The sequence below is a fragment of the Gryllotalpicola reticulitermitis genome, assembly GCF_042651345.1.
GTDB lineage: Bacteria > Actinomycetota > Actinomycetes > Actinomycetales > Microbacteriaceae > Gryllotalpicola > Gryllotalpicola reticulitermitis.
The window spans coordinates 110959-336916 of record NZ_JBHSCN010000006.1; the positions used below are offsets into that span (position 1 = coordinate 110959).

Below are 225958 nucleotides of genomic sequence, written 5' to 3' on the forward strand. Positions count from 1 at the left end.
TGAGTTCTCGTCGAGGTAGCGCAACAGGTGCAGCGGCTTGTGCCGCAATGCCGTCAGGTCGTCCCGAGCGTCGGTGAGTGCGGTCATGTCGTGCGCAACCCCACGGCCACGGCGCCCTATTTCTGCGGCACGACGATCGTCGGCCCCTCGAGGTTGAGCACGACGGTGTGACTCACCGAGCCGAGGAAGAAGCGCTGGATGCCGCGCGACGATCGGGTGCCGACGACGAGCAGCGACCCGTTCGCCGCCTGGTCGAGGAGCCCCCATGGCGCGAGGCCGTGTACGAGGCGCTTGGTGATCACGAGCTCAGGCCACTCTGCCGCGAACTGCTCGACCGACTCGTCGAGGACGTCCTGGTGCACCTTCTGCAACGACTCGAGGAAGTTGTCGTCAGGCGGCAGGTAGGCGTCCTGCCAGGGCGTCGGCTCCTGCCACACGTGCACGATGACCAGCTCTTCACCGCCACGCGCGAGCGCGATCCGCGCGGCGACACGGGCGGCAGCGAGAGACGCGGGCGTGCCGTCGACACCGACGACCACGCCGTCGCCTCGCGGGGAACCGCCGTGGGGGATCAGGGCCACCGGGCCCTTCGCGCGCGCCGACAGGCGTGCGCCGAACGAGAACGCGTAGCGGACGGACAGGCCGCGTCGCCGGTCGGTGCCGACGACGACGAGCTTGTCGGGGCTCGTCAGCGAGGCGAGTACCTGGGGCGGGTCGCCCTCGACGATCTGCGGCGTGACCGTGATGGTCGGATGCTTGCGCCGGATGTCCGCCGCGACCTGCTCCGCCTTCGCCTGCACCTCGGCGCGCTTGGCGTCGTCGTACGTCTTCTTCGCATCGAAGACCGTCAGCAGCGTCAGGGGAGCCGCGAGACGATCGATGCGCTCGAGCACCCATTCCAGCGCGGCATCTGCCGAGTCGGCGGGCTTCCAGCCGAGGACGACTTCGTTGACTTCGTAGACGTGGGTTTCGGATGCATCCGCCATTCCGCCACTCAACCGCCGTGCGTGTCCCGTCGTCAAGGAGATGAAATACTTGAGCTATGGCAATCGTCGCAGTGCTCTGGTCCGTCGTCGGTCTCATCGCCCTGGTCGGCGCCGTGCTCGGCATCGCTGCGGCGATCGCGCTCGGCGGTTCGGCCTACCGCAAGTAAGTCAAGAACCGGTAGCGCAGGCCCGCCGGGCTCGTGTGCCAGCCCTCCGGCGGGTCAGCGGATGCCTGGCGCCAGTCCTGCCCGATCAACGGTGCGAACGCGTCGCCCGGAACATCGAGGTCGACCTCGGTGACCTCGAGTCGGCTCGCGTAGGCGATCGTCTGCGCGTAGAGCTCGCCGCCCCCCATGCACCACGCCTGCTTCGCCGGGTCGGCTGCGCCGAGCGCTGCCGCGACCGAGTGCACGACGAGGGCGCCCGGCGCGAGGAATCCGCTGCTACGCGTCACGATGATGTTGTCGCGGCCCGGCATCGGCCTCACCCGCTCGGGCAGGGATTCCCACGTCTTGCGCCCCATGATGACGGTGCCGCCAGTCGTGAACTCCTTGAAGCGACGCTGCTCGCCGGGAATCTGCCATGGGATGTCGCCGTTGCCGCCGATCACGCCCGTCGTGGTCTGTGCCCAGATGAGCGCCAGCGGCGCAGGCACTAGACGGCGACCGCGGCGCGGATCGACGGGTGGTGCTGGTAGCCCACGATCTCGAAGTCCTCGTAGCGATAGTCGAAAATCGAATCGGGCTTCCGGGTGAGCGACAGAGCCGGATAGGGGTACGGGTCGCGGGTGAGCTGCAGCTCGACCTGCTCGACGTGGTTGTCGTAGATGTGGCAATCGCCGCCCGTCCAGACGAAGTCGCCGAGTTCCAGGCCGGTCTGCTGAGCCACCATGTACGTCAGCAGCGCGTAGCTCGCAATGTTGAACGGCACCCCGAGGAACAGGTCCGCGCTGCGCTGATACAGCTGACAGCTGAGCTTCCCGTCCGCGACATAGAACTGGAAGAGAGCGTGGCACGGCATCAGCGCCATCTGGTCGAGCTCGGCAACGTTCCACGCACTCACGATGATCCGCCGGGAGTCGGGGTTCGACGTGAGCGTCTCGATGACCTTCTGGATCTGATCGATGTGCTGACCGTCCGGCGTCGGCCACGAGCGCCACTGGACGCCGTAGACCGGCCCGAGCTCGCCGGCATCGTCCGCCCACTCGTCCCAGATCGTGACGCCGTTGTCGCGCAACCACTGCACGTTGCCTTCGCCGCGCAGGAACCAGAGCAGCTCATAGGCGATCGACTTGAAGTGCACGCGCTTCGTCGTGATGAGGGGGAACCCCTTCGACAGATCGAAGCGCAACTGGCGGCCGAACACGCTGCGCGTGCCGGTTCCCGTGCGGTCGCTCTTGTGCGCACCCGTCGCCATGACGTCGCGCAGCAGGTCTTCGTAGGGCGTCTCGATCAGCTCTGCCACGCCACCCAGAGTACGGCGATCAGGTCAGCGCGGAGCCTCGCGCGTGGCCGCCGGTGGCGGGTGCGTGCTGTCGCGAGGTCGATACGCTGGTCACATGGACAAAAGCGACAACGACAACGGCGTGTCGCGATCCGGTGACGCCGGCACAGGCGACGACGACTCCGACCCCGACGTGACCGCCATCAGCCGCAAGCTGGACGATACGGGCGACACTCTCGGTGCGATCCAGGCGCTCGAGCAGCTCATCATCGAGCGCACCGGCGCGATTCCGATCATCACAGCGGTCCCGGTCCCGGAGCCGGGGCCGACACCGACGCGCGCACCTGAGCCCGAGCCCGCGACCACGACCGTCGTCGAGGCCGAGTCCGTCGCGCCGGCTGAGGTCGCGGAGCCGGCGCAGGTCGCGGAACCCGCGAACGTCGAGGTCGACGCTGCCGACATCGACTGGTCCCTCCCGGAGCCGACTGCGTTCGACGACGAACCCGGATTCAGCGCGTGGGTCGACCCCGAACAGATCGCGGCGGCTTACGACAGCGAACCCAAGCCGAGCTATTCGGATGTCTCGACGCAGGTCTTTGCGGTGTTCTCAGCTGATCGGAGCGAGCCCGAGCCACCGCCCGAACCGACATCGACATCGACATCGACATCGACGCCAGAATCCGAGGCGCCGACGGTGACGCCGGCACCGGAACCCGAGTCGACAGCCGGACTCGCCGCAGAGGCAGCGGCCGCGCCCGAGGCCGTACGCGAGCCATCGACGTCGGCGCAGGAGTCGGTGACCATCTCCATGCAACTCGGCTCGCTCGACGTGACCCCGCAACTCGAACCCGAGGACTCGGACGACGACGTGGTCGACGATCTCGCCGGCGCTGCTCTCGCCGGGCTCACACCGATGGCATCCGCCCCCGAGGCCCTGTCCTCGCCCCCCAGACGCCGCCGCTTCTGGTTCTTCGGGCGCCGGTAGGCTGACCTGCATGCCCTACGCCCTGTCCGAGGTGCTCGCCGTCGCCGAGCGACTGTGGCCCTCGACCGGTGCGGAATCCTGGGACGCGCCCGGACTGGTCACAGGCGCGCTGCAACAGCCCGTCGCCGCGATCCAGCTGAGCGTCGACGCCGTCGCCGCGTCGGTCGATGAGGCGATCGCATCCGGCGCAGACCTCATGATCGCGCATCACCCGCTTCTGCTGCGCGGCGTGACCTCCGTCGCGGAGACGCACTACAAGGGCGCGCTTCTCGCAAAGCTGATCCGTTCAGACACCGCGCTGCTCGCCGCTCATACGAATGCCGACGTGGTGGCCGCGGGCACGAGCGCCGTGCTCGCCGACCGCCTCGGGCTCGTCGACCAGCGCCCGATCGACCCGTCTGCCACCCCCGGCACCGGCATCGGCCGCGTCGGGCAGCTCGCCGAACCGACGACGCTCGGCCGCCTCGCTCGTGCCGTCGCCGAGCTGCTGCCCGCGACGGCGGCCGGCGTGCGCGTCGCAGGCGGGTACGACCACCCGATCCGCACTGTCGCCGTGTGCGGCGGCGCAGGAGACTCGCTGCTGGGTGAGCCGGCCGTGCTCGAAGCCGACGCCTATATCACCGCCGATCTGCGGCATCACCCCGCCTCCGAAGCGCGCGAGCAGCACCTCATCGGTGCAGGCCCGGCTCTGATCGACGTCTCCCACTGGGCGAGCGAGTGGCTGTGGCTCGACGTGGCCGCGGCGCAGCTGCGCGCGCTGCTGCCCGAAGCATCCGTCACCGTCAGTGACGTGCGCACAGACCCGTGGGACTTCGCGATCGTCCAGTGAGGGCGCCTCGACCAGATCACACGTGAACCGAGAAGAGCCGAATGAAAGCAACCCCAGCTGTACAGAAGGAGCTTCTGCGCCTGCAGGAGCACGACAACCACTTGACGCGTATCGCGCACTCGACGAAGAACCTGGCGCAGGACAAGCAGCTCGCGGAGCTGCGCCCGCAGGCTGAGCAGTTGCGCGCGCGCCTCGTCGAGGCGACCGGCCGCGCGGAGGACGCTCGCGCCGAGCAGACACGGTTCGAAGCCGACCTCGCGATCGTCGCGCAGCGACTGCAGCGTGACAACGAGCGTCTGCGGGCGTCAGCCTCCGGAAAGGATATCGCCGCGCTCGAGGGCGAGATCGAATCCCTGCGCCGGCGCCAGCGCACGCTGGAAGACGCCGAGCTCGAGGTCATGGAACGTCTCGAGCAGGCCGAGGGCGAGATCGCCCGAATCCGGGCCGAGCAGGAGCAGCTGCAGGCATCCGTCGATTCGCTGACCACGGCGCGCACAGACGAAGTCGCGCGTCTCGAGCGTCAGCGCGACGACGCGCGGGCCGACCGCATGGTCGTGGCGCAGGGGATTCCCGAGGACCTGCTCGCGGTCTACGAACGTCAGCGCACGCGGTACGGCATCGGCGCTGCCGCAGTCCGCGGGGGAGTGAATCTCGGCAGCAACCTCACGCTCGCCCCGAACGACCTCGTCGCCGTGCGCAACTCGGCACCAGACGATGTCATCATCGACGGCGAGTCGGGCGCGATCCTGGTGCGCGACGAGAACTCCTAGAGTCACCTCGTAGACTCGTCACTCAGGAATGGGTCGGCGAGACGGTCGCGTCAGCTCCGGCCTCGAGTCGAAGCTGCCGAGGAACGTCCGGGCTCCATAGAGCAGGGCGGTGGGTAACACCCACCCGGGGCAACCCGCGAGACAGTGCCACAGAGAACAGACCGCCGCGCAGACCGTGCCGAGAGGCGCGGGCGCGCGGTAAGGGTGAAACGGTGGGGTAAGAGCCCACCAGCGATCGGGGTGACCCGGTCGGCTCGGCAAACCTCGCCCGGAGCAAGGTCAGACAGGGGACCACGAGGCTGCTCGTCTCGTCCCCGGGTAGACCGCTAGAGCGGCGCGGCAACGCGTCGCCGAGAGAGATGGCCGTCCAGGGCTCCGCTTGATCGCGGGCCTCGACAGAACCCGGCGTATCAGCCGGCCCATTCCCCCTTGGTTCAGCTGCGCTGCTGGGCGGCGAGTGCGGCGGAGCCGAGAATCCCGGCGTTATTGAGGAACTTGGCCGGGATCATCTCGGTCTCGATCTTCACGAAGTGGCTCCACTCGTCGAACTGCTTGCTGACGCCGCCGCCGACGATGAAGAGGTCGGGCGAGAACAGCTTCTCGAGCGTCGAGTAGTACTTGGTGAGGCGCTTGCCCCAGTGCTCCCAGGTGAGGTCCTCGCGCTCCTTGGCGGAGTATGCCGCCCTTTTCTCGGCGTCATGGCCGTCGATCTCGAGGTGCCCGAGCTCGGTGTTCGGCACCAGGCGCCCGTCGACGATGAGTGCGCTGCCGATGCCCGTGCCGAGGGTCGTCAGCATGATGGCGCCGGACCGCCCCTTCGCTGCGCCGTACTCGGCTTCTGCGTAGCCGGCAGCGTCAGCATCGTTGACGAACAGAATCGGGTGGCCGATCGTCTGCTCGAAGAACTTCTCGGCGTCGAATCCGATCCACTTCTTCGACACGTTCGCGGCCGACATCGTCTTGCCGTGACGTACGACCGCGGGGAAGTCGATGCCGACGGGAAGGGACTGGTCCGCCTCGAGCTGCTCGAGCACCTTCTTGGTGGTCTCGGCGATGTCGTCAGGCTTTCCGCCTTCCGGAGTCGGGAGCTTCACCCGAGGGGTGATCATCTCGCCGGTGCTGAGGTCGACGACCCCGCCCTTGATGCCCGTTCCGCCGATGTCGATGCCGACTGCCGTCTTCGCCTGCGTCATAGGCAAAAGGCTACTAGGGCAGAGTGAGAACCTCGGCGCCGCGCTCCGTGACGACGAGGGTGTGCTCGAACTGCGCCGTGATCGACTTGTCGCGGGTTGTCACCGTCCAGTCGTCCGCCCACATGTCCCATTCGATGCCTCCGAGAGTCAGCATGGGCTCGATCGTGAAGACCATGCCGGGCACCATGACATCGTCGTAGTGGGGCGCCGAGTCGTAGTGAGGGATGATCAGACCCGAGTGGAACGGCCGCCCGACCCCGTGCCCGGTGAAGTCGCGGACCACGCCATATCCGAACCGCTTCGCGTACGCCTCGATGGCGCGGCCGACGACATTCACCTCGCGCCCTGGCGCCACGGCCTTGATACCGCGATTCATCGCCTCACGCGTGCGCTCGACGAGCTGGGCGACCTCGGGCTGTGCCGTGCCGGCGATGAAGGTCTGATTGCTGTCGCCGTGGAAGCCGTTCTTGAACGCGGTGATGTCGATGTTCACGATGTCGCCGTCCTCGAGCACCGTGTCGTCGGGGATCCCGTGGCAGATCACCTCGTTCACCGACGAACAGAGCGACTTCGGGTAGCCGCGGTAACCGAGCGTCGACGGGTACGCGCCCTGCGCGATGAGGAACTCGTGACCGATACGGTCGAGCTCCTCGGTGGTGACGCCGGGCTTGACGTGCTGGCCGACGAGTTCGATCGCCTGCGCGGCGATGCGGCCCGACTCGCGGATCAGCTCGACATCGCCCGGCGAGTAGACATCGCCCTCGGTGTGCTTCCGCGGTGCGGGCTTGCCGACATAGGCGGGCCGGGGGATGTCCGAGGGCACGGCACGACGCGATGAGATGCGTCCGGGGATCAGGTGACCGGCGGAATCCTTGGGCATAGAGTCAAGCTTATGAGCGACGTGAGCGTGCCTGATATCGAGCACAAGTGGTGGTTCAACACCAAGACCGGCGCCGTCGAGCAGGGCTTCGTCTCACCGGCGCTGGAGCGCCTCGGGCCGTTCAACACGCGCGAGGAGGCCCAGAACGCTTGGGAGAAGATCCGCGAGAACAGCGACAAGTGGGCTGCCGAAGAGGCCGAAGAGGACTGACGCCTCAGTAGCTGTTCTCGGGGCCCGGGTACTCGCCGGCCTCGACATCCGCCTTCCACGCACCTGCCGCGTCGCGCAGGGTCTGACCGATCTGCGCGTACTGCCGGACGAACTTGGGGATCCGCCCCTGGGTGAGTCCTGCCCAGTCCGTCCAGACGAGCAGCTGCCCGTCGCAATGCGGGCCGGCCCCGACACTGATCGTCGGAATCGTGAGCGACTCGGTGACCTTCTTCGCCGCCTCCGCGGGCACCATCTCGAGCACTACCGCGAACGCGCCCGCTTCTTCGACCGCCCGCGCGTCGGCGAGCAGCTGGTCCTCGCCGGCGCCGCGACCCTGGATGACGTGGCCGCCGAGCCGGTGCTCGCTCTGCGGCGTGAACCCGATGTGCGCCATCACGGGTACCCCCGCGTCGACGATATGGCGGATCTGATCGGCCGAGCGGATGCCTCCCTCGAGCTTCACGGCGTGCGCTCCGGTCTCCTTCATCATGCGGATCGCCGAGTGCACGGCATCCGCAACGCCCGTCTCGTACGAGCCGAACGGAAGGTCCGCGATCACGAACGCCCGCGACGCGGCGCGAGCGACGGCCCGCACCAGCGGAATCATCTCGTCCACGGTGACCGGCAACGTCGTGTCGTAGCCGAGCACGTTGTTGGCTGCCGAGTCGCCGACGAGCAGGAAGTCGATTCCGGCCTCGTCGAAGATCTTCGCCGTGAGCTGGTCGTAGCTCGTCAGGCCCGTGATCTTGGTGCCGTTCTGCTTGGCGCTGAGGAAGTGGCGGGTCCGTACGCGCTTGAGCAGCTGCGGCTCTGTCATGGCGTCAGTCTAGGCAGTGGCCTCCGATAGGCTGAGCCGGAACGGAAGGGGCCTATGTCCATGGACAAGCAGCGGGACTTCGTCCTGCGCACCATCGAAGAGCGCGGTGTGAAGTTCGTGCGTCTCTGGTTCACCGATGTCATCGGCACGCTCAAGTCCGTGGCGCTCGCCCCGGCCGAGGTCGAGGGGGCGTTCTCAGAGGGCCTCGGTTTCGACGGCTCGGCGATCGAGGGCCTCACCCGGGCCTACGAGTCCGACCTGCTCGCACACCCCGACCCCACGACGTTCCAGATCCTGCCGTGGCGGGGCGAGATCGACCCGACGGCGCGCATGTTCTGCGACATCACCACGCCTGACGGGGAACCGGCCGTCGCCGACCCGCGCAACGTGCTGAAGCGCACCCTCGAGACCGCCGCCGAGGCCGGGTTCACCTTCTACACGCACCCCGAGATCGAGTTCTATCTGCTCAAGTCGGCGCGCTTCGACAACGACGGCCCCGAGCCGGTCGACGCGGCCGGCTACTTCGACAACGTACCCGGCGGCACCGCGCACGATTTCCGCCGCCGTGCCGTGCGCATGCTCGAGGACCTCGGCATCTCGGTCGAGTTCAGCCATCACGAGGCGGGCCCTGGTCAGAACGAGATCGACCTGCGCTACGCCGACGCGCTCACCATGGCCGACAACATCATGACCTTCCGCACCGTCGTGAAAGAGGTCGCGATCGAGCAGGGCGTGTACGCCACGTTCATGCCGAAGCCGCTGTCCGGCCACCCGGGAAGCGGAATGCACACCCACATGTCGCTCTTCGAGGGCGACACCAACGCGTTCTTCGAAGCCGGCGCGCAGTACCAGTTGTCGAAGACGGCGAAGAAGTTCATCGCGGGCCTTCTGCGCCATGCGCCTGAGATCTCCGCAGTCACCAACCAGTTCGTGAACTCGTACAAGCGCCTCTGGTCGGGCGACGAGGCGCCGAGCTACGTCAGTTGGGGTCACAACAACCGATCCGCGCTCGTACGAGTGCCGCTCTACAAGCCCAACAAGGGGCAGAGTGCGCGCGTCGAATACCGGGCGATCGACTCGGCAGCGAACCCGTACCTCGCCTACGCCCTGATCCTTGCGGCGGGCCTCAAGGGAATCCAGGAGGACTACGAGCTCCCGCCCGAGGCGACCGAAGACGTGTGGTCCCTGACCGACGGCGAGCGGAAGGCACTCGGCTACGAGGCGCTGCCGTCCAACCTCGATGCGGCGATCCGGCTCGTCGAGGGGTCGGAGCTCGTCGCGACGACCCTGGGCGAGCAGGTGTTCGAGAACGTCCTGCGCAACAAGCGGCAGGAGTGGGTGGCGTATCGCGCGCAGGTCACCCCGTGGGAGCTGCGCAGCAACCTCGAGCTGCTGTAGGCGGCCGTTCTCCAGCAAGAAAGGGAGTCGGTCCGATGCGCGTGCGCGAGCCGCTGTCTCTGACTGTCTTCGCTCGCGCCGGGTTCGTCGATCTTTCCGCGTCGCGAGAGCGCCTCAGGGAGTACAGCGAGCTGGTCGGCACCCGACCCGAGCGCGCCATCGAGCTGTTCACGCTCGTCGCCGACCCCGACGCGGCGCTCGCGAGACTGCTGTCGCTCGTGCGACGCTCGCCCGACCACGCCGCTGACTTTCTCGCCGACACGGCACGCGCGGCCCGGGTCGCGCGCGTCGTCGGGGCGAGCGAGGGGCTATCCGAGTTCCTGCACCAGCACCTCGACGAGCTGAGCGCCCTTGAGCGCCCGGTCACCTCGCTACCGAGTGCGGAGGAGCTGCGGTCCGATCTGCTGGAATCGGTCGGTGCCGAGCGCCGGGCAGCAGTGCCCATCGCCGCGCTCGTCGACGAGGAAGGCTGGACCGCCTTCCGGCGTCGCTACCGTCACTGGCTGCTGCGGCTCGCCAGCTATGACCTCGAGCAGGACGACCCGGTCGCGGGGCTCGACGGTGTCGCGGCGTGCCTCTCGGATCTGGCGGGCGCCGCGGTCGAGGCATCCCTCGCAGTGGCGCGCGCGACCGCGAGCGGGAAGGGGCCGGGCAAATTCGACCCGGACCAGGTCGCGCAGACCGCCCTCGCGGTGATCGGCATGGGCAAGGCGGGCGCGCGCGAGCTCAACTACGTGAGCGACGTCGACGTGATCTTCGTCTGCAGCGGATCGGTCGACATCGCGACCCGACTCGCCGTGCTGACCATGCGCGGCACAGATGCTCCGGCCGTCGAGCCCGGACTCTGGCAGCTCGACGCGAACCTGCGCCCCGAGGGGAAGGACGGCGTGCTCGTGCGCACGCTCGAGTCGCACCTCGCGTACTACGACCGCTGGGCGAAGACCTGGGAGTTCCAGGCGCTGCTCAAGGCGCGACCGCTTGCGGGCGATCTCGAGCTCGGGCAGCGCTACGCCGACGCACTCGCACCGCAGGTGTGGAAGAGCGCGGAGCGCGATGGATTCGTCGAGTCGGTGCAGCGCATGCGTGAGCGGGTTGTCGGGCACATCGTCCCTGAAGACGTCGAGTGGGAGCTCAAGCTCGGCCCCGGCGGCCTGCGCGACATCGAGTTCACCGTGCAGCTGTTGCAGCTGGTGCACGGTCATGTCGACCCGGCGGTGCGCGAGGCTGCCACGCTGCCCGCGCTCGCGTCGCTCGTCGCCGGCGGGTATGTGGCCCGTGACGCCGGCGCGGAATTCGCCGCGGACTACCGGACCCTGCGTCTGATGGAGCATCGGGTGCAGCTCACTCGACTGCGCCGCACGCACCTCATGCCGCGCGGCGAAGCGGCGCAGCGAGCACTCGCTCGCGGCACTGGGCTCGCGACGAGCGCCGCGATGCTGGTCGAGCGCTGGGCGGCGATCAAGCGGCGAGTGCGGGGGCTGCACGAGCGGATGTTCTACCGCCCGCTCCTGTCCGCCGTCGCCGCGCTCCCCGCCGAGGACGCGCTGATGGGCGATCGGGCGCTGTCGCCGGAGCAGGCGCAGGCGCGACTCGCGGCGATCGGATTCCGCGACCCGCGGGGTGCGCTCGCGCATATCGGCGCGCTCACGGAAGGCGTCTCACGCGCTGCGACGATCCAGCGCACGCTCTTGCCCGTCATGCTGCAGTGGTTCGCCGACGGCGCCGACCCGGACTACGGGCTGCTCACCTTCCGGCGCCTGTCGGACGAGCTCGGAAACACCCACTGGTTCCTGCGCATGCTGCGCGATTCCTCCGGGGCCGCGCAGCGCCTGACCCGCCTGCTCGCCGGATCCCGCTTCATCGGAGGCCTGCTCGACCTTCTGCCGGAGGCCGTTGCGTGGCTGGACTCCGACGACGAGCTTCGACGGCGACCGCGTGCCGTCCTCGATGACGAGTGCGCCGCCGTGCTCGCCCGCCACGACGGCCTCGACGCCGTCGCGCAGGCCATGCAGACCGCGCGGCGCCGCGAGGTTCTGCGTCTTGCGATCGGCGGCATGCTCGACGTCCTGACGATCGACGAGGTCGCGCAAGGGCTGAGCGACATCACCGAGGTCGTTCTCACCTGCCTCCTTGAAGGCATCCGCCGCGAGAATCGGGCGACGGAGCCGGCCGGTTTCGAGTTCGCGATCATCGCGATGGGCCGCTTCGGAGGGCGCGAGCTCGGCTTCGGCTCCGACGCCGACGTGCTGTACGTCTTCCGGGCGCTGGGGGAGCCGACAGCAGCGAGCACGGCGGTGCGCATCGCGGGCGACCTCAAGCGCCTCTCAGAGGACCCGCGACTGCCGTTCGACCTCGACCTCGACCTGCGGCCCGAGGGCCGCAATGGCCCCGTGGCGCGCTCCCTGGACGCGTACGCCGCCTACTACCAGCGCTGGTCGCTGACCTGGGAGGCGCAGGCCCTCCTGCGGGGGCGCGGCATCGCGGGGGATCCATCGCTCATCGCCGATTTCGAGCAGCTCGCCGACCGCACCCGTTACCCCGCATCCGTTGGCCCGAACGAACTGCGCGAGGTACGTCGCATCAAGGCCCGCGTCGAGTCCGAACGGCTGCCGCAGGGGGCCGATCCCGCCAGGCACCTGAAGCTCGGGCGCGGTTCCCTCTCCGACGTCGAATGGTTCGTGCAGCTCATCCAGCTGCAGCACGCAGCCGCGCTTCCTGCGCTGCGCACCACCTCGACGCTGCGGGCTCTGCAGGCCGCTACCGCAGCGGGACTGGTGGATGAGACGGATGCCGAGCGCCTGCGCGCCGCATGGGTGTTCGCCTCGCGCGCCCGCAGTGCCATGACCCTCTGGACCGCGAAGACGTCTGACGTGCTGCCGTCGGATCGAGGCCAACTCGATGGCGTCGCCCGCCTGATGGGCTACCGCCCGCACTCCGCGAGCCGCCTCGAGGAGGACTATCTCGCGGTCACGCGGCGTGCCCGCGCCGTCTTCGAACGCGGCTTCTACGGCTCCTCCTCCTAGACGACGAAGGCCCCCGCCGAAGCGGGGGCCTTGTGTCTGATCACTTACACGCCGTAGTACAGCTCGTACTCGAACGGGTGCGGGCGCTGAGCGAGGGGCTTCAGCTCCTTCTCGCGCTTGTAGTCGATCCAGGTCTCGATGAGCTCCTCGGTGAACACGCCACCCTTGGTGAGGAACTCGTGGTCGGCCTCGAGCGCGTTGAGCACCGCGTCGAGCGAGCCGGGGACCTGGGGGATCTGCTTGGCCTCCTCGGGGGGAAGCTCGTAAAGGTCCTTGTCGACGGGCTCGTGCGGCTCGATGCGGTTCTGAATGCCGTCGAGACCGGCCATCAGCTGCGCCGCGAAGGCGAGGTACGGGTTCCCCGACGCGTCCGGAGCGCGGAACTCGATGCGCTTGGCCTTGGGGTTCGTTCCCGTGATCGGGATGCGGATCGCCGCCGAGCGGTTGCCGGCCGAGTAGACGAGGTTGACGGGCGCTTCGAAGCCCGGGACCAGACGGTGGAACGAGTTCACCGTCGGGTTCGTGAAGGCGAGCAGCGCGGGCGCGTGGCGGAGGATGCCGCCGATGTACCAGCGGGCCAGGTCGGACAGGCCGCCGTACCCCGCCTCGTCGTAGAACAGCGGCTGGCCACCGTTCCAGAGCGACTGGTGGGTGTGCATGCCCGAGCCGTTGTCGCCGAACAGCGGCTTCGGCATGAACGTGGCGGACTTGCCCCACTCCTCGGCCGTGTTCTTGACGATGTACTTGAACTTCAGGATGTCGTCGGCCGCATGCACCATCGTGTCGAAGCGATAGTTGATCTCGGCCTGGCCGCCCGTGCCCACCTCGTGGTGCGCGCGCTCGAGGATCAGGCCGGCGTCGATCAGCTTCAGCGAGATGTCGTCGCGCAGGTCGGCCTGCTTGTCGACGGGGGAGACGGGGAAATAGCCGCCCTTGTACGGCGTCTTGTTGCCGAGGTTGCCGCCCTCTTCGGTGCGACCCGAGTTCCAAGCGCCCTCTTCAGCGTCGACGTGGTAGAACGAGCCGTTCTGCTTCACCTCGTAGCGAACGTCGTCGAAGATGTAGAACTCGGCCTCGGGGGCGAAGAACGCCGTGTCCGCAATGCCGGTCGAGGCGAGGTACTTCTCGGCCTTCTTGGCGACCTGGCGCGGGTCCTTGGCGTAGATCTCGCCATTGCGCGGGTTGTAGATGTCGAACACCATGATGAGCGTCTTCTCAGCACGGAACGGGTCGAGGTACGCCGTCGTCACGTCGGGGATGAGCTGCATGTCCGACTCGTGGATGTTGGCGAACCCACGGATCGACGATCCATCGAAAAGCTGGCCAACGGTGAAGAAGTCTTCATCGACGGTTGATGCGGGGATGTTGAAGTGCTGCTGCACGCCGGGGAGGTCGGTGAAGCGGATATCAAGGAACTTGACGTCTTCGTCCTTGATGAACTTCAGCACCTCGGAAGAATCCTTGAACATTCAAGCTCCACGGGGTTGGCGGACGGGCGCGAACGCGACCCGTTTGCAGGGTATGGGCAGGCCATTTCTCTGCAGTGACGCGATTGTTTCCGGCATGTTACACGGCCCGCGTGAAGCAGCCGCTTCCTAGGATGAGCAGGTGAGCGCACGTACGGATGTCGTTGCCCCGAGCATCTTCCCAGGGGAGCGACTCGGCCTGCCCGAGTCCGGGCACAGGTCCGTCGGGCGCTTCGGGCGCCGGATCGTGGCGCTCTTCATCGACTGGGCGATCGCATCGGCGATCTCCTGGCTCATCACTCGCCACTACGGCGGCTGGACCGTGTACCCGATCTTCGCGGCTCTGCAGATCCTTGCGATCTGGGCGCTCGGCGGCTCGATCGGCCACCGAATCGTCGGCCTGCGGCTGTCGGCGCTGCCCGGATCGAAGCCGGCCCTCTGGCGGCCCGTGGTACGAAGCATCCTGCTTGCGGTCGTCGTGCCCGCGCTCGTCTGGGACTCGGATCAGCGCGGCTTCCACGACAAGGTCGCGGGAACCGTGCTGGTCCGCAGCTAGTCCGCTAGCGCGGCTGGCGCGGCGCGCGCACGCGGGTCGGGTCGACGCCCTTCGGAATGGGCAGCGCCGTCTGCAGCGACGAGAGCCTGTTGTCGACCGCACCGATCTCGGTCTTGGTGAGCGTCGGCTTGATCTTCGCCAGCGTGCCGGCGACCCTGTGCAGCGGTACAGAGTCGGCGTCAGGGCCGACGCTGATCGTCGTGACGGCGACGTTGGGAACCGTGCGATTGATCTTGCGACGCTCTTCGTCGACCATTCGTGCAGTACGCGACTTCGGGCCCTCGCTGATGAGCACGACACCGCCGCGGCCGACCGCTCGGTACACAGCGTCGCGAGTCTTGCTGTTCACTGCGACCGGCATCTCGCTGCCGCGCCAGCCGCGTCGCAGCGACGAGCGCAGTACGGCTCCGACGGCACCCGCCTGGCCCTCGATCTGCGAGTACGCCGCGCGCTCGGCACGACGCCCCAGTACGACGATTGCGAGCAGCACACCGCCGAGGACGCCGGCGACGATCCACATGACCCGCGTGAAGATGTTCCCCGACAGGAACAGGCCCAGCACGACACCCACGACGACCGGCAGCAAGAAGCCGCCGATCATCAGCGGAAGAGCCTGACTGTCGTACTTGCGGGTCATCTTGAAGACGTCCCACATCTGACGCATGCGACCCGGTTCTGCGGGCTTCTGCGCGTCCGCAGAGCTGTTTCGTGCCATGGCTAAAGGGTACCCGACGCGACCTGTCCGCCCGGCTATGCGGAGCGCTCGACGAGGGCGTCGCGCGCCTGCGCCCAGAGGCGCCCTGCACGGTACGACGAGCGCACGAGCGGTCCCGACATGACGCCGAGGAATCCGATCTCGCGTGCCGCCTCCTCGAAGTCGAGGAACTCCTCAGGCCGCACCCAGCGAGCTACCGGCAGGTGCCGCGGGCTCGGTCGCAGGTACTGCGTGATCGTGATCAGGTCCGTGCCCGCGAGGTGAAGGTCCTCGAGTGCCTGCAGCACCTCTTCCGGCTCCTCACCCATGCCGAGGATCAGGTTCGACTTGGTGATGAGGCCGGCTTCCTTCGCCTGCGTGAGCACACCGAGCGAGCGCTCGTAGCGGAACGCCGGGCGAATGCGCTTGAAGATGCGCGGCACCGTCTCGACGTTGTGCGCGAAGACCTCGGGTCGGGCGCTGAAGACCTCTCCGAGGTGACGCGGGTTGCCCGAGAAATCGGGCACGAGGATCTCGACGCCGACACCGGGAGCCTGCCGGTGGATCTCGCGGATCGTCTCGGCGTACAGCCACGCTCCTTCGTCCGCGAGGTCGTCGCGCGCGACGCCCGTGACCGTCGCGTAGCGCAGCTGCATCTGGGCGACCGACTCCGCGACCCGCCGCGGCTCGTCCATGTCGTAATCGGCGGGCTTCCCGGTGTCGATCTGGCAGAAGTCGCAACGCCGGGTGCACGCCGAGCCGCCGATCAGGAACGTCGCCTCGCGGTCCTCCCAGCACTCGAAGATGTTGGGGCACCCGGCCTCCTGGCAGACCGTGTGGAGCTGCTCGGTCTTGACCAGGTCTTGCAGCTGGCGGTACTCAGGGCCCATCTTCGCCCGGGTCTTGATCCAGTCCGGCTTTTTCTCGATCGGGGTCTGCGCGTTGCGGATCTCCAGGCGCAACAGCTTCCGGCCCGTCGTGTCCTGTGCGGGTCCACCGCCGTTCGTGATGCTCGTGATCGTCACGCGGCCACCACCTGCTGGGCGAAGCGGTGCTCGAAACAGCGCTGCACGACCGGAACGGCCGCCTCGGGGTCGACGATCGCGGTGTCGCCGCGACGGGCGAGCTCGCGCGAGAGGGTCGTCACACCGGCATCACGGATGCCGCAGGCCACGATGCGGTCGTACGGCTCGAGGCCGTTCGAACAGTTCAACGCGAAGCCGTGCATGGTGACCCCTTCCGCGACCCTGAGCCCGATTGCGGCGATCTTGGCGTCGGGAGCGGGTTCGCCGGCATCCGTCGTCTGCGACACCCACACGCCGCTGCGGCCATCGACTCGATGCCCTTCCACGCCGAATTCGGCGACGACGTCGATCAGGACCTGTTCGAGCTGCCGCACGAACGCGACCACGTCGACGGGCTGCGGCAGTCGCATGATCGGGTAGCCGACCAGCTGGCCCGGCCCGTGCCAGGTGATCTTCCCGCCGCGGTCGACGTCGATGACGGGGGTGCCGTCGTCGGGCCGCTCGGAGGCCTCGGTGCGCTTTCCCGCGGTGTAGACCGAGGGGTGCTCGAGGAGGAGGACAGTGTCAGGCGCCGAGCCGCGAACCACGGCAGCGTGGGTTTCACGCTGGAGTTCAAGGGCTTCGAGATACGGCACGGAATTGGCGCTTAGTCCCGTGACGCGGTACTCGATCATGTCGGAGGGTTTCCCTACGTCGGTGGTCTGGAGTTGTATCGCCAGCCTACGCTCCGGCGACGCACGTCAACGGCGGTGCAGCACGAGGAAGTAGAAGAGCGCGAAGACCGCGACGATGGCGACGTTGACGATGAGGCGCACGACGAAGTGATGACGCAGGAACACGACATCGAGGCCGACGATCAGCGCGATCATGACGATGAGTCCGATGATGGCCACAGCAGTGCGTCCCACGCAGCGTTTCTAGCACCTCGCCGGTGCGTCTCGACGTGCACACGCGTCGGGTCGGACCAGTTGTCCACACCTCGCGCTCCCAGCCGAGCGAATCGAGGCCGCGGCTTGCGAGCATCAGGACATGACGGATGCCGCGGCCACTGCGCACGCCGACGACGCGGGGCGTTTCGGCCGTCAGGTCGCCGCCCTGCTTGCCGCGGACTCGGCGCATCTGCCGACGGTGCTCGATGTCACCGCGCTCGGCGGCCGACGCGAACTGGTGCTCGAAGCGGTGGACGGCCCGACGCTCGCCGACGTCGTGATACGGCGACGCCTCACACCGAGCGAGTCCGTGACAGTGGTCGTCAGCGCGGCGCGCGCTGTCGCGGCGCTCCACGCGGCCGGCTATTGCGGCGCCGACCTCGCCGATGACGAGCTGCGCTTCGACCTCACCGGCCGCCCCGTGCTGTTCGGCGTCACCGCGTTGCGCGAAATCATTCAGGCCGGGGCAGGCGGTTCCGCCGACGACTGGCGCGCCATGGGGGCCCTCGCCGAACGACTTGGTCTGCTGATGTCGGCGCGCACCGGCGGCGGTCCGCTCGGCGCACGACAGCTCGGGCTCCGCCTCGCTCTCGCCGCGCTCGGTGCGAACGAGTCAGCCGCGCACCTGGCTCAGCTGGAAGAGGCGCTCTTCGACGTGGCCGAACCGGCGCCAGTTCAGCTGACTGTGCCAGGGCAGTTGAGTGCGCCAGTGCCGCTGAGTGCCGTGTCGGAGCGAACGAGCCGCTCGGTCTCCGATGCCCGAGCAGCACGCAGCGAGATGCGCTCTGGCGCGGCGCACCGCCGCCCCAGCGCTTCGGCACTGGTCGAGGCATTCGACGCCGGACCCGCCGCGCTACTCGCGGCACCGCGCGAGCAGCTGCGACAGTGGCTGGCGACGGCCCGGTCGCGCCTGCGCGGCCGCGCACGCGTGGTCCTCGCCGGAGGCGCGGCAGCGGTGACGCTCATCATGGCCGCAGTCGTTCTCCTGCCCGACGGCACGCCCAGCGGCGCCGCGTCGTCGGCGTCGCCGACCGCGTCCACAGCGCCGACCGCGCGCGACGAGCCCGACCTGGGCGCTGGACCGAGCCCGCCCCATTCGGCTCCCGTGGCGACGGCGTCAGGCTCGGGCTCCGTTGTGCTGGGCGGCACAGACCCCGTCGCCGCGACCACCGAGTTGCTCCTCCGTAGAGACGCCTGCCTTGCAGCGGCGCCGGACGAGCGCACGGCATGTCTCGCGCGGATCGCCGACGGCGGGGCATCCGATCTCGATCGACCGGCGCGGCCGCTCGGCGCGTTGACGCCGTCACTCATCGAGCGCGCAGGCGACTCCGCGCTAATCGCGCTGACCCCGCAACACGCGGAGACAGCACCGGCCTCGGCCCTCGTGATGAGGACCGAGGCCGGATGGCGGCTGAGACAGCTCTACGAGAACTGAGCCCTTAGATGCCGAGGTCCTGCTCGAACGCGCCCTGCTCGAGGCGTGCCTTCACGGCCCCGAGATAACGGGCGGCATCCGCGCCGGCGATCGTGCGGTGGTCGTACGACAGGGCGAGGTAGACCGTCGAGCGGATCGCGATGACGTCTTGACCATCGACCGTGATGACGGTGGGCTCCTTCTGCACGGTGCCGGTACCGAGAATGGCCGACTGCGGGAGGAACACCACCGGGGTGTCGAACAGCGCTCCGCGCGACCCGGTGTTGGTCAGCGTGAAGGTGCCGCCCGCGAGCTCGTCGGGCTTCAGCTTGTTGTCGCGGGTGCGGCTCGCGAGGTCAGCGATCTGCGCGGCGAGCTCGGCGATGTTGAGCGCACTGGCATCGGTGATGACCGGCGTCAGCAGGCCGCGCTCGGTGTCGACCGCGATCGCGAGGTTCTCGGTGCCCGGGTAGGTGATCGTCGACCCGTCGAAGGTCGAGTTGATGATCGGGTACGCCTGCAGGGCTTCGAGAGCTGCCTTGGCGAAGAACGGCAGGAACGACAGCTTGTTGCCGGTCTTCTCGAGGAACGTGCCCTTGGTGCGATCGCGGAGCTGCGCGATCTTGGTCACATCGACCTTGACGATCGTGGTGAGCTGCGCAGTCTGCTGCATCGACTCGACAGCGCGCTGCGACATCACCTTCGTGAGGCGAGACGCCGCGGCGGTCGTGCCGCGCAGCGGCGAAACCTCGAGCTTGATCGGCGCGGTGGCTGCCGTTGCGGGGGCGGCAGCGGCCGAGCCGCCGGCCGCGGCGTTCAGCACGTCCTCCTTGCGGATCCGACCGCCGACGCCCGTTCCTGTGATCGAGTTCAGGTCGACGCCCTGCTCGCTCGCGATCTTGCGCACGATCGGGGTCACGTAGCCGCTGGCGGCGTGGGCGCCCCCAGCAGCCGGAGTGCTGGCCGCGGCAGGCGCAGGCGCAGCGGGCTGAGGAGCAGGAGCAGCCGCTGCGGGCTGAGGAGCGGATGCGGCGGGCTGAGGAGCAGGAGCAGGCGCTGCTGGCTGAGGCGCGGGCTCCGGCGCAGCGGCGGGCTGCGGGGCCGGCTCGGCAGCCGGCTGCGGCGCGGGCTCAGCAGCGGGTGCAGGCTCGGCGGCGGGCGCCGGCTCGGGCGCGGCGACCGGCTCGGGCGTCGCTGCCGGAGCGGGTTCGGCCTCGGCCGGAGCGGCCGCGGCGCTGCCGTCGCCGATGGTGACCAGTGCCGTACCGACCTCGACGGTCTCGTCTTCCTGGACCAGGATCGCCTCGATGACGCCGGCGACCGGCGAGGGGATCTCGGTGTCGACCTTGTCGGTCGAGACTTCCAGCAGGGGCTCGTCAACTTCGACGCGGTCGCCGACGTTCTTGAGCCAGCGGGTGACCGTGCCCTCTGTGACACTCTCGCCGAGTGCCGGGAGGCTGACGGATTCGCTCATGAGACTGTCTCCTTTAGACCTTCAGTTGAGAAATAGCTTATTGCGTGCTGCTCTGCTCACAGCGCGTGCAACGGCTTACCGGCGAGCCGCAGGAGCGCTTCACCGATGGCTTCGTTCTGGGTGGGGTGGGCGTGGATGAACGGGGCGATGTCTTCCGGCTCGGCTTCCCAGCCCACGATGAGCTGAGCCTCGCCGATGAGCTCACCGATGCGCGCGCCGAGCAGGTGGACCCCGACGACCGGTCCGCCGGCGACGCGCACGACCTTGACCATGCCGTTCGTGCCGAGGATCTCGCTCCTGCCATTGCCCGCGAGGCCGTATTCGTAGGTGCTGACGGCGTCCTCCCCGTACCGCGCTGCGGCTTTCGCCTCGGTCAGCCCGACGGACGCGACTTCGGGGTCGCTATAGGTGACGCGGGGAATCGACGCCTCGTCGACGACGCGCGGTGCGAGCCCGGCGATCCGCTCGGCGACGAAGACGCCCTGCTGGAAGCCGCGGTGGGCCAGCTGGACACCGGGCACGATGTCGCCGACGGCATAGACGCCCGGAACGGATGTCTGGAGCCCGGCATCCGTCACCACGAAACCGCGATCGAGCTCGACGCCGGCCTCTTCGAGCCCGAGCCCTTCCGTCGCCGGCGCTCGCCCGACCGCGACGAGAAGCAGCTCGGCCTCGACGACGTCGCCGTTCTCGAGTGTCACGGTGACGCCCTCGTCGCCCTGCGTGACGTCGCGAAATGGCACGCCGAGCCGGAAGTCGATCTCGCGACGGCGGAATGCTCGCTCGAGACCTCGGCTGATCGCCTCGTCCTCCGCGGGCAGAAGGTGGGGGAGTGCCTCGATGATGGTGACCTCAGCGCCGAAGGATCGCCAGATACTCGCGAACTCGACGCCGATGACGCCGCCGCCGAGCACGACCGCGCGCTTCGGGACCCAGTCGAGCCGCAGCGCCTCATCGCTCGTGATCACGCGGCCGCCAAGGTCGAGCCCGGAGAGCGAGCGCGCGTACGACCCCGTCGCGACCACGATGTTCTCGGCGGTGTACTCGTCATCGCCGACGCTCACAGTACGCGCGGAGGTCAGGTGCCCCTCACCCGGCACGACAGTGATGCCGCGGGCGCGAATCAGGGTCTCGAGCCCTTTGAACTTCTTCGCGACGAGTCCGTCGCGGTAGCGGGCGAGCCGCTCGGGTTCGACTTCCTCGAACGCTGCGAGCACGCCGAACTTCTCGGCCCCGCGCGCATAGTCCGCGACCTCGCCGGCGTGAAGCAGCGCCTTGGTCGGAATGCAGCCGCGATGCAGACACGTGCCGCCGACCTTGTCCTTCTCGATCAGCGCGACCCGGGAGCCGAGCTCCGCAGCACGCAGTGCCGCAGCGTAACCCCCTCTGCCACCGCCGAGAACGACGAGATCGAAGCGATGCTGGGGCACAACCATCGACCTTATACCCGGGGCTGCGGCCGCTTCTGTGACGCTTGCGCAACGCGTTCGGAGTGCCGGATCAGCAGGCGTACCGCGACGCCGGTAGCGCCCTTCTGAGTGAATCCGAACGGTGCGCCCTTGTTCTCCTCGGAACCTGCGATGTCGAGGTGGGCCCAGGGGATTCGCGGCGCATCGTCTCCATCACCGCGCGTGCCGACGAACTCCCGCAGGAACACCCCGGCGAGCAGCATGCCGCCGGCCGGTACGCCCGGGTTCGCGTTCGCGATGTCCGCGATCGGCGAGTTGATCGTCGCACGCAGTTCCTCGGGGAGCGGCATGGGCCAGAACAGCTCCCCGGTCTCCGCTGCCGCCGCACGTAGCTCGCCGATCAGCTCCTCGTCGCCCATCAGCGCCGAGTAACGCGTGCCGAGTGCCGTCACCTTGGCTCCCGTGAGCGTCGCGATGTCGATGATCTGGTCGGGCTGCTCCTCGGAGGCGGCGACGAGGCCGTCTGCCATCACAAGGCGCCCTTCAGCATCGGTGTTGAGCACCTCGACCGTCTTGCCACCGCGAATGCGCAGAACGTCGCCGGGGCGGATCGCCGACCCGGACGGCATGTTCTCAGCGAGGCACAGCCACGCCGTGAGGCGCACCGGGAGCTCGAGCTCGGCGACCGCGCGCAGCACGCCGAGGGCGACCGCGGCGCCGGTCATGTCGCCCTTCATGCCGATCATGCCGGTCGGCGGCTTGAGCGAGAGACCGCCCGAGTCGAAGGTGATGCCCTTGCCGACGAGCGCGAGGTGCGCTGCCGTTCCGGCGGGTGAGTAGCTCAGCTTCACGAGGCGTGGCCCGCGAGTCGAACCCTGACCGACGCCGAGGATGCCGCCGAACCCTTCTTGGGCCAGCTCGTGCTCCTCCCACACCTGCACGTCGACGGGCAGGTGGCCGACCGCCTCCCGAGCGGCGTGCGTGAAGGTCTCGGGGTAGAGGTCGATCGGGGGCTGATGGAACAGGTCCTTCACGAGGGCGACCGCGGCCGCCTCGACGGTGGCCCGCGCCGCCACCGCGGCCGAAGCATCCGTCTCATCTGCCACGACCGCCACGCGCTCGACCGGCTGCTTCTGCGCCGGCGCAGAGCGGTACGCGTCATACGAGTAGGACCCCAGTGCGGCACCGGTCAGTACGGCGGGCAGCAGTTCGTCGTCGCTCGGGAAGGCGAGGGTGACGGATGCCGCGCCCGCCAGTTGTCGGACCGCGGAGCCCGCCGCTGCCCGCAACGAGTCCGGGGTCGCCTGCTTCCCGACTCCGATCACCGCGTAGGGCCGGCCGTCGACCACGAGCCGCGCAAGCTCATCGGGCGCGCCGCCGAAGCCGATGAGCGGCAGCTGACGGGCGATCGCTTCGGCGAGTCCCGGATCGCGTTCCGCGGCGAGCACGGTGGGGGAGGGCCGGGTCGACAGCGCTGCGAACACCGTGACGTCGGTGTCCGCGGCGGCCGCATGAGGAATCACGGAAAGCGCGGGGGTGGTCATGATCAGAACCCTACCGACGGCCTCCGAGGCTGTTCGCTGTGGGCATCAGCAGACCGCCCCGAGCGCGTGCGCACGCGCGCCTACAGTTGACACATGCGCAACCCCCGGGAACTGTACGAGCTCACCGCAGAGGCGATGGACGTGCCTGCCGGACTGCCCCTGATCGCCGGCCTCACCGGCTTCGCAGACGCCGGCGGCGCCATCTCACTGCTCGGCGCGTACACGCTCGAGAACCTTCCCGGTCACGAGCTGCTCGCCCGCTTCGACAACGACATCCTTCTCGACTACCGGGCGCGCCGCCCGACCTTCACGTTCGAGCACGACCACGTCGAGGACTACAACCCGCCGAAACTCGCCCTGTACCTCGTGCATGACGAGGTCGGGCGCCCGTTCCTGTTCCTCGGCGGGTATGAGCCCGATTTCGCCTGGGAAGCATTCGCTGCGGCGGTGGTCGGCCTCGTCGAGACGTTCGAGGTCTCGAGCGTCAACTGGGTGCACGCGATCCCGATGCCGGTTCCGCACACCCGCCCGCTGCAGCTCACGGTGAGCGGCAACAACGCGGAGCTCATCGAGCAGCTCTCGGCATGGCGGCCGCGCTCGCAGGCGCCGGCCACGGCGATGCATCTGATCGAGAGCCGGCTGATGGAGAAGGGTCACGCCACCAACGGCTTCGTGGTGCTCGTGCCTCACTACCTCGGCGACACGGAGTATCCCGCCGCGCTCATTACGGCGTTGCAGGGCATCTCGGCGGCGACCGGTCTCGTCTTCCCGACCGACGACCTGCGTGCCGACGACCGCGACTTCATCGCGAATATCAACGAGCAGGTGCTCGGCAATGCCGAGCTGCAGCGACTGGTCGGCGCGCTCGAAGAACGCCACGACACCTACATGCAGGACAACCCCGTGCGGCGCGGGCTCGGTGAGGCGGGCAACCTGCCGACCGCCGATGAGATCGCCGCGGAGCTTGAGCAGTTCCTCGCGCACCAGCGCCGCCACGGCCGGGACGACTCGAGCGACTGAGCCGCGCTGAATCGGGCTGCAGAGCCGCGCCGACCGGAATACGCGACACCCCGCCGGACGTTGGACCTGATGACGCACTCGCCTGTGTCATACTGTAACTTCTAGGACCATTCAATCCCGCGGGGCGCTAGCTGAATGACAGCGGCGCCGCTCCGACCCGGGCTTGACATGGGCCTTTGTAATGTCCGCACTACGGACGAAAGGTGACCACCATGGCAGCCAAGACCGCCACTACTGAGGCCCCTGAGGTCGTCGAGGAGACGGCGAAGCCCGCGCGCAAGCCCGCTGCGAGCCCGAAGCGCGCCGGTGCGAAGACTCCGACCACTGCGAAGAAGACCGCCGCAGCAAAGACCGCGGCGACCACGAAGCGCACGGCGACCAAGAAGGCCTCTTCATCGGCTTCGTCCGACGAGCCCGGCGACGACGAGGCCGAGGAAGAGCTCGACGAGACCGAGCTCACCGAGGAGCCGGCCGCTGAGGCTGACACCCCGGCCACCGGCGACGAGGCCGAGGAGACCGAAGACGAGGCGAAGCCCGCCGCGCCGGTGATGACGGAGCCGCTCCCCACGGGGGCGATCGTGCTGCGTGCCGCCGACGAGGACGACGACGTGCCCGTCTATTCGACGACGATCACCGGCGCGACGGCCGACCCGGTGAAGGACTACCTCAAGCAGATCGGTAAGGTCGCACTGCTCAACGCCGAGCAAGAGGTCGAGCTCGCAATGCGCATCGAGGCGGGCCTCTTCGCCGAAGAGAAGCTCTCTCACATGGACGACAAGGAGAAGCGCACTCAGCTCGGCCGCGAGCTCTCCTGGGTCGCCCGCGACGGCCAGCGCGCCAAGAGCCACCTCCTCGGCGCGAACCTGCGCCTCGTGGTGTCGCTCGCCAAGCGCTACACCGGCCGCGGCATGCAGTTCCTCGACCTGATCCAGGAAGGCAACCTGGGCCTCATCCGCGCGGTCGAGAAGTTCGACTACACCAAGGGCTTCAAGTTCTCGACCTATGCGACCTGGTGGATCCGTCAGGCGATCACCCGCGCAATGGCCGACCAGGCGCGCACGATCCGCATTCCGGTGCACATGGTCGAGGTCATCAACAAGCTCGCCCGCGTGCAGCGTCAGATGCTGCAGGACCTGGGCCGCGAGCCCACGCCGGAAGAGCTGAGCCGCGAGCTCGACATGACCCCCGAGAAGGTCGTCGAGGTGCAGAAGTACGGCCGTGAGCCGATCTCGCTGCACACGCCGCTCGGCGAGGACGGCGACAGCGAGTTCGGTGACCTCATCGAGGACACCGAGGCGGTTGTTCCGGCTGATGCCGTGGGCTTCACGATGCTGCAGAAGCAGCTCGAGAGCCTGCTCGACTCGCTCTCCGAGCGCGAGGCGGGAGTCATTCGCATGCGCTTCGGTCTTGGCGACGGCCAGCCCAAGACCCTTGACCAGATCGGCGACACCTTCGGCGTGACGCGTGAGCGTATCCGCCAGATCGAGTCGAAGACGATGGCGAAGCTGCGCCATCCCTCGCGCTCGCAGTCGCTGCGCGACTACCTGGAGTAAACCGAGTGGACCTGACGGCGAACGAAGGCAAGAACCTCACCATCACGGTCGACGGCAGCGAGTACCAGCGCATTCCGATCAGGACTCCGCTCGTGCTCGCCGGCGAGAAGCTCGTGCCCTTCGTGGTCGAGCACGCATCGCCGCACGTCGCGGACGGCGACACCCTGTTCATCACCGAGAAGATCGTGGCGATCACACAGGGTCGTTCGTATCCGCTCGAAGAGATCAGGGTGCGACGGCTCGCGACCGTGCTCGCGAAATACGTGCAGAAGACGCCGCATGGAATCGGTCTCGGCATGCCCGAGACGATGGAGATGGCGCTTCGCGAGTGCGGCACGCCGCGAATCCTGCTGGCAGCGGGGGTCGCCGCGGTCTCGAAGGCCGTCGGCCGCAAGGGCGACTTCTATCGCATCGCCGGCCCCAAGGCGCGCGGCATCGACGGGCCGACTTCCGGCACGATCCCGCCGTACAACCACCAGGTCGTGCTCGCTCCGGCGCGCCCGCGCGACGTCGCCCGTGAAGTCAAGGCGGCGCTCGGCTGGAAGGTCGAGGTCGCGATCGTCGACATCAACGACCTGGGCGGGAACATCCTCGGCTCTACCCTGACGCGGCAGGCCGACCATCGGCTCGCGCGCATCTTGGCCGACAACCCTCTTGGGCAGGGCCACCAGAGCACGCCCATGGGTGTGATCCGGCCGGTGAAGTGAATGACGGCGCCCAGCATCAACCGCAGCCGCTTCACCTTCTTCCTCACCCGCGCCAGGGGCCTCGATCTGGCCTCCGTCGCGCGCCGCGCCCGGCTCGCCGCGGATCAGCACCATCGCTCCGCCGCCGCCGTCTTCGCGGACATGATGTGGTCGGCGGCATTTCGGGACACCGCGTTCAACGACTACTTCGAGCTCGACTTCGCGATGCTGAGTCGCGCCGAGCGGCGCACCTTCATGACCTCGCCGCTGTCGAACCACATCGCGATGCGTCACGACGCGCCGGCGTACCGTGACCTGTTTCTCGACAAGATCGCGTTCAATCACACATTCGGTGCGTACCTCGGGCGCGAATGGCTCGACATCAGGGAGAGCGGGCCGGCGGCCCTCGAGGCGTTCGGCACGAAGCATCCGATCTTCATCGGAAAGGTCCCGACGGGGCAGGCCGGCAACGGCGTCGAGCGCTACCAGACGAGCACCGTGTCCGACTGGGCGGCCCTGCACGGCGAGCTGAATGCCCAGGGCCAGTTCCTGGTCGAGCAGAACATCGAGCAGCATCCGGTGCTCGCCGCCGCCTGTGCGGGAACGGTCAACACCACGCGCGTGAACACCTTTTTCGACGGTGAGCGCGTCCACATTCTTTCGTGGGCGCAGAAGTTCGGGCGCGGCGCGGTCAGCGACCAGCCGGTCTCCGGCGGCTTCTACACGATGCTTGATGAGCACGGCCGCTCGTACGGCGCGGGGCACACGGGGAAGAACACGAACAGCTTTCCGACGCATCCGGAGTCCGGGGTGTCGATCGTCGACTTCCAGCTGCCGCTTGTCGACGAGCTCAAGGCGCTCATCGATGTAGTCGCCCGCACGGTGCCGCAGATTCCGTACGTCGGTTGGGACTTCGTGGTCGGCCCCGACGGCCCGCTGGTCCTCGAAGGCAACTGGCTGCCGGGCATCTACGAGCACAAGCCGTCTGTCACCGGCATCCGTACCGGAACGCGTGCGCGATTCGAGCGAGCGATCGTCGCATGAGCGTGCCGTTCCGCGAGGCTGAGATCGATCTCGACGCCCTCAAGGCGAACGTCGAGCGATTTCGCGAGCTGACCGAGGGCGCCCCGCTGTTCGTCGATGTCGGGGCGGATGCCTGGGGGCACGGCCTCGCCGTCGTAGTGCCGGCACTCGCCGAATGGGGCGCGCAGGCGTTCGTCGTCACGCGCGCCGACGAGGCGCGCACTGTGCGCGCCCTGGCCGCGGAACCGCTGATCGTGACGACGCAGCACGTGCCGGGCGACGACTTCTCGTGGGCTGAAGAACTCGGCGTGGCACCGACGGTGCGATCGCGCGAGGAGTTCCATCGCGCACTGGCGGCCGGGGTCCAGGGCGTCATGCTCGCCGAGGACACGGGTGAGGGATTCCCGGGCTTCGCTCCCGACGAGCTCGAAGCCATCGTCGCGGAGGCCGAGACTCGCGGGGTGCCGGCGATCGTCGACTCGGCGTTCCCCGTGATCGGGGCGGAGCTGTTCGGCGTGAGCGAGCTCGGCGTCGACCAGGCCGACAACTTCGCTCCGGTGCTGCGGTTCTCTGCGCCGATCGCGCTCACGAAGCGCGTCGGCGGCGGCGAAGGGGTCAGCTACGGGTACACGTACCGCACCGCCGCTGAGACCACCTTGGCGCTCATCACGCTCGGCTACGGCGACGGGCTGTCGCGGGCAGCGGGCAACCGCACCGAGGCATCCGTCGACGGCACGAAGCATCCGCTCGCCGGCCGCGTCGCGATGGACGCGACCATGCTCGACCTCGGTGATGTCTCCGCTCCCGCCCTCGGCACGCCCGCAGTGATCGTCGGCGACGCGGGGCGCGGCGAGCCGACGGCGCAGCAGCATGCCGAGGCGCTCGGCACGCACAGCGCCGAGATCACCACACGGATCTCGAAGCGCGTGCGACGCAGCGCAAGCGGAGGCGCCCAGTGACCAGTCCGCTCGTCGAGGCCGTTGTCGACTTGGGCGCCCTCGCCCGCAATCTCGGACATCTGCGGCGCACGGTCGCACCAGCCGAGCTGATGCTCGTGGTGAAGGCCGACGCATACGGCCACGGTCGTGTCCGCACCGCCCAGCAGGCGGTGGCGAGCGGAATCCGCACGATCGGCGCGCTCGATGTCGAGTCGGCGCTTGATCTGCGCGCCAACGGAATCGGCCCCGAGATCGCGGTGCTCGCCTGGCTGTACCCGCCCGGGCAGGGCTTCGCCGACGCGATTCGCGCGCGTGTCGACCTGTCGGCCTCCAGCGTGGCCGAGATCGCAGCGATCGCCGACGCCGCGCGCCGAGTTGCCTCCGAGCCCGGGTTCGCGCCTCCGCGACTGCACCTGAAGCTCGACACGGGGCTGCACCGCAACGGCGCGACGGCCGCCGACTGGCCGGCCGTCGTCACCGCCGCCGTCCGCGCCGAGCGCGAAGGGCTCGTGCGCACGCACGCGGTGTGGACGCACATCGCCGAGGCGTCCGACGATGAGGACACCCTGTCTCTCGAACGCTTCCACGCCGGCGTTGCGGTGGCCCGTGACCTCGGCGCGACGGTCGCTCTGCGGCACCTCGCCGCGAGCGCCGCGGGCATGGTGCGGCCCGACGTACGCCTCGACATGGTGCGCATGGGCGGTCACAGCTGGGGCATCCCCTCGATCGACGGCGTGACGCCCGCCGAACTGGGCCTGACGCCCGTGATGACGCTGCGCGCGCAGGTGCTCGGCACGCGACCGGGCCCCGACGGAACCACGCTCGGCTTCGTGAGCGCCGGCTACGGCGACGGCGTCCCACGCAATGTCGCAGGGGCGTGCGCCGTCGCTGTGCGGGGGGCGCAGCATCCGATTCTGCAGGTCGAGCGCGACCACCTGGTGATCGGCGCGACAGGGGAGCTGGCGATCGGCGACGTGGTCACCCTTTTCGGCCCCGGTGCCGATGGCGAGCAGACGGCACGCCGGTGGGGCGACCTCTCCGGCACGCTCGGCGACGAGATCGTCACCCGGATCGCTGCACGCGTGCCTCGCCGCTACGTCGACGCGTAGCGGACGACGCACCTGCCGGTGGCCGCATCGGGCGCCCCGACGACGCTAGGCGTCGATCTGGTCGCGCGACAGGGTCTCGGAGTTGTCGACGATGAACTCGCGCCGCGGGGCGACGTCGTTGCCCATGAGCATCTCGAAGACCTTGGCGGCAGCCTCTGCGTCTGATACCCGCACGCGACGAAGCATGCGATGCGCTCGGTCCATGGTCGTCGTCGCGAGCTGATCGGCGTCCATCTCACCGAGCCCCTTATAGCGCTGGATCGGGTCCTTCCAGCTCACATTGCGCTTCTTGAGGTCCGCGAGCACCGCGTGCAGCTCGGCCTCGGAGTAGGTGTAGATCGTCTCGGAAGCGCGGGAGCCGCGGCCGTTCGTCTGGACTCGGTGCAACGGCGGCACGGCCGCGAACACGCGCCCCTCTTCAACCATCGGCCGCATGTAGCGGAAGAACAGCGTCAAGAGCAGGGTGCGAATGTGAGCGCCGTCGACATCGGCATCCGACATGATGATGACCTTGCCGTAGCGGGCCGCTTCGAGGTCGAAGGTGCGGCCGGACCCGGCACCGATCACCTGAATGATCGCGGCGCATTCGGCGTTGGACAGCATGTCCGACACAGACGCGCGCTGCACGTTGAGGATCTTCCCCCGGATCGGCAACAGCGCCTGATACTCGCTGTCACGGCCGCGGCGCGCGGTGCCGAGGGCAGAGTCGCCCTCGACGATGAACAGCTCGGTCTGCGCGACGTTGGTCGACCGGCAATCGACCAGCTTGGCCGGCAGCGTCGAGCTCTCCAGCGCGTTCTTGCGCCGCTGCGTCTCTTTATGAGCGCGGGCCGAGATCCGCGACTTCATCTCGGACACGAGCTTCTCGAGCACAGCGGATGCCTGGGCCTTGTCGTCTCTCTTCGTCGACGAGAACCGCTCGCCGAGCCCCTTCGCGAGAACGTTGGCGACGATGTTCCGCACGGCCGGCGTACCCAGCACCTCTTTGGTCTGCCCCTCGAACTGAGGCTCGGGCAGCCGCACCGTGAGCACGGCGGTGAGGCCGGCGAGCAGGTCGTCCTTCTCGAGCTTCTCGTTCGCGGCGATCTTGAGCCGGCGCGCGTTCTGTTCGAACTGCGCGCGGAAGAACTTCATCAGCCCTTGCTCGAAGCCCGTCTGGTGGCTGCCGCCCTTCGGCGTCGCGATGATATTGACGAAGCTCTTCATCACTGTCTCGTAGCCCGTGCCCCAGCGCACCGCGATGTCGACCTCGCAGTTGCGCTTGACATCGGTCGGCACCATGTTGCCGCTCTCATTGAGAACTGGCACGGTCTCCGTGAAGTGGCCCTCGCCGGTGATTCGCCACGTGTCCGTGACTCCCGAATCGGGCGCGAGATACTCGGCGAACTGCGAGATTCCGCCGTCGAACCGGAACTCGGCCGTCTCGCCGGTGCCGCCTGCCGACTCAGCACGCCGATCGTCGATCGTGATGGCCAGCCCAGGGACGAGGAACGCGGTCTGGCGAGCGCGGGCGATGAGGCCGTCGGGCTGGAATGTCGCGTCACGCCCGAAGATCTGCCGATCGGCCCAATAGCGGATGCGTGTACCGGTCTTCGCCTTTGCGACCTTGCCCACGACGCGGAGCTCACTGCCCGCGACGAACGGAGTGAACGATGCGTCCGGCGTCGGCTCGCCGCCCCGGTCGTCGAAGATGCCCGGCTCGCCACGGTGGAAGCTCATCGCCCAGGTCTTGCCGTCGCGGTCGACCTCGACGTCGAGCCGCTCGGACAGCGCGTTGACCACGGATGCGCCGACGCCGTGCAGGCCGCCCGATGCTGCGTAGGAGCCGCCGCCGAACTTGCCCCCGGCATGCAGCTTGGTGAAGACGACCTCCACACCGCTCAGTCCGGTCTTCGGCTCGATGTCGACGGGAATGCCGCGCGCGTGATCGCCCACCTCGACGCTGTCGTCAGGGTGGAGGATCACTTCGATGCGGTCGCCGTGGCCGGAGAGCGCCTCGTCGACCGAGTTGTCGATGATCTCCCACAGGCAGTGCATCAGGCCGCGCTCGTCAGTCGAGCCGATGTACATGCCCGGGCGCTTGCGCACCGCTTCGAGTCCCTCGAGCACCGACAGGTGCCGGGCAGAATAATCCGACGTTGCCACGCGTTACACCCTATGAACCGGAAGACTCTAGAGCCTGATGACACCCTGTGGTGCGGCGTACGCCGGGAGCGAAATGCCCGGCCGCAAAGCACCGATTGTCGGGCCGGCGTGTTTCACTGGTTCGAGTTCGACGATAAGCGGTTCGATACGTAGGAGGTACTCGTAATGTCGTTCAACACCACCCCGACCGACGACCTCCGCGCTGAGCCGCAGCTGACGGCGGCCGACCGCTGTGATGCATGTGGCGCGCAGGCGTACGTGCGCGTCACAGTCAACGGCACCGAGCTGCTGTTCTGCGCGCACCACGCCAAGAAGCATCAGGAGAAGCTGGAGGCAGTCGCCGAGAGCTGGCACGATGAGTCCGCTCGACTCCTCGAGGAGTCCCGCGCGTAAGTCGCGCAGCACTGATCACGACAGTGAGACGTAAGGGCCAGGCAGTTGCCTGGCCCTTTCTCTGTGTCAGAACAGCGTGTCGTCCCCGTCGCCGGAGAGTGGCGCGGAGGTCACGGCAGGCAGAGCCAGGCGTTCCGCACCGACCGCCGTACCGACTGCGGAGACGACGCTGTCGAGCGGCGTGCCGCTTGCGTCCCTCTTCGACAGCGTGTCCGGCAGCTGACGGGCAGAGCCGTCCGACCCGACGGCGCGCGGCGGCTTCGGGCCGGCCCACGCGAGTGCCAGAACGCCGTCGCCCTTCAAGAACGCGTGCGCGCGCACGCCGCCCGTCGCCCGCCCCTTAGCGGGGAACTCGCTGAACGCCGAGATCTTGCCACGGCCGGGGTCGGCCCCCGGCAGCGTCCCGGCAGGTACTGAGACGGTCACGACGACGTTCTCGTCAGCAGGGTCCAGCACGAAGAATCCGATCGCTCGCGCCCCTTGGCCGAGGTTGATGCCTGCCATGCCGCCGGCCGCCGCGCCCTGCGGGCGCACAGCCGACGCCGCGAAGTGCAGCAGCTGAGCATCGGATGCCGCGAACACCAGCTCGCGATCCGCCGCGGCATGGGCCACGCCCATGACCTCGTCCCCTTGCTTGAGCGCGATCAGTTCGAAGTCCGGCCGGTTCGGCCACCCGCCGGGCGCGACGCGCTTCACGACGCCCTGTGCGGTGCCGAGCGCGATCGGCTCGGCATCTGCTGCAAGCGACACGATGCCGAGCACGCGCTCGCCCTTGCCGAGACCGCCGACATACTCGGCGATCCGCGCCCCCGCGGCGAGGTGGATCGAGTTGACCGGCACGACCGGCAGATCGACGGGGGAGAAGCGGATGAGTCGTCCACGGTTCGTCACCGCGCCGATCTCAGCGCGACTCGTCGTCGCGAGTGCCGAGATCACCGCGTCATGCTTCGAACGGCGGGGCGCGACCGCCGGTGCCGGTGCGCCCTCCGCAAGATCGACGCGCACGGCCCGCCCCGTGGTCGACAGGTAGACGATCGCGGGAGCATCAGCGATCTCGAGCGCGGGCCCCGCGAATGTCGCCGACTTCTTGGCGCCGACCGAGGCGATCGACGCCTTCGCCTCGGTGAGCAGCGTGCGGCGCGGCGTGCCGAAGCGCTCGGCGACGTCGTCGAGCTCCTCGGCGACGACGGCCCGAATCCGTGCGGGCGAAGCGAGGATCGCCTCAAGCTCGGCGATCTCGCGCTGCAGCTCTGCCTGCTCCGTCTCGAGCTCGATGCGGCTGAACTTCGTGAGCCGACGCAGCCGGAGTTCGAGGATGTACTCGGCCTGCACCTGCGACAGGTCGAACACCTGCTGCAGCCGCCCCGACGCCTCGGCCGAGTCGTCCGAGGTGCGGATCAGCTGGATCACCTCGTCGATGTCGAGGATCGCGACGAGCAGTCCCTCGACGAGGTGCAGGCGCTCCTGCCGGCGAGCCAGCCGGAACCGGGAGCGCCTCGTGACGACATCGATGCGGTGATCGAGGTAGACCCGCAGCAGGTCGTGCAGCCCCAGCGTCTGCGGGCCGCCCTCGACGAGCGCGACGTTGTTGATCGCGAACCCGTCCTCGAGGGGAGTGAACTTGTAGATCTGCTCGAGCACGGCGTCGGGATTGAACCCCGTCTTGATGCCGACGACGAGACGGAGGCCGTGCTGCCGGTCCGAGAGGTCGGTGACGTCGGCGATTCCCTGCAGCTTCTTCGAATTCACCCCGTCCTTGATCTTCTCGATCACCTTCTCGGGGCCGATGAGATAGGGCAGCTCCGTGATCACGAGCCCGGACTTGCGCGCGGTGAGCTGCTCGACGCGCACCTTGGCCCGGGTGCGGAAGGTGCCGCGCCCGGTCTCGTAGGCCTCGCGGATGCCTGCGAGCCCCACGATCGTTCCCCCGCCCGGCAGATCGGGGCCGGGCACGTATGCCATCAGCTCGTCCAGCGACGCGTCAGGGTTCTCGAGCAGGTGCTTCGCGGCGCCGACGACCTCGATCAGGTTGTGCGGCGCCATGTTCGTCGCCATGCCGACCGCGATGCCGCTCGCGCCGTTCACCAGCAGATTGGGGATCGCCGCCGGCAGCACGGCGGGCTCCTGCTGCGACGAGTCGTAGTTGGGCTGGAAATCAACGGTGTCCTCGTCGATGTCTGCGACCATCTCGAGCGCAACCGCGGCCAGACGAGCCTCCGTGTAGCGCGCGGCGGCCGGTCCGTCGTCGAGCGAGCCGAAGTTGCCGTGGCCGTCGACGAGAGGCACTCGCAGAGTGAAGTCCTGCGCCATTCGCACGAGCGCGTCGTAAATCGCACCGTCGCCATGGGGGTGCAGCTTGCCCATCACCTCGCCGGTGACACGCGCCGATTTCACGTGACCACGATCGGGCCGGAGGCCCATCTCGCTCATCATGTACAGGATGCGCCGCTGCACCGGCTTGAGACCATCGCGCGCATCGGGGAGCGCGCGAGCGTAGATGACCGAATACGCGTACTCGAGGTACGACCCCTGCATCTCGGCCGCGACGTCGACGTCTTCGATCCGCTCGGCGATCTCGTCGGGGGGAGTGCGGTCTGCTGGGGTCATCGGAACCTTTACTACTCTGGGCGCATGGCGATGCTACCGACTGCCTATTCGCGTTCCATGAGCCTCGCCGCCGTGCTCTCCAGTTGCTTCGCCGCACTCGACCGCGGCGAGCCGCAGTTGCCGCTCGAGCCGGTCGACGGCGCGGTCGTCGTGCTCGCCGACGGGCTCGGAGCGCTGCCGCTCAAGGCGCGAGCCGGTCACGCACGCACGATCGCGCCGCGGCTCAACAAGACGACGACGATCGAGAGCGGATTCCCGACGACGACAGCCGCCGCCCTCGCGACCCTCTGCACAGGCGCGTACCCGGGGCAGCACGGCATCACCGCGTACGAAGCCGTGGATCCGTCGACGGATCGCGTGTTCAACCACCTCAGCGGCTGGAAGACCGACCCCGATCCGGCCGTGTGGCAGCGGCTGCCGACCCTGTTCGAACGCTACGCGGGCTCGGGCATCCGCTCATATCTCGTCGGCCAGGCCCGTTATGCCGACACGCGCCTCACGCAGGCAGTGCATCGCGGGGCCGAATACGTCTCGGCCAAGTCGATCTCCGACCGGATGTCTGCGGCCGTCTCACTCGCCAGGCAGGGCCGAGCGCTCGTCTTCGTGTACGTTCCCGAGCTCGACATGGCGGCGCACGCCACCGGCTGGCAGTCGCCGGAGTGGACGAACGCGCTCGAGGAGCTCGACGCGGGCATGGCCGAGCTCGAGCGCGGCCTCGGACGGACCCGGGGCGCTCTGCTGACGGCCGATCACGGAATGGTTGACGTGCAGCCGTCCGGGCGGCTCTTCTTCGACCAGGAGGCCGAGCTGATCGCCGGAGTGCGCCATGTGGCGGGCGACTATCGCTGCGTGCAACTGCACCTCGAGCCGGGCGCGAGCGACGGCGACATCCAGGGCCTTGCGCGCGCGTGGCAGGCCGCAGAGGGAGAGCGCGCGTGGATCGCCACACGCGACCAGGCCGTCGCTGCGGGATGGTTCGGCCCGAACGGCGTCGACGACGATGTGCTGCCGCGCCTCGGGCACGTATTCGTCGCCGCCCGGGCGCAGGTCGCGTACTACGACGGGCGCACTGCGGCCGAGCGCGCCGTGGCCATGGTCGGCCAGCACGGGTCGTTCAGCGCCGACGAGCTCAACGTCCCGCTCATCGGCTTCGGCGCGTTCGCGGCCTGACCGTGCTGCTCGCCCGCTAGGCCGACGTGTCATCGTCGCCGCGCGCGCCGAAGACGATCTCGTCCCAACTCGGCATCGACGCACGCCCGCTGCGGCGGGACGAGCCGCGGGTGCCGAGGGGCCCGGTGTCGCGCGCGCTGAATCTCGCAGCGGGCGTCGAAACGGACGGGGCGCCCTGCTCAGGCGCCGATGCGCCCGGTTGCTCGACGGGCTCGTCATCGACGCCGAGGTCGAGTTCGAGCGGCTGTGAGTCGTGGATCGTCGTTGCGGCATCGCGTTCGCCGCGGCGCCGACGGAGCGCCTCAAGGAGGTCGGCGGTGTTGTGCACGTCTTTGGGCTCGCCGTCGTCCGCGCGCTTGATCGCGCCGAACGGCTTCGGAGCGGACTGCTGGGCCGTCGCAGCTGCCGGTGCCGGCGCCGCAGAAGCTGTCGTCGGCTCCTGACGTCGGGGCTCGGCGAAGTCGAACTGACCGGAGTCGAAGCGCGTCTCGTCGTGAACGAGCGGGGTGACGGCACGCAAGCGCGGAATCAGCCCGGTTGGCGGCAGCTCGCCCTGCTGCGAGAGCGTGCTGGCCTCGGCGTTCGCGGGGACCAGATGTGCTTTGCGCGGTTCGTAGTTCCAGCGGGCATCATGGTCGATGTCGTCTGCCGTGAATGCAAGCTTCACGATCCAGCCGCCGTCTTCTTCACGCCAGCTCGCCCAGCGCTCGCCCGTCGCGTTGAGCGAGGCCAGGCGGTCACGGATCGCGCCGCCGAAGGTGGCGTTGTCACCGAGCACGTCGACATCGGCCGGCACGTGAACAGCGACGGCAAGCGCCTGCGCGACCACGTGCTCGCGCTCGGCGATGATCGGGCCCTCGAAGCGCTGCACGTACTCGAGCGACGCCCCGGTCAGCTCGGCGACGTCTTCTGCGGAGAGGCCGCCGCGAATGTGCGCCTGGATCTCGCGCGGCGAGATGCGCACACCGGAGGCGGATTCATCGGCCTTGAGACGGCGCAGCTTCGTCAGCGCGACCTCGTCGATCGCAATGCGATAGCGATCGCCGTGGTCGCTCGCCGCGAGCAGCGCGCCTTCTTCTACTCCGATGACCTTCAGTTCCTGCATGATGATCTTCGCCTTCCGACCCGTTACGGGAACGTCGCCAGAATGCCATGCGGAACGCGCGAGACAAGGGAATAACGCGGGCGTGCCGCGAGTTTCCCCGAGCGCACCGCGGCACCATCCGAATCGGTTTGATAATCCGAAATCGGTGATGCATACTATCGCCGCCGATCATGCTGATCGGCGGGCAATTTCAGAAGTGGATGGGCATGGCAACCGATTACGACGCGCCAAGGAAGAATGACGACGAATCCGAATCAATCGAGGCGCTGAAGGAGCGGGTCCCGGACAAGTCCGCCGCCGTCATCGACGAAGACCCCGACAACCCGGGCAGCTTCGAGCTGCAGGGTGCCGATCTCTCGGACCTCGACCTCGATGTCGTCGTCCTGCCGCCGCAGGCTGATGAATTCACCTGCGTGAGCTGCTTCCTCGTGAAGCACCGCTCCCAGTTGGATCACGAGACGAAGCTCGGTCCGATCTGCATGGAGTGCGCCGCTTAGACCGAGCGACTGCGGATCCAACGGCACTCAAAGACGAATCAGCCCCCGGTATCGACCGGGGGCTTTCGCTATTCGGTGATGGCTGATCGGCGCCGATCGCCGTTCAGCGCCGCCGCGAGCTCGCGGGGGCGACGGGTCGAGATGATCCAGTAGGGCACCGGGTCTGCGGCATCGAGGATCGGCACCTTGACGATCGGCAGCGATCCGCGCAGGAGCAGCCATGCTCGCGCGTCCAGGCGCTGGCCCCGCTCGAGCGTCGCCTCGGTCCCGGTGAACGACTGCACGGTGCCGATGAACTCGAGCTCGACATTCGCGCGCCCGGCGCGGAATTCGGCTTCCGTCACCTCAAGCACGGGCGAGAACCCCACCAGCAGCGCGACGATCACGACGTAGAGCACGATCGCGAGCACGATGCCCACCGTCAGGTTGATGGGCCAGAAGATGGCGAGGGTCGCTGGCATGATCAGTGCACACGCGACGAACAACCAAGGCGCGGCGTACAGCCGCTCGCGGAACAGGCTCATAGGTCAATCCCACCACGAGAATCCCTGACAGCTTTCTGCACTAGCCTCTTGCCGTGACCGAAAACGTCGACGTGCCGATCATCGCCGCCGCCGCACCCGTTTACGCACACGCCGGCGACGCCGGGGCTGATCTGACGTCCACCGATGCCGCACGCCTCGGCCCAGGTGAGCGAGTGACGGTGGGCACGGGCGTAGCCGTTGCCCTGCCCGAAGGTTACGCCGGCTTCGTCGTCCCGCGCAGCGGCCTCGCCGCGCGCCACGGCATCACGGTCGTGAACTCACCGGGAACCGTCGACGCGGGCTATCGAGGCGAGATCAGGGTCACGCTGCTGAACACCGACACCACCGAGCCGTACGAGATCGCCGTGGGCGACCGCATCGCACAGCTCGTCCTCGTTCCGGTGGCCCGGGCGGTTTTCGTCCCGGTCGACCGGCTGCCCGAAAGCGTGCGCGGTACGGGCGGCTTCGGCTCGACGGGCTACGCGGCCCGGTCGGCCGCCAACGAGACCACATTCGAAGGAGAGCGCGCGTGAGCGACATCGAGCCCGTCGACTTGGAGAAGTCGGCTCCGGAGGATCGCGAGACGGAGGGTCCCCTCGACGACAGCGAGGCGAATCCCGTCCGCCCTTATATCGACCTCGGGGGCGTGAAGGTTCTTCCGCGCGAGGGCCTGCACCTGCGCCTCGAGATCGAGGAGGAGTCGCAGCGCGTCGTCGCGGTGGCTCTCGACTACGCGGGCTCGACCGTGCAGGTACAGCCGTTCGCCGCCCCGCGCTCGAGCGGCCTGTGGCACGAGATCCGCGCGCAGATCGCCGATCAGGTCGCAGCCCAGGGCGGCCGCTCGAGTGAGCGCGACGGGGTGTTCGGTCCCGAGCTCGTTGCAGAGATGCCCGTCGTGGGTGCGGCGCCAGGGGAGACCCGCATTGCGCGGTTCGTCGGGGTCGACGGTCCGCGCTGGTTCCTGCGCGGCGTGATCTCGGGTGAGGCGGCCGTCAATCCGGAGGCCGCGAGCGCGGTGGAGGATCTGTTCCGCAGCATCGTCGTGGTGCGCGGCTCGGTGCCGATGCCGCCGCGAGACCTCATTCCTCTGACGATGCCGCCGACGCCCGCGGCACCCGGCGCCTGATGAGCGATCGCGAACGCAACCACGAGACGGATGCGTCGCGCCCGAGCCTGAGCGACGCGCTCGGCGCCGCAGCGGCGAAGAACACCGGCCTGAGTGCAGCTGCGGCCGGCCAGGCCCCTAACGGAGCGGCCCTCCTTACCGCGATGGGCGGAGTGCGCGGCGTCTGCGAATCGGTGCTGCCCGGCCTCGCCTTCATCGTCCTCTTCACTGCGCTGCTGGTTCCGCTTCCGAACGCGGCCGTTCCGATCGCGCTCGGTGCGTCTGTTCTCATCGCTCTCGTGTTCACGATCTGGCGCCTCGTCGCACGCGAGAACGCAACCCAGGCGGTCGCGGGCCTGATCGGTGTGGGCGCCAGCGCGATCCTCGCGATCGCGACCAATCGCCCAGCGAACAATTTCCTGCTCGGGCTCGGCATCGACGCGCTGTACGGGGTGGCATTCCTCATCTCCGTCTTCGTGCGCTGGCCCATCATCGGCATCGCCGTGGGCTACCTCTACGGCGAGGGCGTCAAGTGGCGCGCGAGCAAGCCGCACTACCGCGTCGCGGTCGTCACGACCCTGATCTGGGTCGCGCTCTTCGCGGCGCGGCTCGTCGTCCAGGTGCCGATGTTCCTCGCCGACAACACGGCGGCCCTCGCCATCGCACACCTCGTGATGGGTGTTCCGCTCTATGTGCCCGTTCTGCTCGTAACCTGGCTGTTGGTGCGCGGTGTGTACCCTCGCGGCGGCGCCACAGCATCCGATCCGTCAACGTCTGCGAAATAGCAGACGCTGGTAGAGTTATCTCGACGTCAAGATAAATTCACTAGTTCGCCAAGGAGGCCGACCCCGTGTCAGCAGTCAACAGCTTCGGCGCGAAATCGACGCTCGCGGTCGGGGGCACCGACTACGAGATCTTTCGCGTAGACAGCGTTCCCGGTTACGAGAAGCTGCCGTTCAGCCTCAAGATCCTGCTCGAGAACCTGCTGCGCACCGAAGACGGTGCGAACGTGACGGGCGATCAGATCACGGCCCTGGGCGACTGGGTGCCGAGCGCAGAGCCCGACACCGAGATCCAGTTCACCCCGGCGCGCGTCGTCATGCAGGACTTCACCGGCGTGCCCTGCATCGTCGACCTCGCCACCATGCGTGAGGCCGTTGCCGCTCTCGGCGGTGACCCGAAGAAGATCAACCCGCTCGCGCCGGCCGAGATGGTCATCGACCACTCCGTCATCGCCGACCTGTTCGGGCGCGCGGACGCGTTCGAGCGCAACGTCGAGATCGAGTACGAGCGCAACGGCGAGCGGTACCAGTTCCTGCGATGGGGCCAGACGGCGTTCGACGACTTCAAGGTCGTCCCGCCGGGCACCGGCATCGTGCACCAGGTGAACATCGAGTACCTGGCGCGCGTCACGTTCACCCGCGAGGTCGACGGCGTCCTCCAGGCATACCCCGACACGCTCGTCGGCACCGACTCGCACACGACGATGGTCAACGGACTCGGCGTGCTGGGCTGGGGCGTCGGCGGCATCGAGGCCGAGGCCGCCATGCTCGGCCAGCCCGTCTCGATGCTGATCCCGAAGGTCGTCGGCTTCAAGCTGACCGGCCAGATCCCGACCGGTGTCACGGCGACCGACGTTGTCCTCACGATCACCGACATGCTCCGCAAGCACGGCGTCGTCGGCAAGTTCGTCGAGTTCTACGGCGAGGGCGTCGGCGCGGTGCCGCTCGCCAACCGCGCCACGATCGGCAACATGAGCCCGGAGTTCGGGTCGACGGCGGCGATCTTCCCGATCGACGACGTCACGCTCGACTACCTGCGCCTCACCGGCCGCCCGGCCGAGCAGATCGCGCTCGTCGAGCAGTACTCGAAAGAGCAGCACCTCTGGCACGACCCGTCGCACGAGGCGGACTACTCGGAGTACCTCGAGCTCGACCTGTCGACCGTCGTGCCGTCGATCGCCGGCCCGAAGCGCCCGCAGGACCGCATCGTGCTGAGCGACGCGAAGCAGCAGTTCGAGAAGGACCTGCCGAACTACGCCGACGAATCGGATCAGAGCGAGCTCGACGACGCGATCGCGGAGACCTTCCCGGCCTCCGACCCGGTCGCCGCCGGTGCCACCACCCACAATGGCGTCTCGCACCACCACGTCAGCCACGCGCCCGTGAAGATCTCGAAGCCCTCGCAGGTCGAGCTCGCCGACGGCACGAGCTACACGCTCGACCACGGCGCGGTGACGATCGCGGCGATCACGTCGTGCACCAACACCTCGAACCCGTCGGTGATGCTCGCGGCGGGCCTGCTCGCCCGTAACGCGGTCAAGAAGGGTCTCAAGGCCAAGCCGTGGGTCAAGACCACGTTGGCCCCGGGTTCGCGCGTCGTCACCGAGTACTACGAGAAGGCCGGGCTCACCCAGGACCTCGAGGACCTCGGCTTCTTCACCGTCGGCTACGGCTGCACGACGTGCATCGGCAACTCGGGTCCGCTCATCGAGGAGGTGTCCGCCGCTGTCAACGACAACGACCTCGCCGTGACCGCGGTGCTTTCGGGCAACCGCAACTTCGAGGGCCGCATCAACCCCGACGTCAAGATGAACTACCTCGCGTCGCCGCCCCTCGTGGTCGCGTACGCGCTGGCCGGCTCGATGAACTTCGACTTCGAGAACGACGCGCTGGGTACGGATGCCGACGGCAACGGTGTCTTCCTGAAGGACATCTGGCCCGCCGCCGACGAGGTACAGAAGACGATCGACGAGTCGATCAACAACGAGATGTTCACGCGCCAGTACGCCTCGGTGTTCGAGGGCGACGACCGCTGGAAGAACCTGCCCACCCCGAGCGGTGACGTCTTCGAGTGGGACGGCGCGTCGACCTACGTGCGCAAGCCTCCGTACTTCGAGGGCATGACGCTCGAGACCACCCCGGTGGCCGACATCGCAGGTGCCCGCGTGCTCGCCAAGCTCGGCGACTCGGTGACGACCGACCACATCAGCCCGGCGGGCTCGATCAAGGCGGACTCGCCGGCCGGCCGTTACCTGGGTGAGCACGGTGTCGAGTTCAAGGACTTCAACTCCTACGGCTCGCGCCGCGGCAACCACGAGGTCATGATCCGCGGAACCTTCGCCAACATTCGTCTGAGGAACCAGCTGCTCGACGGCGTCGAGGGCGGCTACACCCGCGACTTCACGCAGGCGGACGGCCCGCAGTCGTTCATCTACGACGCATCGATCAATTACCAGGACAAGGGGATCCCGCTCGTCATCTTCGGCGGCAAGGAGTACGGCTCGGGCTCGAGCCGCGACTGGGCCGCGAAGGGCACGAACCTGCTGGGCGTCAAGGCCGTCATCACCGAGAGCTTCGAGCGTATTCACCGCTCGAACCTCATCGGCATGGGTGTCGTGCCGCTGCAGTTCCCCGCGGGTGAGTCGGCCGAATCGCTCGGCCTCGACGGCACCGAGGTCGTTTCGATCTCCGGCCTCACCCAGCTGAACGACGGGGCGACGCCGAAGACGGTGCACGTCACGGCTGAGCCGAGCGAGCACTCGCCCGAGGGCAAGCAGACCGTAGAGTTCGACGCGGTCGTGCGCATCGACACGCCCGGTGAAGCCGACTACTACCGCAACGGCGGGATCCTGCAGTACGTGCTGCGGAGCCTGGTATAGCACGGCGCGCTACGCCCGGGCATCCGTCTGACTCTCGGATGCCCGGGCGTAGCCTTGCAACCATGTCTTTGCTCGACCGGATCCGCAGCCCGCGTGACCTGGACTCCCTCACAGAAGTGCAGCTCGTGCAGCTCGCGGCGGAGATTCGCGACTTCCTGATCGCGAACGTCTCGAAGACCGGGGGCCACCTCGGCCCCAACCTCGGCGTCGTCGAGCTGACCATCGCGATCCACCGGGTGTTCGACAGCCCGAAGGATCCGATCGTCTTCGACACCGGGCATCAGGCCTACGTGCACAAGCTGCTGACCGGTCGACAGGACTTCAGCCGGCTGCGGCAGCGCGGCGGCCTCGCGGGGTACCCCCAGCGTCAGGAATCCGTTCACGACATCGTCGAGTCGTCCCACGCGTCCAGCTCGCTGTCCTGGGCCGACGGCATCAGCCGCGCGTTCACCGTCACGGGCCAGACCGGGCGGCATGTCGTCGCCGTGGTCGGCGACGGAGCGCTCACCGGCGGCATGACATGGGAGGCGCTCAACAACATCACCGACGACAACGACCGCAACCTCGTCATCGTCGTCAACGACAACGGCCGCTCGTACGCGCCGACGATCGGCGGCATGGCGCGCTTCTTGAACGGCGTGCGCACGCAGAAGACGTACCGCGACCTCTACCTGAAATCGCGTAAGGCGGCTGATCGGTTCGGCTCGCCGAGTTCGGCTCTCTACCGGGGCATGCGCGGTGCGCTGCACGGATTCCTGTCCCGGGTGACCGGCAACGAGCAGCTCTACTCGAACCTTGACATCAAGTACATCGGTCCCATCAACGGCCACGACGTGGTCGCGATGGAGGAGGCTCTGCGGCAGGCGAAGAACTACGGAGCACCCGTGATCGTGCATGCAATCACCCAGAAGGGGCGCGGCTATCAGCCCGCTCTCGATGATGAGGCCGATCAGTTCCACGCCGTCGGTCAGATCGACCCTTCGACGGGCGTGCCCGTGGCCCCCACCGACACGACCCCGTCGTGGCCGTCGGTGTTCGCCGATGAGCTTCTCGCCCTCGCGGAGCACAATCCGCGTCTCGTGGCGATCACGGCCGCCATGGAGCGCTCTGTCGGTCTGCACAAGCTCGCTGAGCGGTATCCGTCCCGCGTGCACGACGTGGGAATCGCGGAGCAGCACGCGGTGACCTCGGCGGCCGGGCTCGCCTATGGCGGCCTGCACCCCGTCGTCGCGCTGTATGCGACCTTCGTGAATCGCGCGTTCGATCAGGCGTTGATGGACGTCGCGTTGCATCACGCCGGGGTCACCTTCGTGCTGCCGAGCTCCGGGGTCACGGGCCCCGACGGCCCGAGCCACCACGGCATGTGGGACCTGGCGCTGCTGCAGCTGATTCCCGGCATCCGTCTCGCTGCGCCGCGCGACGCCGCGCGGTTGCGCGAAGAGCTCGCCGAGGCGGTCGTCGTCGAGGACGGCCCGACGGTCGTGCGCTTCCCCAAGGGGAGCGTGGGGGAGGACCTGCCTGCCCTCCGCCGGCTCGACGATGGCGTCGACGTGCTGCGCGAGTCGGCTCAGAAAGACGTCCTCTTCGTCGGCGTCGGCGCGTTCGCGCGTCTCGCGCTCGGCGCCGCCGAGTTGCTGGAGGCGCAGGGCATCGGTGCGACGGTCGTCGACCCCCGCTGGGTCGTGCCGATCCCGCGCAGCATCGTCGACCTGTCGGCCGAGTATCGCATCGTGATCAGCCTCGAGGACGGCATCCGTGTCGGCGGCATCGGCACCCGGCTGCGCCAGGATCTGCGTGCAGAGGGGATCGACACGGCTGTCGACGAACTCGGCCTGCCTGACGACTTCATCGGCCACGCGTCGCGCGATCAGATCCTCGAGGACGCCGGACTCACCGCTCAACGCATCGCACGCGACGTGGTCGAGCAGGTGCTCGGCAGCAAGGTGCCCCGCGCACGAGCTGCGGAGGACACCGATACCGGTGCCCTCCGCAGTTGAACGAACTCTCTAGCCGGTTCTAGCCGACGAGCTGCTCCGCAGCCTTGCTCTTGGTCTGCGCGCCGACGATCACCGGCGTGTGGAAGGTGCCGCCGAAGACGCGCTCGCTCGCCCCGACCCGGTCGAGATAGGGCGTTACGCCGCCCATCTGGAACGGGTAGCCGGCGCCGAGGATGAGAGCGAGGTCGATGTCCTCGGGCGCGGAGACCACGCCCTCCTCCAGCATGCGATGCACCTCGTCGGCGAAGCCGTCCTGCACGGCCTGCAGCACCTGCTCCCTGCTGTGCGGCTGGCCGCCCGGGTTGAGGTTCGCCTTGACGAGGCGCTCGGCGTCCTTGCTGATGCCTTTCACCTTGCCCTTGGCGTCCTTCTCGAGCAGCGGGCCGTTGTCGGCGACGCGGTGCAGATTCTCGGAACGGTAGAACCGGTCGGGCCACGCGGCGTGGTGCGTGTCGAGCACGTGCGCACCGACCTTGAGGCCGACGAGATCGAGCAGCACCGACGGCGGCATCGGCAGGCCGAGCGGGGCGAGTGCCTCGTCGACCACCGAGAACGGCGTGCCGTCGTCGACGGCGCGCATCGACTCGCCAAGGACCTTCGCCAGCACGCGGTTGACGACGAACCCGGTCGAGTCGGTCGTGATGATCGCGTTCTTCTTCAGGTTCTTCGCGACCTGCATGGCTGTGGCCAGCGTCGCCTCGTCCGTCTTGGGCGCATTGACGACTTCGACCAGCGGCATGACCGCGACCGGGTTGAAGAAGTGGAATCCGACAAGACGCTCGGGGTGCTCGAGCTTTGCGCCGATCTGGTCGACGGAGAGCGACGAAGTGTTCGTGGCGAACACCGTCTCGGGCGACACGATCTTCTCGAACTCGGCGAACACGTCCTGCTTGACCGACAGCTCTTCGAACACCGCCTCGATCACCCAGTCGCAGTCGGCGTATTGCGAGCGATCGGTGGTGCCGGTGATCAGCGCCTTGAGCCGGTTGTGCTGGTCATTGCTGAGACGCCCCTTGTCGGCGAGCTTCTGCAGCTCGTCGTGGATGTACGCGAGACCTTTGTCGACGCGTGCCTGGTCGAGGTCCGTGATGACGACCGGCACCTCGAGGCGTCGCAGGAACAGCAGCGCGAACTGGCTCGCCATGAGACCGGCGCCGATCACGCCGACCTTGGTCACCTTCTTGGCGAATGACTTGTCCGGCGCACCGACCGGCTTCTTGGCCCGGTGCTGCACGAGGTTGAACGCATAGATGGATGCGGCGAACTGGTCGCCCGACAACAGCTCGGCGAGCCACTCGTCTTCACGCGCGAACCCCGCCGCGACATCGCCGTCCTTCGCCTTCGCGAGAGCGTCGAGCGCGGCGTACGGAGACTTCGGGACCGTGCCGATGCGGCTCTCGAGCGTCTCCCGCGCGATCTTGATGGCGACCGGCCACTTCACCGTGCGCTCGATGCGGCCGGGCTCGTTCTTCCGGTCGACCTTGATCGACCCGCTCAGCACGCCGTCTGCCCACTTGAGCGAGTCCTCGAGGAAGTTGACGTGCCCGAAGATCGCGTCGAAGATGCCGAGGTCATAGGCCTGCTGCGGCTTCAGGGTCTGGTTCATCTTGAGCGGGTTCTCGATGACCACCTTGAGGGCGTTCTCGATGCCGATGAGATTCGGCAGCAGGGTCGCTCCGCCCCAGCCGGGCAGGATGCCGAGAAAGACCTCCGGCAGCGCGATCGCGGCGGCCGACGAGTCGACCGTGCGGTACGTCGAGTTGAGCCCGATCTCGACTCCGCCGCCGAGCGCGAGCCCGTTGACGAAGGCGAACGACGGCACGCCCAGCGTGCCGAGGCGTCCGAGCGTCGAGTGACCGAGCTGGGCGAGCAGCTTCGCGGCGTCCTTGCTCGGGATGTCGTCGACGTGCGACAGGTCGGCGCCCGCCGCGAGGATGAACTGCTTTCCCGTGATGCCGACCGCGTCGATCTCCCCGGCCGCGGCCCGCTGCTTCAGCGCGTCGAGCACACCGGCGAGCTCGAGATGCGTGGCGGGCCCGAGCGTCGCCGGGCGCGTGTGGTCACGGCCGTTGTCGAGCGTGATGAGGGCGAGGGTCTTGCCGCTCGGAAGTCGGATGTCTTTCACGTAGGAATGCGTCACGACCTCGTCGTCGCTCACCTGCAGGAGGGGAGTGAAGTCGATGCCGACGTACTGGGCCGTAGGGTCCTGGCTCATCTGGAATGTCGTCCTTTCGTACGATCGCAGTTCGGGGGCCTAGCGGCCGTTCCAGTTCGGGTTCTCCCAGATGACCGAGCCGCCCTGACCCAGGCCGACGCACATCGCGGTCAGGCCGTAGCGCACCTCGGGGTGCTCGGCGAACTGGCGCGCGAGCTGCATCATGAGGCGAGGACCAGAGGCCGCGAGGGGGTGCCCGATCGCGATCGCACCGCCCCAGAGGTTGACGCGGGGGTCGTCGTCGTCGATGCCGAAGTGGTCGAGGAACGAGAGCACCTGAACGCTGAACGCCTCGTTCAGCTCGAAGAGGCCGATGTCATCGATCGACAGGCCCGCCTTGCGCAGCGCCTTCTCGGTGCTCGGTACGGGGCCGAGACCCATGACCTCGGGCTCGACGCCGGCGAACCCGAAGTTCACGAGTCGCATCTTCGGGGTGAGACCGTACTGCTTGACTGCGTCGCCGCTCGCAAGCAGCGAAATGGTCGCACCGTCGGTCAGCGGCGACGAGTTGCCCGCCGTCACGCGGCCGTGCGGGCGGAAGGGAGTCTTCAGGGTCGCGAGAGCCTCCATGGTGGTCTGCGGTCGACGGCCTTCGTCTTCCGTGGCGAGCCCCCAGCCGTCATTGCTGCTGATCGCGACCGAGATCAGGTCGGGCTGGATCTTGCCGCCCTGGTATGCGGCCTCGACCTTCTGCTGGCTGCGCATGCCGTAGAAGTCCGACCGCTCCTTCGTGAGGGCGGGGAAACGGTCGTGCAGGTTCTCCGCCGTGTTTCCCATGAAGAGCGCGTCCTGCGCGACGATCTTCTCGGTCAGGAAGCGCGGGTTCGGGTCGGCGTCGAGACCCATCGGGTGGCGCCCCATGTGCTCGACCCCGCCGGCGAGGGCGACGTCGTACGCGCCGAAGCCGATCGCGGACGCCATCGTGGTCACGCTCGTCATGCCCCCCGCGCACATGCGGTCAATGGCGAACCCCGGCACCGTCTTCGGCAGGCCCGCGAGGATCGCGGCTGTGCGACCGAGCGTCAGTCCCTGATCGCCGGACTGCGTAGTGGCGGCGATCGCCACATCGTCGACCGCCTCCTTCGGAAGCCCAGGATTGCGCTCGAGCAAGCCGACCGTCGCCTTCACGACCAGGTCGTCCGCACGAGTTCCCCAGTACATCCCCTTTTCACCGGCACGCCCGAACGGTGTCCGGGTTCCATCGACGAAATACACCTCGGCTGTCATGGCCACACTGCCTTTCCCATGATCGTGGATTCGACAACGATCCTAGGAATTTTCGCGCACCGAGCGCCGAATCGGCTGTCGGATCCTACGAAGGGCTTTCGGCCCTTGTGGAGTCCGTCTGTTCCGCCTCCACAAACGCGGTGGCAATGAGCCCAGCGGTCTCCTGCACCTGCCACGGCCGGGCTCCGCCCGCCTCGAGTGCGGCTGCGACGGATCCCTCGTCGGCCACAGCCGGCGGCTCCCAGGCCACCCTGCGCAGCAGCTCGGGCGTCAGAAGATTCTCGACCGGAATCTGGCGCTCCTCCGCGTGCGCGGTGATGCTCTCGCGAGCGGCCCGATAGCGCACATCCGCCGCGGGATTGCGATCGGCCCATGCACGCACCGGCGGGATGCTGTCGCCCGCGGGCCGCTGCACCGGAAGGTCGGTCGTCGACCGCCCGAGCTCGATCGCGTTCCACCAGCGGTCGAGCTCGCTGCGGCTCGCGCGCCCGGTGAATTCCTTGAGGCCCACGAGATCGCGCTTCGACGCCGGCAGCACCCGCGCGACTGCGGTGAGCGCGGCATCCGGCACGAGCCGCCCGGGTGCGGTGTCTCTGTCACGTGCAAGCGCATCGCGGGCCAGCCACAGCTCGCGCGCGACCGCCAGGTTTCGTGACCCCCGCACCGAATGGATGCCGGAGAGCTTGCGCCACGGCTCCGCACGCGGCGGCTTCGCCTCTTTCACGAGCTCGCCATGGAACTCCTGCCGGGCAATCTCCGTCTTGTCGCTCTCGTCGAGCAGCCGCTCGACCTCATCGCGCAGATCGACGAGCAGCTCGACGTCGAGCGCCGCGTAGACGAGCCACGATTGCGGCAACGGGCGCGTCGACCAGTCGGCCGCGGAGTGCTCCTTGGCGAGATGGATGCCGAGCAGGCTCTCCGTGAGCGGCCCGAGCCCCACGCGGGGCAGGCCCAAGAGCCGCGCCGCGAGCTCGGTGTCGAAGATCCGCGCGGGGTCGAGGCCGACCTCGCGCAGGCACGCAAGGTCCTGGCTGGCGGCGTGCAGCACCCATTCCTCGCCCGAGATCGCCTCGTTCAACGCCGTGAACAGTGGGCCGACCTCGTCGCTCAGGGCGATCGGATCGAACAGGAAGACGCCTGCACCCCGGCGGAACACCTGGATCAGATACGCGCGCTGGGAATACCGGAATCCGCTCGCCCGCTCGGCATCGACCGCGACCGGTCCGCTCCCGGCAGCAAGGGCCGCCACCGCGGCCTCGTACTGGGCGGCGGTGGCGGTGACTTCGTATTCGGCGGTGATGTCGTTCTCAGGCACGTCTTGTTCTGGCAGGTTGCTTTCAGGCACGCTTCGTCTTGGGCCTCCGTAGTGAGAGTACGCTCACACCCTCTGCCGTCGGGGGAATACCCGCCAGCATGCACACGAGGTCGCCCCAGGCCTCGACGTGCGCGCCGAGATCAACGTCGCTCGGCGTCCACGAAGCGCGCAGCTCGATCTGTGCGCCGTCGCCCTGTCTCGCGAGTTCCCCGAAGCCGGTCGAGATGATCTTGGTCGCGGTTCCCGACGCACTGCGATAGCCGGCACCGCGCGAATCGAGCGCGTCGATCAGCCACGACCACGTCACATCGGCGAGGAAGGGGTCGAGCCCGATGTCCGTCTCGAGCGGCGCCTGGGCGAAACAGACCACGCGAAACCGGCCGCCCCACTCCTCGGGCTCGCTGGGATCGTGCAGAAGAATGAAGCGCCCGGTGCCGAGGTCGGAGTCCGCGCCGTGCCGCGACGGGGACACGTCAGCCGCGAGGGCATACGCCTCGGGCGCGAGCTGTCCGGGCGCGCTGATCGGCGACAGGACGAGCTCGGGGCGGATGACGGCTCCCTTGATGGAATCCAACGCGGCGGTGAACTCGAGCGAGGCCGCATGCCCGGACGGTGTGGACGACACAGCATGAACATTAGAGTTCGAGGTGAGGGTCCGCGCACAGGCACGCCGGGCGAGGGGGGTCGGAATGACGGGTTGGCGAAGTCGAGTCGGCGTTCCTCTCGCCTTCGCAGCCCTCGGAGCTGCCAGTTTCGGCGTCGCCGCCGCGGCGGCGTCCGTGTTCATCGCTCGCAAGGTGCTGACGCCTCCGCGCCGGCGGGACGAGAACGTCATCGTGAGAGCCGTCTCGCCCGACGCATCCGTCATCACGCTCTCGCCCACGCCTGACAGCCTGCTGCGCGGCGACTACAGCTTCTGGTTCGACCAGGACGCCGGTCACGCGCGGCTCGGCGCGATCCTGTCGCGCAGCGGCGTCTCCGTCACCCGTCGCGTCGAGCGGGTCACGTTCGGCGACCTGACTCGAGCCAAGCGCGGCCGCATCAGCGGCTGGTGGTACGTCCGGCCGGAAGAGCTCGGCCTCCCGCTCAAATCCATCGGCATCGAGACCGATGGGGGAGTAGCACCCGCCTGGCGCTTCAACGGCCCCAAAGGCGATGACGGCACGCGCAGCGGCAAGTGGGCCATCCACGTCCACGGGCGCGGCACCCAGCGCCAGGAGTGCCTGCGCGCCGTGCCGGTCTTCCGCGAGCACGGCTGGACCTCACTCGTCATCTCGTACCGCAACGACGGCGACGGCCCCCGCAGCGACGACGGCCGCTACGGCTTGGGCTCGACCGAGTGGCGCGACGTCGAGGCCGCGATCGAGTACGCGGTCGACCACGGTGCGACGGACATCGTGCTGATGGGCTGGTCGATGGGCGGTGCGATCGTGCTTCAGGCGGTCACGCGATCGATGCATGCCGAGCTCATCCGCGGCGTCGTGCTCGAGTCGCCCGTGATCGACTGGGTCGACACCCTGCGCTACCAGGCCGAGGAACTGCACGTGCCCGATCCGATCGCCGAGAGCGCCCTCAAGCTCCTCGACGCGCCATGGGGCGGCCGGCTGACCGGGCAGGCCGCGCCGATCGGGCTGCCCGAGCTGGACTTCGTGCATCGAGCGGATGTCTTGACGAAGCCGATCCTGCTGATGCACAGCGACGATGACGGCTATGTCCCGGCCTACGCCTCCCGCGCACTCGCGGCCCGCCGCCCCGACATCGTGCACTTCGTGCGGTTCACGCGCGCACGGCACACCAAGCTCTGGAACTTCGACCCGAAGAAGTGGACGAAGGCCATCAGCAGGTGGCTGAACGAACTCGAGGTCGGCGACGGGACCCCGACGCCGCCCGACGCCTGAGCCGCCCCGGCCTTCAGGCGGCCTGGCGCTTGAGCGTCACCTGGTGCTTCGCGCGGCCGAGCAGCGCCGCCATGCCGCGCAGCCGCAGCGGCGACACGGCCTGGGTCAGCCCGAGCGTCTGCGGGTAGTCGTCGGGCACCGCGAGGACCTCGTCGGCGGTCAAGCCGGCGAGGCCCTGCACAAGGATCGAGGCGAAGCCGCGGGTCGTCGGAGACTCTCGCGGCGCCGTGACGAACAGGTGCACCACATCGTCCTGATCGACCTCGACGAACAGGAACACCGGGCTCTGGCACTCGGCGACGCGTTCGAACAGATCCGGATGCTCCTGATAGCGCTCGGGCAGCTCAGGGAGTTCGTTCGAGAACTCGAGCAGCAGCTGCAGTCGTTCACTCTGGCCGACCGCCAGGAAGTCGGAGCGAATCTCTTCGAGGGCCTCTGGAAGCGCGGAATCCGTCACAACGCGATTATCGCGCGGCTTGCGCCACCGTCAGGCGACGGATACGAGGCCGGGCTCGCTGCCCTGCGCAATCGGGACACGCACGGCCGAACCCCACTCAGTCCACGAGCCGTCGTAGTTCTTCACGTTCTCAAAGCCGAGCAGGTGCGTCAGCACGAACCAGGTATGACTCGACCGCTCGCCGATGCGGCAGTAGGCGATCACATCGTCGCCCGGCTTGAGGCCCGCACCCTCGAAGTAGACCTGCTCGAGCTCGCTGCGCGACTTGAACGTGGCGTCGGGCGCGGCGGCCTTCGCCCACGGCACCGACGCCGCCGACGGGATGTGGCCAGCTCGCAGGGCGCCCTCCGTCGGATAGCCGGGGATCTCGGTGCGCTCGCCCGAATACTCCTCGGGGCTGCGCACGTCGATGAGCGGGCCGTGACCGAGGTGGGCGATCACGTCCTCCTTGAAGGCGCGGATCACAGAGTCGTCGCGGGTGACGATCGGGTAGTCCGCCGGGGTCACGGTCGAGGCATCCGTCGTCAGCTCGCGGCCCTCCGCGATCCACTTGTCGCGGCCGCCGTCAAGAAGGCGCACATCCTCGTGGCCGAACAGCGTGAACACCCAGAGGGCATACGCCGCCCACCAGTTGTTCTTGTCGCCGTAGATCACGACGGTCGTGTCGCGGGCAATGCCTTTTGAGCCGAGGACCTCGGCGAAACGCGCGCTCGAGATGTAGTCGCGCACCACGGGGTCGTTGAGGTCGGTGTGCCAGTCGATCTTCACCGCGCCCGGAATGTGGCCCGTCTCGTAGAGCAGCACGTCTTCATCGGATTCGACGACAGCGAGTCCCGGTTCACCGAGATGCTCCGCGAGCCATTCGGTCGAGACCAGGCGCTCGGGGTGAGCGTAGGCGGCGAACTTCTCCGACGGATCCGTGGCGACGGGCATGGCGCACTCCTTGATTTAAGCTGTAGACGGCTTCCCCGCAACGCTATGCGCGTGTGCGCATCTGCGCACCGGGCGCGGGTAAGACTTCGACATCTTTCCTGCACCGGTGGTTCATATGACGAGCGACGCCCTCGGCACAAGCCTGACCAGCCTCACCCAGCTCAACCCGGAGATCACGGGCGAGCAGATCGTGGCGAGCCTCGTGCCGCCCGCGCAGTTCGACGCCGCGCACTTCGACAACTACCGGCCGGACACCGACTACCCGTCTCAGCAGGAGGCCGTCGAGTTCCTGCGCGGCTTCGCCTCCGCAGCGGCCGCGCCGGCGAAGGGCGGTCGATTCCTGCGCCTCGGACGCAAGAAGAAGACCGCTGAGGACAGCCAGAAGAACGGCGTCTACCTCGACGGCGGGTTCGGCGTCGGCAAGACCCACCTGCTCGCGGCTCTCTGGCACGCCGCAGCCGGCCGCAAATACTTCGGCACCTTCATCGAGTACACGGCACTCGTCGGGGCTCTCGGCTACGCGAAGACGGTCGAATTGCTGAAGGGCAGCGCACTCATCTGCATCGACGAGTTCGAGCTCGACGATCCCGGCGACACGATGATGATGACGCGGCTCATCGGCGACCTCGTAGCCGGCGGCACGCGCTTCGCTGCGACCAGCAACACGCCGCCGAATGCGCTCGGCGAGGGGCGCTTCGCCGCGAGCGACTTCCTGCGCGAGATCCACGCCATGGCGAACAACTTCGTGACGCTGCGCATCGACGGGCTCGACTATCGCCGCCGTGCGACAAGCGACCAAGCGGTCGTGGCGGATGCTTCGACTATCGAGACAGCGGTCGAAAAGGTCCGCGCCGCCGGGGGAGTGGCCACGCGGGACGACTTCGCCGAGTTCGTCGACCACCTCGCGAGCGTGCACCCGTCGCGTTATATCAAGATGGTCGCCGGCGTCGACCTCATCGCCTTCGACGACGTCGTGGTGCTGCACGACCAGATGGAGGCGCTGCGGCTCGTCGCGTTCATCGACCGCGCCTACGACGCCGAACTGCCGATCGTCGCGAGCGGCGTGCCGCTCTCGGAGATCTTCGACGAACCCATGCTGAACGGCGGTTTCCGGAAGAAGTATCTGCGCTCGGTGTCGCGCATGATCGCCCTCACTTCGGCACCCAAGGCCTAGGCGATTCACACCTGTTCGGGGGCAGCCGGAAACACGATGTTTACGTTCTGAAGCTCGTCGTAACGTCCGTGTAATGAAGCACCGTACGTCGCGAAACGTGCGGTGATCAGACTGACGACGTCCCCGCTACCCGAACAGAGAGGTACCAGACGTCATGTTGGTTCTCGCTAATGCCACCACGGACAACACGAGCAATATCAATGCTCTGTGGCTGATCGTCGGTGCCGCCCTCGTTCTGCTCATGACCCCCGGCGTCGCCTTCTTCTATGGCGGCATGGTGCGCGCGAAGTCCGTCATCAACATGATGATGATGAGCTTCGGAGCGATCGCCGTCGTATCCGTGCTGTGGGTCCTCTACGGCTACTCCATGTCGTTCGGCATCGCCGGTGCCAACGGCAAGATCACCGACTGGGTGATCCCGCACTTCCTCCTCAACCCGTTCGCGAACATCGGCCTGCACCTGTTCCTGCCGATCCACTCCGACGGCTCGATGTCGGGGATGAACACCGCTGACACCTACTCGCTCGCCTTCGTCGCCTTCCAGGCGACCTTCGCGATCATCACGGTCGCGCTGATCTCGGGGGCGATCGCAGACCGTGCGAAGTTCGGCGCGTGGATGATCTTCTCGGCAGTCTGGGTCACGGTCGTCTACTTCCCTGTCGCCAGCTGGGTGTTCAACTTCACGGTGGGCCCGAACGGACAGCTCGCAGACGGCGGCTGGTCGGTCTTCGGCCTCAAGGTGAACGACTTCGCCGGTGGCACCGCGGTGCACATCAACGCCGGCGCGGCGGGCCTCGCTCTCGCACTGGTGCTGGGCAAGCGCGTCGGCTTCAAGAAGGGCATGGCCAAGCCGCACAACGTGCCGCTCACGCTCCTCGGTGCCTCGCTGCTGTGGTTCGGCTGGTTCGGGTTCAACGCCGGTTCGGCCGCCGCGGTCAACACCACGTCGGCGCTCGCGTGGATCAACACGCTCGCCGCTCCTGCCGCCGCGTGCATCGGCTGGCTCATCACCGAGAAGATCAAGGATGGCAAGCCGACCTCGATCGGCGCCGCCTCGGGTGCGGTCGCGGGCCTCGTCGCCATCACCCCGGCCTGTAACATCCTGACGCCGGGCTGGGGCATCGTCCTCGGCCTGATCACCGGCGCGATCTGCTGCCTCGCGATCGAGCTCAAGTGGCGCCTCGGCTTCGACGACTCGCTCGACGTCGTCGGCGTCCACCTGGTCGGCGGCCTCGTCGGCACGCTCTACATCGGCATCTTCGGCATGGGCATCGGCCTCGTCGACACGGGCTCGCTCCGTCAGCTCGGCGCTCAGGCGATCGGTGGCTTCGGCGTCGCGATCTACTCGTTCGTGATCGCTTACGCGATCGGCTGGATCATCGAGAAGACGATCGGCTTCCGCATCACGAGCGAAGACGAGAGCGCCGGCATCGACGTCACGGCGCACGGCGAAGAGAGCTACGAGCTCGACCCAGTCGCTCTCTGAGCCTCACCGCAATTCAGCTGCTCCCCGGAGTCGGTCGTTCCTGCACTGCAGGACCCGGCGCCGGGGAGTACGTCGTTAACTCAGCAGCTCGAGTGCGCGACGGCGGCGGCGTGAACCGCACACAGTCGGCTGCGCCGCTCGCTCCCGCCACCCCGGAAACATCCCGTTAATAATCACCCAGGAGACTGTCACAACCCCGGCCCCGAACGAGATGGGTAACCCCATGACGGTTTTAGCAAACGCCACGGCGGACGCCACGAGCAACCTCGGCTCACTCTGGCTACTCGTCGCTGCTGCGATGGTGCTCCTGATGACCCCCGGCCTCGCTTTCTTCTACGGGGGCATGGTGCAGGCGAAGTCGGTCATCAACATGATGATGATGAGCTTCGGCGCGATCGCCCTCGTGAGCGTGCTGTGGATCGTGTACGGCTACTCGATGTCGTTCGGCGTTGCGGCGGCAGACGGTCGTGTCATCGACTGGGTGATCCCGCACGTGCTGCTGAACCCGTTCGCCAACGTCGGCCTGCACGACTACCTGCCCATCCACGCCGACGGCTCGCTCTCGGCGCTCAACACCGGGGACACCTTCTCGCTCTCCTTCGCGGCGTTCGAGGCCACGTTCGCGATCATCACCGTCGCGCTGATCTCCGGCGCGATCGCCGACCGCGCGAAGTTCGGCGCGTGGATGATCTTCGCCGGCGTGTGGGTCACCGTGGTCTACTTTCCCGTCGCCAGCTGGGTCTTCTCGCACGGCGGCTGGCTGCAGGACCTTGGGCTGCACGACTTCGCCGGTGGCACCGTCGTCGAGGTGAACTCGGGCGCCGCGGCGCTGGCTCTCGCGCTGGTACTCGGGCGCCGGATCGGCTTCACGAAGGGCATGGCGAAACCGCACAACGTCCCCCTCACCCTGATCGGCGCCGCGCTGCTGTGGTTCGGCTGGTTCGGGTTCAACTCGGGGTCAGCCCTCGCGGTCGACACCACGGCAGCCCTCGCCTGGATCAACACCCTCGCAGCGCCGGCCGCCGCCACCATCGGCTGGATGATCACGGAGAAGCTCAAGGACGGCAAGCCGACCTCGATCGGTGCCGCATCCGGCGCTGTGTCGGGCCTCGTCGCCATCACCCCGTCGGCGAACATCCTGACGCCGATGTGGGCACTCGTGCTCGGCCTCATCACGGGCATGGTGTGCTGCCTCGCGATCGAACTGAAGTGGCGCCTCGGCTTCGACGACACGCTCGACGTCGTGGGCATCCACCTGATCGGCGGTCTCATCGGCACGCTGTTCATCGGGTTCTTCGGCGCCGGCATCGGGTTGCTCGACACGGGTTCGTTCGGGCAGCTCGGCGCGCAGGCGATCGGATGCCTCGCCGTCGGCGCCTACTCGTTCGTCGTCGCGTACGCGATCGGGTGGGGCCTGCAGAAGACCATCGGGTTCCGCATCACGAGTGAGGACGAGAGCGCCGGCGTCGACAGCACCCTGCACGGCGAGGAGAGCTACGCCATTTAGGCCCGGCGCTAAAATTGCGCGGTGACCTTCGCGCGCGTCTTCGCTCTGATCTGGTGCGCCCTCGCCATCAGCTGGGGCCTGTTCCTCATCATTCGGCGTAATTGGCTCTCCGAACTCGCGCAGGAGCTGAAGCGCACGAACGGGATGCGCCTCGCGCTGGGGTCCCAATCGCCCATCTGGATGCTCAGCGGGGGCATCGCATTCCTCGCCGTCGGCCTGGGCTGCCTCGGCTTCCTCGCCTGGTCGATCGCCCGCTGAGGCGCCGGCCAAGAGACACGCCAGCCCGCCTCAGCGGCGCGCGGTCCCGAGCGCTCCCGCGCAGAGGAACGCGGCGAGCATGAGCGCGGCCAGAAGCCAGAAGGCGTTCAGCAGCCCGGCGCTGTTGGCGAGGAATCCGATGATCGGCGGCCCGGCCAGGCTCGAGAAATAGCCGATCGACGCGACCACGCTGACCCGCGCCGCCGGGTTCGGGCCTTGCGCCGCTGCCGACATGCCGAGCGGGAAGCCCATCGAGACGCCGACTGCCCAGAGCAGCACGCCGATGAGGACGATCCACGGCGATCCGCCAAGGATGAACAGCACGAGACCGACGACTCCGAGCGCCGTGGTGATGCGGATCGTCGTGACGCGGCCGACCCGGTCCACCAGCGGGCCGCCGAAGATACGTGTGGTGGCCTCGCCGATCGCGAATGCCGTGAAGAACAGGGCGGCGACAGCCGCGGTCTGACCATGATCCTGCTTGACGCTCAGCGTCAGCCAGTTGTTCGCGGAGCCTTCGCCGAGCTCGACACCGAGCATGACGACACCGATGAGCAGGAGGCGCCAGTCGGACCAGCCACGCAGCCACTGGCGGAACGCGTCGGCCCGGCTGTGATCGGGCGTGGCCGGAGCGGGTTCCTCGCGTGAACCGAGCGGGATGCTGGGCGCGAACGCGAGGCCGACGACGGCGATGAGCACGGCCTCGCCGGCGAACTGCTCGGCGGGGGAGATGCCCAGCGCGGCGCAGGCGGCGCCGATGCCGGAGCCGATCGCGGCGCCGATCGACCACGCAGCGTGCATGAGCGGCATGAGCGTGCGGCCGGCCCGGCGCTCGACCGCCGATCCCTCGACGTTGATGAACACGTCGAGGACTCCTGTCGCCATACCGATGATGATGAATCCGATCACCATTACCGGCAACGAGCGCAGCGCGACGCCGAGTGCCATCAACGCCATGGCCGCAGCGATCGTCACGAGTGCGCTGAGCACGCCGCGCCGGCCGCCCAGCCAGTGCAGCAGCGGGGTCGACAGGAACAGGCCGACGATCGAGCCGATCGTGATGAAGGCGAGCAGGATGCCGATCGTCGCCGCGCCGATGTGCAGTTCGGAGCTGATCGTCGGCAGGCGCGGGCCCCACGCCGAGACCGTGACGCCGCCCATCGCGAAGCCCGCGATGATGGCGTTTCGCCAGCGTGCGAGGTGGCGCGGATCGACGGCGGTGTCGGTCATGTCTTCCTGGGAGAGTCGGCCCGGCTCGGCCGGGGGAGCGGCGAGAGTCGCTCTCGGCCGACTCCGTGAGTCAGGCTAGCCGGTTGCCATTGCGCTGCACGCGCTGTCGGTCGTCGGCGCGCCGATGTGGGGGATTCGTCACGCCCGAGCGCTACCTTCGACGGCATGGCGAACAAGCCGCGCGGCGTGCCACCCGATGCTGTCACGGCATACAGCGGTCGGGCCACCGACTACGACGTCGGCGTGCGCGGCCGGCTGCATCGCGGGATCGCCAACCGGGTCGTGACGACGGCTGTCCGCGTCGCACCGGCCCCTCGGCGCGTCCTCGACGTGGGCTCAGGCACCGGATTCCTCCTGCGCCGGCTCGCTCAGCGGCTGCCCCAGACCGCCGAGCTCGTCGGCGTCGAACCTGCGCCGGGCATGATCCGGGTGGCGGAGGCCGCCGCGGCAGAGACACGCATTCGGTTCCTGAGCGGCGTCGCCGAGCAGCTTCCGTTTCCTGACGCCTATTTCGATCTCGTCACCACGGTCACCTCGTTCGATCATTGGCCCGACCAGCTCCAGGGCCTGCGCGAGTGCGCGCGCGTGCTCCGGCCCGGCGGGCAGTTCGTGCTCTGCGACCGGATCTCGTCGGTCTTCGCGCTCACCGCCCCCGGGCGCCGACAGCGGAAAGCCCGAACCCCTCGGCGCGTCGAGTATCTGCTCGGCCAAGCGGGGCTGACAGGCCCGACGTGGCAGCCGTCCTACGCGCTGATCATCGGCACGGTGTCCGCAACGAAGCTCTAGCGGCGCGGTCGCAGTCACGGGCGCGACGGTTTGCACTTAGGTTGCATACAGCAACATAGGCGTATCGTTGAAGAATCATGTCGAACCAGTCCGCTGAGATCACCGCTGTCGAGCCGCAGGAGGAGCGTCCTGCCCGCGTCGCCCCTGCGCATTCATCTCTCCTTCCGCACCCGAGCATGTGGAAGCACCTCGGCCTGCACATCCTGGTTCCGGTGCTGCTCGGCATCGGCATGACGCTCGCGTACCTCGGTGCGTTCCACCAGCCGAGCCCGCATCACCTGCCGGTCGCCATCGTCGGTGACAGCGCGCAGAGCGAGGTCTTCGCGCAGACCCTCAACAACCAGGGCGACGGCGCCCTCGACGTGCGCAACGTCGCAGACGCACACCAGGCGGAGCAGCTTGTTCGTGACCGCACGATCAGTGCGGCCTACGAGGTCACTCCCACGCAGGCGAACCTCTACGTCGCGACCGCTGCGTCCGCGACGACGACGGAGACGGTCGAGAAGATCTTCCAGCCGATCGCCTTCCAGCAGCACCTGCCGTACAACGTCGTGGACGTCGTACCCGTGGGCAAGCACGACGCGACGGGTCAGGGCATCTTCTTCCTGCTCGTCGGCCTCTCGGTCGGCGGCTACGCCGTCGCCGCCGCCGTCGCCGCAGTGACGGGCAAGCACGGCTTGCTGGCCCGCATCTTCGTTCCCGTCATCGCATCCGCCGTGGTCTCGGCGATCGTCGTCGGAATCGCCAGCTACGTCTACCACGTGTTCGACCACAACGTGCTGCAGGTCTGGCTGCTCTCGTGGCTGTACGACCTGCTCGTGATGTGGATCGGCGTCGCACTCATGCCGATCCTCAAGAACTGGACCGTGCTCGCCATGACAGTGCTGTTCGTGCAGCTCAACTTCACCTCTTCCGGCGGCATCTTCCAGAAGACGATGGAGCCCGGCTTCTTCGCCTCCCTCAACGACTTCTGGGCCGGAGCCGGTTGGCTGAACTCGGCCACCGCACTCATCTACTTCCCCGGCCAGGGCTTCGGCCGTGACGTCGCGGTGCTCGCCATCTGGGCGGCAGTCGCCGTCATCGCCGTGCTGGTCTCTCACCTCGTGGTGCGACGTCACGCGCGCGTCGAGGCGGCACTCACGACCTCGCCGCAGCTCGCCGCCGCGCACTGATCACGTCGCATCAACGCACTTTCGCGTAAGCGCCTCCGCTCTATTCGACTTCTCGTCAACGTTTCCGCGCTGCGCGGGAACGTGCAGGGTATGAGCGAGACCCCGACGAAGGATGCGACGTGGCGGTGAACATGGACGAGCTGCTCGAGGCGGCCGCGCCACTGCGCGTCCTGCCGCCCGGAACCGATCGACTGCTGGTGCGATTGGCAGCCGACGCGCGACGCCCGGCGCGGCGCCGAAAGTGGCTGTCGCGATTCGGGATCGGGGCAGGGGTCGTGCTGCTTCTCCTCGGCGGCGGTGCCGCATATGCCGCGTTCGTCGAGCCGATCGACTTCCAACCCGACAACGGCCAGCCCTGGTCAAGCATCCGTCAATGGCAGGCGTCTGCAAACGGCGTCACCATGGCCTGTTCGCTCGGCTTTTCAGCGGATGCGGATGCGCTGCCGCCCGCGGAACGACCATCACTGAGCGAGGCGCGCCGGTTCGTTTCCACGCTGAACCTCGACACGGTCGCCGCCTCCGCCTCGTTCCAGCAGCGGCTGACGGCCGACGAGGGAACCCAGCACCTCGATCCCCGGCCTAGCGGCATCACGCCAGGGGTGTGGAGGGACGACCAGGCCGAGACCGCGGCCGGTGATGCCATGCAGTCGACGGTCCTTGCGCTCATCTCCAGTGATCTGAAGGCCAAGCACCTGCCGGCTGTCCCTGATGCCGCGAACGAGGAGCTGGGCGGGCAATGCCAGCCCGTCAGCCGATGAGCGAGACGCGCCTGGAAACAGCATTCGGCGCGAATGCGGCCGACCTGCTGCGCTACCTCGCTCGTCGTGTGCCCGAGGCGGAGGACGCCGCCGACCTGCTCAGCGAGACCATGGAGACCGCATGGCGCAAGATCGGATCGCTGCCGGCCGAGCCGGAGCGAGCGCGAATGTGGCTGTTCGCTATTGCCCGCAACAAGCTGCTTCATCATGGACGGGCGCGCAGACGCCGCTCAAACGCCGTGGACGCACTCCGCGCCGCACTCGCCACGCACCCGCCCGGCGACGAACACACCACTGACGTGGCGATCGACGTACGCCGAGCGGTCGAACGGCTGACACCCGAACTCGCCGAGATCATCCGGCTCATCCATTGGGACGGCTTCACCGCGGCCGACGCCGCCGAACTCCTGCGCATCCCTGCGGCCACCGCCCGATCACGGCACGCCCGAGCACGCGAGCTCCTCGCAGGCGAGCTGGCCGACCTGACCACAGCCGCGAACGCTGACTCACCCGCGTGACCTCAGAGGGCTCACTCGGCTGATTGCGCGGTGGACCCGGTGCGGCCCCATTGGATCATCGCTGCGCGAAGATGATCGGGGGTCAGCATGAGCTTGGGCTCGAGCTCCTCCCAGCCCGGCTCCTTGACGCGCCGACTGTAATCGACGTGCAGCGCGTCGATGGGAATCGACTCGTCGTTGCCGCCACCGTCGGTGCCCATGAGGCTGAGGTGATAGATCCACGTCGAGCCGTCGGCCTCGGTCGAGCGGAACGTCGCCTCGAAGACCTGCCGCTCGGCCGGCAGGCCCTCCTGCATCTCCGGGTAGCGCTCGTTGAGCGTCGACATCCATTCCTCGAACTCGCCCTCCTTGCCGTCTCTCACCCGAGCCCGGCTGAGCTCGAGGCGAAGACCGTCGGGCACCGACGACGGCATCGGGAATCCCTCCCAATCGCGCGGTCTCGGGCGGAACGGAATGGGCGGGAAGCTCTGGTCAGTCACGAATGCATTCTTCCCGCCGCTTCTTCTGCCCGACGAACGACCCGGCGCGTACGCGGACGCGGACGCTAAGCCCAGCGGACTGAGAGCCAGCTGACGGCTGCGTCTGCTTCCGCTTTCTGAAACGCGCGGATCGTGGGCATGTCTGCGGACGCCGGACGCCGGGCCAGGTCGTACCAGGCTCCCGCAAGACCGGCGAGCACGGCGTCGGCGTCAGCGCCAGACATCCCGTCGAAGATCGCGTGGTTCAAGTACCGATCGACGTCTACCGGCTCTGCGCGCATCACGACGTCAAGGAGGTAGGTGAGCGCGTCGATCCAACGCGCACCGATCGAGGCCCACGGCCAGTCAATGATCCAGGCTGCGCCGGTGCGATCGATCAGGACATTGTCGGCTCGGCAGTCCTGGTGCACCAGATATTCTCCATCCACCGCTTCACGCGCCCTCGCCGACGCGTCGACCATTCGATCCCGCAATCCGAGGGCGGCCGGCGGCAGCGCCCCGTCGGCGCCGTCTGCGATGAGCCGATCCCAGCCGTCGAATGCGCCGGCGAGTTCATCGGTCAGCCGCGGAAGTGTGCTGAGCCGACCGCCGGCGACAGGCAGCTCGGCCAATGCGTCCAACACCGCGACGATGTCGGCGCCGCCTCTCCTGCCGGGATGCTCGCCCGCCACCTCGGCCAGGAGCAGAGCCACCCACTCGTCATCGTCGAAGACACCCAGCAGCTCGGGAGCACGGACCTGAGTCGGCAGCCGCCGCATCACGGCCGCCTCGGCGCGATGCAGCTCGAACGTGCTGGCGTTGCGGGTCCGCGACACCGCTTTCACGAAAGCCCGGCGCCCGTTCTGCGCGCGCACCAGATCCGCGGACCCAGACGAGAACCCGCTCAGTTGCGGCATGACCGTGACGACGGGAGCACCGAGCTGCTGCCCCACCCATTGCGTCACGGCCGATGGTAGAGAGGACCATTGCACACGCACAGCCATGCTCGACCATATCCGGTGCGCAGACCGAGCTGCGTATCGCCCCGGGTAGCACAAGCTGTGCCACCGAGTTCAGGTCGAATCGCCGCAGAGTGAGTGAAGCAGCCCTTCACCAGCACGCTGCGGGAAGTAGAAGGATGACCATGGGAGGCGGTGTGGGGAAGTCGGCCCGAATGCGTGATCTGGGTCCGCTCGGCGGAGCGTTGCGCGCCTGGCGGGAGCGTCTGACTCCAGCTGACGTCGGAATGATCACCGGGCCCGACCGCCGGACACCAGGGCTGCGTCGTGAGGAACTCGCCGCTCTCGCCGACGTCTCCGTCGACTACGTGGTTCGTTTGGAGCAGGGGCGCGCGAGACCATCTCGCGCAGTCCTCGGAGCCCTGACCCGCGCGCTGCTGCTGTCCAAGGACGAGCGCGATCACCTCTTCCGTCTCGCCGGCCAGGAGCCACCGGCCGCGGACATGATCTCCGACTACATTCCCGCCGGAGTGCAGCGACTGATGGTGAGGCTCGGCGACATCGCGATCGCCGTGTTCTCCGCCGACTGGACGCTCGTCTCCTGGTCGCCGTTGTGGGGCGCGCTCATGGGCTTTCCCTCCGCACGCACGCAGGAGCTGCCGAACCTGATCCGGATGACGTTCCGGGGCGATGGCGTTGCGCACGGGTTCGGCGACTACCCGATCCGTACCGTCGGCGACCCGGCTCAGGACCGGGCGGATCTAGTCGCCGACCTCCGCGCCGCGACCGGGCGGTACCCGCACGACCCACGGCTCGCCTCCCTGATCGACGAGCTGCTCCTCAACGAGGAGTTCGCCGCGATCTGGAAACTCGGCGCGGTCGCACGGCATGAATCCGTGCGGAAGCACGTCTCGCATCCGCTCGGTGAAATCGTCCTCGACTGCGACGCGATCACCGTTCCGGGTGCTGACCTCCACATCCTCGTATACACGGCGGCCGAGGGCACGGCCGACGCTCAGCTGCTCGAGTTCCTCCGCGTCACGCGGGACTCATCGATCGCCGATCGCAACCGCGGCTGACCCTCCTCCATCTCTGAGTACGCAGCGGCCCGGCACATGCCGAATGGCGGATGCCGCGCGCCACCGACCCGTCGACCCGTCGAAAGGGCACCCCCACATGTCAACGCACACTCCGCAGCCGCTCCGCGAGGCCGGCCATGGCATCCTTCCGCGGCCTGTGAGCTTCGCCGCCGTCGAACTCGTCTTTCTCGGCGTCTTCTTCGCCACGAGCGCGTTCTCGCCCTTCCTCTCCTTCTACGAGACGGAATGGCATTTCGGGATCTGGCTCGTCACCTTCGCGTTCGGGATCTACGCCCTGGCTCTGCTCGTAGCTCTTCTCACCGTCGGGGCGCTCTCCGACTACCTCGGGCGCCGGCCGGTGCTCGTGATCTCGCTGCTCCTCTGCGCGTTGTCCATGGTCATGGTGATGCTCGCGCCGAGCATCGGGTGGGTGATCGCCGGGCGCATCATCCAGGGCTTCGCCACCGGAGCCGCGACCGGCGCCATCTCGGCCGGAATCGTCGAGCTCGCCCCGCGCCGTCACCACTCGGTCGGGGTGTTGCTCGCCTCGATCACCCCGCCCGCCGGACAGGCGGTCGGCGGGCTGATCACCGGGTCAGTGCTGTCGCTCAGCAGGAATCCGTCGCTCATCATCTTCGGCACCCTCGCCGCGGTCTTTGTCGTCGGCGCGGCGCTCGTCGGTCTCGGCGGAGAAACGGTGAGCCGCCGGCCAGGCGCGGCCCGATCCCTGATCCCGCGCGTCTCTGTTCCCGCGGCTTCGCGCGTCGCGTTCACCGCCTCAGTACCGGTCCTCATCAGCACGTGGATGACCGGAGCGTTCTACCTCGGCCTGCTGCCCACGGCCGCGGGCCCCGTGTTCCACACCGGCGGTGGCTTCATCACCGGACTCACCCTCACCCTTCTCAACGGCGTCGGCGTGCTCACCACGCTCGCGACGCAGCGGCTCGCTCCCGCCACGCGGGCGATCTTCGGAGAGGCTGTGCTCGTCGTGGGGATCGTGGCGCTGGCCGCGTCGCTCAGCCTCGGCTCAGTGGCATTGCTCATCACAGCGACCTGCGTGGCCGGGGTCGGATACGGGTGGGCATTCTCCGGCGTCCTGGGCACCGTGCTTGCGACCGGGAGCACGCGCGACCGTGCCGCACTCTTCTCCGCCATCTATGTGGTCAGCTACCTCGCGCTCGGTGTTCCGGCGATCATTGCCGGCATCGCCGCAGACAGCCTCGGCGTGCTTGCCACAGCGATCGGATACAGCCTCATCGTCGCCATCGCGGCGGCCGGTGGCCTGCTCACGCAGCTTCGGCTGAACGGCGCATCACGCCGATAGTGCCGGGGCTTCGCCTGATGCCCTCATCTGGCTCGCACGCGCTCGAGGATCTCGGGGGTCGGTCGGTCGATGACGTCCTCCCAGTCGTCGTGCTTCGTGAGGTACGTCGTGATGTAGGGGCAGAAGTTGACGATCCGCTCGCCTCGCTCGCGAACATCATCGAGGGCTGAGCGCACCAGCTGAGCCGCCAGGCCACGCCCGCCATAGGCCGGATCGACCTCGGTGTGCAGGAACACTCGGTGGCCGTCGTGGTCGAAATACTCGGTGAAGCCGACGACTTCCTCGTCGAGCCGGATCTCGTATCGACCCTTGTCCGGCGCATCCCGAACGCTGATCGCCGACCCGTCCTGGCTCATGCGCGCCCCTCTGTCCTTGGTCCTCGCGTGGTCTCGGTCTCTCAGGCTAGGCGCGGTGCCTCTGGATCGCCAGCGGGCGCGGCTTCGCCGCGCAGGTCTATGTCGGCTCGATGAGCTGGCGATTGAGGTAGCCGCGCACGAGGGCGACCATGTCGGTTCTGCCGCCCGACAGCAGCCACTGGATCTGCAGCCCGTCCATCAGCGCGATCAGCTCCGCCGCCGCAGCGTCGGGTGTCAGGCGGCTGTCGAGGAGCCCGGCCTCGCGGCCCCGCGTGTAGGTACGGCGCAGGGTCGAGAGTCGGCTTTCGTACCGGCCGGCGAAGAATTCGTGCCCGGGGTTGTTCACGCTGACTGACTCGCCGGCGAGCACCGTGAACAACTCGACGATCCCGGGATGCGTGGAGTTGAAGCGCACGAGGCCGACGACCGCGTCCAGCGCGTCGTGCGGATCGGTGATCGCATCGAGGTCGATGCGCTCCTCATCCTCGTCGTCCCGACGGCTCAGCAATTCGCGCAGGAGAGCCTCCTTGTCGGGGAACGCCGTGATCAGCTTCGAATAGCTCACCCCGGCGAGCACGGCGATGCGCACCATCGCCGCGGCGTTGTACCCGACCTCACAGAACACGTCTCGCGCAGCAGCGAGAATCACTTCGCGCATCGCCTCCGCCATGGCACCAGATGGTAGTTCCAGGAAGGCGGTGCGGCACCGCGAGCATCGAGTTATTGTTCGCTCCATGAGCGGACCGCTCACGGAAGGACAAAGACAGCGCGGCCGGGAATTCACCCAGGTCGATGGCCCTGGCGCGGTACCCCTGCGAGCGGGTGACTGATGCCGAGCACGCCGGAGGACTGGACCGTCCAGGTTCTGATCTTCGTGCTCGTCGCCTACCCGATCGTGGGCGGCCTCGCCTTCATCGTCTCGAGCTTCTACTACAAGCTGTTCCTGGAGAAGCACGACCTTCCGCGGTACCTCGAGTACGAGCCGCCGTTCGTCACTATCTTCGTTCCGGCCCACAACGAAGAGGCATCCATCGCGGGCACGGTTCGCTACTTGTTCACGCAGCTGAACTACCCCGTCGACAAATACGAGGTCATGGTCCTCAATGACGGGTCGACCGACCGTACGCCGGAGATCCTGGCCGAGCTGGAAGACGAGTTCCCGGCTCTACGCGTCGTGACGGTGGTCGCGAATCGCGGGAAGGCTGCCGCATTCAACTTGGGACTCGGCTTCGCCCGCGGAGACTTCATCCTGTCGAACGACGCCGACACGAAACCCAACCCCGACGCGCTCTGGCAGTACATGAGCTACTTCGAGCGGCCCGGCGGCCACAATCTCGGCGCGGTCACCGGCAACATGCTCGCAGCGAACCGCACCACGATGACGGCGCTGGCGCAGCAGAACGAGCTCAACTCCATCATCGGGATCATCAAGCGCGGCCAGATGGCGGTCGGTGCGCTCTTCGCGTTTTCCGGCGCGAACACCATGTATCGCCGGCAGGCAGTGCTGGATGTCGGGGGCTGGCACCCGGAGCAGCCGACCGAGGACATCGCCAACGCGTGGGACATGCAGACGATGGGATGGCGTGCCATCTTCGCCGCGCACATCCGTTTCTTCCTGGACGTGCCGGAGAAGCTCGGGCCACTGATCAAGCAGCGCCGCCGCTGGTCGGCCGGCGGAATCATGGTGCTGCTGACGAAAGGGCCGCGGCTGATGCGGCACCCGGCTCGCAATTACGCCATGATCCCGGTCGTCGTCGACTACAGCCTCAGCATCGTGTGGAGTTTCTTCTACTGGGTGAGCATGACGATCTTCCTGCTTCTCCAGCTGTACTTCCTCGCCACGTTGAACTGGGAGCGCTTCTTCCACAACTGGTACATGGTCGGCATCTTCGTCGCGATCGAGATGATCGTCGGCGCCATCCAGATCAGCACCGCGTCGTATTACAACGACGGGGGGAGGACCCTGAAATACCTGCTGTTCGCACCGTGGTACATGCTCGTCTACTGGATGGTGAACACCTTCACCGTGGTGTGGGAGTTCATCCCCACGGTGAGGAAGGTCGTCGCGCTGCGGGAAGGCGGCGTGTGGAAGTCGCCCGAGCGATCAGCCAGCCTCACCGGCGGCCAGCCACGACCGGGAATCGGGAAGCAATGAGCCAGCGCGAGCCCGCCGGCGCCGCGCCGGACTACCTCACCCACACCGTGGACGAGAAGGACCTCACCGTCGACTGGTTCTTCGGGCACCACACCTTCCGCGAGAAGCTCCCGCAACTTCTCGCGGCGATCGTCGGGTGGATCTTCTCGATCCTTCCGATCTGGATCACCGTCTCGGCGATCAGGCACCGGTACGACGCCGGCGGGTGGTGGAGCTACCACGAGGGCTTCGTCATGTTCGAGGTCACGCTGGACACGCTCGCGATCCTCGTCGTGATCTTCATCGTCGGCTATCTCGTGCTCCTCCTCATCGACCTCCGCCAGGACGGGTGGCGGCGCGACCACATCAGCTATGACTCCGAGCGTCTCGACCTGCGTCTGGCGATCGCCGAAGACCTGTATGCGGAGAAGTTCGGCCCCGAGGGGGAGCGGCTCGCGATGCGCGACATCCGCATCGAGCCGTACCTGGATCTCGAGACCTACGAGCTGCGCAACCGGTATCGCGACTACGACGTGGGGGTGGAGTGATGGCGCTGTCACCGGAAGACCAGCGCGTAATCGGCGACATGAAACAGCGCGAGTTCGCGCAGAAGAAACGCCTCCGCGCAGCCAGCTCGATGTATCACGAGCGGCGCCGCTACCGGGGGCTGCTGGTCACTGTTGTGACCATCATGATCGCGGTCATCGTGGCCATCGTCTATGGACTGGCCCGGCACGTTCTCCCTAGCCCCTGGCCGCAACTGTGGGCCCGGACCTGGCCGGCTCTCGTCATCGGCGCCATCATCGGATGGCTCGCCGCATCGCTCTGGGTGCGGTCCGCCGGCGGCCGGCGCGCTCTAGCGGCAAATGACCGCCGGCTGAACGAGAAATACTCCGGCGACCTGCACGCGGGGCGCCGATGGCAGCAGTTCTTCTACAACGGCGAGGAGATCTCGACGCTCATCCCCAGAATCCTCTACGCACTGGAACGCGACGTCGCCCCTGAGAGCCTGGATGCCGTCATCGCCTCTGTGCGCGCCACTCGCTACGAGAACCCGCGCTTCCGCGCCCGCGGGCGGGAGATCTTCAACTCACTGACCGCCGCTACCGACCTGCTGCTGCTCTCCACCTCCGACGAGCGGGGGCAGCCATCCAGCCGGTTCATGCGGTTCGTCACCACCGACCGCCCCGGCGTCTGGTACGTCACCTCCGCACCCGACGCGCCGAAGATTCACGAGTTCGACCGCGGCTGCGCAGCGCTCCTCACGGTACCGACCGACAGCGGCGCCACAATCAGCAGCAATCGCGTCCGGCTGCGACGCTCAGACAAAGCCTTCCCAGACGTTGCCGACCTCTACCGCGCCCAGGTCCCGCGCTACCTCGACGGGATGACCCCCGCCGACCAAGCCTGCGAGGTGGTCTACGAGCTGACAATCGAATCCGCCTGCGTCAGCAGCTGGGAGTACAACGAAGTCGTCCAGTTCGAGAACAACCAGCTGCTGTCCGCCCGAGCAGCTACGCCGGGCGCACTGCTCGGCTGACGGTACGGGCGGCGACATACAGCACGAACGCGGTGACGACCGCGAGCACCAGCCACGACCAGAACTGCCAACCGGCGACGCGCGTGAGATCCAGCCAGTGCAGCGCGTAGTTCGCCGTTGACGCAAGAGGGAAGGTGAAGATCCACCAGGACTGGCCGAACCGCAGCTTGCCGTATTCGGTGATCAGAAAGCCCTGCACGAGGAGCATGATGACCAGCACGCCGGTCAGCATCTGCTGGGTCGTATCGACAGCTGTGGGATGCGCGAGCAGCCAGGCCAGGTTCGTGGTGGCGGTCGCGGCGAGGAATCCGGCGGTGCCGGGTTTGAGGGCGACCGGCACATCGGCCCCGCTCACCATTCGAACGATCATCGCCGCGGTGATCGCGATCCAGAAGAAGATCCCTGCACCGACCGACGCGATCGCCGCGTCGTGCATGCCGAGGGTCGAGAAGCCGATGCTCGCGACGTTGGGGCCCGCAACCACGGGAATGAAGTACCCGCCGTGCAAAGACGCCAGCTCCACGCCGCCGTTGAGCCAGTGGGCAATGAGCCGTGCCATGACGACCGCCAGCGCAGCGATCGCGGCGCCGCAGATCCACCCGAACACCGTGAAGTCGTACTTCGTGTAGTGCGCGGCCAGCAGCACTGCGATGAGCGGGATGACGGCGACGAACGGTCCACCTACCGGATGGGTGACGTCTGCGCGGAACGTGCCGCGCCTGCGCAGGCCGCCGGAGAAGTACAGGGCGCCGAGGATGAGCCACAGAGCACTGCTCGCGGCGTACAGAACCTCGGCCGGCCACACAGGTGCACCGAGCGCGACCGTCGCCGTCCATGCGCCGGCCAGCCCGGCAAGCCCCAGCGGCATGCCGAACAGAGCGAGGGGAATCGTTCTGCCGGCGACCTTGGCGCTCGATGACGGGCTGAGGGTGCGCACTCGGTCGGCCCCGCTTCCCGTAGAGATCAAGTGAGTTCGATATCGGAACCTAGCACACGAGTTCGATGAGCGAACTCGGTGAGTGAATGGCTTATTGTTCAACAGGGTTCGCTGACCGAACTGACTTAGTGAGCGCAGAGAGTTCGAGGGGCATGACGCAGCACATCAACGATGACGTGGCCATGACAGGCGGCGGCGCTCCGGTGCCACCAGCGAGCGACGCGCCCGCGTCCTCATCGGCACTCGACAACCCCGTCTGGTACTCACTTCGGTCGGCGCATCGATCACTCGCGCGCGGCGATGAGCGCGCCCTCCGCTACCCCGCTGACGTGTCTCCGTTCATGGCGGTCGCTGACGACCACAGGGGCGAGGACTGGGAACGGCTGGCTGAACTCGTTGGCACCGACCCCGTGGTGCTGGTGAACCCGCCTGCCGACGTTCCCGCCTCGTGGGTGCGGGTACGCCGACTGGACGGCCTTCAAATGATCAGCCCCGAGAATCCATCGGACGCGACGCCTGGCGCGAGTGCAACCGCAATCACGGTGCTCGGCGAATCCGATCGGGCCGAGATGCTCGAGTTGGCGACGATCACGAAGCCGGGCCCGTTCGCCCTACGCACAGGCCTGCTTGGAAGATATGTCGGCATTCGCGAAGAGGGCCGACTCATCGCCATGGCGGGGGAGCGGCTGCAGCCCGACGGCTGGGCCGAGATCAGTGCAGTGTGCACGCTCCCCGAGTTTCGCGGGCGAGGGCTCGCGCGTCTCGTGATGGACGAGATCAGCGCCGGCATCCGTGCCCGCGGCGACCGCCCGTTCCTCCATGTCGTCGCAACGAACATCGGTGCGATCCGCCTCTACGAGCGAATGGGGTTCTCTGTTCGACGGCCCGTCCAGATCGACGCCTACGAGACGCGCTAACCCAACGGCTCAAGGAGCAGCCGGGGCTCATCGATGGCCCGCGAGATCGCATCCCCCGACACCCTGCTCGGATCGAAGCCTGCCCCGCGCTCCACGCGCATGGCCCGCAGCGGCACGGCACTGCCGCACACGGTGCAGTGGGCTTCCTCATCAACGAGGCCGCCGTCCGCCTCGTGACGGAATATGCGCTTAGGGCCTGCTGGCGAGTAATACTTGTCGCCCCAGCCCATCAACATGCGCATCACGGGCCAGAGCTCCTGACCCTTGGCCGTCAGCCGATAGTCGACCGCGCCGCGCTGATCTCGTTCGCGGACGAGAATGCCCTCATCAACGAGAGCTTTGAGTCGAGCCGTAAGCACCGCGCGAGGGATGCCGAGCTGAGTCGCGAAGTCGCCGAAGCGCCGAACTCCATAGAACGCGTCGCGAATGATGAGCAGCGTCCACCTCTCGCCCACGATCTCGAGCGCCCGGGCAAGCGAGCAGTTCTGCTCCGGGTAGGTACTCGGCAACGTCATGCCGCCCACGATACCCACATGGTTCGCTCAGCGAACTACGCGGGTACGGCAGCAGCTCGGTCGCCGATAGGGTGCCGAGCTGCGCCCATGCCGGCTACACCGCGTGGCGGCCGCGCAGGACGCGCAGCGCAACGCTCGCGAGAGCCGCGACGATGCCGGCGATGACCAGAGACTGACCGACGTAGATCAGCACGCTGATCTCTGGTTGAACGAAGCCGGAGACCAACGGGGCCGTTGACGAACCCGGCGTCACGTCGCCGTTGTTCGGGAGCAGCGCCCACGACCCCTGTGCGACGAGCGCCCCGCCGATAATCAGCGCAAGCCCAATGACCGCGAGCCACCAGCGGCTGAGCCAGCCGCTCGGCTGCGGAGAGTTCGAGTCGCTCATGAGGGTCAAGCTACTCGGAATGGACCGCGTTGCCCATCAGGGACGGGGGATGCCTCGTGACTGAGTCGTCTTGATCCCGTCGACCACGATGTCCAGCAGGTGGGGGATGCGCGTGTCGCTCCGCGTGTCGAGCTGCCAGAGGAACCCGACGAGCGGCAGGAGTTCCTCGGCATCGAGGTCGGGGCGCAGCGTGCCTCGCTCGGCACCGGCGTCGAGCATTGCGCGAATGGCCGCGATGATCCTGTCGTACTGCTCGTCGTGGAGTTCGGCCCGCGTCGCGGCGTCCAGCACGTCGGCCAGCGCATGCTTCTTGCGACCGAAGACGGCGAGTCGGTCGAGCCAGAGTCGAAGCGCAGTCTCGGGTGCGTGCTGACGGAGCAGCTCTGTCGGCCCAGCGATGAGCGCGTCGAAATCGGTCCGGTAGACCTCGATGAGAAGCGCTTCGCGCGTCGGGTAGTGGCGATAGATGGTTCCTTGGCCGACGCCGGCAGCCCGGGCTATCGCCTGCATGCTGGTCTCGCCGTCGCCGGCCAGCGCCTCTCGGGCCACAGCGAGGATGCGCGCTCTATTGCGTGCTGCGTCGGAGCGCGTCCGCGGGGCGGTCTCAACGCCATTTTGTGAAACGGACATATGTCCAGTAGCCTCCGTTCCGAATGCGGACGAGTGTCCGCTTCATGATAGCCGCGACGAGAGGAAGACGATGACGGGGATTTCAGGGAAGGTCGTCGCGATCGCCGGTGCGAGCAGCGGCATCGGCGAGGCGACCGCTGTGCACCTGGCCGAGCGTGGGGCGAAACTCGTTCTCGGCGCCCGGCGCAGTGATCTGCTCGACGTCCTCGTCGAGCAGATCACGCGGGGCGGCGGCGAGGCGGTCGCCGTCACCACAGACGTGCGGCGCCGCGCGGACCTCGAAGAGCTTGTGGCGACCGCTCAGCGGCGCTTCGGCAGGCTTGACGTGTTGTTCTCGAATGCCGGGAGCATGGCGGTGTCGGCATTCGATGAACTGCGCACTGACGACTGGGAGCTCATGGTCGACGTGAACATCAAAGGCGTGCTCAACGGCATCGCGGCCGCCCTGCCCGTCTTCCGCGCCCAAGGCTTCGGGCAGTTCGTGCACACCGCATCGACCGCCGCGTACAAGGTCGTGCCGCAGCAGAGCGTCTACGCGGCCACGAAGACCGCGGTGAAGGTGCTCACCGAGGGTCTGCGTCAGGAGGCCGGTCCAAACCTGCGCGTGACGCTCGTCTCGCCCGGGTTCACGAATACGGAGGGCGTCGGGAAGGGCGGGAGCGCCGAGACGGCTGCCGCACTCATCGCGCAGCGGGATCAGATCGCCATGCCGCCCGACGCGATCGCACGTGCCGTCGCGTTCGCCATCGAACAGCCGGACGGGGTGGATGTCGGCGAGATCGTCGTCCGGCCGACCGCGCAGAGCTGAGCGCGCCGCCGGGCCCCAGTCCCCAAACAGCGGAACGCGCCGGCGGCCGACCCCGGTCTACAGGCCGAAGATCTGCGCTTTGACGCCCTCGGGGTCAGCCAGTCCAACGACCACACGCCCGTACTTCTCGCCGGCAAGTTCGATCTGCAAGCCGCGCGTGGCGTCCCGGTGGACGAATGCGAGAAGAATCCCATCGCCCTCGCCATTGCGGAACGTGCCTGCCGCAATGACCCCCGGGAGGTAGCTGCCCGCGATCTTCGCGTCGTCCCACATGCCCTTTACTGCGCCGAACGCGTCGTCGAGCACTTCGACCGAGGTCACGCTGGCGAGCGGAAAGCGGATGTCGCCGTGGAGCCCCTCGAACTTCTCGGCCGTGGACAGTGACACAACGACGTTCGCGCCGTCGCGGGAGAGCTTCGCCATGCGGCTCACGCTACCGGCCCTGAGCCGAGCCGCGCGTGGAGACCGTCTGAGCGGGGCGGTATCGTCGTGCGGTGATCATCGCGCTCGACAGCCCCAAAGCGCCGGACGTGCTCGCGCTCCTCGAGGAGCATCTCCGCGAAATGCACGCCACCTCCCCGGCCGAGAGCGTGCACGCGCTCAGCCCTGACGCACTGGTCCATCCGTCGATCAGCTTCTGGTCCGCCCGTGACGACGACGGTGCTCTGCTCGGGGTCGGCGCATTGAAGCAGCACGACGCGATCATGGCTGAGCTCAAATCGATGCGGACGAGCCAGACGGCCCGCGGCCGCGGCGTCGCGAGTGCGGTACTCGCCACGGTCATTGCCGAATGCCGGGACCGCGGGATCAAAGAGCTCAACCTGGAAACGGGAACCGAGGACTACTTCGCGGCCGCGCGAGCGCTGTACGTCAAGCACGGCTTCGTCGCCCGCGGTCCGTTCGCCGACTACGCGCTCGACCCGAACAGCGCCTTCTTCACCATCGCGCTTTGAGACGCGACCGAGCCCGCCTCGCGCGCCGTCTCCGAGAACCGAGGGGACACTCGCGCGTCGCGACGGCACTGATCTCGGAGACACACGGGCGCTGCTGCCGGCTCAAGAACGACGGCTGTGCCACGGATGCGGGGGAGCCAACTCCGCACGGCGCCGATAGCTTCGAGTCGTGGCGATATCACAGGGGGAGATCTTGGCTAGCTTCTGGTCCGGCATGCTTGCGACGTTTCGCGTGCTTGGGGTCGCCATCGCTCACCAGCCAGTGGTTATGGGCGCGCTGATCCTCGTGGTGGTCATCGGCTTGGTATCGCAGGCCGTCCCGCGTCGACGACGACGTCGTTCCCGGTAACGGACCAGTCCGAAGCAGGCTGGGTTAGCGCGCGAGCGCTTCGAGCACTTCAACGAATCGTTCGCGCTCCGCCCTCGGAATGTGACCCGCGAGCACACGTCTGACAGCGTCGGCGTGCACGGGGCGTGCCGCGGCGATGACGTCGTGCCCGGCATCCGTGATCGACACGTGGACGAGCGGTCCGCCGCCCTCTCGGGTGACGAGGCCACGTGTCTCCATGCGGGTGAGCTGATGGGAGAGGCGGCTGCGGTGCCAGCCCATGGACTCCGCGAGCTCGCTCTGCCGCAGGGTGCCGCTGCCGAGGTCCTCGAGGCGGGTGAGGATGGCGAAGTCCGGGTCGGATAGGCCGGTTGCTGCGGTGATCTGCTCTCCGATGCGTGCACGCACCGTGTCGCTTGCTTTCTTCCAGGCATGCCAGAGGCGTAGTTCGTCGGGCGTCAGCTTGGGCATGCCCCCAGACTACGCAGCCGACGTTGACATGACAACATGGAGGGCGCATCATGTTGTCATGACAACAATGAATCAGAGGGTCGCCCTCGTCACCGGCGCGACCCGCGGCATCGGGCGTGCCATCGCACGCGGACTCGCCGCCGAAGGTTTTACCGTTCTCCTCGGCGCGCGCAGCGTCGAATCGGGCCGGAAGGCCGCGGAGGGGCTCGGGGGAGATGTCCGTCCGGTGCTCCTCGACGTGACCGACCAGCGCCAGGTCGACGCTGCCGCCGCGCTCGTCGAAGCCGAGTACGGGTGGCTCGATGTCCTCGTCAACAACGCCGGCGTGAATGTCCAGGGGAGGCGCGAGCTCGACCATCTCCCGAAACCGAGCGAGGAGGATGTCGACGACATCAGATTCGTCTACGAAACCAACGTCTTCGGCGTTGTACGCATGATCTCGTCGTTCCTCTCCCTTCTTCACAAATCCAAGGCGCCGCGGATCGTGAACGTGACCTCGATGCGCGGGTCCATCGGCGAAGAAGGCGCATGGGTGGGCCAGCCGTCTCTGTCCTACTCCTCGTCAAAGACAGCACTCAACGCCATCACCGTCCATTACGCGCGAGAGTTCGCCGACACCACGCTCAAGATCAACGGCGCCGCCCCCGGGCATGTCGCCACCGATTTCAACGGATTCCGCGGAACCCGCACACCCGACGAAGGCGCAGCTGTCGCGATCCGTCTCGCCACCCTGGATGCCACCGGACCAACGGGCGCCGTATTCGAGGACGAGCACCAGCTCGCATGGTGAGACTCAGCGTTGCGTCCGCCGCGATTCTGGCGCGATCTCGGACTCTGTGTCAGCAAACGCGGCGTTGATCAATGCGAGGGCTGACGCGCGAGCCGCGGCGATGATGTCGGCGTCGTCGACTGTCATGTCGTCGGCAGCCTCAACGGCGGTGCGGATGCTGAGGAACGCCATCCTCGCCAAGATCCGCCGTTGGGGCGACATGCCGACGGGGAGAAGAACCTGAGCCATGGCGCCGAGGGCTTCGCCGACATCAGCGCCCGCATCGGCGGCGAAAGTGCGCACGAGCACCGGGTTGGCGTTCATGAACCTGATACCGCGCAGCTTCTCAATGGAGAACGAGTCGATCCAGGTCGTGACCGCCTCCCGAACCAGCTCAGGTGAGGCCGGCTGCGCCCGGACCCAGTCGCCGAGCTCACGAGCTTCGTCGCTGCGCCCGGTGAGCAGGCTGCGGACGATTTCCTCTTTCCCGGCGAAGTGGTAATAGAGGGACGGCTTCTTGATGCCGACTTCGTCGGCGATCCGCTGCATCGAGGTCGCCTCGTATCCGTACTTGCTGAACAACTCGAGCGCGACGCGCTGTACCTCGGCCCGGGTATCAGTGCCGGTGCGCTGTGACTTCGCGTCCGCCTTGCGACCCATGTCGGAAGCCTATTCCGCAATCTACCTACCGGACGGTAGGCTGAGGGCTACCGAACGGGAGGACGAGCCAAATGACGCTGCTCTGGCTCGACGTCGTTCAGATCGTGCTCGTCGGGCTCCTCGCGGGCGAAGAGTTCATCGTGCGCTACGGCGTCCAACCCGCCCTGGACGCGCTGCCCGACTCAGCGCACGTGGCGGCGCGCATCGCGCTCGTCAAACGCCTCAAGGTGGTGGTGCCGAGCCTGATGCTTCCGGCCGTCGCAGCCAGTGTCGCGGTCGTCGTCACGGAGGGCACTCTCGGGCTCTGGTGGCGCATCAGTGGACTCGCCGCGCTCGCTGTCTTCCTGTGCTTCTCGTTCCTCGGCACGGTTCCGATCAATATCGGCGTCAACGACTGGGACCCGACGGACCCTCCCGCGGACTGGCGGCACGTCGCGCACCGCTGGGAGACGATCGACACGTACCGCTCGTCGGCGGCGATCCTCGCCTTCGTGCTCTTCGCCGTCGCCGTGTCGCTTCGCGCGCGCTAACTGCCGTCGCATAACGCCGAGCCGGACTCGTTCGACATGTGCGTAGGACTTACCACGGAGCCGGCAATCGTTGACAACCATCGACCTGCCGGCGCGCCCCGCGCAGCCGTGCTCGATGGCGGCTACAGCGGCCGGGGTTCGGCCTGCAGTCCGGTGAATACCGTGGCGATCAAGCGGCGCCCCTGCGCGACTCCGTCGTCGTTATCCGGTCACGGGCCGCAAACGTGAGGGGTGTGCCGCGATGGAGCCGGGGATTAGGCCAGGCTCCGGTCGGCAGTTGGTCGCCAACATGCGATGCGGTACCCAGGCCACCTACGGGCTGCGACACATCAACAATCAACACGGGCAGGCCTGGCAGAACATCGTCACCAAATACCAGCTTGGCGGAACCTGGGCCGACTTGGCGATCTGGGCGGCGGAGGAGTCAACAACGGCACCCTCAGGTACTGCCCCAATCGCCTCGAACAACACCTACCAGTACCAAGCCCCAGTTCAGATCAAGAACTCCGACGGCAAGGTTGTCCGCACGTATACCGTGTGGACTCCGGTTTCAGCCGACAACGACAACGTGATCACGTGCTATCCCACAGATGGCCGCTAGAGAATGTCGACTGTGGGAACAGCGCGTGAGGTCGAGATCTACCGGCGCGTCCTCTCCCGTCTAGCGCAGCAGGACTACGCGAGGGGCGCAGACCTCCAAACCGGCATCCTGACCGTCGCGCCGCGATCGAGGCACCTTGATGACGGATCACAGATGCCCGCGCGGCTCGACATCCAGATCGACCGGTTCGAGTTCGGCCGGGCGTATCCGACCCTCGTGCATGGCGGCCGTCAACTGTGGACTACCGGGACTGACGAGGACCACGTTTTCAACCTGCTCGACGTGCATCTCCGCGAGTCGATCGACAGCATGAATGCGCCCGGAAATCGCGGTTTCCGCTACGAAGACGGCAAGTTCGTGCCCTGGAGTCAGTAGGACCCCTGCCGACGGACGGACGCGCCCGTGTACGTCCCGCCGTCGGCACGGCTACGGCTTGAGCGGTGCCAGCCCGATGCCCTGGCAGATGTCGCGCTCATCGCCGGGGACGACTGCGGCGCTGCCGTCTTTCATCACGCACACGGTGAGCTGCGAGGGGACCGTGCCGAATCGGTTATTCGACGACGTCGGGTTATAGCCGGGCTCGAACACGCCCTGTCGCCACATGTCCTGGCACAGCCCGATCGCGTCGTCAGCGCGTGAGACGCCGGAGGTCGAGGCAAGCGATGCCGATGCGTCAGGGTACTTCCCTCCGAGGCCGCGGTGGGCCGACGACAGACAGTGCACGACGGACGTGTTCGTCACCCCTTGGGCGTGAACGACCAGGCCGGCTCCGATCCCGACGCTCGCGGCGACGAGCACGCCGATCGACCCGAACACGAGAGTCCGCCGCCGCTTGCGCTGCCGGCGTACCGTCGGGTCGGCGTCGACGGTGTCCATCAGCATGGTGCGGATGGCCTCGTCACGTGGAGGCGAGACAAGCTCATCGTCCTGGCTCATCGGTCACCTCCCGGAAATAAGTCGCAGTTGTCCTGGTGCCGCGCGAGTCCTTCAGGAGCCGCTGTAGTTTCTCCCGAGCCCGGTGAAGGCGCGACTTCACTGTGCCTACCGGAAGGTCAAGCACGGCCGCGGCCAGTACCAGAGACAGCTCGTCGACGAGGCACAGCTGCACGATGATTCGCTCCTTCGGCCTCAAATGCGAGAGCGCGTCGATGAGCGCCCTGACTTCTGCCAGGCCGTCGATCGTGTCCGCCACAGTGGCTGCGACATCTGGGGCCGGCACTGAGGCCGGAAGCTTGGCGAGGGCGATGCGGTGGCGTCTCTTCGCCCGCTCGGTGTTCATGGCCGTGAACCCGGCCGTCGCATACAGCCACGGGAGCAACGAACCGTCGACGATGCGCACCTCGGTCCGCTTCCGCCACGCCTCGAGGAACACGATCGCAAGCACGTCCTCCGCGTCCGTGACATCGCCGGTCAGCGCGTAGGCCTTGCGGAACACCTGGCGGCGATGCCGCTCGTAGACGACCGCGAACGAGGAGGCAGTGCCGCTGAGCACCTCAAGCCACAGCGCAGCATCGCTCTCTCCAGAACGGTCCCCCGACATGCCGCCAGCGTAGGGCGAATGCCGATCGCCATTCGACAACCCCCCGCGAATGGGGGTCGTGCGCGCGCTGCGGCGAGCGCAGTCACTTCGACTGATCGACCGGGCCGCGGGTCAGCGCCTGCTCGACAAGGTAGCTCACGTCTATCTGTGTTGTCCGCGGTAGTTCGATGTCCACGGCGGATGCGGCGTTGATGTCGATCATGGGTGCTCCAAGGCTCTTGCGTTCGGACGTGTCACTAGAGCTATGTCCGTAGCCCGAGAAAGGTTCCGCCGCACTGGGGCGCACTAGCGACGGCCCGCGTCGTCGAACGGTGCCCGCCCTCGATCGGAGGACGGGCACCGTTCGCTCGTGTCGTCGCCACGGACATCTCGTTCACTCGATCCGCCACGCCACCGTCGCATGCCCAGCACCGCCCCTCTTCGCTCCGACGCGAAGCTGCGCGCCAGCCAGCTGCGGCAACCGGTGTAGGCCGCGCACCGTGCGGCGCAGGCGTCCTGGGACGCCGAGGCACGGCGTGGCTGGGGACTCCGCGGCGCCGAAGATCACGACGATGCCACTGTCGTCGAGCCGGCGACGGTGCACGTATTCCGCCCAGCGGTGCACCCACGTCTCTGCCGCACCCTGCACGCTGGTGAGTAGGATGATCGCGATCCTCAGCCCGTCGGGCCGGACGACCACGAGGTCAGCGTCGAGAGATTCGAGCCCGAAAATGGGGGCGTTCCCGTCGAGCTCGGAGAGGCGCCCAGGGGACCTCAGGAGGACCGCTGAGACCTCGCAAAACTCTGCGGACGCGCAGGCCGAGCTCGGTCGCGAGGAGCGCCTTGCTCCCTGTCCCACGGCCGACGTGATCGTTGTCGCCGAACGGCCGCCTATGGCTCCAAGGTGCCGAACTCGTCCGGCACGGCTTCAGATTGATGTGGCCTATGCCCACTCCGGCTTGGACTGAAGCCCAGTGAACACGGTCGAGATCAAGCGGCGCCCCTGCGCGACGCCCTCGCCGGTGTTCGGCACGCGCCACAGGAAGCTCATCAGCATGATGACGTCAGCGGCATCGTGCCCCGGGGCGATGCTTCCTTCGGCCACGCAAGCGTCGAGCAACGTCGCGACCGCGGCGCTTGCCGGGCCCCAGGAGTCGTCGACGACCTGCTGAGCGGCGGCGGAATGCAGTGCGTCACCCAGGCCGTGCTTGATGCGGATATAGCCGGCGAGCATCTCGAACCACTCGACGAACGCCGCCTTCGCTGACGTGTTGCGCGCGAGCGCGTCCTCAGCGGCGCCGCTGAGCCGATCGATGTCGTGCTGGTAGGCGGCGAGGATCAGGTCATCGCGGGTGGGGAAGTGGCGGTAGAGGGTTCCGATGCCGACGCGCGCCTTCTTGGCGACGTCGCTCAGGGGAACGAGTGGATTCTCCGCGAAGAGCTCGTGCGCCGCGTCGATGATCGCCGTGCGGTTCTTCGCGGCCGCCTGGCGCTGCGTGCCGTAGCCCGTTGCTGTCTCGCTGCTCATGACTCGACCTCGCCTCATGTTGACATGCGGATGATCCTCCGCTAACTTGATTCACACTTGCGGAGCATCCTCCGCGACTCACTACGTTACCAGGACCTGACCTAAGGACGTCTTCATCATGCATTACATCAAACTCGGCACGACCGGCTTGGATGTCTCTCCCATCGCCATAGGCGCGATGACCTACGGGCAGCCCGACCGCGGCCATCCCGTGTGGTCGAAGCCCGAGGAAGAGTCCCGGCCGCTGATCAAGCACGCGCTCGAGGCGGGCATCAACTTCTTCGACACCGCCAACCTGTACTCGCTCGGCTCCAGTGAGGAGATCCTCGGCCGCGCGCTCAGCGACTTCGCCGACCGCGACGAGGTCGTCATCGCGACGAAGCTGCGTCACCCGATGCGTCTCGGCCCGAACGGGCGCGGCCTGTCACGCAAAGCCATCATGCAGGAGGTCGATCACTCGCTCGAGCGCCTCGGCACGGACTACATCGATCTGTACCAGATCCACCGCAACGACCACGAGACGCCGTGGGAGGAGACACTCGAGGCGCTTCATGATCTCGTCAAGGCGGGCAAGGTGCGCTACCTCGGCGCCTCATCGATGCATGCGTGGGAGTTCGCGAAGGCGCTGCACCTGCAGAAGATGAACGGTTGGGCCCGGTTCGCCACGATGCAGAACCACTACAACCTGCTCGCCCGCGAGGAGGAGCGCGAGATGATCCCACTCGCGCTGGACAACGGGGTGGGCACCATCATCTGGTCACCTCTGGCACGCGGTCGCCTCGCCCGCGCGTGGGATAACGCCAAAGCCACGACTCGCTCCGAGAGCGACGGCGCCTACGCCGATCTGCTCTACAGCCCGGCTGAGGAAGACTCGAACCGCGCCATCATCGACGCGGTCGGCCGCGTCGCCGAGGCGCACGGCGTCAGCCGAGCGCAGATCGCATTGGCGTGGCTCCGCCGTCAGCCGGTCGTGACCGCCCCGCTCGTCGGTGCCGGCTCGATCGCGCAGATCGACGACGCGGTCGCGTCGCTCAACGTGGAGCTGTCGGATGAAGACATCCGTTCGCTGGAATCGCCGTACACGCCGCGCTACGACTGGCAGGGCGTCTCCGACGAGGCCGAGCTCGAAGCCATCCGCAAGCGCGTGCCCGGCATGGCGCTGTAGTCAGAGCACCGACCGGCGCGCAAGCCGAAGATCGGATAGAGGGGGATCGGGTTGGGATGCAACGACGCGTCGCTCGCTGTCCCACTGGAGACGGCTCTACGCGCAGGACTGCCTTTCGCTCTCAGTCGTGGCGCCCCAGAACGCTGACGAATCGCACAACGTCCGGCGACACGACCCCGCCGCGCCTCTGGACGCCCCGAGCAAGATACGCGGCGCCGAGCAGAAGGAGACATAGAGGCATCAGGAGCTCTGCGTGCGCCCGAGCGAGGCCGAGAACAATACTCACGTTGCCGACAAACAGCGAAGCCGTGAGCGCGACATCCGCAGCGGCGACGGCCCAGAGGAGCCCTCGTTCGAGGCGCGATCCGCGGCGACTGCGCGTCTGCGCGACCGCGACGATGACGATCGCGACAGCGAACACAGCGGTCGGCAACAGGAACAGGGCAATCGTCACCAGGGACTCGCGCGCTGTGGTGGCGAGCGCGTGCCGCCCGGCCGTGGTCATGACCTGAAATACCAGATTTCGCGCGCCGAACACGATCGCGCGGCGGAGCCGACGGTCAAGAGTGAGCACCGGTGAACGAGACAGCTGGCCGGGAAAGAGACCTCTGCCCGGCAGGGTGACTGCATGCCCCGGCACGGTCCTCCGGCTAGGCGGCCTGAAGCAGCCGCTCGGCCCGCATCACCGCGCGTTGAATCTGTGCGGGCGGTCGCTCGTTGATGATGCCAAACGCGATCACTTGCAGCGCGAACGTGTCGCGATACGCCGCTGCCCGGGTCGCAGTTTGCGCGTCGGTGAGTTCAGACACCAGCGACCAGTCATGCCATGACGCGAGGGCAGCGACATCCTCCGCCGGGTCGCCAGGCGCGGCGAGATCCCAGTCAAGGATGCCCGTCACTCGCCCGCCGGTCCACAGAACGTTGCTCCCAGCGAGGTCGCCGTGGACAACAGCACTGCGATCCGGTCGAAGCGCTGCGAGAGCACCGACGCGCCGTCGCGCTTCCGGGCGAGCCCGCGCGTCGAGCAGCGGCACTACACGCTCGAGAAGAATCCCTTCCCAAGCGTCGCCGCCCATGAACGCGTGCGGCCGTGTCAAGAACTCGGCGAGTGGCTGGGGATCAAGCTCGTGCACTGCGGAGAGCAGGCGCCGCAACTCATCCGGGTTCCCCGATCCGGAAGAGTGGGGTGTGCCAGACAGGCGATCCGTCGGGATCGCAATGTGCCCCTCGAGTTCGACCGCTTCGCCTCGCGAGCGGGCGACCGCGAACGGCATATCGGGAAGCGCATCGACAAGCGCTTGCGTGCGGAGCAACTGCGCGACCCCGGCCGGTTGGCGAGAGATGCGAACAGCCGTGTCGCCAGCGAGCACCACGAGAGAGTTAGAACCGTGCTCGACCCAGGTCCACTCATCGCCCGCTGAATTGCCGCCGGCGTTCCTCACCGCTTGACGTGCAAGCTCGTCCAGCAACAACCACGGCGGCCTCGGGAATCGAATCTCGGCAGCGGCCCCGGCGGTCACACGGCGAGAGTAGCCCGCGCCCCCGTATGGGACTTCTGGAGCTCCATCGCGAACGATCGCCTCGATGCTTACCGCGGTTCGTTTAGCCGTCGCGGGGGAGTGGTGCCGTGCCTACGCGGCGTGGCGCTCGCCGTTATAGTCGCGGGCTTCGACGATGCGCCCGTTTCTCACCCGGGTGACCCAGATGCAGGGTGTGATCAGCGTCTGACCGTCGACGATGGTCTCGTAGTGAAACTCGGTGACGACGAGCTCGGGGTCGGTCGTCTCGCGGACGACAACATCCGCGGCGCGATGGGAATCCGGACGCGCACGGCGCGTGCCGATCGCCGAGGCGTGACGGCGAAAATCGTCATGAGTCCTCACTGGCGGGAGATCCGGACGCATCGGGTGCAGGACATAGGTCGGGTCTGCGTAAAGCTCAGTCATATCGTCGAGCGCACTCGCATCGCCCATGACCGCCCGGCTCACGCAGTCGAGCACCGCGTGTACGACCTCGGCGGGGGTTCTTGTCTCGTCGACTGCAGGCACCATCTACACTCCTTCTAACTGGCAAACGGAGTATCGACTCCGTGTTTCGAAGATTACCGGAGTGCGTACTCCGGTTCAAGGGAGTGCGATGCGCGCGGACGCTGAGGCAAACCGACGCCGGGTGCTGGATGCCGCTGAGGAGGTGTTCGTCGAGCAGGGGACCGACGCCTCGACGGAGGAGGTGGCGCGTCGTGCCGGCGTGGGTGTCGGCACGGTCTTTCGGCATTTTCCGACGAAGCGCGACCTGGTCGAGAGCGCACTGCTCTCCCGCTTTGACGAGCTCACTGCGCAGGCTCAGGCCGCCGAGTCCGAGCCAGACGCCACCACGGCGCTGTTCAACCTCATCGCCACGCTCGTAGAGCACGTCCCGGGAAAGCTGGCACTGGGGCACTACCTCTTCGGAGCTGAACGGTGGAGCGGACCCGCAAAGCAGGCGTCGATCGAGCTGGGAGCGGTCATCGAGCGGGCACTGCGCCGCGCGCAAGAGTCGGGCGGCGTCCGAGACGACATCGACGTCGACGAACTCGTCTTCCTCATCCGCGGACTGGCAGAGCCACGGATGCCTGGACCCACGCCCGACGCAGCGCGGCAGCGCGCCCGCCAGGTGGTCTTCGACGGACTACGCCGACCCCACCGGCCACCCATCGCGCCGTAGTCCTCGTCATCAGGCTTCGTCACCCCTTGTCCGACCACCCCTCGAAAACCAACCGATCCGATCTCGCGAGATCCTGCGCCGCCGCACAGCCACCAACACGCTTTCACGGCTCCCACAGCGCAATCGCACCGGATGATGCAGCGAGGATTGCGCCGGCATCCACCGCGGTGGACCCTTCCTGGATTCCCAGATCACGCCATTGAAAGTGAAAAGTAAGTAGTCCATCAGGCGGGAGCGGCCACAGCCACAGCCGATACCCCATCGAGTAGGCCCTGTCAGAACCACCGCCCCCGCGATGGTTCATCGACAGGACGGGCCCCTGAGGTGTTCTCACGCTCGACGGCTCCATCCGCCACCCGCGGTCTGCGGATGCCCGCCGTCGATGCGCCGTAGCGAGAAGACGGCGCCCGGCGTGCGCGCGAGAACTGAACCGACGGCGACTGGCACCGGAACCTCACCGATAGGAGGCTGACGCCACGGGGGTACCGCGGGCGGAGCCTCCTCTGGCGGCTCGGCATCGGGCAGAGAGTCGAAGAACTGCATGCCGCCAGTTCACCCCGATTGCCTCGCCGCGTCCACGCACCAGCTGCGTCCGTCAGCGCCGATCATGTAGCCGGCGTTCACGCCCTCGATTCGACCGATACCTTTGCTGCCCGGTTCGCGGCAGCAGTGCCCCAGAGGAGCCCCACGACGACCACGGCGAGGCCGACCAGCGCGATCAGGATCTGCGCAAGCTCGCCGAATGCGGGAATCGCGGCGACGAGAGCGATGACCACGGCGATCGGTGCAACCCGCGCGACCGCGGGGATCGCCGCTTTGTGGCCGGCCTCCCATGCCTCCTCGTCATGCAGGACCCAGCCGACGCGCAAGCCGATCGCCAGATTCAGCTTGATTCGGCCGTTCGCGCACGCCCGCACGCCGAGAACCACACCGAGCGCCATGATGACAACGATCAGCGGCAGGACCACGGTTGCGATCACAGGCTCAGCGTACGCGTCTCCCCGGCGTGGCCTTCTGGGCCCCTCGCACCCGCATCGGCGGTGCAGCCGCGGATGAAGGTACGTGGAGTGACTGCGGCGGCCACTCAGTTGCGCATCAGAACCCGGTGGCTGACGTGTAGCTCTTGGTCGAGTGGTCGTTGACCGCGCTCATCCGCCAGGCGACTGCCGATGACGGGTCGACGAGGCTGATCATTTGCACATCGATCTTGCCGTCTGCGAAACGGATGACGACGAGTGCGTCCGCACTCACCCCGGTCTGCTCGATCTTGACGTGGGCGAGCCCGGATCGCGCGTCTTTGGAGAACCGGAATGCGCCGGCGCCCGGCTCCTCAGTGGCATTCGGCGCGCCATAGTTCGAGCGCGTGACCGTTCGCATTTGCGGGGCGCTGGCGTCGGCGAGGGCTTTCAGGTAGCAGCGGACCGGTCCGCTCTGCCCGGCGATCGCGCCCGTGATCCGTGCCGGATCTCTGACTGAGCATGTCGTCGGTCGCTCCTCACGCGAGAATGAACGACAGCACTGCGTCGCACATGCGCCCGACCACGAGGACAGAGACCCGCTCATGTTGAAGAAGATCGTGCTCACCGACGCCTTCACTCGCTTCACCGATACGTGGAGTCCGAAGATCGCCGGTGACATCAACGACATGCAGGTCAAGGTTGCGAAGTTCGAGGGGGCGTTCACCTGGCACCACCACGACGGCGAAGACGAACTGTTCCTGGTCGTTGACGGCGCGCTGCGCATCGAGCTTGAGGACGGCGTCGTTGATCTGGTACCTGGCGAGCTCGTGATCATCCCGCGCGGCGTCGAGCACCGGCCTGTCGCGCAGCCGACGGCGAACGTGGTGCTGTTCGAGTCGGCAGCCACCGTCAATACCGGCAACGCGACGGACGACGCGCGCACAACCACGGACCTTGACCGACTGGAAAGCCTGTGACTCTTCCTGTCTCGTCGGCAGGTAGTCAGTGGCGTACCACGCGTCCCGGGTGCGGGATTCGCCGGCGATCGGCCCGTGATCTCGTTGACGGCGGCGCGCCGCCGAGGAGAATGCGTTCGTGGGGTTTCAGCGCCGAACCATCCTTGCCGCTGTTGACGGGTCGCCGTCCTCCTATCGCGCAGGGGCCTTGGCCGTCCATATGGCGCGTGTGGAGAGCGCTTCCTTGATCGGCGTGTTCGTGCATGCGCCGTCGACGCTTCTCGTGGGCACGGTCCCCGGGGCTGACGTCGCAGCCTACAAGGCGAACGCCGACCTGGCGGACGAACTCAGAACCCTCGCCAGTGTGCGCGCACAGTTCACCGATGTGCGCGTGCAGTTCATGGAGCGCCGCGGAGACCCCTGCACGGAGATCCTCTCCGTAGCGGCACAACAGGCGGCCGACCTCATCGTGGTCGGTGCGTCCGCGAGCCCCCTGCACCGCGTCGCGGGTTCTCTAGCAGCCCGACTCATCCGCAACGGAAGATGGCCCGTGACCGTCGTACCGTAAGGATTCATAGTTGGTCAAGGAGACCCCGTCGTTTCAGCCCCGCGCGGATGACGCGGCCGAGGCTGGCGCCGGCGACCACGAATAGCACCGCCATGCGCGGGCCGACGACCAGCAGGGCGAACCGTCAGGTTCTCCGGCGCGCAGCACGAGGCGCGCGAGCCGACGCCCGGCCGATGGAAGCTCCCGGTAGGCCACGTTGACGAGTCTCGCGTATCGGGCATAGCCAGCACCAGATCGAATCCAGGCAGATCGTGGGTGGAGAAGATCTCCACCCGAAGATACGCCGGAGGCCCGAGGCGGCAGCGGCGCGGGATTTCTACCTTGGGACACGTCCAGTTGAACGCACAGAGCTTAGGAGGTGGGATCGATGAGCGGTCCTATCGAGGTCATCCTCATCATCGTGGTGATCGGCTACCTGCTGATCCGTCGTCTCATTGGGGAAGCGGCAGAGGGCCGGCGGATGTTACTGCTGCCCGCGATCCTCACCGCGATCGGGCTGATGGACTTGGCGAAGGTCGCCCAGTCTCCCGTCTCAATCGGGTTCCTCATCGCGACGACGGCGGTAAGCGTGGTTCTCGGCTTGCTGCGTGGTGCGACGATCCGGGTCTTCGAGCAGGACGGACTGGTCTTCATGCGGTACCGCGTCATCACCGTGGTCTTGCTCGCCCTCAACTTCGCGATCAAGTTCGGTGCGAGCTTCGCGCTGGGTCTCGTGGACCCGTCCGCGGAGCACGCCGCGAGCAACGGTCTCCTCCTCACGCTGGGCTCTGGTCTGCTCGTAGAGGGGCTCGTCGTGCTGTCCAAGGCGGTGCGGACGAACAGTCGCATCCTGTGGAAGCAAGGAAAGGACGGGGAACCTCACAAGACGTCTTCGTTCCTCGACGGGCTGCAGCAGCGGGCGCACAGCGGCGCCTGGTCAGAGGCGGCACGCGATCGTGGGTTCGGTTCGCGGCCCGATGATGACCGCCGTTAGAGGAGAATCCGGGGCCATGAAGAGGTCTGTGGGCACGGAGACGAAGCGGGATGCTGTCGGCGAGTGGTGGACGCCCAGGTTCGGTGACGATCTGATCCGCCCGTTCGTCCTGGTCGGGGTGAGCGCGATCGCGATCACACAGCTCGTGCTGGACCCGCCGCGATCGTTCGCTCCACTGGTGTGGTCTCTGACAGTCGCCGTTGTGGTCATCGCCCTCAGCACATTGCTTCCCTGGACATCATTTCCGGAGTCGGCGCGCGTCACCTTGGTCACCGCGTTCGCAGTTCTTGCCGGCGCGCTCTTTCCGTTCCCACCGGCCGGGGCATCTGTTGTGCTCGTCTTCATCGCATCCAGCACGGCCGGCGAGAAGCTCGCCACGCGACAGGCCGCGCTCACGGTCGCCGCGACCGGTGCGGCTGTTGCCACGGTCGCTACGTGGTTGCTGTCCGTGACGGGCGTGCTCGGGTACCAGTCTCAGTGGTGGCTTTCGCTGGCCGTGGTGCTTCCGGTCTACATCGGCATCTCACGCCGGGACCGCGGCATGGCGCTACGCGCAGCCGAGTACGCGGTGGCCCAGCGCGAGCGCGCGTCCGCGTCGGAGGCGCGTGAAGCTGCGCTTGAAGAACGGGGCCGCATCGCCCGAGAGATTCACGATGTGCTCGGGCACTCGCTCTCGGGTATCGCGATGCAGCTCGACATGGCGGATGCTTTGCACGACAGTGACCGCGACGTCGAGGCGAACGAGGCCGTCAAGCGCGCCCGCGGGCTCGCGGTCTCGGGAATCGCCGAGACGCGGCGCGCGATCCAAGCGGTTCGCGAGGACACCCTGCCTCTGCCGCGCACACTGCAGAACCTCGCAGACGGCGCCGGCGCAGACCTCCGCGTGACTGGTGACCCGCTGCCCGTGGGTGTCGAGGTCGCCCAGACCGTTATCCGGGCCGCGCAGGAGGCGATCACGAACGCCCTCAAGTACGCGCCCGGGGGCCGCATCGACATCAGCCTCGACTACACGAACGACGCGCTCATCCGCCTGACCGTGACCGACAGCGGCGCGCCGCCCGACGCTCTCCACCGCGAGCCGCAGAGCGGGGGAATGGGCCTCGTCGGAATGCGCGAACGAGCAGCGCTCCTCGGCGGAACCGCGAACGCAGGCCCGAGCAGCCACGACGGCGCGGGCTGGATCGTGACCGTGGAGCTCCCACGATGAGCGCCATCCGCCTTCTGATCGTCGATGACCAGGCCGCGATCCGCGACGCGCTCGCGGTGATGCTCGACCTCGACCCCGACGTCAACGTTGTGGGAACCGCCGGTGACGGGCGCGCCGCGCTCGCATCCGTCGGCGCGCTCTCGCCAGACGTCGTGCTCATGGACCTGAACATGCCGGTGATGGGTGGCGTAGAGGCCACCAGCCGACTTCACAGCAGCCGTCCCACGCTTCCGGTGGTCGTGCTCACCACCTTCGAGGACGACGAATCGATCCTCGGCGCGCTACGCGCCGGCGCCCGCGGCTACCTCACGAAGGATGCGGACCGCGCGGTCATCACCCAGGCCGTGCGCAGCGCACACGCGGGTCACGTCGTGCTCGACCCCGACGTTCAGCTGCGGCTCGTAGAGCTCGCCACGCGCAGCCCCGCGCTCGAGCCGGCCCCCGCCGTGGCGCTCACCGCGCGAGAGCGGCAGATCCTCGACCTCATCGGCCAGGGGCTGCGCAACACGCAGATCGCCGAGCGCCTCACGATCAGCGAAGCGACCGTGAAGACGCACATCAACAACGTTTTCACCAAAGCCGACCTGCACTCCCGGGCCGACGCGGTGCGCCTCGCCCTGACGATGGCCGGAGCCCGCGGAACGGAGGAACGGCGATGACCCGTGCCTCGCTCATCCTGCCGACGGAACGTCGCGCGAGCAGCGGCCCGAGAAGTCTCATCATCCTGGCTGCGTCGCTACTCGTGGGCAGCTGGGCCGTCATGGTCGTCGACATGCTCTTCCATCCGCCTCTCGATGTCGGCGGACAGGTGGCCGTCCACATCCTTGCGGGCATCGCCGCGACGGGCCTGATCGTCGCCGCGATGATCCTCGCCTGCGTGACGCTCGCGTGGGGCGTCGCCCAGCGCCGACGGGCACAAAGCTCGGGACTCTCAGCCGCGACCGTGACCCCGATCGTCGTACTCGCCGCCGGCTCGTTCTCCTTCGTCGCCGAACGCGTCATCACGATCCTCGGCTACATCAACCTGCACTGAGCGGGCGTGTTCCAACGGGTCAGCGGACCGACCGCGCCTAAACCACCTCGCTGGCACGGTTCACGCCGTCGCGGCGCGCTGGTTCTGATTCTGCGCGGCATTGCCCGCAGACGGCGCGAGCGAGCGCCAGAGGATGGCGGACGCGAAGGTCCGCCACGGCGCCCACGCTTCGCCGCGCTCGCGGGTTTCGGGAATCGTCGGAACCTCGTCGAGACGGTACGCGGCTGCGATGGCGTTTCGGATGCCGACGTCGCCGGCGGGCAGGATGTCGGCGCGGTGGAGCTGGTGGATGAGGAACATCTCGGCCGACCACTGCCCGATGCCCTTGACGGCAACGAGCGCCTCGACGGCGTCGGCGTCGGAGAGATCTGCCATCTGCTCGATCGGCAGCCGCCCGTCGGAGACGTGCTCGGCGAGGTTCACGAGGTAACCGGCCTTCGCCCGGGACGTGCCCAGCCCTTTGATGCGCTCGGCGCCGAGTTCGAGGATTCCTGTCGCGTTGGGCGTGCCGTCGAGTGCGGCGACGAGCCGGTCGTAGAGGACGAACGCGACCTTCGTCGAGATCTGCTGGCCGAGGATGTGCAGGGCCATCGCTGCGAAGTTGGAACCTGTGGTGCGGCCGCCGTCGTGGAACTCGAACGGGTCGGGCATCCCGTACTCGACGACCAGCCGCGCGAGAACGGGATCAACATCGCCGAGCGCGGCATAGTCGCTCTCGCGCTCCCCGACGGCGGCCATTCGCGTCACCAGAGCGGGAAGTCGAGGCCGCGCTCGGACTCGGGGCGGGGGCCGAAAATACGGCGATCGGATGCTGCGATCTGCACGTCGTTGATCGAGGCCTCGCGCCGGCACATCAGGCCATTCTCGTCGAACTCCCATAACTCGTTGCCGTAGCTGCGCCAGTTCTGCCCCTCGGCGTCGTGCCACTCGTACTGGAAGCGCACGGCGATGCGGTTCTCACGGAAGCCCCACAGGCCCTTGCGCAGGGCATAGTCCTGTTCGCGCTCCCACTTGCCGGTGAGGAACTCGACGATCGCCGCGCGACCCGTGACGTGCACGTCGCGATTGCGCCACTCGGAGTCGGGCGTATAAGCGAGCGAGACCTTCTCGGGGTCGCGGGTGTTCCACGCGTCTTCGGCGGCCTGGACCTTTTTGAGGGCGCCCTCGGTGTCGAAGGGCGGGAATGGGGGACGGGTGTCGGTCATGGTCGATGGTCCTTTCGGTCAGTGACTACAGGGTTGCGCGGGTAGGGCTGGTGGGTGATCTCGTGGGCGCCGAGGCGTCGCCCGGAGACGACGCGCTGGGTCTCGAAGACGACCCGGCGGCCGGTGCCCGCGTCGTCGCCTGGGTCGCCGACGTGATCCCATTCCACATGCGCAGTCCCCGAGAGTTGAAGGGTGCGGCCGGCGTCGAAGTCGATGAATGCGAGGGATGCCTCGGGGTCGACGGCGAGATTGCCGAGGCTGTTGAAGAGGTTGTTTCCGGGGTAGTCCGGCCACCACAGCAGTGTCCGCGTCTCCACCCGCACGAATCCGGCTGCGCCGCCGCGGTGCGAGGCATCCGCCCCACGCTCGGGATTCACTGTTCCGAGAAACAGGGTGTCTGCGGTGCCGATCAGCTGCGCGTCGGAATCCGACAGCGCGACGTCGGGGAAGATCTCGGCAGCCGTTGGCGCGCCTGCTGCCGGTTCGAGCAGGCGCTGCTGGATGTACTGGGGGCAGTTCCCGTAGGCCTGGTCGACTTCGACGACAAGCCGGTCCTCGCTCGCCGCGACGAGTGCGCCGTTGATGCGCACACGCCGACGAGCAGCGAACTCGACTGTCGTCATGCCGAGTTTCTGCCCGGCGCGGATTTCTGCGAGCGGGTCGCCTGCGGGAATCCGCGTGCACCACAAGCCGCGTCGGTGAGACGACCTTGAGGAACCCGCGCGGCCCGACGAGCGGAGACGTCCACAGCCGCCCCGCCGCGTCGCGGGCGGTGATCACGCGGAAGGTGCGGTCGGCAAGGAATCCGGAGATGCCGCCGGAGAGCTCGACGGGCTCCAGCATCCGGGAGAGGCGTGCTGCCTCGCCTTGGACGCCGGCCCGCTGCTGGACGGCCAGCTCGCCGGCGTGGAAGCCCGCGTCGGCGAACTGGCTCGTCTTAGTCATGTCGTTCTCCTGCGGCGGCGCGTCAGAGGGTGACGACGGGCCAGTCGTTCTCGACGCTGGCGAGGACGTTGAAGTAGTTGGTGAGGATGTTCAGTGCGAGGTTGGCGACGACGTCGCCGATCTCGGCGTCGGTGACGCCGGCCGCGCGGGCGGCCGCGATCGTCTCGTCGCTCACATCGCCAGCGTTCGAGGCGATCTCGTTCGAGAGCTGCAGGAGCGCCTGGACGTGCGAATCCTCGGACTCGGCGCCGCGCGCCTTGCTGAGCTCGTCGGGAGAGACCTTGGCGATGTTCTCGCCGATGTAGGTGTGCGCCGAGAGGCAGTACTCGCAGCCGTTGAGCTGAGCGGTGGTGATCGCGAGCCGCTCACGCACCGCGGCAGGCAGCACGCCGGTCGCGACGGCGCCGTTCAGCGCCAGGTAGCTCTTCAGCAGCGCGGGGCTGTTCGCCATGACCTTCGTCATGGTCGGCACGAGGCCCAGGGACTTCTTGACGTCGCCGAGCAGCTCGGCGGCCTTCCCGGTCGCGTTCTCCGGCTCGATGGGGGCGATGGTCGTCATGTGTGACTCCTCAAGTTATCACGGGTGATGCGGTCTGCATCCGTGAGAAAGGGTGTAGCACGACTCTTCTAACGGATGCAAGTCAATTCATCCGTGATAAGGTGATTGTCATGAACAGCACAGCCGACGCCCGCGCCTGGGTCCTTCCCGAGGAGCCGACGCCGATCCGGCTGATGTCGACGATCTGGTGGGACACCGACGGCATCCACGACGACTTCGCCACAGCATCCGACGTCGACGACTGGCTCGACGCCGTCTCCATCGACCGCGCCGGTACCCACGCGACACCGTCCGAGCTCGCCGCCGCCATCCGACTGCGCGACGCCGCACGACGTGCCGCCGCTCATCTCACCGATGACGACCGACCCGCCGCGGCCTCCGCGATAGCAGATCTCGATGAAGCGATCGACACCATCAACACCGCCGCAACCCACGCGGCAAGCCCGCGGATCGAGAACCACGACGGCCGGCTGCACCTCACCGCTGAGACGTCGACGTCACCCGTGGTCGCCGCATTGGCGACCGTCGCGGAACAAATCATTGAGCTCGTCGGCGGCGATGATGCGGCGACGTTGCGCGCCTGCCATGCTCCCGGCTGCGTGCTCTACTTCGTCAAGACGCACCCTCGCCGTGAATGGTGCTCGGTCGCCTGCGGCAACCGTGCGCGTGCGGCACGGCACTACGACAAGGTACGGGTGCGCAAGACGGACTGAGCGGCCAGCGGTGAACACGGTCGCGCGATGAGTCGACGTCGTCGAACGGTGGACCCCCGCCCGCGGCTCCTTGCTCACCGTTGCGTGCATCAGCGCCATCTCGCGTACACCGCGCAGTGCACCTGGGGATATCGCAGGCCGTGCCCGTCCTTGACACGCGGGCCAACCCTCTCCTGGAGGCCTCACCAGGCTCCGCGGACAAGGCCGACGACGAAATGCCGTAGTCACGTCTACCCGGCCGTTCTGGCGAAGTGAGATGAGCCAGCACTTGTGAGCATCACGGAAAAGGCGCGGAAAATTCCTGGTCATCGGCTCCGCGACCCGAACTAATCCAGGCAAAGAAAAACCCCGACTAACCAGGAAGTTTCCCTGTGGTGGGCGATGCCGGACTCGAACCGACGACCTCTTCCGTGTGAAGGAAGCGCGCTACCCGTTTGTACCAAGCGGCCACCCGCCGAATCGTTGATTTTTCGCGCTCTATTTCCTGTGTTTGTAGCAGGCCAATCGGTCGAAATAAGCCCAAATGAGCCAGGTTTACGGCAGCGTGTGGACATTTTGTGGACACAAGGCGTCAAGGCGGTTACGGGAAGCACCGCGCCGTCGAGTCTCAAACTGCGCCGCGCATAGTCATCCGTGACGAAAATGGCGCTGGACGGTGAACTGCGCGACGAGCCACAGTTCGATGCGCGTGGCGGGATGTTCCGCTTCGAGTTGCGCGACCTGGACGCGGAGCGCGTCTTCTACGGCCCGTCAGAGTCATACCTTCTCGCGACCCAGATCCCCGGCTACCCTGTGACCGAGTTCCCGCTTGTTGCCGATCTCGCGATTCAGTTCGCCGATCGGCGCGCGTTCGCAATCGACCTCACGACGGCTCTGCAAGCGCGCCAGATTACTCGGTTCGAGGAGCAGAGCGTTGCCGGAGCCGTCTACCGGATGCCGGCGCGTGCCTCCCGGGTCCTCCACGGCGACAAGCGCCGGCCCGTCGGCATCCACGTCTGCCGCCACCCGATTCCGCTCGTCGTGCTTGAAAGCTCTGCGCTCTTCTCGACACGCCCCGCACTCCGCGCCGGCAACGTCATCATCATCCGCGACCTCGACGAGCGGTCCCTCCTCGAAGACATCGCCGCCGCCCACGGCCTCGCCCTCGTCGAACGGGACAACGCCAAATGACGCGCCACACCCGCGCCGTGAGCCTGGCGGTCATCGTCGTGCTGACGATCGTGGTCACGCGCATCGAGGGTCTTTCGACGCTGGTCTCCGTGGGCGTGGCCGTGGGCGCCGTCGGGGTATTCCTGCTGCTCGCGCCGCTCAGCGTGAGAGCTCGACCAGATCGGCCGGCCGCTCGGAAGTCACCTGAATGCCGAACGACGCTGACAGCTAACTGCCTCGGGTGTCGGCTCAGGCCAACGGTGTTGTGATCTGCTCGATCCACAGGATGACAACGCCCTTTCGAGTTCCGCTCCAGTAAGCGTTGAGGCTCACTCGCACAGTCCCGCGGTCCCACACGGACTTTGGTGCGCCGTACTCATCGATATCGCGAATCGGATCTCCAAACGTCGTCTCGAGCGCGCTCGCGGCTCCGTCGTAGACGACTCTGAGCCCGTCCTGATCCGGGGGCTCGATCTGCGCCAGCCAGGCCGAGACAAGCACCGGTGCCCCTTCGCGCTGGGTCCAATCACCTTCTACCCCGTCGAACGGGAGGACGAGCGTGGACTGCCCGTATTCATTGGCCCCGTCGCTGAGGGCTTTGACGCCGTGACGAGCTGCGAAGGTGGGGAAGTCTTCGGCTCTTGCCGGCCATCGGTCAGCGGCAAGCCCAAACACCCATTTGGCGAACTCGTCGTAGTCGACCGATGCAGTCATCGGTGCAGCGTAGTGGAGACGCCGGAATGTGTCAGCAGGTCGCCGCTTCCTTGACGTTCCCGGTGGCGAGCCCGGTCGTGCTCGACGGAGCAATCACGATTCGGGGCCGCGGCGAGCGGTGCACGAGCCGCGGCGCAGGTTGTCATCCTTGACCCTGGTCGTAGAGCCGCCAGCCGTGTGCGGTCTTTGTCCAGCACCAGCCCCACTGGAATGTGGCGGCGATGCCGGGGCCTTGGAAGCCCGGTGCCCGGACCGTGGACTGGACGCATTCTTCATTCGCGCCGCCCTCCGCTCTCGGGACGAACTGCGCGTTGCCGGTCACTCGGTAAGACACGAGAGGCGGAAGCCCGACGGCGTATGCCAGGAGATCGTTGCACCACGGGTCGGTATGCGCGAGCGTGAGGGCCAGAGTTGCCGGGCAGTTCCCCCACCGCGCGTCGCGCAGATAGGTGATCGTCATCTGCCGCGGTGTGGCGTGCTCGGACGCCTGCACGGCGAGGGCGGCGTCACTCGCCCAGGAGGCCACGCCTCCGCCGAGGACGCACACGACGACTGTCGCAGCGATAACCAGGCGACGACGCGTTTTCCACACCGCGCAAGTCTTTCAGCACGGGCGTCGGGGTGCTGTCCCACGCCCCGGGGCGGTGGACTCATCGCGTACTCAGTAGCCGTCGGCGGACGTGTAACTCTTGGTGGTGTGGTCGTCGACGCTGCCCATCCGCCAGGCGACTGCCGATGACGGGTCGACGAGGCTGATCCGCTGAACGTCGAGCTTGCCGTCCGCGAAGCGGATGACGACGAGCGCGTCCGCGCCAACCCCGGTCTGCTCGATCTTGACGTGGGCGACCCCGGACCGCGCGTCTTTGGAAAATCGGAATGCGGAGGGATCTGGCTGCTCGGTCACGTCCGGCTCACCGAAGTTCGAGCGCGTGACCGTCAGCATTTGCGGTGTGCTGTCGTCCGCGAGGGCTTTCAAATAGCAGCGCACCGGCCCGCTCTGCCCCGTGATCGCGCCCGTGATCTTCGCCGGATAGGAGCAGGACAGGCCCTCGGTCCACGGTTCGATGCTCGCCCACGCATAGATGCCGCCGACACCGAGAAGCACCGCGCCGAACACGGACAGCATGACGATGAGTGGCGCGAATCGCCGCCGGGAACGAGGCGCGTCGCGCATGTGGGTCATGATCGCATACACCGCCCACGAGGCCGCCGCGACGCCAGGATTCGCGGACTGCGTCTTGGTACTGTTCCGCGGTGGCCGTCTCGTCAGTCAGTCGCCCGGACGTCGGCGCTCATGGCCCCCGGCGACTGTGGGCGACGGCCCTCCGCTGGCTTCTGGTCACTGTGCTTGCCGTGCAGCTTGGCTGCGGCGCTGTCGCCCTCGGATACGGGTTCGCCGGCCTCTACCCACCGTCGGACGCTTGCAGTCCCCAGTTCGTGCAGGGTATCGAGCCCTACTGGGTGGGCGACTTGGCTGCGGTCGGCATCTACCTCGGGGCCCTCGTGGCCTTCGGCACGGTTGTCGGTCTCGTCGTCCGCCGTGTCAGTGTGGGGCGTCTGTCACGGCTCAGCTGGACCGCAGGGATTATCAGCCTTTGCATTTTCGCTGGGCGTCGTGCCTGATTACGACGCGCGTCTGGTGGACCTGTACGACGAGGACAACCCCGACGGCCCCGAGCATGACTTCTACCGCGGCCTTGCGAGCGAGCGCGGGGCAACGGCGATCCTCGACCTCGGATGCGGGACGGGGATTCTCACCGTCACGTTCGCGCAGGGCGGTCGGACTGTCGTCGGGGTCGACCCGTCGAAGACGATGCTCGACTACGCCGAGCGGCGCTCCGGCACCGGCGCCGTGCGGTGGCTACATGGCGACAGCCGAGACATCCCAACCGCGGACTTCGATTTCGCGGTGATGACCGGCAACGTGGCGCAGCACATCCTTGACCTGGACTGGGCCCGGACTCTGCGTGACATCCGGTCCCACCTCAGAACAGGCGGCACGTTGGCGTTCGAGAGCCGGAATCCCGCCCGACGCGCATGGGAAACATGGCAGTCTGACGCGCCGACGGTTCGAGACACCGTGCACGGGCCGCCACGCGAATGGGCCGAGGTTAAAGAGATCGGAGACGACCTCATAGAGGCCACCTTCCACAACGAGTTCGCTCGCACAGGCGACTGCGTCGTGGAGACGGTGCGCTTTGCGTTCCGTGACGCGCGGACGCTGACGGCGCAACTGGCGTGCGCCGGGTTCGACGTGGAAGCGATTTATGGCGACTGGGATCGAACGCCCTTCTATGAGGAGCACGAGCTGCTGATCGTCGTGGCGAGAGCTCGGTAGCCGCCGAGTACGGCGTAGTCGCTTCGACCGCCGCCTGCGGTTCCGGCCTCCGCTCACCGTGGCGCAGCGTTGGTGCACCGCTATCCGCGGCGGCAGCGTGACGCGCGACTGCGGAACGATGGGCGCGCCGAGTGCGTTGCGCGGCGGCCGGCGAAGCCGGCCCGGGCGTGGCGCCTCGCGCCGAGGACGCTGCGGGAGCGGCAGAGGGGTTACGGGAGCTCGCACGGGCGAATGCGCCCACGTCTTCCGTAGCGGCCGCCGAACGGGGGATGATTCCCACATTTGTCGAGAGAGGTGGGAATGCGCGCGTCACGCCCGATCCCCGGCAACCCGTGGCCTCACGACATGGTGTTGGTCATCGATACTCCGCACACGCTGCTCGACCTCTTGTGGATTCGCGAAGCGTGGGGTCTGCGTCCGAAGGGTGCTGACCTGCCGCCTGCGGTGGGGACGCAACCGGAGCCTGTAGACGCGGCTGCGCGGGCCGCGGCACCGATCGCGGAGTGGGAGGCAGGTTGGACTGACGTATGGGAGGCGTGCCTCCGTCATGCAGGCGTGCCTCAGGATGATCGCCTCGTCAGCCAGCTCCGGAGCACAGAGCTCAGCAGCGAAGAACGCCGCGACCTACTCGAGCAGCTGCGCGGCCCGGAGTGGCACGACCGCTTCGGTGCCGACGCGTATACCGACAGACACCGCACATGGGTGAACGCCCCGAGGTCGAGCAACAGCATGTGCGACGCCACGGCATCGAGCGGACGCTGCTCGATGCCGTGATCCCCGCATGGGAGGCCGGGTTGCTGAAAATCGTCGAGATCCCGTGCCGCGGCACCTTCAACCGTCGGGTCGGCGAGCACGGTCTGCTCGTGACTGTCGAGACGAGGGCCGACGACGAGCGGTATCGCGAGGCGCTCAGTCTGTTTCGCTGAGCGGTGACGCGCCATGCAGCAGCGCAGGCTACCGCAGATGACGACTGCGCGTCCGCACGTGACGGCTACGAGCTCGTAGTGGCGTGCACGCTGGCGAATGGGAACGGCTGGATCACAAGCCCGTGATGGACCCAATACGTGACCGGCATCGCGAAGAAATAGATGCCGCTGGCGGCGACCGCGACGACGGCCACCGCCGCGATCACGAGCATCGCATGGTTGAGAGTTTTCACTGCGCGTCGCTCGTCAGTGCCGCCTCGAAGGGCTCTGCCGATCGCGACAAACAGGACGACGCCAAAGATGATGTAGAGCGCGGGGCTCGCGTGCATCGAGGCGTCGACCAGGGTGGTGCTCGTGCCGACCTCAGCGCCCTTGCCGTCGGTCAAGAGGATTGAGCACGAGAGTGACGCGGCGACGGCGACCACCATCAGTCGGCGCGCGACCCGCAGAACGCGGCCGCCGGGCAGCGCGTTCGAGCTTTCAGGCGTGATCGTGGATTCGGCAGTCTGCGTCATGACGCCCTCTTCTCTAGCGCTCACTGTCGCACAAGGAAGAGCGCGCTGTGAAGACCTCTGGCCGTTCAGCTCACGGAGGACCGCTGCCTATATTCCTTGCCTCGAAAGCGGGTAGCGGGCGTTGAGGCGCGGGTCGATCACGAACCGCAGCAGAGCATCGCGCGCGACCCGGCCGCCCAGCCAGTACATAGGGATGATGAAGATGCCGATTCCTGGGAGTACGCCGGCTCCGATGAGCGCGATCGACGCGAGCACGACGATGACCCCAAGAACGAGATAGCTCTTTCGGACAGTATCGGCGATCAGGTCACGCCGCTGTTGCTGGTCACGAGTGCGCCTTTCGAAGCCGCCAACAGCAGCCGCGTAGTCCGAGTCGTTCACTGTTACGAAGAGCTCGGTGACCTGGACGCCGAGCACCTCGGCGACCCGCGCCAACGTGTCCAGGCTGGCGTCGCTGCCGGACTCGAGCCGCTGAATAGTGCGGACCGCGATCCCGCTCGCCTCAGCGAGGCGTTCCTGGGTCCAGCCCTTCGCCTTTCGCAGCTCGCCGATCCGCGTTTGATTCATGCTCACACCGTAGAGCGGTGCGGCTCAGACAACCACGACAGGAACCCGCCACGAGCACGACACCAAGCCGCTCACGGCAACCTCGGCGCCCGGGCCATAGGCTCGACGCGTGTTTCTGGCGATGATGTGCGGCATGTCGTTCTCAGCAAAGAGCACGTTCGCCGCGCTTCTCGCCCCGAAGCTCGACGCGGCCGTCATCAGCCTCGATGCAATCAACGAAGAGCGCGGGTTCCACGGCGGGCAAGGAATCCCGGTCGAAGAGTGGGGAAGAACGAGCGCCATTGCGCACGAGCGGGCCCGCCGCGCATTGTCTGGGGGGTGCAGCGTGTTGATCGACGACACGGGGTCGCCCCGCTTCCTGCGCGACGCGTGGCGCGAGACCGCAGAAACACACGGGGGGGCGTTCGCCCTCGTATGGGTCTGCATCTCCGCGGAGCTGCAACACCAACGGCTGCTCGCAAGCCGGAAGACACGCGACCGCCACGATGTCACCGACGAGGTCATGGCACAGCACGTCGCCGGCTTCGAAGAGCCACTCGACGAGAACCCTATCGTCGTCGAGGCGGTCGACGCGGCGAGCGATGCCCGTGCCGACGAAGTCGCATCCCTCATCCGCGCAGACGAGACGCTCTCGGAATCGGCCCTATTCGACGAGGATCAAGCGCGCATTGCTCTCGCAATGGACCCCCGTCGTGCGCAGCGCCGGCGACCTCGACTTCTGGACGTCGGACCAGCCCTCGTCGCAGGCCGCCGATACAGCGCTTATGCCGTTGCGTCAGGCAACTCAGGGTGACCTCGACGCGGACAAGGAAGAGGCCGCGTGAAGGGCCGAAACGCGGCGTCGCGGGGCGGAAATGACCGGCGACTAGCGGAGGCCGCGGAAATCCAGCGTAAAAGTCGGTACGTGCCACACGACGGAAACCTCACGGATATGAGAAAACCCCCGGCTGGCCGGGGGTTTTGCTTCTGTGGGCGATGCCGGACTCGAACCGACGACCTCTTCCGTGTGAAGGAAGCGCGCTACCAACTGCGCCAATCGCCCGCGTGTGGTGCCTTCCGATGTTAGCCGACCGGCGAGCGTTTCTACGAATCGCGGCCGTCCCGCGTCGATTTGAACTGGGCGTGACGCGTGGGTTATGGTTGACAAGTCGCCGGGGCGGCCCGCAAGAAAGCCCCACGACAATGCGGATGTAGCGCAGTTGGTAGCGCATCACCTTGCCAAGGTGAGGGTCGCGAGTTCGAGTCTCGTCATCCGCTCGAGTGTGAAGCAGTCGATTCGGCTGATCATGCGGGCCTGGTGGCGTGGCCGAGAGGCGAGGCAGCGGCCTGCAAAGCCGTATACACGGGTTCGAATCCCGTCGCCACCTCACACTCTGTTGGATACATATCTCGGTTGGATTTACGTCCCGTCGGGTGTGTACCCTGAATCCCGACTTCGACTCTGGCTCGCTAGAGTGAAGACAGGGCGCGATTGGCGCAGCGGTAGCGCGCTTCCCTGACACGGAAGAGGTCACTGGTTCGATCCCAGTATCGCGCACAACAAGAAAAACCCCCGGCTAGCCGGGGGTTTTTCTGTGTCCTTAGTCGATCAGCTGATCGACCACGTCACGGGCTTCGACGTCGACGCAGGGCCGCCGCCCGAGCCGGGCTCGTACTCGGCGACCAGCGTGTACTCACCGGTCTTGTAACCGCTCGGCAGGTCGATGGTCACCGATCCGTTCTTGAGGCTGGCCGACTTGTCGGTCTTCGTCGTGCCGTCCGGGTTGTAGATCGTCACCTTCGCAGTGCCCTTGATCGCCTGCGTCGATGAGCTGGCGACGACATCCACCTCGACCTTCGCCGGCTTGTCGTTCGAGAGGATCGTGACGGTCGTCGTCGTGAACGGCGCGTTGTTCACCGTGATGGTCTCGGTGATCGTCACCTTGGTGCCGGCCGCATTGGTCGCGGTGGCCAGCAGCGTGTGGGTGCCGTTGCTCAGCGTGGTGGTGTCGAGCTGGAACGTCTGCGTGCCCGCCTTCGGCTGGTAGACGTACTGAAGCCCTGCCGAGTCGACGCGCAGGTTGTACGCCTGCAGCGTGCCGCCGAGTGCGACGCTTACCGGCACGGTGCCCGAGACGGTCGAGTTGCTCGTCGGGGATACCCAGGCGAGCGTCGGGTTGTCGACGGTGATCTTCTCCGTGATCGTCGTCTTTGCCCCGGCCGCATCGGTGGCGGTCGCGAGCAGCGTGTGCACGCCGTTGCTCAATGCGGTGGTGTCCAGCTGGAACGTCTCAGTACCCGACTGCGGCTGGTACGCATACTGCAGACCGGCCGAGTCGACCCGCAGGTTGTACGCCTGCAGCGAGGTTCCGGCGAGCGATACCGAGACCGGAATCGTCCCGGTCACGGTCGCGCCATCCGTCGGCGTCGTGAAGCTCAGCGTCGGGGCCGCGGGAGCCGTCTGCGGGTTCAGTCCGACGACGACCGGGTCGTGGTCGGATGCCGCGAACGGGTTCGTCCCGTCGAACAGCTGCGTCACGTTGTAGTTGTAGCGGCTGTAATCGAAGGCGACGGATTCCTGCGCATTGATCTGCCAGACATCCGCCCCTGTGACGAGCTTGAGTGCCGCCGCATTCGCGAGGACGTGGTCGAGCGAGCCCTCGAGGCCGTTGTACGAGTACGTCTGCTCGGTCGGGTCGTAGGTGCTGCCGAGGTCGGTGTAACCGGCCGAGTACAGCGTCTGCATGGGGTCTTCCTGCGTGTACGAGTTGAAGTCTCCGACGAGGAAGACCGGTTGCCCGGGCGTCTCGATCGAATTGACCCAGGTGTTGACCGCCTCGGCCTCGTGGACGCGGGTCGCGTTGAACGCGCCCTGGTCGACGGCGGGCGATGAGGTGTCCTCGTCGTCGCCGGGGTACAGGTCAGATGCGTCACCGCTCTTCGACTTCCAGTGATTGGCGACCACGAGGAACTCATCGCTGTCGTGTGCGCCGGCCGCCTTGAACTGCTGCGCGAGCGGTTCGCGGGCGATCGAGAACGGCTGTCCGTCGCCCGACTGGTCGGCGAGCACCTGCGAGGCGCCGACCGGCGAGACGTCGGCAGGCTTGTAGATGAACGCCGTGCGGATCACGTCCTGAGTGGCGAGCGGCGGGAGCGCGTCGGTGGACGGTGAGGGCACATAGGCCCAGACATCCGAACCTGCGGCCGTGTTGAGCGCGTCGACCAGGCCGGCCAGGGCCGTGTCGCGCGGCTCGCCGAACTTTGCCGAGTTCTCGATCTCCTCAAGCGAGACGATGCTCGCGCCGAGGCGGTTGATACCGGTGACGATCTTCTCCTGCTGGCGCTGGAAGTTCGCGTCGTCCGCCGCACCGCGAGGGCCGGGGCCGCCGTCGGTCGTGGTGCAGGTGTTGACCGCGATCCGGTTGCCCTGGCGGTCGGTGTAATAGGTGCAGGTACCGAGGCCCTCTGACTCGAACTTCTCACCGGTCATCGGGAAGTAGTTCTCGACGTTGAAGGTCGCGAGCCGGGTGGCGCCGCCGACATCGGCCGGCTGTTGGTTGGTGGCGCGCGTGTCGCTGAAGGTGGCGACGGATGCCCCATCGTCGGTCACCTGCGAGGTGGGCTGGAAGTTCCACAGGTCGTAGCGGTAGTCGAGGACGACCGGCGAGTGGAATGTCACGGCCGAGCCGACGCGAACGGGGTTGCTCGGCGTGAGCCAGGGCAGCGGGTCGTTCTCGTAGGTCGACGTGCTGTAGTTCCAGCTCGAGCCGTCATCGAGCGTGATCGTGCGTGCTGCGTTGTCGGCTGCGACCGCCTCGGCCGCCGCGGAGCCGGCGGCACCCGCATCCGTCGGCTGCCGCAATGGCGTGTCGCCCGCGGCCAGCGTGAACGAGCCGTACCAGTTCGCGTCGTAGTTGTCCGAGACGGTGAAGTCGCCCTGCGGCGCGACGAGCTCACCCTCGTGCGCCTCCTTCTGGGCGTCGGTCGTGAGGTCCGACCAGGGCAGCTGGTCGGGTACGACAGCGGGCAGGGGCGTCGCGAGCTCTGTGACGGTGGGGGAGTCGATCTCGGTCTCGCCGTCGTACTCCTCGACGGTGCCGCTGACGGTGACGCTCTCGCCGATCGTGACCTGCTTGGCCGCGCTGGTGCCATAGACGAATACGGCGTCGGATTCGCCCGGCGTCTTGTCATCGGCCGCGGTGCCGCCCGCGCCGCCGGTCTCGAGGTAGAAGCCGTTGAAGCCGCCGGTCGCATAGTCGGCCGTCACGACACCCTGCGTGGTCACGCTCTGGTTCGCGTAGGGCGACGTATCGGTCGTGCCCTGGATGTCGGCGATCGACACCTCGCCATTCGCCGGTGGCGTCGTGCCGCCCGACCCCGGGCCCGTCGACGTCGAGCCCGAATTCTCGGGCGTCGGGGCCGCGGCCGTGAAGTCAGCCGCGTTGTTGTCAGTGTCGGTGCCCGCGGCGTCACGCTGGTAGCTCAGCGTCAGCGAGTTGCCGCTCGCCGCGGTGCCCTCGGGCGAGTTGCTCGTGCCCCAGCCGATCTTGTCGATGACACTCGCATCCGTCGGCTGCACCCCGGTGCTGCTCGCGGCGACGAACAGCGTGCCGCCGCCGGCGCCGGGATTGATGCTGCCGCCGGTGCTGAGGTCAGGCGTCGGCAGCGCCGCTCCCGGATTGCTGCTCGCGCCGTTGCCCGGCAGCTGGATCAGGAAGTATCCGTGCGACGCGACCGAGCCGCTCAGCGCGAAGACCTGCGACCCGCTCGGCGTGACCGTGCTGGTGGGCGCCCGGTACTGCAGCGTGTCACTGCCGAGGGCGATCGCCGACGACGTCGGGTTGTACAGCTCGACGAACTTGTTCTGGTAACTTGCGCCGCTCGAGCCGCCGTTGACGTAGGCCTCGCTGATGACCAGGCCCGTTCCGGACGTATTGGCCAGCGCAGGCGCGGACAGGCCGGCGGCGAGCAAGCATGCCGCAGACGTGGTGATTGCGGCGAGTGCGAAGCGCCGCGAAAGAACAGAGGGCATCAATGCCCACCTTCCAGTGTCGGTGGTTTGCGTGAGGCCCGTGCGTGACCCCCATGGGGACGCTATGGCCGCGTTCGAGCGACCAATCGAGCGGCAGTTGAACGACAGATGACGGATGCCTGGCCCGATAGGGTTGATCCATGGTGGCCGATGGCTTTGAGCTCTTCCCGGATCGGAATGTTGTCGCACTTCGCGTCAACGGCGAACTGAAAGACAAAGCCACGACGACGACCGACGACGACGAGGTCGAACCGGTCACGATCGACTCACCCGACGGCCTGAACATCTTGCGGCACTCGACTGCGCACGTGCTCGCTCAGGCCGTGCAGCAGGTGAATCCCGACGCCAAGCTCGGCATCGGGCCGCCCATCACCGATGGCTTTTACTACGACTTCGACGTCACCGACACCTTCACCCCCGAGTCCCTCAAGGACCTCGAGAAGGCGATGCTTCGCATCGTCAACCAGGGCCAGCGCTTCGTCCGCCGCGGTGTGACCGACGACGAGGCACGTAGCGAGCTCGCTCACGAGCCCTACAAGCTCGAGCTGATCGGGCTCAAGGGCGGAGCGTCAGGCGGCGCAGATTCAGCACCCACTCGCCCGTCGGGCGAGGAGTCGGTCGAGGTCGGCGCCGGTGAGCTGACCATTTACGACAACATCAACCCGAAGACCGGCGAGACCGTGTGGAAAGACCTCTGCCGCGGGCCGCACCTGCCCGACACCAAGCTGATCGGGAACGGTTTCGCGCTGACCCGTGTCGCCGCGGCCTACTGGCGCGGCAGCGAGAAGAACCCGCAGCTCCAGCGCATCTACGGCACCGCGTGGCCGTCGAAAGACGATCTGCGGGCCTACCAGGAGCGCCTCGCAGAGGCCGAGCGCCGCGACCACCGCAAGCTCGGCAAGGAGCTCGACCTGTTCTCGTTCCCCGACGAGATCGGCTCGGGCCTGTCGGTGTGGCATCCCAAGGGCGGCATCGTCCGCTACGAGATGGAGCAGCACGCCCGGCGCCGCCACCTCGAGCAGGGCTACTCGGTCGTGTACACCCCGCATCTGGCCAAGTCCGACCTGTTCTCGATCTCCGGCCACCTGCAGACCTACGCCGACGGCATCTGGCCGCCGATCCGCATGGACGAAGAGCGCGACGCGACCGGTGCGGTGACCAAGCAGGGCGCGGACTACTACCTCAAGCCCATGAACTGCCCGATGCACATCCTGATTTATAGGGAGCGCGGACGCAGCTACCGCGACCTGCCTCTGCGCCTGTCGGAGAACGGCACCGTCTATCGCAACGAGCTCTCCGGTGCGCTTCACGGACTCACCCGCGTACGCGGGTTCACCCAGGACGACGCGCACCTCTTCGTCGCCCGCGATCAGCTCGAGGCCGAGACCACGAAGGTGCTCGAATTCGTCATCTCGCTGCTCAAGGACTTCGGTTTGACCGACTTCAAGCTCGAGCTGTCGATGCGAGACGACGAGAAGTCCAAGTGGATCGGCGACGAGCAGCACTGGGCGGAGGCCACCGACGCGCTGCGCCGTGTCGCACTCGCCTCGGGCCTCGAACTCACCGAGGAGCCGGGCGAGGCGGCGTTCTACGGGCCGAAGATCGACCTCAAGACCACCGACGCGCTCGGCCGCAGCTGGCAGCTCTCCACCGTGCAGGTCGACTTCAACCTGCCCGAGCGCTTCCAGCTCGAGTACACCGCACCCGACGGCTCGAAGCAGCGACCGATCATGATCCACCGGGCACTCTTCGGGTCGATCGAGCGCTTCTTCGCGATCCTGCTCGAGCACTACGCAGGCGCCTTCCCGGTGTGGCTCGCGCCCACGCAGGTCATCGGCATCCCGGTCGCCGACGAGTACGCCCCCTATCTCGACCAGATCATCGCCAGGCTCGCGACGCACGGCGTCCGGGCCGAGGTCGACCATTCCGACGACCGCATGCAGAAGAAGATCCGCAACGCAGCGAAGTCGAAGGTGCCGTTCCAGCTCATCGCGGGCGAGGAGGACCGGTCGCAGGGCACGGTCAGCTTCCGCTTCCGCGACGGCAGCCAGCTGAACGGCGTGCCCGTCGAGGAAGCGATCGCGAAGATCACGTCCGCGATCGCCACCCACGAGCAGGTCGACACCGCCTGGGCGGTGTGACGTGGCGCGGTTGTCGCTCGACGACTATGGCGACCACGATCCGCAGAGCGGTACCGAGCCGGCGGGCGCCGAGTCCGCCGTCGAGGTGACGGATGCCTCGCACCTCGCCGGCGTGCCGGACGAGTTCCAGCGCCTGTGGACCCCGCATCGCATGGTCTACATCCAGCAGGGGCAGCAGCGACCGCACAGCGACGACTGTCCCTTCTGCGTCGCCCCGACGCTGCCGGACGAAGAGTCGCTGATCGTCCACCGCGGCCAGACGACATTCGCTCTGCTGAACCTCTTTCCCTACAACAGCGGGCATCTTCTTGTATGCCCCTACCGGCATATCTCGATGTATGACGAGGCGACGGTGGTCGAGGTCGAGGAGATCGGGGCGATCACCCAAGTCGCGATGCGAGTGCTGCGCCAGGTCTCGCGGAACGACGGCTTCAATCTCGGAATGAACCAGGGCGCGATCGCCGGCGCCGGCATCGCGAGCCACCTGCATCAGCACATCGTGCCCCGCTGGGCGGCCGACTCGAACTTCCTGCCGATCATCGCCAAGACGAAGGCGCTGCCGCAGCTCCTCGGCGAGGTCCGGGCGACGATCGCGGAGGCGTGGCCCCGCTAAACTACTCTCACTATGACTAACGGAGAGATCGGCTCGAGCCGCGTCAAGCGCGGGCTCGCCGAAATGCTGAAGGGCGGCGTCATCATGGACGTCGTCACCCCCGAGCAGGCGCGCATCGCGGAAGACGCCGGCGCGGTCGCGGTCATGGCGCTCGAGCGCGTGCCCGCAGACATCCGTGCCCAGGGCGGCGTCGCTCGCATGAGCGACCCCGATCTCATCGACCAGATCATCTCGACGGTCTCGATCCCGGTCATGGCCAAGGCCCGCATCGGTCACTTCGTCGAGGCGCAGGTGCTGCAGGCCCTCGGCGTCGACTACGTCGATGAGTCCGAGGTGCTGTCGCCGGCCGACTACGTCAACCACATCGACAAGTGGGACTTCACGGTGCCCTTCGTCTGCGGTGCGACCAACCTCGGCGAGGCGCTGCGCCGCATCAATGAGGGTGCCGCGATGATCCGCTCCAAGGGCGAGGCAGGCACGGGCGACGTCTCTGAGGCGACCAAGCACATCCGCAAGATCACGTCCGAGATCAACGCCCTCAAGGCGATGACGAAAGATGAGCTGTACGTGGCCGCGAAAGACCTGCAGGCGCCGTACGAGCTCGTTGCCGAGGTCGCGACGACCGGGAAGCTGCCCGTCGTGCTGTTCACCGCCGGTGGCGTGGCCACGCCGGCCGACGCCGCGATGATGATGCAGCTCGGCGCCGACGGCGTGTTCGTCGGCTCGGGCATCTTCAAGTCCGGTGACCCCGCGCGCCGTGCCGCAGCGATCGTCAAGGCGACGACGATGTACGACGACCCGCAGACGATCGCCGAGGTCAGCCGCGGGCTCGGCGAGGCGATGGTCGGCATCAACGTCGCCGACGTGCCCGCGCCACACCGCCTGGCCGACCGCGGTTGGTAGTGACGCCCGAAGACAAGGTCCGCGTCGGCGTCCTCGCACTGCAGGGCGACTTCCGTGAGCACCTCGCGGTGCTGCGGGAGCTCGGAGCCGAGGCGGTTCCTGTTCGGCGACCCGAGGAGCTCGCCTCCGTCGCGGGCCTCGTGATCCCGGGCGGAGAGTCGACGGTGATGGACAAGCTGTCGCGCACCTTCGGGCTCCGCGAGCCCCTCGTCGAGCGCATTCGGGAGGGCATGCCCGTCTACGGCACCTGCGCCGGTCTGATCATGCTCGCTGATCGTCTGCTCGACTCGATCGAGGGCCAGCAGACGCTCGGCGGCCTTGACGTGACCGTCCGGCGCAATGCGTTCGGCTCTCAGCTCGATTCGTTCGAGACCGATCTCGCCGTGCCGGTGCTCGGCGACGCGCCGGTGCACGCCGTCTTCATCCGGGCGCCGATCGTCGACTCGGTGGGGGAGGGCGCCACGGCGCTCGGCACCCTCGACGACGGTCGAGTCGTCGCCGTCGAGCAGGGGAACCTGCTCGGCACCTCGTTCCACCCCGAGGTCACGGGCGACTATCGCTTCCACCAGTATTTCCTCGACCGGGTCGGCGCGGCAGAGTAGGCGCATGACCGCATACGTCGCCCTGCTCCGCGGGGTCAACGTCGGCGGCATCACGGTGAAGTCGGCCGAGCTCGCGGAGCTGTTCCGCGGGCTGGGCTTCGCGGGCGTGCGCACGGTGCTCGCGAGCGGAAACGTCGTGTTCGAGACCGACAGCGCGGACGAATCGGATGCCGGCGCCCTGAAGCCCCGAATCGAGAACGCACTGCGCGAGCGCTTCGGCTACGACGCCTGGATCGTGCTCGTCACGCGCGAGCGCCTGATCGGGATCATCGCGGACTTCCCATTCGACGCCGAGCAGGAGGGCTGGCATCCGTACGTGCTCTTCGGATCGGACTCCGCTCACCTCGCCGAACTCGCGGCCGCAGCCCCTGATCTCGACCCGGCGGACGAGTCGATCCGAGCGGGCGACGGCGTGCTGTACTGGCACCTGCGCATCGCGGTCGGCAGCACGAGCAGTCCGTTCGCGAAGCTCACGGCCAAGCCGCGATTCAAGGCGACGACGACGAACCGGAATCTGAGGACGCTGCGGAAGCTGGTATGACGCTGCCGGTGCCTATTCGCGCGAAGACGATGTCGCCTTCGGTCTCGAACAGCATGGCGGCCGAGCCGTCGGGCAGGGCGACGAGGTCGGCGTAGCCCGACGGCCCCTCGCAGACGACGGTGCTCGCGCCCCAGGTCGTTCCGCCGTCGGGGGAGAGGCGCAGTGCGAGGCGTCTGCGCCGGCTGTGGTGAGCGTGGTGCGTCACGAGCAGCGCTCCCGAGGCGAGGCGCACGATGGCGCCCTGGCACGCGGTGCTGCGCAGCGGCGCCCGCCAGACGCGGTCGACGGAGCATCCGTCATCGCCGCTCTCGGCCAGCCACTTGCCGCCGAGTCGCTGGTCGCGCAGGTACATGACCACGCGCCCGTCCGCGAGCTGGACCGACTGCGCCTCATTGCTGCCGGTCACCTCGACGATCGCCCCCACGGCCCACGTATCGCCGCCGTCGTCGGAGTAGATCAGGTGCGACCGGTACGGCGCGGGCTCGCCGTACGCGGGGTCGGAGTGATTCGCGGCGATCAGGACGCGCCCGCTCGCCAGCGGCTCAGCGGAGCCGGGACCGGTCGCGTACCAGCGCCAGCTCGGCCGCTTCACCTGGTCGGTGATCTCGACCGGGTCGCTCCAGGTCTCTCCGCCGTCGTCGCTGCGCAGCACCCGCACCCGCCGGGAGTCTTGCGCCGAGCCGTCGAGAATCGCCCGCTCGGTATCTTCGCCGAGGTTCCAGGTCGTGACGAGCAGGATGCGACCCCCGGCGAGCTGCACCGGCACCGGGTTGCCCCAGGTGTTGGCACCGTCGTCGCAGACGACCGCGACCGGGCCCCAGGTGTTCCCAGCGTCACACGAGCGACGCATTCCGATCGCGATGTGACCGGCGTCACCTGCCGCATCGCGCAACTCGGCGAAGGCGAGCAGCGACCCGTCGGCGCACGCGAGCAGAGCCGGGATGCGCGTGCTCGGCGCCTCGGACCCGCTCGAGAACACGACGCGCTCACTCTCGCGGTCGTATTCCCCCGTGTTCGCAACCGGGCTCATCGGCGTGATGTCGCCGCCCAGTGCTCGCGCACCATACCGGCGACCGCGTCGGCGTCTTCGAGCGGCGCGATGTTGCGCACGCCATGGAGCGTGCGGGTCCGGGCATCGGTCATGCGATCCGTCACGGCCTGCGCCTCACGCGGCCCCCAGCCGCTGCGCGAGTCACCCGCGACGAACACGGTCGGTGCCTCGACGGCGAGTGCCGCCTTGTCGAGTGACGGCCGCTCGAGAACGAACGACCGTGCGGCGTGCACGAAGCCGCGCCGATCGGTGTTGATGAAGCCGTCACGCACGATGCGCACCGCCTCCGGGTCGATCGCGATCGTGCGCGGCGTCAGCACCGAGCGGAGAACGCCCCGCTCGATCGGCCCCCGGAAGCCGAACAGGCGAACAAGCGGCAGCGCAGCGGCGAGGTCACGCCGCTCCCTGCCGGCGATGGGCGAGGTCGGCGCGCCGATCGCAACGAGCGAGCGGATGCGTCGCGGCTGCTGCACGGCGGCGGCGATACCGACCTGGCCGCCCCACCCGTTGCCGACCCAGTCCGCACGCCGGATGCCGAGCGAGTCGAGCACCTCGAACGCGGCCTGCGCGCACTCCTCAATGGTGGCCCGCCTGCGGAGCGGCTCGCTCGCGCCGAACGACGGCCCGTCGATGAGCACCAACGTGCGCAATCGCGTGAGGGCGCGCGCCACGCGCACCCAGCTGTGCGAGTCGACGAAGAAGCTGTGCCAGAGCACCGCGACGGGCTTCGGCCCCTCCTGCACCGTGACGCCCAGCCGCCCGAGACGAGTGGGGACGGTAGACGGCATGTCCAAAAGCGTAACCAAGGGGCAACGTAGAATTAGCCGAACGCGATTTTCAATCAGGAGACGTATGTCCGGGCATTCCAAGTGGGCGACGACCAAGCACAAGAAGGCTGTCATCGACAGCCGTCGCGCGAAGTCGTTCGCAAAGCTGATCAAGAACATCGAGGTCGCTGCGAAGATCGGCGGTGCCGACATCTCCGGCAACCCCACTCTCGCCGACGCCGTGCAGAAGGCGAAGAAGACCTCGGTCCCCAATGACAACATCGACCGTGCCATCAAGCGCGGCGCCGGTCTCACGGGCGAGACCATCGACTACGCGACGATCATGTACGAGGGCTACGCCTCGGGCGGCGTCGCGCTGCTCGTCGAGTGCCTCACCGACAACAAGAACCGCGCGGCCGCGGAGGTGCGCACGGCGATGTCCCGCAATGGCGGCACCCTCGCCGACCCCGGTTCGGTCGCCTACAACTTCAGCCGCAAGGGCGTGATCGTCGTTCCCGCCGAGGGCACAAGCGAAGACGACGTGCTCGGTGCCGTGCTCGATGCCGGTGCCGAAGAGGTCAACCCGCAGGGCGAGAGCTTCGAGGTGCTCACCGAGGCGAGCGAGCTGGTCGCGACCCGCAGCGCCCTGCAGGAGGCCGGGATCGATTACGACTCTGCCGACGTCGAGTTCGTCGCATCCGTCAAGGTCAACGCCGACGCCGAGACCGCGCGCAAGGTGTTCCGTCTCATCGACGCGCTCGAAGACAGTGATGACGTGCAGAACGTCTACACCAACCTCGACCTCACGCCCGAGGTGCAGGCCGAGCTCGAGGAAGACGAGGACTAGGAACTCGTGGGGCTGCGCGTGCTGGGGGTCGACCCGGGCCTCACGCGCTGCGGCTACGGGGTCATCGACTCGGGCCGCACACCGTCCTTGGTGCGCGTGGGCGTCGTGCGCACGCCAGCCGACATGGAGCACGGGCAACGGCTCGTGCGCATTCTCGCCGGGCTGCGCGAGGTCATCGACGAGACCCAGCCGCAGCAGATGGCCCTCGAGCGCGTCTTCGCGAACAATCAGCGCAACACCGTCATGGGCGTCGCGCAGGTGTCCGGGCTCGTGATCCACGAGGCGGCGAGCCGAGGCGTCCCGCTCCAGCTGTTCACGCCGAGCGAGGTGAAGAACGCGGTGACCGGTTACGGCGGTGCGGAGAAGGCGCAGGTCGGCGAAATGGTGCGACGCGTGCTGCGGCTCGAGGCGGTGCCGAAACCCGCGGACGCAGCGGATGCTCTGGCGCTCGCGATCGCGGCGTCATGGCGCGCAGCGCGCAGCATCCCATCGCCCCCGACACGTGACCTTCCGCGCGCCGCGACCGGAGAGCTCACCGCGGCACAGCGCGCGTGGCTCGCCGCGGAGAAGGCGAGCAGGAAGCAGTTCTGAAGCTTTGTTCGAGTGTCGCTCGCGAGGAAGCGGTGACCGCCGCTTAGCCTTGACGGCATGATCAGTTCACTCCGCGGCACTGTTCTGCGCGCGTCAGGCGCCGAGGCCGTGATCGAGGTCGCGGGGGTCGGCTATCTCGTGAACGTGACGCCCGAGCATGCGCTGTCGCTGCGCGTGGGCGATGAGGCGCTCGTGCACACGACGCTGATCGTGCGCGAAGACGCACTCACGCTCTACGGCTTCGTCGACGTCGAGCAGCTCGGGGTGTTCGAGCTGCTGCTCGGCGTGAACGGAGTCGGTCCGAAGTCGGCGCTCGGGGTTCTCGCCGCGCTCACCCCCGATCAGATCGCCGCCGCCGTACAGGCCGACGACGACGTCGCGTTCCGCAAGGTCAGCGGAATCGGCCCGAAGACAGCGAAGCTCATCGTGGTCCAGCTCGCCGGGAAACTGCACGTAACGACCAGGGTCACAGCGGCACCGGCGTCGCCGAGCGCCCGGCGCACCATCGCAGACGATGTCCGAATCGCGCTCGTCGGGCTCGGGTGGCCCGAGAAGGCAGCGGCGGGCGCTGTCGACGAGGTGCTCGCGGAACTCGGTGACGCCGCAGCCGAGGCGAGCCCGGCATCCGTACCCGCGCTGCTGCGCCGCGCGCTCGCCCTGCTCGGGCCCTCCGCCGGTCAGACCGCCGGGGCCGCTCGATGAGCGATGACCTGACGACGCCCCAGTCACAGGGTGAGGCAGAGCTCGCGTTCGAGGGGGCGCTGCGCCCCAAGTCGCTCGGCGAGTTCGTCGGACAGTCGAAGGTGCGCGGCCAGCTGCAGCTGCTGCTTACCGCCGCCCGCATGCAGGACCGGACCGCCGACCACATCCTGCTCGCGGGCCCCCCTGGCCTGGGCAAGACCACCCTCGCAATGATCGTCGCGGCCGAGAGCGAGCGCCCGTTGCGCATGTCGAGCGGCCCCGCGATCCAGCATGCGGGCGACCTGGCGGCCGTGCTGTCCTCGCTCGTCCCCGGGGAGGTCCTCTTCATCGACGAAATCCATCGCATGGCGCGTTCAGCGGAAGAGATGCTGTATCTCGCGATGGAGGATTTCCGCATCGACATCATGGTCGGCAAGGGTGCCGGAGCGACGAGCATCCCCCTCGACCTCGCCCCGTTCACGCTCGTCGGGGCCACGACGCGCTCGGGTCTGCTGCCCAACCCGCTGCGCGACCGCTTCGGCTTCACTGCGCATCTCGAGTTCTACAGCGACGGCGAGCTCGAGCAGGTGCTCGATCGCGCAGCCGTCCTGCTCGAGCTCGACATCGACCGAGAGTCGCTGGCCGAGATCGCCGGGCGCAGCCGCGGCACTCCCCGTATCGCGAATCGGCTGCTGCGGCGCGTGCGCGACTACGCACTGGTGCACACTGGCCGGGCCGATCTCGGCGCGGTGCGCGCAGCGCTCGAACTGTACGACGTCGACGCACTCGGGCTCGACCGGCTCGACCGCGCCGTGATGCAGACGATCCTCACCCGATTCGACGGCGGCCCGGTCGGGCTCTCGACGCTGGCGGTATCCGTGGGCGAGGAGGCCGAGACCATCGAGTCGGTGGTCGAGCCGTTCCTCGTCCGCATCGGCCTCATCTCCCGCACACCGCGCGGTCGCGTCGCGACCCCCGATGCGTGGCGGCATTTCGGAATGGCGCCCAGCTCAGCGCCAGGAACCACCCAGCAGGCGCTTTTCACGGATCGCCTATAATCCTCGGGAGAGCCGTTCGGCTCGACAAATCTTGCGTGAGGTGTCGCCCGTATCTGACGGGGAGACTGCCCGCGCTTCGAAAGGACTTCCGCCTTCATGGGCAACTCAGTACTTCTTCCGGTGATGATCGTCATCATCGCCTTCTTCTTCTTCTGGACCTGGCGAGGCAACCGCAAGCGCCGCCGTGACGAAGAGCAGAAGACGTCACAGCTCGTCAGGGGCGTCGAGGTGATGACCAACTTCGGGCTGTTCGGCACCGTCGACTCCATCGACCTCGAGAACAACAAGGTGGTCCTTGAGGTGAGCCCGGGCACCCGGATCACCGTGCACCCTCAGACCATCGCGCGCATCGAGACGCCCGCCGAATCCGAGGGCACTGAGGCGTCGACGACGACGGCCGCAACCTCCTCCAGCGCGATCGAAGAGGCGAACCGCGCCGCACAGGCTCAGGCCGCGAAGGCATCCGATCAGCCCGAGTTCGGCGAGCGGACCACCCCCTCGCGCAAGAGCGACGACTAACCCGACCCCACCTCCCGCCCCAGCGCACGACCCCTCGCGTGCGCCGGCAGAAAGCTGAGTCCCGCCCGTGGCCAAGACGTCACCCGCACGGCACGCGTCCCGTTCCCTGATCTGGCTCGGCGTGCTGGTCGTCGCCCTCGCCGCCGCCCTCACCAGCGGCGTGCTGTGGAGCAGCGCGACGGTTGCGCCGAAGCTCGGTCTCGACCTGCAGGGCGGCACCGAGGTGATTCTCACGCCGGTGCTGCAGCACGGCGAGACGGTCTCGAGCAACGAGCTGAACCAGGCTGTGTCGATCATCCGCCAGCGCGTCAACGCGTCCGGCGTGTCCGAGGCGACCGTCTCGACGCAGGGCAACGCCAACATCGTCGTCGACGTGCCCGGCCAGATCGACGATGCGACCAAACAGCGCATCGAGGCGTCCTCGAAGATGGAGCTTCGGCCGGTGCTTCTCGCGCAGAGCCCTGCGACGACGACCTTCACGGGGTCCAACGGCAAGTCGACTCCGTACCCGACGCCCGCGCCGACGCTGGCCAATACGCCGACGGCCAAGCCCACCGACGGCAGCGACGAGAACTGGGTCACGCCGTACCTGCAGGCGAAGTACAACGCCTTCGACTGCAACTCGCTGAAGACCGCCACGACGAACGTCGCACCGGCGAACCAGCCGCTCGTGACGTGTGACAGCACCGGCTCGACCAAGTACCTGCTGGGACCCGTCGAGGTCGAAGGCAGCGACATCACCAACGCGACCTCGGGCATGCAGACCTCGCAGCAGGGCGTGAACACGGGCCAGTGGGTCGTCAACCTCACCTTCAACTCGCGCGGTGCCAAGGCGTTCGACTCCGTGAGCCAGCGACTCAACGCCTTCTATGCCGCCGCTCAGAGCTCGGGGCAGAACGACCCGCGTTCGCAGTTCGCGTTCGTGCTCGACGGCCGCGTGCTCTCAGCACCGCAGATGCAGGGCGTCATCACCGGGAACACCTCGACCATTTCCGGCAACTTCACGCAGACGAGTGCGCAGAGCCTCGCCGATCAGCTCAAGTTCGGCGCGCTGCCGGTGAGCTTCAAGGTGCAGAGCTCCAACACGATCTCGGCGACCCTCGGTTCGACGCAGCTCCTGTCCGGCATGATCGCGGGAGCGATCGGTCTGCTGCTGGTCTTCGTCTACACCCTGTTCCAGTACCGCACGCTCGGCTTCGTCACGATCTTCTCGCTCGTCATCGCCGCAGCCCTCAGCTACCTCACCATCGCACTGCTCTCGTGGCAGATGGGGTACCGGCTCTCGCTCGCAGGCGTGGCAGGGTTGATCGTCGCAATCGGCTTCACAGCCGACTCGTTCATCGTGTACTTCGAACGCATCAGAGACGAGTTGCGCGAGGGCAGAGGTCTCGAGTCCGCGGTCGAAGCCGGCTGGCGGCGCGCCCGCCGCACGATCTACGCCGCGAAGACGACGAACCTCCTCGCCGCGGTCGTCCTCTACATCTTCGCGATCGGCGACGTGCAGGGCTTCGCCTTCACTCTCGGACTCACGACGATCCTCGATGTGCTCATCGTCGTTCTGTTCACGCATCCGATCATGCAGCTCTTCGCCCGCACCCGATTCTTCGCATCGGGGCACCCGCTCTCGGGCCTCGATCCAAGCGCGCTCGGCGCGGTGTATCGCGGCGGCGGTCAATTCCGCCCGGCTGCAACCGTCGGCGCCGCGAAGCTCGCCTCGAGCAGCCGCGAAGCCGCCAAACGGCAGACCATCGCCGAGCGAAAGGCCGCAGAGGCCGAACTCGCAGGAACCGGCACCCGTCGTAACGGAAAGGACGACTGATGGCCTCGCGGTTCCAGCAGTTCGGCAACGACCTCTTCACCGGCGCCCGCTCCGTCGAGTTCGTCGGTCGGCGCAAGCTCTGGCTCAGCATCTCCGCGGTGCTGATGATCCTGTGCATCCTCGTCCCGGTAGTGCGCGGCTTCAACTGGGGCATCGACTTCCGCGGCGGCTCGCAGTTCCAGATCGCCCGCACGCACACGACCAACCAGACGATCGCGACGCAGGCCGTTCACGCGGTCAAGGCAGACGCGGTCGTGCAGGTCTCCGTGGTCAACGGCGACGGCATCCGCGTCACGACCGACCAGCTGACGACGACGCAGACGAAGACGGTGACGAACAAGCTCGCGGCTGCTTACGACGTGAGCGCCGATGAGATCACCTCGTCGTTCATCGGCCCGTCGTGGGGCCAAGACGTCTCACGGAAGGCGCTGGAGGGCCTTGGCGTCTTCCTCGGCCTCGCCTTCATCGGCATGGCCCTCTACTTCCGCACGTGGAAGATGTCGCTGTCGGCGATCATCACCCTGTTCCACGACCTGATCTTCACAGCCGGGGTCTACGCGCTCACCGGGTTCGAGATCACGCCGGCGACGGTGATCGGCTTCCTCACGATCCTCGGCTATTCGCTCTACGACACGGTCGTAGTCTTCGACAAGGTCCGTGAGAACACCACGGCCGATGGCGACAAGCTCACACGTACCTTCGGCGAATCGGTGAATCTCGCGGTCAACCAGACGCTGGTGCGCTCGATCAACACCGCCGTCATCGCGGCGCTGCCGGTCGCGGGCATTCTCTTCATCGGGTCATTCGTGCTCGGAGCGTCGACCCTCGAGGACATCTCGCTGTCGCTCTTCGTCGGCATTCTGATCGGCACGTACTCGACGGTCTTCGTCGCCGCGCCGCTCTATTCGTGGCTGCGCGCGGGCGAGCCCGCCGTCGTGAAGCACACCAAGCGGGTGCTCGCCGCACGTGCCAAGGCACCCATCGACACGGAGGCTGTCGCGGCGACGCGATAATAGAAAGAACCCAACCGCGACGAGACCACAGCAGAGGCGGTGCTCATGGTAGATGCGCCAGCATCCAATCAGACCGCCTCACTGCGCCGTCTCGTCCCGCGGCTGTTCTCGCGGTCGGTGCAGAACGGTGCGCTCGACATGCTGCTGCGCACTGTGCGGCAGCACCATCCGCGTGCCGACATCGCACTGATCGAGCGGGCCTACAACACCGCGGAGCGCGCCCACGCCGGGCAGACGCGGCGTAGCGGCGAGCCCTACATCACGCATCCGCTCGCCGTCGCGCAGATCCTCGCCGACCTCGGCATCGGCTCGAAGACGATTGCGGCCGCGCTGCTGCACGACACTGTCGAAGACACCGAGTACGGGCTCGAGCAGCTCACCGCCGACTTCGGCACCGAGATCGCAATGCTGGTCGATGGCGTCACCAAGCTCGACAAGGTCAAGTACGGCGACAGTGCTCAGGCAGAGACCGTGCGGAAGATGATCATCGCGATGTCCAAAGACATCCGTGTCCTGGTCATCAAGCTCGCCGACCGCCTGCACAACGCACGCACGTGGGGCTTCATGCCGACCGCGAACGCCGAGCGCAAGGCGAAGGAGACCCTCGAGATCTACGCGCCGCTCGCGCATCGCCTCGGCATCCAGACGATCAAGTCCGAGCTCGAGGACCTCAGCTTCGCCGTACTGCAGCCCAAGCTGTACGTCGAGATCGAGAACCTCGTGAAGCAGCGCTCGCCCGAGCGCGAGCGGGTCGTGCAGCAGGTCATCGCCGCGATCGATGAAGATCTCAAGGCCGCGCGCATTCGCGGCAAGGTCGTCGGGCGCCCGAAGCAGTACTACTCGATCTACCAGAAGATGGTGGTCCGGGGGCGTGAGTTCGACGAGATCTATGACCTCGTCGGCATCCGCGTGCTCGTCAACACGGTGCGCGACTGCTACGCGGTGCTCGGTCAGATCCATGCCCGGTGGACGCCGATGCCGGGCCGCTTCAAGGACTACATCGCCACCCCGAAGTACAACCTGTACCAGTCCCTGCATACGACCGTGATCGGGCCGAGCGGCCGCGCGGTCGAGATCCAGATCCGCACGGAGGAGATGCACCAGCGCGCCGAGTACGGCGTCGCGGCGCACTTCAAGTACAAGGAGCGCGTCAACGGCGGCAAGCAGGACAAGTCGCCCGTCGACGCCGACTTCACCTGGCTCGCGCACATCACCGACTGGCAGGCCGAGACCGAGGACCCGAGCGAGTTCCTCGACTCGCTGCGGTACGAGATCGGCGCGAAAGAGGTCTACGTCTTCACCCCGAAGGGCAAGGTCATCGGCCTGCCGCAGGGCGCCACTCCGGTCGACTTCGCCTATGCCGTGCATACCGAGGTCGGCCATCGCACCATGGGCGCGAAGGTCAACGGGCGGCTCGTACCGCTCGACTCGCAGTTGGGCACCGGCGACGTCGTCGAGGTGTTCACGTCGAAGAACCCCGATGCGGGTCCGAGCCAGGACTGGCTGAACTTCGTCCAGAGCCCGCGGGCGCGCAGCAAGATCCGGCAGTGGTTCACGAAGGAGCGACGCGACGAGGCGATCGAGCAGGGCAAGGACGCGATCGCGCGGGCGATGCGCAAGCAGAACCTGCCGCTGACGCGCCTCATGAGCTCGGAGTCGCTGACCGACGTCGCGACGACGCTGCACCTCGACGGCGTCGAGGCCCTTTACGCGGCCGTCGGCGAAGGGCACGTCTCCACGCAGTCGGTGCTCGAGAAGCTCGTCGCCGGGCTGCAGACCGAGACCGAGAGTCCGGTCACAGACGTACCGCCGACGGTGCGCGGCAGCCGGTCGCGTACGTCCAGCGACTCCGGCGTGCTGGTTCGCGGCGCACCCGACATCCTCGTGAAGCTCGCGAAGTGCTGCACCCCGGTGCCGGGCGACCGCATCGTCGGCTTCATCACGCGCGGGTCCGGCGTCTCCGTGCATCAGGCCGACTGCCACAATGTGGCCGAACTGATGACCCACACCGACCGCATGATCGAGGTCGAGTGGGCGGAGGAGAACAAGGGCGTCTTCCTGGTGCAGATCCAGGTCGAGGCGCTCGATCGCTCCGGATTGCTCTCCGACATCACCCGCGTGCTGTCTGAGCACCACGTCAACATCCTGTCTGCGACGGTCTCGACCTCGCAGGAGCGGCTCGCCATCTCGCGGTACGTCTTCGAGATGGGCGACACCACGCACCTGGACCGCGTGCTCAACGCTGTGCGGCGCATCGAGGCCGTCTACGACGTCTACCGCGTCAGCGGCGGGTAGCGCTCAGCGCAGCCGAGGCGGCCCACTCGCGGATCCGCTCGAGGGCGCGCAGCTTGCCCGGCGTGCGACCGAGGTGCACCGCGATGGTCAGCGCCGCCGGCACGACGTCGGGGGAGCGGCAGAGCAGCTGCGCGGCCACAACTCTGGTGGTCGAGACGCTCTCGAGCAACGCTACGTCGACGAGAGTGCGCGCACGCCCCGTCACACGTATGCCGCCGAGTTGCACGAGCTCGTCATCGGGCACCGTCGTCTCGCGGAGGCTCACTCGCGTGGTCGACAGCAGTCGGCCTCGCGCGATCTTGCCGATGGAGGCGGTGTGGACCCGCGGCGGCCCGTCGAGGCATCCGTAAACCCAGAGAGCGGTGTCGAGTTCGGCCGTCATGCGCTCGTCGAGCACGCCGGCGAGCGCCAGCGCCCGGTTCTCGGCCAGCTCGGGCTCATCGACGGCGATCACGGCCTCGTCGAGCGCGAACGCCTCACCATCGAGCCGCAGCGCCGACAGCTCCGCGACGGGCAGATCGAGCCGAGTGAGCACGGCGGAGAAACGCATGAACGGATGCTGGCAGAACCACAGGGCGCCCCGGGGTCAAACCGGGATGCCCTGTGGATAACCTCGCATTAGCGCAGCGCGTTCAGCCACGCTCTGCGTGCGTCGATCGCCTCCTGCGCTTCGGCTGCGCCCTTCGAGTCGCCCGATGCCTGCGCGTCGGCGAGCTCGGCCTCGAGTCGCTCGATCGCCTCGGTGAGCTGAGCGGCCAGGCCGGCGCTACGCGCCTGCTTCTCGGGATTGTTGGTGCGCCAGTGCTCCTCGTCGAGCTTCCGCACGGCCGTCTCGACGCGTCGCAGTCGGTCCTCGATGACGCGCACCTGCTCGCGGGGGACGCGACCGATCTCGTCCCAGCGGCGCTGAATCTCGAGCAGCTTCGCCTTCGCCGTGTCGCGGTTCGTCTCGTTGGCGAGCGGCTCTGCTTCGGCGAGCAGAGCGAGCTTCGCCTCGAGGTTGGCGGAGTACTCCACGTTCTCGAAAGCATCCGCCTGCGCCTTCGCCGCGTAGATCTCGTCGCCCGCCGCCTTGAAGCGCGCCCAGAGCGCATCGTCATCACGCTTGCCTGCCCGGCCCGCGCGCTTCCATTCGTCGAGCAGTTCGCGGTACTGGGGGATGCCGTCGACGCCGCGCGGCACGAGGGCCTCGGCCCGCTCGATCAGAGCAGTCTTCGTCGAGCGCGCACCACGGTGCTGCGAGTCGAGCTCCGCGAAGAACGCCTTCCGGTTGCGCTCGATGACCGAGCGCGCCGCGCGAAACCGCTTCCAGAGTTCGTTCGCCTCGTTCTTAGGAAGACGCGGGCCGTCTTTCTGGTGCTGCTGCCACCGGGCGAAGAGCTCGTCGAGCTGGGCGCTGGTGCGCTTCCACTGCGTCTTCGCCGGGTCTTCGGCGGCGAGGGTCTCGACCTCGACGACGATCTGCTCACGTACTGAGAGAGCCTCTTCGACGGCCGCCTTCGCCTCGGCGGACTGCTGCTCCGTCAGCTCCTCGACGGCGCCACCGAGCCGGTCGAGGCGTGTCTCGAGGGATGCGAGGTCGCCGACAGCGCTGGCACCGACGATGCTGGCCTTCAGCGTCGCAACGGACTTGGCGATGTCGCTCGCGGGTGCGCCACGCCGCGCACGCTGCTCAAGAATCGACACCTGGCCTGCGAGGTCGGCGAACTTGCGCTCGTAGTACGCCAGAGCTTCCTCGGGGGTTGCGCCGGGGAACTCACCGACCGCGCGCTCACCATCGCCCTCGCGCACGAATACGGTGCCGTCCTCGGCGACACGGCCCCAGGGTTGCTGTTCGGAATCGGACAAGATGCTCCACCTTGCTCACGGATCGGCCGAGGGATAGGCCGATGCTGACACTCGGTCGTCAGCCTATTGCACGCCGCGAGCGCCGCGGCCCCCTACTTGATCGTGAACGCCGTGATCGTCGTCGCGACCTTCGGGACACCATCGCCGGAGCTGTTGCTGTTGTCGGAGCCCTTCGAAGCGATGTCGCTGATCATGGTGTCGAGCCCGCTCGTCACCTGGCCGATCACGGTGTAGCCGCCGGCCGAGTCTGCGGGGATCGTCGTGTCGCCGTAGACGATGAAGAACTGGCTGCCGTTGCTGTAGGCGTTGTCCGACTGGCGGGCCATGGCGATGACGCCCTTCTTATAGACGTTGTTCGACGGCGCGTTCTCGATCGGCCCGTAGCTGTAGCCGGGGCCGCCGGTGGGGCCGGCCGAGACGGTCTTCGCGCCGCCGCACTGCAGCACCTTGAAGTCGGAGGACGTCGTGAGCCGGTGGCAGACCGTCCCCGTGTACCAGCCCTTGCGGATGAGGCTGATCGTCGACGAGACCGCCTGGGGCGCCGCCTTGCCGTCGAGTGTGACGCCCAGGTTGATGTTCTTGTTCAGCGTCAGCGTGCCCGTCCAGTTGCGACCCGCGGCGATCGACTTCGACGGCACGTCACCCTGGTTCGCCGCCGTGGCGGTCGGCGTCGGCGTGGCGGTCGGCGTCGGCGTGGCCGTCGAGGTCGGCGTGGCCTTGGCGACGGGCTTGCCCGGACCCGCGCCGAAATACGTGAGCTGCAGGCCGACTGCCGCCGCCGCGACCACGACGATCGCGATTCCAGCGATCAGGTTGTCGCGCCGCCTGCGCTTCGCGCCTCTCTCATGCACTGTCTGACGCGCCTGGTAGGAGCGCAGACGCTCTCGGGCGAGGCGGGCTTCGCGGTCGTTCTTCGAGGGCACGCGGCGGATCCTTTCAAGACGTGTCGGGTCGCACTTTAGCGGGACGGCTGATGCGTGCGGTGACGCGTGTCGTCGGACACTCGTAGACTTGTTCGCATGACGGACACGCGGGCGGGCTTGCGCAGCGGCGCGGTCCCGCTCGCGGTGCGCATGCGGCCCAAGTCGCTCGACGAGGTCGCGGGGCAACGGCAGCTGCTCAAGCAGGGCTCGCCTCTCGTCGCACTCGCCAATGACAAGACCGGTGAGCGCGGCTCGGTCTCAGTGATCCTCTGGGGGCCGCCGGGCACGGGCAAGACGACGCTCGCGCAGGTCATCGCGCACTCGTCCGGGCGGCGCTTCGTCGAACTGTCGGCCGTCAGCGCTGGCGTGCGCGACGTACGCCAGGTGATGGACGAGGCCCTGTCCAATCGCGATCTCTACGGCATCTCGACCGTCCTCTTCCTCGACGAGATCCATCGCTTCACGAAGGCGCAGCAAGACGCGCTGCTGCCCGGGGTCGAGAACGGCTGGGTCATCCTCGTGGCTGCGACGACCGAGAATCCGTCGTTCTCCGTCATCTCACCACTGCTATCCCGCTCGCTGCTCCTCACCCTCGAGCCGCTCACCGACGATGATCTCGGGGTGCTGGTCGATCGCGCGGTCGCTGACGAGCGGGGTCTAGCGGGCCGCTTCGAGCTCGAGGCAGAGGCCCGTACAGCACTGATCCAGCTGGCTTCGGGCGACGCGCGCCGCGCACTCACCTCGCTCGAGGCGGCGTCGATCACTGCCGACAGCGAGCAGACGACCACGATCACGGCCGAGCTGGTGTCGCGCGCCGTCGACCGCGCCCTGCTGCGTTACGACCGCGACGGCGATGAGCACTACGACGTCATCAGCGCGTTCATCAAGTCGATCAGGGGCTCAGACGCCGACGCTGCGCTGCTCTACCTCGCGCGCATGATCGAGGCGGGGGAGGACCCGCGATTCATCGCGCGGCGCCTGATCATCTCCGCTTCCGAAGACATCGGCATGGCCGACCCGACCGCGCTGGGCGTCGCCGTCGCGGCGGCCGATGCGGTGCAGTACATCGGTATGCCCGAAGGCCGCATCCCGCTCGCGCAGGCGACCGTGCACCTCGCGACGGCGCCCAAGTCGAACGCCGCCTACATGGCGCTCGACGCGGCACTTGCCGATGTGCGCGCGGGCCGCGCCGGCCGGGTGCCGAAGCACCTGCGTGACGCGCACTATGCCGGGGCCAAGAAGCTCGGCCACGGCAAGGGCTACCAGTACCCGCATGACGACGAGCTCGGCGTCGTCGCGCAGCAGTACCTGCCGGACGCTCTGAAGAACGTCGAGTACTACCAGCCCACCGACCACGGCAACGAGCGCGACATCGCAACCCGGTGGGAGAAGTTGAAGCGGATCATCCGGCGCCCCTGACTCTGGTAACATTGGGGGGTTGCCCTCGCAACCGGGTGTCAGTTCAGATGCCACAGTCCCATTAGACGATGACCGGTTCATACAGAGCCGGTTCACGTGCTTGTCGAAGCACGCGCTCCTCAGCGGAGATCACAGAATCGAAAGGAAACGCGTGTCCTCACAGTCACGTAGCAAGACCCGTCTCTCCCGTGCCCTCGGTATTCCGCTCACCCCGAAGGCCGCGCGCTACCTTGAGAAGCGCCCCTATGCCCCGGGTGAGCACGGCCGCACCAAGCGCAAGGCCGACAGCGACTACGCCGTCCGTCTGCGTGAGAAGCAGCGTCTTCGCGCCCAGTACGACCTCGGCGAGAAGCAGCTCCGCATCGCCTTCAACGAGGCCCACCGTCGGGCCGGCATGACCGGTGACAACCTGGTCGAACTGCTCGAGACGCGCCTTGACGCGCTGGTGCTGCGCGCCGGCTTCGCCCGCACCACTTCGCAGGCCCGCCAGTTCGTGACCCACCGCCACATCCTCGTCGACGGCAAGATCGTCGACCGCCCGTCGTTCAAGGTGAAGCCGGGCCAGCTCATCCACGTCAAGGCCAAGTCCGAGGGCACTGAGCCGTTCCAGGTCGCCGCCGCCGGTGGTCACCTCGACGTGCTGCCCAAGATCCCGGGCTACCTCGAGGTCGAGATCGACAAGCTGCAGGCGCGCCTCATCCGCGCCCCCAAGCGCGCCGAGGTCCCGGTGCAGTGCGAGACCCAGCTCGTGGTCGAGTACTACGCGGCCCGCTAGGGCTGCGTAGCCCGTGCCGCCGAAGCGGCGGCACTCGACAAGAGGTCGCTAGGTCTGCGTAGCCCATGCCGCCGAAGCGGCGGCACTCGACAAGAGGTCGCTAGGTCTGCGTAGCCCATGCCGCCGAAGCGGCGGCACTCGACAAGAGGTCGCTGGTGACCGACGCTGTTACCCGGCCATATACCCTGGAGAGCGGATGCCTTTTCTGGCGTCCGCTCTTCGGCTTTAATCTGGTCACCTAACGGAGCTCTTTCATGAAGACCTTCTTCGCCTTCGTCGTCGGCATCGCCGTCGGGTTCGTTGCAGCCCATCAGTTCAACCGGTCAGAACAGGGTCAGCGGCTCTTCTCCGGCTTCGAGGCGAAGGCTCGTGATTTCGGTGCAGCCGTCGCCGACGGGTATCACTCCCGCGAGGCTGAGCTTCACACCAGCAGCAACTGACCGGCGCCGAACACCCACTGACAAGGTAGAACTGTCTCTCGATGCTCACTTCTGAGATCCACCGTCGTTTCCTCGACTTCTTCGCGCAGCGCGATCACACCATCGTCCCGTCCGCGTCGCTCATCAGCGATGACCCGTCGCTAATGTTCACGATCGCCGGGATGGTGCCGTGGGTGCCGTACCTGACGGGTGTCGTGCCGGCTCCGTACCCTCGCGTCGCCGACGTGCAGAAGTGCATCCGCACACTCGACATCGAAGAGGTCGGCAAGACGCCGCGCCACGGCACGTTCTTCCAGATGCTCGGCAACTGGTCATTTGGCGACTACTTCAAGCAGGAGGCGATCCAGTACGCCTGGGACCTGCTGATGACTCCCGAGGGCGATGGCGGCCTCGGCTTCGACGAGAGGGATCTCTGGTTCACCGTCTATGAGGACGACGAAGAGGCGATCGACGGCTGGCTGAAGGTCGGAGCATCCGCTGACCGCATTCAGCGACTAGGCAAGGACACCAACTACTGGTCCACGGGCCAGGCGGGCCCCGCCGGACCCTGCTCCGAGATCTTCTTCGACCGCGGCCCGAAGTACGGTGTCGATGGCGGCCCTGCCACCGACGACGACCGCTACGTCGAGATCTGGAACCTCGTCTTCATGCAGTACCTGATCAAGGACGTGCAGTCGAAGTACGACTTCACGGTGGTCGGCGAGCTGCCGCGGAAGAACATCGACACGGGCGCCGGCCTCGAGCGCATCGCGTTCATCAAGCAGGGCGTCGAGAACATGTACGAGACCGATCAGGTGCGCCCGGTCCTCGATCGTGCCGCGGCGATCGCCGGCAAGCGCTACGGTGCGAGCCACGAAGACGACGTGCGCTTGCGCGTCGTCGCCGACCACGTGCGCTCATCCTTGATGCTCATCAGCGACGGCGTCACGCCCAGCAATGACGGCCGCGGGTACATCCTGCGCCGCCTGCTGCGCCGCACGGTGCGTGCGATGCGGCTGATGGGCGTCGATACGACAGTGTTCCCTGAGCTGTTCACCGCGAGCCGCGACGCCATGAAGTCGGCGTACCCCGAGGTCGAGACCGATTTCGCGCGCATCTCGCATGCGGCGTATGCCGAGGAGGAGACGTTCCTGCGCACTCTCGCGGGGGGCACTACCATCCTCGACACCGCGGTCGCCGAGACCAAGGCGTCGGGTAGAGCACAGCTCGCCGGCGACACCGCGTTCCTGTTGCACGACACCTGGGGCTTCCCGATCGACTTGACGCTCGAGATCGCCGACGAAGCGGGTCTGTCCGTCGACCGGACCGCGTTCGACACGCTCATGAAGGAGCAGCGCGACCGCGCCAAGGCTGACGCCAAGGCGAAGAAGGGCGCGATCGCGGATCTGACGGTCTACAGCCGATTCCGCACGCTCGGCGAGACCGTCTTCACCGGCTACACCGACCTCACGACGGATTCCGAGATCCTCGGCATCATCGTCGACGGCGTTTCTGTAGACCGTGCGACCGAGGGTCAGATCGCCGAGGTGATCCTCAAGGAGACCGCGCTGTATGCCGAGTCCGGCGGTCAGGACGCCGACCAGGGCGTGATCGTGGGGCCCGGGTACGAACTCGAGGTGCTCGACGTGCAGAAGCCCGTCGCGGGGCTCACAAGTCACACGGTGCGCGTGTCCGTCGGTGAAGCCGGCGTCGGGTCCCGGGCGACGAGCATCGTCGATCCCGACTATCGTCGCGGAGCGAACCAGGCGCATTCCGGCACGCACGTCGTGCACGCGGCATTGCGTCAGCTGCTCGGGCCGAACGCGCACCAGTCCGGCTCGTACAACAAGGCCGGCTACCTGCGCCTCGACTTCTCGTGGAACAAGCCGCTGTCGCATGAGACCCGCACTGAGCTCGAGGAGATCTCGAACAACGCCATTCGGGAGAACCTCGAAGTGACGACGCGGGTGATGTCTCTGGCGGACGCCAAAGAGCTCGGCGCGATGGCGCTGTTCGGCGAGAAGTACGGCGACACCGTGCGCATGGTCGAGATCGGCGGCCCGTGGAGCCGCGAGCTCTGCGGTGGAACGCACGTGGCGGGCAGCTCCGAGATCGGCATGATCAACCTGATCGGCGAGTCATCCGTCGGGTCTACGAATCGCCGTGTCGAGTCGCTCGTGGGCATCGAGGCTTTCCGCGACCTCTCCGCCGAGCGCGCGATCGTCACCGAGCTCACCTCGAATTTGAAGACGCCCCGCGAGAAGCTGCCCGAGCGCATCTCCGAACTCGTCGCGAACCTCAAGGCCGCCGAGAAGAAGATCGCGCAGTACGAGGCGAAGCAGCTGCTCGAGAAGGTGCCGTCGCTTGTTCAGGCTGCCGCACGCGCCGGTGCTGTCACCCTCGTCGCGCAGAACGCTGGGGAGCTGCGTTCTGGTGACGAGCTGCGCCAGCTCGCGATGGGCGTGCGTGAGCGACTCGGCAGTGACGCTGCCGTGGTGGCCCTGACCGCGACCGTGTCGGACCGACCGCTCATCATCGTCGCGACGAACCAGGCCGCGCGTGACGCGGGCGTTCGGGCCGGCGCGCTTGTCAGTGTCGCCGCCGGCGTGCTCGGTGGGCGCGGCGGCGGTAAGGACGATCTCGCGCAGGGCGGTGGAAGCGACACGGCTGCCGTTCCCGCAGCTCTCGCCGCCGTCGCGGACGCACTGGCGAAGTAGGTTCCGTGCGTCCCGGCACCCGTCTCGGCATCGACGTCGGCACAGTCCGGATCGGCGTAAGCCGATCAGATGCGTCCGGATTCCTCGCCTCGCCGCTCGAGACGGTGAGGCGCAGCGACGACGGTTCGGATGTGGCGCGAATCGTGGCCCTCGCAGTGGAGCATGAGGCGATCGAGCTCATCGCCGGGCTGCCGCTCGCTCTGTCCGGCCGCCGTACGGCGAGCACGGAAGACGCTGTCGAGTTCGCCGAGCGCCTGGCCGCCGCGGTCTCCGTTCCGGTGCGCCTCGTCGACGAGCGGCTGTCGACCGTCACGGCGACGAGCGCCCTGCGGGCGTCGGGCAAGAATTCGAAGAAGTCGCGTTCCGTGGTAGACCAGTCTGCGGCTGCGGTGATCCTGCAGCACGCGCTCGATGCCGAGCGGTCAAGCGGCCGCCCGGCCGGTGTCCCGATTACGCCGCCGAGCGCTCCGTCACCCGAAGGAGCACTCCCCACGTGAGTTCCGACTCGCTTCCCGACGCCGAGCCGCGGCAGCCGGTGCAGCCGCCACCCATGACGCGTCGCGAAGCCCGCGAGCGCGAAGCCCGCGAGCGCGAGGCGCGCCAGGCCCCGGAAACACGGCCGGCGCGCGAGCCCGCGATCGTGCACCGCGCCGAGGCCCCCGAGCCGGAGATCGCGCAGCCGGTCGAGGCGAGCGAGCCCGAGTTCCGCCACTGGCTGAGCCCGGCACCGGACGGCGGCGGCGAGCAGCCGCCGCGGGGCCCGACACCGCCGCGCCGGCGTAGAGGCGGTCGGCGCGCGCTCACCTGGATCCTGGCGACGGTCGTCATCCTGGCGATGATCGGCGGCGGCGGACTGTTTGCGTGGAACACCTTCCAGCCGCAGGTGAAGGCGATCGCCGCGAAGCTCCACCCCGCACCCACGGACTGGACCGGCAACGGTTCCGGAAGTGTCGACGTCACCATCAAGCAGGGCGATACCGGCGACACCATCGCCGCCACGCTCGCTAAGGCGGGCGTCACCCGGACGCCGCAGGCCTTCTACCAACTGCTGCTGCAGACCCGGCCCGACCCGGTCTTCCAGCCCGGCGTGTACCGCCTGCGCGGCCATATGAGCGCTGCGAGCGCGCTGGCGCTGCTCCAGGATCCGTCTTCCCGCGTCGCGCATACCCTGCTGATCCGCGAGGGCGACACCGAGACCACGATTCTCAAGAACGCCGCGACGGCCACCGACATCCCGCTCGCCCAGCTGCAGGCGGCGGCCAAGAATCCGTCTGCGTTCGGGCTGCCCGCGCACGCGAAGACTCTCGAGGGATTCCTGTACCCCGCGACCTACACCCTCGATCCGGGAATCTCGGCGCAGCAGTTGCTGACCACCCTCGTCAGCCGCGCGAAGCAGCAGTTCACCGACCTCGGCATCTCGGACACGCAACTCTGGAACACCCTGATCCTCGCGTCGATCGTGCAGAAGGAAGCCGGGCCGGACCCGAGTGATCTGCCGCTCATCGCGGGCGTCTTCGACAATCGGCTGAGGGCCGGAATGCCGCTGCAGTCCGACGCGACGGTCGTGTACGGAACCGGCAAGACGGGGTCGGTGTGGACCAGCGACGCCGATCGCGCCAACGCGAAGAACCTCTACAACACCTATGTGCACAAGGGCCTCACGCCCGGCCCGATCAGCAACCCCGGGTCTGCTGCTCTGTCCGCCGCGCTGCACCCCCAGGGCACGTATCTCTATTTCACGGTCGTCAACCTCAAGACCGGCCAGACGGCCTTCGCCATGACCGGGGCCGAGCAGAACGCGAACGTCGCGAAGCTGCAGGCCTGGTGTCGCGAATCCGGGAATGCGAGCTACTGCAAGTGAGCCGGCTCGACACCGCGACCAGGCTGGCCGTTCTCGGCTCGCCGATCTCGCACTCGAAGTCGCCCGAACTGCACCTCGCCGCGTATGAGGTCCTCGGACTGCCGTGGGCGTACGAGCGCGTCGAGATCGACGACCAGGCGCTCGCCCCGTTCATCGAGTCGAGGGACGCGTCGTGGCGCGGGCTTTCGCTGACCATGCCGCTGAAACAGACGATCCAGCCGCTGCTCGACCAGGTCGACCGCATCGGATCTCTCACGGGCGCCGTCAACACGGTGCTGTTCGAGTGGGGCGGCGACGCCGTTCACCGCTCCGGTTTCAACACCGACGTGCCCGGCATCGTGCGTGCGCTGAACGCGGTCGGAGTCGAGACCGTTCGCCACGTTCACGTGCTCGGCGGGGGAGCGACGGCGGCCTCCGCAATCGTCGCAGCGGGGGAGCTCGGAGCAGAGAGCGTGCAGGTGAGCGTGCGCACGCCGCAGCGCGCCGAGTCGCTGCGCCCGCTCGCAGCGGCGGTCGGGCTGACGTTCTCGATCGGCGCCTTCGATGAGCCCCACGCCGACGAGCCGACGGACCTCGTCGTGAGCACCCTGCCGGGCGGAGCCGAGGTCCCGATCACATTCGACGCTGCGCTGCGCGCACATGCTCCACTGCTCGACGTCGCGTACGAACCGTGGCCGACGCAGCTGGGCGCCGCATGGGCGGATGCCGGCGGCACGGTCCTCGGCGGACTCGCGATGCTCGTGCATCAGGCCCTGCTGCAGGTACGGATCTTCGCCGGGGGCGATCCGTTCGCACCGCTCGCCGACGAGGCATCCGTGCTGGCGGCCATGCTCGCGGCCGTGGGCCTCGGCGCAGACGGCCGCCCGCGCGACGGCCACTAGGCACTCCCTGCATGCCCTGCTGCCCACCGGCGACGGGCTGGAGCCGCGGCGGCAAATAGACTGGCCCCATGCTTCGTTGGCTCACCGCAGGGGAATCGCACGGACCTGAACTGATCGCCATGCTCGAGGGCCTGCCGGCCGGAGTTCCCGTGAAGCTCGACGACATCCAGGGCGATCTGGCACGCCGGAAGCTCGGCTATGGCCGCGGCGCTCGGATGAAGTTCGAGCAGGACGAGCTCACGCTGTCGGGCGGTGTGCGCCATGGGTTCAGCATGGGCAGCCCCATCGCGCTGCGCATCGGCAACACCGAGTGGCCTAAGTGGGTCGACGTCATGAGCGCCGAGCCGGTCGACCCCAGTGTCCTCGACAGCGGCCGCGGCGCGCCGCTCACCAGGCCGCGCCCGGGCCACGCCGACCTGGTCGGAATGCAGAAATACGGTTTCGACGAGGCGCGTCCCGTGCTCGAGCGGGCGAGTGCACGCGAGACCGCGGCCCGCGTGGCGCTCGGCGCCATCGCGAAGTCGTTCCTGCGCGAGCTCGGCATCGAGACGGTTGCGCACACGCTCTCCATCGGCCCCGTCCGCGTTCCCGACGGCACGCGCCTTCCGCTGCCGGCCGACGTGGCGATACTCGACGCCGACCCGCTGCGCTGCTTCGATGCGGCCACGAGCGCGCTGATGGTGGCCGAGGTCGATGCCGCCCACAAGGAAGGCGACACGCTCGGTGGGGTCGTCGAGGTCCTCGCCTACGGCGTGCCCGCTGGTCTTGGCTCGCACGTTCAGTGGGACCGCAAGCTCGACGGCCGTCTCGCGCAGGCCCTGATGAGCATTCAGGCGATCAAGGGCGTCGAGATCGGCGACGGCTTCGAGACGACTCGACGTCGTGGCTCGCAGGCCCACGACGAGCTCGTGCCGCATGACGGGCTGATCGAGCGCACCAGCGACCGCGCGGGCGGCACCGAAGGCGGCATGTCGACCGGCACCGTGCTGCGCGTCCGCGCCGGCATGAAGCCCATCGCGACCATCCCGCACGCGCTCCGCTCGATCGATGTCACGACCGGCGAGGAGGCGCCCGCGCACCACCAGCGCTCCGACGTGTCCGCCGTTCCGGCCGCCGGCGTCGTCGCGGAGGCGATGGTGGCGCTCGTGCTCGCCGACGCCGTGCTCGAGAAGTTCGGCGGCGACTCCCTTGCCGAGACCAAGCGGAACCTCGATGCGTACCTCGCCGCCATTCCCGCGACGCTGCGTACCGCTGTCGCGCGCCCGGTCGGCACCCGCGCGGGCGCTGCGCAGGCGTAGCCGTGGCGATCGTTCTCATCGGCCCCCCTGCCGCGGGCAAGTCCAAGGTGGGCAAGAAGCTGGCGAAGCTGCTCGAGATGGACTTCGTCGACACCGACGCCATCGTGGTGCGCGACCATGGCGCGATCACCGAGATCTTCGCCGAGCACGGCGAGCCGTATTTCCGGCGGCTCGAGCGCGCGGCGGTCGTGGAGGCGCTCGCGCAGGACGCGATCGTCTCGTTCGGAGGCGGCGCCGTGCTCGACGCCGATACGCAGCACGATCTCGAACGCCACGTGGTGGTGCTGCTCGACGTCGACGCGGAATCCGTCGAGGGGCGCATCAAGATCGACGGCAAGCGCCCGCTCGCGCCCGACATCGAGTCGTGGAAGGCCCTCGTCGCCGCGCGGCGCCCGTTGTACGAGCGCCTCGCTGATCGCCGTATCGAGACCGCGAACCGCCCGCGGACTCAGATTGCGCAGGAATTGGCGGATTGGATTCACTCAGCGGGGGAGTTCTCGGAGTAATGAGCAGCAACGACATCACCGAGATCGAGGTGCTCGGGCTCGACCCGTACACGGTGCGGGTCGGCTACGGCCTGAGGAACGACCTCGCCGATCAGCTCGGCGCCGACGTCGCGAAGGTGCTCATCGTGCACCCGCCGACGCTCGCTGCCGCCGCGGGGGAGCTGCGGGCGACTCTGCAGGACCACTATCAGGTGCTGCTCGCCGAGGTGCCGGACGGCGAGCCGGCCAAGCGGATCGAAGTCGCAACCTTCTGCTGGCAGATCCTCGGTCAGGCCGACTTCACCCGATCCGACGCGGTGATCGGCTTCGGGGGCGGCGCGGTCACGGATCTCGCCGGCTTCGTCGCGGCGACCTGGCTGCGCGGTGTCAAGCTCATCCAGGTGCCGACGACGGTGCTCGGAATGGTCGATGCCTCCGTCGGGGGCAAGACCGGTGTCAACACGGCAGAGGGCAAGAACCTGGTCGGCGCGTTCTATGCGCCGTCCGCCGTCGTGGCCGACCTCGACACCATCTCGAGCCTGCCGCGCAACGACGTGCTCGCGGGCTTCGCCGAGATCGTGAAGTGCGGCTTCATCGCCGAGCCCGAGATCCTCGACATCGTCGAGGCCGACGTGGATCGGGCGACGGATGCTTCCAGCGCGGAGTTCCGCCGCGTCGTCGAGCTCTCGATCGCGCTCAAGGCCCGCGTGGTCGGCCAGGACTTCAAGGAATCCGGCCTGCGCGAGATCCTCAACTACGGTCACACGCTCGGGCACGCGATCGAGCACGCCGAGCGCTACCAGTGGCGGCACGGCGCCGCGGTCTCCGTCGGCATGGTGTTCGCCGCAGAGCTGTCGCGGCTCGCCGGCCGGCTGCCGGACGCGGTCGTCGAGCGGCATCGCAACATCCTCGAGTCCCTCACGCTCCCGACCACCTACCCGGTCGGCCGCTGGCAGACGCTGCTCGCGACCATGCGCCGCGACAAGAAGGCGCGCGGCGCGTTGATGCGTTTCATCGTGCTCGACGACCTCGCGCGCCCGACTGTGCTGCGGGGGCCTGACGAGTCACTGCTCTTCGCCGCCTATCAGGAGATCGGCGCCTGATCACGGCGGTCGGCAGTACGGTCGACGCATGGCCACGCGCTCGTCCACCCGTACCCGGACGATCGCCGTGTGGGGCGGCATCGCGGCAGCGGTCGCGCTCGTCATCGCCCTGGTGGGCACGGGGCGGCTGAACGCCGATCTGCTGCCGCAACCGTCCCCGGCGCCGACTGCACCGGCGGTGACCGCCGTGCAGTGCTATGACGCGGACGGCAACCAGTCGTTCGGCTGGTCGGCCGGCGCGAGTGCGGGCGGCGGGGAGACGGCAACGCGCGTGGATCCGATTGCGATCTGCGACGCGCTGTACCAGGACCATACGGCCGTCGCCCAGATGGACACGATCGCAACCGCTCAGCAGGCGCTGGGGCGTGACTGCGTGACGTTCGGCACGACCGACGGCGGCACCTGGTTCCTCACCGGCCTCGAGACCTCCGCCGACGGCAGCTACACCGCGAGCGGCGGCCCGGCGCCCGGGAGGCTTCCCGCGTTCGGTGCACCGTCGGCGCCGGCGCCCCTCGCCGCGCTCGCGCCCCGGCCGACGTCGACGCAAGGCTGTGTGCCGCTGCCCACGGTCACCTGGAACCGTGCCGTTCCGCCGATGGCCGCGTGCACGACCGCTCCTGAGAGCGGTTCCGTCGCCGTCTATGAGCGCCCCGCGGACGAGACCGCCGACACCGTCTGCACGTCGCAAGTGCCACGGCTCTCCGCCTGGCGGTAGCAAGTAGGGTTGCGAACGTGACGCACATCCTCGTCCTCAACGGCCCGAACCTCGGCACGCTCGGTACTCGCGAGCCGGAGATCTACGGCCGCGAGACGCTCGATGATCTGCGCAGCCTGCTCGAGGCCGATGCCGCACCGCTCGGCGCGACGATCGAGGTGCGCCAGACCGACCACGAGGGCGAACTGCTCGGCTGGCTGCACGCTGCCGCCCAGCAGAAGTCGCCGGTGGTGCTGAACGCCGGAGCCTGGACCCACTACTCGATCGCCGTCCACGACGCCGTGCAGTACGTGACCTCGTCGGGCGTGCCGCTGATCGAAGTACACATCTCCAACCCGCACGCCCGCGAGGAGTTTCGGCATACGAGCGTCATCTCGGCCGTCGCGACCGGCGTCATCGCAGGCTTCGGCTTCGACTCGTACCGCCTCGCCGTCGCCCAACTGGCCCGCTGATAGAATCGACGAAGGCCACTTTTCGCCGCCTCGCGGCCCGGCCCCGCAGCTTCCCATTCGCACAGCGCTTACTGATCGACACATTGAACGGATCCACCCATGGCATCTACCGCTGACATCAAGAACGGCGTCGTCCTCAACATCGACGGCCAGCTCTGGAGCATCGTCGAGTTCCAGCACGTCAAGCCGGGCAAGGGCGGCGCGTTCGTCCGCACGAAGATGAAGAACGTCGTCACGGGCAAGGTCGTCGACAAGACCTACAACTCGGGCACCAAGATCGACATCGAGACCGTCGACCGCCGCGACTACCAGTACCTGTACAACGACGGCGACTCCTTCGTGTTCATGGACCAGACCGACTACGACCAGATCAACGTTCCGGCCGCCACCGTCGGCGACGCCGCGAACTACATGCTCGAGAACCAGATCGCGACGATCGCGATGAACAACGGCAACCCGCTCTACGTCGAACTGCCCGCGTCGGTCATTCTCGAGGTGACGTACACCGAGCCCGGCCTGCAGGGCGATCGGTCGAGCGCCGGCACCAAGCCCGCGACGCTCGAGACCGGCTACGAGATCCAGGTGCCGCTGTTCCTCGAGACCGGCACCAAGGTCAAGGTCGACACGCGCACGGGCGACTACCTCGGTCGCGTGAACGACTAGTGAGCGCTCGCACGAAGGCCCGGAAGCGGGCCCTCGACATCCTGTACGTCGCCGATCTGCGCGAGATCCCGATCCCGCAAGCGCTCGCGACCGAGGCGGAACGCGCCGCGAACGAGCCGGCACGCGAGGCGTCCTGGCTGTACGCCCGCGAGATCGTCGACGGCGTGATCGACAACCGGGCCGAGATCGACGAGCTGATCGAGACGTACGCCCAGGGGTGGACCCTCGCGCGCATGCCGATCGTCGACCGTGCGATCCTGCGCATCGGCGTGTGGGAGCTGCTGTACAACCCGCAGGTCCCGACCGGCGTCGCGATCTCCGAGGCGGTGGAGGCGGCGACCTCCCTCTCGACCGACGACTCCGCGGGCTTCGTCAACGGGCTGCTGGCCAAGATCGCGCAGACCACGGCACGCGACGAGGCGGATGCCTCGGCCGAGCGTGCCGGGGAGTGACGGCGGCCCCTGTTAGGGTTAGTGCGGTAGGCACTCTTTAAGACCGTCCCGTGAGGCGGAGAAGGGAGTCGGCGCATGAGCACGAGAATCGTGCTGACTGAGGCTGACATCGCCCGGGCGTTGACTCGGATCTCGCACGAGATCCTTGAGTCGAACCGGGGAACCGAGGGTCTGGTGATCCTCGGCATTCCGACCCGCGGTGTGACGCTCGCGCAGCGCATCGCAGCGAACATCGCGCGCATCGAGCCGGGCGGCAGCATCTTCGCGGGCAGCCTCGACGTCACGATGTACCGCGACGACCTGGCCCACACGCGGACCCGCACACCGGGCCGCACGTCACTGCCCGCATCGATCGATCGCGCCACGGTGGTCCTCGTCGATGACGTGCTGTTCTCGGGTCGTACGATCCGCGCGGCGCTCGATGCGCTGAACGACGTCGGGCGCCCGGCGGTCGTCCGACTCGCCGCCCTCGTCGACCGCGGGCACCGTGCGCTGCCGATCCGGGCCGACTTCGTCGGGAAGAACCTGCCGTCGGCGCTCGACGAGCGCATCAACGTCCACCTCAACGAGGTCGACGGCGACGAGTTCGTGGCGATCGAGGGGGGCACGCACTGATGCGCCATCTGCTGTCCACCAAAGACCTGGCTCGCGACGACGCGATCCGGCTCCTCGACATCGCCGAGGACATGGCGGAGGTGCAGAACCGCGAGGTGAAGAAGCTGCCGACGCTGCGCGGCAAGACGGTCGTGAACCTGTTCTTCGAGGACTCCACCCGCACCCGGATCTCATTCGAGGCGGCCGCGAAGCGCCTCTCGGCCGACGTCATCAACTTCAGCGCGAAGGGGTCGAGCGTCTCCAAGGGCGAGAGCCTCAAGGACACCGCGCAGACGCTGCAGGCGATGGGCGCCGACGGCGTCGTGATCCGCCACCAGTCGTCGGGCGCACCGTTCACCCTCGCGACAAGCGGCTGGATCGAGGCCGGCGTGCTCAACGCCGGCGACGGCACGCACGAGCATCCGACCCAGGCCCTGCTCGACGCGTTCACGATGCGCCGCCGCCTGCACGGCGCGGCGAGCCGCGGCAAAGCGCTCGACGGCGTCGCGGTGACGATCGTCGGTGACGTGCTGCACTCGCGCGTTGCCCGCTCGAACGTGTGGCTGCTTTCGACCCTCGGGGCCGAGGTGACGCTCGTCGCGCCGCCGACGCTCGTGCCGGTCGACACGAGTACCTGGCCCGTCGCGATCGGCTACGACCTCGACGCGGCGATCGACGAGGGCGTGCCCGACGTGCTGATGATGCTGCGCATCCAGGCCGAGCGCATGAACGCCGCGTTCTTCCCGAACGAGCGCGAGTACTCGCGCACCTGGGGGCTCGACGACGAGCGGCTCGCGCGGCTCTCGATCGACACGATCATCATGCATCCGGGCCCGATGAACCGCGGTCTCGAGATCTCCGCCGCCGCGGCGGACGCGCCCCAGTCGACCGTGCGCGAGCAGGTCGCGAACGGGGTATCGGTACGCATGGCGGCGTTGTATCTGTTGTTGGCCGGCGAGGAGAACTAGCGATGGCTTCCTATCTGATCGCGGGCGCTGGCCTGCCGACCGGCGAGCGCGCCGACATCCTGATCGAAGGGGGCGAGGTCGTCGAGATCGGTACCGCCGTCTCGGCCGCCGGTGCCGAGGTCGTGGACGCCGACGGACTGATCGCGCTGCCCGGCCTCGTCGACCTGCATACGCACCTGCGTGAGCCGGGCTACGAGCAGTCCGAGACGGTGCTGACCGGCACGCGCGCGGCTGCGGCCGGCGGCTACACGGCCGTCTTCGCGATGGCGAACACCTCGCCGGTCGCAGACACGGCGGGCGTCGTCGAACAGGTGCTCTCGCTCGGCGAGGCGGCCGGCTACGCGAAGGTGCAGCCGATCGGCGCCGTGACGGTCGGACTCAAAGGGGAGCGGCTCGCGGAGCTCGGCGCGATGGCGTCGAGCCGCGCGCGGGTGCGTGTGTTCAGCGATGACGGATTCTGCGTCGCCGACCCCCTGCTGATGCGCCGCGCCCTCGAGTACGTCAAGGCGTTCGATGGCGTGATCGCCCAGCACGCGCAGGAGCCCCGGCTCACCCAGGGCGCACAGATGAACGAGGGCGTCCTGTCCGGCGAGCTCGGTCTCGCCGGCTGGCCGGCGGTCGCGGAGGAATCCGTCATCGCGCGTGACGTGCTCCTGGCCGAGCACGTCGGCGGTCGTCTGCATGTGTGCCACGTGTCGACCGCGGGATCGGTCGAGGTGATCCGCTGGGCGAAGTCGCGCGGCATCCGTCTCACCGCTGAGCTGACCCCGCACCACCTGCTGCTCACCGAGGACCTCGTGCGCGGCTACGACGCGCGCTACAAGGTGAACCCACCGCTGCGCACCCGCGAGGACGTCGAAGCGCTACGGGCGGCGCTGGTCGATGGCACCATCGACATCGTTGCGACCGATCATGCGCCGCATCCGGTCGAGGCGAAGGACACCGAGTGGGACGCCGCGGCGAACGGCATGGTCGGGCTCGAATCAGCGCTCTCGGTCGTGCACGCCGCGCTCGTTGCGGACGGCCGGCTCGACTGGGCCGACGTCGCGCGCGTGATGAGCGCGAAGCCGGCCGAGATCGGGTCGCTCGACGGCTACTCCGAGGGCATCGCGGTCGGCGCCGCGGCGAACATCACCCTCTACGACCCCGACGCGAGCCGCGCGTTCTCGACCGAGGACCTGCGCGGCAAGGGGGTCAACTCGCCCTATCTCGGGCTCGAGCTGCCGGGGCGTGTCGTGCACACCTTCCTCGCCGGGCGGCCGACCGTGGCAGACGGCGAGCTCGTGGAGCAGGAGGCCTCCCGTGCCTGAGTGGGCGTCGACGACCCTGATCGTCGTCGTCACGCTGCTGATCTTCGTCGGCATGTGGGCCGGCTGGCGCGCCCGAGTGCGGCGCGACGCTGCGCTCGTGCCGCCGCACGACACACCCGACGGTCTGGGCGAGCCGGTCGTCTCGGCACCCGCGCTGTACGTCGCGACCACACGCCATGGCCAGCCGCTCGAACGCCTCGCGATCCGCGGGCTGGGGTTCCGCGCCCAGGGCATGCTTGCCGTGTACGGCTCGGGCGTCGCCATCAGCCTCGACGGAAATGCGGATGTCTGGCTGCAGGCATCCGTCATCGTCTCCGCCGAGCCCGCACAGGTCGCGATCGACAAGGTGGTCGAGAAGGGCGGCCTGCTCACGCTGTCGTGGCGGGTCAACGACGAGGTCGTCGACAGCTACTTCCGTGTCTTCGAGCCCGAGAAGTCGGGTGCGCTCTACGACGCGATCGATGCCATCACTTCCACTTCCGCAGAAAGCGAGGTCTGACGTGCCTGTACCTTCCCCCGCCGTCCTGGTGCTCGAGGACGGCACCCGCTACGCGGGCCGCGCCTACGGCGCCCAGGGCCGCACGCTCGGCGAGCTCGTCTTCGCCACCGGCATGACCGGCTACCAGGAGACGCTGACCGACCCGTCGTACGCGGGCCAGATCGTCATTCAGACCGCGCCGCACATCGGCAACACAGGCATGAACGACGAGGACATGGAGTCGCGGATCATCTGGGTCGCCGGCTACGTCGTCCGGGACCCGAGCCGCATCGTCTCCAACCATCGCTCCATCCGCAGCCTCGACGACGAACTGGTCTCGACCGGCATCGTCGGCATCTCCGGCATCGACACGCGCGCGGTGACGCGACGCATCCGCGACCAGGGAGCGATGCGCGCCGGCATCTTCTCGGGCGACCAGGCTGCGCTGTCGGATTCGGAGCAGCTCAGCATCGTGCGCGAGTCCGTCGAGATGGCGGGGCAGAATCTCTCCGCTCAGGTGTCCGTGCTCGAAGACACGGTGACGCCCGCGGTGGGCGATCGACTCGGCAACCTTGCCGTGCTCGACCTCGGCGTCAAGCGGTCCACCGTCGACAACCTTGCGAAACGCGGCTTCGAGGTGCACGTGCTGCCGCAGGACTCGACGCTCGAGCAGATCACCGCTATCGACCCCGTCGCGGTGTTCTACTCGAACGGCCCGGGCGACCCGGCCGCCTCGGAGAGCCAGGTGCAGGTGCTGCGCGGCGTGCTCGACGAGGGACTGCCGTTCTTCGGCATCTGCTTCGGCAACCAGCTGCTCGGTCGGGCACTGGGTCTCGATACCTACAAACTGCCCTTCGGCCACCGCGGTATCAATCAGCCGGTCGTCGACAAGAGCACGGGCCGCGTCGAGATCACGGCGCACAACCACGGCTTCGCGGTGAGGGCGCCGACGACCGACGAACCCTTCGATTCGCCGAATGGCTACGGCCGCGTGCAGGTCAGTCACGTCGACCTGAACGACGACGTGGTCGAGGGCCTCAGCGCCCTCGACATTCCGGCGTTCTCTGTGCAGTACCACCCCGAGGCGGCCGCAGGGCCGCACGATGCCAACTACCTCTTCGATCGGTTCCGTGACCTCGTGACCGACCACCAGAACGAAACGAAGGACGCCGAGTAGACCATGCCCAAGCGCCCCGACATCAACAGTGTCCTCGTCATCGGCTCCGGGCCGATCGTGATCGGCCAGGCGGTCGAGTTCGACTACTCCGGCACTCAGGCGTGCCGTGTGCTGCGCGCAGAGGGGGTGCGCGTCATTCTCGTGAACTCCAACCCCGCGACGATCATGACCGACCCCGACTTCGCCGACGCGACCTACGTCGAGCCCATCACGCCCGAGGTGATCGAGACGATCATCGCCAAGGAGCGGCCCGATGCGATCCTGCCGACCTTGGGCGGCCAGACCGCGCTCAACGCGGCGATGCAGCTCAACGAGCGCGGCATCCTCGAGAAGTACGGCGTCGAGCTGATCGGCGCAAAGGTCGACGCGATCCGGAAGGGCGAGGACCGCCAGGTCTTCAAAGAGCTCGTGATCGAGTCGGGCGCCGACGTCGCGGCATCCGTCATCTGCCACACGACGGACGATCTGCTCGCCGGTGCCGAGAAGCTCGGCTACCCGCTCGTCGTGCGGCCGTCCTTCACCATGGGGGGCCTGGGCTCGGGCTTCGCCTACGACGAGGCCGACCTGCGCCGCATCGGTGGGGCCGGCCTCCACGACTCCCCGACCCACGAGGTTCTGCTCGAGGAGTCGATCCTCGGATGGAAGGAGTACGAGCTCGAGCTCATGCGCGACACGGCCGACAACACGGTCGTCGTCTGCTCGATCGAGAACGTCGACCCGGTCGGCGTGCACACCGGCGACTCGATCACCGTCGCGCCGGCGCTCACGCTCACCGACCGCGAGTACCAGAACCTGCGCAACATCGGCATCGAGATCATCCGCCGCGTCGGCGTCGACACCGGCGGCTGCAACATCCAGTTCGCCGTCGACCCGTCGAACGGACGCGTCATCGTGATCGAGATGAACCCGCGGGTCTCGCGGTCCTCCGCGCTCGCATCGAAGGCGACCGGATTCCCGATCGCCAAGATCGCCGCCAAGCTCGCCATCGGCTACCGCCTCGACGAGATCCCCAACGACATCACGAAGGTCACGCCGGCGAGCTTCGAGCCGACACTCGACTACGTCGTGGTCAAGGTTCCGCGCTTCGCCTTCGAGAAGTTCCCGGCCGCCGACCCGACGCTCACCACGACCATGAAATCGGTCGGCGAGGCGATGGCGATCGGCCGCAACTTCACGACGGCCCTGCAGAAGGCGCTGCGCAGCCTCGAGAAGCGCGGCTCGTCGTTCCACTGGGACGAGGAGAGCCGCTCGGCCGAGGAGCTGCTCGCGCTGGCCGCGACCCCGACAGACGGCCGGATCGTGCTGGTGCAGCAGGCCCTCCGCAACGGTGCGTCCGTCGAGGACGCCTTCGACGCGACCAAGATCGACCCGTGGTTCCTCGACCAGATCCAGCTGATCAACGAGGTCGCGGAGGACATCCGCGGCGCGGCCACGCTCGACACCGCGACGATGCGGTGGGCGAAGGAGCACGGATTCTCCGATGCCCAGATCGGGCAGCTCCGCGGTTTCCGCGAGGCCGACGTGCGTGAGGTGCGGCACATTCTCGGTGTGCGCCCCGTCTACAAGACGGTCGACACCTGTGCGGGCGAGTTCCCGGCGCTCACGCCGTACCACTACTCGAGCTACGACCTCGAGACCGAGGTCGTTCCGAGCGACAGGCGCAAGATCGTGATCCTCGGCTCGGGTCCGAACCGCATCGGCCAGGGCGTCGAGTTCGACTACTCGTGCGTGCACGCTTCGTTCGCACTGCACGACGCGGGCTTCGAGACGATCATGATCAACTGCAACCCCGAGACCGTGTCGACCGACTACGACACCTCTGACCGTCTGTACTTCGAGCCGCTGACGCTCGAGGACGTGCTCGAGGTCATCGAGGCCGAGTCCGCCTCCGGCGAGCTCGTCGGCGTCGTGGTGCAGCTCGGCGGGCAGACGGCCCTCGGACTCGCGACGGGCCTCAAGGCGGCGGGCGTGACGATCCTCGGCACGAGCCCCGAGGCGATCGATCTCGCGGAGGAGCGCGGACTGTTCGCCGGCATCCTCGCCGACGCGGGGCTGTTGGCGCCGCGCAACGGCACCGCCTATGACCTCGATGGTGCCCGCCAGGTCGCCGAAGAGATCGGATACCCGGTGCTCGTGCGCCCGAGCTATGTGCTCGGCGGCCGCGGCATGGAGATCGTGTACAGCGAGGAGCAGATCGAGGACTACTTCGAGCGGATCGCCGGCCAGGGCATCGTGGGCCCCGGGCACCCCCTGCTCGTCGACCGCTTCCTCGATGACGCCACCGAGATCGACGTCGACGCGCTGTTCGACGGCGATCGGCTCTACATCGGCGGCGTCATGGAGCACATCGAAGAGGCCGGCGTGCACTCGGGCGACTCGAGCTGCACCCTGCCGCCCGTGACCCTCGGGCGCGTCGACGTCGCGAAGGTGGTCGCAGCCACCCGGAAGATCGCCGAAGGGGTCGGCGTGCGAGGCCTGCTCAACGTGCAGTTCGCGATCAGCGCCGGCGTCCTCTACGTGCTCGAGGCGAACCCGCGCGCGAGCCGCACCGTTCCCTTCGTGAGCAAGGCGCTCGGCATCCAGCTCGCCAAGGCCGCGAGTCGCGTGATGGCGGGCGCGACCATCGCCGAGCTCGTCGCGGAAGGACTGCTGCCCGAGCGCGATGGGGCGATCGTGCCCCTCGACGCACCGGTCGCCGTGAAGGAGGCCGTGCTGCCGTTCAAGCGCTTCCGCACCGTGAAGGGCGATGTCGTCGACTCGCTCCTCGGGCCGGAGATGCGCTCGACCGGCGAGGTGATGGGCATCGACCGCGACTTCCCTCGCGCATTCGCGAAGAGCCAGGCGGCCGCATACGGCGGCATCCCGGTCTCCGGCACCGCGTTCATCTCGGTCGCCGACCGCGACAAGCGCGCGATCGTGCTGCCGGCGCTACGGCTCACCGAGCTCGGCTACCGGCTCGTTGCGACCGAGGGCACCGGTGAAGTGCTCGCGCGCAACGGCATCGCGAGCCAGACCGTGCGCAAGTACAGCGAGACTGTTGCCGCCCGAGGCTCCTCGGACGGCTCGCAGGACGGTGGCGAGTCGGTCGTGGACATGCTGAATCGCGGCGAGGTCGACATGGTGGTGAACACTCCGACGGGCGGCACGACACGCCACGACGGGTACGAGATCCGCGCGGCGGCCGTCGCGGCCGACAAGCCGCTGTTCACCACGATCAGCGAACTGTCCGCTGCGGTCGCCTCGATCGAGGCGGTCCGCGCCGGCTTCGAGGTGAAGAGCCTGCAGGAGTACCAGAGCGAGCGAGACGCCCGCATCTCGGGCGCGGGGAGCGCGGCGTGAGCGACGGCCTCGGCTTCGGCTTCGGGGGAGTGCTGCGTTCGGCGCTCGAGGCCTTCGGGCCGCTCTGCGTCGGCATCGACCCGCACGATTTCCTGCTGCAGGAGTGGGGTCTCGCCTCGTCCGCCGCGGGCGTGCGCGAGTTCGGCCTGCGTACGGTCGAGGCTGCGGCGGGGCGCGCGGGAATCGTCAAGCCGCAGGTCGCGTTCTTCGAGCGTTTCGGGTCCGCCGGCTACGCAGCTCTCGAAGAGGTGCTCGCGGCGGCGCGCGCCGCCGGCATCATCACGATCGCCGACGCCAAGCGGGGCGATATCGACACGAGCCTCGCGGGTTACGCAGAGGCGTGGCTGACGCCCGGGGCGCCCCTCGAGGCCGACGCGGTGACGGTCAATCCGTTCCAGGGCGTCGGCTCGCTCGCGGCCGCGATGGAGTACGCCGCCGACAACGGAAAAGGCATGTTCGTGCTGGCCGCGACGTCCAATCCCGAGGCCACGGAAATCCAGACTGCTCAGGTGAAACGTCCGGATTCCACCGTGAGCGTCTCTCGTGCAATCATCGATGATGTGAGCGCATTCAATGCGGGTCGCATCGACGCCGGCGCAGCGTACGCCGGGGCGGTGGGGTCCATCGGTGTGGTGCTCGGCGCTACGGTCGACTTCGCCGCACAGGGCGTCGACGTGACCGCGCCGAAGTCGCCTGCACTGCCCGTGCTCGCCCCGGGCTTCGGCCATCAGGGCGCACAGGCGACCCGTGTGCGCGAGCTGTTCGGCGCGCTGACCCCGTTCACCATCGTCGCCGAATCGCGCAGTCTGCTGCAGGCCGGCCCCGCAGGCCTCGCCGTCGCCATCGACGAGCGCGCCGCCGAGCTGCGAGCGGCCCTTGTCTGAAGTCGACGCCACCGACACCTCGACCCGGCCCAGCCCGCCGGAAGTCGATCGTGTCGCTGCGTCTCGCGCGGCAGTCGCCGCGCGCCGTGCACGGGCCGAGCTCAAGGCGCAGATCGCGTCGGGGGCACGCAGCGCGGAATCCGTTCTCGACGAGGGCACCCGTGACCCCGACGGACCTGCCGGCACCCTCCGGGTGACCGACTTCCTGCTGGCGATCCCTGCGATCGGCGTCACCAAGATGACCGCAACGCTTGATCGGTTGCAGATCTCGAACGTCAAGCGCGTCGGCGGGCTCGGCCGCCATCAGCGCGAGCGGTTGCGCGTGTTCCTGCGCGAACGCGCCCGCCTCTCGGCGAAAGGCCGCGGCGCCCGCCTCACCGTGCTCGCGGGGCCGACCGCGGTCGGCAAAGGCAGTGTCTCCGCATACATCCGCGACAATTTCCCCGAGATCATGTTCTCGATCTCGGCCACCACGCGGAAGCCACGGCCCGGCGAGGTCGACGGTGTTCACTACTACTTCGTCAGCGACGCGGAGTTCGATCGGATGCGTGCGAACGACGAGCTGCTCGAGTGGGCCGTCGTGCACAATCAGAGCCGCTACGGCACGCCCCGCGGCCCGGTCGAAGAGGCGCTGGCCGCTGGTCGCAGCGTGCTGCTCGAGATCGACCTGCAGGGCGCACGCCAGGTCCGCGCCGCGGACCCTGAGGCGTTCCTCATCTTCCTCGCCCCGCCCAGCTGGGAAGAGCTCGTGCGCCGTCTGATCGGTCGCGGCACCGAAAGCGCGGAGGAACAGCAACGCCGGCTCGAGACGGCGAAGGTCGAATTGGCCGCGGAAGGCGAGTTCGACAAGACCGTCGTGAACGCCACCGTCCCTGAGGCTGCGCGCGAAGTCGTAGAGTTGATGTCTGTGCCATTACGGGCGCAAGCGCAGCACTGAGCTGCGCCCCCACACTTTTCCGGTTAGGAGAACCGCCATGGCGACATCCCAGAAGGGCATCATCGACCCGCCGATCGATGAGCTGTTGAGCAAGGTCGAGTCGAAGTACGCGCTGGTCATCTTCGCGAGCAAGCGTGCTCGCCAGATCAACGACTACTACGCCGACCTGCACGAGGGCAGCCTCTTCGACAACGTGGGGCCGCTCGTCGACTCCTCGGTCGAAGACAAGCCGCTCTCGGTCGCACTTCACGAGATCAACGAGGACAAGTTGGTCATCAAGCCGATCGTCGAGCAGCAGTAGCTCCGCGAGCCGTCATCACCCCGTGAGCGTTGATGCCGCCGGTGCGCCCCAATTGACCATCGTCGTCGGGGTGACCGGCGGCATCGCCGCATACAAGAGCGTTTCGCTTGTGCGCGCGCTCGTGCTCGCCGGCCACGAGGTGCATGTCGTGCCGACTGAGGCCGCGCTGCGCTTCGTCGGGCGCCCCACGTGGGAGGCGATCAGCCGGCACCCCGTCACGACCGAGCTGTACGAGGGCGTCGACGAGGTGCGGCATGTCGCGCTCGGACAGCGCGCCGACCTCATCGTCATCGCCCCGGCGACCGCGAACACGATTGCCAAACTCGCTCACGGGCTGGTCGACGATCTTCTGACGAACACGGTGCTCGCCTCGACGGCGCCCGTCGTGATCGCCCCCGCGATGCATTCCCAGATGTGGCTGGCCGATGCGACGCAGAGCAACATCGCGGTGCTGCGCGAGCGCGGCGTCACCGTAGTGGGGCCCGAGAGCGGGCAGCTCACCGGCACAGACTCCGGCCCCGGGCGCATGACCGAGCCCGACGGCATCGCAGCCGTCGCGCTCGCCCTCGTCGCCGGCGATGAGAAGACCGCCGCGGCGACGACGTCCGCCGCCCGGTCCCGCCGGGCCCGCGTCGACGCCGAGCCCGACTCGGGTCGCCTCGACCTCGACGGCCTGCGCATCGTCGTGACAGCCGGCGGCACCCGCGAGCCGTTCGACCCGGTGCGCTTCATGGGCAACCGCTCGAGCGGAAAGCAGGGCATGGCGGTCGCGGCGGCAGCAGCGGTGCGCGGCGCGATCGTCACATTGATCGCAGCGAACATCGGCACGGATGCGGTGCCCGATGGCATCGCCGTCATCGACGTCTCGACGACGCTCGAGCTCGAGAAGGCCGTACAGACGGCTGCGGGGCAAGCCGACGTCGTGATCATGGCTGCCGCCGTCGCCGACTACCGTCCCGCTCAGGTGCGGCAGGGGAAGATCAAGAAAGAAGCGACCGGCGACCGGCTGACGGTCGAGTTCGTGGTGAACCCCGACATCCTCGCCGAGCTGTCCGCAGCGAAGCACGAGGGCCAGACCATCATCGGCTTCGCCGCCGAGACCGAGCCCGACCCCGCGACGCTGCTCGAACTCGGGCGCGCCAAGATCGCCCGGAAGGGCTGCGATTTCCTCGTCGTCAACAACGTCGGCTGGAAGACGGGCTTCGCAACAGATGACAACGACGTCGTCGTGCTGAACAGGGCCGGCGATATTGTGATGGAGGTCTCCGGCAGCAAGTTGTCGGTGGCCGATCGTATTCTCGACGCGACGCTCACCGGCGTCTAGTTCTTCCCCAACCGAAGGAGACCCGTGGCACCCCTGCGCCTTTTCACCTCCGAGTCGGTCACGGAAGGTCACCCCGACAAGATCTGCGACCAGGTCTCCGACAGCATCCTCGACGCGCTGCTCACGGTCGACCCGCATTCGCGAGTCGCCGTCGAGACGATGGTCACGACCGGCCAGGTGCACGTCGCGGGCGAGGTGACCACGTCGGGCTATGTCGAGATCCCGCAGATCGTGCGCGACAAGATCTCGGCGATCGGCTACACCTCCTCCGACGTCTGGTTCGACGGCCGCTCATGCGGGGTGTCGATCTCGATCGGCTCGCAGTCGCCCGACATCGCCCAGGGCGTCGACGACGCGTTCGAGACGCGCGAGGGCACCAGCATCGACGAGCTCGACCGTCAGGGCGCAGGCGACCAGGGCATCATGTTCGGCTTCGCGACGACCGAGACGCCTGAGCTCATGCCGCTGCCCATCTGGTTGTCCCACCGCCTCGCCGAGCAGCTCGCCGCGGTCCGCAAGTCGGGCGAGCTCGACTTCCTGCGGCCCGACGGAAAGACCCAGGTGACCGTCGGCTACGAGGGCCTCACCCCGCAGACCATCGACACCGTCGTGCTGTCGACGCAGCATTCGCCCGCCGTCTCGCTCGCGGAGCTGCGCGAGTCGGTCGAGCAGGCGGTCATCCGGCCGGTGCTCGAGAACCTGGCCCTCGACCACTCGGCGGTGAAGCTGCTGATCAACCCCACCGGCAAGTTCGAGATCGGCGGCCCGCAGGGCGATGCCGGCCTCACCGGCCGCAAGATCATCGTCGACACCTACGGCGGCGCGAGCCGGCACGGCGGTGGCGCCTTCAGCGGGAAGGACCCGTCGAAGGTCGATCGTTCCGCCGCCTACGCGATGCGCTGGGTCGCGAAGAACGCCGTGGCCGCGGGGCTCGCGGAGCGCCTCGAGGTACAGGTCGCGTACGCGATCGGCGCGGCACACCCCGTCGGTCTGTACGTCGAGGCCTTCGGTACGGAGCAGGTGCCCGTCGAGCGGATCCAGTCGGCCATCCTCGAGGTGTTCGACCTGCGCCCCGCCGCGATCATCCGCGATCTCGACCTGCTGCGCCCGATCTACACGCAGACGGCCGCGTATGGGCACTTCGGCCGGGAGCTGCCCGACTTCACCTGGGAGCGGCTGGACCGCGTCGACGCGCTGCGCACCGCCGCCGGCGTCTGAGCGGAGGGGCCGAATATGGCCTCCGTGGCGCGGGTGATGCTTGACTCGCCCCTCCCGCAGCTCGACCGCCTGTTCGACTACGCGATCCCGCCTGCCCTGGCCAGCGAGGTCGTCCCGGGAGTGCGGGTGACTGCCGCGCTGCGCAGCGAGCGGCGCATCGCCGACGGCCTGGTCGTCGACGTCGGTGACACGAGTGACTTCGACGGCGCTCTGGCGCCGCTGGAATCCGTGGTCTCCCCGGCGCGCGTCCTCGCGCCCGAGGTGTGGGCGCTCGCTCGGCGAGTCGCCGATCGCCAGGCGGGCAGCGCGAGCGACGTGCTGCGTCTCGCGATCCCTCCGCGCTCGGTCGCGGCCGAGAAGAAGTGGCTCGCGCGCGAAGCGCCGGCTGTCGTCCCGGTCGGCGCGGTGCCGGCGGTCGAGGGGTATGCGAGCAGTGCTGTCGAATCGGCGGTCGACGGCCGTGCGCGCGTCGCCCTGCGATCGATTCCGGGCATCGTGGAGCTTCCCGACGGCAGTTCGGTGGGTCGCTGGGCGCTCACGCTGGCGCAGGCAGCGGCCCGCACAGTGGCGTCCGGCGCGAGTGCCATCCTGGCCGTGCCCGACTATCGCGATCAGGAGCAGCTCGAGGCCGCCTTGCGTTCGGTTGTACCGGGGGAGCTGATCGCGTCGCTCGACGCCCGCCGCACCCGGCCGCAGCGCTACGCCGCGTTCCTCTCGTGCCTTGATGACGTGCCACGGGTCATCGTCGGCAACCGCTCGGTCGTCTACGCGCCGGCCGCGAAGCTCGGCCTCATCGCTCTGTTCGACGACGGCGACCCACTGTTCGCCGAACCCCTCGCGCCGTATGCGCACGCTCGCGACGTGGCACTCATCCGGCAGGAGCAGCAGAGCTGCGCCGTCATGTTCGCGGGCCACACCCGCTCGGTCGAGGTGCAGCGCCTCATCGAGCTGCACTTTCTCACCGAGCTCGCCCCTGTGCCGCTCGTGACGCCGAAGGTGGTGCCGACCGTCGCGCAAGATCCCCAGTCGCGTGGCGACGCCGGCCGCGTGCCGAGTGCCGCGTTCCGCGTCGCGACCGAAGCATTGCAGGCGGGCTCGGTGCTGGTGCAGGTCGCACGCCCCGGCTACGTCTCGCTGCTCGCCTGCCGACGTTGCGGCCAGGCGGCCCGCTGCACGCACTGCGCGGGCCCGCTGCAACTCGCCTCGTCGCACGCCTTGCCGAGTTGCGCATGGTGCGGCCGGCTCGCCGGCGGCTGGGCATGCTCCGAGTGCGCCAACAACACCTATCGCATGGTGACCCGCGGCTCGGGTCGCACCGCTGAGGAGCTCGGCCGCGCATTTCCGGGCACCCGGGTGATCGTGAGCGACGGCGAGCGGCCGGTCACCCTGGTCGACGGCGAGCCGCGCACCCTGGTGGTCGCGACGCGCGGCGCCGAGCCTGTTGCGGTCGGCGGGTACGCGGCGGTGATCCTGCTCGATGGTGAGCGGATGCTGCAGCGCGAGAGCCTCCACGTGGGCGACGACTGCCTGCGCTGGTGGTCGAACGCCACGGCGCTTGCGGCCCCGGGCGCGACCACCGTGCTCGTCGGCGTCGGCGGTCCGCTGGCGCAGGCGCTCGGCCTATGGCAGCAGCACTCGTATGCGGCAGCGCAGCTCATCGACCGGCGGGCGCTCGGGTTTCCGCCGGCCGTGCGCGTGGCATCCGTCACCGGGAAGCCGGCGGCCGTGCAGCAGGCGCTCGACGCGCTCCTCGAGGTTCCCATCCGCGATGTCCTCGGCCCCGCGCCGGTCACCGCCGACGGCCCGCGAACCGCTGATGGCGGCCTGGTGCGCGCGGTGGTGCGCTTCGACTACGCCCATGGGTCCGAGGTCGCCACGGCGCTGCGCGGCGCCGTGCTGCGCGGTGCGACCGGCACGCGAAGGCCGCCCGCCGGGCAGAAACGACAACGCCCCGCTCCTACACTGAGAGTCAAACTGGACGACCCCGAGATCCTCTAGGACGAACCCCACTTCATGCCAAGCCCCGCACCTTCCCTGCGCATCGTGTTCGCAGGCACACCGCCCGTCGCCGTCCCCTCACTCGACGCGATCGCCGCGAGCCGCCACGACGTCGTCGGCGTCGTGACCCGCGGCGACGCACCGCTCGGTCGCAAGCGCGTGCTGACTCCGTCGCCGGTCGCAGCGCGCGCCGCCGAGCTGGGTCTGTCGCTGATCAAGGCGAACCGACTCCGCGACGCTGAGACGGAGGCAGTGCACTCCGTCGCACCCGACCTCGGTGTGATCGTCGCCTATGGCGGGCTGCTGCGCGCCCCCATGCTCGCGGTGCCACGGCTCGGGTGGATCAACCTGCACTTCTCGCTGCTGCCGCGGTGGCGCGGCGCGGCGCCCGTGCAGCGGGCGGTGATGGCCGGCGACACCGAGACGGGTTCCGCCGTGTTCCAGCTCGTCGAAGAGCTCGACGCGGGTGACGTGTTCTCCCTCGAGCGGCGGTCGATCGGGCCCGACGAGACCGCCGGTCAGGTGCTCGAGGCACTGGCGTCGCGAGGCGCCGGTCAACTGGCATCCGTCATCGATGCGATCGCCGACGGCGACGCGATCCCGACGCCGCAGAGCGGCGAGGTGACGATCGCCGCAAAGCTCACCATCGACGATGCGCGACTCCGGCTCAGCGAGCCGGGCGATCGCGTCTACGCACGACTGCGCGGCGTCACGCCGGAGCCGGGAGCGTTCGTGCTGCTCGCCGGCGAGCGCTTCAAGCTGCACGAGGCGCGCCTCGCGCGCGGCGCCGACCGCCTTGCGACCGGGGCCTTCGCCGCCCGGGGTGGCAAGGTCTACCTCGGCACCGCGACGCATCCGCTCGAACTCATCACAGTGCAGCCCGCCGGCAAGCGGCCGATGGGAGCCGCGGACTGGTGGCGCGGCCTGCAGCGCCCGGAGGAGCTGATCGCGGAGTGAGCACGCCGTCCATGACCCCGAGTCCCCGTCGCATCGCCTACGACGTGCTGACGGCCGTCCGCGAGTCGGATGCCTACGCCAACCTTCTGCTGCCCGTGCGGCTCGAACGCGCGCGCCTCGCGACCGCCGACGCGGCGCTCGCGACCGAGCTCACCTATGGCACGCTGCGCATGCAGGGGTATTACGACGCGGTCATCCGCCTCGCCGCCCACCGCGAGATCGACCAGATCGAGCCGGCCGTGTGCGATGTGCTGCGCCTCGGCGTGCACCAGCTGCTGTCGATGCGGGTTCCCTCGCACGCCGCCGTCAACGAAACGGTGCAAGTCGCCGCGAGCGCACTGGGCCGCAACCGTGTCGGTTTCGTCAACGGAGTGCTGCGGGGCATTTCGCGCACCAAGCCCGAGGTATGGCGGGAGCGGGTGCGTGCGGACGCGAGCGCGCCCGACGACGCGATCTCGGCGCTCGAATCGCACCCGGTCTGGATCGTCCGGGCGATGCGGCGGGCCCTCGCCGCCGAGCGGCGCCCGGGCGCGGATGTCGAGCGCGAGCTTGCCGAGCTCCTCGCAGCCGACAACGCGGCGCCGCGCGTCAATCTGATCGCATTGCCCGGCGGCCCCGGGCTGCCCGACGGGGCGCAGCCAGACAGCTTCTCGCCCTACGGCTTCACACTTCCGGGCGACCCCTTCGCGCGTGTTCGCGCGTCGCAGGGCTGGCTTCGGGTGCAGGACGAGGGGTCGCAGCTCGCGGCGCTCGCCTTGGTCGCGGCACGCCCGGTCGAGCTCGGGGAACGCTGGCTCGATCTGTGCTCGGGTCCGGGGGGCAAGGCCGCGCTGCTCGGTGCGGAGGCGCGCCGCGGCGGTGCCACGCTCGTCGCCAACGAGGTGATCCTGGCGCGCGTCGGGCTCGTCCGCAACGCGGTCGCGCCGCTCGGCGAGGCGATCGAGGTGGTGGAGGGAGACGGCCGCGAGACCGGCGACGCCCATCCCGCGGAATTCGACCGCGTGCTTCTCGACGCACCGTGCACGGGTCTCGGCGCCCTGCGCCGGCGCCCCGAGGCGCGCTGGCGAAAGCATCCGCGCGATGTCGCTGAACTCACGCGACTGCAGGCCGCTCTTTTCGACTCCGCGATTCGCGCTCTCAAGCCGGGAGGAGTGCTCGCGTACGTGACGTGCTCACCTCACCTGGGCGAGACGCGCATCACGGTCGCCGACGCGCTGAAGCGCAACCCCGGCGCCCTCGAAGAGCTGCCGACGCAAGAGATCCTGCAGGGCGCCGTCGCGCACCCGCTCGACCTCTCAGGCGACCCGGCTCAGGTGCAGCTATGGCCGCATCGGCACGGCACGGACGCGATGTTCATCGCGCTGCTCCGCAGGCTCTGACGACCAGCGGGGCATCAGCCCTGCTCGTGCGTGTCGATGGCATCAGGCCCGCAGCGCGTCGCTAGGACGGATGCGCGTGGCCCGGATCGATGCGGCGAGACCGCCGATCGCGCCGACCACAATGCCCCCGGCGAGCGCGACGGGAACGACGCGGAGGTCGAAAACGGGAGCCCAGTGGTTCAGCATGGTTACGCCGAGCACCGAGCCAAGTCCCGCGACGAGCCCGCCGCACCCGCCGATCAGACCGAGCATCGCCGTCTCGGTGAGAACCAGTGTGAAGATGTGGCGCCCCAGAGCCCCGACGGCGCGGCGGAGTCCGAATTCCTGGCGCCTCTCAAGCACGGCAAGAATGCTCGTGTTGGCGAGCCCCACGATCGACGCGAGCATCGCGACGGTCGTGAAGACGATCAGTGTCAGGCGCACCTCTCGCTGGATCTCCGCCCGCAGCGATGTGGGGTCGCGCGGGGCCGACACGTCAAGAGCCTCGGGTGCGAAAGGATCGATGACCACGGGCGCCTGACGGGCGACCTGCTGTGCGGCCCCGGACTCGGTCAGGACGAGTGCGCGGGCGTGCCCTGCTGCGGCCAGCTTCGTCGCATCGTCTTGCGGAAGCACGACGGCGCCGAGGGCGTCAGCGACCCGAGGCGTGGCCGTGATGACTCCGGCGATGGTGGTCGGGATGCCTCCGAGACTGACGAGGGGGGAGCCGACCAGCGGCCCGAGCTTGATCTGCTGCGCGAGCGTCGCACCGATCAGCGCCTCGTGCGGGTGCAACCGATGCGCGTGGCCGGGTGCCCATTGCACAGTGGAGCGACTGGCCGACTCGTAGTCTCCGCTCGCGCCGTACACGGTCACTGAGTACTTCGCCCGGTTCGGGTTGACCTGCAACTCGGCTGAGTCGTGAGCTCGCAGGAGGCTCGCGGCGCGTACTCCTGCGACGGCGCGCAGTCCAGCGAGAATCGCCGCATCCGTCGTGTCGCGCGACGCGGTGAGCGCGCCCGCCTCCCACGCCACCGTGACGTCGCGGTTCGTGTGCGCGTTGAAGGTTCCGGCGACCTGGGCCCCTGCTGAGCTCGTGATGCCGGCCGTAGAGACCGCGAGTCCGACGCCAAGGGCGACGGCCGCGATGAGCCCGAGTGATCGGCCCGCGCGCGAACGGATCGACGCCAAGGCATCGAAGGCGAGGTCTCGGGCTCGCAGACGCGACGGCTTGCCCGGTGGCGCGGGCGCTGCATGCTCTGATGACGACGGGCGGGCGCGGATGTCGGACAGCACTCGACCGTCTCGCAGGCGCACCCGGCGACTGGCGATCTCAGCGGTCTCGGGCGAGTGGGTGACCAGCACGACCGTTGATCCGCGCGCGTTCACGACACTGAGTGCGTCGGTGACGGCCTTTCCGTTCTGTGAATCAAGGTTCCCCGTGGGCTCGTCTGCGACGACGACCGGAGTTTCCGCGGCAAGGGCGCGAGCGATGGCGACCCTTTGCCGCTCACCACCCGACAGCGTGCCGGCCTTCTGCCGGGCGAGGTGGGCGATGTTGACCGTCTGCAGTGCCTCCAGTGCCCGCCGGCGCCGGTCAGCCGGACGCAGGCCGCGATAGAGCAGAGCAAGTTCCACGCTGTCGACGACGGGACGTCGATCGAGGAGGTGGAACGCCTGGAATATGAACGCGAAGGTGTCCGAGCGGGCCTCCGCCAGGCGTCGGCTCGTCGAGCGGCCCGTGTCGACATCATCGATCCGATAGCTCCCGGAGGTGGGCTCATCCAGCAGGCCGATGATATTCAGCAAGGTCGACTTGCCGCCTCCCGACGGTCCCTCGATGGCGACGAAATCGCCCTGGGCGATCTCGAGCTCGATACCGGTGAGCACGGTTGTCGCGCTAGCGCCGGAGTAGATCTTTCCGAGGTGTTCGAGCCGAAGTGCGGGCATCAGTCGACTCGTACCTGGTCACCGACGGTGAGCACATGGCCGGTCATTGGCTCGACGGCGGATCTTCCGTCGAGCTCGCCGAGCTCTTTCACGTCGACGTGCCGGAAGGAGCCGCCTGCGGTCTTGACGAGAAGTGTCCCGCCTCCATGGCTGTCGGTCACGACGGCCCGCGAGGGAACCAGCAGCGCGTTCTCGGCGGATTTCGACATCACGACGGTGAGCAGAACTCGCTCACCGTCCCACTCGGGAGGGAATGGCGACTCGGCGGTCGGCGTGGCCACGATGGTGGCGGATTCGTCGTCACCCGACGCGTTCCGCACAGCCGCCACGGTGATCGACACGGACTTCCCTCCGTGTTCGGCTGTGCCCTTCATGCCTGCTCGAGCAACCGCCGCGACGGATGCCGCGATGGACCCCGAAGCCACCCGATTGCCGAACTCCACGCCGACCTTCGTGCCGTCCCCCACGGCGTTGCCGACCGCGGGCACAGAGACGGCGGTGGCCGGTAATGTCGCGAACGCCATCAGGTTGGCGACCGGCAGGAATGGCTCAGCCGAGGGCGGCGGCGGGGAAGGGGTGGCGGTGCCGTCCGGCGTGTCGGGGTCAGCGGCGTCCCCGTCTGCGTCTGCGGCAGGCGGGCGCGATGGATTCGCTTCCCCTGGGCTCGCGTCAGGTCCGGCTGGAGCGCGAACCGGCACGGGGTAGCCGGCCTGGCGGTACAGCGCGGCGATCGCGTCGGCCGTGGCGGGTCCGAAACGTCCGTCGACGGCGACCGCGTGGCCTGCCTCTCGCAGGCCCTGCTGGAGTTGGAGTACGTCCCGGCCGCTGTCGCCGACGGTGAGGTCGCGATAGTACGGAAAGGCGCCGGGCAGCGCCAGAACAGGAGCGCCGTTCACCTCGAGCAGCAACTGGCCGCTGCGAACCGTTTCACCGCGGCGCACGAAGGTCGCGGTCACGTACCCGCCGCCCTCGGTCGCAGGCACCACGACTGCAAGCTGGCTCTCCGCGGCGATCGTCGTGCTGGCGGTGAAGGTCTGCTCCAGGGATCCGCGCTCGACGTGAGCCAGCGTAGGTCCAGCCGGGGGCGGCGACGCCTCGGCTTCCTTCTGCGCCGGGGACTCGAACGCTTCCGCCGCGAACCACCCGCCGACGAACACACCGATCAATGCGACGACACTGACCGCCGCGACGACAACCCTTCGGCCGACTCGGCCACCGAGCAGAAATTCCCGGCGAGCCTCATCCATCCGACGGGGCTTTCGGAGCGTGCTCGGCGATCACCTTGAGCACCGTGGCCCGATGCTCGGTCGTCTCCTCACGCGTGCGCTGCAGTTCATCGGCGTTTCTCCGCAGCTCCTTGACCTGCAGCCTCCACTCCTCGTTATATGCGACGCGGCTCCAGCCTGAACTGTTCCGACAAGCCACGTCGCGGACCGCGACCTTGATCTCTTCGGGCGTCGGTGTCGGCGCCGCGTGAATGCCGAAATCCTCAGCCATCGCCTCCGACGGCATCTTTGCCGGAGTGTCAGGCAGATCCGAGACACCGGCCGAAGCCATGCACGTGCGCCACGCCTTCGCTGCCGCCTTGACCGACTTCGACTCCTGCGCCGCCTCATACGCCGCCTGCGCGTAACCGGTAGCCGCAAGCGTGTCACCGGACGTGAGCGGAAGCACCTCTCGCGCCTTGTTCAGACACTTCGTGAACACAGCGTCGTCCACCTCCAACAGCTCCGACCCATGGGCCCACTCCCGCCACGCATCGTCAGACTGACCGGCCGAACCCAGATCCCGATAGCCGTACGTCGCGGCGATCGCCGCATTGAGGATCTGCCGATTCGCGGCGTTCCGCGTCGGCGCCTCCGCCAATCGCACGTCCTGCCACGGCACGTCCCAGCTGAAGCCCTGCGCCTCGATGCACGGTTGCATCAGCAGGTTCTCCGCATAGTCGTCGGCATGGTCGCCGACCGGAATGTACTCGTCCAGAGGCATCGCCCACCGGTCGACATTCTTCGGCGGCAGCTCAAGCTTCGCCGCAGATGGATCGCGCCCGGACGACTCCGACCCACCCGGACTCGAACACGCCGACAGCACCAATGCGGCAAGGACCGAAAGCGGCGTGACGACGTGGGCTCGAGCAATCACCGACGAGACCGGGCTACCCAACTGACGGAGCCTTCGGAGCGTGCTCCGCAATCACCTTCGACACGAGCGCCCGATGCCGGACGGTCTCACCCCGGATCGCCTGGAGTTCGTCCGCGTTCTTGGCGAGCTCCGCCACCTGAAGCTTCCACTCCGCGTTATACGCCGCCTTCGTCCAGCCGGATTCGTTGCGGCACCCTGCATCTCGCACCGCGAGCTCAATCTCGTCGGCTGTCGGCGTCGGCCCTGCATTGATGCCGAACTCGGACATCATGGAGTCCGTGGGCATCTTGGCCGGGGTATCCGGCAGGTCCGAGATTCCGGCCGGCTCCATGCACTTGCGCCACAGCTTCGCTTTGGCTCGGACCGCCTTCGACTCCTGGGCTGCCTCATACGCTGACTGCGCGTAGCTCGTGGCAAGTTGGGCCGAACCGGATTGCAGCGGCATCACCTTACGGGCAGCCTCGAGGCACATCCTCGAGGCGTCGAACTCTTCATCCGGAATGTCGCTCAGGGCGAATGCACGCCAGGCGTCGTCTGGGCTGTTGTTTCCGCCCAGGTCGCGGTAGCCATGGACTCTTGCGACCTCGGCAGTGAAGATCCTGCGATCGACGGCGTTCCGGGTTACGGCCGCCTCCTGGTTCACGTCCTGCCACGGGACGTCCCAGCTGTACCCCTTTGCCTCCATACACGGTTGAACCAGAAGAGCTTCTGCGTAGTCGTCGACGTGATCGTCGACCGGAATGTATTCGTCGAGTGGCATCACCCACCGATCGACGTTCTTCGCCGGCAGCTCGATGTGAGTGGTCGGCCGGTCAGCACGGTCGCCTGAACTGGAGCACGCGGTAAGGGCCAGCATGCCCAGCCCCAGTGTGGCCATACCGAGGCCTGCGGTGCCGCGCCGTCGCTGCACCACGCTCGAAGCGAGCATTACGAACACCGGTAGGCCGGGTCGCAGGAGCTAAAAAATCCCGATGAGAGGTTGTCGTTGGACCGACTGGTGGGCACAGCCCCAGTCGCATTGCTCAAGTTGTCGTCGCCGTTTCCAGGTTTGAGCTTGAACATGTAACCCGACGAGTAGCTGCCTTGGTACCAGTGCGTCGTGTCCTGTTTGCCGTTGTTGTACACCGATGATGCGCTGTCGTTCGCGTTGCCGTTGAGAAGCCCAGTGACCTTGGAGGGACCGTAGTTCCAGTACCGGAAGTCGGCGATCAGGAGCGTGAACCGGACGTTCTTCGCCGCCGATCCACCGGTCTTGTAGCCCGCGTCCTTCCAGAAACAGGCCGAACCCGCAGGGCAGTTACTGACCGCCGCGTTCGCCGGCGCGGCCGTGAGCAGCCCACCGGCCACGGCACCGATTACGAGCAAGCCCGCGGCCACCGCCCGAGAACGTCGGCGTGAACGACGGGGCGTCGTCTGAACGGTCATGTGATCCTCCATAGATTGTGTGTAGCCCCCATGGTTTTGCACCAGTTATAGCAGCTGCCGCCCCCGAGCGGGCCGCCGATAGGCTGGCCCCATGGCCGCCCGCATCAACCCGAGCATCCTGTCCGCCGACTTCGTCAACATGCAGCACGACCTCGAGCGGATCGCGGGCGCCGACTACGTGCACGTCGATGTCATGGACAACCACTTCGTGCCGAACCTCACCTTCGGCCCGCAGATGGTCGAGCGGGTGCAGGCAACGAGCCCCGTGCCCCTCGATGTCCACCTGATGATCGACGACCCCGACCGCTGGGCCCCCCGCTATGCCGAGATCGGATGCTTTTCCGTGACGTTCCATGCGGAAGCGGCCACCGCGCCGATCACCCTCGCGCGCACGCTGCGGAAGCTCGGCGCGCGCGCCGGCATCGCGCTCAGCCCGAAGACCGATGTCGGTGCCTACCTCGACCTTCTTCCCGAATTCGACCAGGTGCTGATCATGACGGTCGAGCCCGGCTTCGGCGGCCAGCGGTTCCTTCCGCACGTCATGCCGAAGCTCACTCGCCTGCGGGAAGCCGCCGAGCGCCAGGGGCTCGACGTGTGGCTGCAGGTCGACGGGGGAGTGACTGAAGAGACGATCGTCACCGCCGCGACGGCCGGCGCCGACACCTTCGTCGCGGGCTCGAGCGTCTTCGGCGCCGATGACGCGGGCGCGGCGATCGAAGCGCTCCGCGCGGCGGCATCCGCTCACATTCACCGATAACCCATCGCGGTTCACCGATGACTCACCTCGGGTGTCGGTTCGGCGCAGCGACCCCGGTCTGACGACGCGAGCGGGCTGGGTCCCGCGAACTGGGGCTGCGACTGAGCCGAAAGGTCGCGCAGACTCGGCTTGCCTCGCACGCCACCGAAGGATTCGTCATGTCCGCTGCACCATCATCCGGTCTCCGACGCGTTGTCGGCCGCCTCGCGAAACTCCCCGTGACCACCTGGGTCGGCATCGTCGGCGCCGCTCTCGCGGCCCTTCTCGGTGTGCTCTCCGGCGGCTTCTGGCTGATGGTGTTGCTGCCCGCGCTGGTGATCCTCCTGACGGCCGTCTACGGGCTGCTGTTCCGCCGAGCCACGTGGCTTCGCCTGCCGCGCAAGCGCGCCGCAGCCGCCCTCGGTGCTGCGGTGGCATTTGCGGTCCTGATCGGTTCGGCCGCCGCGTTCGGTGCCACGCATCCGACTCCAACCGCCGCACCGCGTCCGGCTGCAGCGGCCAGCGTGTCGCCGGCCCGGGCGAGCCACGCGACCGCACCCCGGCCCACGCGAACCCACACGGCCGAGACTGCGTCGACGACGACCACGCCGACACCCGTCCCGACGCCGTCTCAGACCCCGACACCGACCCCGACCCCGACCGCAACACCGACACCGACGCCGAGCCCGACTCCTGTCATCACGACCGAGCTCGTGAGCGAGACGTCGTCGATCCCGTTTCACTCGACGACGGTCACGAGCGCGACCAGGGCGAAGGGCTCGTCATCCGTCACGACCGTCGGCGTCAGCGGCGTCGAGACGAAGACCTATCTCGTCACCTATACCAACGGTGCCGAGACGGGCAGCACGCTGAAGAGCGACACCGTCACCAGGCAGCCGGTGACCCAGGTGACAACTGTGGGAACGTACGTTGCGCCGGCGGCCCCCACTTGCACCAACGGCACGTACGTCAACAGCGCCGGCAACACAGTCTGCCGCCCTGAGGTCTCATCGAGTGCGCCGAGCGGGGCGACCGCGAAGTGCAATGACGGCACGTACAGCTCCAGCCAATCGCGTCGCGGGACGTGCTCGTCGCACGGCGGCGTCGCCGTGTGGCTCTGAATCGGAGCCTCGCGGACCGTTGCATCGATCCTGAGGATCGGCGACCCGGGCGCGCTCATCTCTGCTAGTAGCCTGGAGTCGTGAAGACCTTCGACGACCTCTTCGCTGAGCTCAGCGAGAAGGCCAAGTCCCGCCCTGAGGGGTCCCGCACCGTCGCCGAGCTCGACGCCGGCGTCCATCAGATCGGGAAGAAGATCGTCGAAGAGGCTGCCGAGGTCTGGATGGCGGCGGAATACCAGAGCGACACCGAGACCGCCGAGGAGATCTCGCAGCTGCTGTATCACCTGCAGGTCGCGATGATCGCGCGCGGGCTCACCCCCGAGGATGTGTACCGACATCTCTGATCGGATGCCTGACCCGAACCCGCACCGACCAGAAAGCCTCACCACTCACATGCTCAAGATCGCCGTGCCCAACAAGGGCGCACTCTCCGAAACCGCCGCCGAGTACCTCAAGGAAGCGGGCTACACCGGCCGCCGCGACCCCAAAGAACTCATCGTCGCCGACCCGCGCAACGGGGTCGAATTCTTCTATCTGCGCCCGCGCGACATCGCGACATACGTCGGCAGCGGCGCCCTCGACGTCGGCATCACGGGCCGCGACCTGCTGATCGACTCGGGTTCGAACGCCCACGAAGATGCACCGCTCGGCTTCGCTGTGTCCACGTTCCGCTTCGCGGGCCCGGTCGGCGCCTTCACCGAGCTCGAGCAGCTGCGCGGTAAGCGCGTCGCGACGAGCTACACCGGCCTCGTCGGCGGCTACTTGGCCGATCAGGGCGTCGACGTCGACCTCGTCAAGCTCGACGGTGCGGTCGAGTCGGCGGTGCGCCTCGGCGTCGCCGATGCGATTGCCGACGTCGTCGAGACCGGCACCACGCTGCGCAAGCAGGGGCTCGAAATCTTCGGCCCGACGATCCTCAAGTCCGAGGCCGTGCTCATCGCAGGTCCCAACGAGGCACCCGGGCTCGCTACCCTGCACCGTCGGCTCGAGGGCGTGATGGTCGCGCGTCGCTATGTGCTGATGGACTACGACCTGCCCAGCCGGCTGATCGAGCAGGCGACGGCGATCGCGTCGGGCATGGAATCGCCGACTGTCTCGCCGCTGCGCGATCCGGAATGGGTCGCCGTGCGGGTCATGATCCCGCGCACCGAGATCAACGACGTCATGGACCGACTGTACGAACTCGGCGCGCGCGCGATCCTCGTCACGCCGATCCACGCCGCGAGGCTCTGACATGACCGTCGCAGTGCGCGTCATCCCCTGCCTCGACGTTGCGGGCGGCCGCGTCGTCAAGGGCGTCAATTTCTTGAACCTGGCGGATGCCGGCGACCCGGTCGAGCTGGCGCGACGGTATTACGAGCAGGGCGCGGACGAGGTCACCTTCCTCGACGTCACGGCAACGGTCGAAGGCCGTGATACGACGTATGAGATGGTGCGCCGCGCCGCGGAGCAGGTCTTCGTGCCGCTCACCGTCGGCGGCGGGGTGCGTTCGGCCGACGATGTGGCGAAGCTGCTCGCGCACGGCGCCGACAAGATCGGCGTCAACTCCGCGGCCATCGCCCGCCCCGCGCTCATCAGCGAGATCGCCCACCGCTTCGGCGCACAGGTCTGCGTGCTCTCGCTCGACATCAAGCGCAGCCCGAGCACCGAGAGCGGCTTCGTCGTGACGACTCACGGCGGCCGCACCGAGACCGACCTCGATGCGCTCGTGTGGGCCAAGCGGGCCATCGAGCTCGGCGCCGGGGAGTTGCTCGTCAACTCGATCGACGCGGACGGCACGAAGGCCGGGTACGACCTCGAGCTCACGCGACTCATGCGCGAGGTGTCGAGCGTGCCCGTCATCGCCAGTGGCGGCGCCGGGAGCCTCGGCGATTTCGCTCCGGCGATCGCGGCGGGCGCCGACGCCGTGCTTGCGGCATCCGTGTTCCATTACGGCGAGCTCACCATCGGCGACGTGAAAGACGAACTGCGCGCCGCCGGGTTGGAGGTACGAGCGTGACACAGAGTTCTGCAGCGGGCGCGCGGCCAGATACTGACGCGATCCTCGAGCGCGTCAGGTTCAACGCCGACGGGCTCATGCCCGCGATCATCCAGCAGCACGACACCCGCGAGGTGCTCATGCTCGGCTACATGGACGCCGAGGCGCTGCGCCGCACGCTGACCGAGGGTCGCGTCACCTTCTGGTCGCGGTCGCGGCAGGAGTACTGGCGGAAGGGCGATACGAGCGGCCACGCGCAGTACGTGCGCCAGGCGGCGCTCGACTGCGACGGCGACACGCTTCTCGTCGAGGTCGAGCAGATCGGTGCCGCGTGCCACACGGGCGACCGCAGTTGCTTCGACGCCGACGCGCTGAGCCCGGTCGTGGGCGAGGCTCCGACCCTATGACGACGACCACTCGCACGGACTTCGACTCCCTCTTGCCCGGGCACCGCGTGCTGCCCGTCGTGCGCGAGCTCTTCGCCGACGGCGAGACACCGGTCGGCATCTACCGCAAGGTCGGAGCCGGCCGCCCCGGGACGTTCCTGCTCGAGTCGGCCGAGCAGGGCGGCATCTGGTCGCGTTACTCGTTCGTCGGGGCGAACGCGTTCGGGGTGCTGACCCAGATCGGCGCATCCGCGACGTGGCTCGACTACGGCCTGTCCGCGCAGCGCGCGCTGGGCGCCCCCATCGACGACGCGATCGCACCGCTCGACGTGCTCGACGCGTTGAACTCCCGCTGGCAGACGCCGGCCGTCGGCGGCCTGCCGCCGCTCACGGGCGGTCTCGTGGGCTTCGTCGGCTGGGAGGCCGTGCGCCAGCTGGAGCGCCTGCCGCACCAGCCGCCGGCCGAGTTCGATGTGCCGGGCCAGGCATTCTGCTTCGTCGCCGACCTCGTCGTCGTCGACCACCGCACGGGTACCGTGCAGCTCATCGCGAATGCGCTGAATGACGGCGAGACGGATGCGGACGGCCTCTGGTCCGACGCGCAGAAGCGCCTCGACGCCCTTCAGGCGAAGCTCGCGCAGCCGCTCGACGCGTACCTGCAGCTCGCCGACCTGAGCGTCGCGCCGACGCCCGTGCATCGCACTGCCCGCGAGGACTTCCTGGCCGCGGTCGAGACGTCCAAGCGGTACATCCGGGCGGGCGACATCTTCCAGGTCGTGATCTCGCAGCGCTTCGAGCAGCCGGTCACCGCCGACCCGGTCGACGTGTACCGGGTGCTTCGCACGATGAACCCGAGCCCGTACATGTACCTCCTGCAGCTCGAACGCCCCGACGGCGAGCCGTACACGATCGTCGGATCGAGCCCCGAGGCTGTCGTCAAGCTGACCGTCGGCCGGGTCTACTCGCATCCGATCGCCGGCAGCCGCCCGCGCGGCGCGACGCCCGAGGAGGACGCCGACTTGGAGGCCGGCCTTCTCGTCGACCCGAAGGAACGTGCCGAGCATCTGATGCTCGTCGACCTCGCCCGCAACGACCTCGCAAAGGTGTGCGCCGCCGGCACCGTCGAGGTGACCGAGTTCATGCGGGTGGAGCGGTTCAGCCACATCATGCATCTCGTCTCCTCCGTCGAGGGCGACATCGCGCCGGGTGTCAGCCCGGTCGACGTGTTCCGCGCCACGTTCCCGGCGGGCACGCTCTCCGGCGCGCCGAAGCCGCGCGCGCTCGAAATCATCGATGAGCTGGAACCCGCCCAGCGCGGCGTCTACGGGGGAGTGGTCGGCTACTTCGGCTTCTCCGGCGACGTCGATCTGGCGATCGCGATCCGCACGGCGACGCTCCTCGGCGGAACGGCGTACGTGCAGGCGGGCGGCGGTCTCGTCGCCGACTCCGATCCGATGAGCGAGTTCGAGGAGAGCCGCAACAAGGCGGCCGCACCGCTGCGCGCCGTCGCGGTCGCGAATGCGATGCAGCGGGTGCTGTCATGAACGCGCGCAGGGCCCGCTCTCTGAAGCTCGGCACCATCCTCGCGGTCCTGATCGGTGCGGGCCTGGGGCTCGCCGGTGCGACGCAGACCTGGTACACGATCACACTCACGGCGCGGGCGGGACACTTCGCGCCTCTCGCGGTCGACGGTTCGACGGCGGCGCCCGCACTCACCGCGCTGTCCCTCGCCGGGCTCGCGCTCGCCCTCGCTCTGGCCATCGCGGGGCGCCTCGCGCGCCTCGTCATCGGCGTGATCGGAATCCTGCTCGGCGTCTGCCTCATCATCGCGAGCGTCGGGAACCCCGCGCACACTGCGGGGGTTCGCGACGCGATCTCGAAGGCGACCGGCATCGCCGGCACCGCATCGGTGAACGCGCTGATCGGGCACGCCTCTGCGAGCATCTGGCCCGCCGCCGCCCTCGTCGGGGGTGCGCTCGTGGTCCTCGGCTCGCTCGCGGCCGTCGTGACCGGGCGACTGTGGCCGGGCGGATCGCGTCGTTACGACGCCGTGCGCTTCGAGGATGCGGAGGGGCCGGCATCCGCTCGACCGAGCCGCACTCCCGCACCGCGCCCGGGCGACAGCGCCGTCGACGACTGGGACGAGCTCACGCGCGGCGAGGATCCGACTTCGTGATCGGTAGACTTGATCCAAGCCCTTCAAGACCAGGAGAGACATGAGCGGCATCAGCGAGCACCACGAGGAACTCGGCGAGGGGCACTCGCCGGCTGCGTGGACGGCGGTGATCATCATGCTTCTCGCCTTCGCGATCGGCACCACGTTCTTCGTCTTCGCGCTGCCGTGGGGCGTCGTCGCCTCCGGCGTGCTGTTCATTATCGGCCTGATCGTCGGCTGGGCCATGAAGCGGGCCGGCTACGGCGTCGGTGGAGCGAAGTACCAGCCCAAGGGCCACTAGTGTCCATCCTCGCCGACCTGACGGCCGGCTCCGTGGAAGATGCGAACGCACGCAAGTCGGTGCGTCCGAAGGCCGCGGTCGTGCGTGCCGCGCGTGCGCAGCAGCCGGCGCTCGATGCACTCGAGCTGCTCGCGCCGTCCGAGCGCGTCAAGATCATCGCCGAGGTGAAGCGCGCGAGCCCGTCCCGCGGCGACCTGTCGGCCATCGCCGACCCCGCGCAGCTCGCCGTCACTTATCAGACAGGCGGCGCGAGCGCGATCTCGGTCCTCACCGAGCAGCGCAGGTTCAAGGGCTCCCTCGCCGATCTGGAGGCCGTGCGCGCTGCTGTGACCGTTCCGGTGCTGCGCAAGGACTTCATGGCGACCGAGTACCAGGTCTATGAGGCGCGTGCGGCGGGTGCCGACATCGTGCTGCTCATCGTCGCGGCGCTCAGCCAGAAGAAGCTCGCCGTGCTGCACACGCTCGTGCGCGAGCTCGGCATGACTGCCCTCGTCGAGACCCATTCCGAAGAAGAGGTCGATCGTGCGCTTGAGGTCGGTGCGGGCCTCATCGGCGTGAATGCGCGCGACCTCACGAACTTCGAGCTCGACCGCGATCTCTTCGGCCGCCTCGCCGACCGCATCCCCTCCGGCGTGGTCCGGGTCGCCGAGTCGGCCGTCCTGAAGCGCAAAGACGTCGCCCACTACCGCGAAGCGGGCGCCGATGTCGTGCTGGTGGGTGAGGCGCTCGTCACCGACGGCGACCCGATCCGCACCTTGGAAAAGTTCCTCTCGGTATAGGAGTTGATCAGATGACCCTCCGCGACGTCGTCGGACCGGATTTCGGCGCATTCGGTGGCCGCTTCATGCCCGAGTCGCTGATCGCTGCGCTCGATGAGCTGACGGACGCGTGGCAGCTCGCCAAGCAGGACCCGGGGTTCGCCGAAGAGCTCTCGGAGCTGCACCGCACGTACACTGGGCGCCCGTCGATCATCACCGAGGTGCCGCGCTTCGCGCAGCACGCCGGCGGGGCTCGCGTCATTCTCAAGCGCGAGGACCTGAACCACACCGGCAGCCACAAGATCAACAACGTGCTCGGCCAGGCGCTGCTCGTGAAGCGGATGCTCGGAAAGACGCGCCTGATCGCTGAGACCGGCGCGGGTCAGCACGGCGTCGCCACGGCGACCGCGGCCGCCCTGTTCGGCATGGACTGCACCATCTACATGGGCGAGGTCGACACCGAGCGCCAGGCGCTCAATGTGGCGCGCATGCGCCTGCTCGGCGCCGAGGTCATTCCCGTGACCACCGGCTCACGCACGCTGAAGGACGCGATCAATGAGGCGTTCCGCGACTGGGTCGCCAACGTCGGCACGACGCACTACCTTCTCGGCACCGTAGCGGGACCGCATCCGTTCCCCACGATGGTCCGCGACTTCCACAAGATCATCGGTGAAGAGGCGCGCGCGCAGGTGCTCGAGCTGACCGGCAAACTGCCCGACGCGGTGGCGGCCTGCGTCGGCGGCGGGTCGAATGCGATCGGCATCTTCCACGCTTTCCTCGACGACCCCTCGGTGAAGCTGTTCGGCTTCGAACCCGGCGGCTACGGCATCGAGTCGGGCAAGCACGGTGCGACTCTGGAAGAGGGGCGCCCCGGAATCCTGCACGGCAACAAGACCTATGTCCTGCAGGACGAAGACGGTCAGACGCTCGAGTCGCACTCGATCTCGGCGGGCCTCGACTACCCGGGCGTCGGTCCTGAGCACGCGTGGCTCAAGGACCTCGGGCGTGCCGAGTACCGGAACATCACCGACGACGAGGCGATGCAGGCGTTCCGGCTGCTCTCGCGCACCGAGGGCATCATTCCGGCGATCGAGTCGGCGCACGCCCTCGCCGGCGCGATCAAGCTCGGCCAGGAGCTCGGGCCCGAGGCGACGATCCTCGTCAACCTGTCCGGGCGCGGCGACAAAGACGTGGCGACGGCGGCGAAGTACTTCGACGTGCTCGACAACGACGCAGAGCAGCTGTGACCGCGTCGCTCGCCGCCACGGGCGGCGATGAAGATGAGCCAGCAGCTGTGACCGCGTCGCTCGCCGCCACGGGCGGCGATGAAGACCAAGAGGAGCAAGCAACTGTGAGCAGCACGACGCACGCCACGACGTCCCCGGTGGCACAGGCGATCGCGGCGGCGCGCGAGACTCGCAAGGGGGCGCTCGTCGGATACCTGCCGATCGGATTCCCCGACCTCAGCACCTCGATCGACGCCGCGGTGGCCCTCGTCGAGTCGGGTGTGGATGTGCTCGAACTCGGGCTGCCGTATTCCGACCCCGTGATGGACGGCGCGGTGATCCAGGCCGCCGCGCAGCAGGCGTTGTCGAACGGCTTCCGAACCCGCGACGTGTTCACGGCGCTGCGTGAGATCCGTGCGCAGGTCGCTGCGCCCGCGCTACTCATGACCTACTGGAACCCGGTAGTGCAGTTCGGGGTCGAGCGCTTCGCCGACGAACTGGTGGCCGCCGGGGGCGCAGGACTCATCACGCCCGATATCACCCCGGACTCGGCATCCGATTGGATCGCTGCGAGCGACCGAACCGCTCTCGACCGAGTCTTCCTCGCTGCGCCGAGCTCACCGGATGAACGGCTTCGTCTGTCGGTCGCGAACTCGCGCGGGTTCGTCTACGCCGTCTCGACGATGGGTGTGACGGGTGCACGCGCGTCAGTCGACGAGGCAGCGCGGGGTCTAGTCGGTCGCCTGCGCACCGCCGGAGCCGACTCGGTGTGTGTCGGCATAGGGATCTCCACCGGCGCCCAGGTGGCCGAAGTCCTGTCCTACGCAGACGGGGCGATCGTCGGCGCCATGCTCGTCAAGTCGCTCGCCGACGGGGGAGTGTCCGGAGTTCGCTCCGCGGCCGAGTCGCTCGCCGCGGGCACGCGCTCATAGCCGACGCTGTCCCTAGCACCTCAACACCACCCGTAGACTTCTCCCGGCCCCGCAGTCAGCCGGGGGGAACCCCATGGAAGGCACCATCACCTTGCTGGAAGCGCTTGTCTCGAGCATCCCGAGCCCGACCCCCGCGTGGCAGTCGTTCAAGGTCGGCCCGTTCACGATCCACTACTACGCGTTGCTGATCCTGCTCGGCATCATCCTCGCCGCGTGGTGGACGCACGCTCGCCTCACCAAGCGCGGCGGCGAACCGGGTGTGACGCTCGACGTGGTGCTGTGGACGGTGCCGCTCGGCATCATCTTCGCCCGGGCCTACCACGTGGTCACCCACCCCCACGATTACTTCGCGGCCGGTGACAACCTCGTGAACGTCTTTTACATCTGGGACGGCGGCAATGCGATCTTCGGCGCGCTGATCGGTGGCGCGCTCGGCCTGTGGCTCGCGTGCGTGACGCCGCGCCGCCACAAGCTCCGGTTCATGTCCTTCGCGGATGCTCTCGTGCCGGGTCTGCTGCTGGCCCAGTCGATCGGCCGCCTCGGCAACTACGTCAACAACGAGCTCTTCGGCCTGCCCACCAAGCTGCCGTGGGGTCTGCAGATCCCGACGACGAACAAGGCCTACCCGGCCGGCCTTCCGGCGCACACCGTCTTCCACCCGCTGTTCCTGTACGAGATCGTCTGGAACGTGCTCGGCATCATCGTGCTGCTGCTCATCGAGCGGAAGTGGAAACCGCGCTGGGGCATCTTCTTCGGCATGTACCTGATCTGGTACGGCGCCGGCCGCAGCTACCTCGAGTCGATCCGCATCGACCCGAGCGAGTTCGGCTTCCTCGGGATCCCCAGCAACGTCTGGGCCGCGTTCGGCGCGGTTGTCCTCGGCATCGTGATCATCGCTGTGCAAAGCCGCCGTCACCACGGCGCCGAGCCGAGCGTGTACCGCCGCGGCTACGAATGGACGCCCGACGGCGATGACGTAGACTCGCAGCAGCCTGAGCTCACCGAAGACATTCCGGGCGATCTCGCCCCGTCCGATGAGACTTCCGCCGAAGCCAAGGCCACAAGCCGGTAGCAGAGCTCGTAGCCGTTCCACGACACCACCCCCGCGAACGGAGAAACACCCGACCTGTCGTAGGGCCGATGGCGTCCCCACCGATCTTTAGTTCCCCAACCACGTGAGGACGGTTGACAATGGCGCCTATGTCGAAGCCATCGCCGATCACCACTGACCGGGTCAACGCTGCTTCCCGGTTCAGCACCGTTCCGCCCGCCCAGGGCCTGTACGACCCGCGTTTCGAGAAAGACGCCTGCGGTCTCGCCATGGTGGCGACGCTGCGCGGCACAGCCGGTCACGACATCATCGACAACGCCCTGAATGCTCTGCGCCACCTCGAGCACCGCGGCGCAGTCGGGTCAGACGCGGGCACGGGTGACGGTGCGGGCATCATCACGCAGATCCCCGACGAGTTCCTGCGCGCCGTCGCCAGGTTCGAGCTGCCCGTTGCCGGCCGCTACGCGGTCGGCAACGCCTTCCTCCCGCTCGACGACTCGGAGCGCGCGACGATCAAGGCCGCGATCGAGCGGATCGCCGAAGAGGAGCAGCTCACGGTCCTCGGGTGGCGCACGGTGCCCACCGCGCCCGACGAGATCGGTACTCTTGCGCGCGGCGCGATGCCCGCGATCGAGCAGCTCTACGTCACGAGCGACCGGCCCGAGACGATCGGCGAGCTGCCGAGCGGCATCGCGATCGACCGCCTCGCGTTCCGGCTGCGCAAGCGCGCCGAGCGTGAGCTGAACACCTACTTCGCCTCGCTGTCGGCGCGCACGCTCGTGTACAAGGGCATGGTCACGACGCTGCAGCTGGAGCCGTTCTACCCCGACCTGTCCGACGAGCGGTTCGCGTCGAAGCTCGCGCTCGTGCACTCGCGCTATTCGACGAACACCTTCCCGTCATGGCCGCTTGCGCAGCCGTTCCGCATGCTCGCGCACAACGGCGAGATCAACACGGTGCAGGGCAACCGGAACTGGATGCGTGCACGCCAGTCGCAGCTCGAGTCGGAGCTGCTCGGCGACCTCACGCCGCTGTTCCCGATCGTGACCGAGGGCGCGAGCGACTCCGCAAGCTTCGACGAGGTGCTCGAGCTGCTGAACCTCGCCGGCCGCTCGCTCCCGCACGCCGTCATGATGATGGTGCCCGAGGCGTGGGAGAACGCGACGGAGATCGACCCGGCCCGCAAGGCGTTCTACCAGTACCACGCGGCTCTCATGGAGCCGTGGGACGGCCCGGCCGCGCTCGTGTTCACCGACGGCACGCTCGTCGGCGGCACGCTTGACCGCAACGGGCTGCGACCCGCCCGCTATCTCGTCACCGACGACGGCCTCATCGTGCTCGGCAGCGAGACCGGCGTGCTCGACATCGACCCTGCCAGGGTCGTCCGCAAGGGGCGTCTGCGCCCAGGGCGCATGTTCGTCGTCGACACCGAGGCCGGCCGCATCATCGAAGACGACGAGATCAAGTCCGAGCTCGCCGCGGCGCGCCCGTACGGCGAGTGGCTGAAGAACTCGATCAACCTCGCCGACCTGCCCGAGCGCGAGCACATCGTGCACACGCCGGCATCCGTGCATCGCCGCCAGCGCACCTTCGGCTACACCGAGGAAGAGGTCCGCATCCTCCTCACTCCGATGGCGAAGACCGGCGCGGAGCCGCTCGGGGCCATGGGCTCCGACACGCCGATCGCCGTGCTGTCCGAGCGGCCGCGCCTGCTGTTCGACTACTTCACCCAGCAGTTCGCGCAGGTCACGAACCCCCCGCTCGACTCGATCCGCGAAGAGGTCGTCACCTCGATGCGCCTCGGCCTCGGGCCGGAGCGCAACCTGCTGGCGTCCACGCCGCGCCACGCGCGCCAGGTGGTGCTCGACTTCCCCGTGATCGACAACGACGAGCTCGCGAAGATCCAGCACATCGACCCGCGGCCCGGTTCGCGGCTCACGACCACCGTGCGGGGGCTGTACCGCCCCGACTCGGGGCCCCAGGCGCTTGAGCGGCGCCTCGCCGCCATGTGCGACGAGGTCGACGAGGCCATCGAGGGCGGCGCGATGTTCATCGTGCTGTCCGACCGCGACTCGAACAAAGACCTGGCGCCGATCCCATCGCTGCTCATGGTCTCGGCCGTCCACCACCATCTGATCCGCACACAGAACCGCATGCGCGTCGGAATCGTGGTCGAGGCCGGCGACGTGCGCGAGGTGCACCACGTCGCCCTGCTGCTCGGCTACGGCGCGTCGGCGGTCAACCCGTACCTCGCCATGGAGACGGTCGAGGAGCTCGTGAACGCGGGCATGATCACCGGCCTCTCCGTCGAGAAGGCGGTCAAGAACCTGATCAAGGGCCTCGGCAAGGGCGTGCTCAAGATCATGTCGAAGATGGGCATCTCGACCGTCGGATCGTATGCGGGTGCGCAGGCGTTCGAAGCGGTCGGGCTCTCGCAGGAGTTCGTCTCGAAGTACTTCACGGGCACGGTGACCAAGCTCGGCGGCGTCGGCATCGACGTCATCGCGGCGGAGAACCTCGCGCGCCATCAGCAGGCGTACCCGGAAGAGGGCGCCGCGCGGGTGCACGAGCGTCTCAACACGGGCGGCGAGTACCAGTGGCGCCGCGACGGAAGCCCGCACCTCTTCAACCCTGAGACGGTCTTCCGTCTGCAGCACTCGACCCGCACACGCCGCTACGACATCTTCCGCGAGTACACCAAGCTCGTCGACGACCAGTCGGAGCAGCTCATGACGCTCCGGGGCATGTTCCAGTTCTCGAGTTCGCGCCCGGCGGTGCCGATCGATGAGGTCGAGTCCGTCGAGTCCATCGTGAAGCGGTTCTCGACCGGCGCGATGAGCTACGGCTCGATCTCGCGCGAGGCCCATGAGACCCTCGCGGTCGCCATGAACCGGATCGGCGGCAAGTCGAACACGGGCGAGGGCGGCGAAGACCCAGAGCGCCTGCTCGACCCGGAGCGCCGCAGCGCGATCAAGCAGGTCGCGTCGGGCCGTTTCGGGGTGACGAGCCTCTACCTGACCCATGCTGAAGACATCCAGATCAAGCTCGCCCAGGGCGCAAAGCCCGGCGAGGGCGGTCAGCTGATGGCGCAGAAGGTCTATCCGTGGGTCGCTCGCACGCGCCACGCGACGGCGGGCGTCGGTCTCATCTCGCCGCCGCCGCACCACGACATCTACTCGATCGAGGATCTCAAGCAGCTGATCTTCGACCTGAAGCGTTCGAACCCCCAGGCCCGCATCCACACCAAGCTGGTGAGCGAGAACGGCATCGGCGCGGTCGCGGCGGGCGTGGCGAAGGCGCTCTCCGACGTCATCCTGGTCTCCGGCCACGACGGCGGCACCGGTGCGAGCCCGCTCAATTCGCTGAAGCATGCGGGAACGCCGTGGGAGCTCGGCCTCGCCGAGACGCAGCAGACGCTGATGCTCAACCGTCTGCGCGACCGCGTCGTCGTGCAGGTCGACGGTCAGCTCAAGACCGGCCGCGACGTGATCATCGGCGCCCTGCTCGGGGCCGAGGAGTTCGGCTTCGCGACGGCCCCCCTCGTAGTCTCCGGCTGCGTCATGATGCGCGTCTGCCACCTCGACACGTGCCCGGTCGGCGTCGCGACCCAGAACCCGGTGCTGCGCGAGCGTTTCAGCGGCAAGCCGGAGTTCGTCGTGAACTTCTTCGAGTTCATCGCCCAGGAGGTGCGCGAGTACCTCGCCGAGCTCGGGTTCCGGTCGCTCGACGAGGCGATCGGCCACGTCGAGATCCTGAACGTCGACCGCGCGATCGAGCACTGGAAGGCATCCGGCCTGGATCTCTCGCCGATCCTGCACGGCCCCGACTTCGCGGCCGACGAGCCGCGGAAGAACGCGCGCCAGCAGAACCACGAGCTCGACGAGCACTTCGACGTGAAGCTGATCGAAGCGGCGGCGGATGCCTTGAATGGCGGCCCCGCGGTGCAGCTCACGCTGCCGATCCGCAACACCGAGCGCGCCGTCGGCACGATGCTCGGCCACGAGGTCACGCTGCGCCACGGTGAGCACGGGCTGCCGGCCGGCACGATCGATGTCACCCTCAGGGGGTCGGCCGGTCAGTCCTTCGGGGCGTTCCTTCCGGCCGGCATCACGCTCCGCCTCGAGGGAGATGTGAACGACTACGTCGGCAAGGGTCTGTCGGGCGGCCAGCTGGTCGTGCGGCCGAACCGCAACGCCGGCTTCGCCGCCGAGCACAACGTCATCGCCGGCAATGTCATCGGCTACGGCGCGACGCAGGGCACCATGTTCATCCGCGGCATCGTGGGCGAGCGGTTCCTCGTGCGCAACTCGGGTGCGACGGCGGTCGTCGAGGGTGTGGGCGACCACGCTCTCGAGTACATGACCGGCGGCCTCGCGGTGATCCTCGGCGAGACGGGCCGCAACCTGGGCGCTGGCATGTCCGGCGGCTCCGCCTACGTCTACGGCCTCCACGAGGGGCGCGTGAACGCGCAGGCGATCGCCTCCGGCGAGTTGCGCCTGCTTCCGCTCGACAGCGTGGACAGCGAGATCCTGAAGGACCTGCTCGAGAAGCACGTGTCCGAGACGGATTCCTCGCTCGCGGCTTCCCTGCTGGCCGACTTCGAGGAATCCGCCCAGAAGTTCGTGAAGGTGCTGCCCCGCGATTACGCGGCCGTACTCGAGACGCGGCAGCAGGCGGTCAGCGAGGGCCTCGACCCCGACGGCGATGTGGTCTGGGGCCGCATCCTCGAAGTCACGGGCGGCTGACCCGTGACCGAGACAAGACTGCTCACGATGTTGGAGGCGACGACGAATGGCTGACCCCAAGGGCTTTCTGAAGACCACCGAGCGCGAGCTGCCCAAGCGGCGCCCCGTGTCGGTCCGCCTCATGGACTGGAAAGAGGTCTACGAGCAGGGCGACGCGGCACAGCTGCGCCGCCAGGCCGGGCGCTGCATGGACTGCGGCATCCCCTTCTGCCATCAGGGCTGCCCACTCGGGAACCTGATCCCCGAGTGGAACGACCTCACGTGGCGCGGCGAGGGCCAGCAGGCTCTTGAGCGACTGCACGCGACGAACAACTTCCCCGAGTTCACCGGGACCCTCTGCCCGGCGCCCTGCGAGTCCGCGTGCGTGCTGGGCATCAACCAGCCGCCCGTGACCATCAAGCAGGTCGAGGTCGCACTTGCCGATGAGGGGTGGAGCAAGGGCTGGATCGAGCCCCACCCGCCGCAGCGTCTCACTGGCAAGACGGTCGCGGTCGTCGGCTCGGGCCCCGCTGGGCTCGCGGCGGCCCAGCAGCTCACGCGCGCGGGTCACACCGTGGCCGTGTACGAGCGCGATGACCGCATCGGCGGCCTGCTGCGCTACGGCATCCCGGACTACAAGTTCGAGAAGCGCCGCCTCGAGCAGCGCCTGGCGCAGATGACCGCCGAGGGCACGCGATTCCGGGCGGGCATCGACATCGGCACCGACATCAGCTGGTCCGACCTGCGTGCGCGCTACGACGCGGTCGTCATCGCGACCGGTGCGATCGTGCCGCGCGACCTGCCGATCCCGGGCCGGGACCTGCGCGGTGTGCACTTCGCGATGGAGTACCTGACGCAGCAGAACCGCGTCGGTGCGGGCAACACCGTACCGAACCAGATCACCGCGGAGGACAAGCACGTCGTGGTGATCGGCGGCGGCGACACCGGTGCGGACTGCATCGGCACGGCGCACCGTCAGGGCGCGGCATCCGTCACCAACCTCGCGATCGGTGTCCGCCCGCCCGCCGAGCGTGCTGAGCACGAGCCGTGGCCGATGGACCCCCGTCTCTTCGAGGTCTCGAGCGCGCACGAGGAGGGCGGTCGGCGCGAATACCTCGCCTCGACCGTCGAGTTCCTGCGCAACGACGCGGGAGAGGTGCGCGCACTGCGCGTCGCCGAGACCGAGTTCGTCGACGGACGCCGTGTGCCGAAGTCGGGCACCGAGCGCGAGATCCCGGCCGACCTGGTGCTGATCGCGATGGGCTTCACCGGGCCCGAGCAGCAGTTCCTCGCCGACCAGCTCGGCACTCGTTTCGACTCCCGCGGCAATGTCGTGCGCGACGAGAGCTACGCGACGGGGGAGGCCGGCGTGTTCGTCGCCGGCGACGCCGGCCGCGGGCAGTCCCTGATCGTGTGGGCAATCGCCGAGGGCCGCTCCGTCGCTGCGGAGGTCGACCGCTACCTCGAGGGGGAGACCGAGCTGCCGGCGCCTATCAAGCCGAGCGATCGAGGCATTAGCCTGTAAGAGCGCTGAGCGTCCACGCCCCGCACTGAACCCGTACGAGTCGAGAAAGCTGAATACCGAAGATCATGAGACGAGCCAAGATCGTCGCAACACTCGGCCCTGCAACTTCGAGCTACGAAACGATTCGCGCCATTATCGAGGCCGGCGTCGACGTGGCCCGCATGAACCTGAGCCACGGCAGCTACGACGTGCATGAGGCCGTCTACGCCAACGTGCGCCAGGCTGCGGGCGACGTGGGCAAGCCCGTCGCGGTGATGGTCGATCTGCAGGGTCCAAAGATCCGCCTGGGAAAGTTCGAGGCGGGTCCCTACGACCTCGCCGAGGGCGACACCTTCGTCATCACGACGGAGGACGTGGTCGGCACCAAGGAGATCTCCAGTACGACGTTCAAGGGGCTCCCGAACGATGTCAAGGCGGGCGACCCGCTGCTGATCGACGACGGCAAGGTGGCGCTGCGCGTCGTCTCCGTCGACGGGCCGCGCGTCACCACTGAGGTCGTCGTTCCCGGCGCCGTCTCGAACAACAAGGGCATCAACCTGCCGGGCGTCGCCGTCAATGTCCCCGCGCTCAGCGAGAAGGACGAGGCCGACCTGCGCTGGGGCCTGCGCCTCGGGGCCGACTACATCGCGCTGTCCTTCGTGCGCAACGCGAAGGACATCGACCGGGTGCACGAGATCATGGCGGAAGAGGGCATCAAGCTCCCCGTGATCGCCAAGGTCGAGAAGCCGCAGGCGGTCGAGGCCCTCGAAGAGATCATCGACGCGTTCGACGCGATCATGGTCGCGCGCGGCGACCTCGGCGTGGAGCTTCCGCTCGAGCAGGTGCCGATCGTCCAGAAGCACGCGATCGAGCTCTCGCGCCGCATGGCCAAGCCGGTCATCGTCGCGACGCAGGTGCTCGAGTCGATGATCTCGAGCCCGCGCCCGACGCGTGCTGAGGCCTCGGACTGCGCCAACGCCATCCTCGACGGCGCCGACGCGGTCATGCTCTCCGGTGAGACGAGCGTCGGCGAGTTCCCGATCATCACGGTGCAGACCATGGCACGCATCATCGAGTCGACCGAGGAGCACGGCCTCGAGCGCGTGCCCCCGCTCGGCACGAAGCCGCGCACCCAGGGCGGCGCGATCACGCTGGCCGCGGCCGAGGTCGCCGACTTCGTCGGCGCGAAGTTCGTCTGCATCTTCACCGAGTCGGGTGACACGGCACGTCGGATGTCCCGACTGCGCAGCTCGATCCCGATCCGTGCGTTCGCGACCGACCCCGCCATCCAGCGGCGTATGGCGCTGACGTGGGGCGTGCAGTCGTCGCTCGTCGAGACGGTGACGTACACCGACGAGTACTTCCACCAGGTCGACGACAAGCTGATCGGCGAGGGCCTCGCGACCTACGGCGACAAGGTCGTCGTGATCTCAGGCTCCCCTCCCGGACTGCCGGGCACGACGAACGACATGCGCGTCTACGTCGTGGGCCACGCTCACAACGAGGTCGCGCCGGCGTACGTCCAGTCCTGACCGGCCTGAGCCGATAGCGCGGCCCGCACCTCGTCTTCGGACACCTCGGGCAGTTCGGTGTACCACCGCCGAACGTTCGAGAGGGGCGCGGGCCGCGCTATCGCGTAGAGGTCGGCGGCGAGCTTCCCGAGCTGGATGCGCTGGGGAGCGAGCGGAACGGCGACGACGATGCGCTGCGCGCCTGCGGCGGCGACGGCTGTCAGCGCTGCGGCCATCGTCGCTCCCGTCACGATCGCGTCGTCGATGAGCAGCACGGTTCGGCTCGCCACGGTGATCGACGCATCCGCCTCGGGCACGCCGCCCGCACGCACCCTGCCGAGCGGGGCGCCGAGTCGTTCGGCGACGTGACGCGCGACCAGTACGCCGCCCGCCGAGGCCCCGAGTACGAGCAGCCGCTCGGTGCGGAGGTTCAGCAGCAGATCGGCGAGCTGTTCGCCGGCCTGATCACGGTCTCTGAAGAGCACGCTCGCAGGTTACGCCCGGCTTCATTCGGCAGGCAGAGCCGCCGGCTGTGAATCGGGTACACGATGGCTCAAGATCGCGACGGCCGAGCTCACGACGACCAGGGCGATGCCGCCGATCATCGCGACCGTGAAGTGCTCGTGGAGCACGAGCCACCCGAACACCGCGGCGATCACAGGGCCGAATGCGGTCACGACCGAGTAGATGCGTGGTGTGAGGCGGCGCAGCACATAGGCGTCGAGGCTGTACGGGACCGCGCTCGACAGAACGCCGAGCGCCAGCAGCATCAGCCAGTCGTGCAGCGCGACGCGCCCCCACGGCACAGCGACGAGCGCGACGGGCAACGACAGGACGCAGCTGACGATGCTCGCGACCGTGATGCCCTCGAGTCCGGGCAGCGCGAGGGCCGCGCGGCGCGAGAAGAGGATGTACGCGGCCCAGAAGGCTGCCGCAAGCAGGGCGAAGAACACGCCGGCAGGGGCGAGATGGCCGGATGCCTCGGACAGGAGCACGACGCCGCCCGCGGCCGCGATCGCGCACAGTCCGTCTACCAGGCGGCGCGACCCGATCACCGCGAGAGCAAACGGGCCGAGGTACTCGAGCACCGCGGCGATGCCGAGGCCGAGAATATGCACAGCCGTGTAAAAGGTCAGGTTCATGCCGAGCAACGCGAGGCCGAGCACCAGCGCGGGGTGCAGGCGCTGCCAGGTGAGCTGGTCGCGGCGCGGTCGCCAGAACGGCGCGAGCGTCGCGACGGTGACGAGCTGGCGCGCTGCGACGACGGGAACGAGGCCCGCCACAGGGATCAGCAGTCCGGCGACCGCCGACCCGAAGTTGACACTGACGAGGCTTCCGAGCTGTACCACCGAGCCGCTCATCATGCGGCTGCGGGCGGTCATCTCATCAGCCTAGGCGGGCACCCGCTCGCACCTGCCGGCCCGGTGCCGATGTCAGTGGCCGATGGTTCACTTTTCCCATGAGCGAGACACCAACGTTCCCACGGCTGCGGCAGACCGTGCTCGACACCACGAGCGCCCGGCACCTTGCCGAGTTCTATCGGCAGCTGCTCGGCTTCGATTACGAGTCGGGCGACGAGGCACCCGCTCCGGGCGCCCCCGACGACGCCGACTGGCTCGCCCTTGTCGAGCCGGGTGGCAGGCGCGTCCTCGCGTTCCAGCAGGTCGACAAGGTCGATTCGCCGACATGGCCCGACGGCCCCGTGCCCCAACAGCTGCACCTCGACTTCAGCGTCGAGAGCGCCGACGAGCTGCGGCGGCAGAAAGCGAGGGCGCTCGAGCTCGGGGCCACGCTGCTGCGCGACCGGTTCGACGACCCCGACGAACCGCTGTTCGTGTTCGCCGACCCATCCGGGCATCCGTTCTGCATCTTTGTCAGCTAGCGTCGGAAGAGTGCGACTGCTGCTGATTCGTCATGGTCAGACCCCCTCGAACGTGCTCGGCTCCCTCGACACTGCGACGCCCGGTCCAGGTCTTACCGAGCTGGGCGAGCAGCAGGCGGCCGCGGTGCCCGACGCGCTGCGCGACGAGAACATCCAGGGCATCTACGTGTCGCGACTGCTGCGCACGCAGCTGACCGCGCAGCCGCTCAGCGATGCCCGGGCCATCGACGCCGCGGTCCTCGCTGGTGTCCATGAGATCGAGGCCGGCGACCTCGAGGGGCGCACCGATACGGAGTCGGTGAAGGCCTACATCGCCCCGGTGATCGAGTGGGGCAGCGGTCGGCTCGACGCGCGCATCCCCGGTGGCCACGACGGCCACGAGTTCTTCGGGCGTTACGACGCCGCGGTCGCCGAAGTCGCGGCCGCGCACGACGACACCGCGGTGATCTTCAGCCACGGCGCGGCGATCCGCGCGTGGGTCGGCGCCCGCGCGCTCAACGTCAGCGGCGAGTTCACCCTGAAGCACCCGCTCGACAACACGGGCATCGCGATCCTCGAAGGCGACGCGGGGCGCGGCTGGAACCTGATCAGCTGGGCCGGGGCGCCCATCGGCGGCGAGCAGCTTGCCGATGCCGCAGCGGCCGACCCCACCGGCGAAGCACTCGAGTAAGGCCGCGGGCGCGGGCGCCACCCGGTCTCAGAACTACTCGGCGGCGGCGAGCTGCCCGCACGCGCCGTCGATCTCCTTACCGCGGGTGTCCCGCAGCGTCGTCGGAATGCCGGCGGCCTCGAGCCGGCGGATGAACTCGTTCGTGACCGCAGGCTCGGAGGAGGTCCAGATCGACCCGGGCGTCGGGTTCAACGGAATCGGGTTGACGTGCACCCAGCCGCGCCCGCGGGCATTCAGCTTCTCGGCCAGCAGATCCGCCCGCCACCCGTGGTCGTTCATGTCCTTGATCAGCGCGTACTCGATGGACACGCGGCGGCCGGTCTTCTCGAAGTAGTAGCGCGCCGAGTCGAGCGCCTCGTCGACCTTCCAGCGGTCATTCACCGGAATCAGCTCGTCGCGAAGGGTGTCGTCAGGGGCGTGCAGCGACAGGGCGAAGGTGAGCGGCAGATCCTCCTCAGCGAGCTTGCGGATCGCGGGCACGAGACCGACCGACGACACCGTGATGTGCCTGGCGCTCATGCCGAGGCCTTCCGGCGCCGGCGCGACCATCCGCCCGATCGCCGTCATCAGGCGCTTGTAGTTGGCGAGCGGCTCGCCCATGCCCATGAAGACGATGTTCGTCACGCGCGGAGAGTCGAACCCGCCGTCACGGCGCAGGCCGCCGAGCTCGCCGTTCGCGATCGCGCGGTTCGCAGCGACGACCTGATCGACGATCTCCGCAGCCGACAGGTTGCGCGTGAGCCCGGCCTGGCCTGTTGCGCAGAACGGGCAGTTCATGCCGCAGCCCGCCTGGCTCGAGACGCACAGTGTGACGCGGCCGGGGTAGCGCATGAGCACTGACTCGACGAGCGCGCCGTCGAACAGGCGCCAGAGGAACTTGATCGTCTCGCCCCGGTCGGTGCGCAGGCGTCGCACCTCGGTGAGCAGCGGCGGGAACATCGCCTCCGTGAGCTGGGTGCGGACCGAGGCGGGCAGGTCCGTCATCTCTGCCGGGTCGGTGGTGAAGTGCTCGAAATAGTGCGTGCTGAGCTGCGCGGCACGGAAGGCAGGCTGGCCGAGCTCGACGAGCCGCGCCTTGCGCTCGTCGAGGCTCAGGTCGGCGAGGTGGACGGCCGGCTGAGAGCGGCGCGGACTGGCGAACTGCAGCAGCGGGCGGCCCCCGGCATCCTTCGCCTGTGTCCAGCCTTCAGCCTTCGGGCGGACCTGCGGGCGCGTGCGATGCGCGGCGGTCGTGTGCTCGGTCATGTGACCATTCTCTCAGCAGCCTGCTGATCGGCCGTCCGCCTGCCTAGAACCCGAGGATGAGCCACGGCGCGCGGTCGACGGCGAGCATCCGCTCGAGCGCGAAGGCCGCGCCGGCGGATCGCTCCTCGATCCGGCCCGCACGCGCGAGCGTCGCAGCCGAGACACCGCCGAGATAGAGCGACGAGAGGTCGCCGATCGACAGGGCGACGGATGCCGCACCCGCCGGCGTCGCACCGTCGAACTGCTCGACGTGGCCGGCCCCTTCGGCGTCGGTCTCGAGCAGGAACCGCCCCGCGGTGAAGCCGTACGGGTCGCTGACCTCGAGCACGACTGCTGCGGCGGTCGCGTAGCGGCGCGCGCCGAGCACGGCCGGCACGTCGAGGATCCGCAGCCAGAGGGCGTCGCGGCGACGGCGCGTTGCGGCGCGCAGGTCGCCGAGCTGCCAGTGCACGGGCTCGTCGACCGGCCGTCCGGGAGCGCGGACGGTCGCCACGAGGTCGAGCTCGAGCAGGTAGCGCCACAGGGCCGCCGTCGCCTCGTCGGTGGCACCGATGAGATGCTGCACTGTCGCCGTGTGCTTCGCGAAGTCGGTCTCGTGCGCCCTCAGCCGGTAGGACGCGAAGCCCATCGGCCGGCCGTCGGCGTCGTCGTAGCGCACCGCGCGCAGCCCCGCGCGGTCATCGCCGATGGTCCCGACGACACTGCCGACGAAGTGGTCGTCATAGCTCAGGCCGCCCGGCTGCGACGAGCGCACCGCGTCGATGATGGTTGCGGCATCGGGCAGGAGGACGTCGGGGTCGACGAAGTGGAGCCGGCCTGGCGCGTCAGGGCCCGACCAACGGACCCTTCGTGTCTCGATCTCCGCGCTGTCCGTAAAGGTCGCGACGCCGAAGCCGAACCGAGAGTAGATGGTCGCCTCGCTGACGGTGAGCCCGACCATCGGCACATTGTCACCGGCAGCGGCGCGCAGCTCGCCCTCGAGCAGCGCACGCGCGACGCCGCGGCGTCGGTGAGTGGGTGAGACCGTGACGCTCGAGACGGCCCACATGTCGATGGTGGCGCCGCCGGGCACAGTGAGCGGGGTGACCCAGGTCTGCGTCGTCCCGACCGGATGCCCGGGCGCCGGCGACTGCGGGTCGTACACCCCGACCGAGCGGCGGTGCGCCGTCGTGGCGCGCAGCTCGGCGAGCGACGCAGGCGTTGCCTTCGCCATGTGGAAGCCGCGCTGATCGGCCTGCAGCCAGCGATCGAAGTCGTCATGTTCGGCGGTGTCGACGAGGCGCAGTTCGAGGCCGCTGGTCGCGAGGCGCTCGGCAGAGGTCGGATCGACGGGAGTGTGTTCGAAGCCCATCGCTCCAGCCAAGCGTCCCGGGCGTCCCGAAATCAAGGCCACGGGGTGATCGCGTCGTCAGGCCCGACGACGCATTGCCGAGCGCCACATCAGCAGACCTTCTCATCGGCGACGGCCGAGCTCAGCCCAGCCGTCCCGCCCATCAAGGTGAGGGCGCTCGCATGCATGGCGGTGAGCTCCCTGACGACGACGCCTGGCATGCACGTGGGGGAGGAGAGCAGCAGGCCGGCACCCCGGGAGCCGGCAAGCACCGACCCGACGAGAGCGTCGGGGAAGTTCGCACCGGATGCCACGACCGCCTGCGTCGCCGACGGATGGAACTTCTTCGCAACGGCGACCGAGGTGGCCCAGCGATCCGAACCGGAGAGCCGCGTGACGGTGCCGGTTTTCGCGAGCGTCGACTGCAGCGCGGGGGAGACCACGGTCGTGCCCCCCACGATGTACAGCGTCGACGGCCGGAGACGCGTGAGCTGCGCGGCGACCGGTGCCGTCGGCGCGCTCGAGGCGCCCGGCACGAGCAGCACGGGAGCGCCGAGGCTCGACGCCGCTCCCGCGGCGGACAGCGCGTCGGGGAAGCCGGCGCCGGTCGCGGCGAATGCAGTCTTCGCCGACGGGAAGAACGCGGCGGCGATCGCGGCGCTCGTCGCGTAGCGGTCTGTGCCGGAGACCCTGCGCGGGGCCACGCCCGTGTCAGCGCGTACCTCCGTCGCCACCGTCGCGCTGATCGCGTTCGTGCCGCCGACGAGGTAGACGCGCGTCGGCTTGAGCCGCCTGAGCTCGCTCGCGACGCTCGGCGGCAATGACGTCGGAGCGGTCAGCAGCAGGTCGCCACTCAGCTTGGCGGCAGCGGGCGCAGCCGACAGCGCGTCGGGGTAGTTCGCCCCGGAGGCGATGAGCACCGTCGACGCCCCGTTCGGGAACTGCGCCTTCGACGCGGCGACCGCAGTAGCCCACCGATCAGAGCCCGCGACGCGCGCGAGAGAGGGCAGCACGGGGGTGCTGGCGGCGACCGTCTTCGATGCGGAGAGGTAGCCGGGGAACGATCCGCTGATCGTCACGGTGATCTTCGCGCCGAGCTGTCCGGCGACGAGCGTGAGGGTCCGGCCGACCGCACCGGGGATCGGGGTGCCGTTCGCGTTCCACTGGTAGACCGGCGTCGCACCCGGCACGACGCCACCGGCCGTTGCGGTCAACGTCTGCCCCACTCGGGCCGCGCCGCTGATGCTCGCCGACGCCAAGGCCGGTCCGCCGAGCAGCGTCGCGCTCGGGTTGCTCCAGGCGGTGACGCCTGCACCGAGCTCGGCCGCTTTCATGGCGACCGCGAGGCGATGACCTGACAGGCTCGCGGGCGGGGTGTATGTCTTCGACGTCGCGCCCGAGATCGGGGTCCGGGCGCTCGTGCCCGTGCTCGTCGGCGTTCCCGTGCCGAGGTCGTACCACTGGTAGAGCAGGGTCGCGTGCGCCGAGGCGCTCGCTGTCGCGGTGAGCGCGTGACCGACGGCGGCCGTACCGGTGATCACCGGGGTGCCGATCCTGAGCGGCGCGTCGAATGTGCCGCTGCGGCTCGCCGCGGAGGGACCCGTGCCGACGGTGAGCGTATAGGTGTGCGCGCCCGCCGAGAGCCCCGACAGAGCGAACGTCCACGCCTGTGCACCGCTGCTGTCGGCGGCGCTGCTCGTCGACTTCGCCGCCGCGCCGTCGATCGAGAGCGAGACGGCGGTGCCCGCTGCGGCCGCGGCGCCGCTCGCGTACGCGAGCGTTCCGGAGAGTGCGGTCGGGTCGCCGGAACTGTCGAGTGTCAGCTTGGGCGTCGTGCTCGGCTGCGTGACCGCGAGCTGGAACTGGGGCAGCTGAGTCGAGACCGAATGGGAGCTCGGCTGCGTAGCCGGGGCGACCATCGGGTAGGCGAACGAAGGTCCGTCGCCCGCGCACGTGTTGAAGCCCGCGCCGGTCGCCGCGGCCGGCTCGAACTCGGTGCCCGAGGTGATGCCCACCGCGTAGTTGCCCGAGACGAAGGACCCACCGGAGTCGCCCTCGAGCGCGCACGCGCTCGTCGCGAAGCCCTCCACCATCTGGGACCTCGTCTGCGACGTGCTCACCGTCGCCTGGGCATAGGCCCGAGTGACCTCGCCGCACTGCCAGCCGGTTCTGGCACCCGAGTGACAGATCGGCTCGCCGGTAACGGCGCCGGCCGCGCCGTAGATCGCGATGCTGGAACCGGCCGACTGCTTGCCCTGTGATGAGCCCTTCGAACTGGTCGCACTCGTCGTCGTCGACCCCCAGGTCCCGACGCTTGCCCGCGTGACCGCCGAAGAGCTCGTCACGTCGGCCAGCCCGGCGTCCTCGCCGCCGCCGAACGCGAACGACGACTGGTCGAGCGTTCCGATCGAGCGCAGACCGGAAAGGGGACCATCGTCGTAGCCGAGAGGGGTCGCGTCCGCGGCGACGGACACCTTCCCGTCGAGCGGCTTGGCGTAGCCCGTCGCCTGGTAGTCGGCGCAGTGCCCCGCGGTGACGAACTCGCGCTTCCCGTTCGTGGAGTTGAAGCCGTTGAACCCGACCGAGCACGAGACGCCCTGGTCGCCCGCGCTGCTGTGGCTCGTTGAATACCACCACAGGTCACCGCCCTGCAGCGGCGACGAGGCATCCCCGGGTGTCGACGCGGCCGAGACGGCCAGCTTCGCGGGCCCGGCGGCGGCCGCCACGACCGCGGTCGCCCCGGCGGCGCGTACCGCGGCCTCGCTGCCCGCGTTCGCGACGAAGACCGTGAGCGCGGTGCCGTTCATCCGGGCGCCGGTGACCGGAACTCCCCGCTGGCGCAGCGACGCGATCACCTGCGAGGCATCCGCCGCCGCCTGTCCGTCAGCGAGGAACTGTGCCGACGAGATCCCGAGGCGAGTGCGCAGCTCCTGGTCGAGCGAGCTCGGCAGCGTGCGCGCGGCACCCTGGAACTGAGCGAGACCGTAGCGCCCCATATGCGCGGGTGCGCCGCCGTGCACGGGCGTGATGATCGGATGCTTCGCAGCGGCGTGCGCCGCAACTCCGGGCTGCGCGGGGGCCGCAACGGCCGGTCCGGCGACGACGCCGAGCGACACGGCAGCGATGACGGCGAACAGGGTGAGCGCTGCCTTATGCAACGGGGTTCTTCCGGCGTCGGACATCTCGGCGAGCCTACGGCGCATGCCCATGGATCGCCAGCGCGGCCACGCCGACTGCAGTGTTACGCCCCGACTCGTATCACGGGCGCCCGCGCAGCGTGTCGGCGAGCGCTCCTAGCGCGAAGTGCAGCTCGTCGTCGGTGACGACGAGGGGCGGCGCGAAGCGCACGGTGGAACCGTGGGTGTCCTTGACGAGCACCCCGCGCTCCATCATGCGCAGCGAGACGTCACGGCCGGTTCCGAGAGCCGGGTCGATGTCGATTCCCGCCCAGAGGCCGGCGACCCGGTAGCCGACGACCCCGTGGCCGACGAGCGCGTCGAGCGCATCGCGGAGAACGGATTCGCCGGCCGCCGCGCGCGCCTGGAAGGTGCCCTCCTCGAGGATGGCGACGACCTCCTCGCCGATCGCGGCGGCGAGCGGGTTGCCCCCGAAGGTCGATCCATGCTCGCGCGGGCGCAGAACGCCGAGAACGGATGCCGGTCCGACGACCGCCGAGACCGGCACGATGCCGCCCCCGAGCGCCTTTCCGAGCGTCATCAGATCGGGGCGCACGCCCACGCGTGCCGTCTCGAAGGTCGCGCCGGTGCGGCCGAGCCCCGACTGGATCTCGTCGGCCACGAAGAGCGCGCCGAACCGATCGCACAGTTCACGTACCGAGTGGAGATACCCGTCCGGCGGGATGATGACGCCGCTCTCGCCTTGGATCGGCTCGATCAGCACGGCGACGACGGTCTCGTCCATGGCAGCCTCGAGCGCCGACCCGTCGCCGTAGGGCACAGACCGGAAGCCCGGGGTGAACGGCCCGAAGTCGTCATGCGCCGTCGGGTCGTCGGAGAACGACACGATCGTGGTCGTGCGCCCGTGGAAGTTGCCGTTCGCGACGACGATCGTCGCACGGTCGGCAGGAACGCCCTTGACCCGGTAGCCCCACGCGCGGGACACCTTGATGGCCGACTCGACGGCCTCGGCGCCCGTGTTCATCGGCAGCACCATCTCGGTCCCCGCGAGCTCGGCGAGACGGCGCGCGAAGGGCCCCAGCCGATCGTTGGCGAACGCGCGGCTGGTCAGTGTGACGCGATCGAGCTGGGTTCGAGCGACGTCGAGAAGGCGCTGATTGCCGTGCCCGAAGTTGACGGCGGAGTATGCGGCGAGCCCGTCGAGGTACCTCTTGCCATCGACGTCGGTGAGCCACGCGCCGTCGCCGGATGCGATCACCACCGGGATCGGCGCGTAGTTGTGGGCGAGCCAGGCATCCTCGCTCGCGAGGGCGTCACCAGTGCGCCCGAGCTGCGTCGCGCTGCCGAGGGGCGCCATCATGACGACTCAGCCCCTTCGCGGGCACGGGAGGTTCCGGTGCCGACGGGGTGCAGGTCGAGGGTGCAGCACTTGACGCCGCCCCCGCCGAGCAGCAGCTCCGACAGGTCCACGCCGATCGGGTTGTACCCCTTGGCGCGCAGCTGCTGGTCGAAATCCGTGGCGCGCGCGGCGATCACGACATTGAAGCCGTCGCTGTACGAATTGAGTCCGAGGATCGAGGCATCCGCTTCGCTCGCGATGATCGCGTCCGGGAAGCGCTCGCGCAGGATCGCGAGCGACGGCTCATCGAATGCCGACTCGAGGTACGCGATGTTGCTCGTGCCGTCCGCAGCAGGCTCGGGGTCGAGAACCGCGATGGCCGTATCGAGGTGGTAGAAATTCGGGTTGATCAGGTTCAGGGTCACGACCTCGCGGCCGTACACGCTCGCGATCTCGGCGTGCGACGCGCTCTGCGAGCGGAAGCCGGTGCCGGCGAGGATCGCGTCGCCGACGAGCAGGAAGTCGCCCTCGCCCTCGTTCGTCTCGACCGGGTCGGCGACGGTGAGGCCGTTGGCGCCGAACCACTCCATGTACGCGGGGCCCTCAGGCTGCCGCTCGGGGTAACGGAACTTGGCCCCGTACGCGACGCCGTCGAGGACGAAGCCGCCGTTTGCGGCGTAGACCATGTCGGGCAGCCCGTCGATCGGATCGATCAACGCGATGTCGAAGCCGAGTTCGTCGTAGATGTCGTAGAGGCTCTGCCACTGCTCCACGGCCTTCGAGGTATCGGTCGGGGCATCCGGGTGCATCCACGGGTTGATGCGGTAGCTCACCGTGTAATACGTCGGCTTGCACATGAGGATCGTGCGCTTGGTCGCCGTACGGACGGGGCCGGTCAGTGATTCGGTAGCGGTGTTCGACACTGGGACTCTCCAGAATCGGGCCCGAGCCTGCCAGGAACCACGAGTTGATCTCCACGACGAGGTGCAGGCTCACTCGCCGACTTCGAGGCGGACCAGGTCGACGCCGTCGCGGCAAGTGTGACACAGCCCGGCCGTTCCGACCATGCGCCGCGCCTACATGCGTCGCGCGATGATGAAGCCGTCCCATCCCTTGACTCCGACGGTCTGCAGGGCCGTGGCTTCGAGCTCCGGGTGCACTGCGATGTCCGCGACGACGCGCTGCACGCCCTGCACTCGCGCGTCGTCGGTGTCGGTGCGCACAACGGAGCCGTCGCGCACGACGTTGTCGATCACGATGACAGCGCCGGGACGCGTGAGGGCGAGCGCGGCGGCGAGGTAGGCGGGGTTGCTCGGCTTATCGGCGTCGATGAACACGACATCGAACGGCTCGGCCCCCTCATCGATGAGACGACGGGCAGAGTCTGCCGCGGGGCCGAGGAGCAGGTCTACGCGGTCGGCGATTCCTGCATTCTCGAAGTTCCTCCGCGCGACGGCCGCGTTCACCTCGTCCAGTTCGAGGGTGACCACACGGCCTTCCGACCCGACCGCCCGCGCGAACCAGATCGTCGAATACCCGGCGAGAGTGCCGAATTCCAATACCCGCCGTGCGCCCGCGATCCGGGCGATCAGGGCGAGAAAGGCGCCCTGATTCGGAGCAACCTCGGCGTTCGGCATCGTCGTCTCGGCGCCCGAGTCGCGAGCTGCGGCGAGCGCGGCGTCCTCATCGACGAGGGCGTCGGCGAAATAGTCGTCGACGTCGCGCCATGAGGCCAGAGACGCATAGCGGTTGACGGGAACCATGGGTTCGGACGAGGCGGGGCGCTGCACGGCGGCATGCTCATCGGTCACGACCCTCATCGTGTCAGGCGGCGTGGGCACCCGCTACCTGATGTGACAGCTCGGGGGCGGAATGTCCTTCCGGGGGCGTAACGTCGCTCGGCGAGGGGAGGCGCGGGGGATGCCTGATCGCGTAAAGAGGTATTTGTTGGCGCGCCTGGACCCTGCGTCGCGTGATTTCGTCATGCGCGTCGAGGTGACCTTCGCGGCAAGTCGACGCGGCAGCCGGGTGGAAGAGGTGTTCAGCGCCGAATGGGCGGAGTTGCCGGACGAGCATCGGCGAGCGCTTGTCGACGTGTGGACGCGTCTCGAGCGATCCCAGGCCCTGTTCACCCCGCGACCGACCGACGGCCCTTCCGACACCCTCTGAGGCTCTTCGCTTCCAGTTGAGTCAGGCCTCGGGGATGACGATCGCGAATCGCTCCGGGCGCGGCGTGTCGGGGTCGGGTCCGTTGCGGACGCCGGTGTCGAGCGCGTCGATGCGGGCGATGTCCTCGGCCGACAGCTCAAAGTCGAACACGTCGAAGTTCTGCGCGATCCGCTCGGGGTTCGTCGACTTGGGGATTGCCGAGCGGCCCTGCTGCAGGTGCCAGCGGAGCATCACCTGCGCAGCAGTCTTGCCGTGTTCGGCGGCGACTCGCTGCAGCGTCGGGTCGTCCATGACGTTGCGGCGCTCGTCGCCGAAGCCCGGGTAGAACGTGATGCCGCCGATCGGCGACCACGCCTGCGTCAGAATGCCGTGCTCGGCATCCGCCTTCTGGACCTCCGGCTGCGTGAAATACGGGTGCACCTCGATCTGGTTCACGGCCGGCACCACGGATGTCTCGCCGAGAAGCCGTTCGAGGTGGTGCGGCATGAAGTTGCTCACGCCGATGGCGCGCACCTTGCCATCAGCGAGGAGCGTCTCGAGGGCCTTGTAGGCGGCGATCGTCTTCTCGAAGCGGTCGGTGGCCGGCTGGTGAAGAATCAGCAGATCGAGTTGCTCGACACCGAGCTTGCCGGCCGCCTTGTCGAAGGCGTGCAGTGCTTCGTCGTATCCGTAGTCCGAGACCCACACCTTGGTCTCGATGAACACGTCGTCACGCGGGATTCCAGAACGACGGATGCCTTCGCCGACCTCACGCTCGTTCCCATAGATCGCCGCGGTGTCGATGTGCCGGTAACCGACGCTCAGTGCTGATTCGACCGCCTGGGTCGTCACCTCCGGCGCACTCTGGAACACACCGAAGCCAAGGGCCGGCAGTTCGACGTTGTTGTTCAAGGTGAGTGTGATCATGATTCTCCTTACTCGGCTTCGGCGGGGTCGAGGGGCGTCGCGGCGGCGCGCGTGGAATCCTCTCGGCGTGTGAAGTTGACTCGTCTCAGTCAACAGGGCGTTCGACGCCCGGGGGAGTGCGCGGTCTTCCGGGTACTGCCAGTGCCTCCCTCAGGCTTGCGGTGCTGACGTAGCGTCGAGTGCATGAGCGGCCGAGACGATGTGCGCGAGTTCCTCTCGTCGCGCCGCGCACGCATCGCGCCTGAAGCGGCCGGCCTGCCGGCCTACGGCGGCAACCGCAGGGTCAAGGGGCTGCGCCGCGAAGAAGTCGCGATGCTCGCCGGCATGAGCGTCGACTATTACGTGCGCCTTGAGCGCGGCAATCTGTCGGGCGCATCCGACACCGTGCTCGACTCGCTCGCCAACGCGCTGCAACTCGACGACGCCGAGCGCGAATACCTCTTCGACCTCGCCCGCGCAGCGGGGCCCGCATCGCGTCGCCCCAGGGCCGGCAGTGAAGGCATCCGTTCATCGGTCCGGCAAGTCCTCGATGCGATCACCGACGCGCCGGCGTCAGTCCGCAACGGGCGCCACGACATCATCGCCACGAACCTCCTGGGGCGGGCGCTCTATTCGCCGGTCTTCGATGGCCCTCACCGCCCCGTCAACACGACGCGCTTCACCTATCTGAACCCAGCCGCGCGGATCTTCTGGCGCGACTACGACCGAATCGCCCACGATGCCGCCGCCATGCTCAGGCTGGAGGCCGGCCGCCACCCGCACGATCCGGACCTGATCAACCTCATCGGCGAGCTGTCGACGCAGAGCGATCTCTTCCGCCAGCAGTGGGCATCGCGTGACGTGAAGTTCCACCGCAACGGCGTCAAGCGGCTGCATCACCCGGTCGTCGGCGACCTCGACCTGGACTACGAGTCCATGGACCTCTTCGGCCAGCCGAGCCTTGCGCTCAACGTCTACACGGCGCGCGACGGCTCACCGACATCCGACGGCCTCAGGCTTCTCGCCTCGTGGGCCGCGGATCAGGTGAGCGGCGCCAACCATGCATCTACCAGCGCCTCGATCTGATCGTCGTCGACACCCTTGAACGACTCGAGATTCAGGAAGTGTCGCGCGACCGTGACCCCGAGGATGCTCGAGACGATGATCGCAGCGCGGAGCTCGGAGTCCTCTCCAGTCATCCGACTCGCAAGACCGCGGGCTCGCTCTTCCAGGTATTCGCGCATGAAGCCGGCAGCGTCGGTCGACGTGAGCATCGAGCTCATGAGGGCGCGCGTCGGCGCCGGGAGCTCGCGGAGCCTCACCTTGAGCACCTCGCTCAGGTGGGCGGGGACATCGTCGGCCGTGAGCTCGACCGTCGGCTGAATCGCCGCAGAAAAGAGCGCCTCCTTCGAGCCGTAGTGCTGGAGCACGAGCGAGGGATCCACTCCAGCTCGGCGCGCGACCGCGCGAATGGTCGCTCCGTCCTTGCCCCGCAGGCCGAACTCGGTTTGCGCCGCTTCAAGAATCCGCTCGGCAGTCATGGCTCGACGTTCTGCCCTTGTCCGCTCCGCCGTCACGTATTCACTCTACACACGTTGAGCGAAGTGTTATATTTGCTCAACAAATGATGAGCGAGCTGCAGTCCCGTTACGAACAACCCCGTCACCAACGGGCGCGGATCACGGCTCAGCCGACACGGAAGGCAGGTGGCCTGGTGAACCTGATCGGAATCGAGGAGCACTGGACGCTCGCGAGCATTGACAGCGCGCTGCGGGCGTCCACTGGTCCAGTCGATGACAGCCTTGTTCTCAATGAGCACGGGGGCATGTCCAGACGGCTCGCGAACATCGGCGCCGACAGGATCGCCGAGATGGACGAACAGGGCGTCGATATGCATGTCCTCTCGCTTGCCCCACCCGGAACTCAAGGCGCCGGAATTCCCGATGCGATCGCACTGAGCAGGGACGCGAATGACACCGCGGCAGCTGCAGTGAGTGCGAACCCCAGCCGATTCCGAGCCATGGCAACCTTGCCCCTCGCCGCACCCGGCGCCGCGGCCGCAGAACTCGAACGGGCCACGAAGCTGGGGCTCACAGGAGTGATGGCCTATGGCCGTGTAGGAGAGGTCCTGCTCGATGACCCGCGATTCAACGACGTGTGGGCAGTCGCCGAGCGCCTCCAGCAGCCGATCTTCCTTCATCCGCAGATCCCGACCACTGCGGTCCGCGACGCGTCCTATGGCGGCCTTGGCGGCGCGGCCGACCTCGCAATCGCCACGTTCGCTTGGGGGTGGCATCTCGAAGCCGGCACCACCGCGCTCCGGCTCATGGCGGGAGGAGTCTTGGACCGCCACCCGGGCCTCCAGCTGGTGCTCGGTCACTGGGGTGAGCTCTTGTTGTTCTGGCACCAACGCGCCGACAGCCTGGCACGGATCGCCGGCGTCCAGCGCTCGATCACCGAATACCTGCGCGACAACGTCTGGATCACGGCGTCCGGCATGCTCGATCCGGCGCTGCTCCAGCACGCCCTCGCCATTACGTCAATTGATCGGCTCGTATTCTCCACCGACTACCCGTTCCAAGCGCCGACCCACCGAGAAATCGACGCGTTTCTCAGCGCGTTCCCCGACGACAGTGCTCGTCATGCGTTCACATCCGGCAACGCCCGCAAGCTGTTCCACATCGGAGGACCGCTGCCGTAGATGTCGCGCGAACTCGCCGCGTCAACGGAGCCGACGCCGTTCCGATCGCCGGGGTGGCCCTGAAATGGACCCGAGCCCACTGTCCAACGCGCGCGGTCCAGCGGGTGCGCGGCCGGGTGGCTCGGCCAACGCGCTCAGCTGCCGAAGCGGGGGACAGGGAGCGCCGCTGCCGCTTTCGCCTTCTGCGACATCTCGTCGACCAGCACCTCCTGCGATCCGGCCGCGATCTGCGTAAGCGCTTCGTCGGCGACCGCGCGCGGGTCGAGCTTCGGGCCCGGGAACGCGGCCATCATGTCCGTGTCGATGAAGCCCGCGTGGATCGCCGTCACCTGCACGCCCCGCGGCCCGAGCTCCGCGCGCAGATTGTTCGTCAGCGACAGCGCGGCGGCCTTCGACACGGCATACGCCAGATTGCCGGGTCCGGCCAGCCACGACCCGGCAGACAGCATGTTCGCAATCACGCCACCGCCGTTCGCGATGAGCAGCGGCGCGAAAGCGGCGCTCACCGCCAGGCTGCCGAGCAGGTTCGTGTTGAGTACGCCGTCGACGACGTCCACGCAGTCGTCGTCGAACACCGAGCTGCGCAGATGCACGCCCGCATTGTTGATCACCATCGTGACGTCGCTCGCCGAGTGCGCGACCTCGGCGACCTGAGCACGGTCGGTCACGTCGAGGCGCACGGACGTCACCCCGGGCAGACCGAACTCCTGCGGGTTTCGCGCGGCGGCGTAGATCTTCCCGGTGCCGCGCTCGACGAGCGCGTCGACGAAAGCGCGACCGAGGCCCCGATTGGCACCGGTGACCAGAACGACCATGTCGCGGTAGTCCTTCATGGACGAGCTCTCCTTGCAGTCACGGCCCCGGTCGCCATGCACGGTCGACTCATCACGGGCTCGCTTCAAGCATCCGTCGCCGGACTTACACTGCGCTGTCGCCCCGCTGTCGTCGCACGGTCAGCCCGTCGCCGATGACGCGCGCGGCGTTCCGCGAAGGGCACCGATTGCCGCGAACGGCACACCATTTGGGCGTAAACGCGTGCCGCTCGGCCAAACGTATGCCGCCCGCGAATCGGATGCCTCGACAACAGTGCCGGCGGTGGGACTCGAACCCACACGCCCTTTCGGACAAAGCATTTTGAGTGCTCCGCGTCTGCCATTCCGCCACGCCGGCCGACACTGCGCCATCACACTATCGCAGCGAGCCGAGCCGGAACTTTGGGACGAGCCGAGCCGGAACGGCGACCCGACCCGCCCGGGCGCCGCGCCGGGACAGGGAGCGCACCGCCCGCTCGTATACGCTTTAACCGTGACTGACCAGCAGGAGAACAGCGCGCCTCGCCGCGTCGTCGTCGCAGAAGACGAATCCCTCATCCGCCTCGACATCGTCGAGATTCTGCGTGACAACGGCTTCGAGGTCGTCGGCGAGGCGGGCGATGGCGAAACCGCGGTCGCGCTTGCCACCGAGCTGCGCCCCGACCTCGTGGTCATGGATGTACGTATGCCGAAGATGGACGGCATCGAAGCGGCCGACCGCCTCAACAAGAACCACATCGCTCCCGTTGTGCTCCTGACGGCGTTCAGCCAGAAAGAGCTGGTGGAGCGGGCATCCGACGCCGGCGCTCTCGCCTACGTCGTCAAGCCCTTCACGCCCAACGATCTGCTTCCCGCGATCGAGATCGCTCTGGCGCGCTACCAGCAGATCATCCAGCTCGAGGCCGAGGTCAGCGACCTCGCTGAGCGCTTCGAGACCCGCAAGCTCGTCGACCGCGCCAAGGGGCTGCTCAACGAGAAGATGGGCCTCACCGAGCCGGAAGCGTTCCGGTGGATTCAGAAGGCCTCGATGGACCGCCGCCTCACGATGCACGATGTCGCGAAGGCGATCATCGAGCAACTGGCGGCCGGCAAGAAGTAAGGCTCCCCGCTACTTCGCGTCGCGGATCAGGTTCGTGATCCGCAGCGTGGAGCAGCGGCGCCCGTTGTCGTCCGTCACGACGATCTCGTGGACCGTGAGCGTGCGACCCGCGTGGATGACGCGGCAGGTGCCCGTGACCCAGCCGGAGGTCGCTGAGCCGGTGTGAGTCGCGTTGATGTCGACGCCGACGGCCACCCGGCCCTCGCCTGCCAGATAGTTGGCGTGCATCGAGCCGAGCGACTCGCCGAGCACGCAGTAGGCACCGCCATGGAGCAGCCCGATGGGCTGCGTGTTGCCCTCGACGGGCATGCGGGCGACGGCGTGCTCCCGGTCGAATTCGATGATCTCGACGCCCATCTTGTCGGCGAGGGCTCCCTGCCCTCGGCTGCGGTACCAGGCGGCGTCGTCGAGGCTCACGTGCGTCCTTTCGCGAGGGTCCGGTGTCGGTGGCCGTCGCTAGGCTGACACCCGTGTCCGAGAATGCCAAGAAGCCTACCTTGATGATCATCGACGGCCATTCGCTGGCGTTCCGGGCCTTCTTCGCGCTGCTGCCGGCCGGCCGGTTCATCACCGATGACGGGCAGCACACCGAGGCGATCCACGGCTTCATCTCGATGCTGTTGAAGCTGCTCAAAGACCACGAACCGACCCACGTCGGTGTCGCATTCGATATCAGCAGATTCTCGTTCCGCACCCGCGACTACCCGGAGTACAAGGGCGGCCGCGGTGACACGCCGCCCGAGTTCATCGGGCAGGTGCCGCTTCTGCAAGAGGCGCTGTCGGCCATGAACGTGCCGTGGCTGACGAAGGAAGACTTCGAGGCAGACGACATTCTCGCCACCCTGGCGACCCAGGGGGCCGCGCAGGGCTTCAAGGTGCTCGTCGTCTCGGGCGACCGCGATAGCTTCCAGCTCGTCGACGACAACGTCACCGTGCTCTACCCGAGCGTGCTCGGCGTGAGCGAGTTGAAGCGCTATGACGCGCAGGCGGTGTTCGACAAGTACGCGGTGTGGCCCCACCAGTACCCGGAACTCGCGGCACTGACGGGCGAGAAGGCCGACAACCTGCCCGGTGTCGACAAGGTCGGCCCGAAGACCGCCGCGAAGTGGATCGCTCAGTGGGGCACCGTCGAAGAGATCGTCGCGCACGCCGGCGAGATCAAGGGCGTCGTGGGCGAGAAGCTGCGCGAGCAGCAGGAGAATGCGTTGCGGAACCGCCGTCTCAATGCACTTGTCCGCGACGTCGAGCTGCCGCTCGGTCCCGCCGATTTCGAGCGGCACGCGGTCAACGAGCAAGCGGTGCGCGAGGTTTTCGGGCGCCTGCAGTTCCGAACGCTGCTCGATCGAGTGCTGAAGGCAGGGCCGACGGATGCTTCGGCCGAGGCGCCCGTGGAAGGCGACGCGGCTCTCGAGCCCGGGGTCGAAAGCGCGCCGTCGGTGAAGACCCTCGTCGACGAGGAGCTCGCGCACTGGCTCTCGAAGCTCACCGCGAGCCGCACTCCCGTCGCCGTCCAGCTGGAGTACGGGCCCGCGGGTGTCGCCGGCTACGGGCTCGCTGTGCGCGACGACAGTGCGTTCGTGCCGTTCAAAGCCGGTACGGGCGACTACGAGGCTTTCGCCGCATGGCTCGCCGACCCCGAGCAGCCGAAGTGGTTCTTCAATGCGAAAGCGCAGGTCGAGGCATCCGCCGCAGCCGGCCTGCCCATTCGCGGCGTCGCGGCCGACACACGCGTCGCCGGCGCGATCCTCAACCCCGCCAAGGCCCCCGCCAGCCTGCCCGACCAGGTGTACGAGGTGCTCGGCGAGACGCTGCCTGTGCCCGACCCGAATCAGCTGGTGCCCGATTCCGATCCGGTGAACGCCGCGACGCAGGCGTGGTACGTGCTGCGCATCGCGCACGACCTCGACACGGCATTCGCGCCGGGCACGAAGCGCGTCTACGAGACCATCGAGGTGCCGCTCGTCGAGGTGCTCGCTGAGATGGAGATCAACGGCGTCGCCGTCGACGCGAGCGTCCTCAAGGACCAGCGCGAGGCGCTCACCGGCTGGGCCGACACCTACCGGCAGGCGGCATTCGCCGCCATCGGCCACGAGGTCAACCTCGGCAGCCCGAAGCAGCTTCAGACGGTGCTATTCGACGAGCTGCACCTCCCGTTCACCCGCAAGACCAAGACCGGCTATTCGACCGATGCCGATTCGCTCGCCGACCTGCGCGAGGGCATCCATGAAGAGAACGCGGGAACGGTCTTTCTCGATGCGCTCCTGCGCCACCGAGACGCGACGAAGCTGCGACAGATGATCGAGACTCTCGAGAAGTCGATCGACGCATCTGGCCGCATTCACACCACGTACGACCAGGTCGGCGCCGCGACAGGCCGCATCTCGTCGAACGACCCGAACCTGCAGAACATCCCGGTGAGAAGCGACACGGGCCGGCAGATCCGCTCGGCGTTCGTGGCGGGCGAGGGCTTCGAGTGCCTGCTCACTGCCGACTACTCGCAGATCGAGATGCGCATCATGGCGCATCTGTCGGGTGACGCGGGCCTCATCACGGCGTTCAAAGAGGGCGAAGACCTGCACCGCTTCGTCGGCTCCCACGTCTTCGGGGTCCCTCCGGAGGAAGTGACGTCGCTGATGCGGTCGAAGGTGAAGGCCATGTCGTACGGCCTTGCCTACGGCCTCGGCCCGTTCGGACTCGCAAAGCAGCTGCGCATCTCGCAGGGCGAGGCGAAGCAGCTCATGGCCGACTACTTCGAGCGCTTCGGCGGCGTGCGCGACTACCTCCGCAACGTCGTCGCACAGGCCAAGGTCGACGGCTACACCGAGACGATCTTCGGCCGCCGCCGCCCGTTCCCCGACCTCAACAGCCTGAACCGTGTGCTGCGTGACAACGCCGAGCGCGCGGCACTGAACTCGCCGATCCAGGGCTCGGCGGCCGACATCATGAAGATCGCGATGCTCGGCGTCGCAGCAGACATGAAGGCGGCATCGCTCGGATCCCGCCTGCTTCTGCAGGTGCACGACGAGTTGATCTTCGAGGTCTCGCCCGGCGAGTGGGACACGCTGGCCGAGATCGTCGAGCGGCGGATGTCTGGCGCTGCCGAGCTGAGCGTCCCGCTCACGGTTCAGGTCGGCCGGGGCAGCAACTGGGAGTCCGCGGCCCACTGACGGGGGCCGGTAGGGTGAAATTCATGACCGACGAACGCACCCCCACGCAGATCGATCGCCTCGCCGAGGGTTGGCTCGACACCCAGCTCGACCTGTACCCCGAGATGCGCGTGTATCTGGGCCGGCCGGGGCGCGTGGGGGAGTACGGCGACTATTCGCCGTCCGGTCAGCAGGCAGCCGTCGACGCGGCGCGCGCGGCCCTCGCCGACATCGAGGCCGCAGAGCCCGCCGACGAGGTCGACACGATCACGAAGCTCGATCTGACCCGCGAACTCCAGCTCGAAATCGAGAAGCACGATGCGGCGTTCTGGCAGCGCGACCTGAACAACATCGCGTCGCCGCTGCAGAACTTCCGCGACATCTTCGACCTCGCGCCGACGGCGACGGCCGACGACTGGGCCGCGATCGCGACGCGCATGTCAAACGTGCCGGCCGCGATCCGCGGGTACGTCGAGTCGTTGCGCGTCGGCATGTCGAGCGGCAACGCACCCGCGGTGCGGCAGGTGCGGATCGGCATCCAGCAGGCCGACGAGCTCGCGGCGCGCGACGGATTCTTCACCAAACTGATCGAGGGCGCCCGCACGTCCGACGGCGCAGAGGTGCCCGACTCTGTCAAGGCCGACCTGTTCAAGGGCGCGCAGGCCGCCGCTGCCGCGTACGGCGAGCTCAGCTACTTCCTCGACGATGAGCTGCAGCACGAAGCACCGGAACGCGACGCTGTCGGCCGCGACATCTACGCCCTCGCGAGCCGCGGGTTCCTCGGTGCGACGGTCGACCTCGACGAGACCTACGAGTGGGGGATCGACGAGCTCGCACGCATGACCGCCGAGCAGGAGGCGATCGCGAGGCAGATCGTTCCCGACGCATCCGTTCGCGAGGCCATCGAGTTCCTCGACCGCGACCCTGCTCGCAAGCTTCACGGCACCGACGCGCTCAAGCAGTGGATGCAAGAGACGGCCGACCGCGCCGTTGCTGAGCTGTCGGGCTCGCACTTCGACATTCCCGAGCCGCTGCGCGCCCTTGAGTGCATGATCGCGCCCACGCAGAACGGCGGCATCTACTACACCTCACCCTCGGAGGACTTCTCGCGACCGGGGCAGATGTGGTGGAGCGTTCCGCCGGGCGTCACCGAGTTCGACACCTGGCGCGAGCTCACGACCGTCTATCACGAGGGCGTCCCGGGGCACCACCTGCAGCTCGGCACCGCCGTCTACAACACGCGGCAGCTGAATGCGTGGCGCAGAAACCAGTTCGTGTCCGGGCACGGCGAGGGCTGGGCCCTCTACGCCGAGCGTCTGATGGAGCAGCTCGGGTACCTCGACGACCCGGCCGACCGCCTCGGCATGCTCGACGGCCAGCGCATGCGCGCGGCCCGCGTGGTGCTCGACCTCGGCGTGCACCTCGAGAAGCCGCTGCCTGACGGCTCGGGCATCTGGACCGGTGACTACGCCTTCGGCTTCATGGGCCGCAACGTCAACATGGACCAGGGCTTCGTCGACTTCGAGGTGAACCGCTATCTCGGCTGGCCCGGGCAGGCGCCGGCATACAAGATCGGCCAGCGCGAGTGGGAGCGGATCCGTGACGAGCTCGCTGCGCGCGACGGAGACGCCTTCGACATCAAGGCGTTCCACAAGCGCGCGCTCGACCTCGGCGGCGTCGGCCTCGAGACGCTGCGCACTGCGCTGCTCGCCTAGTCATCGCGGGAATAGTCGCGTTGAGGCATCCGTTTCAAATCAGGTAAGCTGGGACGTCACATCTGTGGCTTCTTTATCCGCTCGCTTGAAGCGGCGCGCTGACAACACACTCAGTTCATCGTTTCAGGCCTGATTCATGTCCATCCCCGGAGCAACCACTCAATGACTACAACTACGACCGAAAAGGCAGCCAAGCAGGTCGCCATCAACGACATCGGCTCTGCTGAGGAATTTCTTGCCGCGGTCGAGAAGACTCTGAAGTTCTTCAATGACGGTGACCTCATCGAAGGCACTGTCGTCAAGGTCGACCGCGACGAGGTTCTCCTCGACGTCGGTTACAAGACCGAGGGTGTCATCCCCTCTCGTGAGCTTTCCATCAAGCACGACGTCGACCCGAGCGAGGTCGTCGGCGTCGGCGACACCGTCGAGGCCCTCGTTCTCCAGAAGGAGGACAAGGAAGGCCGTCTGATCCTGTCGAAGAAGCGGGCTCAGTACGAGCGCGCCTGGGGTGATGTCGAGAAGATCAAGGAGGCCGACGGCGTCGTGACCGGTTCGGTCATCGAGGTCGTCAAGGGCGGCCTGATCGTCGACATCGGCCTGCGCGGCTTCCTGCCCGCATCGCTGATCGAGCTGCGCCGCGTGCGCGACCTGACCCCCTACCTGGGTCAGGAGATCGAGGCGAAGATCCTCGAGCTCGACAAGAACCGCAACAACGTGGTCCTCTCGCGCCGCGCTCTGCTTGAGCAGACGCAGTCCGAGTCGCGCACCACGTTCCTCAACAACCTGCACAAGGGCCAGGTCCGCAAGGGCGTCGTCTCGTCGATCGTCAACTTCGGTGCGTTCGTCGACCTCGGCGGCGTCGACGGCCTCGTCCACGTCTCCGAGCTCAGCTGGAAGCACATCGAGCACGCCAGCGAGGTCGTCGAGGTCGGTCAGGAAGTCACCGTCGAGATCCTCGAGGTCGACCTCGACCGCGAGCGCGTCTCGCTGTCGCTCAAGGCGACGCAGGAGGACCCGTGGCAGGTCTTCGCCCGCACCCACGCGATCGGCCAGGTCGCTCCGGGTAAGGTCACGAAGCTCGTGCCGTTCGGTGCGTTCGTTCGGGTCGCCGACGGCATCGAGGGCCTCGTCCACATCTCCGAGCTGTCGGGCAAGCACGTCGAGCTCGCCGAGCAGGTCGTCTCGGTCGGCGAAGAGGTGTTCGTCAAGGTCATCGACATCGACCTCGAGCGTCGCCGCATCAGCCTGTCGCTCAAGCAGGCCAACGACGGCGTCGACCCCGAGGGCACCGAGTTCGACCCGGCCCTCTACGGCATGGTCACGGAGTACGACGAGCAGGGGAACTACAAGTACCCCGAGGGCTTCGACCCCGAGACCAACGAGTGGAAGGAAGGCTTCGAGGCCCAGCGCGAGAAGTGGGAGCAGGAGTACGCCGCTGCCCAGGCTCGCTGGGAGGCCCACAAGAAGCAGGTCGCTCGCCAGCTCGAGGAAGAGGCGAACCTTGGCGGCCAGTCCGGCTCCACGTCGTTCTCGACCGAGACGGCAGGCGTCGGCACCCTCGCCGACGACGAGTCGCTCGCTGCACTCCGCGAGAAGCTGTCCAGCAACTGAGTTCATTGTCACGGCGGTTTTCGGCCGCTGTGAGTCGCTTCGCGACGCGCCGCACGCGAAAGCCGCGGTGCTGATGGCCGAGTGAGCACGCACAAGGGCCGGGTCCGCAAGGACCCGGCCCTTGTGCGTTAACGGATGCTTGTAGCCTGGCATCCATGCGCCTGATTGCTCTCACCGGGGGCATCGCCTCTGGCAAGTCCACCGTCTCGGCCCGGCTCGCCGAGCACGGCGCCAAGATCCTGGATGCCGACAAGCTCGCTCGCGAGGTCGTCGAACCCGGGCAGCCGGCGCTCGCACAGTTGGTGGAGACGTTCGGTGACGAGCTGCTACTTCCCGACGGCTCGCTCAACCGCCCGGCGCTGGGCGCGATCGTGTTCAGCGACTCGGCGGCGCTCAAGAAGCTCAACGACATCACTCACCCCGCCGTGTGGGAGCTCGGGCAGGCGAAGCTTGCGGCGATCCAGGAATCCGACCCCGATGCGATCGTGATCTACGACGTGCCGCTCCTCGTCGAGGCATCCGCTGACCGCCCGATGCGATTCGAGCGAGTGGTCGTCGTCGACGCACGTCGCGAGGAGCGCCTGCGTCGACTTGTCGAGGGCCGGGGCATGAGCGAGGCGGATGCTGTGGCGCGCATGGGCGCGCAGGCGAGCGACGAGGCCCGCCTGGCCCTTGCCGACATCGTGATCGACAACGACGGTTCGCGCGACGAGTTGCTGGCCGCGGTCGATGAGCTCTGGTCCACGCTCGCTGGTTGAGTCGGCTCAGGGCGCGCGCAGCCGCGCCACCCGTGGGGCGATGGCGGCGGCATCAGCACCCGCGACCGCGGTGACGGCCGCGGCGAGCACGCTGTCGGGAACGGCGCGGCGTGCATCGTCATCGGCGAGCAACTCCACGAGCAGCGCGACGGCCTCTTCCGCGCGGCTCGCGATCGGAAACCACGGGAGCGCGGTGCGCCACGCCTTGAACGCGATCAGCACGATGTGGTGATGCTGCGTCACATGCGCGCGCTCGTGCGCGACGACCGCGGCCAGCTCCTCGTCGGACAGCAGTCGCAGCAGGCCGTCTGACAGCACGGTGACCGAGCGGGGCGCCGCGGGGAGGCAGTAGGCCACGGGCGCTTCGTTCTCGATGAGGCGCGTGCCGGGCCTGTCGGGCATCGGCGTCGACAGCAGCTCGACGAGCTGGAGGTGCCTGCGGCGCTGGCGCAACGCCCCGACGACCGTCAGCCCGAGGTTGAGCAGGAGATGCAGCGCGAGGAGCGCCGCTGCGCCGATCGACACGAACCACAGCGCGCCGATCATCGACAGGCCCCCTGCGACGGCGATGGCCTGCCAGCAGAGCATGCCGAGCGCAGGCATCCGCAGCGTCCACCGCGCTTTCGCGAGCACGAGCGGAACGGGCCACGCGAGTGTAACCGCGAGCAGCGCCAGGATTAGGACTTTTGTCACGGTTCACGACTCACTGACGACCGAGAAGCTTACGGAGATGATCCGTTTCGCTCTCGCTCGCCCGGCCCACGAACCGCGCCAGCACGGCCTCGCGGTCGGGCGCCGAGCCGAGCACCTCGTACATCAGCTCGGCCATGTAGTCGTCGCGGCTGAGCGACGCGCTGAACAGGTGCGGGCGACGCACGCGGTCGCGCGTCACGAAGCCCTTCGTCTCGAGCCGGCTGAGCACCGTCAGCACGGTCGTGATGGCCGGCGCCCCGGCCAGGCCGTCGCGCACCTCGGTCGCCGCAATCGGTTCGGTGGACTGCCACAGCAGATCCATCACCGCACGTTCCAGTTCCCCTAACGATGCCACGGCGATATTCTACGCGTGGTAGAAAGAAGCATCTTCTACGTAGTGTAGAAGTCAGCGAGAGCTGAGACCCTTTCCACACCAGACTCGCCCATGGGCGAATCGTCCGAGAGGACAACGCAGTGCACCACGAAGCACTCGACCCCGTGCTCATCGCACGTTGGCAGTTCGGAATCACGACCGTCTACCACTTCTGGATAGTGCCGCTCACGATCGGACTCGGCCCGATCCTCGCGTACTTCCAGATCCGCTGGCATCGCACGGGCGATGCGCGCTTCTACCGGGCGGTGAAGTTCTGGGGGAAGCTCTACCTGATCAACTTCATCATGGGTGTGGCGACCGGCATCGTGCAGGAGTTCCAGTTCGGACTCTCCTGGTCGCAGTACTCGCGCTTCGTGGGCAACATCTTCGGTGCGCCGCTCGCGATGGAGGCGCTGCTCGCCTTCTTCCTCGAGTCGACCTTCCTCGGGCTGTGGATCTTCGGCTGGGGCCGGCTGCCCAAGGCGCTGCACACAGCGACCCTGTGCATCGCGGTCGCCGGCTCGATCATCTCGGCGTACTTCATCATCGTCGCGAACTCGTGGATGCAGCATCCGGTCGGCGTCGTGCTCGAACACGGCCAGCCCGTGATGACGGACATCTGGGCTGTCCTCGGGAACAACACCGCGATCTGGTCCTTCCTGCACACCCTCCTCGGGTCGATGATGGTCGGCGGCATGTTCCTGCTCGGCATCAGCTGGTACCAGCTGTGGCAGCGCCGGAAGGACGGCATCGACACGGTCGGCCCCGACAAGCGCGTCGTGGTGGGCGAGGATCCCGCGATCCCGGGTCGTGACGCCGCCGACCACCGCGTCTGGCTCGGCTCGTTGCGAGTGGGCGCCTGGGTGGCGCTCGTCGCCTTCGTGTTCGTGTTCCTGACCGGCGACCAGCAGGGCAAGCTGATGTTCGTCCAGCAGCCGATGAAGATGGCCGCGGCCGAGGCGGCGTGCGATACGACGACAGATTTCTCGGTGCTGTCGTTCGGCGCGTGGGACGCCGAGAGCTGCCACACCGTGCACGACGTGATCACCGTTCCCGGCGTGCTGTCCTTCCTCGCCAACGGCAACTTCGACACGCCGGTCAAAGGCGTGAACCAGCTGATCCCGATCTATGAGCAGAAGTACGGCACGACCGCGCCCGACGGCAGCGCCATCAACTACGTGCCGCTGATGCCCGTCACCTACTGGGGTTTCCGCGTGATGATCACTCTCGGCGGCATCTCGGCGTTCGCCGCGCTCGTCGCCCTCTGGATCACCCGAAAGGGGACCGTGCCGCAATCGAAGGGGCTCATGCGGCTCGCGCTCGTCGGCATCCTCGCGCCGTTGGCGGCGAACTCTGCCGGCTGGGTCTTCACCGAGATGGGGCGCCAGCCCTTCGTGGTCGCGCCGAATCCGACGGGCAACGACAAGATCTTCCTTCTGACACAGGTGGCGAACTCGCCGAACGTGACCGCGGGGGAGCTGATCTTCTCGATCAGCTCGCTCGGCGGCCTCTATCTGGTGCTGATGATCATCGAGGTCTGGCTGCTCACGAAGTACACGCGGGGCGGCGTCGCCAGCGCGATCCCGGAACTCGGCAAGGAACCCGACGATACGGATTCCTCGGGCACTCCCTCCCCGGACGACGTCCTCGCCTTCGCGTACTGAGCCGAACGGAACAGAGATCATGACCGAATTCCTGCCCACCCTGTGGTTCATCCTCATCGCGATCCTCTGGACCGGCTACCTCTTCCTCGAGGGCTTCGACCTCGGCGTCGCGATGCACATGCTCGTCTCGGCGCGCAGCGAGAGCGACCGCCGCGTGATGCTCAACACCATCGGCCCCGTCTGGGACGGCAACGAGGTGTGGTTGCTCACCGCGGGCGGCGCGACGTTCGCCGCGTTCCCGTTCTGGTACGCGTCGCTGTTCTCGGCGTTGTACATCCCGCTGATCATCGTTCTGCTCGGCCTCATCCTGCGCGCCGTCGCGATCGAGTACCGCGGCAAGGGCAACACCGACCGCTGGGTGAGCGTGTGGACCTGGGCGCTCGGCCTCGGCTCCTTCGTCTCGGCGTTCGGAATCGGCGCAGCGCTCGCGCTCACATCGACGGGCCTGCCCCTCGACAAGAACGGCGACATGACCGGCGGCCCGTGGGCGTGGTTCAACGGCTACGCGGTACTCGGCGGCCTCGCCGTCGTCGGCTTCGCGCTGGTCCACGCGGCTGACTTCCTCGCACTCAAGACCGATGGACCGGTGCGCCGCCGGGCTGCCGCGTTCGCGTGGCCGTGGGGCATCGTGTGCCTGCTGCCGATCGCGCTCTGGGCGATCATCGTGACCGTGCGCAGCGGGCATCCGATCGCCTGGGTCACGCTCGCCGTCGGGGTCGCCGCCGCCGTGTGGTGGGCGATCGAGGCTCGCGCGCAGAAGGAGGGCCTCGCGTTCCTCGGCCTGGGCATCTTCCTCGTCGCCGGCGTCGCGGCGATCTTCGAGGCGATGTACCCGGTCGTCCTGCCGTCGACCACGAACCACGCCTGGGACCTCACCGTCTCGAACGCGGCGAGTGCTCCGTACACGCTCGGAGTGATGTCGGTCGTCGCGCTGATCGGCGTGCCGCTCGTGCTCGCATATCAGGCGTGGACGTACTGGGTGTTCCGCCGCCGCCTGAGCAGTGAGGCGATTCCGCCCGTGCTGCCGTTCCGACCGGCGGTCGGCGACGGGCGTGCGGCGAATCAGCCGAAGTCCTTCGCGAAGTGAAGCCCATTCTCGACGACCTCGGCCGGCCCGCGCTCTATCTGCTCGGGCTGCTCGGGGCCGCCAAGGCCGCGGGCCTCGTGCTGGTCGCGCAAGGGGTGGCGAGCGGCCTGTCGGCGTTGCTCGCACATGATGACGGCTGGCGCGGCGCCGTGTGGATCGGCCTGCTCGGTGCGCTGCTGCGGGGCGCGGCGGCCTGGGTGCTGCAGGTCGCGTCGGCTCGCGTCGCGCTCGGTGCGAAGGAACGCCTGCGCGCGCGAGTGCTCGATCGAGCGGTAGCGGATGCCCGCGGCACGGTCGGTGCCACGACCACGCTCGCGACCGCCGGCCTCGACGAGCTCGACCGCTATTACACGGTGTTCCTGCCGACGCTCGTCAGCGCTGCGACGGTGCCGCTGCTCGTCGGCCTGCGCATCCTCGCGGCCGACTGGGTGTCTGCTCTCATCGTGGTCCTGACGATTCCGCTGATCCCGGTCTTCATGGCGCTGATCGGGGTGCACACCCGCGATTCGGTGTCGGCCGCGACCACGGCCCTCGGACGTCTCTCGGACCACATGGTCGAGCTCGCGCGCGGGCTGCCGGTGCTGATCGGGCTCGGGCGCGTGCGCGAGCAGAGCCGCGCATTGCGCGAACTGTCGGAGAAGTGGCGCGAGACGTCGATAGCGACGCTGCGTACCGCGTTCCTCTCGGCACTCGCGCTGGAACTGATCGCGACGCTGTCCGTCGCCATCGTCGCGGTGTTCGTGGGCGTGCGCCTCGTGGGCGGCACCATGACGCTCGAGGCGGGACTGCTCGCGCTCATCCTCACGCCCGAGTGTTACGCGCCGTTCCGCGACATCGGGGCGGCGTTCCACGCGTCGCAGACCGGACTCGACGCGCGCAAGCGAGTACAGGACGCGCTCGAGGCGCCCGTTCCCGAGTCAGCGCCTGCGTTCGACCGCGCCGACGCCGCGTCATCCGTGCTCGTGCACGACCTCTCGGTCACCCACGCCGGCCGCACGGTGCCGGCAGTGAGCGGCTTGTCACTCGCGGTCGCGCCCGGCGAGCTGCTCAGCCTCGACGGCGCCAGCGGCGCGGGCAAGTCGACCGTTCTGCAGGTCCTCGCGGGCCGCGGGGCGGCGCTTGCTGATGGTGCGCGGCTCTCGGGCCGCGTCGCGCTGCCGGCACCCCTCGCGTACCTGCCGCAGCACCCGCAGTTCGCGCGCGCACTCGCGTCCGACGAGTTGCGCGCATACGGGGCGACGGATGTCTCGGCCGCGGCACTCCTCGCCGAGCTGCGGCTGCCCGACGCCGACCCTGCGCGCCTGTCGCCGGGGGAGCAGCGTCGGCTCGCGTTCGCCAGAGTCATGGCCCGCGTCGCCGCGGGGGCACGGGTCGCTCTGCTGGACGAGCCGACGGCACACCTCGACGAGGCATCCGCCCGCGTGGTTCGTGCCAAAATTGCTCACCTGTGTGCAGATGGCGTTGCGGTCGTCGTCGCCTCGCACGACGCCGAGTTGCGGGCGCTGGCGACACGGCACGCGTCCGTGGACGGCGCGCCGGCCCTTCGGCGGCCGGACCGCCCGGCGATGACCACCGGATACGGAGAAGATGTGCTCGCTGGGCGCGAGACGCCGTCGCTTCTCCGTACTGGCCCGGAAGTGCACGAGCCCCGTGACCCTCACGAATGGCGCCACGCGGGGCGTGAGTTGCGGCGGGTGCTCGCGCCCGCGGCCGGGAAGGTGGCGCTGGCCGTCCTGCTCGGCACACTGGCGGCGCTGTTCGCCGCGGCTCTGACCGCACTCTCGGGCTGGCTGATCGTGCGGGCGGCGGAGCATCCGCCCATCCTGTTCCTCGAGGTCGCGATCGTCGGCGTGCGGTTCTTCGGCATCGGCCGCGCGGCCCTGCGCTACTCCGAGCGGCTGCTGACGCACGACGCCGTCTTCTCCGCGCTCACCGAACTGCGCATGCGGCTGTGGCGCGGGCTCGCGGCTCAAGGACCGGCCGGGCGCGTGCAGCTCACGGCGGCGAACACCCTCGATCGCCTCATCGGCGACGGCGACCGCGTACGCGACCTCGTGCCGCGCGTCGTGATCCCGCTCATTTCGGGCGTCGTCGCGAGCGCAGCAGCGGTGGTGGCGCTCTGGATCCTCTGGCCGGCGGCCGGCCTGGTTCTCCTCGTGGCGTGCATGATCGCGCTGGTCGGCGGCGCGACGATCGCGGTCGCAGCGGATGCCAGGGCCACCCGCTCCCGTGATCGGGATCGCTCGCTGGTCGTCCGCCGTACCGCCGCACTGCTCTCGGCGCGCGACGACCTCGCCGCGAACGGCGCGGCCGCGGGGGAGCTGCAGGCGATGGCCGCACTCGATGCCCAGGCCGCGGCATCCGTCAAGCGCACCGCCGGCGCGCTCGGTGCCGGCGGTGCCATCGCCATCGCCATCTGCTCGGCCGCTGCGATGGCGATGATCGCGCTTGGCGCTGCACCGACCCAGGCGCACGCGCTCGCGCCCGCCGTCGTCGCGGTCCTCGCGCTCACGCCCCTCGCGCTCATCGACCCGATCCTCGAGGCGATCTCGGCGGCGCAGCGCTGGCCCGAACTCGCACAGGTGCTCGCGCGGGTGAGCCCCGTCACCGGCGCCGCGGACGCGGCTGACGCCGCGGAACCTGGCCGCGCCGTGACCGCCGTGCAGAGCATCCGCTTCGACGACGTCGGCTTCCGCTACCCGCGGGCCCCCCGTGACGTATTCGCGGGCATCAACGCGCGGCTCCTCCCCGGGGACACGCTGGTGGTCCGCGGACCGTCGGGGAGCGGGAAGACGACGCTGCTCGGCGTGCTCCTGCGCTACCTTTCGCCGACCGCGGGGGACTACCTCGTCAATGACACGGACGCGGGCAGTCTCGACGCCGACGAGCTGCGCCGCCGCATCGCGTGGTGCCCGCAGGAAGGCCACCTCTTCGACTCGACGCTGCGCGGGAATCTCGCGATCGCACGCGGTCGTGACGAGCGGCCGACGGATGCCGAGCTCACGGGCGTTCTGAACTCGGTCGGACTCGGGCCCCTGCTCGCCGCGCTGCCGCTCGGTCTTGACACCCCGATCGGCGCGGGCGGCTCGTTCCTCTCCGGAGGCCAGCGGCAGCGCGTCGCGGTGGCTCGCACGCTGCTCGCGGGGTCCGACGTGGTGCTGCTGGACGAGCCCACCGCGCACCTCGACGACGAAGCGGCCGACCTGCTGCTCGCCGATGTCGGATTCGCTCTGCGCGAGAAGACGCAGGTGCTCGTCACTCACGACGCGCGACGCCGACCGGACGCGATCACCATCGACCTCGGAAGGGAGGCGCCGGCCCCGGCCAATGTCGCACGTGCTTCGTAAGCTTGGGGCATGGTTCAACCGACGCGCGCAGTGCGCCCCTTCGAGGTGATCAGCGAATACACTCCGAGCGGTGACCAGCCCGAGGCGATCGCGCAGCTCGCCGGCCGCATCAACGCCGGCGAGACCGACGTCGTGCTGCTCGGCGCCACGGGTACCGGCAAGTCGGCGACGACCGCCTGGCTCATCGAACAGGTGCAGCGGCCGACGCTGGTGCTCGCGCACAACAAGACCCTCGCGGCCCAGCTCGCCAACGAGTTCCGCGAGCTCATGCCGAACAACGCCGTCGAGTACTTCGTCTCGTACTACGACTACTACCAGCCCGAGGCCTACGTTCCGCAGACTGACACCTTCATCGAGAAGGACTCGTCGGTGAACGCCGAGGTCGAGCGGCTCAGGCACTCGACGACCAACGCGCTGTTGTCGCGGCGCGACGTCATCGTCGTGTCGACCGTGTCCTGCATCTACGGCCTCGGCGCCGTCGACGAGTACATCGGGGCGATGACGGTGCTGCAGGTCGGCGACGTGGTCGGGCGCGACCGGCTCATCCGCACCTTCGTCGACGCGCAGTACGAGCGCAACGACATCGACTTCTCCCGCGGGAAGTTTCGCGTGCGCGGCGACACGATCGAGATCATTCCGGTCTACGACGAGAACGCGGTGCGCATCGAGCTGTTCGGCGACGAGGTCGAGGCGATCTCGCTGCTGCATCCGCTCACGGGTCAGGTGCTGCAGCGCATGGAATCCGTGTCCATCGCACCGGCCACGCAGTACGCGGCCAGCCAGGCCTCCGTGCACCGCGCGATCGGCACGATCCGCGAAGAGCTCGCCGAGCGGCTCGAAGAACTCGAGCGCCAGGGAAAGCTGCTCGAGGCGCAACGGCTGCGCATGCGCACGACGTTCGACCTCGAGATGCTCGAGCAGATCGGGTTCTGCTCCGGCATCGAGAACTATTCGCGGCACCTCGACGGGCGTCAGCCCGGTGAGGCGCCAACCTGCCTGCTCGACTACTTCCCCGACGACTTCCTCGTCGTCATCGACGAATCGCACCAGACGGTCCCGCAGATCGGGGCGATGTACGAAGGCGACGCGAGCCGAAAGCGCACGCTCGTCGAGCACGGTTTCCGCCTGCCGAGCGCACTCGACAACCGGCCGCTCCGGTGGGAAGAGTTCAAGCAGCGCGTCGGGCAGACCGTGTACCTGTCAGCGACGCCCGGCCAGTACGAGCTCGGGGTGGCCGACGGCATCGTTCAGCAGATCATCCGCCCGACGGGCCTCGTCGACCCGAAAATCGTCGTGAAGCCGACCAAGGGCCAGATCGATGATCTGCTCGAAGAGATCCACCTGCGCACCGAGCGTGACGAGCGCGTGCTCGTCACCACGCTCACGAAGAAGATGGCGGAAGAGCTCACCGACTTCCTCACCGAGGCGGGCGTGCGCGTGCGCTACCTCCATTCCGACGTCGACACGCTGCGTCGCGTCGAACTGCTCACCGAGTTGCGCCAGGGTGTGTTCGACGTGCTCGTCGGCATCAACCTGCTGCGCGAGGGCCTCGACTTGCCGGAAGTGTCCCTCGTCGCGATCCTCGACGCCGATAAAGAGGGGTTCCTGCGCTCCGGCACCTCACTGATCCAGACGATCGGGCGTGCGGCGCGCAACGTGTCCGGCGAGGTGCACATGTACGCCGACAAGATAACCGATTCGATGAAGGCCGCGATCGACGAGACGGATCGCCGTCGCGAGATCCAGGTCGCGTACAACACCGAGCACGGCATCGACCCGCAGCCGCTGCGCAAGCGCATCGCCGACATCACCGACGTGCTCGCCCGGGAAGAGGCAGACACCGCGAAGATGCTCGCCGAGCGCGGTCGCGCGGGTGACGGCAAGCCGGGCAAGCCCGGCAAGACGAGCCGTCAGCGCGTCGGCATCGCAGCTGAGGGCGCGACCGAGCTCGAGAGCCTGATCGCCGATCTCAACGGGCAGATGCTCGAAGCGGCTGCCGAGCTCAAGTTCGAGCTCGCGGCACGATTGCGCGACGAGCTGTCCGACCTCAAGAAAGAGCTGCGCCAGATGGAGAAGGCGGGTCACGCCTGAACCGCACGACTCGGCAGTTCACTCTGATCGGATGCGTCGTGCTCGGCGTCATCCTCATCGCGGCGACCGCCTGGAGCGGCGGCCCGCACCTCGGCACCCCCCGCTGGGTGCCGAACGCCGGCCTGTTCGGCGGCGCACCACGGCCCATCTCGCCTATTCAGTCGCCCGCACCGACTCAACCGCCGCAGACGGCGAGCAGAAGCGTGTCGGGCCTGCTGGTAATGCTCATCGTCGCCGTCATCGCCGGGGTGGTGCTGTTCTTCATCCTTCGCGCGGTCCTGCGTGGCCGCACTCGACGGATCGCCCTTCCGCCGCTGGGTGCGATCGATGAGGTTCAGACGGCACCCGTCGCCGCCGAGGTCGAGCAGGAGCCCGACGCGCCGACGGTGCACCGCGGCCTGCTCAGCGCGCTCGACGCGCTTGACGGCGAGCGCGAGCCCGCCGATGCCGTGGTGAAGGCGTGGCTGGGGCTCCAGGCCGCGGCCGACGACTCCGGCGTCGAGCGCCGTGCTGCGGAGACGCCGACAGAGTTCACCGCGCGCATCATCACGCGGGTCCGAGCCGACAGCGCTGCGGCCGGCGCGCTCGTCGACGTCTACCAAGCAGTCCGGTTCGGCAGTCATCCGATCACGGCGCATGAAGTGAATACGGCGCGCACCGCCGTGCAGAAGCTTCTCGCCTCCTGGCACGACCCGATGCTCGCGAGCAGGCGATGAGGGGGCTGCCGCAGGGCGTCCGTCTCACCGCTCCGATCGTCGTCGGCGTGCTTGCCGGCGCCGTCAGCTGGTATCTCGGCGCGGCGCTGTGGTGGGCGGTGGCATTCGCCCTGCTCGCGGCCGCACTCACCCTCGGGTGGCGCGCGCTGCCGCACATCGAGGGTCCGATCTGGCCGCAGCGCGCGCCGCAGAAAGACGTCGGCGGTCGTGATGACGTCCAGGTGCTCGGCTGGGCGCTGACCGGCAAGCGGGGGCGAGTGCAGTCGAGGGCGGTCGACCGCGCTCGAACGGTGGCGAGGGAGCGGCTGAGCTTCTACGGCCTCGACCTCGATGAGGCATCCGATCGCGATCGTGTCATCGCGCTCATCGGTGCGCGGCCATACGCGACGCTGCACAGTAACGTGGCGAACATGCCGTCGCAGCGGGCGATGCTGAGCTGCCTCGACGCACTCGACGCCCTCGCGCTTCCAACGAAGGAGAACCGATGACCGACACCCCGAGCGTCGCCGAGATCTCGCGGCTTGCCAACAGGGTGCTCGACCGGGTGGGCACGGTGGTGGTGGGCATGCGCGAGCCGCTCGAGGCCGCCCTCGCGACGATCCTCGCGGGCGGCCATGTGCTCTTCGAAGACGTGCCCGGGCTCGGCAAGACCCTCGCCGCCCGCAGCATCGCCACCGCGCTCGGGCTCGAGTTCCGGCGACTGCAGTGCACCCCCGACCTGCTTCCGTCCGACATCACGGGCTCATTCGTCTACCAGCCGGCCACCGGCGAGTTCGTATTCCGCGAGGGCCCGATCTTCACGGGCCTGTTCCTCGCCGACGAGATCAACCGCACGGCACCGAAGACTCAGTCCGCCCTGCTCGAAGCGATGGCCGAGGGCCAGGTCACGGTCGAGGGCCGAAGCTACCCGCTGCCCACGCCGTTCCACGTCATCGCGACCAGCAACCCGATCGAGTTCGAGGGCACATATCAGCTGCCCGAGGCGCAGCTCGACCGCTTCATGGTCCGCCTCGCCGTCGGCTACCCCGATCGCGACGGCGAGCAGCAGGTGCTTCTCGCGCGCGTCGCGCGGCGGCACGAGGTCGCCACCGTCGAGCCCGTCGTGGACGCGGGCACCCTCGCGGCGATGCAGGCCGGCGTCGAGACCGTCCACGTCGACCCCGACATCGCGCGCTACTGCGTCGACCTCGCCGCGGCGACCAGGCGCCACCCGTCGATCCAGGTGGGCGCATCGCCGCGCGGCTCGCAGGGCCTGATGCTCGTGGCGCGCGCCCGCGCCGTGATCGCCGGCCGCGACTTCGTCACGCCCGATGATGTGAAGGCCGTCGCGTCGTCAGTCCTCGCGCACCGGCTCTCGCTCACCGCGCAGGCCTGGGCCACCGGAGTGGACCCGCGCGACGTCGTCGCGGAGCTCGTGAGCCAGGTCGCCGGCCCGCCCGCGGTCGGCGCCCGGGCTCTGTGAGCACGACCGGCATGAGCACGACCGGCATGAGCGACACGCGTGAGCCGAGCGAGCCGCGCTGGCGGCTCACGGTCGCGCAGACCGGCGCAGTGATCGTCGGTTCTCTGGCGGCGCTCGCCGGGGTCGTCTCAGGTCACGCGGACACCGTCGTGATGGGCGTGCCGCTGCTCGCACTCGCAGCCTGGGCCTGGGACCGCAGGCCGCGTTCAGCATCGGGCGCCGCGGCCCGAGACGCCTCGCCTGTCGAAGGGCCACTGCTTACCGTGAGCGGCGACACGACCGCGACCGCAGGGTCACTGGCGTATCGCGTCCGAGTCGATCCTCAGCCGGGCGTCGAAGCCGTTCAGTTGCGCGTCTTCGAGCTCGGTGTGCACCCGCGTGCCCACGTGCTGGCACTCGCGCCGGGCCACCCGATCGACGTGCGCGGCCACGTGCCGGCACCGCATTCCGGCCCCCAGCGCATCGTCACGGTCGACTGGCGGCTGGTCGCGAGCGGGGGAGCGCTGATCACGGACGTCGGTGGCCCCATCGGCGTCGATCGCGTGATCACCCCGCTGTTCACACCGATCGCCGCCCTGCCGCTGCCTCACCGGCTCACCGGGCTGACGGGTGCGCACGACTCCTCACGGCCCGGCGACGGTGGCGACTTCCACGACCTGGCGCCGTTCCAGCCCGGCGACCGGCTGCGCCGCATCGACTGGAAGGCGACCGCGCGCCTCGCCCGCGAGCCGGGCGAGCTCTACGTCCGTCGCACCCGCGCGCAGGCGGATGCGACGGTGTTCGTCGTCATCGACAGCGGCGACGACGTCGGCGAGAACGTCGACACCTGGGCGCGATTCGATCCCGTTGCGAGCGGCGCGACGACGCTCGACATCGCGCGCTCGGCGGGGTCGGCCATTGCTGCGGGGTACGTGCGCATCGGCGACCGCGTCGGCTTCGCCGACCTGGGCGCTCCCCGCCGCGTGGTGCCCGCGGGCGGGGGCTCGCGCCACCTCGACCGGCTGCTGCGTCAGATCGCCGCGACGGCCCCAGTGGGCAGCTATCAGGCGAGCAGGCGGCCGCCGCTCGTCACGCAAGGTGCGCTCGTCTACATCCTCTCCAGCTACCTCGACGACCGGCCCGTCATGGGTGCCCTCAGTCTCGCTGCGACCGGTCACCGCGTCGTCGCCGTCGACGTGCTGCCGCCCCCTCACCTCGACGAGCTCAGCACCGAGCGGCGCATCGCGCACCGCATCGTGATGATGGACCGCGCCACGCGCTTCGATCGGTTGCGCGGGGCCGGCATCGACCTGCTTGTCTGGGGCACGGGGCGCACGAGTGCCGAGCGGGACGCCGCTCTGCTCGCGCTCGCGCGGCCGGGACGCCCGCTGGTGGGGGTCGCACGGTGAGCGAGGCGCGCGCAGTCGAGCGCCCGGCCAGCACACCGCTCGTGGGCACCGGTGTCACGGTCCCTGCGGTCGCGGTGCGCGCCGCTCTCGGAGTGCTGCTCCTCGCGCTCGCGACACTGCACGCCGGGGACGCGTGGGGGTGGATCGCCGGCATCGCCGGCGCTGCCGCGGCCGTCGGCCCGTGGGTGTCGCTCGCCTGGGTCGCGATGCTGAGCCTCGCGCTGTCCGAATTGACGCAGCCCGCGGGCGCGGCGGCGTGGCATCCGTATCTCGTACTCGCGGGTCTCGTGCTCGCGCAGACCCTCGCGGCCCGCGCAGCCATGACGCCGTGGCGGGCGCGCGTCTCGTTGCGCGTCTTCACCCGCCCCCTGCTCGTCGGAGCCGCCGTCGCCGTGCCGTGCGAGGCGCTGCTCGCGCTCACGCTCTGGCTGCGCGCGACCCCGCATGGCACCTGGCTGCCGGCCGCGCTGATCGCCGCCCTCGCACTGCTCGCCCTCGGCGCCCTTCTCTTCGGCCGCCTGCTCCGATCCGGGTGACAGACCCCGCAGCCCACGGCCCAGCTCACCGGTCCACGAGGCGGAGAATGCCGTCGCGCTCGAGGCGCAGCTCTGCGTCGAGCTGAAGCCGACCAAGAAATCCGCGATCGTGGCTCACGACGATCAGAGCACCGTGATAGGCGGCGAGCGCTTCGACCAGCCGGTCGATCGAGTCGAGATCGAGGTTGTTCGTCGGCTCGTCGAGGACCAGAAGCTGGGCAGGCGGGTCCGCCAGCAGCAGGCGTGCGAGCGCGACGCGGAACCGCTCTCCGCCCGAGAGGGACCCGACCGTCCGGTCGACCATGCGACCGCGGATCAGGAACCTGGCGAGCCGGTTCCGCAGCTCGGCGGTCGGGACGCCCGGCGCGCCTGCGGCCACGCAGTCGAGAACCGTTGCCTGGTCGTCGATCGTGTCGATGCGCTGCGGCAGGTAGGCGACGGGGTCGGCCAGCAGGCCGTCGCCGGCCGCGAGTCGCTCGATCAGCGTCGTCTTGCCGACCCCGTTGCCACCGGTCAGGGCGATTCGCTCCGGGCCCTGCACCACGAACTCACGGCCGTCGGCTCCACGCAGCACAGCGATCCGGCGGCCGCGCGCGACCTCGGGGTCGGGCAGGTCGATCGAGATTCGGTCATCATCGCGCACCAGCTCGTCCGCTGCGTCGACCGCGGACTGCGCCTGGGCCACGCGGTCGTCCTGCTGCGCGCGGAACTTCGCGGCCGACTTCTGGCCCGCGTTCACGACGCCGTTCCACGCCTTTCGGTCGATCGTGTTGTTGGCGCGCTTGCTGCGGCCATCGCGCTCGGTGCGCGCGATCTTGGTCTCGGCGTCGATGCGGTTGCGCTTCTCGACCCGCAATCGCTGCTTGGCGGTCGTGAGCGCCTGCCGTGCCGCGGCCTGCTGGTCAGCGAGGTGATCGCGGTACGCACTGAACGGCCCCCCGAACACGGTGAGCGCGCCACCACGCAGTTCGGCGGTGTCGTCCATCAGCTCGAGCAGCTCGATGTCGTGACTCACGACGATGAGGGTGCCTCGCCACTCGCGGACGAGTTGGTAGAGCCGCGTGCGTGCGTCGCCGTCGAGGTTGTTCGTCGGCTCGTCAAGAAGGGCGACGGATGCTGCGCGCAGGCGCACTCCGACTACTCCGGCCAGCATCGCCTCACCCCCGGAGAGCTCGCCGACGCGCCGGTCGACGTCCGGCGGCAGGCCTGTGGCTGCGAGGGCGGCCGCGGCGCGCTCTTCGACGTCCCAGCCATCGGCGCCGATGACGTCGAAGAGGGCGGGGGAGACGTCGCCCGCGGTCACGGCGCGCACGGCGTCGACAACGACACGGATGCCGAGGAGATCGGCGAGCGAGGCGTCAGCGTCGAGAGTCAGCTGCTGCGGCAGATAGTCGACGGTTCCCGTCGCAGCGACACTGCCGCGGGTGGGCGTGAGGCGACCGGCTATGAGGCGCAGCAGCGTCGACTTGCCTGCGCCGTTCGCGCCGACGAGGCCGGTGCGGCCGCGACTGAACGCGCCGCTCAGGTCGGCGATGGCGAGGTCGCCGTCGGGCCACGCGAAGGAGAGGTCGTTCAGGACGACGGAGGGGCGGCTGAGCATCGAAAAGGCTCCGGTTCGTGTCGGGGGAGCGCCGACACGGCGGAGCCTTGCTGATGAGAAGTCGAGAGCAGGCGGCAGCGTCAGCGCGAGGTCATCGCGAGACCGGTGCTGCCCGTCATCCGTTCGTCCTTCTGATCGCCCCCTGGCATACGCGGTGATTCCGCGGAGGCGCCCAGACAGAATGGCACGAAATCCGGCTGACCGCGAGACCGTCGCTGCGATGCGCGATCGCCCCCACAGCGCGATGTCGGTGGTCGAACCTAGACTCGAAGGGTGACGTCACCCATCATCTCGACAGCGTTCGGCCACGTGCATCCGGTCGATTCGCGCGCCAAGCTCAGCGTTCGCGGCGCGCGCGTGCACAACCTGCACAACGTCGATCTCGAGATCCCGCGCGACGCTCTCGTGGTCTTCACCGGGCTCTCCGGTTCCGGCAAGTCGTCGCTCGCGTTCGACACGATCTTCGCCGAGGGCCAGCGCCGCTACGTCGAGTCGCTCTCGGCATACGCGCGACAGTTCCTCGGCCAGGTCGACCGCCCCGACGTCGACTTCATCGAGGGGCTGAGCCCCGCCGTCTCCATCGACCAGAAGTCGACGAACCGCAACCCGCGCTCGACAGTCGGCACGATCACCGAGATCTACGACTACATGCGACTGTTGTGGGCGCGCATCGGCGTCGCCCACTGCCCGGTCTGCGGTGAGCGGATCCAGCGCCAGACGGTGCAGCAGATCGCAGACCAGCTGATGGAACTGGAAGAGCGCACCCGCTACCAGGTGCTCGCACCGGTCGTGAAGCAGAAGAAGGGCGAGTTCGTCGACCTCTTCGCCGAGCTCGCCGCAAAGGGGTTCGCCCGCGTCCTCGTCGACGGGCAGCAGCACGCGCTCACCGAGCCGCCGACACTGAAGAAGTCGTACAAGCACGACATCTCGGTGATCGTCGATCGTCTCGTCGCCGGCCCAGAGATCCTCGGGCGGCTCACCGACTCGATCGAGACGGCACTGGGCCTCGCCGACGGTCTCGTCGACATCAACTTCGTTGATGAGCCGGCCGAATCGGCTGACGCGTGGGTGACCTTCAGCGAGAAGCTCGCCTGCCCCAACGGGCACCCGATCCAGCTCACCGAGGTCGAGCCCCGCACCTTCTCATTCAACGCGCCGTTCGGCGCCTGCCCCGAGTGCTCGGGCCTCGGCGTGCGCATGGCCGTCGACGACGACCTGCTGCTCGGTGACCCCGAGCTGAGCCTGGCCGAGGGCGTCATCATCCCATGGACGAGTCAGGGCAAGAGCCTCTACCAGTACTACGAGAAGCTGCTCGCGGGTCTCGCGCGCGACCTCGACTTCGAGCTCGAGACGCCGTGGAACAAGCTGCCGGAGCGCGTGCGGGCGGCGGTGCTGCACGGTGAGAACTTCGAGATCAAGGTGAAGTGGCGCAACCGCTTCGGGCGGGAGATGAGCTACACCTCGGGCTTCGAGGGCGTGGTGCCGTACATCGAGCGACAGTACTCGCAGGCCGAGACCGACACGCAGCGGCAGCGTTGGGCCGAGTTCCTGCGGGAGGTGCCGTGCCCCGTCTGCGGCGGAAAGCGCCTCAAGCCCGAGGTGCTCGCCGTGCTGGTGCACGAGCACTCGATCGCCGACGTCGCCGAGCTGAGCCTCACCGACGCCCGCGAGTTCATGAACAAGCTGCAGCTGACCGAGCGCGAAGCGATGATCGCCGCCCAGGTGCTGCGCGAGATCAAGCTGCGACTCGACTTCCTGATCCAGGTCGGGCTGGGCTACCTGAACATGGCACGAGCCGCCGGCACCCTCTCCGGTGGCGAGGCGCAGCGCATCCGCCTCGCCACCCAGATCGGCTCGGGCCTGACCGGCGTGCTCTACGTGCTCGATGAGCCTTCGATCGGCCTGCACCAGCGCGACAACCGCCGCCTCATCGACACCCTCGTAGCTCTACGCGACCTCGGCAACACGCTGATCGTCGTCGAGCACGACGAAGACACCATTCGCACGGCTGACTGGGTGGTCGACATCGGGCCGGGCGCCGGCGTCAACGGCGGCCGCGTCGTGCACTCGGGCACCTACGACGAGCTCGTCGACAACCGCGACTCGCTGACCGGCGACTACCTCGCCGGCCGGAAGGCGATCCCGATCCCGCCGAAGCGCCGCAAGATCGACAAGAAGCGCATGCTGTCCGTCGTCGGCGCCAACGCCAACAACCTGAAGGACCTGACGGTCGACTTCCCGCTCGGCGTGTTTACCGCGGTCACGGGCGTCTCCGGCTCCGGCAAGTCGACGCTGGTGAACGACATCCTCTACCGGGTGCTCGCGCAGCGCCTCAACGGCGCCCGCAAGGTCGCGGCCAAGCACACCCGCGTGACCGGCATCGACAACCTCGACAAGGTAGTGCACGTCGACCAGGCACCGATCGGCCGCACGCCCCGCTCGAACCCGGCGACGTACACCGGCGTCTTCGACAAGATCCGCACTCTCTTCAGCGAGACGGTGGAGGCGAAGTCACGCGGGTACCAGCCCGGCCGGTTCAGCTTCAACGTCAAGGGCGGCCGCTGCGAGAACTGCCAGGGCGACGGCACGATCAAGATCGAGATGAACTTCCTGCCTGACGTCTACGTCGACTGCGAGGTGTGCCACGGCGCGCGCTACAACCGCGACACCCTTCAGGTGCACTACAAGGGCAAGAACATCGCCGAGGTGCTCGACATGCCGATTGCCGAAGCTGCCGAGTTCTTCGAGCCGATCAGTGCGATCCACCGGTTCCTCAAGACCCTGGTCGACGTGGGCCTCGGCTACGTGCGGCTCGGGCAGTCCGCGACGACTCTCTCCGGCGGCGAGGCACAGCGCGTGAAGCTCGCCACCGAACTGCAGCGCCGCACCAACGGGCGCAGCGTCTATGTGCTCGACGAGCCGACCACGGGTCTTCACTTCGAAGACGTCCGCAAGCTGCTGCTGGTGCTCGGCGGCCTCGTCGACAAGGGCAACACCGTGATCGTGATCGAGCACAACCTCGACGTGATCAAGAGCGCCGACTACCTGATCGACCTCGGCCCCGAGGGCGGCGCCGGCGGCGGCGAGGTGATCGCCACCGGAACCCCTGAGCGCGTCGCGCGCGCCGAGAACAGCCACACCGGCTTCTTCCTGCGCGAGATCCTGGGCTCCGACGCGGCCGGCGCGAAGGCATCCGCTTAATGGTGCCGAGCACAGCCGTGCCGGGCACAGCATCGCGGACCGTCCCCTACAAGCCGCGGCCGGGCGAGATTCCGACGGCGCCGGGGGTCTACCGCTTCCGCGACCCGGCGCGGCGCGTGCTCTACGTCGGCAAGGCGAAGAACCTGCGCGCGCGCCTGTCGAACTACTTCCAGCCGCTGCGCAACCTGCACGAGCGCACCCGCCGCATGGTCACGACGGCCGCGAGCGTCGAGTGGACCGTCGTGGGCAACGAGTTCGAGGCCCTGCAGCTCGAGTACACCTGGATCAAAGAGTTCAACCCGCCCTTCAACGTCGTCTTCAAAGACGACAAGAGCTACCCGTACCTCGCGGTGACGCTTGGCGAGCAGGTGCCCCGTGCGCTCGTCACCCGCAACCGCCGCGACAAGACATCGCGGTACTTCGGGCCGTACACGAAGGTGTGGGCGATCCGGGAGACGCTCGACCTGATGCTGAAGGCGTTCCCGATGCGGTCGTGCTCCGACGGCGTGTTCCGCCGCGCCGAGCTGACCGGCAGGCCGTGCCTCCTCGCCGATATCGGCAAGTGCGCCGCGCCCTGCGTCGGCCGCATCACGAAGGAGGAGCACCGAGAGCTCGCCAACGAGTTCGTCGACTTCATGTCCGGCAGCGATCAGCGCTACCTGCGCACGTTGACGCAGGCGATGGCGGATGCTTCGAGCGAGCTGAACTTCGAAGCCGCGGCACGCTATCGCGACCGCATCCAGGCGCTCACCGCTGTGATGGAGAAGACCGCCGTCGTGCTCTCCGACAACGTCGACGCCGATGTCTTCGGTATCGCCCACGACGAGCTCGCGGCGGCCGTGCAGCAGTTCATCGTGCGCGGCGGCCGAATCCGCGGCACGCGCAGCTGGGTCGTCGACAAGGAGCTCGACGTCGAGCTCGGAGAGCTCGTCGAGAACGTGCTGCAGAACGCCTACGACGGCGACTTCGCACCGCCGCGCGAGGTCATCGTGCCCGAGATGCCGGAAGACAGCGCTGTGCTCGAGCTCTGGCTTACGCAGCGGCGCACCGAGTTCGACGAGACGAGTCGCGGGGGAGCGGTGGCGCTCCACACCGCTCAGCGCGGCGACAAGGCCCAGCTCGCGCAGACCGCCGAGCTCAACGCGAAGGGCGCGCTCAACCTGTACAAGACGCGCCGCAGCGCCGACTTCACGGCACGCTCCCAGGCCCTCAACGACATCAAAGAGGCCCTTGAGATGACCGAGGCACCGTTGCGCATCGAGTGCTACGACGTCTCGCACCTTCAGGGCACGAACGTCGTGGCGTCCATGGTCGTGATGGAAGACGGGCTGCCGCGCAAAGACCAGTACCGCCGCTTCTCGATCCCCGACACCACGGACGACACCGACTCGATCTATCAGGTGCTCACGCGCCGTCTCGCCTACCTCAAAGAAGACGCGGCGGCTCCTGTCGCGGAACGCGACGACGAGACCGGTGAGACCCGGCGGAAGAAGTTCGCCTACGCTCCCCAGCTGCTGCTCGTCGATGGCGGGCAACCGCAGGTGAACGCCGCGAAGCGGGCCCTCGATGACTCCGGCCTCGGCGAGCAGGCGCGCGCGGGCATCCAGCTCGCCGGCATCGCGAAGCGCCTCGAAGAGGTCTGGCTGCCTGACTCCGACTACCCGGTGATCCTGCCGCGCAACTCCGACGCGCTGTTCCTCATCCAGCGCATCCGCGACGAGGCGCACCGCTTCGCGATCACGTACCAGCGGCAATCCCGCAGACGCGACATCTCGACGGTCCTGGGCCAGATCCCGGGCTTCGGACCAGCGCGGGTCAAAGAGCTGCTCACCCACTTCGGCTCGGTGAAGCGCCTCCGCGAGGCATCCGTCGAGGAGATCGCCGAGGTGCGCGGCATCGGGCCCGCGCTTGCGAAGGCGGTGCACGACTCTCTCCACGAGTCTTCTGGCACCTAGGCTGGGACACGTGACGGCCCAGCCAGCCCCGCCCGAATCGACGGTCTCCATTCAAGAGGTGCTCATCGTCACCGGCATGTCCGGTGCGGGCAGGTCCACTGTGGCCAAAGCGCTCGAAGACCTCGACTGGTTCGTCGTCGACAACCTGCCGCCGCAGATGCTGCGCCCGCTGCTCGACCTCGCGAGCCACTCCGGCGACGAGATGCCGCGCATCGCCGCGGTCCTCGACGTCCGCGGCCGTGACTTCTTCACCGAGCTGCAGGACCTGCTGCCATCGCTGCGCGACAACGTCGAGCTGGGCGTGATCTTCCTGGATGCCGCCGATGCCACGCTGGTGCGCCGCTTCGAATCGGTACGGCGCCCGCACCCGCTGCAGGGCAACGGCACGATCCTCGACGGCATCATGGAGGAGCGCACGCGCGTGAAGCAGCTGCGCGAGTTCTCTGATCGGGTGATCGATACCTCCGACCTGAACCCGCATCAGCTGACGAACCTGATCCACGACACGTACAAGACGGACGGCACACCTGGGGTCCAGGTCACGATCGAGAGCTTCGGCTTCAAGTACGGCCTGCCGACCGACGCCGACATGGTCGGCGACGCGCGTTTCCTGCCGAATCCGTTCTGGGTGCCGGAGCTCCGACCGCTCACGGGGCAGGACGCGCCGGTGTCCGAGTACGTCTTCGCGCAGGACGGCGCTCCGGAGTTCGTCGAGCTGTGGCAGAAGCTTCTCGGCGTCGCGCTCGACGGCTATCAGCGCGAGAACAAGCGTCACGCGCTGGTCGCGATAGGCTGTACCGGCGGCAAGCACCGCTCCGTCGCCATCGTCGAGGAGCTTGCGCGGCGGGTTTCTTCCCTGCCTGGTGTGGCCGTCAACGTCAAGCATCGTGACCTTGGCCGCGAGTGACGCGGCAGATTGGACATAACTCAGTGGCAGGTTGGTTCGGATGGCGCTGACGGCGGATGTGAAAGAGGAGCTGCTCTCGGTCGATGCCGGCAAGAACGCGGTGCGCGCAGCCGAGCTGGCCACCATCCTGCGCTTAGCGGGTGGTCTGCACGTCATCTCGGGTCGCATCGCGATCGAGAGCGAGCTCGACAGCCCCCAGCTGGCTCGGCACGTGGTGCGCGCTCTCGGGGAGCTGTACGGGGTGCGGGCTGAGGGCACCGTGATCCAGGCGTCCGGCTCGCGTCGTAGCGAGCAGTACGTGGTGCGCGTGGTCGAGGGCGGCGAGACGCTCGCCCGCCAGACCGGCCTGCTCGACGCCCGTCGCCGCCCGATCCGAGGCCTGCCGAATCGCCTCACGACCGGCTCTCGGGAAGAGCTCGCAGGGGTGTGGCGCGGTGCATTCCTCGCCGCAGGCTCACTCACCGACCCCGGCCGCTCCGCCGCGCTCGACATCACGTGCCCGGGCAACGAGGCCGCCATGGCGCTCGTCGGCGCCGCGGGCCGTCTCGGCATCGCCGCGAAGGCCCGCGAGGTTCGCGGCGTGCATCGCGTCGTGATCCGCGACGGCGAGGCGATCAGCGCGATGCTCGGCGCCATGGGCGCAGCGGGCACCGTTCGCAGCTGGGAGGAGCTTCGCCAGCGCCGCGAGGTGCGGGCGACGGCGAACCGTCTCGTCAACTTCGACGATGCCAATCTTCGACGCAGCGCACAGGCCGCGGTGGCCGCGTGTGCGCGCGTCGAGCGCGCACTCGAGATCCTCGGCGACGACCTGCCGGAGCACCTGCGCTACGCGGGTCGCCTGCGACTCGAGCACCGCGACGCCAGTCTCGACGAGCTCGGCCACCACGCCGATCCGCCGATGACGAAGGACGCGGTCGCCGGCCGCATCCGACGGCTGCTCGCGATGGCCGACAAGAAGGCCGACGAGCTCGGGATTCCGGGCACAGAGGCGAGCGTTCCCCCCGAGCTGGAAGAGTAGGCCGCTCCGGAAGCCGGCGCCTGGCGCGACCGCGAATGGCCGCGGACCGGGCACCACGATGGCCTTGGGTTACCGCGTTCTGACCAAGTGCCGAACGCACCGTAAACCGCCCTCCGCCTCCCCGAGGATCGCGTCATGACGCGCGCCGCCAGCCTCACTAGAGTTGAGATTGTCTGGAAGAAGAAGACACGAGGAGAAGTGAATGGCTGACTACACGCTCGCCGATCTGCCCTACGACTACTCGGCTCTTGAGCCGAACATTTCCGGCCGGATCATGGAGCTGCACCACGACAAGCACCACAAGACCTACGTCGACGGCGCCAACACCGCGCTCGCCAAGCTGAGCGAGGCGCGCGACGCCGGTGACCTCACGTACGTCAACAAGCTTCAGAAGGACCTGGCCTTCAACCTGGCCGGCCACGTGAACCACACCGTCTTCTGGAGCAACCTGTCGCCCGACGGCGGCGACAAGCCCGAAGGCGAACTCGGAGCAGCCGTCGACGAGTTCTTCGGCTCGTTCGACAAGTTCCAGGCCCACTTCACGGCCTCGGCGCTGGGCATCCAGGGTTCCGGCTGGTCGATCCTCGCGTGGGACTCGCTCGGGCAGAAGCTCATCATCGAGCAGCTGTACGACCACCAGGGCAACCTCGCGACCGCGACGGTTCCGCTGCTCCTGCTCGACATGTGGGAGCACGCGTTCTACCTCGACTACGTGAACGTCAAGGCCGACTACGTGAAGGCCTTCTGGAACATCACCAACTGGGCCGACGTCGGCGCCCGCTTCGAGAAGGCGCGCACCACCACCTCGGGCCTGCTGCTCCCGTAGGAACCCACCGGCGTCCGGCGCATCAGCGCCGGACGCCGGTTCTACAGCTTTCACCCATCAGCCGGCGCCGCCGGCATCACGACAACCTGGAGAACACCCGTGTCCGTAAAGATCGGCATCAACGGCTTCGGCCGTATCGGTCGCAACTTCTTCCGCGCAGCGCTTGAGAAGGGCACCGAGCTCGACATCGTCGCTGTCAACGACCTCACCGACGCCAAGACCCTTGCGCACCTCCTCAAGTACGACTCGATCCTGGGGAAGCTCGCCGAGGACGTGTCGGTCGATGGCGACAGCATCGTTGTCGACGGCAAGCACATCAAGGTGCTGGCCGACCGCGACCCGGCGAACCTGCCGTGGGGCGAGCTGGGCGTCGACATCGTGATCGAGTCGACGGGATTCTTCACCGACGGCAACAAGGCGAAGGCTCACCTCGACGCGGGCGCGAAGAAGGTCATCATCTCCGCCCCTGCCTCCAACGAAGACGGCACGTTCGTCATCGGCGTCAACGAGCAGCTCTACGACGCGGCGAACCACCACATCATCTCGAACGCGTCCTGCACGACGAACTGCCTCGCGCCGCTCGCCAAGGTGTTCAACGACAAGTTCGGCATCGAGCGCGGCCTCATGACCACCGTGCACGCCTACACGGCCGACCAGAACCTGCAGGACGGCCCTCACAAGGACCTGCGCCGCGCCCGCGGTGCCGCGCAGTCGATCATTCCGACCTCGACCGGTGCAGCCAAGGCCATCGGCCTGGTGCTGCCCGAGCTCAAGGGCAAGCTCGACGGCTTCGCGCTGCGCGTGCCGACCCCGACCGGCTCGATCACCGACCTGACCGTCACCTCGTCGAAGCCCGTGACCGTCGACGAGGTCAAGGCCGCCTACAAGGAGGCCGCTGAGGGCCCGCTCAAGGGCATCCTCGAGTACACCGAGGACGAGATCGTCTCGCGCGACATCGTCGGCAACCCGCACTCGTCGATCTTCGATGCGGGTCTCGTGCGCGTCATCGGCGACCAGGTCAAGCTCTCGGCCTGGTACGACAACGAGTGGGGCTACTCGCGCCGTCTCGTCGACCTCGCCGACTACGTGGCCGAGCGCCTCTAAGCACGACACTCGAGAACCGCAGCAGAACAAGAGAAAGTCAGAGGAGCAGTGGCGCTACGCACCCTGGAATCACTGGGATCGCTCGCAGGCAAGAAGGTCGTGGTTCGCTGCGACCTGAACGTGCCCCTGAAGGACGGCGTCATCACCGACGACGGCCGGGTGCGTGCGTCCCTG

The 225958-nt window shown here is 68.1% G+C and carries 220 protein-coding genes, 5 tRNA genes and 1 other RNA gene (2 of these 226 running past the window's edge); 144 read left to right on the forward strand and 82 right to left on the reverse strand.

The features are described from left to right. From ACFOYW_RS13800 to ACFOYW_RS13815, 4 genes are all read right to left on the reverse strand, one after another. A protein-coding gene (locus ACFOYW_RS13800) for a HEAT repeat domain-containing protein (protein WP_390229983.1) crosses the window boundary here: on the reverse strand, positions 1 to 87 show its start. It extends 630 nt beyond the left edge of the window; the window shows 87 of its 717 coding nt (coding positions 1–87); its start codon is at positions 85 to 87; its stop codon lies off the left edge, out of view. A 29-nt stretch (positions 88 to 116) separates the two neighbouring features. Next, on the reverse strand, positions 117 to 986 hold the full coding sequence (locus ACFOYW_RS13805) for a universal stress protein (RefSeq protein WP_390229985.1): 870 nt from the start codon (positions 984 to 986) through the stop codon (positions 117 to 119). A gap of 154 nt (positions 987 to 1140) precedes the next feature. After that, on the reverse strand, positions 1141 to 1641 hold the full coding sequence (locus ACFOYW_RS13810; protein ID WP_390229987.1) for a dihydrofolate reductase: 501 nt from the start codon (positions 1639 to 1641) through the stop codon (positions 1141 to 1143). Continuing rightward, positions 1641 to 2459, reverse strand: a complete 819-nt coding sequence (locus tag ACFOYW_RS13815) for a thymidylate synthase (RefSeq protein ID WP_390231390.1) — start codon at positions 2457 to 2459, stop codon at positions 1641 to 1643. The genes ACFOYW_RS13810 and ACFOYW_RS13815 overlap by 1 nt, the downstream gene beginning before the upstream one ends. A gap of 85 nt (positions 2460 to 2544) precedes the next feature. Here ACFOYW_RS13815 and ACFOYW_RS13820 point away from each other — a divergent pair, with 85 nt between their 5' ends. From ACFOYW_RS13820 to rnpB, 4 genes are all read left to right on the forward strand, one after another. Continuing rightward, positions 2545 to 3414, forward strand: coding sequence for a hypothetical protein (locus tag ACFOYW_RS13820; protein ID WP_390229990.1), 870 nt, complete (start codon positions 2545 to 2547; stop codon positions 3412 to 3414). A 10-nt stretch (positions 3415 to 3424) separates the two neighbouring features. Next, on the forward strand, positions 3425 to 4243 hold the full coding sequence (locus ACFOYW_RS13825) for a Nif3-like dinuclear metal center hexameric protein (protein WP_390229993.1): 819 nt from the start codon (positions 3425 to 3427) through the stop codon (positions 4241 to 4243). Between the two features lie 41 nt (positions 4244 to 4284). Beyond that, complete coding sequence (locus tag ACFOYW_RS13830) at positions 4285 to 5013, forward strand: zinc ribbon domain-containing protein (protein WP_390229996.1); 729 nt, start codon at positions 4285 to 4287, stop codon at positions 5011 to 5013. Positions 5014 to 5042: 29 nt separating this feature from the next. Beyond that, an RNA gene (rnpB, locus tag ACFOYW_RS13835) (RNase P RNA component class A) lies at positions 5043 to 5439 on the forward strand. 8 nt (positions 5440 to 5447) lie between these two features. Here the strand turns inward: rnpB and ppgK are convergent. Both ppgK and map read right to left on the reverse strand, forming a co-directional pair. Beyond that, the gene (ppgK, locus tag ACFOYW_RS13840) at positions 5448 to 6206 is read right to left on the reverse strand and encodes a polyphosphate--glucose phosphotransferase (protein WP_390229999.1); all 759 of its coding nucleotides are present in this window, start codon (positions 6204 to 6206) and stop codon (positions 5448 to 5450) included. 13 nt (positions 6207 to 6219) lie between these two features. Beyond that, complete coding sequence (map, locus tag ACFOYW_RS13845) at positions 6220 to 7086, reverse strand: type I methionyl aminopeptidase (protein ID WP_390230002.1); 867 nt, start codon at positions 7084 to 7086, stop codon at positions 6220 to 6222. A 12-nt stretch (positions 7087 to 7098) separates the two neighbouring features. Here map and ACFOYW_RS13850 point away from each other — a divergent pair, with 12 nt between their 5' ends. Then, a complete protein-coding gene (locus tag ACFOYW_RS13850) occupies positions 7099 to 7296 on the forward strand; it encodes an SPOR domain-containing protein (RefSeq protein WP_390230005.1) in 198 nt (65 codons plus the stop codon). A 4-nt stretch (positions 7297 to 7300) separates the two neighbouring features. Here ACFOYW_RS13850 and panB read toward each other — a convergent pair whose 3' ends face one another. Continuing rightward, positions 7301 to 8113: a 3-methyl-2-oxobutanoate hydroxymethyltransferase gene (gene panB / locus ACFOYW_RS13855; protein WP_390230007.1), complete on the reverse strand. Its 813-nt coding sequence runs from the start codon at positions 8111 to 8113 to the stop codon at positions 7301 to 7303. Between the two features lie 60 nt (positions 8114 to 8173). Between panB and glnA (ACFOYW_RS13860) the strand changes: the two genes are divergently transcribed. Beyond that, on the forward strand, positions 8174 to 9511 hold the full coding sequence (gene glnA / locus ACFOYW_RS13860; RefSeq protein ID WP_390230010.1) for a type I glutamate--ammonia ligase: 1338 nt from the start codon (positions 8174 to 8176) through the stop codon (positions 9509 to 9511). Between the two features lie 35 nt (positions 9512 to 9546). Further along, entirely contained in the window at positions 9547 to 12534 is a 2988-nt protein-coding gene (locus ACFOYW_RS13865) for a bifunctional [glutamine synthetase] adenylyltransferase/[glutamine synthetase]-adenylyl-L-tyrosine phosphorylase (RefSeq protein WP_390230013.1), read from the forward strand. Positions 12535 to 12578: 44 nt separating this feature from the next. Here the strand turns inward: ACFOYW_RS13865 and glnA (ACFOYW_RS13870) are convergent, their stop codons facing one another. Further along, positions 12579 to 14003, reverse strand: a complete 1425-nt coding sequence (gene glnA, locus ACFOYW_RS13870) for a type I glutamate--ammonia ligase (RefSeq protein WP_390230016.1) — start codon at positions 14001 to 14003, stop codon at positions 12579 to 12581. 139 nt (positions 14004 to 14142) lie between these two features. Between glnA (ACFOYW_RS13870) and ACFOYW_RS13875 the strand changes: the two genes are divergently transcribed. After that, a complete protein-coding gene (locus ACFOYW_RS13875) occupies positions 14143 to 14556 on the forward strand; it encodes an RDD family protein (protein ID WP_390230018.1) in 414 nt (137 codons plus the stop codon). Between the two features lie 4 nt (positions 14557 to 14560). Here ACFOYW_RS13875 and ACFOYW_RS13880 read toward each other — a convergent pair whose 3' ends face one another. The 4 genes from ACFOYW_RS13880 to ACFOYW_RS13895 all read right to left on the reverse strand — a co-directional run bounded on the left by ACFOYW_RS13880 (position 14561) and on the right by ACFOYW_RS13895 (position 17183). Beyond that, positions 14561 to 15271 (reverse strand): DUF4191 domain-containing protein, encoded by a 711-nt coding sequence (locus ACFOYW_RS13880; protein WP_390230021.1) that lies wholly within the window; start codon positions 15269 to 15271, stop codon positions 14561 to 14563. Between the two features lie 35 nt (positions 15272 to 15306). Beyond that, entirely contained in the window at positions 15307 to 16269 is a 963-nt protein-coding gene (gene lipA / locus ACFOYW_RS13885; protein WP_390231393.1) for a lipoyl synthase, read from the reverse strand. Between the two features lie 2 nt (positions 16270 to 16271). After that, entirely contained in the window at positions 16272 to 16949 is a 678-nt protein-coding gene (gene lipB / locus ACFOYW_RS13890) for a lipoyl(octanoyl) transferase LipB (protein ID WP_390230023.1), read from the reverse strand. Between the two features lie 66 nt (positions 16950 to 17015). After that, on the reverse strand, positions 17016 to 17183 hold the full coding sequence (locus ACFOYW_RS13895) for a hypothetical protein (protein ID WP_390230026.1): 168 nt from the start codon (positions 17181 to 17183) through the stop codon (positions 17016 to 17018). Positions 17184 to 17304: 121 nt separating this feature from the next. Between ACFOYW_RS13895 and ACFOYW_RS13900 the strand changes: the two genes are divergently transcribed. Continuing rightward, positions 17305 to 18639, forward strand: coding sequence for a hypothetical protein (locus ACFOYW_RS13900; protein ID WP_390230028.1), 1335 nt, complete (start codon positions 17305 to 17307; stop codon positions 18637 to 18639). 4 nt (positions 18640 to 18643) lie between these two features. Here the strand turns inward: ACFOYW_RS13900 and sucB are convergent, their stop codons facing one another. Genes sucB through ACFOYW_RS13915 form a run of 3 tightly spaced genes read right to left on the reverse strand, consistent with a single transcriptional unit; the run spans position 18644 to position 23045 of the window. Continuing rightward, positions 18644 to 20092, reverse strand: coding sequence for a 2-oxoglutarate dehydrogenase, E2 component, dihydrolipoamide succinyltransferase (sucB, locus tag ACFOYW_RS13905; RefSeq protein ID WP_390230031.1), 1449 nt, complete (start codon positions 20090 to 20092; stop codon positions 18644 to 18646). A 56-nt stretch (positions 20093 to 20148) separates the two neighbouring features. Next, complete coding sequence (gene lpdA / locus ACFOYW_RS13910; protein WP_390230034.1) at positions 20149 to 21522, reverse strand: dihydrolipoyl dehydrogenase; 1374 nt, start codon at positions 21520 to 21522, stop codon at positions 20149 to 20151. Between the two features lie 11 nt (positions 21523 to 21533). Then, positions 21534 to 23045, reverse strand: coding sequence for a leucyl aminopeptidase (locus tag ACFOYW_RS13915; RefSeq protein WP_390230037.1), 1512 nt, complete (start codon positions 23043 to 23045; stop codon positions 21534 to 21536). Between the two features lie 93 nt (positions 23046 to 23138). On the opposite strand from ACFOYW_RS13915, the gene ACFOYW_RS13920 reads away from it, so the two are divergent. The 6 genes from ACFOYW_RS13920 to ACFOYW_RS13945 all read left to right on the forward strand — a co-directional run bounded on the left by ACFOYW_RS13920 (position 23139) and on the right by ACFOYW_RS13945 (position 29374). Further along, entirely contained in the window at positions 23139 to 24065 is a 927-nt protein-coding gene (locus tag ACFOYW_RS13920) for a proteasome assembly chaperone family protein (RefSeq protein WP_390230040.1), read from the forward strand. Positions 24066 to 24277: 212 nt separating this feature from the next. Then, the gene (locus ACFOYW_RS13925; protein ID WP_390230042.1) at positions 24278 to 25618 is read left to right on the forward strand and encodes an RNA polymerase sigma factor; all 1341 of its coding nucleotides are present in this window, start codon (positions 24278 to 24280) and stop codon (positions 25616 to 25618) included. A 5-nt stretch (positions 25619 to 25623) separates the two neighbouring features. Then, the gene (locus tag ACFOYW_RS13930) at positions 25624 to 26325 is read left to right on the forward strand and encodes a coenzyme F420-0:L-glutamate ligase (RefSeq protein WP_390230045.1); all 702 of its coding nucleotides are present in this window, start codon (positions 25624 to 25626) and stop codon (positions 26323 to 26325) included. Then, on the forward strand, positions 26326 to 27348 hold the full coding sequence (locus ACFOYW_RS13935; protein WP_390230048.1) for a sugar-transfer associated ATP-grasp domain-containing protein: 1023 nt from the start codon (positions 26326 to 26328) through the stop codon (positions 27346 to 27348). Beyond that, on the forward strand, positions 27345 to 28286 hold the full coding sequence (locus tag ACFOYW_RS13940; RefSeq protein ID WP_390230051.1) for an alanine racemase C-terminal domain-containing protein: 942 nt from the start codon (positions 27345 to 27347) through the stop codon (positions 28284 to 28286). Before ACFOYW_RS13935 ends, ACFOYW_RS13940 begins: the two co-directional genes overlap by 4 nt. Continuing rightward, positions 28283 to 29374, forward strand: coding sequence for an alanine racemase (locus ACFOYW_RS13945; RefSeq protein WP_390230054.1), 1092 nt, complete (start codon positions 28283 to 28285; stop codon positions 29372 to 29374). The genes ACFOYW_RS13940 and ACFOYW_RS13945 overlap by 4 nt, the downstream gene beginning before the upstream one ends. A 45-nt stretch (positions 29375 to 29419) precedes the next feature. Here the strand turns inward: ACFOYW_RS13945 and ACFOYW_RS13950 are convergent, their stop codons facing one another. Then, complete coding sequence (locus ACFOYW_RS13950) at positions 29420 to 31519, reverse strand: DNA gyrase/topoisomerase IV subunit B (RefSeq protein ID WP_390230057.1); 2100 nt, start codon at positions 31517 to 31519, stop codon at positions 29420 to 29422. A 165-nt stretch (positions 31520 to 31684) separates the two neighbouring features. Here ACFOYW_RS13950 and ACFOYW_RS13955 point away from each other — a divergent pair, with 165 nt between their 5' ends. Beyond that, positions 31685 to 31912, forward strand: coding sequence for a DUF7455 domain-containing protein (locus ACFOYW_RS13955; protein ID WP_390230059.1), 228 nt, complete (start codon positions 31685 to 31687; stop codon positions 31910 to 31912). 66 nt (positions 31913 to 31978) lie between these two features. On the opposite strand, the gene ACFOYW_RS13960 is transcribed toward ACFOYW_RS13955, so the two are convergent. Then, positions 31979 to 34519 (reverse strand): DNA gyrase/topoisomerase IV subunit A, encoded by a 2541-nt coding sequence (locus ACFOYW_RS13960; RefSeq protein ID WP_390230062.1) that lies wholly within the window; start codon positions 34517 to 34519, stop codon positions 31979 to 31981. A 24-nt stretch (positions 34520 to 34543) separates the two neighbouring features. Here ACFOYW_RS13960 and ACFOYW_RS13965 point away from each other — a divergent pair, with 24 nt between their 5' ends. Next, positions 34544 to 35689: an alkaline phosphatase family protein gene (locus ACFOYW_RS13965; RefSeq protein ID WP_390230065.1), complete on the forward strand. Its 1146-nt coding sequence runs from the start codon at positions 34544 to 34546 to the stop codon at positions 35687 to 35689. 16 nt (positions 35690 to 35705) lie between these two features. Here the strand turns inward: ACFOYW_RS13965 and sepH are convergent, their stop codons facing one another. Next, positions 35706 to 36794 carry a septation protein SepH gene (gene sepH / locus ACFOYW_RS13970; protein WP_390230068.1) on the reverse strand — a complete coding sequence of 363 codons (1089 nt, stop codon included), beginning with the start codon at positions 36792 to 36794 and terminating at the stop codon, positions 35706 to 35708. Positions 36795 to 37000: 206 nt separating this feature from the next. On the opposite strand from sepH, the gene ACFOYW_RS13975 reads away from it, so the two are divergent. After that, complete coding sequence (locus ACFOYW_RS13975; protein WP_390231395.1) at positions 37001 to 37291, forward strand: DUF4193 domain-containing protein; 291 nt, start codon at positions 37001 to 37003, stop codon at positions 37289 to 37291. Between the two features lie 68 nt (positions 37292 to 37359). Here the strand turns inward: ACFOYW_RS13975 and ACFOYW_RS13980 are convergent, their stop codons facing one another. After that, complete coding sequence (locus ACFOYW_RS13980; RefSeq protein WP_390230071.1) at positions 37360 to 37815, reverse strand: DUF3093 domain-containing protein; 456 nt, start codon at positions 37813 to 37815, stop codon at positions 37360 to 37362. Positions 37816 to 37868: 53 nt separating this feature from the next. Between ACFOYW_RS13980 and dut the strand changes: the two genes are divergently transcribed. The 5 genes from dut (at position 37869) to dxs (ending at position 44578) form a co-directional block, all read left to right on the forward strand. Beyond that, positions 37869 to 38348 (forward strand): dUTP diphosphatase, encoded by a 480-nt coding sequence (gene dut / locus ACFOYW_RS13985; RefSeq protein ID WP_390230074.1) that lies wholly within the window; start codon positions 37869 to 37871, stop codon positions 38346 to 38348. Then, positions 38345 to 38941, forward strand: a complete 597-nt coding sequence (locus tag ACFOYW_RS13990; protein WP_390230076.1) for a DUF3710 domain-containing protein — start codon at positions 38345 to 38347, stop codon at positions 38939 to 38941. The genes dut and ACFOYW_RS13990 overlap by 4 nt, the downstream gene beginning before the upstream one ends. After that, the gene (locus ACFOYW_RS13995) at positions 38941 to 39705 is read left to right on the forward strand and encodes a DUF3159 domain-containing protein (protein WP_390230079.1); all 765 of its coding nucleotides are present in this window, start codon (positions 38941 to 38943) and stop codon (positions 39703 to 39705) included. Before ACFOYW_RS13990 ends, ACFOYW_RS13995 begins: the two co-directional genes overlap by 1 nt. Positions 39706 to 39770: 65 nt before the next feature. Beyond that, a complete protein-coding gene (gene acnA, locus ACFOYW_RS14000) occupies positions 39771 to 42581 on the forward strand; it encodes an aconitate hydratase AcnA (RefSeq protein WP_390230082.1) in 2811 nt (936 codons plus the stop codon). 62 nt (positions 42582 to 42643) lie between these two features. Next, the gene (gene dxs / locus ACFOYW_RS14005; protein ID WP_390230085.1) at positions 42644 to 44578 is read left to right on the forward strand and encodes a 1-deoxy-D-xylulose-5-phosphate synthase; all 1935 of its coding nucleotides are present in this window, start codon (positions 42644 to 42646) and stop codon (positions 44576 to 44578) included. A 19-nt stretch (positions 44579 to 44597) separates the two neighbouring features. On the opposite strand, the gene ACFOYW_RS14010 is transcribed toward dxs, so the two are convergent. The 4 genes from ACFOYW_RS14010 to ACFOYW_RS14025 form a co-directional block, all read right to left on the reverse strand. After that, the gene (locus ACFOYW_RS14010) at positions 44598 to 46793 is read right to left on the reverse strand and encodes a 3-hydroxyacyl-CoA dehydrogenase NAD-binding domain-containing protein (protein WP_390230088.1); all 2196 of its coding nucleotides are present in this window, start codon (positions 46791 to 46793) and stop codon (positions 44598 to 44600) included. Between the two features lie 39 nt (positions 46794 to 46832). Next, the gene (locus ACFOYW_RS14015; RefSeq protein WP_390230090.1) at positions 46833 to 48020 is read right to left on the reverse strand and encodes a thiolase family protein; all 1188 of its coding nucleotides are present in this window, start codon (positions 48018 to 48020) and stop codon (positions 46833 to 46835) included. 85 nt (positions 48021 to 48105) lie between these two features. Beyond that, positions 48106 to 49365 carry an HRDC domain-containing protein gene (locus ACFOYW_RS14020; RefSeq protein WP_390230093.1) on the reverse strand — a complete coding sequence of 420 codons (1260 nt, stop codon included), beginning with the start codon at positions 49363 to 49365 and terminating at the stop codon, positions 48106 to 48108. Continuing rightward, positions 49358 to 49960 (reverse strand): DUF3000 domain-containing protein, encoded by a 603-nt coding sequence (locus ACFOYW_RS14025; protein WP_390230095.1) that lies wholly within the window; start codon positions 49958 to 49960, stop codon positions 49358 to 49360. Before ACFOYW_RS14025 ends, ACFOYW_RS14020 begins: the two co-directional genes overlap by 8 nt. A gap of 64 nt (positions 49961 to 50024) precedes the next feature. On the opposite strand from ACFOYW_RS14025, the gene ACFOYW_RS14030 reads away from it, so the two are divergent. Beyond that, positions 50025 to 51233, forward strand: a complete 1209-nt coding sequence (locus tag ACFOYW_RS14030) for an alpha/beta hydrolase family protein (protein ID WP_390230097.1) — start codon at positions 50025 to 50027, stop codon at positions 51231 to 51233. A 13-nt stretch (positions 51234 to 51246) separates the two neighbouring features. On the opposite strand, the gene ACFOYW_RS14035 is transcribed toward ACFOYW_RS14030, so the two are convergent. Both ACFOYW_RS14035 and ACFOYW_RS14040 read right to left on the reverse strand, forming a co-directional pair. Then, positions 51247 to 51690, reverse strand: coding sequence for a SufE family protein (locus ACFOYW_RS14035; protein ID WP_390230100.1), 444 nt, complete (start codon positions 51688 to 51690; stop codon positions 51247 to 51249). A 30-nt stretch (positions 51691 to 51720) separates the two neighbouring features. Then, on the reverse strand, positions 51721 to 52623 hold the full coding sequence (locus ACFOYW_RS14040; protein WP_390230103.1) for a sulfurtransferase: 903 nt from the start codon (positions 52621 to 52623) through the stop codon (positions 51721 to 51723). Between the two features lie 115 nt (positions 52624 to 52738). Here ACFOYW_RS14040 and zapE point away from each other — a divergent pair, with 115 nt between their 5' ends. From zapE to ACFOYW_RS14060, 4 genes are all read left to right on the forward strand, one after another. Beyond that, complete coding sequence (gene zapE, locus ACFOYW_RS14045) at positions 52739 to 53797, forward strand: cell division protein ZapE (RefSeq protein ID WP_390230107.1); 1059 nt, start codon at positions 52739 to 52741, stop codon at positions 53795 to 53797. A gap of 154 nt (positions 53798 to 53951) precedes the next feature. After that, positions 53952 to 55283: an ammonium transporter gene (locus ACFOYW_RS14050; RefSeq protein WP_390230110.1), complete on the forward strand. Its 1332-nt coding sequence runs from the start codon at positions 53952 to 53954 to the stop codon at positions 55281 to 55283. Positions 55284 to 55506: 223 nt separating this feature from the next. After that, complete coding sequence (locus ACFOYW_RS14055) at positions 55507 to 56790, forward strand: ammonium transporter (protein ID WP_390230113.1); 1284 nt, start codon at positions 55507 to 55509, stop codon at positions 56788 to 56790. Positions 56791 to 56811: 21 nt separating this feature from the next. After that, positions 56812 to 57048 carry a hypothetical protein gene (locus tag ACFOYW_RS14060; protein ID WP_390230116.1) on the forward strand — a complete coding sequence of 79 codons (237 nt, stop codon included), beginning with the start codon at positions 56812 to 56814 and terminating at the stop codon, positions 57046 to 57048. A 30-nt stretch (positions 57049 to 57078) separates the two neighbouring features. Here ACFOYW_RS14060 and ACFOYW_RS14065 read toward each other — a convergent pair whose 3' ends face one another. Then, the gene (locus ACFOYW_RS14065) at positions 57079 to 58278 is read right to left on the reverse strand and encodes an MFS transporter (protein WP_390230119.1); all 1200 of its coding nucleotides are present in this window, start codon (positions 58276 to 58278) and stop codon (positions 57079 to 57081) included. A 165-nt stretch (positions 58279 to 58443) separates the two neighbouring features. Between ACFOYW_RS14065 and ACFOYW_RS14070 the strand changes: the two genes are divergently transcribed. The 4 genes from ACFOYW_RS14070 to ACFOYW_RS14085 all read left to right on the forward strand — a co-directional run bounded on the left by ACFOYW_RS14070 (position 58444) and on the right by ACFOYW_RS14085 (position 61512). Beyond that, positions 58444 to 59064, forward strand: coding sequence for a class I SAM-dependent methyltransferase (locus ACFOYW_RS14070; protein ID WP_390230121.1), 621 nt, complete (start codon positions 58444 to 58446; stop codon positions 59062 to 59064). 77 nt (positions 59065 to 59141) lie between these two features. Further along, positions 59142 to 60236, forward strand: coding sequence for an ABC transporter permease (locus ACFOYW_RS14075; RefSeq protein ID WP_390230123.1), 1095 nt, complete (start codon positions 59142 to 59144; stop codon positions 60234 to 60236). 119 nt (positions 60237 to 60355) lie between these two features. Further along, positions 60356 to 60994, forward strand: coding sequence for a hypothetical protein (locus ACFOYW_RS14080; protein WP_390230126.1), 639 nt, complete (start codon positions 60356 to 60358; stop codon positions 60992 to 60994). Beyond that, complete coding sequence (locus ACFOYW_RS14085) at positions 60991 to 61512, forward strand: RNA polymerase sigma factor (RefSeq protein WP_390230129.1); 522 nt, start codon at positions 60991 to 60993, stop codon at positions 61510 to 61512. The genes ACFOYW_RS14080 and ACFOYW_RS14085 overlap by 4 nt, the downstream gene beginning before the upstream one ends. Positions 61513 to 61523: 11 nt before the next feature. Here the strand turns inward: ACFOYW_RS14085 and ACFOYW_RS14090 are convergent, their stop codons facing one another. Together ACFOYW_RS14090 and ACFOYW_RS14095 are read right to left on the reverse strand one after the other, a co-directional pair. Beyond that, positions 61524 to 61991, reverse strand: a complete 468-nt coding sequence (locus tag ACFOYW_RS14090; RefSeq protein WP_390230132.1) for a DUF6176 family protein — start codon at positions 61989 to 61991, stop codon at positions 61524 to 61526. A 65-nt stretch (positions 61992 to 62056) separates the two neighbouring features. After that, complete coding sequence (locus ACFOYW_RS14095; protein ID WP_390230134.1) at positions 62057 to 62935, reverse strand: phosphotransferase family protein; 879 nt, start codon at positions 62933 to 62935, stop codon at positions 62057 to 62059. Positions 62936 to 63144: 209 nt separating this feature from the next. Here ACFOYW_RS14095 and ACFOYW_RS14100 point away from each other — a divergent pair, with 209 nt between their 5' ends. Both ACFOYW_RS14100 and ACFOYW_RS14105 read left to right on the forward strand, forming a co-directional pair. Then, complete coding sequence (locus tag ACFOYW_RS14100) at positions 63145 to 64008, forward strand: helix-turn-helix domain-containing protein (RefSeq protein WP_390230137.1); 864 nt, start codon at positions 63145 to 63147, stop codon at positions 64006 to 64008. 97 nt (positions 64009 to 64105) lie between these two features. After that, positions 64106 to 65332: an MFS transporter gene (locus ACFOYW_RS14105; RefSeq protein WP_390230140.1), complete on the forward strand. Its 1227-nt coding sequence runs from the start codon at positions 64106 to 64108 to the stop codon at positions 65330 to 65332. A 23-nt stretch (positions 65333 to 65355) separates the two neighbouring features. Here ACFOYW_RS14105 and ACFOYW_RS14110 read toward each other — a convergent pair whose 3' ends face one another. Together ACFOYW_RS14110 and ACFOYW_RS14115 are read right to left on the reverse strand one after the other, a co-directional pair. Beyond that, positions 65356 to 65688, reverse strand: coding sequence for a GNAT family N-acetyltransferase (locus tag ACFOYW_RS14110; RefSeq protein ID WP_390230143.1), 333 nt, complete (start codon positions 65686 to 65688; stop codon positions 65356 to 65358). Between the two features lie 97 nt (positions 65689 to 65785). Further along, positions 65786 to 66346 carry a TetR/AcrR family transcriptional regulator gene (locus ACFOYW_RS14115; RefSeq protein WP_390230146.1) on the reverse strand — a complete coding sequence of 187 codons (561 nt, stop codon included), beginning with the start codon at positions 66344 to 66346 and terminating at the stop codon, positions 65786 to 65788. 171 nt (positions 66347 to 66517) lie between these two features. On the opposite strand from ACFOYW_RS14115, the gene ACFOYW_RS14120 reads away from it, so the two are divergent. The 3 genes from ACFOYW_RS14120 to ACFOYW_RS14130 are packed head-to-tail and all read left to right on the forward strand — an operon-like array spanning position 66518 to position 69362. Beyond that, positions 66518 to 67843, forward strand: coding sequence for a glycosyltransferase (locus tag ACFOYW_RS14120; RefSeq protein WP_390230148.1), 1326 nt, complete (start codon positions 66518 to 66520; stop codon positions 67841 to 67843). Then, the gene (locus ACFOYW_RS14125; protein WP_390230151.1) at positions 67840 to 68370 is read left to right on the forward strand and encodes a hypothetical protein; all 531 of its coding nucleotides are present in this window, start codon (positions 67840 to 67842) and stop codon (positions 68368 to 68370) included. The genes ACFOYW_RS14120 and ACFOYW_RS14125 overlap by 4 nt, the downstream gene beginning before the upstream one ends. A 38-nt stretch (positions 68371 to 68408) precedes the next feature. Further along, positions 68409 to 69362, forward strand: a complete 954-nt coding sequence (locus ACFOYW_RS14130; protein WP_390230153.1) for a hypothetical protein — start codon at positions 68409 to 68411, stop codon at positions 69360 to 69362. Here ACFOYW_RS14130 and ACFOYW_RS14135 read toward each other — a convergent pair. Next, on the reverse strand, positions 69337 to 70299 hold the full coding sequence (locus ACFOYW_RS14135; RefSeq protein ID WP_390230156.1) for an SLAC1 family transporter: 963 nt from the start codon (positions 70297 to 70299) through the stop codon (positions 69337 to 69339). The genes ACFOYW_RS14130 and ACFOYW_RS14135 overlap by 26 nt on opposite strands. A 152-nt stretch (positions 70300 to 70451) precedes the next feature. Between ACFOYW_RS14135 and ACFOYW_RS14140 the strand changes: the two genes are divergently transcribed. Continuing rightward, positions 70452 to 71216, forward strand: a complete 765-nt coding sequence (locus ACFOYW_RS14140) for a GNAT family N-acetyltransferase (RefSeq protein WP_390230158.1) — start codon at positions 70452 to 70454, stop codon at positions 71214 to 71216. Here the strand turns inward: ACFOYW_RS14140 and ACFOYW_RS14145 are convergent. The 3 genes from ACFOYW_RS14145 to ACFOYW_RS14155 all read right to left on the reverse strand — a co-directional run bounded on the left by ACFOYW_RS14145 (position 71213) and on the right by ACFOYW_RS14155 (position 72668). Next, entirely contained in the window at positions 71213 to 71731 is a 519-nt protein-coding gene (locus ACFOYW_RS14145; protein ID WP_390230161.1) for a winged helix-turn-helix transcriptional regulator, read from the reverse strand. The two genes, ACFOYW_RS14140 and ACFOYW_RS14145, sit on opposite strands and share 4 nt — an antisense overlap. 94 nt (positions 71732 to 71825) lie before the next feature. Then, complete coding sequence (locus tag ACFOYW_RS14150) at positions 71826 to 72119, reverse strand: hypothetical protein (RefSeq protein ID WP_390230164.1); 294 nt, start codon at positions 72117 to 72119, stop codon at positions 71826 to 71828. A 36-nt stretch (positions 72120 to 72155) separates the two neighbouring features. Beyond that, a complete protein-coding gene (locus tag ACFOYW_RS14155; RefSeq protein WP_390230167.1) occupies positions 72156 to 72668 on the reverse strand; it encodes a TetR/AcrR family transcriptional regulator in 513 nt (170 codons plus the stop codon). Positions 72669 to 72819: 151 nt separating this feature from the next. Here ACFOYW_RS14155 and ACFOYW_RS14160 point away from each other — a divergent pair, with 151 nt between their 5' ends. Beyond that, positions 72820 to 73557 (forward strand): SDR family oxidoreductase, encoded by a 738-nt coding sequence (locus tag ACFOYW_RS14160; RefSeq protein ID WP_390230169.1) that lies wholly within the window; start codon positions 72820 to 72822, stop codon positions 73555 to 73557. A 57-nt stretch (positions 73558 to 73614) separates the two neighbouring features. On the opposite strand, the gene ACFOYW_RS14165 is transcribed toward ACFOYW_RS14160, so the two are convergent. Further along, positions 73615 to 73980, reverse strand: a complete 366-nt coding sequence (locus tag ACFOYW_RS14165; protein WP_390230172.1) for a hypothetical protein — start codon at positions 73978 to 73980, stop codon at positions 73615 to 73617. A gap of 71 nt (positions 73981 to 74051) precedes the next feature. Between ACFOYW_RS14165 and ACFOYW_RS14170 the strand changes: the two genes are divergently transcribed. Next, entirely contained in the window at positions 74052 to 74510 is a 459-nt protein-coding gene (locus tag ACFOYW_RS14170; protein WP_390230175.1) for a GNAT family N-acetyltransferase, read from the forward strand. Between the two features lie 373 nt (positions 74511 to 74883). Here ACFOYW_RS14170 and ACFOYW_RS14175 read toward each other — a convergent pair whose 3' ends face one another. Then, positions 74884 to 75309 carry a MarR family winged helix-turn-helix transcriptional regulator gene (locus ACFOYW_RS14175; RefSeq protein ID WP_390230178.1) on the reverse strand — a complete coding sequence of 142 codons (426 nt, stop codon included), beginning with the start codon at positions 75307 to 75309 and terminating at the stop codon, positions 74884 to 74886. Positions 75310 to 75367: 58 nt separating this feature from the next. On the opposite strand from ACFOYW_RS14175, the gene ACFOYW_RS14180 reads away from it, so the two are divergent. Next, a complete protein-coding gene (locus tag ACFOYW_RS14180) occupies positions 75368 to 76099 on the forward strand; it encodes an SDR family NAD(P)-dependent oxidoreductase (protein WP_390230180.1) in 732 nt (243 codons plus the stop codon). Positions 76100 to 76102: 3 nt separating this feature from the next. Here the strand turns inward: ACFOYW_RS14180 and ACFOYW_RS14185 are convergent, their stop codons facing one another. After that, positions 76103 to 76738, reverse strand: coding sequence for a TetR/AcrR family transcriptional regulator (locus ACFOYW_RS14185; protein WP_390230183.1), 636 nt, complete (start codon positions 76736 to 76738; stop codon positions 76103 to 76105). A 71-nt stretch (positions 76739 to 76809) separates the two neighbouring features. On the opposite strand from ACFOYW_RS14185, the gene ACFOYW_RS14190 reads away from it, so the two are divergent. The 3 genes from ACFOYW_RS14190 to ACFOYW_RS14200 all read left to right on the forward strand — a co-directional run bounded on the left by ACFOYW_RS14190 (position 76810) and on the right by ACFOYW_RS14200 (position 78244). Then, entirely contained in the window at positions 76810 to 77268 is a 459-nt protein-coding gene (locus ACFOYW_RS14190) for an anthrone oxygenase family protein (protein ID WP_390230186.1), read from the forward strand. 277 nt (positions 77269 to 77545) lie between these two features. Next, positions 77546 to 77869: a hypothetical protein gene (locus tag ACFOYW_RS14195; protein WP_390230189.1), complete on the forward strand. Its 324-nt coding sequence runs from the start codon at positions 77546 to 77548 to the stop codon at positions 77867 to 77869. 12 nt (positions 77870 to 77881) lie between these two features. Further along, on the forward strand, positions 77882 to 78244 hold the full coding sequence (locus ACFOYW_RS14200; protein WP_390230191.1) for a hypothetical protein: 363 nt from the start codon (positions 77882 to 77884) through the stop codon (positions 78242 to 78244). Positions 78245 to 78295: 51 nt separating this feature from the next. Here the strand turns inward: ACFOYW_RS14200 and ACFOYW_RS14205 are convergent, their stop codons facing one another. The 4 genes from ACFOYW_RS14205 to ACFOYW_RS14220 form a co-directional block, all read right to left on the reverse strand. Beyond that, a complete protein-coding gene (locus tag ACFOYW_RS14205) occupies positions 78296 to 78805 on the reverse strand; it encodes a hypothetical protein (RefSeq protein ID WP_390230194.1) in 510 nt (169 codons plus the stop codon). Beyond that, complete coding sequence (locus ACFOYW_RS14210) at positions 78789 to 79409, reverse strand: RNA polymerase sigma factor (protein ID WP_390230196.1); 621 nt, start codon at positions 79407 to 79409, stop codon at positions 78789 to 78791. The genes ACFOYW_RS14205 and ACFOYW_RS14210 overlap by 17 nt, the downstream gene beginning before the upstream one ends. 373 nt (positions 79410 to 79782) lie before the next feature. Further along, positions 79783 to 80088: a hypothetical protein gene (locus ACFOYW_RS14215; RefSeq protein ID WP_390230199.1), complete on the reverse strand. Its 306-nt coding sequence runs from the start codon at positions 80086 to 80088 to the stop codon at positions 79783 to 79785. 243 nt (positions 80089 to 80331) lie between these two features. After that, on the reverse strand, positions 80332 to 80916 hold the full coding sequence (locus ACFOYW_RS14220; RefSeq protein ID WP_390230201.1) for a TetR/AcrR family transcriptional regulator: 585 nt from the start codon (positions 80914 to 80916) through the stop codon (positions 80332 to 80334). Between the two features lie 118 nt (positions 80917 to 81034). Here ACFOYW_RS14220 and ACFOYW_RS14225 point away from each other — a divergent pair, with 118 nt between their 5' ends. Continuing rightward, positions 81035 to 82081 carry an aldo/keto reductase gene (locus ACFOYW_RS14225; protein WP_390230204.1) on the forward strand — a complete coding sequence of 349 codons (1047 nt, stop codon included), beginning with the start codon at positions 81035 to 81037 and terminating at the stop codon, positions 82079 to 82081. A 253-nt stretch (positions 82082 to 82334) separates the two neighbouring features. Further along, the gene (locus ACFOYW_RS14230) at positions 82335 to 82661 is read left to right on the forward strand and encodes a hypothetical protein (protein ID WP_390230207.1); all 327 of its coding nucleotides are present in this window, start codon (positions 82335 to 82337) and stop codon (positions 82659 to 82661) included. 70 nt (positions 82662 to 82731) lie between these two features. Here the strand turns inward: ACFOYW_RS14230 and ACFOYW_RS14235 are convergent, their stop codons facing one another. Both ACFOYW_RS14235 and ACFOYW_RS14240 read right to left on the reverse strand, forming a co-directional pair. Continuing rightward, positions 82732 to 83601, reverse strand: a complete 870-nt coding sequence (locus ACFOYW_RS14235) for a phosphotransferase family protein (RefSeq protein WP_390230210.1) — start codon at positions 83599 to 83601, stop codon at positions 82732 to 82734. A gap of 111 nt (positions 83602 to 83712) precedes the next feature. Continuing rightward, positions 83713 to 84132 carry a nuclear transport factor 2 family protein gene (locus ACFOYW_RS14240; protein WP_390230212.1) on the reverse strand — a complete coding sequence of 140 codons (420 nt, stop codon included), beginning with the start codon at positions 84130 to 84132 and terminating at the stop codon, positions 83713 to 83715. An 85-nt stretch (positions 84133 to 84217) separates the two neighbouring features. Here ACFOYW_RS14240 and ACFOYW_RS14245 point away from each other — a divergent pair, with 85 nt between their 5' ends. After that, positions 84218 to 84784, forward strand: coding sequence for a TetR/AcrR family transcriptional regulator (locus tag ACFOYW_RS14245; RefSeq protein WP_390230214.1), 567 nt, complete (start codon positions 84218 to 84220; stop codon positions 84782 to 84784). A 620-nt stretch (positions 84785 to 85404) separates the two neighbouring features. On the opposite strand, the gene ACFOYW_RS14250 is transcribed toward ACFOYW_RS14245, so the two are convergent. Both ACFOYW_RS14250 and ACFOYW_RS14255 read right to left on the reverse strand, forming a co-directional pair. Next, the gene (locus tag ACFOYW_RS14250) at positions 85405 to 85764 is read right to left on the reverse strand and encodes an SdpI family protein (protein WP_390230216.1); all 360 of its coding nucleotides are present in this window, start codon (positions 85762 to 85764) and stop codon (positions 85405 to 85407) included. A gap of 115 nt (positions 85765 to 85879) precedes the next feature. Next, positions 85880 to 86161, reverse strand: a complete 282-nt coding sequence (locus tag ACFOYW_RS14255; RefSeq protein ID WP_390230218.1) for a hypothetical protein — start codon at positions 86159 to 86161, stop codon at positions 85880 to 85882. A 199-nt stretch (positions 86162 to 86360) separates the two neighbouring features. Between ACFOYW_RS14255 and ACFOYW_RS14260 the strand changes: the two genes are divergently transcribed. From ACFOYW_RS14260 to ACFOYW_RS14285, 6 genes are all read left to right on the forward strand, one after another. Beyond that, complete coding sequence (locus ACFOYW_RS14260; protein ID WP_390230220.1) at positions 86361 to 86720, forward strand: cupin domain-containing protein; 360 nt, start codon at positions 86361 to 86363, stop codon at positions 86718 to 86720. 118 nt (positions 86721 to 86838) lie between these two features. After that, entirely contained in the window at positions 86839 to 87267 is a 429-nt protein-coding gene (locus tag ACFOYW_RS14265; protein ID WP_390230222.1) for a universal stress protein, read from the forward strand. Positions 87268 to 87634: 367 nt separating this feature from the next. Continuing rightward, on the forward strand, positions 87635 to 88240 hold the full coding sequence (locus ACFOYW_RS14270; protein ID WP_390230224.1) for a DUF1453 domain-containing protein: 606 nt from the start codon (positions 87635 to 87637) through the stop codon (positions 88238 to 88240). A gap of 16 nt (positions 88241 to 88256) precedes the next feature. Then, positions 88257 to 89447, forward strand: coding sequence for a sensor histidine kinase (locus tag ACFOYW_RS14275; RefSeq protein WP_390230227.1), 1191 nt, complete (start codon positions 88257 to 88259; stop codon positions 89445 to 89447). Beyond that, the gene (locus tag ACFOYW_RS14280; protein WP_390230230.1) at positions 89444 to 90106 is read left to right on the forward strand and encodes a response regulator; all 663 of its coding nucleotides are present in this window, start codon (positions 89444 to 89446) and stop codon (positions 90104 to 90106) included. Before ACFOYW_RS14275 ends, ACFOYW_RS14280 begins: the two co-directional genes overlap by 4 nt. Then, positions 90103 to 90480, forward strand: a complete 378-nt coding sequence (locus ACFOYW_RS14285) for a hypothetical protein (protein WP_390230231.1) — start codon at positions 90103 to 90105, stop codon at positions 90478 to 90480. Before ACFOYW_RS14280 ends, ACFOYW_RS14285 begins: the two co-directional genes overlap by 4 nt. A gap of 60 nt (positions 90481 to 90540) precedes the next feature. Here ACFOYW_RS14285 and ACFOYW_RS14290 read toward each other — a convergent pair whose 3' ends face one another. The 4 genes from ACFOYW_RS14290 to ACFOYW_RS14305 form a co-directional block, all read right to left on the reverse strand. After that, positions 90541 to 91218, reverse strand: coding sequence for a DNA-3-methyladenine glycosylase family protein (locus tag ACFOYW_RS14290; RefSeq protein WP_390230234.1), 678 nt, complete (start codon positions 91216 to 91218; stop codon positions 90541 to 90543). Positions 91219 to 91223: 5 nt separating this feature from the next. Next, positions 91224 to 91685 (reverse strand): nuclear transport factor 2 family protein, encoded by a 462-nt coding sequence (locus tag ACFOYW_RS14295; RefSeq protein WP_390230236.1) that lies wholly within the window; start codon positions 91683 to 91685, stop codon positions 91224 to 91226. Continuing rightward, positions 91682 to 92308, reverse strand: a complete 627-nt coding sequence (locus ACFOYW_RS14300) for a pyridoxamine 5'-phosphate oxidase family protein (RefSeq protein WP_390230238.1) — start codon at positions 92306 to 92308, stop codon at positions 91682 to 91684. Before ACFOYW_RS14300 ends, ACFOYW_RS14295 begins: the two co-directional genes overlap by 4 nt. 344 nt (positions 92309 to 92652) lie before the next feature. Next, positions 92653 to 93189, reverse strand: coding sequence for a carboxymuconolactone decarboxylase family protein (locus tag ACFOYW_RS14305; RefSeq protein ID WP_390230241.1), 537 nt, complete (start codon positions 93187 to 93189; stop codon positions 92653 to 92655). 110 nt (positions 93190 to 93299) lie between these two features. On the opposite strand from ACFOYW_RS14305, the gene ACFOYW_RS14310 reads away from it, so the two are divergent. Together ACFOYW_RS14310 and ACFOYW_RS14315 are read left to right on the forward strand one after the other, a co-directional pair. Further along, positions 93300 to 93902: a CGNR zinc finger domain-containing protein gene (locus ACFOYW_RS14310; RefSeq protein ID WP_390230244.1), complete on the forward strand. Its 603-nt coding sequence runs from the start codon at positions 93300 to 93302 to the stop codon at positions 93900 to 93902. A gap of 633 nt (positions 93903 to 94535) precedes the next feature. Continuing rightward, on the forward strand, positions 94536 to 95072 hold the full coding sequence (locus tag ACFOYW_RS14315) for a hypothetical protein (protein WP_390230247.1): 537 nt from the start codon (positions 94536 to 94538) through the stop codon (positions 95070 to 95072). Positions 95073 to 95300: 228 nt separating this feature from the next. Here ACFOYW_RS14315 and ACFOYW_RS14320 read toward each other — a convergent pair whose 3' ends face one another. The 3 genes from ACFOYW_RS14320 to ACFOYW_RS14330 form a co-directional block, all read right to left on the reverse strand. Further along, positions 95301 to 95765: a DUF6301 family protein gene (locus ACFOYW_RS14320; RefSeq protein ID WP_390230250.1), complete on the reverse strand. Its 465-nt coding sequence runs from the start codon at positions 95763 to 95765 to the stop codon at positions 95301 to 95303. A gap of 142 nt (positions 95766 to 95907) precedes the next feature. Continuing rightward, the gene (locus ACFOYW_RS14325; RefSeq protein ID WP_390230253.1) at positions 95908 to 96357 is read right to left on the reverse strand and encodes a hypothetical protein; all 450 of its coding nucleotides are present in this window, start codon (positions 96355 to 96357) and stop codon (positions 95908 to 95910) included. Between the two features lie 69 nt (positions 96358 to 96426). Further along, entirely contained in the window at positions 96427 to 96939 is a 513-nt protein-coding gene (locus ACFOYW_RS14330) for a hypothetical protein (protein WP_390230256.1), read from the reverse strand. 441 nt (positions 96940 to 97380) lie between these two features. Here ACFOYW_RS14330 and ACFOYW_RS14335 point away from each other — a divergent pair, with 441 nt between their 5' ends. Together ACFOYW_RS14335 and ACFOYW_RS14340 are read left to right on the forward strand one after the other, a co-directional pair. After that, complete coding sequence (locus ACFOYW_RS14335; protein WP_390230259.1) at positions 97381 to 98103, forward strand: class I SAM-dependent methyltransferase; 723 nt, start codon at positions 97381 to 97383, stop codon at positions 98101 to 98103. Positions 98104 to 98801: 698 nt separating this feature from the next. Next, positions 98802 to 99029 (forward strand): hypothetical protein, encoded by a 228-nt coding sequence (locus ACFOYW_RS14340; protein ID WP_390230261.1) that lies wholly within the window; start codon positions 98802 to 98804, stop codon positions 99027 to 99029. Between the two features lie 65 nt (positions 99030 to 99094). Here ACFOYW_RS14340 and ACFOYW_RS14345 read toward each other — a convergent pair whose 3' ends face one another. Further along, positions 99095 to 99544: a hypothetical protein gene (locus ACFOYW_RS14345; protein ID WP_390230264.1), complete on the reverse strand. Its 450-nt coding sequence runs from the start codon at positions 99542 to 99544 to the stop codon at positions 99095 to 99097. Positions 99545 to 99631: 87 nt separating this feature from the next. Beyond that, complete coding sequence (locus ACFOYW_RS14350) at positions 99632 to 100111, reverse strand: helix-turn-helix domain-containing protein (RefSeq protein WP_390230266.1); 480 nt, start codon at positions 100109 to 100111, stop codon at positions 99632 to 99634. 124 nt (positions 100112 to 100235) lie between these two features. On the opposite strand from ACFOYW_RS14350, the gene ACFOYW_RS14355 reads away from it, so the two are divergent. After that, a complete protein-coding gene (locus ACFOYW_RS14355; protein WP_390231398.1) occupies positions 100236 to 100904 on the forward strand; it encodes an AAA family ATPase in 669 nt (222 codons plus the stop codon). Between the two features lie 176 nt (positions 100905 to 101080). Here the strand turns inward: ACFOYW_RS14355 and ACFOYW_RS14360 are convergent. Next, positions 101081 to 101153 (reverse strand) — tRNA-Val (locus tag ACFOYW_RS14360). Positions 101154 to 101295: 142 nt separating this feature from the next. Here ACFOYW_RS14360 and ACFOYW_RS14365 point away from each other — a divergent pair. The 3 genes from ACFOYW_RS14365 to ACFOYW_RS14375 all read left to right on the forward strand — a co-directional run bounded on the left by ACFOYW_RS14365 (position 101296) and on the right by ACFOYW_RS14375 (position 101648). Beyond that, positions 101296 to 101368, forward strand: a tRNA-Gly gene (locus ACFOYW_RS14365). A gap of 39 nt (positions 101369 to 101407) precedes the next feature. Then, a tRNA-Cys gene (locus tag ACFOYW_RS14370) sits at positions 101408 to 101478 on the forward strand. 98 nt (positions 101479 to 101576) lie between these two features. Continuing rightward, positions 101577 to 101648, forward strand: a tRNA-Val gene (locus ACFOYW_RS14375). Between the two features lie 51 nt (positions 101649 to 101699). Here ACFOYW_RS14375 and ACFOYW_RS14380 read toward each other — a convergent pair. Next, a complete protein-coding gene (locus ACFOYW_RS14380) occupies positions 101700 to 105122 on the reverse strand; it encodes an ExeM/NucH family extracellular endonuclease (protein ID WP_390230269.1) in 3423 nt (1140 codons plus the stop codon). A gap of 140 nt (positions 105123 to 105262) precedes the next feature. Between ACFOYW_RS14380 and thrS the strand changes: the two genes are divergently transcribed. From thrS to ACFOYW_RS14405, 5 genes are all read left to right on the forward strand, one after another. Beyond that, positions 105263 to 107263, forward strand: a complete 2001-nt coding sequence (thrS, locus tag ACFOYW_RS14385) for a threonine--tRNA ligase (protein ID WP_390230272.1) — start codon at positions 105263 to 105265, stop codon at positions 107261 to 107263. Between the two features lie 85 nt (positions 107264 to 107348). Further along, positions 107349 to 107876 (forward strand): HIT family protein, encoded by a 528-nt coding sequence (locus ACFOYW_RS14390; RefSeq protein ID WP_390231401.1) that lies wholly within the window; start codon positions 107349 to 107351, stop codon positions 107874 to 107876. Positions 107877 to 107888: 12 nt separating this feature from the next. Continuing rightward, positions 107889 to 108779, forward strand: coding sequence for a pyridoxal 5'-phosphate synthase lyase subunit PdxS (gene pdxS / locus ACFOYW_RS14395; protein ID WP_390230275.1), 891 nt, complete (start codon positions 107889 to 107891; stop codon positions 108777 to 108779). Beyond that, positions 108779 to 109381: a pyridoxal 5'-phosphate synthase glutaminase subunit PdxT gene (pdxT, locus tag ACFOYW_RS14400; protein WP_390230278.1), complete on the forward strand. Its 603-nt coding sequence runs from the start codon at positions 108779 to 108781 to the stop codon at positions 109379 to 109381. Before pdxS ends, pdxT begins: the two co-directional genes overlap by 1 nt. Positions 109382 to 109385: 4 nt before the next feature. Beyond that, complete coding sequence (locus ACFOYW_RS14405) at positions 109386 to 109922, forward strand: DUF1697 domain-containing protein (protein ID WP_390230281.1); 537 nt, start codon at positions 109386 to 109388, stop codon at positions 109920 to 109922. On the opposite strand, the gene ACFOYW_RS14410 is transcribed toward ACFOYW_RS14405, so the two are convergent. Next, positions 109870 to 110952 (reverse strand): sialidase family protein, encoded by a 1083-nt coding sequence (locus ACFOYW_RS14410; protein WP_390230284.1) that lies wholly within the window; start codon positions 110950 to 110952, stop codon positions 109870 to 109872. The two genes, ACFOYW_RS14405 and ACFOYW_RS14410, sit on opposite strands and share 53 nt — an antisense overlap. Then, positions 110949 to 111761 carry an alpha/beta fold hydrolase gene (locus ACFOYW_RS14415; protein WP_390230287.1) on the reverse strand — a complete coding sequence of 271 codons (813 nt, stop codon included), beginning with the start codon at positions 111759 to 111761 and terminating at the stop codon, positions 110949 to 110951. Before ACFOYW_RS14415 ends, ACFOYW_RS14410 begins: the two co-directional genes overlap by 4 nt. A gap of 64 nt (positions 111762 to 111825) precedes the next feature. Here ACFOYW_RS14415 and ACFOYW_RS14420 point away from each other — a divergent pair, with 64 nt between their 5' ends. From ACFOYW_RS14420 to ACFOYW_RS14455, 8 genes are all read left to right on the forward strand, one after another. Further along, positions 111826 to 112587 carry a YebC/PmpR family DNA-binding transcriptional regulator gene (locus ACFOYW_RS14420; protein ID WP_390230289.1) on the forward strand — a complete coding sequence of 254 codons (762 nt, stop codon included), beginning with the start codon at positions 111826 to 111828 and terminating at the stop codon, positions 112585 to 112587. 6 nt (positions 112588 to 112593) lie between these two features. Continuing rightward, positions 112594 to 113178 (forward strand): crossover junction endodeoxyribonuclease RuvC, encoded by a 585-nt coding sequence (ruvC, locus tag ACFOYW_RS14425; RefSeq protein WP_390230292.1) that lies wholly within the window; start codon positions 112594 to 112596, stop codon positions 113176 to 113178. Between the two features lie 57 nt (positions 113179 to 113235). Next, positions 113236 to 113880 (forward strand): Holliday junction branch migration protein RuvA, encoded by a 645-nt coding sequence (ruvA, locus tag ACFOYW_RS14430; protein WP_390230295.1) that lies wholly within the window; start codon positions 113236 to 113238, stop codon positions 113878 to 113880. Then, positions 113877 to 114917, forward strand: a complete 1041-nt coding sequence (gene ruvB / locus ACFOYW_RS14435; RefSeq protein ID WP_390230298.1) for a Holliday junction branch migration DNA helicase RuvB — start codon at positions 113877 to 113879, stop codon at positions 114915 to 114917. Before ruvA ends, ruvB begins: the two co-directional genes overlap by 4 nt. Before the next feature lie 96 nt (positions 114918 to 115013). Continuing rightward, positions 115014 to 115436 carry a preprotein translocase subunit YajC gene (gene yajC / locus ACFOYW_RS14440; RefSeq protein ID WP_390230301.1) on the forward strand — a complete coding sequence of 141 codons (423 nt, stop codon included), beginning with the start codon at positions 115014 to 115016 and terminating at the stop codon, positions 115434 to 115436. 67 nt (positions 115437 to 115503) lie between these two features. Then, positions 115504 to 117255 (forward strand): protein translocase subunit SecD, encoded by a 1752-nt coding sequence (gene secD / locus ACFOYW_RS14445; RefSeq protein WP_390230304.1) that lies wholly within the window; start codon positions 115504 to 115506, stop codon positions 117253 to 117255. Further along, complete coding sequence (gene secF, locus ACFOYW_RS14450) at positions 117255 to 118268, forward strand: protein translocase subunit SecF (protein WP_390230306.1); 1014 nt, start codon at positions 117255 to 117257, stop codon at positions 118266 to 118268. The genes secD and secF overlap by 1 nt, the downstream gene beginning before the upstream one ends. Before the next feature lie 45 nt (positions 118269 to 118313). After that, positions 118314 to 120563, forward strand: a complete 2250-nt coding sequence (locus ACFOYW_RS14455; protein WP_390230309.1) for a RelA/SpoT family protein — start codon at positions 118314 to 118316, stop codon at positions 120561 to 120563. Here the strand turns inward: ACFOYW_RS14455 and ACFOYW_RS14460 are convergent. The 3 genes from ACFOYW_RS14460 to ACFOYW_RS14470 all read right to left on the reverse strand — a co-directional run bounded on the left by ACFOYW_RS14460 (position 120550) and on the right by ACFOYW_RS14470 (position 123334). Further along, positions 120550 to 121113 carry a hypothetical protein gene (locus ACFOYW_RS14460; protein ID WP_390230311.1) on the reverse strand — a complete coding sequence of 188 codons (564 nt, stop codon included), beginning with the start codon at positions 121111 to 121113 and terminating at the stop codon, positions 120550 to 120552. The two genes, ACFOYW_RS14455 and ACFOYW_RS14460, sit on opposite strands and share 14 nt — an antisense overlap. A 68-nt stretch (positions 121114 to 121181) precedes the next feature. Next, positions 121182 to 122411 carry a DUF349 domain-containing protein gene (locus tag ACFOYW_RS14465; protein ID WP_390230314.1) on the reverse strand — a complete coding sequence of 410 codons (1230 nt, stop codon included), beginning with the start codon at positions 122409 to 122411 and terminating at the stop codon, positions 121182 to 121184. Between the two features lie 92 nt (positions 122412 to 122503). Further along, positions 122504 to 123334, reverse strand: a complete 831-nt coding sequence (locus ACFOYW_RS14470; RefSeq protein WP_390230317.1) for a peptidylprolyl isomerase — start codon at positions 123332 to 123334, stop codon at positions 122504 to 122506. A gap of 96 nt (positions 123335 to 123430) precedes the next feature. On the opposite strand from ACFOYW_RS14470, the gene ACFOYW_RS14475 reads away from it, so the two are divergent. The 28 genes from ACFOYW_RS14475 to ACFOYW_RS14610 all read left to right on the forward strand — a co-directional run bounded on the left by ACFOYW_RS14475 (position 123431) and on the right by ACFOYW_RS14610 (position 153438). Next, complete coding sequence (locus ACFOYW_RS14475; RefSeq protein WP_390230319.1) at positions 123431 to 124753, forward strand: replication-associated recombination protein A; 1323 nt, start codon at positions 123431 to 123433, stop codon at positions 124751 to 124753. 151 nt (positions 124754 to 124904) lie between these two features. After that, on the forward strand, positions 124905 to 125528 hold the full coding sequence (rpsD, locus tag ACFOYW_RS14480) for a 30S ribosomal protein S4 (RefSeq protein WP_390230321.1): 624 nt from the start codon (positions 124905 to 124907) through the stop codon (positions 125526 to 125528). A gap of 254 nt (positions 125529 to 125782) precedes the next feature. Then, entirely contained in the window at positions 125783 to 125968 is a 186-nt protein-coding gene (locus ACFOYW_RS14485; protein ID WP_390230323.1) for a hypothetical protein, read from the forward strand. 41 nt (positions 125969 to 126009) lie between these two features. Then, positions 126010 to 128664 (forward strand): alanine--tRNA ligase, encoded by a 2655-nt coding sequence (alaS, locus tag ACFOYW_RS14490; RefSeq protein ID WP_390230326.1) that lies wholly within the window; start codon positions 126010 to 126012, stop codon positions 128662 to 128664. 5 nt (positions 128665 to 128669) lie between these two features. Next, on the forward strand, positions 128670 to 129161 hold the full coding sequence (gene ruvX / locus ACFOYW_RS14495) for a Holliday junction resolvase RuvX (RefSeq protein WP_390230328.1): 492 nt from the start codon (positions 128670 to 128672) through the stop codon (positions 129159 to 129161). Continuing rightward, complete coding sequence (gene mltG, locus ACFOYW_RS14500) at positions 129158 to 130525, forward strand: endolytic transglycosylase MltG (protein ID WP_390230331.1); 1368 nt, start codon at positions 129158 to 129160, stop codon at positions 130523 to 130525. The genes ruvX and mltG overlap by 4 nt, the downstream gene beginning before the upstream one ends. Beyond that, on the forward strand, positions 130522 to 131406 hold the full coding sequence (locus tag ACFOYW_RS14505; protein ID WP_390230333.1) for a shikimate dehydrogenase: 885 nt from the start codon (positions 130522 to 130524) through the stop codon (positions 131404 to 131406). Before mltG ends, ACFOYW_RS14505 begins: the two co-directional genes overlap by 4 nt. Before the next feature lie 68 nt (positions 131407 to 131474). After that, positions 131475 to 132704, forward strand: a complete 1230-nt coding sequence (gene aroC / locus ACFOYW_RS14510) for a chorismate synthase (protein ID WP_390230336.1) — start codon at positions 131475 to 131477, stop codon at positions 132702 to 132704. Positions 132705 to 132706: 2 nt separating this feature from the next. Further along, the gene (locus tag ACFOYW_RS14515) at positions 132707 to 133210 is read left to right on the forward strand and encodes a shikimate kinase (protein ID WP_390230339.1); all 504 of its coding nucleotides are present in this window, start codon (positions 132707 to 132709) and stop codon (positions 133208 to 133210) included. Beyond that, positions 133210 to 134292, forward strand: a complete 1083-nt coding sequence (gene aroB / locus ACFOYW_RS14520) for a 3-dehydroquinate synthase (protein WP_390230342.1) — start codon at positions 133210 to 133212, stop codon at positions 134290 to 134292. Before ACFOYW_RS14515 ends, aroB begins: the two co-directional genes overlap by 1 nt. A gap of 28 nt (positions 134293 to 134320) precedes the next feature. Then, a complete protein-coding gene (locus tag ACFOYW_RS14525; protein ID WP_390230345.1) occupies positions 134321 to 135007 on the forward strand; it encodes a hypothetical protein in 687 nt (228 codons plus the stop codon). A 17-nt stretch (positions 135008 to 135024) separates the two neighbouring features. Further along, positions 135025 to 135459, forward strand: coding sequence for a type II 3-dehydroquinate dehydratase (gene aroQ, locus ACFOYW_RS14530; protein WP_390230348.1), 435 nt, complete (start codon positions 135025 to 135027; stop codon positions 135457 to 135459). 99 nt (positions 135460 to 135558) lie between these two features. Further along, positions 135559 to 136122, forward strand: coding sequence for an elongation factor P (gene efp, locus ACFOYW_RS14535; RefSeq protein ID WP_390230350.1), 564 nt, complete (start codon positions 135559 to 135561; stop codon positions 136120 to 136122). Next, positions 136122 to 136574, forward strand: a complete 453-nt coding sequence (gene nusB / locus ACFOYW_RS14540; RefSeq protein WP_390230353.1) for a transcription antitermination factor NusB — start codon at positions 136122 to 136124, stop codon at positions 136572 to 136574. The genes efp and nusB overlap by 1 nt, the downstream gene beginning before the upstream one ends. Positions 136575 to 136649: 75 nt before the next feature. Further along, on the forward strand, positions 136650 to 137189 hold the full coding sequence (gene pyrR / locus ACFOYW_RS14545; RefSeq protein WP_390230356.1) for a bifunctional pyr operon transcriptional regulator/uracil phosphoribosyltransferase PyrR: 540 nt from the start codon (positions 136650 to 136652) through the stop codon (positions 137187 to 137189). Beyond that, the gene (locus ACFOYW_RS14550) at positions 137189 to 138136 is read left to right on the forward strand and encodes an aspartate carbamoyltransferase catalytic subunit (RefSeq protein ID WP_390230358.1); all 948 of its coding nucleotides are present in this window, start codon (positions 137189 to 137191) and stop codon (positions 138134 to 138136) included. Before pyrR ends, ACFOYW_RS14550 begins: the two co-directional genes overlap by 1 nt. Positions 138137 to 138138: 2 nt before the next feature. Then, complete coding sequence (locus ACFOYW_RS14555; RefSeq protein ID WP_390230360.1) at positions 138139 to 139446, forward strand: dihydroorotase; 1308 nt, start codon at positions 138139 to 138141, stop codon at positions 139444 to 139446. Further along, positions 139439 to 139945 carry a PH-like domain-containing protein gene (locus ACFOYW_RS14560; protein WP_390230363.1) on the forward strand — a complete coding sequence of 169 codons (507 nt, stop codon included), beginning with the start codon at positions 139439 to 139441 and terminating at the stop codon, positions 139943 to 139945. Before ACFOYW_RS14555 ends, ACFOYW_RS14560 begins: the two co-directional genes overlap by 8 nt. Beyond that, positions 139908 to 141101, forward strand: a complete 1194-nt coding sequence (carA, locus tag ACFOYW_RS14565) for a glutamine-hydrolyzing carbamoyl-phosphate synthase small subunit (RefSeq protein ID WP_390230366.1) — start codon at positions 139908 to 139910, stop codon at positions 141099 to 141101. Before ACFOYW_RS14560 ends, carA begins: the two co-directional genes overlap by 38 nt. Positions 141102 to 141104: 3 nt before the next feature. After that, complete coding sequence (gene carB, locus ACFOYW_RS14570; protein ID WP_390230369.1) at positions 141105 to 144440, forward strand: carbamoyl-phosphate synthase large subunit; 3336 nt, start codon at positions 141105 to 141107, stop codon at positions 144438 to 144440. Continuing rightward, positions 144437 to 145324: an orotidine-5'-phosphate decarboxylase gene (pyrF, locus tag ACFOYW_RS14575; protein WP_390230371.1), complete on the forward strand. Its 888-nt coding sequence runs from the start codon at positions 144437 to 144439 to the stop codon at positions 145322 to 145324. Before carB ends, pyrF begins: the two co-directional genes overlap by 4 nt. Beyond that, positions 145317 to 146261 carry a guanylate kinase gene (gene gmk / locus ACFOYW_RS14580; RefSeq protein ID WP_390230374.1) on the forward strand — a complete coding sequence of 315 codons (945 nt, stop codon included), beginning with the start codon at positions 145317 to 145319 and terminating at the stop codon, positions 146259 to 146261. Before pyrF ends, gmk begins: the two co-directional genes overlap by 8 nt. Before the next feature lie 37 nt (positions 146262 to 146298). Beyond that, positions 146299 to 146562, forward strand: a complete 264-nt coding sequence (gene rpoZ, locus ACFOYW_RS14585) for a DNA-directed RNA polymerase subunit omega (RefSeq protein WP_390230377.1) — start codon at positions 146299 to 146301, stop codon at positions 146560 to 146562. Between the two features lie 52 nt (positions 146563 to 146614). Next, a complete protein-coding gene (locus tag ACFOYW_RS14590) occupies positions 146615 to 147886 on the forward strand; it encodes a bifunctional phosphopantothenoylcysteine decarboxylase/phosphopantothenate synthase (protein ID WP_390231403.1) in 1272 nt (423 codons plus the stop codon). Positions 147887 to 147910: 24 nt separating this feature from the next. Further along, positions 147911 to 149104, forward strand: a complete 1194-nt coding sequence (metK, locus tag ACFOYW_RS14595) for a methionine adenosyltransferase (RefSeq protein WP_390230379.1) — start codon at positions 147911 to 147913, stop codon at positions 149102 to 149104. A gap of 15 nt (positions 149105 to 149119) precedes the next feature. Next, the gene (locus ACFOYW_RS14600; protein WP_390230382.1) at positions 149120 to 151102 is read left to right on the forward strand and encodes a primosomal protein N' family DNA-binding protein; all 1983 of its coding nucleotides are present in this window, start codon (positions 149120 to 149122) and stop codon (positions 151100 to 151102) included. A 36-nt stretch (positions 151103 to 151138) separates the two neighbouring features. Continuing rightward, a complete protein-coding gene (locus tag ACFOYW_RS14605) occupies positions 151139 to 152059 on the forward strand; it encodes a methionyl-tRNA formyltransferase (RefSeq protein WP_390231406.1) in 921 nt (306 codons plus the stop codon). 11 nt (positions 152060 to 152070) lie between these two features. Beyond that, the gene (locus tag ACFOYW_RS14610) at positions 152071 to 153438 is read left to right on the forward strand and encodes an RsmB/NOP family class I SAM-dependent RNA methyltransferase (protein WP_390230385.1); all 1368 of its coding nucleotides are present in this window, start codon (positions 152071 to 152073) and stop codon (positions 153436 to 153438) included. A 42-nt stretch (positions 153439 to 153480) separates the two neighbouring features. Here the strand turns inward: ACFOYW_RS14610 and ACFOYW_RS14615 are convergent, their stop codons facing one another. The 5 genes from ACFOYW_RS14615 to ACFOYW_RS14635 all read right to left on the reverse strand — a co-directional run bounded on the left by ACFOYW_RS14615 (position 153481) and on the right by ACFOYW_RS14635 (position 158934). Next, the gene (locus ACFOYW_RS14615; RefSeq protein ID WP_390230388.1) at positions 153481 to 155367 is read right to left on the reverse strand and encodes an ABC transporter ATP-binding protein/permease; all 1887 of its coding nucleotides are present in this window, start codon (positions 155365 to 155367) and stop codon (positions 153481 to 153483) included. Then, complete coding sequence (locus ACFOYW_RS14620; RefSeq protein WP_390230391.1) at positions 155367 to 156614, reverse strand: peptidoglycan-binding domain-containing protein; 1248 nt, start codon at positions 156612 to 156614, stop codon at positions 155367 to 155369. The genes ACFOYW_RS14615 and ACFOYW_RS14620 overlap by 1 nt, the downstream gene beginning before the upstream one ends. After that, on the reverse strand, positions 156607 to 157356 hold the full coding sequence (locus tag ACFOYW_RS14625; RefSeq protein ID WP_390230394.1) for a hypothetical protein: 750 nt from the start codon (positions 157354 to 157356) through the stop codon (positions 156607 to 156609). The genes ACFOYW_RS14620 and ACFOYW_RS14625 overlap by 8 nt, the downstream gene beginning before the upstream one ends. Positions 157357 to 157522: 166 nt before the next feature. Next, a complete protein-coding gene (locus ACFOYW_RS14630; protein ID WP_390230397.1) occupies positions 157523 to 158437 on the reverse strand; it encodes a hypothetical protein in 915 nt (304 codons plus the stop codon). After that, positions 158437 to 158934, reverse strand: a complete 498-nt coding sequence (locus ACFOYW_RS14635; protein WP_390230400.1) for a peptidase inhibitor family I36 protein — start codon at positions 158932 to 158934, stop codon at positions 158437 to 158439. The genes ACFOYW_RS14630 and ACFOYW_RS14635 overlap by 1 nt, the downstream gene beginning before the upstream one ends. 91 nt (positions 158935 to 159025) lie before the next feature. Between ACFOYW_RS14635 and rpe the strand changes: the two genes are divergently transcribed. The 16 genes from rpe (at position 159026) to pyk (ending at position 177338) form a co-directional block, all read left to right on the forward strand. Then, positions 159026 to 159691: a ribulose-phosphate 3-epimerase gene (rpe, locus tag ACFOYW_RS14640; protein ID WP_390230403.1), complete on the forward strand. Its 666-nt coding sequence runs from the start codon at positions 159026 to 159028 to the stop codon at positions 159689 to 159691. A gap of 158 nt (positions 159692 to 159849) precedes the next feature. Then, complete coding sequence (locus tag ACFOYW_RS14645; RefSeq protein ID WP_390230406.1) at positions 159850 to 160791, forward strand: DUF3761 domain-containing protein; 942 nt, start codon at positions 159850 to 159852, stop codon at positions 160789 to 160791. An 80-nt stretch (positions 160792 to 160871) separates the two neighbouring features. Further along, complete coding sequence (locus ACFOYW_RS14650; RefSeq protein WP_390230409.1) at positions 160872 to 161135, forward strand: phosphoribosyl-ATP diphosphatase; 264 nt, start codon at positions 160872 to 160874, stop codon at positions 161133 to 161135. 49 nt (positions 161136 to 161184) lie between these two features. Continuing rightward, positions 161185 to 162024, forward strand: a complete 840-nt coding sequence (gene hisG / locus ACFOYW_RS14655; protein ID WP_390230411.1) for an ATP phosphoribosyltransferase — start codon at positions 161185 to 161187, stop codon at positions 162022 to 162024. Between the two features lies 1 nt (position 162025). Beyond that, on the forward strand, positions 162026 to 162790 hold the full coding sequence (hisF, locus tag ACFOYW_RS14660; protein ID WP_390230413.1) for an imidazole glycerol phosphate synthase subunit HisF: 765 nt from the start codon (positions 162026 to 162028) through the stop codon (positions 162788 to 162790). After that, positions 162787 to 163176, forward strand: a complete 390-nt coding sequence (gene hisI / locus ACFOYW_RS14665; protein WP_390230415.1) for a phosphoribosyl-AMP cyclohydrolase — start codon at positions 162787 to 162789, stop codon at positions 163174 to 163176. Before hisF ends, hisI begins: the two co-directional genes overlap by 4 nt. Then, positions 163173 to 164699, forward strand: a complete 1527-nt coding sequence (locus ACFOYW_RS14670; RefSeq protein ID WP_390230418.1) for an anthranilate synthase component I — start codon at positions 163173 to 163175, stop codon at positions 164697 to 164699. Before hisI ends, ACFOYW_RS14670 begins: the two co-directional genes overlap by 4 nt. Then, the gene (locus tag ACFOYW_RS14675; protein WP_390230420.1) at positions 164696 to 165331 is read left to right on the forward strand and encodes a Trp biosynthesis-associated membrane protein; all 636 of its coding nucleotides are present in this window, start codon (positions 164696 to 164698) and stop codon (positions 165329 to 165331) included. The genes ACFOYW_RS14670 and ACFOYW_RS14675 overlap by 4 nt, the downstream gene beginning before the upstream one ends. Before the next feature lie 40 nt (positions 165332 to 165371). Beyond that, complete coding sequence (locus ACFOYW_RS14680) at positions 165372 to 165611, forward strand: DUF6704 family protein (RefSeq protein WP_390230422.1); 240 nt, start codon at positions 165372 to 165374, stop codon at positions 165609 to 165611. A gap of 5 nt (positions 165612 to 165616) precedes the next feature. After that, positions 165617 to 166390 carry an indole-3-glycerol phosphate synthase TrpC gene (trpC, locus tag ACFOYW_RS14685; protein ID WP_390231409.1) on the forward strand — a complete coding sequence of 258 codons (774 nt, stop codon included), beginning with the start codon at positions 165617 to 165619 and terminating at the stop codon, positions 166388 to 166390. Positions 166391 to 166401: 11 nt separating this feature from the next. Further along, on the forward strand, positions 166402 to 167616 hold the full coding sequence (trpB, locus tag ACFOYW_RS14690; RefSeq protein ID WP_390230425.1) for a tryptophan synthase subunit beta: 1215 nt from the start codon (positions 166402 to 166404) through the stop codon (positions 167614 to 167616). A gap of 104 nt (positions 167617 to 167720) precedes the next feature. Continuing rightward, positions 167721 to 168527, forward strand: a complete 807-nt coding sequence (trpA, locus tag ACFOYW_RS14695) for a tryptophan synthase subunit alpha (RefSeq protein WP_390230428.1) — start codon at positions 167721 to 167723, stop codon at positions 168525 to 168527. A gap of 73 nt (positions 168528 to 168600) precedes the next feature. Next, entirely contained in the window at positions 168601 to 169599 is a 999-nt protein-coding gene (gene lgt, locus ACFOYW_RS14700; protein ID WP_390230431.1) for a prolipoprotein diacylglyceryl transferase, read from the forward strand. Positions 169600 to 169727: 128 nt separating this feature from the next. Beyond that, on the forward strand, positions 169728 to 174323 hold the full coding sequence (gene gltB, locus ACFOYW_RS14705) for a glutamate synthase large subunit (RefSeq protein WP_390230432.1): 4596 nt from the start codon (positions 169728 to 169730) through the stop codon (positions 174321 to 174323). A gap of 46 nt (positions 174324 to 174369) precedes the next feature. After that, positions 174370 to 175827 carry a glutamate synthase subunit beta gene (locus ACFOYW_RS14710; protein ID WP_390230435.1) on the forward strand — a complete coding sequence of 486 codons (1458 nt, stop codon included), beginning with the start codon at positions 174370 to 174372 and terminating at the stop codon, positions 175825 to 175827. Positions 175828 to 175892: 65 nt separating this feature from the next. Further along, the gene (gene pyk, locus ACFOYW_RS14715; protein WP_390230437.1) at positions 175893 to 177338 is read left to right on the forward strand and encodes a pyruvate kinase; all 1446 of its coding nucleotides are present in this window, start codon (positions 175893 to 175895) and stop codon (positions 177336 to 177338) included. On the opposite strand, the gene ACFOYW_RS14720 is transcribed toward pyk, so the two are convergent. Beyond that, positions 177302 to 177802, reverse strand: coding sequence for a phosphoribosyltransferase family protein (locus ACFOYW_RS14720; protein ID WP_390230440.1), 501 nt, complete (start codon positions 177800 to 177802; stop codon positions 177302 to 177304). The two genes, pyk and ACFOYW_RS14720, sit on opposite strands and share 37 nt — an antisense overlap. A gap of 21 nt (positions 177803 to 177823) precedes the next feature. Further along, positions 177824 to 178699, reverse strand: coding sequence for an EamA family transporter (locus tag ACFOYW_RS14725; protein ID WP_390230442.1), 876 nt, complete (start codon positions 178697 to 178699; stop codon positions 177824 to 177826). A gap of 77 nt (positions 178700 to 178776) precedes the next feature. On the opposite strand from ACFOYW_RS14725, the gene ACFOYW_RS14730 reads away from it, so the two are divergent. Together ACFOYW_RS14730 and ACFOYW_RS14735 are read left to right on the forward strand one after the other, a co-directional pair. Next, entirely contained in the window at positions 178777 to 179199 is a 423-nt protein-coding gene (locus ACFOYW_RS14730; RefSeq protein WP_390230444.1) for a VOC family protein, read from the forward strand. A gap of 10 nt (positions 179200 to 179209) precedes the next feature. Beyond that, positions 179210 to 179869, forward strand: coding sequence for a histidine phosphatase family protein (locus tag ACFOYW_RS14735; RefSeq protein ID WP_390230446.1), 660 nt, complete (start codon positions 179210 to 179212; stop codon positions 179867 to 179869). A 33-nt stretch (positions 179870 to 179902) separates the two neighbouring features. On the opposite strand, the gene rlmN is transcribed toward ACFOYW_RS14735, so the two are convergent. From rlmN to ACFOYW_RS14765, 6 genes are all read right to left on the reverse strand, one after another. After that, complete coding sequence (rlmN, locus tag ACFOYW_RS14740) at positions 179903 to 181114, reverse strand: 23S rRNA (adenine(2503)-C(2))-methyltransferase RlmN (RefSeq protein ID WP_390230449.1); 1212 nt, start codon at positions 181112 to 181114, stop codon at positions 179903 to 179905. A gap of 43 nt (positions 181115 to 181157) precedes the next feature. Then, positions 181158 to 182465 (reverse strand): GNAT family N-acetyltransferase, encoded by a 1308-nt coding sequence (locus ACFOYW_RS14745; RefSeq protein ID WP_390230452.1) that lies wholly within the window; start codon positions 182463 to 182465, stop codon positions 181158 to 181160. 89 nt (positions 182466 to 182554) lie between these two features. Then, complete coding sequence (locus ACFOYW_RS14750; RefSeq protein ID WP_390230455.1) at positions 182555 to 185626, reverse strand: cell wall-binding repeat-containing protein; 3072 nt, start codon at positions 185624 to 185626, stop codon at positions 182555 to 182557. 76 nt (positions 185627 to 185702) lie between these two features. After that, complete coding sequence (rocD, locus tag ACFOYW_RS14755; protein WP_390230457.1) at positions 185703 to 186941, reverse strand: ornithine--oxo-acid transaminase; 1239 nt, start codon at positions 186939 to 186941, stop codon at positions 185703 to 185705. Beyond that, positions 186938 to 187843, reverse strand: a complete 906-nt coding sequence (ddaH, locus tag ACFOYW_RS14760) for a dimethylargininase (protein ID WP_390230461.1) — start codon at positions 187841 to 187843, stop codon at positions 186938 to 186940. The genes rocD and ddaH overlap by 4 nt, the downstream gene beginning before the upstream one ends. Positions 187844 to 187996: 153 nt before the next feature. Beyond that, positions 187997 to 188731 (reverse strand): O-methyltransferase, encoded by a 735-nt coding sequence (locus tag ACFOYW_RS14765; RefSeq protein WP_390230464.1) that lies wholly within the window; start codon positions 188729 to 188731, stop codon positions 187997 to 187999. 109 nt (positions 188732 to 188840) lie between these two features. Between ACFOYW_RS14765 and ACFOYW_RS14770 the strand changes: the two genes are divergently transcribed. Next, complete coding sequence (locus ACFOYW_RS14770; protein WP_390230467.1) at positions 188841 to 189089, forward strand: hypothetical protein; 249 nt, start codon at positions 188841 to 188843, stop codon at positions 189087 to 189089. Between the two features lie 21 nt (positions 189090 to 189110). Here the strand turns inward: ACFOYW_RS14770 and ACFOYW_RS14775 are convergent, their stop codons facing one another. Next, positions 189111 to 189995: an aldo/keto reductase gene (locus tag ACFOYW_RS14775; protein ID WP_390230470.1), complete on the reverse strand. Its 885-nt coding sequence runs from the start codon at positions 189993 to 189995 to the stop codon at positions 189111 to 189113. Positions 189996 to 190178: 183 nt separating this feature from the next. Here ACFOYW_RS14775 and ACFOYW_RS14780 point away from each other — a divergent pair, with 183 nt between their 5' ends. Continuing rightward, positions 190179 to 191060 (forward strand): helix-turn-helix domain-containing protein, encoded by an 882-nt coding sequence (locus ACFOYW_RS14780; protein ID WP_390230473.1) that lies wholly within the window; start codon positions 190179 to 190181, stop codon positions 191058 to 191060. Here the strand turns inward: ACFOYW_RS14780 and ACFOYW_RS14785 are convergent. Then, positions 191015 to 191515 (reverse strand): TetR/AcrR family transcriptional regulator, encoded by a 501-nt coding sequence (locus tag ACFOYW_RS14785; protein WP_390230476.1) that lies wholly within the window; start codon positions 191513 to 191515, stop codon positions 191015 to 191017. The two genes, ACFOYW_RS14780 and ACFOYW_RS14785, sit on opposite strands and share 46 nt — an antisense overlap. Before the next feature lie 83 nt (positions 191516 to 191598). Between ACFOYW_RS14785 and ACFOYW_RS14790 the strand changes: the two genes are divergently transcribed. Then, on the forward strand, positions 191599 to 192675 hold the full coding sequence (locus tag ACFOYW_RS14790; protein ID WP_390230479.1) for an amidohydrolase family protein: 1077 nt from the start codon (positions 191599 to 191601) through the stop codon (positions 192673 to 192675). Between the two features lie 134 nt (positions 192676 to 192809). Here ACFOYW_RS14790 and ACFOYW_RS14795 read toward each other — a convergent pair whose 3' ends face one another. Continuing rightward, positions 192810 to 193508, reverse strand: coding sequence for an SDR family oxidoreductase (locus tag ACFOYW_RS14795; protein WP_390230482.1), 699 nt, complete (start codon positions 193506 to 193508; stop codon positions 192810 to 192812). A gap of 254 nt (positions 193509 to 193762) precedes the next feature. Continuing rightward, a tRNA-Leu gene (locus ACFOYW_RS14800) sits at positions 193763 to 193845 on the reverse strand. A gap of 135 nt (positions 193846 to 193980) precedes the next feature. Here ACFOYW_RS14800 and ACFOYW_RS14805 point away from each other — a divergent pair. Next, on the forward strand, positions 193981 to 194586 hold the full coding sequence (locus ACFOYW_RS14805) for an ANTAR domain-containing response regulator (RefSeq protein WP_390230485.1): 606 nt from the start codon (positions 193981 to 193983) through the stop codon (positions 194584 to 194586). A 9-nt stretch (positions 194587 to 194595) separates the two neighbouring features. Here ACFOYW_RS14805 and ACFOYW_RS14810 read toward each other — a convergent pair whose 3' ends face one another. Beyond that, complete coding sequence (locus ACFOYW_RS14810) at positions 194596 to 194943, reverse strand: PaaI family thioesterase (RefSeq protein WP_390231412.1); 348 nt, start codon at positions 194941 to 194943, stop codon at positions 194596 to 194598. Positions 194944 to 195086: 143 nt separating this feature from the next. Between ACFOYW_RS14810 and polA the strand changes: the two genes are divergently transcribed. From polA to coaE, 4 genes are all read left to right on the forward strand, one after another. After that, the gene (polA, locus tag ACFOYW_RS14815; protein ID WP_390231415.1) at positions 195087 to 197753 is read left to right on the forward strand and encodes a DNA polymerase I; all 2667 of its coding nucleotides are present in this window, start codon (positions 195087 to 195089) and stop codon (positions 197751 to 197753) included. 23 nt (positions 197754 to 197776) lie between these two features. After that, a complete protein-coding gene (locus ACFOYW_RS14820) occupies positions 197777 to 199447 on the forward strand; it encodes a DUF885 domain-containing protein (RefSeq protein WP_390230488.1) in 1671 nt (556 codons plus the stop codon). A 162-nt stretch (positions 199448 to 199609) separates the two neighbouring features. After that, positions 199610 to 201058: a 30S ribosomal protein S1 gene (gene rpsA / locus ACFOYW_RS14825; protein ID WP_390230491.1), complete on the forward strand. Its 1449-nt coding sequence runs from the start codon at positions 199610 to 199612 to the stop codon at positions 201056 to 201058. 155 nt (positions 201059 to 201213) lie between these two features. Further along, on the forward strand, positions 201214 to 201816 hold the full coding sequence (coaE, locus tag ACFOYW_RS14830) for a dephospho-CoA kinase (RefSeq protein ID WP_390230494.1): 603 nt from the start codon (positions 201214 to 201216) through the stop codon (positions 201814 to 201816). 6 nt (positions 201817 to 201822) lie between these two features. Here coaE and ACFOYW_RS14835 read toward each other — a convergent pair whose 3' ends face one another. Both ACFOYW_RS14835 and ACFOYW_RS14840 read right to left on the reverse strand, forming a co-directional pair. After that, positions 201823 to 202509 carry a M56 family metallopeptidase gene (locus ACFOYW_RS14835; RefSeq protein WP_390230497.1) on the reverse strand — a complete coding sequence of 229 codons (687 nt, stop codon included), beginning with the start codon at positions 202507 to 202509 and terminating at the stop codon, positions 201823 to 201825. Positions 202510 to 202519: 10 nt separating this feature from the next. Next, positions 202520 to 202864, reverse strand: a complete 345-nt coding sequence (locus ACFOYW_RS14840) for a BlaI/MecI/CopY family transcriptional regulator (RefSeq protein WP_390230499.1) — start codon at positions 202862 to 202864, stop codon at positions 202520 to 202522. A 119-nt stretch (positions 202865 to 202983) separates the two neighbouring features. On the opposite strand from ACFOYW_RS14840, the gene ACFOYW_RS14845 reads away from it, so the two are divergent. Genes ACFOYW_RS14845 through ACFOYW_RS14885 form a run of 9 tightly spaced genes read left to right on the forward strand, consistent with a single transcriptional unit; the run spans position 202984 to position 215173 of the window. Next, the gene (locus tag ACFOYW_RS14845) at positions 202984 to 204546 is read left to right on the forward strand and encodes a cytochrome ubiquinol oxidase subunit I (RefSeq protein ID WP_390230502.1); all 1563 of its coding nucleotides are present in this window, start codon (positions 202984 to 202986) and stop codon (positions 204544 to 204546) included. Between the two features lie 19 nt (positions 204547 to 204565). After that, complete coding sequence (cydB, locus tag ACFOYW_RS14850) at positions 204566 to 205633, forward strand: cytochrome d ubiquinol oxidase subunit II (RefSeq protein ID WP_390230505.1); 1068 nt, start codon at positions 204566 to 204568, stop codon at positions 205631 to 205633. Continuing rightward, positions 205630 to 208980 (forward strand): thiol reductant ABC exporter subunit CydC, encoded by a 3351-nt coding sequence (gene cydC / locus ACFOYW_RS14855; RefSeq protein ID WP_390230508.1) that lies wholly within the window; start codon positions 205630 to 205632, stop codon positions 208978 to 208980. The genes cydB and cydC overlap by 4 nt, the downstream gene beginning before the upstream one ends. A 9-nt stretch (positions 208981 to 208989) precedes the next feature. After that, the gene (gene uvrB, locus ACFOYW_RS14860) at positions 208990 to 211071 is read left to right on the forward strand and encodes an excinuclease ABC subunit UvrB (RefSeq protein WP_390230511.1); all 2082 of its coding nucleotides are present in this window, start codon (positions 208990 to 208992) and stop codon (positions 211069 to 211071) included. Positions 211072 to 211109: 38 nt separating this feature from the next. Next, positions 211110 to 211787, forward strand: coding sequence for a DUF4129 domain-containing protein (locus ACFOYW_RS14865; protein WP_390230514.1), 678 nt, complete (start codon positions 211110 to 211112; stop codon positions 211785 to 211787). Beyond that, positions 211784 to 212275: a hypothetical protein gene (locus ACFOYW_RS14870; protein WP_390230516.1), complete on the forward strand. Its 492-nt coding sequence runs from the start codon at positions 211784 to 211786 to the stop codon at positions 212273 to 212275. The genes ACFOYW_RS14865 and ACFOYW_RS14870 overlap by 4 nt, the downstream gene beginning before the upstream one ends. Then, complete coding sequence (locus ACFOYW_RS14875) at positions 212272 to 213249, forward strand: AAA family ATPase (protein ID WP_390230519.1); 978 nt, start codon at positions 212272 to 212274, stop codon at positions 213247 to 213249. Before ACFOYW_RS14870 ends, ACFOYW_RS14875 begins: the two co-directional genes overlap by 4 nt. 11 nt (positions 213250 to 213260) lie before the next feature. Then, positions 213261 to 214637, forward strand: coding sequence for a DUF58 domain-containing protein (locus ACFOYW_RS14880; RefSeq protein WP_390230522.1), 1377 nt, complete (start codon positions 213261 to 213263; stop codon positions 214635 to 214637). After that, positions 214634 to 215173: a hypothetical protein gene (locus ACFOYW_RS14885; protein ID WP_390230524.1), complete on the forward strand. Its 540-nt coding sequence runs from the start codon at positions 214634 to 214636 to the stop codon at positions 215171 to 215173. Before ACFOYW_RS14880 ends, ACFOYW_RS14885 begins: the two co-directional genes overlap by 4 nt. 25 nt (positions 215174 to 215198) lie before the next feature. On the opposite strand, the gene ACFOYW_RS14890 is transcribed toward ACFOYW_RS14885, so the two are convergent. Continuing rightward, positions 215199 to 216773, reverse strand: coding sequence for an ABC-F family ATP-binding cassette domain-containing protein (locus ACFOYW_RS14890; RefSeq protein ID WP_390230527.1), 1575 nt, complete (start codon positions 216771 to 216773; stop codon positions 215199 to 215201). A 309-nt stretch (positions 216774 to 217082) separates the two neighbouring features. Here ACFOYW_RS14890 and uvrA point away from each other — a divergent pair, with 309 nt between their 5' ends. From uvrA to ACFOYW_RS14925, 7 genes are all read left to right on the forward strand, one after another. Then, positions 217083 to 219974, forward strand: coding sequence for an excinuclease ABC subunit UvrA (gene uvrA, locus ACFOYW_RS14895; protein WP_390231418.1), 2892 nt, complete (start codon positions 217083 to 217085; stop codon positions 219972 to 219974). Beyond that, positions 219974 to 221929, forward strand: coding sequence for an excinuclease ABC subunit UvrC (uvrC, locus tag ACFOYW_RS14900; RefSeq protein WP_390230530.1), 1956 nt, complete (start codon positions 219974 to 219976; stop codon positions 221927 to 221929). The genes uvrA and uvrC overlap by 1 nt, the downstream gene beginning before the upstream one ends. Before the next feature lie 10 nt (positions 221930 to 221939). Further along, on the forward strand, positions 221940 to 222836 hold the full coding sequence (gene rapZ, locus ACFOYW_RS14905; protein WP_390230533.1) for an RNase adapter RapZ: 897 nt from the start codon (positions 221940 to 221942) through the stop codon (positions 222834 to 222836). A gap of 40 nt (positions 222837 to 222876) precedes the next feature. Continuing rightward, complete coding sequence (gene whiA / locus ACFOYW_RS14910; protein WP_390230536.1) at positions 222877 to 223854, forward strand: DNA-binding protein WhiA; 978 nt, start codon at positions 222877 to 222879, stop codon at positions 223852 to 223854. A 202-nt stretch (positions 223855 to 224056) separates the two neighbouring features. Then, a complete protein-coding gene (locus ACFOYW_RS14915; RefSeq protein WP_390230539.1) occupies positions 224057 to 224680 on the forward strand; it encodes a superoxide dismutase in 624 nt (207 codons plus the stop codon). A gap of 99 nt (positions 224681 to 224779) precedes the next feature. Next, a complete protein-coding gene (gene gap / locus ACFOYW_RS14920; RefSeq protein WP_390230542.1) occupies positions 224780 to 225784 on the forward strand; it encodes a type I glyceraldehyde-3-phosphate dehydrogenase in 1005 nt (334 codons plus the stop codon). 48 nt (positions 225785 to 225832) lie between these two features. Further along, positions 225833 to 225958: the start of a phosphoglycerate kinase gene (locus ACFOYW_RS14925; RefSeq protein ID WP_390230545.1), read on the forward strand. The gene runs 1098 nt beyond the window's last position; the window shows 126 of its 1224 coding nt (coding positions 1–126); its start codon is at positions 225833 to 225835; its stop codon lies beyond the right edge, outside the window.

Excerpts from the sequence above, each read along its gene's own strand:
- ACFOYW_RS13805 (WP_390229985.1), bottom strand. The coding sequence starts at position 986 with ATGGCGGATGCATCCGAAACCCACGTCTACGAAGTCAACGAAGTCGTC.
- ACFOYW_RS13820 (WP_390229990.1), top strand. The coding sequence starts at position 2,545 with ATGGACAAAAGCGACAACGACAACGGCGTGTCGCGATCCGGTGACGCC.
- ACFOYW_RS13825 (WP_390229993.1), top strand. The coding sequence starts at position 3,425 with ATGCCCTACGCCCTGTCCGAGGTGCTCGCCGTCGCCGAGCGACTGTGG.
- ACFOYW_RS13830 (WP_390229996.1), top strand. The coding sequence starts at position 4,285 with ATGAAAGCAACCCCAGCTGTACAGAAGGAGCTTCTGCGCCTGCAGGAG.
- ppgK (WP_390229999.1), bottom strand. The coding sequence starts at position 6,206 with ATGACGCAGGCGAAGACGGCAGTCGGCATCGACATCGGCGGAACGGGC.
- map (WP_390230002.1), bottom strand. The coding sequence starts at position 7,086 with ATGCCCAAGGATTCCGCCGGTCACCTGATCCCCGGACGCATCTCATCG.
- ACFOYW_RS13850 (WP_390230005.1), top strand. The coding sequence starts at position 7,099 with ATGAGCGACGTGAGCGTGCCTGATATCGAGCACAAGTGGTGGTTCAAC.
- panB (WP_390230007.1), bottom strand. The coding sequence starts at position 8,113 with ATGACAGAGCCGCAGCTGCTCAAGCGCGTACGGACCCGCCACTTCCTC.
- glnA (WP_390230010.1), top strand. The coding sequence starts at position 8,174 with ATGGACAAGCAGCGGGACTTCGTCCTGCGCACCATCGAAGAGCGCGGT.
- ACFOYW_RS13865 (WP_390230013.1), top strand. The coding sequence starts at position 9,547 with ATGCGCGTGCGCGAGCCGCTGTCTCTGACTGTCTTCGCTCGCGCCGGG.
- glnA (WP_390230016.1), bottom strand. The coding sequence starts at position 14,003 with ATGTTCAAGGATTCTTCCGAGGTGCTGAAGTTCATCAAGGACGAAGAC.
- ACFOYW_RS13880 (WP_390230021.1), bottom strand. The coding sequence starts at position 15,271 with ATGGCACGAAACAGCTCTGCGGACGCGCAGAAGCCCGCAGAACCGGGT.
- lipB (WP_390230023.1), bottom strand. The coding sequence starts at position 16,949 with ATGATCGAGTACCGCGTCACGGGACTAAGCGCCAATTCCGTGCCGTAT.
- ACFOYW_RS13900 (WP_390230028.1), top strand. The coding sequence starts at position 17,305 with ATGACGGATGCCGCGGCCACTGCGCACGCCGACGACGCGGGGCGTTTC.
- sucB (WP_390230031.1), bottom strand. The coding sequence starts at position 20,092 with ATGAGCGAATCCGTCAGCCTCCCGGCACTCGGCGAGAGTGTCACAGAG.
- ACFOYW_RS13915 (WP_390230037.1), bottom strand. The coding sequence starts at position 23,045 with ATGACCACCCCCGCGCTTTCCGTGATTCCTCATGCGGCCGCCGCGGAC.
- ACFOYW_RS13920 (WP_390230040.1), top strand. The coding sequence starts at position 23,139 with ATGCGCAACCCCCGGGAACTGTACGAGCTCACCGCAGAGGCGATGGAC.
- ACFOYW_RS13925 (WP_390230042.1), top strand. The coding sequence starts at position 24,278 with ATGGCAGCCAAGACCGCCACTACTGAGGCCCCTGAGGTCGTCGAGGAG.
- ACFOYW_RS13935 (WP_390230048.1), top strand. The coding sequence starts at position 26,326 with ATGACGGCGCCCAGCATCAACCGCAGCCGCTTCACCTTCTTCCTCACC.
- ACFOYW_RS13940 (WP_390230051.1), top strand. The coding sequence starts at position 27,345 with ATGAGCGTGCCGTTCCGCGAGGCTGAGATCGATCTCGACGCCCTCAAG.
- ACFOYW_RS13955 (WP_390230059.1), top strand. The coding sequence starts at position 31,685 with ATGTCGTTCAACACCACCCCGACCGACGACCTCCGCGCTGAGCCGCAG.
- ACFOYW_RS13960 (WP_390230062.1), bottom strand. The coding sequence starts at position 34,519 with ATGACCCCAGCAGACCGCACTCCCCCCGACGAGATCGCCGAGCGGATC.
- ACFOYW_RS13965 (WP_390230065.1), top strand. The coding sequence starts at position 34,544 with ATGGCGATGCTACCGACTGCCTATTCGCGTTCCATGAGCCTCGCCGCC.
- sepH (WP_390230068.1), bottom strand. The coding sequence starts at position 36,794 with ATGCAGGAACTGAAGGTCATCGGAGTAGAAGAAGGCGCGCTGCTCGCG.
- ACFOYW_RS13975 (WP_390231395.1), top strand. The coding sequence starts at position 37,001 with ATGGCAACCGATTACGACGCGCCAAGGAAGAATGACGACGAATCCGAA.
- ACFOYW_RS13980 (WP_390230071.1), bottom strand. The coding sequence starts at position 37,815 with ATGAGCCTGTTCCGCGAGCGGCTGTACGCCGCGCCTTGGTTGTTCGTC.
- ACFOYW_RS13995 (WP_390230079.1), top strand. The coding sequence starts at position 38,941 with ATGAGCGATCGCGAACGCAACCACGAGACGGATGCGTCGCGCCCGAGC.
- dxs (WP_390230085.1), top strand. The coding sequence starts at position 42,644 with ATGTCTTTGCTCGACCGGATCCGCAGCCCGCGTGACCTGGACTCCCTC.
- ACFOYW_RS14010 (WP_390230088.1), bottom strand. The coding sequence starts at position 46,793 with ATGAGCCAGGACCCTACGGCCCAGTACGTCGGCATCGACTTCACTCCC.
- ACFOYW_RS14015 (WP_390230090.1), bottom strand. The coding sequence starts at position 48,020 with ATGACAGCCGAGGTGTATTTCGTCGATGGAACCCGGACACCGTTCGGG.
- ACFOYW_RS14030 (WP_390230097.1), top strand. The coding sequence starts at position 50,025 with ATGACGGGTTGGCGAAGTCGAGTCGGCGTTCCTCTCGCCTTCGCAGCC.
- ACFOYW_RS14040 (WP_390230103.1), bottom strand. The coding sequence starts at position 52,623 with ATGCCCGTCGCCACGGATCCGTCGGAGAAGTTCGCCGCCTACGCTCAC.
- zapE (WP_390230107.1), top strand. The coding sequence starts at position 52,739 with ATGACGAGCGACGCCCTCGGCACAAGCCTGACCAGCCTCACCCAGCTC.
- ACFOYW_RS14050 (WP_390230110.1), top strand. The coding sequence starts at position 53,952 with ATGTTGGTTCTCGCTAATGCCACCACGGACAACACGAGCAATATCAAT.
- ACFOYW_RS14055 (WP_390230113.1), top strand. The coding sequence starts at position 55,507 with ATGACGGTTTTAGCAAACGCCACGGCGGACGCCACGAGCAACCTCGGC.
- ACFOYW_RS14065 (WP_390230119.1), bottom strand. The coding sequence starts at position 58,278 with ATGACCGACACCGCCGTCGATCCGCGCCACCTCGCACGCTGGCGAAAC.
- ACFOYW_RS14070 (WP_390230121.1), top strand. The coding sequence starts at position 58,444 with ATGGCGAACAAGCCGCGCGGCGTGCCACCCGATGCTGTCACGGCATAC.
- ACFOYW_RS14075 (WP_390230123.1), top strand. The coding sequence starts at position 59,142 with ATGTCGAACCAGTCCGCTGAGATCACCGCTGTCGAGCCGCAGGAGGAG.
- ACFOYW_RS14085 (WP_390230129.1), top strand. The coding sequence starts at position 60,991 with ATGAGCGAGACGCGCCTGGAAACAGCATTCGGCGCGAATGCGGCCGAC.
- ACFOYW_RS14100 (WP_390230137.1), top strand. The coding sequence starts at position 63,145 with ATGCGTGATCTGGGTCCGCTCGGCGGAGCGTTGCGCGCCTGGCGGGAG.
- ACFOYW_RS14105 (WP_390230140.1), top strand. The coding sequence starts at position 64,106 with ATGTCAACGCACACTCCGCAGCCGCTCCGCGAGGCCGGCCATGGCATC.
- ACFOYW_RS14110 (WP_390230143.1), bottom strand. The coding sequence starts at position 65,688 with ATGAGCCAGGACGGGTCGGCGATCAGCGTTCGGGATGCGCCGGACAAG.
- ACFOYW_RS14115 (WP_390230146.1), bottom strand. The coding sequence starts at position 66,346 with ATGCGCGAAGTGATTCTCGCTGCTGCGCGAGACGTGTTCTGTGAGGTC.
- ACFOYW_RS14120 (WP_390230148.1), top strand. The coding sequence starts at position 66,518 with ATGCCGAGCACGCCGGAGGACTGGACCGTCCAGGTTCTGATCTTCGTG.
- ACFOYW_RS14125 (WP_390230151.1), top strand. The coding sequence starts at position 67,840 with ATGAGCCAGCGCGAGCCCGCCGGCGCCGCGCCGGACTACCTCACCCAC.
- ACFOYW_RS14130 (WP_390230153.1), top strand. The coding sequence starts at position 68,409 with ATGAAACAGCGCGAGTTCGCGCAGAAGAAACGCCTCCGCGCAGCCAGC.
- ACFOYW_RS14140 (WP_390230158.1), top strand. The coding sequence starts at position 70,452 with ATGACGCAGCACATCAACGATGACGTGGCCATGACAGGCGGCGGCGCT.
- ACFOYW_RS14145 (WP_390230161.1), bottom strand. The coding sequence starts at position 71,731 with ATGACGTTGCCGAGTACCTACCCGGAGCAGAACTGCTCGCTTGCCCGG.
- ACFOYW_RS14150 (WP_390230164.1), bottom strand. The coding sequence starts at position 72,119 with ATGAGCGACTCGAACTCTCCGCAGCCGAGCGGCTGGCTCAGCCGCTGG.
- ACFOYW_RS14160 (WP_390230169.1), top strand. The coding sequence starts at position 72,820 with ATGACGGGGATTTCAGGGAAGGTCGTCGCGATCGCCGGTGCGAGCAGC.
- ACFOYW_RS14165 (WP_390230172.1), bottom strand. The coding sequence starts at position 73,980 with ATGGCGAAGCTCTCCCGCGACGGCGCGAACGTCGTTGTGTCACTGTCC.
- ACFOYW_RS14175 (WP_390230178.1), bottom strand. The coding sequence starts at position 75,309 with ATGCCCAAGCTGACGCCCGACGAACTACGCCTCTGGCATGCCTGGAAG.
- ACFOYW_RS14180 (WP_390230180.1), top strand. The coding sequence starts at position 75,368 with ATGACAACAATGAATCAGAGGGTCGCCCTCGTCACCGGCGCGACCCGC.
- ACFOYW_RS14185 (WP_390230183.1), bottom strand. The coding sequence starts at position 76,738 with ATGGGTCGCAAGGCGGACGCGAAGTCACAGCGCACCGGCACTGATACC.
- ACFOYW_RS14190 (WP_390230186.1), top strand. The coding sequence starts at position 76,810 with ATGACGCTGCTCTGGCTCGACGTCGTTCAGATCGTGCTCGTCGGGCTC.
- ACFOYW_RS14205 (WP_390230194.1), bottom strand. The coding sequence starts at position 78,805 with ATGAGCCAGGACGATGAGCTTGTCTCGCCTCCACGTGACGAGGCCATC.
- ACFOYW_RS14210 (WP_390230196.1), bottom strand. The coding sequence starts at position 79,409 with ATGTCGGGGGACCGTTCTGGAGAGAGCGATGCTGCGCTGTGGCTTGAG.
- ACFOYW_RS14220 (WP_390230201.1), bottom strand. The coding sequence starts at position 80,916 with ATGAGCAGCGAGACAGCAACGGGCTACGGCACGCAGCGCCAGGCGGCC.
- ACFOYW_RS14225 (WP_390230204.1), top strand. The coding sequence starts at position 81,035 with ATGCATTACATCAAACTCGGCACGACCGGCTTGGATGTCTCTCCCATC.
- ACFOYW_RS14240 (WP_390230212.1), bottom strand. The coding sequence starts at position 84,132 with ATGGTGCCTGCAGTCGACGAGACAAGAACCCCCGCCGAGGTCGTACAC.
- ACFOYW_RS14245 (WP_390230214.1), top strand. The coding sequence starts at position 84,218 with ATGCGCGCGGACGCTGAGGCAAACCGACGCCGGGTGCTGGATGCCGCT.
- ACFOYW_RS14255 (WP_390230218.1), bottom strand. The coding sequence starts at position 86,161 with ATGCGAACGGTCACGCGCTCGAACTATGGCGCGCCGAATGCCACTGAG.
- ACFOYW_RS14270 (WP_390230224.1), top strand. The coding sequence starts at position 87,635 with ATGAGCGGTCCTATCGAGGTCATCCTCATCATCGTGGTGATCGGCTAC.
- ACFOYW_RS14275 (WP_390230227.1), top strand. The coding sequence starts at position 88,257 with ATGAAGAGGTCTGTGGGCACGGAGACGAAGCGGGATGCTGTCGGCGAG.
- ACFOYW_RS14280 (WP_390230230.1), top strand. The coding sequence starts at position 89,444 with ATGAGCGCCATCCGCCTTCTGATCGTCGATGACCAGGCCGCGATCCGC.
- ACFOYW_RS14285 (WP_390230231.1), top strand. The coding sequence starts at position 90,103 with ATGACCCGTGCCTCGCTCATCCTGCCGACGGAACGTCGCGCGAGCAGC.
- ACFOYW_RS14290 (WP_390230234.1), bottom strand. The coding sequence starts at position 91,218 with ATGGCCGCCGTCGGGGAGCGCGAGAGCGACTATGCCGCGCTCGGCGAT.
- ACFOYW_RS14295 (WP_390230236.1), bottom strand. The coding sequence starts at position 91,685 with ATGACCGACACCCGTCCCCCATTCCCGCCCTTCGACACCGAGGGCGCC.
- ACFOYW_RS14300 (WP_390230238.1), bottom strand. The coding sequence starts at position 92,308 with ATGACGACAGTCGAGTTCGCTGCTCGTCGGCGTGTGCGCATCAACGGC.
- ACFOYW_RS14305 (WP_390230241.1), bottom strand. The coding sequence starts at position 93,189 with ATGACGACCATCGCCCCCATCGAGCCGGAGAACGCGACCGGGAAGGCC.
- ACFOYW_RS14310 (WP_390230244.1), top strand. The coding sequence starts at position 93,300 with ATGAACAGCACAGCCGACGCCCGCGCCTGGGTCCTTCCCGAGGAGCCG.
- ACFOYW_RS14320 (WP_390230250.1), bottom strand. The coding sequence starts at position 95,765 with ATGACTGCATCGGTCGACTACGACGAGTTCGCCAAATGGGTGTTTGGG.
- ACFOYW_RS14330 (WP_390230256.1), bottom strand. The coding sequence starts at position 96,939 with ATGCGCGACGCGCCTCGTTCCCGGCGGCGATTCGCGCCACTCATCGTC.
- ACFOYW_RS14340 (WP_390230261.1), top strand. The coding sequence starts at position 98,802 with ATGGGTGAACGCCCCGAGGTCGAGCAACAGCATGTGCGACGCCACGGC.
- ACFOYW_RS14345 (WP_390230264.1), bottom strand. The coding sequence starts at position 99,544 with ATGACGCAGACTGCCGAATCCACGATCACGCCTGAAAGCTCGAACGCG.
- ACFOYW_RS14350 (WP_390230266.1), bottom strand. The coding sequence starts at position 100,111 with ATGAATCAAACGCGGATCGGCGAGCTGCGAAAGGCGAAGGGCTGGACC.
- ACFOYW_RS14355 (WP_390231398.1), top strand. The coding sequence starts at position 100,236 with ATGTGCGGCATGTCGTTCTCAGCAAAGAGCACGTTCGCCGCGCTTCTC.
- ACFOYW_RS14380 (WP_390230269.1), bottom strand. The coding sequence starts at position 105,122 with ATGCCCTCTGTTCTTTCGCGGCGCTTCGCACTCGCCGCAATCACCACG.
- thrS (WP_390230272.1), top strand. The coding sequence starts at position 105,263 with ATGGTGGCCGATGGCTTTGAGCTCTTCCCGGATCGGAATGTTGTCGCA.
- pdxS (WP_390230275.1), top strand. The coding sequence starts at position 107,889 with ATGACTAACGGAGAGATCGGCTCGAGCCGCGTCAAGCGCGGGCTCGCC.
- ACFOYW_RS14405 (WP_390230281.1), top strand. The coding sequence starts at position 109,386 with ATGACCGCATACGTCGCCCTGCTCCGCGGGGTCAACGTCGGCGGCATC.
- ACFOYW_RS14410 (WP_390230284.1), bottom strand. The coding sequence starts at position 110,952 with ATGAGCCCGGTTGCGAACACGGGGGAATACGACCGCGAGAGTGAGCGC.
- ACFOYW_RS14415 (WP_390230287.1), bottom strand. The coding sequence starts at position 111,761 with ATGCCGTCTACCGTCCCCACTCGTCTCGGGCGGCTGGGCGTCACGGTG.
- ACFOYW_RS14420 (WP_390230289.1), top strand. The coding sequence starts at position 111,826 with ATGTCCGGGCATTCCAAGTGGGCGACGACCAAGCACAAGAAGGCTGTC.
- ruvA (WP_390230295.1), top strand. The coding sequence starts at position 113,236 with ATGATCAGTTCACTCCGCGGCACTGTTCTGCGCGCGTCAGGCGCCGAG.
- ruvB (WP_390230298.1), top strand. The coding sequence starts at position 113,877 with ATGAGCGATGACCTGACGACGCCCCAGTCACAGGGTGAGGCAGAGCTC.
- yajC (WP_390230301.1), top strand. The coding sequence starts at position 115,014 with ATGGGCAACTCAGTACTTCTTCCGGTGATGATCGTCATCATCGCCTTC.
- secF (WP_390230306.1), top strand. The coding sequence starts at position 117,255 with ATGGCCTCGCGGTTCCAGCAGTTCGGCAACGACCTCTTCACCGGCGCC.
- ACFOYW_RS14455 (WP_390230309.1), top strand. The coding sequence starts at position 118,314 with ATGGTAGATGCGCCAGCATCCAATCAGACCGCCTCACTGCGCCGTCTC.
- ACFOYW_RS14460 (WP_390230311.1), bottom strand. The coding sequence starts at position 121,113 with ATGCGTTTCTCCGCCGTGCTCACTCGGCTCGATCTGCCCGTCGCGGAG.
- ACFOYW_RS14475 (WP_390230319.1), top strand. The coding sequence starts at position 123,431 with ATGACGGACACGCGGGCGGGCTTGCGCAGCGGCGCGGTCCCGCTCGCG.
- ACFOYW_RS14485 (WP_390230323.1), top strand. The coding sequence starts at position 125,783 with ATGAAGACCTTCTTCGCCTTCGTCGTCGGCATCGCCGTCGGGTTCGTT.
- alaS (WP_390230326.1), top strand. The coding sequence starts at position 126,010 with ATGCTCACTTCTGAGATCCACCGTCGTTTCCTCGACTTCTTCGCGCAG.
- aroC (WP_390230336.1), top strand. The coding sequence starts at position 131,475 with ATGCTTCGTTGGCTCACCGCAGGGGAATCGCACGGACCTGAACTGATC.
- aroB (WP_390230342.1), top strand. The coding sequence starts at position 133,210 with ATGAGCAGCAACGACATCACCGAGATCGAGGTGCTCGGGCTCGACCCG.
- ACFOYW_RS14525 (WP_390230345.1), top strand. The coding sequence starts at position 134,321 with ATGGCCACGCGCTCGTCCACCCGTACCCGGACGATCGCCGTGTGGGGC.
- efp (WP_390230350.1), top strand. The coding sequence starts at position 135,559 with ATGGCATCTACCGCTGACATCAAGAACGGCGTCGTCCTCAACATCGAC.
- pyrR (WP_390230356.1), top strand. The coding sequence starts at position 136,650 with ATGAGCACGAGAATCGTGCTGACTGAGGCTGACATCGCCCGGGCGTTG.
- ACFOYW_RS14550 (WP_390230358.1), top strand. The coding sequence starts at position 137,189 with ATGCGCCATCTGCTGTCCACCAAAGACCTGGCTCGCGACGACGCGATC.
- ACFOYW_RS14555 (WP_390230360.1), top strand. The coding sequence starts at position 138,139 with ATGGCTTCCTATCTGATCGCGGGCGCTGGCCTGCCGACCGGCGAGCGC.
- carA (WP_390230366.1), top strand. The coding sequence starts at position 139,908 with ATGCCATCACTTCCACTTCCGCAGAAAGCGAGGTCTGACGTGCCTGTA.
- carB (WP_390230369.1), top strand. The coding sequence starts at position 141,105 with ATGCCCAAGCGCCCCGACATCAACAGTGTCCTCGTCATCGGCTCCGGG.
- rpoZ (WP_390230377.1), top strand. The coding sequence starts at position 146,299 with ATGGCGACATCCCAGAAGGGCATCATCGACCCGCCGATCGATGAGCTG.
- ACFOYW_RS14600 (WP_390230382.1), top strand. The coding sequence starts at position 149,120 with ATGGCCTCCGTGGCGCGGGTGATGCTTGACTCGCCCCTCCCGCAGCTC.
- ACFOYW_RS14610 (WP_390230385.1), top strand. The coding sequence starts at position 152,071 with ATGACCCCGAGTCCCCGTCGCATCGCCTACGACGTGCTGACGGCCGTC.
- ACFOYW_RS14615 (WP_390230388.1), bottom strand. The coding sequence starts at position 155,367 with ATGCCCGCACTTCGGCTCGAACACCTCGGAAAGATCTACTCCGGCGCT.
- ACFOYW_RS14620 (WP_390230391.1), bottom strand. The coding sequence starts at position 156,614 with ATGGATGAGGCTCGCCGGGAATTTCTGCTCGGTGGCCGAGTCGGCCGA.
- ACFOYW_RS14625 (WP_390230394.1), bottom strand. The coding sequence starts at position 157,356 with ATGCCTCTGGACGAGTACATTCCGGTCGGCGACCATGCCGACGACTAT.
- ACFOYW_RS14630 (WP_390230397.1), bottom strand. The coding sequence starts at position 158,437 with ATGCTCGCTTCGAGCGTGGTGCAGCGACGGCGCGGCACCGCAGGCCTC.
- ACFOYW_RS14635 (WP_390230400.1), bottom strand. The coding sequence starts at position 158,934 with ATGACCGTTCAGACGACGCCCCGTCGTTCACGCCGACGTTCTCGGGCG.
- rpe (WP_390230403.1), top strand. The coding sequence starts at position 159,026 with ATGGCCGCCCGCATCAACCCGAGCATCCTGTCCGCCGACTTCGTCAAC.
- ACFOYW_RS14645 (WP_390230406.1), top strand. The coding sequence starts at position 159,850 with ATGTCCGCTGCACCATCATCCGGTCTCCGACGCGTTGTCGGCCGCCTC.
- hisG (WP_390230411.1), top strand. The coding sequence starts at position 161,185 with ATGCTCAAGATCGCCGTGCCCAACAAGGGCGCACTCTCCGAAACCGCC.
- hisF (WP_390230413.1), top strand. The coding sequence starts at position 162,026 with ATGACCGTCGCAGTGCGCGTCATCCCCTGCCTCGACGTTGCGGGCGGC.
- ACFOYW_RS14670 (WP_390230418.1), top strand. The coding sequence starts at position 163,173 with ATGACGACGACCACTCGCACGGACTTCGACTCCCTCTTGCCCGGGCAC.
- ACFOYW_RS14675 (WP_390230420.1), top strand. The coding sequence starts at position 164,696 with ATGAACGCGCGCAGGGCCCGCTCTCTGAAGCTCGGCACCATCCTCGCG.
- ACFOYW_RS14680 (WP_390230422.1), top strand. The coding sequence starts at position 165,372 with ATGAGCGGCATCAGCGAGCACCACGAGGAACTCGGCGAGGGGCACTCG.
- trpB (WP_390230425.1), top strand. The coding sequence starts at position 166,402 with ATGACCCTCCGCGACGTCGTCGGACCGGATTTCGGCGCATTCGGTGGC.
- lgt (WP_390230431.1), top strand. The coding sequence starts at position 168,601 with ATGGAAGGCACCATCACCTTGCTGGAAGCGCTTGTCTCGAGCATCCCG.
- gltB (WP_390230432.1), top strand. The coding sequence starts at position 169,728 with ATGTCGAAGCCATCGCCGATCACCACTGACCGGGTCAACGCTGCTTCC.
- ACFOYW_RS14710 (WP_390230435.1), top strand. The coding sequence starts at position 174,370 with ATGGCTGACCCCAAGGGCTTTCTGAAGACCACCGAGCGCGAGCTGCCC.
- pyk (WP_390230437.1), top strand. The coding sequence starts at position 175,893 with ATGAGACGAGCCAAGATCGTCGCAACACTCGGCCCTGCAACTTCGAGC.
- ACFOYW_RS14725 (WP_390230442.1), bottom strand. The coding sequence starts at position 178,699 with ATGACCGCCCGCAGCCGCATGATGAGCGGCTCGGTGGTACAGCTCGGA.
- ACFOYW_RS14730 (WP_390230444.1), top strand. The coding sequence starts at position 178,777 with ATGAGCGAGACACCAACGTTCCCACGGCTGCGGCAGACCGTGCTCGAC.
- rlmN (WP_390230449.1), bottom strand. The coding sequence starts at position 181,114 with ATGACCGAGCACACGACCGCCGCGCATCGCACGCGCCCGCAGGTCCGC.
- ACFOYW_RS14745 (WP_390230452.1), bottom strand. The coding sequence starts at position 182,465 with ATGGGCTTCGAACACACTCCCGTCGATCCGACCTCTGCCGAGCGCCTC.
- ACFOYW_RS14750 (WP_390230455.1), bottom strand. The coding sequence starts at position 185,626 with ATGTCCGACGCCGGAAGAACCCCGTTGCATAAGGCAGCGCTCACCCTG.
- rocD (WP_390230457.1), bottom strand. The coding sequence starts at position 186,941 with ATGATGGCGCCCCTCGGCAGCGCGACGCAGCTCGGGCGCACTGGTGAC.
- ACFOYW_RS14770 (WP_390230467.1), top strand. The coding sequence starts at position 188,841 with ATGCCTGATCGCGTAAAGAGGTATTTGTTGGCGCGCCTGGACCCTGCG.
- ACFOYW_RS14775 (WP_390230470.1), bottom strand. The coding sequence starts at position 189,995 with ATGATCACACTCACCTTGAACAACAACGTCGAACTGCCGGCCCTTGGC.
- ACFOYW_RS14780 (WP_390230473.1), top strand. The coding sequence starts at position 190,179 with ATGAGCGGCCGAGACGATGTGCGCGAGTTCCTCTCGTCGCGCCGCGCA.
- ACFOYW_RS14785 (WP_390230476.1), bottom strand. The coding sequence starts at position 191,515 with ATGACTGCCGAGCGGATTCTTGAAGCGGCGCAAACCGAGTTCGGCCTG.
- ACFOYW_RS14790 (WP_390230479.1), top strand. The coding sequence starts at position 191,599 with ATGATGAGCGAGCTGCAGTCCCGTTACGAACAACCCCGTCACCAACGG.
- ACFOYW_RS14795 (WP_390230482.1), bottom strand. The coding sequence starts at position 193,508 with ATGAAGGACTACCGCGACATGGTCGTTCTGGTCACCGGTGCCAATCGG.
- ACFOYW_RS14810 (WP_390231412.1), bottom strand. The coding sequence starts at position 194,943 with ATGGGCGTCGAGATCATCGAATTCGACCGGGAGCACGCCGTCGCCCGC.
- polA (WP_390231415.1), top strand. The coding sequence starts at position 195,087 with ATGATCATCGACGGCCATTCGCTGGCGTTCCGGGCCTTCTTCGCGCTG.
- ACFOYW_RS14820 (WP_390230488.1), top strand. The coding sequence starts at position 197,777 with ATGACCGACGAACGCACCCCCACGCAGATCGATCGCCTCGCCGAGGGT.
- rpsA (WP_390230491.1), top strand. The coding sequence starts at position 199,610 with ATGACTACAACTACGACCGAAAAGGCAGCCAAGCAGGTCGCCATCAAC.
- coaE (WP_390230494.1), top strand. The coding sequence starts at position 201,214 with ATGCGCCTGATTGCTCTCACCGGGGGCATCGCCTCTGGCAAGTCCACC.
- cydB (WP_390230505.1), top strand. The coding sequence starts at position 204,566 with ATGACCGAATTCCTGCCCACCCTGTGGTTCATCCTCATCGCGATCCTC.
- uvrB (WP_390230511.1), top strand. The coding sequence starts at position 208,990 with ATGGTTCAACCGACGCGCGCAGTGCGCCCCTTCGAGGTGATCAGCGAA.
- ACFOYW_RS14870 (WP_390230516.1), top strand. The coding sequence starts at position 211,784 with ATGAGGGGGCTGCCGCAGGGCGTCCGTCTCACCGCTCCGATCGTCGTC.
- ACFOYW_RS14875 (WP_390230519.1), top strand. The coding sequence starts at position 212,272 with ATGACCGACACCCCGAGCGTCGCCGAGATCTCGCGGCTTGCCAACAGG.
- ACFOYW_RS14880 (WP_390230522.1), top strand. The coding sequence starts at position 213,261 with ATGAGCACGACCGGCATGAGCGACACGCGTGAGCCGAGCGAGCCGCGC.
- ACFOYW_RS14890 (WP_390230527.1), bottom strand. The coding sequence starts at position 216,773 with ATGCTCAGCCGCCCCTCCGTCGTCCTGAACGACCTCTCCTTCGCGTGG.
- uvrC (WP_390230530.1), top strand. The coding sequence starts at position 219,974 with ATGGTGCCGAGCACAGCCGTGCCGGGCACAGCATCGCGGACCGTCCCC.
- whiA (WP_390230536.1), top strand. The coding sequence starts at position 222,877 with ATGGCGCTGACGGCGGATGTGAAAGAGGAGCTGCTCTCGGTCGATGCC.
- ACFOYW_RS14915 (WP_390230539.1), top strand. The coding sequence starts at position 224,057 with ATGGCTGACTACACGCTCGCCGATCTGCCCTACGACTACTCGGCTCTT.